Source organism: Phenylobacterium sp. (assembly GCF_046290725.1).
Classification (GTDB): domain Bacteria; phylum Pseudomonadota; class Alphaproteobacteria; order Caulobacterales; family Caulobacteraceae; genus Phenylobacterium.
In genome coordinates this window covers 109,957-325,368 of sequence record NZ_JBKBUH010000001.1, presented here as the reverse complement: position 1 = coordinate 325,368, position 215,412 = coordinate 109,957, and the positions used below count along the sequence as shown (strand labels likewise).

General features: G+C 69.4%; 232 protein-coding genes, 1 tRNA gene, 2 pseudogenes and 2 riboswitches (2 of these 237 cut by a window edge). Of the genes and pseudogenes, 118 read left to right on the top strand and 117 right to left on the bottom strand.

The features are described 5' to 3' along the window. From ACK41C_RS01740 to ACK41C_RS01720, 5 genes are all read left to right on the top strand, one after another. On the top strand, positions 1-1,570 hold the 3' portion of the coding sequence (locus tag ACK41C_RS01740; RefSeq protein WP_409649701.1) for a type I secretion system permease/ATPase. The gene continues 158 nt to the left of window position 1, outside the view; only the last 1,570 of its 1,728 coding nucleotides appear in the window; its start codon lies beyond the left edge, outside the window; its stop codon occupies positions 1,568-1,570. Continuing rightward, complete coding sequence (locus ACK41C_RS01735) at positions 1,567-2,937, top strand: HlyD family type I secretion periplasmic adaptor subunit (protein WP_409649699.1); 1,371 nt, start codon at positions 1,567-1,569, stop codon at positions 2,935-2,937. The genes ACK41C_RS01740 and ACK41C_RS01735 overlap by 4 nt, the downstream gene beginning before the upstream one ends. A 188-nt stretch (positions 2,938-3,125) precedes the next feature. Next, complete coding sequence (locus ACK41C_RS01730; RefSeq protein ID WP_409649696.1) at positions 3,126-5,444, top strand: calcium-binding protein; 2,319 nt, start codon at positions 3,126-3,128, stop codon at positions 5,442-5,444. 124 nt (positions 5,445-5,568) lie between these two features. After that, positions 5,569-6,321, top strand: a complete 753-nt coding sequence (locus ACK41C_RS01725; protein WP_409649693.1) for a TylF/MycF/NovP-related O-methyltransferase — start codon at positions 5,569-5,571, stop codon at positions 6,319-6,321. A 52-nt stretch (positions 6,322-6,373) separates the two neighbouring features. Then, a complete protein-coding gene (locus tag ACK41C_RS01720; protein ID WP_409649690.1) occupies positions 6,374-8,044 on the top strand; it encodes a glycosyltransferase family 4 protein in 1,671 nt (556 codons plus the stop codon). A 196-nt stretch (positions 8,045-8,240) separates the two neighbouring features. Here the strand turns inward: ACK41C_RS01720 and ACK41C_RS01715 are convergent, their stop codons facing one another. Both ACK41C_RS01715 and ACK41C_RS01710 read right to left on the bottom strand, forming a co-directional pair. Further along, positions 8,241-9,266, bottom strand: coding sequence for a M23 family metallopeptidase (locus ACK41C_RS01715; protein ID WP_409649687.1), 1,026 nt, complete (start codon positions 9,264-9,266; stop codon positions 8,241-8,243). A gap of 39 nt (positions 9,267-9,305) precedes the next feature. After that, positions 9,306-10,049, bottom strand: a complete 744-nt coding sequence (locus ACK41C_RS01710) for a sulfotransferase domain-containing protein (protein ID WP_409649684.1) — start codon at positions 10,047-10,049, stop codon at positions 9,306-9,308. Positions 10,050-10,204: 155 nt separating this feature from the next. Between ACK41C_RS01710 and ACK41C_RS01705 the strand changes: the two genes are divergently transcribed. Genes ACK41C_RS01705 through ACK41C_RS01680 form a run of 6 tightly spaced genes read left to right on the top strand, consistent with a single transcriptional unit; the run spans position 10,205 to position 15,526 of the window. Beyond that, positions 10,205-10,972: a cephalosporin hydroxylase family protein gene (locus tag ACK41C_RS01705; RefSeq protein WP_409649681.1), complete on the top strand. Its 768-nt coding sequence runs from the start codon at positions 10,205-10,207 to the stop codon at positions 10,970-10,972. A 2-nt stretch (positions 10,973-10,974) separates the two neighbouring features. Beyond that, the gene (gene rfbF / locus ACK41C_RS01700) at positions 10,975-11,748 is read left to right on the top strand and encodes a glucose-1-phosphate cytidylyltransferase (RefSeq protein ID WP_409649678.1); all 774 of its coding nucleotides are present in this window, start codon (positions 10,975-10,977) and stop codon (positions 11,746-11,748) included. Further along, the gene (rfbG, locus tag ACK41C_RS01695) at positions 11,745-12,806 is read left to right on the top strand and encodes a CDP-glucose 4,6-dehydratase (RefSeq protein WP_409649675.1); all 1,062 of its coding nucleotides are present in this window, start codon (positions 11,745-11,747) and stop codon (positions 12,804-12,806) included. Before rfbF ends, rfbG begins: the two co-directional genes overlap by 4 nt. Beyond that, positions 12,803-14,041, top strand: coding sequence for a methyltransferase domain-containing protein (locus ACK41C_RS01690; protein ID WP_409649672.1), 1,239 nt, complete (start codon positions 12,803-12,805; stop codon positions 14,039-14,041). Before rfbG ends, ACK41C_RS01690 begins: the two co-directional genes overlap by 4 nt. After that, positions 14,041-14,574 (top strand): dTDP-4-dehydrorhamnose 3,5-epimerase, encoded by a 534-nt coding sequence (gene rfbC / locus ACK41C_RS01685; protein ID WP_409649669.1) that lies wholly within the window; start codon positions 14,041-14,043, stop codon positions 14,572-14,574. Before ACK41C_RS01690 ends, rfbC begins: the two co-directional genes overlap by 1 nt. Position 14,575: 1 nt before the next feature. Beyond that, entirely contained in the window at positions 14,576-15,526 is a 951-nt protein-coding gene (locus ACK41C_RS01680) for an NAD-dependent epimerase/dehydratase family protein (protein ID WP_409649666.1), read from the top strand. On the opposite strand, the gene ACK41C_RS01675 is transcribed toward ACK41C_RS01680, so the two are convergent. From ACK41C_RS01675 to ACK41C_RS01665, 3 genes are all read right to left on the bottom strand, one after another. Continuing rightward, positions 15,523-17,814: a tetratricopeptide repeat protein gene (locus ACK41C_RS01675; RefSeq protein ID WP_409649663.1), complete on the bottom strand. Its 2,292-nt coding sequence runs from the start codon at positions 17,812-17,814 to the stop codon at positions 15,523-15,525. The genes ACK41C_RS01680 and ACK41C_RS01675 overlap by 4 nt on opposite strands. Positions 17,815-17,963: 149 nt before the next feature. Then, the gene (locus ACK41C_RS01670; RefSeq protein WP_409649660.1) at positions 17,964-18,227 is read right to left on the bottom strand and encodes a SemiSWEET family sugar transporter; all 264 of its coding nucleotides are present in this window, start codon (positions 18,225-18,227) and stop codon (positions 17,964-17,966) included. 48 nt (positions 18,228-18,275) lie between these two features. Next, positions 18,276-19,817, bottom strand: a complete 1,542-nt coding sequence (locus ACK41C_RS01665; RefSeq protein ID WP_409649657.1) for an OprO/OprP family phosphate-selective porin — start codon at positions 19,815-19,817, stop codon at positions 18,276-18,278. Between the two features lie 209 nt (positions 19,818-20,026). Between ACK41C_RS01665 and ACK41C_RS01660 the strand changes: the two genes are divergently transcribed. From ACK41C_RS01660 to ACK41C_RS01635, 6 genes are all read left to right on the top strand, one after another. Next, positions 20,027-21,370 carry an ATP-binding protein gene (locus tag ACK41C_RS01660; RefSeq protein ID WP_409653861.1) on the top strand — a complete coding sequence of 448 codons (1,344 nt, stop codon included), beginning with the start codon at positions 20,027-20,029 and terminating at the stop codon, positions 21,368-21,370. A 229-nt stretch (positions 21,371-21,599) separates the two neighbouring features. Continuing rightward, on the top strand, positions 21,600-22,295 hold the full coding sequence (phoU, locus tag ACK41C_RS01655; RefSeq protein ID WP_409649654.1) for a phosphate signaling complex protein PhoU: 696 nt from the start codon (positions 21,600-21,602) through the stop codon (positions 22,293-22,295). Between the two features lie 20 nt (positions 22,296-22,315). Next, positions 22,316-23,008, top strand: a complete 693-nt coding sequence (gene phoB / locus ACK41C_RS01650; RefSeq protein ID WP_409649651.1) for a phosphate regulon transcriptional regulator PhoB — start codon at positions 22,316-22,318, stop codon at positions 23,006-23,008. Between the two features lie 52 nt (positions 23,009-23,060). Then, positions 23,061-23,534, top strand: a complete 474-nt coding sequence (locus ACK41C_RS01645; protein ID WP_409649648.1) for a VOC family protein — start codon at positions 23,061-23,063, stop codon at positions 23,532-23,534. A gap of 48 nt (positions 23,535-23,582) precedes the next feature. Next, entirely contained in the window at positions 23,583-24,863 is a 1,281-nt protein-coding gene (gene purD / locus ACK41C_RS01640) for a phosphoribosylamine--glycine ligase (protein WP_409653858.1), read from the top strand. A gap of 111 nt (positions 24,864-24,974) precedes the next feature. Beyond that, positions 24,975-26,042, top strand: a complete 1,068-nt coding sequence (locus ACK41C_RS01635) for a phosphotransferase family protein (RefSeq protein WP_409649645.1) — start codon at positions 24,975-24,977, stop codon at positions 26,040-26,042. 19 nt (positions 26,043-26,061) lie between these two features. On the opposite strand, the gene lpxK is transcribed toward ACK41C_RS01635, so the two are convergent. Genes lpxK through ACK41C_RS01610 form a run of 5 tightly spaced genes read right to left on the bottom strand, consistent with a single transcriptional unit; the run spans position 26,062 to position 31,827 of the window. Then, positions 26,062-27,084 carry a tetraacyldisaccharide 4'-kinase gene (gene lpxK / locus ACK41C_RS01630; protein WP_409649642.1) on the bottom strand — a complete coding sequence of 341 codons (1,023 nt, stop codon included), beginning with the start codon at positions 27,082-27,084 and terminating at the stop codon, positions 26,062-26,064. Then, a complete protein-coding gene (locus ACK41C_RS01625) occupies positions 27,081-28,346 on the bottom strand; it encodes a 3-deoxy-D-manno-octulosonic acid transferase (protein ID WP_409649639.1) in 1,266 nt (421 codons plus the stop codon). Before ACK41C_RS01625 ends, lpxK begins: the two co-directional genes overlap by 4 nt. Before the next feature lie 5 nt (positions 28,347-28,351). Further along, positions 28,352-29,314, bottom strand: coding sequence for a cation diffusion facilitator family transporter (locus ACK41C_RS01620; RefSeq protein WP_409649636.1), 963 nt, complete (start codon positions 29,312-29,314; stop codon positions 28,352-28,354). 30 nt (positions 29,315-29,344) lie between these two features. Beyond that, a complete protein-coding gene (locus ACK41C_RS01615; protein WP_409649633.1) occupies positions 29,345-30,052 on the bottom strand; it encodes a lysophospholipid acyltransferase family protein in 708 nt (235 codons plus the stop codon). Further along, positions 30,049-31,827, bottom strand: a complete 1,779-nt coding sequence (locus ACK41C_RS01610) for an ABC transporter ATP-binding protein (RefSeq protein ID WP_409649630.1) — start codon at positions 31,825-31,827, stop codon at positions 30,049-30,051. Before ACK41C_RS01610 ends, ACK41C_RS01615 begins: the two co-directional genes overlap by 4 nt. A gap of 112 nt (positions 31,828-31,939) precedes the next feature. Between ACK41C_RS01610 and ACK41C_RS01605 the strand changes: the two genes are divergently transcribed. After that, entirely contained in the window at positions 31,940-32,623 is a 684-nt protein-coding gene (locus ACK41C_RS01605) for a fused DSP-PTPase phosphatase/NAD kinase-like protein (protein WP_409649628.1), read from the top strand. A 27-nt stretch (positions 32,624-32,650) separates the two neighbouring features. Here ACK41C_RS01605 and ACK41C_RS01600 read toward each other — a convergent pair whose 3' ends face one another. The 5 genes from ACK41C_RS01600 to ACK41C_RS01580 all read right to left on the bottom strand — a co-directional run bounded on the left by ACK41C_RS01600 (position 32,651) and on the right by ACK41C_RS01580 (position 36,137). Further along, positions 32,651-32,896, bottom strand: a complete 246-nt coding sequence (locus tag ACK41C_RS01600; protein ID WP_409649625.1) for a DUF4170 domain-containing protein — start codon at positions 32,894-32,896, stop codon at positions 32,651-32,653. Positions 32,897-32,917: 21 nt separating this feature from the next. Continuing rightward, the gene (locus ACK41C_RS01595) at positions 32,918-33,712 is read right to left on the bottom strand and encodes a 3'(2'),5'-bisphosphate nucleotidase CysQ (protein WP_409649622.1); all 795 of its coding nucleotides are present in this window, start codon (positions 33,710-33,712) and stop codon (positions 32,918-32,920) included. Continuing rightward, the gene (locus ACK41C_RS01590) at positions 33,712-35,043 is read right to left on the bottom strand and encodes a TldD/PmbA family protein (protein WP_409649619.1); all 1,332 of its coding nucleotides are present in this window, start codon (positions 35,041-35,043) and stop codon (positions 33,712-33,714) included. Before ACK41C_RS01590 ends, ACK41C_RS01595 begins: the two co-directional genes overlap by 1 nt. A gap of 50 nt (positions 35,044-35,093) precedes the next feature. Further along, a complete protein-coding gene (locus tag ACK41C_RS01585; RefSeq protein ID WP_409649616.1) occupies positions 35,094-35,495 on the bottom strand; it encodes an MAPEG family protein in 402 nt (133 codons plus the stop codon). Positions 35,496-35,567: 72 nt separating this feature from the next. After that, entirely contained in the window at positions 35,568-36,137 is a 570-nt protein-coding gene (locus ACK41C_RS01580) for a YqgE/AlgH family protein (RefSeq protein ID WP_409653856.1), read from the bottom strand. Between the two features lie 117 nt (positions 36,138-36,254). Here ACK41C_RS01580 and ACK41C_RS01575 point away from each other — a divergent pair, with 117 nt between their 5' ends. The 3 genes from ACK41C_RS01575 to ACK41C_RS01565 all read left to right on the top strand — a co-directional run bounded on the left by ACK41C_RS01575 (position 36,255) and on the right by ACK41C_RS01565 (position 38,727). Next, positions 36,255-36,737, top strand: coding sequence for a peroxiredoxin (locus ACK41C_RS01575; protein ID WP_409649613.1), 483 nt, complete (start codon positions 36,255-36,257; stop codon positions 36,735-36,737). Positions 36,738-36,885: 148 nt separating this feature from the next. Next, on the top strand, positions 36,886-38,046 hold the full coding sequence (locus ACK41C_RS01570; RefSeq protein ID WP_409649610.1) for an amidohydrolase family protein: 1,161 nt from the start codon (positions 36,886-36,888) through the stop codon (positions 38,044-38,046). 63 nt (positions 38,047-38,109) lie between these two features. Beyond that, complete coding sequence (locus ACK41C_RS01565) at positions 38,110-38,727, top strand: TetR/AcrR family transcriptional regulator (protein ID WP_409649607.1); 618 nt, start codon at positions 38,110-38,112, stop codon at positions 38,725-38,727. Here the strand turns inward: ACK41C_RS01565 and ACK41C_RS01560 are convergent. Further along, positions 38,715-39,569, bottom strand: coding sequence for a TetR/AcrR family transcriptional regulator (locus ACK41C_RS01560; protein ID WP_409649604.1), 855 nt, complete (start codon positions 39,567-39,569; stop codon positions 38,715-38,717). The genes ACK41C_RS01565 and ACK41C_RS01560 overlap by 13 nt on opposite strands. Continuing rightward, positions 39,566-40,219, bottom strand: a complete 654-nt coding sequence (locus ACK41C_RS01555; protein WP_409649601.1) for a DNA-3-methyladenine glycosylase — start codon at positions 40,217-40,219, stop codon at positions 39,566-39,568. The genes ACK41C_RS01560 and ACK41C_RS01555 overlap by 4 nt, the downstream gene beginning before the upstream one ends. A gap of 16 nt (positions 40,220-40,235) precedes the next feature. Between ACK41C_RS01555 and ACK41C_RS01550 the strand changes: the two genes are divergently transcribed. Next, positions 40,236-41,417 carry an amidohydrolase family protein gene (locus ACK41C_RS01550; protein WP_409649598.1) on the top strand — a complete coding sequence of 394 codons (1,182 nt, stop codon included), beginning with the start codon at positions 40,236-40,238 and terminating at the stop codon, positions 41,415-41,417. Here ACK41C_RS01550 and ACK41C_RS01545 read toward each other — a convergent pair. Continuing rightward, positions 41,414-43,156 (bottom strand): acyl-CoA dehydrogenase, encoded by a 1,743-nt coding sequence (locus ACK41C_RS01545; RefSeq protein WP_409649595.1) that lies wholly within the window; start codon positions 43,154-43,156, stop codon positions 41,414-41,416. The genes ACK41C_RS01550 and ACK41C_RS01545 overlap by 4 nt on opposite strands. A 62-nt stretch (positions 43,157-43,218) precedes the next feature. Here ACK41C_RS01545 and ACK41C_RS01540 point away from each other — a divergent pair, with 62 nt between their 5' ends. Then, positions 43,219-44,142 carry an L-threonylcarbamoyladenylate synthase gene (locus ACK41C_RS01540; protein WP_409649592.1) on the top strand — a complete coding sequence of 308 codons (924 nt, stop codon included), beginning with the start codon at positions 43,219-43,221 and terminating at the stop codon, positions 44,140-44,142. Here ACK41C_RS01540 and ACK41C_RS01535 read toward each other — a convergent pair. Beyond that, the gene (locus tag ACK41C_RS01535; RefSeq protein ID WP_409649589.1) at positions 44,130-44,528 is read right to left on the bottom strand and encodes a type II toxin-antitoxin system VapC family toxin; all 399 of its coding nucleotides are present in this window, start codon (positions 44,526-44,528) and stop codon (positions 44,130-44,132) included. The two genes, ACK41C_RS01540 and ACK41C_RS01535, sit on opposite strands and share 13 nt — an antisense overlap. After that, on the bottom strand, positions 44,515-44,802 hold the full coding sequence (locus ACK41C_RS01530) for a type II toxin-antitoxin system VapB family antitoxin (protein ID WP_409649586.1): 288 nt from the start codon (positions 44,800-44,802) through the stop codon (positions 44,515-44,517). Before ACK41C_RS01530 ends, ACK41C_RS01535 begins: the two co-directional genes overlap by 14 nt. 65 nt (positions 44,803-44,867) lie before the next feature. On the opposite strand from ACK41C_RS01530, the gene ACK41C_RS01525 reads away from it, so the two are divergent. The 5 genes from ACK41C_RS01525 (at position 44,868) to ACK41C_RS01505 (ending at position 49,816) form a co-directional block, all read left to right on the top strand. After that, positions 44,868-46,277, top strand: a complete 1,410-nt coding sequence (locus ACK41C_RS01525) for an FAD-binding oxidoreductase (protein ID WP_409649583.1) — start codon at positions 44,868-44,870, stop codon at positions 46,275-46,277. Positions 46,278-46,289: 12 nt separating this feature from the next. Next, positions 46,290-47,099, top strand: a complete 810-nt coding sequence (gene yaaA, locus ACK41C_RS01520) for a peroxide stress protein YaaA (protein ID WP_409649580.1) — start codon at positions 46,290-46,292, stop codon at positions 47,097-47,099. Positions 47,100-47,104: 5 nt separating this feature from the next. Continuing rightward, complete coding sequence (locus ACK41C_RS01515; RefSeq protein WP_409649577.1) at positions 47,105-47,902, top strand: 3-hydroxybutyrate dehydrogenase; 798 nt, start codon at positions 47,105-47,107, stop codon at positions 47,900-47,902. 64 nt (positions 47,903-47,966) lie between these two features. Further along, the gene (locus ACK41C_RS01510) at positions 47,967-48,749 is read left to right on the top strand and encodes an SDR family NAD(P)-dependent oxidoreductase (protein ID WP_409649574.1); all 783 of its coding nucleotides are present in this window, start codon (positions 47,967-47,969) and stop codon (positions 48,747-48,749) included. Between the two features lie 89 nt (positions 48,750-48,838). After that, positions 48,839-49,816, top strand: a complete 978-nt coding sequence (locus ACK41C_RS01505; protein ID WP_409649571.1) for an NAD(P)H-dependent flavin oxidoreductase — start codon at positions 48,839-48,841, stop codon at positions 49,814-49,816. Positions 49,817-49,828: 12 nt separating this feature from the next. Here ACK41C_RS01505 and wrbA read toward each other — a convergent pair whose 3' ends face one another. Together wrbA and ACK41C_RS01495 are read right to left on the bottom strand one after the other, a co-directional pair. Then, a complete protein-coding gene (wrbA, locus tag ACK41C_RS01500; RefSeq protein ID WP_409649568.1) occupies positions 49,829-50,428 on the bottom strand; it encodes an NAD(P)H:quinone oxidoreductase in 600 nt (199 codons plus the stop codon). 65 nt (positions 50,429-50,493) lie between these two features. Then, positions 50,494-51,192, bottom strand: coding sequence for a pirin family protein (locus ACK41C_RS01495; RefSeq protein WP_409649566.1), 699 nt, complete (start codon positions 51,190-51,192; stop codon positions 50,494-50,496). Positions 51,193-51,304: 112 nt separating this feature from the next. Here ACK41C_RS01495 and ACK41C_RS01490 point away from each other — a divergent pair, with 112 nt between their 5' ends. From ACK41C_RS01490 to ACK41C_RS01475, 4 genes are read left to right on the top strand one after another with little or no spacing between them, the layout of a single operon-like run. Next, on the top strand, positions 51,305-52,222 hold the full coding sequence (locus tag ACK41C_RS01490) for a LysR family transcriptional regulator (protein ID WP_409649563.1): 918 nt from the start codon (positions 51,305-51,307) through the stop codon (positions 52,220-52,222). 31 nt (positions 52,223-52,253) lie between these two features. Beyond that, positions 52,254-52,682, top strand: coding sequence for a TIGR02301 family protein (locus ACK41C_RS01485; RefSeq protein ID WP_409649560.1), 429 nt, complete (start codon positions 52,254-52,256; stop codon positions 52,680-52,682). A gap of 32 nt (positions 52,683-52,714) precedes the next feature. Then, the gene (locus tag ACK41C_RS01480) at positions 52,715-53,680 is read left to right on the top strand and encodes an SPFH domain-containing protein (RefSeq protein WP_409649557.1); all 966 of its coding nucleotides are present in this window, start codon (positions 52,715-52,717) and stop codon (positions 53,678-53,680) included. A 7-nt stretch (positions 53,681-53,687) separates the two neighbouring features. Next, positions 53,688-54,146, top strand: a complete 459-nt coding sequence (locus tag ACK41C_RS01475; RefSeq protein WP_409649555.1) for an NfeD family protein — start codon at positions 53,688-53,690, stop codon at positions 54,144-54,146. Here ACK41C_RS01475 and ACK41C_RS01470 read toward each other — a convergent pair. The 3 genes from ACK41C_RS01470 to ACK41C_RS01460 all read right to left on the bottom strand — a co-directional run bounded on the left by ACK41C_RS01470 (position 54,106) and on the right by ACK41C_RS01460 (position 55,821). Then, positions 54,106-54,585 (bottom strand): MarR family winged helix-turn-helix transcriptional regulator, encoded by a 480-nt coding sequence (locus tag ACK41C_RS01470; protein ID WP_409649552.1) that lies wholly within the window; start codon positions 54,583-54,585, stop codon positions 54,106-54,108. The two genes, ACK41C_RS01475 and ACK41C_RS01470, sit on opposite strands and share 41 nt — an antisense overlap. Before the next feature lie 73 nt (positions 54,586-54,658). Continuing rightward, on the bottom strand, positions 54,659-55,153 hold the full coding sequence (locus tag ACK41C_RS01465; protein ID WP_409649549.1) for a hypothetical protein: 495 nt from the start codon (positions 55,151-55,153) through the stop codon (positions 54,659-54,661). A 104-nt stretch (positions 55,154-55,257) separates the two neighbouring features. Then, complete coding sequence (locus ACK41C_RS01460) at positions 55,258-55,821, bottom strand: hypothetical protein (protein ID WP_409649547.1); 564 nt, start codon at positions 55,819-55,821, stop codon at positions 55,258-55,260. 186 nt (positions 55,822-56,007) lie between these two features. On the opposite strand from ACK41C_RS01460, the gene ACK41C_RS01455 reads away from it, so the two are divergent. Continuing rightward, on the top strand, positions 56,008-57,159 hold the full coding sequence (locus ACK41C_RS01455) for a PPC domain-containing protein (protein WP_409649544.1): 1,152 nt from the start codon (positions 56,008-56,010) through the stop codon (positions 57,157-57,159). 7 nt (positions 57,160-57,166) lie between these two features. On the opposite strand, the gene rnhA is transcribed toward ACK41C_RS01455, so the two are convergent. Together rnhA and thrB are read right to left on the bottom strand one after the other, a co-directional pair. Further along, positions 57,167-57,610, bottom strand: coding sequence for a ribonuclease HI (gene rnhA / locus ACK41C_RS01450; RefSeq protein WP_409649541.1), 444 nt, complete (start codon positions 57,608-57,610; stop codon positions 57,167-57,169). Further along, a complete protein-coding gene (gene thrB, locus ACK41C_RS01445; protein WP_409649538.1) occupies positions 57,607-58,572 on the bottom strand; it encodes a homoserine kinase in 966 nt (321 codons plus the stop codon). The genes rnhA and thrB overlap by 4 nt, the downstream gene beginning before the upstream one ends. Positions 58,573-58,656: 84 nt before the next feature. Between thrB and ACK41C_RS01440 the strand changes: the two genes are divergently transcribed. After that, on the top strand, positions 58,657-58,887 hold the full coding sequence (locus tag ACK41C_RS01440) for a hypothetical protein (protein WP_409649535.1): 231 nt from the start codon (positions 58,657-58,659) through the stop codon (positions 58,885-58,887). 3 nt (positions 58,888-58,890) lie between these two features. On the opposite strand, the gene ispH is transcribed toward ACK41C_RS01440, so the two are convergent. Beyond that, the gene (gene ispH, locus ACK41C_RS01435) at positions 58,891-59,850 is read right to left on the bottom strand and encodes a 4-hydroxy-3-methylbut-2-enyl diphosphate reductase (RefSeq protein ID WP_409649533.1); all 960 of its coding nucleotides are present in this window, start codon (positions 59,848-59,850) and stop codon (positions 58,891-58,893) included. Positions 59,851-59,980: 130 nt separating this feature from the next. On the opposite strand from ispH, the gene ACK41C_RS01430 reads away from it, so the two are divergent. Together ACK41C_RS01430 and ACK41C_RS01425 are read left to right on the top strand one after the other, a co-directional pair. Further along, positions 59,981-60,667, top strand: coding sequence for a Tat pathway signal sequence domain protein (locus ACK41C_RS01430; protein WP_409649530.1), 687 nt, complete (start codon positions 59,981-59,983; stop codon positions 60,665-60,667). Then, positions 60,664-62,463, top strand: coding sequence for an arginine--tRNA ligase (locus tag ACK41C_RS01425; RefSeq protein ID WP_409649527.1), 1,800 nt, complete (start codon positions 60,664-60,666; stop codon positions 62,461-62,463). The genes ACK41C_RS01430 and ACK41C_RS01425 overlap by 4 nt, the downstream gene beginning before the upstream one ends. A 7-nt stretch (positions 62,464-62,470) precedes the next feature. On the opposite strand, the gene ACK41C_RS01420 is transcribed toward ACK41C_RS01425, so the two are convergent. Continuing rightward, positions 62,471-62,908 carry an SRPBCC family protein gene (locus ACK41C_RS01420; protein WP_409649525.1) on the bottom strand — a complete coding sequence of 146 codons (438 nt, stop codon included), beginning with the start codon at positions 62,906-62,908 and terminating at the stop codon, positions 62,471-62,473. Between the two features lie 141 nt (positions 62,909-63,049). Then, positions 63,050-63,145, top strand: a riboswitch (glycine riboswitch). A gap of 162 nt (positions 63,146-63,307) precedes the next feature. Between ACK41C_RS01420 and gcvT the strand changes: the two genes are divergently transcribed. The 5 genes from gcvT to ACK41C_RS01395 all read left to right on the top strand — a co-directional run bounded on the left by gcvT (position 63,308) and on the right by ACK41C_RS01395 (position 68,296). Next, positions 63,308-64,420, top strand: coding sequence for a glycine cleavage system aminomethyltransferase GcvT (gcvT, locus tag ACK41C_RS01415; RefSeq protein WP_409649522.1), 1,113 nt, complete (start codon positions 63,308-63,310; stop codon positions 64,418-64,420). A 13-nt stretch (positions 64,421-64,433) separates the two neighbouring features. Continuing rightward, the gene (gene gcvH / locus ACK41C_RS01410) at positions 64,434-64,799 is read left to right on the top strand and encodes a glycine cleavage system protein GcvH (protein ID WP_409649519.1); all 366 of its coding nucleotides are present in this window, start codon (positions 64,434-64,436) and stop codon (positions 64,797-64,799) included. Between the two features lie 51 nt (positions 64,800-64,850). Beyond that, on the top strand, positions 64,851-66,197 hold the full coding sequence (gcvPA, locus tag ACK41C_RS01405) for an aminomethyl-transferring glycine dehydrogenase subunit GcvPA (protein ID WP_409649516.1): 1,347 nt from the start codon (positions 64,851-64,853) through the stop codon (positions 66,195-66,197). Next, on the top strand, positions 66,194-67,768 hold the full coding sequence (gcvPB, locus tag ACK41C_RS01400) for an aminomethyl-transferring glycine dehydrogenase subunit GcvPB (RefSeq protein ID WP_409649514.1): 1,575 nt from the start codon (positions 66,194-66,196) through the stop codon (positions 67,766-67,768). Before gcvPA ends, gcvPB begins: the two co-directional genes overlap by 4 nt. 132 nt (positions 67,769-67,900) lie before the next feature. After that, the gene (locus tag ACK41C_RS01395) at positions 67,901-68,296 is read left to right on the top strand and encodes a PGPGW domain-containing protein (protein ID WP_409649511.1); all 396 of its coding nucleotides are present in this window, start codon (positions 67,901-67,903) and stop codon (positions 68,294-68,296) included. A gap of 58 nt (positions 68,297-68,354) precedes the next feature. Here the strand turns inward: ACK41C_RS01395 and ACK41C_RS01390 are convergent, their stop codons facing one another. From ACK41C_RS01390 to ACK41C_RS01350, 9 genes are all read right to left on the bottom strand, one after another. Further along, positions 68,355-68,858, bottom strand: coding sequence for a F0F1 ATP synthase subunit B (locus ACK41C_RS01390; protein WP_409649508.1), 504 nt, complete (start codon positions 68,856-68,858; stop codon positions 68,355-68,357). Further along, positions 68,858-69,481 (bottom strand): hypothetical protein, encoded by a 624-nt coding sequence (locus ACK41C_RS01385; protein WP_409649505.1) that lies wholly within the window; start codon positions 69,479-69,481, stop codon positions 68,858-68,860. Before ACK41C_RS01385 ends, ACK41C_RS01390 begins: the two co-directional genes overlap by 1 nt. Positions 69,482-69,557: 76 nt before the next feature. Further along, positions 69,558-69,782 carry a F0F1 ATP synthase subunit C gene (locus tag ACK41C_RS01380; RefSeq protein ID WP_409606993.1) on the bottom strand — a complete coding sequence of 75 codons (225 nt, stop codon included), beginning with the start codon at positions 69,780-69,782 and terminating at the stop codon, positions 69,558-69,560. A 46-nt stretch (positions 69,783-69,828) separates the two neighbouring features. After that, a complete protein-coding gene (locus tag ACK41C_RS01375) occupies positions 69,829-70,614 on the bottom strand; it encodes a F0F1 ATP synthase subunit A (RefSeq protein WP_409649502.1) in 786 nt (261 codons plus the stop codon). A 16-nt stretch (positions 70,615-70,630) separates the two neighbouring features. Continuing rightward, positions 70,631-70,981: a F0F1 ATP synthase assembly protein I gene (locus tag ACK41C_RS01370; protein WP_409649499.1), complete on the bottom strand. Its 351-nt coding sequence runs from the start codon at positions 70,979-70,981 to the stop codon at positions 70,631-70,633. A 214-nt stretch (positions 70,982-71,195) separates the two neighbouring features. Beyond that, positions 71,196-74,639, bottom strand: coding sequence for a chromosome segregation protein SMC (gene smc, locus ACK41C_RS01365; RefSeq protein WP_409649495.1), 3,444 nt, complete (start codon positions 74,637-74,639; stop codon positions 71,196-71,198). A 10-nt stretch (positions 74,640-74,649) separates the two neighbouring features. Further along, positions 74,650-75,261 (bottom strand): thioredoxin domain-containing protein, encoded by a 612-nt coding sequence (locus ACK41C_RS01360; RefSeq protein WP_409649492.1) that lies wholly within the window; start codon positions 75,259-75,261, stop codon positions 74,650-74,652. Positions 75,262-75,268: 7 nt separating this feature from the next. Then, the gene (locus ACK41C_RS01355) at positions 75,269-75,892 is read right to left on the bottom strand and encodes a DsbA family protein (RefSeq protein ID WP_409649489.1); all 624 of its coding nucleotides are present in this window, start codon (positions 75,890-75,892) and stop codon (positions 75,269-75,271) included. 78 nt (positions 75,893-75,970) lie between these two features. Beyond that, the gene (locus ACK41C_RS01350; RefSeq protein ID WP_409649486.1) at positions 75,971-76,522 is read right to left on the bottom strand and encodes a DUF721 domain-containing protein; all 552 of its coding nucleotides are present in this window, start codon (positions 76,520-76,522) and stop codon (positions 75,971-75,973) included. Positions 76,523-76,584: 62 nt separating this feature from the next. Here ACK41C_RS01350 and mutY point away from each other — a divergent pair, with 62 nt between their 5' ends. Next, positions 76,585-77,631 carry an A/G-specific adenine glycosylase gene (mutY, locus tag ACK41C_RS01345; RefSeq protein ID WP_409649484.1) on the top strand — a complete coding sequence of 349 codons (1,047 nt, stop codon included), beginning with the start codon at positions 76,585-76,587 and terminating at the stop codon, positions 77,629-77,631. Here mutY and ACK41C_RS01340 read toward each other — a convergent pair. The 6 genes from ACK41C_RS01340 to ACK41C_RS01315 all read right to left on the bottom strand — a co-directional run bounded on the left by ACK41C_RS01340 (position 77,615) and on the right by ACK41C_RS01315 (position 82,749). After that, complete coding sequence (locus ACK41C_RS01340) at positions 77,615-78,775, bottom strand: MFS transporter (protein ID WP_409649481.1); 1,161 nt, start codon at positions 78,773-78,775, stop codon at positions 77,615-77,617. The genes mutY and ACK41C_RS01340 overlap by 17 nt on opposite strands. 74 nt (positions 78,776-78,849) lie before the next feature. Then, positions 78,850-79,929: a site-specific DNA-methyltransferase gene (locus ACK41C_RS01335; RefSeq protein ID WP_409649478.1), complete on the bottom strand. Its 1,080-nt coding sequence runs from the start codon at positions 79,927-79,929 to the stop codon at positions 78,850-78,852. A 127-nt stretch (positions 79,930-80,056) separates the two neighbouring features. Beyond that, a complete protein-coding gene (locus ACK41C_RS01330; protein WP_409649475.1) occupies positions 80,057-80,536 on the bottom strand; it encodes a hypothetical protein in 480 nt (159 codons plus the stop codon). A 64-nt stretch (positions 80,537-80,600) separates the two neighbouring features. Then, positions 80,601-81,278, bottom strand: coding sequence for a ribonuclease HII (locus ACK41C_RS01325; protein WP_409649472.1), 678 nt, complete (start codon positions 81,276-81,278; stop codon positions 80,601-80,603). After that, a complete protein-coding gene (locus tag ACK41C_RS01320; RefSeq protein ID WP_409649469.1) occupies positions 81,278-81,868 on the bottom strand; it encodes a DNA-3-methyladenine glycosylase I in 591 nt (196 codons plus the stop codon). Before ACK41C_RS01320 ends, ACK41C_RS01325 begins: the two co-directional genes overlap by 1 nt. Before the next feature lie 62 nt (positions 81,869-81,930). After that, complete coding sequence (locus ACK41C_RS01315) at positions 81,931-82,749, bottom strand: YgfZ/GcvT domain-containing protein (RefSeq protein ID WP_409649466.1); 819 nt, start codon at positions 82,747-82,749, stop codon at positions 81,931-81,933. 60 nt (positions 82,750-82,809) lie between these two features. On the opposite strand from ACK41C_RS01315, the gene ACK41C_RS01310 reads away from it, so the two are divergent. The 8 genes from ACK41C_RS01310 to ACK41C_RS01275 all read left to right on the top strand — a co-directional run bounded on the left by ACK41C_RS01310 (position 82,810) and on the right by ACK41C_RS01275 (position 92,356). After that, positions 82,810-83,796: a glycosyltransferase family 9 protein gene (locus ACK41C_RS01310; protein WP_409649463.1), complete on the top strand. Its 987-nt coding sequence runs from the start codon at positions 82,810-82,812 to the stop codon at positions 83,794-83,796. Further along, positions 83,789-85,123 (top strand): dihydroorotase, encoded by a 1,335-nt coding sequence (locus tag ACK41C_RS01305; RefSeq protein WP_409649460.1) that lies wholly within the window; start codon positions 83,789-83,791, stop codon positions 85,121-85,123. The genes ACK41C_RS01310 and ACK41C_RS01305 overlap by 8 nt, the downstream gene beginning before the upstream one ends. Positions 85,124-85,199: 76 nt before the next feature. Next, complete coding sequence (locus tag ACK41C_RS01300; RefSeq protein WP_409649458.1) at positions 85,200-86,291, top strand: YjgN family protein; 1,092 nt, start codon at positions 85,200-85,202, stop codon at positions 86,289-86,291. Positions 86,292-86,296: 5 nt separating this feature from the next. Continuing rightward, positions 86,297-87,340, top strand: a complete 1,044-nt coding sequence (locus ACK41C_RS01295) for a M48 family metallopeptidase (protein WP_409649455.1) — start codon at positions 86,297-86,299, stop codon at positions 87,338-87,340. 104 nt (positions 87,341-87,444) lie between these two features. After that, positions 87,445-87,795, top strand: a complete 351-nt coding sequence (locus ACK41C_RS01290; RefSeq protein ID WP_409649452.1) for a YciI family protein — start codon at positions 87,445-87,447, stop codon at positions 87,793-87,795. A 20-nt stretch (positions 87,796-87,815) separates the two neighbouring features. Then, on the top strand, positions 87,816-89,012 hold the full coding sequence (locus ACK41C_RS01285) for an RNA polymerase sigma factor (protein ID WP_409649449.1): 1,197 nt from the start codon (positions 87,816-87,818) through the stop codon (positions 89,010-89,012). Between the two features lie 27 nt (positions 89,013-89,039). Next, complete coding sequence (locus tag ACK41C_RS01280; protein ID WP_409649447.1) at positions 89,040-90,818, top strand: feruloyl-CoA synthase; 1,779 nt, start codon at positions 89,040-89,042, stop codon at positions 90,816-90,818. Beyond that, complete coding sequence (locus ACK41C_RS01275; protein ID WP_409649444.1) at positions 90,815-92,356, top strand: acetolactate synthase large subunit; 1,542 nt, start codon at positions 90,815-90,817, stop codon at positions 92,354-92,356. The genes ACK41C_RS01280 and ACK41C_RS01275 overlap by 4 nt, the downstream gene beginning before the upstream one ends. 81 nt (positions 92,357-92,437) lie before the next feature. Here the strand turns inward: ACK41C_RS01275 and ACK41C_RS01270 are convergent, their stop codons facing one another. Next, positions 92,438-93,760: a hypothetical protein gene (locus ACK41C_RS01270; RefSeq protein ID WP_409649441.1), complete on the bottom strand. Its 1,323-nt coding sequence runs from the start codon at positions 93,758-93,760 to the stop codon at positions 92,438-92,440. A gap of 172 nt (positions 93,761-93,932) precedes the next feature. On the opposite strand from ACK41C_RS01270, the gene ACK41C_RS01265 reads away from it, so the two are divergent. From ACK41C_RS01265 to ACK41C_RS01250, 4 genes are read left to right on the top strand one after another with little or no spacing between them, the layout of a single operon-like run. Further along, positions 93,933-95,000: an MBL fold metallo-hydrolase gene (locus ACK41C_RS01265; RefSeq protein WP_409649438.1), complete on the top strand. Its 1,068-nt coding sequence runs from the start codon at positions 93,933-93,935 to the stop codon at positions 94,998-95,000. A gap of 33 nt (positions 95,001-95,033) precedes the next feature. Then, a complete protein-coding gene (locus tag ACK41C_RS01260; RefSeq protein ID WP_409649435.1) occupies positions 95,034-95,813 on the top strand; it encodes an enoyl-CoA hydratase-related protein in 780 nt (259 codons plus the stop codon). Continuing rightward, complete coding sequence (locus ACK41C_RS01255; protein ID WP_409649433.1) at positions 95,813-96,778, top strand: oxidoreductase; 966 nt, start codon at positions 95,813-95,815, stop codon at positions 96,776-96,778. The genes ACK41C_RS01260 and ACK41C_RS01255 overlap by 1 nt, the downstream gene beginning before the upstream one ends. Then, entirely contained in the window at positions 96,775-97,632 is an 858-nt protein-coding gene (locus ACK41C_RS01250) for an SDR family oxidoreductase (RefSeq protein WP_409649431.1), read from the top strand. The genes ACK41C_RS01255 and ACK41C_RS01250 overlap by 4 nt, the downstream gene beginning before the upstream one ends. Before the next feature lie 29 nt (positions 97,633-97,661). On the opposite strand, the gene ACK41C_RS01245 is transcribed toward ACK41C_RS01250, so the two are convergent. Continuing rightward, the gene (locus ACK41C_RS01245; protein WP_409649428.1) at positions 97,662-98,012 is read right to left on the bottom strand and encodes a TfoX/Sxy family protein; all 351 of its coding nucleotides are present in this window, start codon (positions 98,010-98,012) and stop codon (positions 97,662-97,664) included. A 37-nt stretch (positions 98,013-98,049) separates the two neighbouring features. On the opposite strand from ACK41C_RS01245, the gene ACK41C_RS01240 reads away from it, so the two are divergent. Both ACK41C_RS01240 and ACK41C_RS01235 read left to right on the top strand, forming a co-directional pair. Continuing rightward, positions 98,050-98,529, top strand: coding sequence for an N-acetyltransferase family protein (locus ACK41C_RS01240; protein WP_409649426.1), 480 nt, complete (start codon positions 98,050-98,052; stop codon positions 98,527-98,529). Positions 98,530-98,544: 15 nt separating this feature from the next. Further along, complete coding sequence (locus ACK41C_RS01235) at positions 98,545-99,141, top strand: GNAT family N-acetyltransferase (protein ID WP_409649423.1); 597 nt, start codon at positions 98,545-98,547, stop codon at positions 99,139-99,141. 58 nt (positions 99,142-99,199) lie between these two features. Here ACK41C_RS01235 and ACK41C_RS01230 read toward each other — a convergent pair whose 3' ends face one another. Next, positions 99,200-100,141, bottom strand: coding sequence for an SDR family NAD(P)-dependent oxidoreductase (locus tag ACK41C_RS01230; RefSeq protein WP_409649421.1), 942 nt, complete (start codon positions 100,139-100,141; stop codon positions 99,200-99,202). A 36-nt stretch (positions 100,142-100,177) separates the two neighbouring features. Then, positions 100,178-101,434 carry an MFS transporter gene (locus ACK41C_RS01225; protein ID WP_409649418.1) on the bottom strand — a complete coding sequence of 419 codons (1,257 nt, stop codon included), beginning with the start codon at positions 101,432-101,434 and terminating at the stop codon, positions 100,178-100,180. Between the two features lie 219 nt (positions 101,435-101,653). Between ACK41C_RS01225 and ACK41C_RS01220 the strand changes: the two genes are divergently transcribed. The 6 genes from ACK41C_RS01220 to ACK41C_RS01195 all read left to right on the top strand — a co-directional run bounded on the left by ACK41C_RS01220 (position 101,654) and on the right by ACK41C_RS01195 (position 105,616). Next, the gene (locus tag ACK41C_RS01220; RefSeq protein ID WP_409649415.1) at positions 101,654-102,151 is read left to right on the top strand and encodes a GNAT family N-acetyltransferase; all 498 of its coding nucleotides are present in this window, start codon (positions 101,654-101,656) and stop codon (positions 102,149-102,151) included. A gap of 64 nt (positions 102,152-102,215) precedes the next feature. Then, complete coding sequence (locus tag ACK41C_RS01215) at positions 102,216-102,782, top strand: DUF1285 domain-containing protein (protein WP_409649413.1); 567 nt, start codon at positions 102,216-102,218, stop codon at positions 102,780-102,782. Next, the gene (locus tag ACK41C_RS01210; protein WP_409649410.1) at positions 102,779-103,420 is read left to right on the top strand and encodes an NUDIX hydrolase; all 642 of its coding nucleotides are present in this window, start codon (positions 102,779-102,781) and stop codon (positions 103,418-103,420) included. The genes ACK41C_RS01215 and ACK41C_RS01210 overlap by 4 nt, the downstream gene beginning before the upstream one ends. Then, positions 103,413-103,676, top strand: a complete 264-nt coding sequence (locus ACK41C_RS01205; RefSeq protein ID WP_409649407.1) for a hypothetical protein — start codon at positions 103,413-103,415, stop codon at positions 103,674-103,676. Before ACK41C_RS01210 ends, ACK41C_RS01205 begins: the two co-directional genes overlap by 8 nt. A 39-nt stretch (positions 103,677-103,715) precedes the next feature. After that, entirely contained in the window at positions 103,716-104,924 is a 1,209-nt protein-coding gene (locus ACK41C_RS01200) for a CCA tRNA nucleotidyltransferase (RefSeq protein ID WP_409653854.1), read from the top strand. Further along, complete coding sequence (locus ACK41C_RS01195) at positions 104,921-105,616, top strand: glutamine amidotransferase-related protein (protein WP_409649404.1); 696 nt, start codon at positions 104,921-104,923, stop codon at positions 105,614-105,616. The genes ACK41C_RS01200 and ACK41C_RS01195 overlap by 4 nt, the downstream gene beginning before the upstream one ends. A 98-nt stretch (positions 105,617-105,714) precedes the next feature. On the opposite strand, the gene hemF is transcribed toward ACK41C_RS01195, so the two are convergent. Further along, a complete protein-coding gene (gene hemF, locus ACK41C_RS01190; protein ID WP_409649401.1) occupies positions 105,715-106,593 on the bottom strand; it encodes an oxygen-dependent coproporphyrinogen oxidase in 879 nt (292 codons plus the stop codon). A gap of 10 nt (positions 106,594-106,603) precedes the next feature. Then, a complete protein-coding gene (locus tag ACK41C_RS01185) occupies positions 106,604-107,068 on the bottom strand; it encodes a tRNA (cytidine(34)-2'-O)-methyltransferase (protein ID WP_409649398.1) in 465 nt (154 codons plus the stop codon). 228 nt (positions 107,069-107,296) lie between these two features. Here ACK41C_RS01185 and petA point away from each other — a divergent pair, with 228 nt between their 5' ends. The 3 genes from petA to ACK41C_RS01170 are packed head-to-tail and all read left to right on the top strand — an operon-like array spanning position 107,297 to position 110,035. Beyond that, the gene (gene petA / locus ACK41C_RS01180; RefSeq protein WP_409649395.1) at positions 107,297-107,851 is read left to right on the top strand and encodes a ubiquinol-cytochrome c reductase iron-sulfur subunit; all 555 of its coding nucleotides are present in this window, start codon (positions 107,297-107,299) and stop codon (positions 107,849-107,851) included. Between the two features lie 5 nt (positions 107,852-107,856). Next, positions 107,857-109,176 carry a cytochrome b gene (locus tag ACK41C_RS01175; protein WP_409649392.1) on the top strand — a complete coding sequence of 440 codons (1,320 nt, stop codon included), beginning with the start codon at positions 107,857-107,859 and terminating at the stop codon, positions 109,174-109,176. Between the two features lie 7 nt (positions 109,177-109,183). Beyond that, on the top strand, positions 109,184-110,035 hold the full coding sequence (locus ACK41C_RS01170) for a cytochrome c1 (RefSeq protein WP_409649389.1): 852 nt from the start codon (positions 109,184-109,186) through the stop codon (positions 110,033-110,035). 22 nt (positions 110,036-110,057) lie between these two features. Here the strand turns inward: ACK41C_RS01170 and ACK41C_RS01165 are convergent, their stop codons facing one another. After that, positions 110,058-110,858, bottom strand: a complete 801-nt coding sequence (locus ACK41C_RS01165) for a hypothetical protein (protein WP_409649386.1) — start codon at positions 110,856-110,858, stop codon at positions 110,058-110,060. Between the two features lie 205 nt (positions 110,859-111,063). Between ACK41C_RS01165 and ACK41C_RS01160 the strand changes: the two genes are divergently transcribed. Further along, the gene (locus tag ACK41C_RS01160; RefSeq protein WP_409649383.1) at positions 111,064-111,504 is read left to right on the top strand and encodes a hypothetical protein; all 441 of its coding nucleotides are present in this window, start codon (positions 111,064-111,066) and stop codon (positions 111,502-111,504) included. 33 nt (positions 111,505-111,537) lie between these two features. On the opposite strand, the gene ACK41C_RS01155 is transcribed toward ACK41C_RS01160, so the two are convergent. Genes ACK41C_RS01155 through ychF form a run of 3 tightly spaced genes read right to left on the bottom strand, consistent with a single transcriptional unit; the run spans position 111,538 to position 114,041 of the window. Next, positions 111,538-112,221, bottom strand: coding sequence for a dienelactone hydrolase family protein (locus ACK41C_RS01155; RefSeq protein WP_409649381.1), 684 nt, complete (start codon positions 112,219-112,221; stop codon positions 111,538-111,540). 3 nt (positions 112,222-112,224) lie between these two features. Continuing rightward, positions 112,225-112,893: a dienelactone hydrolase family protein gene (locus tag ACK41C_RS01150; RefSeq protein WP_409649378.1), complete on the bottom strand. Its 669-nt coding sequence runs from the start codon at positions 112,891-112,893 to the stop codon at positions 112,225-112,227. A 50-nt stretch (positions 112,894-112,943) separates the two neighbouring features. Next, complete coding sequence (gene ychF, locus ACK41C_RS01145) at positions 112,944-114,041, bottom strand: redox-regulated ATPase YchF (RefSeq protein ID WP_409649375.1); 1,098 nt, start codon at positions 114,039-114,041, stop codon at positions 112,944-112,946. Between the two features lie 221 nt (positions 114,042-114,262). On the opposite strand from ychF, the gene ACK41C_RS01140 reads away from it, so the two are divergent. Next, complete coding sequence (locus tag ACK41C_RS01140) at positions 114,263-115,138, top strand: aminoglycoside adenylyltransferase domain-containing protein (protein WP_409649372.1); 876 nt, start codon at positions 114,263-114,265, stop codon at positions 115,136-115,138. Here ACK41C_RS01140 and pth read toward each other — a convergent pair. The 9 genes from pth to ACK41C_RS01095 form a co-directional block, all read right to left on the bottom strand. After that, positions 115,135-115,752, bottom strand: coding sequence for an aminoacyl-tRNA hydrolase (gene pth / locus ACK41C_RS01135; RefSeq protein ID WP_409649369.1), 618 nt, complete (start codon positions 115,750-115,752; stop codon positions 115,135-115,137). The genes ACK41C_RS01140 and pth overlap by 4 nt on opposite strands. Positions 115,753-115,796: 44 nt before the next feature. Continuing rightward, complete coding sequence (locus ACK41C_RS01130) at positions 115,797-116,411, bottom strand: 50S ribosomal protein L25/general stress protein Ctc (RefSeq protein WP_409649366.1); 615 nt, start codon at positions 116,409-116,411, stop codon at positions 115,797-115,799. Positions 116,412-116,538: 127 nt separating this feature from the next. Continuing rightward, positions 116,539-117,591, bottom strand: a complete 1,053-nt coding sequence (locus ACK41C_RS01125; RefSeq protein WP_409649363.1) for a hypothetical protein — start codon at positions 117,589-117,591, stop codon at positions 116,539-116,541. A gap of 188 nt (positions 117,592-117,779) precedes the next feature. After that, on the bottom strand, positions 117,780-118,130 hold the full coding sequence (locus ACK41C_RS01120) for a DUF3147 family protein (RefSeq protein WP_409649360.1): 351 nt from the start codon (positions 118,128-118,130) through the stop codon (positions 117,780-117,782). A 451-nt stretch (positions 118,131-118,581) separates the two neighbouring features. Continuing rightward, complete coding sequence (locus tag ACK41C_RS01115; protein WP_409649358.1) at positions 118,582-118,938, bottom strand: hypothetical protein; 357 nt, start codon at positions 118,936-118,938, stop codon at positions 118,582-118,584. A gap of 10 nt (positions 118,939-118,948) precedes the next feature. Continuing rightward, complete coding sequence (locus tag ACK41C_RS01110; RefSeq protein ID WP_409649355.1) at positions 118,949-119,353, bottom strand: TonB family protein; 405 nt, start codon at positions 119,351-119,353, stop codon at positions 118,949-118,951. 239 nt (positions 119,354-119,592) lie between these two features. Next, positions 119,593-120,027, bottom strand: a complete 435-nt coding sequence (locus tag ACK41C_RS01105) for a hypothetical protein (RefSeq protein ID WP_409649352.1) — start codon at positions 120,025-120,027, stop codon at positions 119,593-119,595. Positions 120,028-120,262: 235 nt separating this feature from the next. Then, positions 120,263-120,445, bottom strand: a complete 183-nt coding sequence (locus tag ACK41C_RS01100; RefSeq protein WP_409649349.1) for a DUF2188 domain-containing protein — start codon at positions 120,443-120,445, stop codon at positions 120,263-120,265. A 57-nt stretch (positions 120,446-120,502) separates the two neighbouring features. Beyond that, positions 120,503-120,646 carry a hypothetical protein gene (locus tag ACK41C_RS01095; RefSeq protein WP_409649346.1) on the bottom strand — a complete coding sequence of 48 codons (144 nt, stop codon included), beginning with the start codon at positions 120,644-120,646 and terminating at the stop codon, positions 120,503-120,505. 86 nt (positions 120,647-120,732) lie between these two features. Here ACK41C_RS01095 and ACK41C_RS01090 point away from each other — a divergent pair, with 86 nt between their 5' ends. Then, positions 120,733-121,254, top strand: a complete 522-nt coding sequence (locus ACK41C_RS01090; RefSeq protein ID WP_409649344.1) for a hypothetical protein — start codon at positions 120,733-120,735, stop codon at positions 121,252-121,254. A gap of 205 nt (positions 121,255-121,459) precedes the next feature. Here ACK41C_RS01090 and ACK41C_RS01085 read toward each other — a convergent pair whose 3' ends face one another. Further along, a complete protein-coding gene (locus tag ACK41C_RS01085) occupies positions 121,460-122,221 on the bottom strand; it encodes a class I SAM-dependent methyltransferase (RefSeq protein ID WP_409649341.1) in 762 nt (253 codons plus the stop codon). A gap of 116 nt (positions 122,222-122,337) precedes the next feature. Further along, positions 122,338-122,607 (bottom strand): hypothetical protein, encoded by a 270-nt coding sequence (locus ACK41C_RS01080; protein WP_409649338.1) that lies wholly within the window; start codon positions 122,605-122,607, stop codon positions 122,338-122,340. Positions 122,608-123,009: 402 nt separating this feature from the next. Between ACK41C_RS01080 and ACK41C_RS01075 the strand changes: the two genes are divergently transcribed. Continuing rightward, the gene (locus tag ACK41C_RS01075; RefSeq protein ID WP_409649335.1) at positions 123,010-124,830 is read left to right on the top strand and encodes a DUF885 domain-containing protein; all 1,821 of its coding nucleotides are present in this window, start codon (positions 123,010-123,012) and stop codon (positions 124,828-124,830) included. 12 nt (positions 124,831-124,842) lie between these two features. Here ACK41C_RS01075 and ACK41C_RS01070 read toward each other — a convergent pair whose 3' ends face one another. Beyond that, on the bottom strand, positions 124,843-125,778 hold the full coding sequence (locus ACK41C_RS01070) for a ribose-phosphate pyrophosphokinase (protein ID WP_409649333.1): 936 nt from the start codon (positions 125,776-125,778) through the stop codon (positions 124,843-124,845). Positions 125,779-125,915: 137 nt separating this feature from the next. Here ACK41C_RS01070 and ACK41C_RS01065 point away from each other — a divergent pair, with 137 nt between their 5' ends. After that, positions 125,916-126,995 (top strand): mechanosensitive ion channel family protein, encoded by a 1,080-nt coding sequence (locus ACK41C_RS01065; RefSeq protein ID WP_409649330.1) that lies wholly within the window; start codon positions 125,916-125,918, stop codon positions 126,993-126,995. 6 nt (positions 126,996-127,001) lie between these two features. Here ACK41C_RS01065 and pgeF read toward each other — a convergent pair whose 3' ends face one another. From pgeF to lgt, 3 genes are read right to left on the bottom strand one after another with little or no spacing between them, the layout of a single operon-like run. Beyond that, complete coding sequence (gene pgeF / locus ACK41C_RS01060) at positions 127,002-127,775, bottom strand: peptidoglycan editing factor PgeF (RefSeq protein WP_409649327.1); 774 nt, start codon at positions 127,773-127,775, stop codon at positions 127,002-127,004. Then, a complete protein-coding gene (locus ACK41C_RS01055; RefSeq protein ID WP_409649325.1) occupies positions 127,772-128,827 on the bottom strand; it encodes a class I SAM-dependent methyltransferase in 1,056 nt (351 codons plus the stop codon). Before ACK41C_RS01055 ends, pgeF begins: the two co-directional genes overlap by 4 nt. Next, positions 128,824-129,684, bottom strand: coding sequence for a prolipoprotein diacylglyceryl transferase (lgt, locus tag ACK41C_RS01050; RefSeq protein ID WP_409649322.1), 861 nt, complete (start codon positions 129,682-129,684; stop codon positions 128,824-128,826). Before lgt ends, ACK41C_RS01055 begins: the two co-directional genes overlap by 4 nt. An 81-nt stretch (positions 129,685-129,765) precedes the next feature. On the opposite strand from lgt, the gene ACK41C_RS01045 reads away from it, so the two are divergent. From ACK41C_RS01045 to proC, 3 genes are all read left to right on the top strand, one after another. Next, positions 129,766-130,014, top strand: a complete 249-nt coding sequence (locus tag ACK41C_RS01045; RefSeq protein ID WP_409649320.1) for an accessory factor UbiK family protein — start codon at positions 129,766-129,768, stop codon at positions 130,012-130,014. A gap of 132 nt (positions 130,015-130,146) precedes the next feature. Then, a complete protein-coding gene (locus ACK41C_RS01040; RefSeq protein ID WP_409649317.1) occupies positions 130,147-130,647 on the top strand; it encodes a YbjN domain-containing protein in 501 nt (166 codons plus the stop codon). A gap of 9 nt (positions 130,648-130,656) precedes the next feature. After that, a complete protein-coding gene (proC, locus tag ACK41C_RS01035; protein ID WP_409649314.1) occupies positions 130,657-131,451 on the top strand; it encodes a pyrroline-5-carboxylate reductase in 795 nt (264 codons plus the stop codon). A 105-nt stretch (positions 131,452-131,556) separates the two neighbouring features. Here proC and ACK41C_RS01030 read toward each other — a convergent pair whose 3' ends face one another. The 4 genes from ACK41C_RS01030 to ACK41C_RS01015 form a co-directional block, all read right to left on the bottom strand. Further along, entirely contained in the window at positions 131,557-131,997 is a 441-nt protein-coding gene (locus ACK41C_RS01030) for a DUF2147 domain-containing protein (RefSeq protein ID WP_409649312.1), read from the bottom strand. A gap of 64 nt (positions 131,998-132,061) precedes the next feature. Next, positions 132,062-133,405, bottom strand: coding sequence for an ATP-binding protein (locus tag ACK41C_RS01025; protein WP_409649309.1), 1,344 nt, complete (start codon positions 133,403-133,405; stop codon positions 132,062-132,064). A 34-nt stretch (positions 133,406-133,439) separates the two neighbouring features. After that, complete coding sequence (locus ACK41C_RS01020) at positions 133,440-134,147, bottom strand: response regulator (RefSeq protein WP_409649306.1); 708 nt, start codon at positions 134,145-134,147, stop codon at positions 133,440-133,442. A gap of 5 nt (positions 134,148-134,152) precedes the next feature. Then, positions 134,153-134,629, bottom strand: coding sequence for a MarR family winged helix-turn-helix transcriptional regulator (locus ACK41C_RS01015; protein ID WP_409649303.1), 477 nt, complete (start codon positions 134,627-134,629; stop codon positions 134,153-134,155). Between the two features lie 80 nt (positions 134,630-134,709). Between ACK41C_RS01015 and ACK41C_RS01010 the strand changes: the two genes are divergently transcribed. Next, a complete protein-coding gene (locus tag ACK41C_RS01010; protein ID WP_409649300.1) occupies positions 134,710-135,597 on the top strand; it encodes a branched-chain amino acid aminotransferase in 888 nt (295 codons plus the stop codon). A gap of 54 nt (positions 135,598-135,651) precedes the next feature. Here ACK41C_RS01010 and ACK41C_RS01005 read toward each other — a convergent pair whose 3' ends face one another. From ACK41C_RS01005 to ACK41C_RS00990, 4 genes are all read right to left on the bottom strand, one after another. Then, positions 135,652-136,050, bottom strand: a complete 399-nt coding sequence (locus ACK41C_RS01005) for a DUF4870 family protein (protein ID WP_409649297.1) — start codon at positions 136,048-136,050, stop codon at positions 135,652-135,654. Between the two features lie 71 nt (positions 136,051-136,121). Continuing rightward, the gene (locus tag ACK41C_RS01000; protein WP_409649294.1) at positions 136,122-136,316 is read right to left on the bottom strand and encodes a hypothetical protein; all 195 of its coding nucleotides are present in this window, start codon (positions 136,314-136,316) and stop codon (positions 136,122-136,124) included. Between the two features lies 1 nt (position 136,317). Further along, complete coding sequence (gene folB, locus ACK41C_RS00995; RefSeq protein ID WP_409649291.1) at positions 136,318-136,665, bottom strand: dihydroneopterin aldolase; 348 nt, start codon at positions 136,663-136,665, stop codon at positions 136,318-136,320. Between the two features lie 86 nt (positions 136,666-136,751). Then, on the bottom strand, positions 136,752-137,486 hold the full coding sequence (locus ACK41C_RS00990) for an SDR family oxidoreductase (RefSeq protein ID WP_409649289.1): 735 nt from the start codon (positions 137,484-137,486) through the stop codon (positions 136,752-136,754). 221 nt (positions 137,487-137,707) lie between these two features. On the opposite strand from ACK41C_RS00990, the gene ACK41C_RS00985 reads away from it, so the two are divergent. The 4 genes from ACK41C_RS00985 (at position 137,708) to ACK41C_RS00970 (ending at position 142,839) form a co-directional block, all read left to right on the top strand. Beyond that, on the top strand, positions 137,708-138,637 hold the full coding sequence (locus ACK41C_RS00985; protein WP_409649286.1) for an SMP-30/gluconolactonase/LRE family protein: 930 nt from the start codon (positions 137,708-137,710) through the stop codon (positions 138,635-138,637). A 135-nt stretch (positions 138,638-138,772) separates the two neighbouring features. Beyond that, positions 138,773-140,212: an aldehyde dehydrogenase family protein gene (locus ACK41C_RS00980; RefSeq protein ID WP_409653851.1), complete on the top strand. Its 1,440-nt coding sequence runs from the start codon at positions 138,773-138,775 to the stop codon at positions 140,210-140,212. Positions 140,213-140,315: 103 nt separating this feature from the next. After that, complete coding sequence (locus tag ACK41C_RS00975) at positions 140,316-141,875, top strand: long-chain-fatty-acid--CoA ligase (protein WP_409649283.1); 1,560 nt, start codon at positions 140,316-140,318, stop codon at positions 141,873-141,875. 28 nt (positions 141,876-141,903) lie between these two features. Beyond that, a complete protein-coding gene (locus ACK41C_RS00970) occupies positions 141,904-142,839 on the top strand; it encodes an alpha/beta hydrolase (protein ID WP_409649281.1) in 936 nt (311 codons plus the stop codon). A gap of 47 nt (positions 142,840-142,886) precedes the next feature. On the opposite strand, the gene ACK41C_RS00965 is transcribed toward ACK41C_RS00970, so the two are convergent. Beyond that, the gene (locus ACK41C_RS00965) at positions 142,887-143,219 is read right to left on the bottom strand and encodes a DMT family transporter (RefSeq protein WP_409649278.1); all 333 of its coding nucleotides are present in this window, start codon (positions 143,217-143,219) and stop codon (positions 142,887-142,889) included. 167 nt (positions 143,220-143,386) lie between these two features. On the opposite strand from ACK41C_RS00965, the gene ACK41C_RS00960 reads away from it, so the two are divergent. Further along, positions 143,387-145,414: an elongation factor G gene (locus tag ACK41C_RS00960; protein WP_409649275.1), complete on the top strand. Its 2,028-nt coding sequence runs from the start codon at positions 143,387-143,389 to the stop codon at positions 145,412-145,414. 34 nt (positions 145,415-145,448) lie between these two features. Here the strand turns inward: ACK41C_RS00960 and ACK41C_RS00955 are convergent, their stop codons facing one another. From ACK41C_RS00955 to ACK41C_RS00940, 4 genes are all read right to left on the bottom strand, one after another. Then, positions 145,449-146,360 carry a prephenate/arogenate dehydrogenase family protein gene (locus ACK41C_RS00955; protein ID WP_409649272.1) on the bottom strand — a complete coding sequence of 304 codons (912 nt, stop codon included), beginning with the start codon at positions 146,358-146,360 and terminating at the stop codon, positions 145,449-145,451. A 28-nt stretch (positions 146,361-146,388) separates the two neighbouring features. Further along, positions 146,389-147,510 (bottom strand): histidinol-phosphate transaminase, encoded by a 1,122-nt coding sequence (gene hisC / locus ACK41C_RS00950; RefSeq protein WP_409649271.1) that lies wholly within the window; start codon positions 147,508-147,510, stop codon positions 146,389-146,391. 36 nt (positions 147,511-147,546) lie between these two features. Then, complete coding sequence (locus ACK41C_RS00945) at positions 147,547-148,353, bottom strand: chorismate mutase (RefSeq protein WP_409649269.1); 807 nt, start codon at positions 148,351-148,353, stop codon at positions 147,547-147,549. Positions 148,354-148,447: 94 nt separating this feature from the next. Next, on the bottom strand, positions 148,448-149,515 hold the full coding sequence (locus tag ACK41C_RS00940; protein WP_409649266.1) for a DUF2125 domain-containing protein: 1,068 nt from the start codon (positions 149,513-149,515) through the stop codon (positions 148,448-148,450). Between ACK41C_RS00940 and ACK41C_RS00935 the strand changes: the two genes are divergently transcribed. Beyond that, positions 149,514-150,053 carry a gamma-glutamylcyclotransferase gene (locus ACK41C_RS00935; protein ID WP_409649263.1) on the top strand — a complete coding sequence of 180 codons (540 nt, stop codon included), beginning with the start codon at positions 149,514-149,516 and terminating at the stop codon, positions 150,051-150,053. The two genes, ACK41C_RS00940 and ACK41C_RS00935, sit on opposite strands and share 2 nt — an antisense overlap. A gap of 32 nt (positions 150,054-150,085) precedes the next feature. Here the strand turns inward: ACK41C_RS00935 and ACK41C_RS00930 are convergent, their stop codons facing one another. Both ACK41C_RS00930 and ACK41C_RS00925 read right to left on the bottom strand, forming a co-directional pair. After that, positions 150,086-150,418 (bottom strand): YciI family protein, encoded by a 333-nt coding sequence (locus ACK41C_RS00930; protein ID WP_409649260.1) that lies wholly within the window; start codon positions 150,416-150,418, stop codon positions 150,086-150,088. 80 nt (positions 150,419-150,498) lie between these two features. Then, entirely contained in the window at positions 150,499-151,056 is a 558-nt protein-coding gene (locus ACK41C_RS00925; protein WP_409649258.1) for a dihydrofolate reductase family protein, read from the bottom strand. A gap of 140 nt (positions 151,057-151,196) precedes the next feature. Here ACK41C_RS00925 and greA point away from each other — a divergent pair, with 140 nt between their 5' ends. After that, on the top strand, positions 151,197-151,676 hold the full coding sequence (gene greA / locus ACK41C_RS00920) for a transcription elongation factor GreA (RefSeq protein WP_409649255.1): 480 nt from the start codon (positions 151,197-151,199) through the stop codon (positions 151,674-151,676). Between the two features lie 3 nt (positions 151,677-151,679). Here the strand turns inward: greA and nhaA are convergent, their stop codons facing one another. Continuing rightward, positions 151,680-152,867 carry a Na+/H+ antiporter NhaA gene (gene nhaA, locus ACK41C_RS00915; RefSeq protein WP_409649252.1) on the bottom strand — a complete coding sequence of 396 codons (1,188 nt, stop codon included), beginning with the start codon at positions 152,865-152,867 and terminating at the stop codon, positions 151,680-151,682. Between the two features lie 94 nt (positions 152,868-152,961). Here nhaA and ACK41C_RS00910 point away from each other — a divergent pair, with 94 nt between their 5' ends. After that, entirely contained in the window at positions 152,962-154,374 is a 1,413-nt protein-coding gene (locus ACK41C_RS00910) for a protein adenylyltransferase SelO (protein WP_409653849.1), read from the top strand. Here ACK41C_RS00910 and ACK41C_RS00905 read toward each other — a convergent pair. From ACK41C_RS00905 to ACK41C_RS00895, 3 genes are read right to left on the bottom strand one after another with little or no spacing between them, the layout of a single operon-like run. Then, a complete protein-coding gene (locus ACK41C_RS00905) occupies positions 154,371-155,261 on the bottom strand; it encodes a DMT family transporter (protein WP_409649249.1) in 891 nt (296 codons plus the stop codon). The genes ACK41C_RS00910 and ACK41C_RS00905 overlap by 4 nt on opposite strands. After that, a complete protein-coding gene (gluQRS, locus tag ACK41C_RS00900) occupies positions 155,254-156,102 on the bottom strand; it encodes a tRNA glutamyl-Q(34) synthetase GluQRS (RefSeq protein ID WP_409649246.1) in 849 nt (282 codons plus the stop codon). The genes ACK41C_RS00905 and gluQRS overlap by 8 nt, the downstream gene beginning before the upstream one ends. 10 nt (positions 156,103-156,112) lie before the next feature. Next, the gene (locus tag ACK41C_RS00895) at positions 156,113-156,742 is read right to left on the bottom strand and encodes a TetR/AcrR family transcriptional regulator (RefSeq protein WP_409649243.1); all 630 of its coding nucleotides are present in this window, start codon (positions 156,740-156,742) and stop codon (positions 156,113-156,115) included. Between the two features lie 761 nt (positions 156,743-157,503). On the opposite strand from ACK41C_RS00895, the gene ACK41C_RS00890 reads away from it, so the two are divergent. Continuing rightward, positions 157,504-158,064: an HNH endonuclease gene (locus ACK41C_RS00890; protein ID WP_409649240.1), complete on the top strand. Its 561-nt coding sequence runs from the start codon at positions 157,504-157,506 to the stop codon at positions 158,062-158,064. A 66-nt stretch (positions 158,065-158,130) separates the two neighbouring features. Here the strand turns inward: ACK41C_RS00890 and ACK41C_RS00885 are convergent, their stop codons facing one another. After that, on the bottom strand, positions 158,131-158,337 hold the full coding sequence (locus tag ACK41C_RS00885) for a hypothetical protein (protein ID WP_409649238.1): 207 nt from the start codon (positions 158,335-158,337) through the stop codon (positions 158,131-158,133). 107 nt (positions 158,338-158,444) lie between these two features. On the opposite strand from ACK41C_RS00885, the gene ACK41C_RS00880 reads away from it, so the two are divergent. Further along, on the top strand, positions 158,445-158,735 hold the full coding sequence (locus tag ACK41C_RS00880) for a hypothetical protein (protein ID WP_409649235.1): 291 nt from the start codon (positions 158,445-158,447) through the stop codon (positions 158,733-158,735). Here ACK41C_RS00880 and ACK41C_RS00875 read toward each other — a convergent pair. The 4 genes from ACK41C_RS00875 to ACK41C_RS00860 are packed head-to-tail and all read right to left on the bottom strand — an operon-like array spanning position 158,732 to position 161,046. After that, entirely contained in the window at positions 158,732-159,370 is a 639-nt protein-coding gene (locus tag ACK41C_RS00875) for a GNAT family N-acetyltransferase (RefSeq protein ID WP_409649232.1), read from the bottom strand. The two genes, ACK41C_RS00880 and ACK41C_RS00875, sit on opposite strands and share 4 nt — an antisense overlap. Beyond that, entirely contained in the window at positions 159,367-159,930 is a 564-nt protein-coding gene (locus ACK41C_RS00870) for a demethoxyubiquinone hydroxylase family protein (protein ID WP_409649229.1), read from the bottom strand. Before ACK41C_RS00870 ends, ACK41C_RS00875 begins: the two co-directional genes overlap by 4 nt. Further along, on the bottom strand, positions 159,927-160,439 hold the full coding sequence (locus ACK41C_RS00865) for a disulfide bond formation protein B (protein WP_409649226.1): 513 nt from the start codon (positions 160,437-160,439) through the stop codon (positions 159,927-159,929). The genes ACK41C_RS00870 and ACK41C_RS00865 overlap by 4 nt, the downstream gene beginning before the upstream one ends. A 28-nt stretch (positions 160,440-160,467) precedes the next feature. Beyond that, on the bottom strand, positions 160,468-161,046 hold the full coding sequence (locus tag ACK41C_RS00860; RefSeq protein WP_409649223.1) for a YqaA family protein: 579 nt from the start codon (positions 161,044-161,046) through the stop codon (positions 160,468-160,470). A 113-nt stretch (positions 161,047-161,159) separates the two neighbouring features. Between ACK41C_RS00860 and hppD the strand changes: the two genes are divergently transcribed. From hppD to ACK41C_RS00830, 6 genes are read left to right on the top strand one after another with little or no spacing between them, the layout of a single operon-like run. Then, positions 161,160-162,263, top strand: coding sequence for a 4-hydroxyphenylpyruvate dioxygenase (gene hppD, locus ACK41C_RS00855; RefSeq protein WP_409649220.1), 1,104 nt, complete (start codon positions 161,160-161,162; stop codon positions 162,261-162,263). Positions 162,264-162,301: 38 nt separating this feature from the next. Beyond that, positions 162,302-163,306, top strand: coding sequence for an isoaspartyl peptidase/L-asparaginase family protein (locus ACK41C_RS00850; RefSeq protein ID WP_409649217.1), 1,005 nt, complete (start codon positions 162,302-162,304; stop codon positions 163,304-163,306). Then, positions 163,306-164,442 carry a homogentisate 1,2-dioxygenase gene (locus tag ACK41C_RS00845; protein ID WP_409649214.1) on the top strand — a complete coding sequence of 379 codons (1,137 nt, stop codon included), beginning with the start codon at positions 163,306-163,308 and terminating at the stop codon, positions 164,440-164,442. The genes ACK41C_RS00850 and ACK41C_RS00845 overlap by 1 nt, the downstream gene beginning before the upstream one ends. Next, the gene (locus tag ACK41C_RS00840; protein WP_409649211.1) at positions 164,442-164,723 is read left to right on the top strand and encodes a hypothetical protein; all 282 of its coding nucleotides are present in this window, start codon (positions 164,442-164,444) and stop codon (positions 164,721-164,723) included. Before ACK41C_RS00845 ends, ACK41C_RS00840 begins: the two co-directional genes overlap by 1 nt. Continuing rightward, positions 164,720-165,727 (top strand): fumarylacetoacetate hydrolase family protein, encoded by a 1,008-nt coding sequence (locus ACK41C_RS00835; RefSeq protein WP_409649209.1) that lies wholly within the window; start codon positions 164,720-164,722, stop codon positions 165,725-165,727. The genes ACK41C_RS00840 and ACK41C_RS00835 overlap by 4 nt, the downstream gene beginning before the upstream one ends. After that, on the top strand, positions 165,724-166,215 hold the full coding sequence (locus ACK41C_RS00830) for a MarR family winged helix-turn-helix transcriptional regulator (protein WP_409649206.1): 492 nt from the start codon (positions 165,724-165,726) through the stop codon (positions 166,213-166,215). Before ACK41C_RS00835 ends, ACK41C_RS00830 begins: the two co-directional genes overlap by 4 nt. A gap of 4 nt (positions 166,216-166,219) precedes the next feature. Here ACK41C_RS00830 and ACK41C_RS00825 read toward each other — a convergent pair whose 3' ends face one another. The 6 genes from ACK41C_RS00825 to ACK41C_RS00800 form a co-directional block, all read right to left on the bottom strand. Then, the gene (locus tag ACK41C_RS00825; RefSeq protein WP_409649203.1) at positions 166,220-166,534 is read right to left on the bottom strand and encodes a hypothetical protein; all 315 of its coding nucleotides are present in this window, start codon (positions 166,532-166,534) and stop codon (positions 166,220-166,222) included. A gap of 83 nt (positions 166,535-166,617) precedes the next feature. After that, the gene (locus ACK41C_RS00820) at positions 166,618-168,489 is read right to left on the bottom strand and encodes a ferrous iron transporter B (protein WP_409649201.1); all 1,872 of its coding nucleotides are present in this window, start codon (positions 168,487-168,489) and stop codon (positions 166,618-166,620) included. Beyond that, a complete protein-coding gene (locus ACK41C_RS00815) occupies positions 168,486-168,812 on the bottom strand; it encodes a ferrous iron transport protein A (RefSeq protein ID WP_409649198.1) in 327 nt (108 codons plus the stop codon). The genes ACK41C_RS00820 and ACK41C_RS00815 overlap by 4 nt, the downstream gene beginning before the upstream one ends. A 129-nt stretch (positions 168,813-168,941) precedes the next feature. Continuing rightward, positions 168,942-169,026, bottom strand: a tRNA-Leu gene (locus ACK41C_RS00810). Between the two features lie 46 nt (positions 169,027-169,072). Next, positions 169,073-169,327 (bottom strand): hypothetical protein, encoded by a 255-nt coding sequence (locus ACK41C_RS00805; protein ID WP_409649195.1) that lies wholly within the window; start codon positions 169,325-169,327, stop codon positions 169,073-169,075. Continuing rightward, positions 169,324-169,506 carry a hypothetical protein gene (locus tag ACK41C_RS00800; RefSeq protein ID WP_409649192.1) on the bottom strand — a complete coding sequence of 61 codons (183 nt, stop codon included), beginning with the start codon at positions 169,504-169,506 and terminating at the stop codon, positions 169,324-169,326. Before ACK41C_RS00800 ends, ACK41C_RS00805 begins: the two co-directional genes overlap by 4 nt. A gap of 252 nt (positions 169,507-169,758) precedes the next feature. Here ACK41C_RS00800 and ACK41C_RS00795 point away from each other — a divergent pair, with 252 nt between their 5' ends. The 9 genes and pseudogenes from ACK41C_RS00795 (at position 169,759) to ACK41C_RS00755 (ending at position 173,079) form a co-directional block, all read left to right on the top strand. After that, entirely contained in the window at positions 169,759-169,968 is a 210-nt protein-coding gene (locus tag ACK41C_RS00795) for a cold-shock protein (RefSeq protein ID WP_409649189.1), read from the top strand. A 57-nt stretch (positions 169,969-170,025) separates the two neighbouring features. Further along, positions 170,026-170,208: a hypothetical protein gene (locus ACK41C_RS00790; RefSeq protein ID WP_409649186.1), complete on the top strand. Its 183-nt coding sequence runs from the start codon at positions 170,026-170,028 to the stop codon at positions 170,206-170,208. Then, positions 170,205-170,417 (top strand): hypothetical protein, encoded by a 213-nt coding sequence (locus ACK41C_RS00785; RefSeq protein WP_409649183.1) that lies wholly within the window; start codon positions 170,205-170,207, stop codon positions 170,415-170,417. Before ACK41C_RS00790 ends, ACK41C_RS00785 begins: the two co-directional genes overlap by 4 nt. 257 nt (positions 170,418-170,674) lie before the next feature. Next, positions 170,675-170,899 (top strand): hypothetical protein, encoded by a 225-nt coding sequence (locus ACK41C_RS00780; RefSeq protein WP_409649180.1) that lies wholly within the window; start codon positions 170,675-170,677, stop codon positions 170,897-170,899. After that, the gene (locus ACK41C_RS00775) at positions 170,896-171,255 is read left to right on the top strand and encodes a DUF6481 family protein (protein ID WP_409649178.1); all 360 of its coding nucleotides are present in this window, start codon (positions 170,896-170,898) and stop codon (positions 171,253-171,255) included. Before ACK41C_RS00780 ends, ACK41C_RS00775 begins: the two co-directional genes overlap by 4 nt. 44 nt (positions 171,256-171,299) lie before the next feature. Beyond that, positions 171,300-171,515, top strand: a pseudogene (gene infA, locus ACK41C_RS00770) (translation initiation factor IF-1); the annotation flags it as partial. Positions 171,516-171,616: 101 nt separating this feature from the next. After that, positions 171,617-171,817 carry a hypothetical protein gene (locus ACK41C_RS00765; protein WP_409649175.1) on the top strand — a complete coding sequence of 67 codons (201 nt, stop codon included), beginning with the start codon at positions 171,617-171,619 and terminating at the stop codon, positions 171,815-171,817. A gap of 125 nt (positions 171,818-171,942) precedes the next feature. Beyond that, entirely contained in the window at positions 171,943-172,149 is a 207-nt protein-coding gene (locus tag ACK41C_RS00760; protein WP_409649172.1) for a hypothetical protein, read from the top strand. Between the two features lie 30 nt (positions 172,150-172,179). Next, the gene (locus ACK41C_RS00755; protein ID WP_409649170.1) at positions 172,180-173,079 is read left to right on the top strand and encodes an HpcH/HpaI aldolase/citrate lyase family protein; all 900 of its coding nucleotides are present in this window, start codon (positions 172,180-172,182) and stop codon (positions 173,077-173,079) included. Here ACK41C_RS00755 and ACK41C_RS00750 read toward each other — a convergent pair. Further along, a complete protein-coding gene (locus ACK41C_RS00750; protein ID WP_409649167.1) occupies positions 173,076-173,759 on the bottom strand; it encodes a Crp/Fnr family transcriptional regulator in 684 nt (227 codons plus the stop codon). The two genes, ACK41C_RS00755 and ACK41C_RS00750, sit on opposite strands and share 4 nt — an antisense overlap. 72 nt (positions 173,760-173,831) lie before the next feature. Here ACK41C_RS00750 and ACK41C_RS00745 point away from each other — a divergent pair, with 72 nt between their 5' ends. Continuing rightward, positions 173,832-174,671: a TauD/TfdA dioxygenase family protein gene (locus tag ACK41C_RS00745; protein WP_409649164.1), complete on the top strand. Its 840-nt coding sequence runs from the start codon at positions 173,832-173,834 to the stop codon at positions 174,669-174,671. 22 nt (positions 174,672-174,693) lie between these two features. On the opposite strand, the pseudogene ACK41C_RS00740 reads toward ACK41C_RS00745, so the two are convergent. Further along, positions 174,694-174,798: pseudogene (locus ACK41C_RS00740) on the bottom strand (PEPxxWA-CTERM sorting domain-containing protein); the annotation flags it as partial. Positions 174,799-175,494: 696 nt separating this feature from the next. Between ACK41C_RS00740 and ACK41C_RS00735 the strand changes: the two are divergent. The 4 genes from ACK41C_RS00735 to ACK41C_RS00720 all read left to right on the top strand — a co-directional run bounded on the left by ACK41C_RS00735 (position 175,495) and on the right by ACK41C_RS00720 (position 178,305). Further along, on the top strand, positions 175,495-176,409 hold the full coding sequence (locus tag ACK41C_RS00735) for a DMT family transporter (RefSeq protein ID WP_409649161.1): 915 nt from the start codon (positions 175,495-175,497) through the stop codon (positions 176,407-176,409). Positions 176,410-176,493: 84 nt separating this feature from the next. Continuing rightward, entirely contained in the window at positions 176,494-177,054 is a 561-nt protein-coding gene (locus ACK41C_RS00730; protein ID WP_409649158.1) for a tetratricopeptide repeat protein, read from the top strand. 38 nt (positions 177,055-177,092) lie between these two features. Continuing rightward, a complete protein-coding gene (locus tag ACK41C_RS00725; RefSeq protein ID WP_409649155.1) occupies positions 177,093-177,443 on the top strand; it encodes a hypothetical protein in 351 nt (116 codons plus the stop codon). 13 nt (positions 177,444-177,456) lie between these two features. After that, positions 177,457-178,305, top strand: a complete 849-nt coding sequence (locus ACK41C_RS00720) for a neutral zinc metallopeptidase (RefSeq protein ID WP_409649152.1) — start codon at positions 177,457-177,459, stop codon at positions 178,303-178,305. Here ACK41C_RS00720 and ACK41C_RS00715 read toward each other — a convergent pair. The 3 genes from ACK41C_RS00715 to ACK41C_RS00705 form a co-directional block, all read right to left on the bottom strand. Beyond that, positions 178,302-178,991, bottom strand: a complete 690-nt coding sequence (locus tag ACK41C_RS00715; protein WP_409649149.1) for an aspartate/glutamate racemase family protein — start codon at positions 178,989-178,991, stop codon at positions 178,302-178,304. The two genes, ACK41C_RS00720 and ACK41C_RS00715, sit on opposite strands and share 4 nt — an antisense overlap. Next, on the bottom strand, positions 178,988-179,989 hold the full coding sequence (locus tag ACK41C_RS00710) for a D-cysteine desulfhydrase (protein ID WP_409649146.1): 1,002 nt from the start codon (positions 179,987-179,989) through the stop codon (positions 178,988-178,990). The genes ACK41C_RS00715 and ACK41C_RS00710 overlap by 4 nt, the downstream gene beginning before the upstream one ends. Positions 179,990-180,055: 66 nt before the next feature. Next, positions 180,056-180,481, bottom strand: coding sequence for a DUF6491 family protein (locus ACK41C_RS00705; protein WP_409649143.1), 426 nt, complete (start codon positions 180,479-180,481; stop codon positions 180,056-180,058). Positions 180,482-180,589: 108 nt separating this feature from the next. Then, positions 180,590-180,697, top strand: a riboswitch (TPP riboswitch). Positions 180,698-180,750: 53 nt separating this feature from the next. On the opposite strand from ACK41C_RS00705, the gene thiC reads away from it, so the two are divergent. Together thiC and ACK41C_RS00695 are read left to right on the top strand one after the other, a co-directional pair. Beyond that, on the top strand, positions 180,751-182,580 hold the full coding sequence (thiC, locus tag ACK41C_RS00700) for a phosphomethylpyrimidine synthase ThiC (protein WP_409649140.1): 1,830 nt from the start codon (positions 180,751-180,753) through the stop codon (positions 182,578-182,580). Between the two features lie 61 nt (positions 182,581-182,641). Next, positions 182,642-183,382: a pentapeptide repeat-containing protein gene (locus tag ACK41C_RS00695; protein ID WP_409649137.1), complete on the top strand. Its 741-nt coding sequence runs from the start codon at positions 182,642-182,644 to the stop codon at positions 183,380-183,382. Between the two features lie 115 nt (positions 183,383-183,497). Here ACK41C_RS00695 and ACK41C_RS00690 read toward each other — a convergent pair whose 3' ends face one another. The 3 genes from ACK41C_RS00690 to ACK41C_RS00680 form a co-directional block, all read right to left on the bottom strand. Beyond that, positions 183,498-183,716, bottom strand: coding sequence for a hypothetical protein (locus tag ACK41C_RS00690; RefSeq protein WP_409649134.1), 219 nt, complete (start codon positions 183,714-183,716; stop codon positions 183,498-183,500). Between the two features lie 78 nt (positions 183,717-183,794). Then, complete coding sequence (locus ACK41C_RS00685; protein WP_409649131.1) at positions 183,795-185,798, bottom strand: ATP-binding protein; 2,004 nt, start codon at positions 185,796-185,798, stop codon at positions 183,795-183,797. A gap of 158 nt (positions 185,799-185,956) precedes the next feature. Further along, the gene (locus ACK41C_RS00680; RefSeq protein WP_409649128.1) at positions 185,957-186,727 is read right to left on the bottom strand and encodes a hypothetical protein; all 771 of its coding nucleotides are present in this window, start codon (positions 186,725-186,727) and stop codon (positions 185,957-185,959) included. A gap of 381 nt (positions 186,728-187,108) precedes the next feature. Between ACK41C_RS00680 and ACK41C_RS00675 the strand changes: the two genes are divergently transcribed. Continuing rightward, complete coding sequence (locus tag ACK41C_RS00675) at positions 187,109-188,896, top strand: long-chain-acyl-CoA synthetase (RefSeq protein WP_409649125.1); 1,788 nt, start codon at positions 187,109-187,111, stop codon at positions 188,894-188,896. Here the strand turns inward: ACK41C_RS00675 and ACK41C_RS00670 are convergent. Next, entirely contained in the window at positions 188,886-190,409 is a 1,524-nt protein-coding gene (locus tag ACK41C_RS00670; RefSeq protein ID WP_409649122.1) for an HWE histidine kinase domain-containing protein, read from the bottom strand. The two genes, ACK41C_RS00675 and ACK41C_RS00670, sit on opposite strands and share 11 nt — an antisense overlap. A gap of 111 nt (positions 190,410-190,520) precedes the next feature. Here ACK41C_RS00670 and uvrC point away from each other — a divergent pair, with 111 nt between their 5' ends. The 4 genes from uvrC to ACK41C_RS00650 all read left to right on the top strand — a co-directional run bounded on the left by uvrC (position 190,521) and on the right by ACK41C_RS00650 (position 193,776). Then, the gene (gene uvrC, locus ACK41C_RS00665) at positions 190,521-192,380 is read left to right on the top strand and encodes an excinuclease ABC subunit UvrC (protein ID WP_409649119.1); all 1,860 of its coding nucleotides are present in this window, start codon (positions 190,521-190,523) and stop codon (positions 192,378-192,380) included. Between the two features lie 65 nt (positions 192,381-192,445). After that, positions 192,446-192,724, top strand: coding sequence for a hypothetical protein (locus tag ACK41C_RS00660; protein ID WP_409649116.1), 279 nt, complete (start codon positions 192,446-192,448; stop codon positions 192,722-192,724). Between the two features lie 22 nt (positions 192,725-192,746). Next, positions 192,747-193,367: a CDP-diacylglycerol--glycerol-3-phosphate 3-phosphatidyltransferase gene (pgsA, locus tag ACK41C_RS00655; RefSeq protein WP_409649113.1), complete on the top strand. Its 621-nt coding sequence runs from the start codon at positions 192,747-192,749 to the stop codon at positions 193,365-193,367. Positions 193,368-193,461: 94 nt separating this feature from the next. Then, entirely contained in the window at positions 193,462-193,776 is a 315-nt protein-coding gene (locus ACK41C_RS00650) for a hypothetical protein (protein ID WP_409649110.1), read from the top strand. Here the strand turns inward: ACK41C_RS00650 and ACK41C_RS00645 are convergent. From ACK41C_RS00645 to ACK41C_RS00630, 4 genes are all read right to left on the bottom strand, one after another. Beyond that, positions 193,773-194,696, bottom strand: a complete 924-nt coding sequence (locus tag ACK41C_RS00645; protein WP_409649107.1) for a phytanoyl-CoA dioxygenase family protein — start codon at positions 194,694-194,696, stop codon at positions 193,773-193,775. The genes ACK41C_RS00650 and ACK41C_RS00645 overlap by 4 nt on opposite strands. A gap of 105 nt (positions 194,697-194,801) precedes the next feature. Continuing rightward, the gene (locus tag ACK41C_RS00640; RefSeq protein ID WP_409649104.1) at positions 194,802-195,419 is read right to left on the bottom strand and encodes a glutathione S-transferase family protein; all 618 of its coding nucleotides are present in this window, start codon (positions 195,417-195,419) and stop codon (positions 194,802-194,804) included. A 71-nt stretch (positions 195,420-195,490) separates the two neighbouring features. Further along, complete coding sequence (locus tag ACK41C_RS00635; RefSeq protein ID WP_409649101.1) at positions 195,491-196,384, bottom strand: pirin family protein; 894 nt, start codon at positions 196,382-196,384, stop codon at positions 195,491-195,493. 135 nt (positions 196,385-196,519) lie between these two features. After that, positions 196,520-197,017 (bottom strand): Lrp/AsnC family transcriptional regulator, encoded by a 498-nt coding sequence (locus ACK41C_RS00630; RefSeq protein ID WP_409649098.1) that lies wholly within the window; start codon positions 197,015-197,017, stop codon positions 196,520-196,522. Positions 197,018-197,158: 141 nt separating this feature from the next. Between ACK41C_RS00630 and ACK41C_RS00625 the strand changes: the two genes are divergently transcribed. Both ACK41C_RS00625 and ACK41C_RS00620 read left to right on the top strand, forming a co-directional pair. Further along, complete coding sequence (locus ACK41C_RS00625) at positions 197,159-200,620, top strand: indolepyruvate ferredoxin oxidoreductase family protein (RefSeq protein WP_409649095.1); 3,462 nt, start codon at positions 197,159-197,161, stop codon at positions 200,618-200,620. A gap of 87 nt (positions 200,621-200,707) precedes the next feature. Further along, complete coding sequence (locus tag ACK41C_RS00620) at positions 200,708-202,009, top strand: dicarboxylate/amino acid:cation symporter (protein ID WP_409649092.1); 1,302 nt, start codon at positions 200,708-200,710, stop codon at positions 202,007-202,009. Positions 202,010-202,040: 31 nt separating this feature from the next. Here ACK41C_RS00620 and ACK41C_RS00615 read toward each other — a convergent pair whose 3' ends face one another. Continuing rightward, positions 202,041-203,357 carry a tetratricopeptide repeat protein gene (locus tag ACK41C_RS00615; RefSeq protein ID WP_409649089.1) on the bottom strand — a complete coding sequence of 439 codons (1,317 nt, stop codon included), beginning with the start codon at positions 203,355-203,357 and terminating at the stop codon, positions 202,041-202,043. A gap of 144 nt (positions 203,358-203,501) precedes the next feature. Here ACK41C_RS00615 and ACK41C_RS00610 point away from each other — a divergent pair, with 144 nt between their 5' ends. Further along, positions 203,502-204,149: a TetR/AcrR family transcriptional regulator gene (locus ACK41C_RS00610; protein WP_409649086.1), complete on the top strand. Its 648-nt coding sequence runs from the start codon at positions 203,502-203,504 to the stop codon at positions 204,147-204,149. Between the two features lies 1 nt (position 204,150). On the opposite strand, the gene ACK41C_RS00605 is transcribed toward ACK41C_RS00610, so the two are convergent. Then, positions 204,151-205,320 (bottom strand): serine hydrolase domain-containing protein, encoded by a 1,170-nt coding sequence (locus tag ACK41C_RS00605; RefSeq protein ID WP_409649083.1) that lies wholly within the window; start codon positions 205,318-205,320, stop codon positions 204,151-204,153. A gap of 98 nt (positions 205,321-205,418) precedes the next feature. Between ACK41C_RS00605 and ACK41C_RS00600 the strand changes: the two genes are divergently transcribed. After that, positions 205,419-206,531 carry an NAD(P)/FAD-dependent oxidoreductase gene (locus tag ACK41C_RS00600; RefSeq protein ID WP_409649080.1) on the top strand — a complete coding sequence of 371 codons (1,113 nt, stop codon included), beginning with the start codon at positions 205,419-205,421 and terminating at the stop codon, positions 206,529-206,531. Positions 206,532-206,538: 7 nt separating this feature from the next. Here ACK41C_RS00600 and ACK41C_RS00595 read toward each other — a convergent pair whose 3' ends face one another. The 3 genes from ACK41C_RS00595 to queC are packed head-to-tail and all read right to left on the bottom strand — an operon-like array spanning position 206,539 to position 208,309. After that, positions 206,539-206,913, bottom strand: coding sequence for a 6-pyruvoyl trahydropterin synthase family protein (locus ACK41C_RS00595; RefSeq protein WP_409649077.1), 375 nt, complete (start codon positions 206,911-206,913; stop codon positions 206,539-206,541). Between the two features lie 38 nt (positions 206,914-206,951). Then, a complete protein-coding gene (gene queE / locus ACK41C_RS00590) occupies positions 206,952-207,584 on the bottom strand; it encodes a 7-carboxy-7-deazaguanine synthase (RefSeq protein WP_409649074.1) in 633 nt (210 codons plus the stop codon). Next, positions 207,581-208,309 (bottom strand): 7-cyano-7-deazaguanine synthase QueC, encoded by a 729-nt coding sequence (gene queC, locus ACK41C_RS00585; RefSeq protein WP_409653847.1) that lies wholly within the window; start codon positions 208,307-208,309, stop codon positions 207,581-207,583. Before queC ends, queE begins: the two co-directional genes overlap by 4 nt. A 379-nt stretch (positions 208,310-208,688) precedes the next feature. Here queC and ACK41C_RS00580 point away from each other — a divergent pair, with 379 nt between their 5' ends. From ACK41C_RS00580 to ACK41C_RS00570, 3 genes are all read left to right on the top strand, one after another. Then, entirely contained in the window at positions 208,689-211,517 is a 2,829-nt protein-coding gene (locus tag ACK41C_RS00580; RefSeq protein ID WP_409649072.1) for a TonB-dependent receptor, read from the top strand. A gap of 413 nt (positions 211,518-211,930) precedes the next feature. Next, positions 211,931-214,417, top strand: a complete 2,487-nt coding sequence (locus ACK41C_RS00575; RefSeq protein WP_409649069.1) for a TonB-dependent receptor — start codon at positions 211,931-211,933, stop codon at positions 214,415-214,417. A gap of 157 nt (positions 214,418-214,574) precedes the next feature. Beyond that, positions 214,575-215,412, top strand: partial view of a response regulator gene (locus tag ACK41C_RS00570; RefSeq protein WP_409649066.1) — the 5' portion only. Its footprint extends 263 nt past the window's final position; 838 of the gene's 1,101 nt are visible here — the first part of the coding sequence; it begins with the start codon at positions 214,575-214,577; the stop codon falls past the right edge of the window.

Below are 215,412 nucleotides of genomic sequence, written 5' to 3'. Positions count from 1 at the left end.
GGTGATCACCTCCAACAGCATGGCCACGCTCCTGGTGCTGACGCTCGGCACGCTGGCGGTGTTCGCCATCTCCGGGGTGATCGACCACTATCGCGCCAAGGTGCTGATCAATTTCGGCCTGGTCCTCGACCAGCGCGTCTCCGGCCACGTGTTCTCGGCGCTGTTCGACAACGCCGTGCGCGGCAATCCCGCGGCGCGGTCCCAGGCCCTGCGCGACCTCGACACCTTCCGTCAGATGCTGACCGGGCCGGTGTTCGGCGCCTTCTTCGACCTGCCCTTCATCGTCCCCTTCCTGATCATCCTGTTCATCATCGACCCGATCATCGGCGTGGTGACGATCATCGGGGCCGTCGTGCTGGTCGCCCTGACGCTCGCCCAGGACCGCGCCACCCGGCAGCCGCTGCAGGAGGCCAACGACGCGGCTCTGCGCAGCTACGCCTTCACCGACGCGGCCCTGCGCAACAGCGAGGTGGTCCGGGCCATGGGGATGGTGACGCCGCTGGGCGGCCGCTGGGCCACCTTCCGGGCGGTCACCATGGAGAAGAGCAGCGGCGCCAGCGAGCGCGCCAGCACCCTCTCCAACGCCACCAAGTTCGCCCGCCAGGCGATCCAGGTGCTGATCATCGCCATCGGCGCCCTGCTGGTGATCGAGGGCAAGATCCACGCCGGCCTGCTGTTCGCCAACATGATCCTGGCCTCCCGCGCCCTGCAGCCGATCGAGCGGCTGGTGGGGTCCTGGGACGGCCTGGTCAACGGCACCCGCGCCTATCAGCGCCTGATGGGCCTGCTCGGCGTCTATCAGCCCGGCAAGGTGGCCACCAGCCTGCCGCGGCCGCTGGGCCAGCTGTCGGTGGAGGGCGTCAGCTTCGCCCCGCCCGGGGTCAATCGGCTGATCCTGCAGGGACTGAACTTCAAGATCGAACCGGGCGAGATGCTGGGCGTCATCGGCCCGTCGGGCGCCGGCAAGTCGACGCTCGCGCGCCTTCTGGCCGGCATCTGGAAGCCCAACGCCGGCCACGTGCGCCTGGACGGCGCCGACGTCTTCGCCTGGGACCGGGCGGAATTCGGGCGTCACGTCGGCTACCTGCCGCAGGACACCGAGCTTTTCTCCGGCTCGATCCGCGAGAACATCGCCCGCTTCCGGTCGGACGTGACCGACGAACAGGTGGTGGCGGCGGCGCAGCTCGCGGGCGTGCACGAGATGATCCTGCGCCTGCCGGAGGGCTATGAGACGGAGCTGGGCGAGACCGGCTTCGTGCTCTCGGCAGGCCAACGCCAGCGCGTCGGCCTCGCCCGCGCCCTTCTGGGGGACATTCAGCTCCTGGTGCTCGACGAGCCGAATGCGAGCCTCGACTCGGAGGGCGAGGACGCCCTCATGAACGTGCTCGACGTGATGAAGGCGCGCGGCGTCACCATCGTGGTGGTCTCGCACAAGCCCAACGTCTTCCGCGCCGCCGACAAGATGCTGGTCATGCGCGACGGCCGCATCGAGATGTTCGGCCCGCGCGAGCAGGTCATGGCCCGGGTGGTCCAGCCCGCGGCTCCGCGTCCGGTGGAGGCGCGCCGATGAACATGAACTTCAAGCCGCCCAAGCCCTATATCCGCCCGAGTTTCGAAGCGGGCGAGCCGGGCGCCCTGGACCCGGAGCTGAAGGCGCGGATGCGCCGGCCGATCGTGGTCGGCGCCTGGATCGTCGGGGTCTTCGTGCTGGGCTTCCTGCTGTTCGCAGCCGTCGCGCCGATCGATGCGGCGGTGATCGCGCCCGGCGTGGTGAAGGTGGAGGCCAGCCGCAAGGAGGTCCGCCACCGCGACGGCGGCATCGTGCGCCAGATCCAGGTGCGCGAGGGCCAGCAGGTGCGCCAGGGCCAACCGCTGATCGTACTGGACGACGTGCAGGCCAAGGCCTTGGTCGACGTGCTGCAGAACCAGTACGACACCTTCCTCGCCCAGAGCGCGCGCTTCCAGGCCGAAGGCTCGGGACGCCGCGCCTTCGACATGCCGCCCGAGCTTACCGCGCGGATGAACGATCCCCGGGTGGCCAACCTGGTGCGCGACCAGCAGTTCCTGTTCGCCTCGCGGCTGTCCTTCTACGACAGCCAGACCGACGTGCTGGGCCAGCGGGAGCAGCAGCTCCAGTCGCAGATCGTCGGCGTGCAGGCCCAGCTCGATTCCATCGACGAGCAGATCCGCCTGACCCGCGAGGAGCTGTCCGGCTACCAGACCCTCAACGAGAAGGGCTATGCGCCCAAGACCCTCATCCTGCGATACGAGCGCACCCTGGCCGACCTCGCCGGCCGCCAGGGCTCGCTGGTCTCCGAGATCAACCGCCTGCGCCAGCAGATGGGCGAGGCGCGCATGCAGCTCGCGGCCCTGCGCGACCAGCGCACCAGCCAGGCGGCCGAAGGGGTGCGCGAGATGCAGACCCAGCTCTCCGACGTGGGGCCCAAGCTCGCCGCGGCGCGGCAGGTGCTGGAACGCACCGTCGTCCGCTCGCCGGCCGACGGCTATGTGCTCAACCTCAGCCAGCACACCATCGGCGGGGTGGTCGGGGCGGGCGAGCTCGTCATGTCGGTGGTGCCGATCAACGAGCCGCTGATCGTCAGCGCGCGAATCAGGCCCATCGACATCGACCAGGTGACCACCGGCATGAAGGCCCGGGTCCGGCTCTCCGCGCTCAGCCAGCGGAAGGTTTCGCCGGTAGAGGCCGAGGTGATCAGCGTCTCGGCCGACCAGCTCGTCGACGAACGCTCCGGCGAGGGCTATTTCATGGCCGAGATTCGCATCCCGCCGCAGGAGATGGCGAAGCTGCCGGAAGGCGCGAAGGTGACGCCCGGCATGCCGGTGGAAGCGATGATCGTCACCGGAAAACGGACGATCCTTTCATACATCGTTAGCCCTATTACAGACACGGTTTCCAACGCTCTGCGGGAGGAGTGATTCGTCGCCCGCGGCGGAGGTTTTTGCTGTTGCGCATTTCACACGCTTCCGATACGTCTTCCTCGGGCTCGTTTAACCTTCGCCACGACCGTGTTATGGCGACGGGAAAGGACCGCTGGGACCGCTCCATTCGGGAAAATGGTGGCCGGGCGTTTCGGGGGTCCATGTGACACAGACTGGAGAGAAGCATGGCGACTTATAACTTCGAGACGATCACCGCCGAGGAGGCGTTGGCGTACACCACGAACGACACGCTGGTGTTCACCACCCCCGGCGCCACCGCCACGGCGGTGTCGGTCGTCTTCACGATCGGTTCCTTCCCGAACCCGGACACCGTCTCGGTGACCTTCAACGGCCGCACCGTCGTGTTCGGCACGGGCATCCTCGGCGAAGGCGATCAGCTCGGCGAAATCATCCTCCCCGACGGCAGCATGCTGTTCGTGGGCGCCGCGGGCGCGGACGTGGTGGCCGGCACCAGCCAGGGCGACGCCATGTACGGCTTCACCGGCAACGACAACCTGTCGGGCAACGACGGCAACGACTACCTGCACGGCAACCAGGGCGATGACACCCTGTCCGGCGGCGCGGGCAACGACACGCTGCTCGGCGGCCAAGGCGCCGACCAGATCTCCACCGGCACCGGCGCCAATTATGTCAACGGCAACGCGGGCGCCGACTCCATCACCGGCGGCTCGGGCGCCGACACCCTGCTCGGCGGCCAGGACAACGACACCATCGTCGCGGCCGCTGGCAATGACTACGTCTCGGGCGACCTGGGCAACGACAACCTGGACGGCGGCGACGGCAACGACACCCTGCTGGGCGGCGATGGCGCCGACACCCTGGCCGGCGGCGCGGGCGACGACTATCTCGCCGGCGATGCGGGCGCCGACAGCATCACCTCCGGCGCGGGCGCCGACACCGTCTCCGGCGGTGCGGGCAACGACTCGATCACCAACTCCGGCGGCGCCGACTCCATCGACGGCGGTGCGGGCGATGACGTGATCACCGGCAGCGCCGACGCCGAAACCATCTTCGGCGGCGACGGTGCGGACAATATCGACGCCGGCGCGGGCAACAACTTCGTCCAAGGCAATGCGGGCAACGACACCATCGTGGCGGCCGGCGGCAACGACACCCTGCTGGGCGGTCAAGGCGCCGACGTGATCACGACCGGCGACGGGGCCAACTACGCCCACGGCAACATCGGCGCCGACTCGGTGACCGGTGGTGCGGGCGCCGACACCCTGCTCGGCGGTCAGGACAACGACACCATCCTCGGCGGTGGCGGCGGCGACCTGATCTTCGGCGACGCGGGCAATGACAGCCTGAACGGTGAAGGCGGCAACGACACCATGTATGGTGGCGACGGCAACGACAACATCACGGCCAGCTCGGGCAACGACATCGTCGATGCGGGCGCGGGCAACGACACCGTGATCGCGGCGGGCACCGGCAACGTTCAGATCGGCGGCGGCGACGGCAACGACGTCATCACCCTGACCGGCAGCACGGGCAACAACACCGTCAACGGCGATGCTGGCACCGACTCCATCACCGGCGGCGACGGCAACGACCTGATCTCGGGCGGTGACGGCAACGACACCATCCTGGGCGGTCTCGGCAATGACAACATCGCCGGCGGCGCGGGCAACGACTCGCTCGTGGGCGGTGCGGGGTCCGACACCATCCTCGGCGGTGACGGCAACGACACCATCGACCTGGCCACCGGCGCGGCTTCGTCCGACCTGGCCGACGGCGGCGCCGGCAACGACACCATCACCGGCGGCACGGGCGTCGACTACATCACCGGCGGTCTCGGCGACGACGAACTCGTCTCCGGCGGCGGCGCCGACACCATCTTCGGCGGTGACGGCAACGACACCATCACCGGCGATGCGGGTGCGTCCCAACTCTGGGGCGATGCCGGCGACGACCAGATCGACGGCGGCGCGGGCGCTGAAACCATCAATGGCGGCGCCGGCAACGACGTCATCACCACGGGTGGCGGCGCAGACGTGGTCGACGGCGGCGAAGGCGACGACAACATCACCGGCGACACCGCGGGTGAAGTCCTTCGCGGCGGTGCGGGCAACGACACGATCGATGGCGACGCTGGCGCCGACACGATCACCGGCGGCACAGGCGTCGACGTCCTGACCGGCGGCGCCGGTGCGGACCGCTTCGTCTTCGCGGCCGGCGACACCGGCACGACGGCGGCGACGGCCGACGAGATCACCGACTTCACGGCGGCGGACGACTCGATCGCCCTCGGCGTGGTCGGCTCGGCGGCGAACTACCTCGAGCAGTCCGCGGCGAGCTTCGCTGCGGCCCTCTCGGACGCCTCGGCCCTGATCTCGACCGGCGCGCGCGATATCGTGGCGGTGGAAGTGGGCGCCGATGTGTGGGTGTTCGCCGACAGCGCCGGCACCAACTCGGTGTCGACGGTCATCAAGCTGACCGGCATCACCCTCGCCGACGTCTCCGAAGCGGACTTCACCGCCTAAGCGACCTAGGTCGAACCAGACTGGGAAGGGCCGCTCTTCGGAGCGGCCCTTTTCTTTTGTGTCCTTGGGCTTCTCCGGCGAAGCTCAGCCGTTTAAGGCTGGAGCCTCAATCGCGCCGCTTCCGATGACACGTCCCTATTATCATTCCGCCCTGTTCTTCGGCTGGAAGGACGAGCCCACCTTCCGGGGCCACATCCGCGACATGCTGCTGGAGCTGAAGACGCTCCAGGGGTCCTTCACCGGCGACAACCTCATCACCTTCGACAAGAACCTGAGCTTCCTGTCGGACGAGGTCTTCATGACCGCCTTCGAGCGCCATGCGCAGACCAAGGTGGAGAAGGGGATCCTCTGGCGGACGGCGACGCTGGCCTGGGCGGCGAAGAACGCTCTCAGGCTCTCCGGCGATTTCGTCGAATGCGCCTGCTACAAGGGCACGACGGCGCGGATCCTCTGCGACTATCTGGATTTCGGCTCCCAGGCGCAGCGGACCTATTATCTCTACGATCTTTTCGAGCACGACCCCTCCATGCCTCATCACCACATGGAGGAGCATGGGGCGGGGCTCTACGAGGCGGTGAAGGCGCGCTTCTCCGATCTCGAAAATGTGGTGATCACCCGCGGCCGCGTCCCCGACAGCTTTGTTGAGGCCGCGCCGGACGCCATCGCCTTCCTCCACCTCGATCTGAACAACGCGGAGGCGGAAACCGCCGTCCTGGAAGCCCTGTTCGACCGGGTCGTCCCAGGTGCGGCCATCGTGCTCGACGACTATGGCTGGCTGTTCTATCGCGCCCAGAAGCTCGCCCATGACGCCTGGTTCGACGCGCGGGGCTATAGCGTCCTGGAACTCCCCACCGGCCAGGGGCTGGTCATCAAATAGCGACGAACCGCCGTTTGCCCCCGCCTGCGAAACCCGTTACCGCCCAGGTTGCATGACCAACGCCGCCATCTTCCTGCATCACGACGCCTTCGACACCACCGGCGATCGGCTGATGGGCCGCCATTCGGCCGGCGAGAGCTTCCTCCGCGGCTTCATCCGCCATGCGGATGTGGACCGCTTCAACTTCTACAACGCCACGCCCCGCCGCCAGGCCGACATGCAGGCGCTGGTCGAACGGATCGAGCCGCTCGCCCGGCCCGCCCGCTGGATTCCCATGCGCAACCGCCCGGCCCTGGCCGACCCGGGCTGCCTGTCCTACCCCTCGCCGGACATACCGCGCGAAGCCTGGGCCCGCCTCCCCTTCGGCAGCCATCGCTACAGCCTCTGCGGAATCACCCACACCACAGCCAGCGAAGCGGCGATGGACGTGATCGCGGAGATGGCCACGGCTCCGGTCCAGCCGTGGGACGGCCTGATCTGCACCTCGCGCGCCGTCCGAGCCAGCGTCGAACTGCAGATGGAAGCGGTGCGGCAGAACCTGGCCGAGCGGCTTGGCGCCACACGATTTCCGACACCCCAGCTGACGACCATCCCGCTTGGCGTGAACGCAGCCGATTTCGCGCCCTCTCCGGAGCATCGCAGGGCCTGGCGCGAGCGGCTTGGAATTCCGGAGGATGCGGTCGTCGCCCTCTATGTCGGCCGGCTCAATGTCGCCGCGAAGATGAACCCGGCCATGATGGCCATGGCCCTGGAAGAAGCCGCGCAGAGGACCGGCAAGCCGCTCTACTGGATCGTGTCCGGCTGGGCGAGCACCCAGGCGCTGACCGACAACTATCACGAACTGACCCGCGCCCTGTGCCCCAGCGTGCATTATCGAGCGGTCGACGGACGTCCCGCCGACACGCGATTCTCGATCTGGTCGGCGGCGGACCTCTTCATTTCGTTCTCCGACAACATCCAGGAGACCTTCGGCCTCACGCCGACGGAGGCCATGGCCGCCGGCCTGCCCTGCGTAGTCACAGACTGGGACGGCTATCGCGACACCGTCCGCCACGGTGTCGACGGCTTCCGCATCCGCACCTATGCGCCGCGCGCGGGGCTGGGGCGCGACCTCGCCTACTACCACGCCAACGGCTGGGCCAAGTACGAGCTCTATCTGGCCGCCGCGGCCCAGATGACCGCCATCGACCACCAGGCGGCGGTCGAGGCTCTCGTCGCGCTGGTCACCGACGCCGACCTCCGGCGCCGGATGGGCGAGGCGGGCCGCCGCCGCGCCCAGGCGGTCTTCGACTGGTCGGCGGTGATCCCGCTCTATCAGGCCTTCTGGGGCGAGCTCGCCGAACGCCGCGCTCAGGCCACGGCGCCCGCGGGCGGCATCGCCGACAATCCGCGCCGGCTCGATCCTTTCACCCTCTTCCAATCCTACCCGACCGAGCTCCTCGGCCCCGACTCCGTCCTGCAGGCGGAGCCGGGGATGGACTGGCCCGCCGCCGACGACCGCCTTTCCGGCCCGCTCGCCACGCTGGGCGCCTGGGCCTTGCCCCAGAAGTCGGAGATGGAGCAGGTCTTCGGCTCTGTCGCTCATCATGGCGAGGCGCGCGTCGCCGACTTGGTGGGCCTGTTCCCGCCGGCCCGCCACTCCTTCGTGGAGCGAGGGCTTCTCTGGCTCGTGAAATACCGAATCCTGCGCGTACGCCCGCGCGCCGGCGATATCACCGATTGAAATCCGGGCCTGTCAGGGGGTTCGCAAGAGGCCGGGCGGAGAAGCGGCGAACTCACCGCCCGGCCAAAGCGACACAGCCATGGAGAGCTAGGCTGACGCTGAACTGTAGCCTAGTCGCGTCGCCCGTGAAAGGGACTCCGCGCCCGAAGCGGCGGGAAAAAGACGGCTTCGCGGTCGCGTGCATCCGCGCCTCACCCTAGAGGCGAAGTTCCTCCGTCTGGCTGGCGGCCGTCGCCCCCTCGCGCAGGATTCGATAGGTCGCCCGATAGGTTCCCGGAGGCCAGCCGCCGCTGGGCGTGCGCTTGCCGACGTACATGAAATACTGCGCCATCGGCCGCTCGAGCGGCTTCAGGCGCTGCCGCGCCAGCTCCACGCCGCCAGGACCCTCCAGAACCATCTCCTGTTCGTCGCCCGCTTCCAGTTTGACGCCCCGGCCATAGGCCACGAGGACGGGAGCAGCCGCGCCCGGCGCGGCGATCTCGCCGGCCTCGATCTGCTCCATGGTGACCGGCGCGCCGGAGAAACCCAGGTTCAGCACCGCGCCGCGGCGATAGGCGAGCGCCTTGGCCGCGGCGGGCTCCCATAGGCCGGCGACCGGCGCCTGCGGTTCGCAACTTCCTTCCGGGGCCGTGGGTGCGAAGGGGTCAACCGTCACGCCGTCTCGACGCACGGTCAGGTGCAGGTGCGGATACTCGGTATTGCCGGAAAGACCGATCCGCGCGATGGGCTGGCCCGCTGCGATGGTGTCGCCTGCCTTCACCCTCAGGCTTCCCTGGGCGAGATGGCAGTACTGGGTTTCCCACCCGCCGCCATGGTCGATGACGATCCCGTTGCCGCACTCCTGGCCGGAAGCCGAGGCGGCGGCCGCCGTCCGGATCGAGACGTCCGGGACGCCGTCGCGCAGTCGCGCCACCCGTCCGTCGGCGGCCGCCAACACGTCGACTCCGGCCCGTTGGGCGGCCATGTCCGGCACGCGGATGTCGACGCCGCCGTGCGCCTCGTAGGTCTGGACGCCGCAGCGATAGTCCTTCGCGCCCGGACCCGGATCCCGGTCGACGTGGTTCTGCAGTTCGCAGGTCTTGCCGATCTCGCACGCGACGGGGAAGGTGAGGCTCGGCGCGCCGGCCGGCGGCCGTGCGGCCGGCGGTTCGGGAGCCTTCGATTCGGCCGCGGGGCCGCAGCCGGCGACGAGCGCCAGCGCCAGGAGGGGAATCGGTCTCATCGGCTCATCCTCGCCGGTCGTCTTGGAGAAACTGTGGCGTCAGCCGAACGCGATTCCCGTCAGGGATTTCAGCCGCGCCATGTCCGCTGCATAGAGATCCCGCAGGAAGGCCTCGTCCTCGGCCGAGAGACCGCCGCCATAGTCCATCTCCCGACCCACGTGCACCTCTCGCGGCTCCCGAGGAGCTGGCGACGGGAGCCCGAGGAAGGCGTTCACGGCGCCGAGCGCCGGGTTCGGGTCGGCCCGCAGGTCCTCGGCCTTCAGGATGAGCACCTGGTCGCGGGGAAAGAGGGCGAAGAGCCGCTCCACCTGCTCGCCGTAATAGCCGCGCTCCACATAGGAATATTCGCGGTGAAAGCCCCAGGGCTCGGCGTCGAAAAGCCGTCGGCGGCCTTGTCGGATGCACCAGGCGAAAGGCCTCGTCTCCACGCCGCGCGCATACTCCATCTTCCAGTGCGACCAGGCTCGCGCGACCGGATCGCGCAGCAGCAGGATCAGCTTGGCGGCGGGATTGTAGGCGGCGATGCGCTCCAGCGCTTCCCGCCAATAGATGTAGATCGGCGTCGCTTCTCCCCGCACGCGCGGCGCTGTCCAGTCGAACCGAGCGTGATAGGGGCCGTAGTCGGGCTCGCGCCAATCGACAGATTCGTCGTCGAAGAAGTGGACCTCCTTCACATCCGATAGACCGATGGCCGGGTCTTCGGCCAGGAAGTCGTAAAGCGCCGTGGTGCCCGCCTTCTGGACGCCGACGATCATGAAATCGATCCGGGGGCCGGCGCTCATGACGCTTCCTTCCTGCTTGCGACGGCGCGCCGCCGCCGTTCGCCTGGATACGGCTTCATCGCGCCGACGACACGCGATAATAGAGGGGCCGGTTCGCCGGCGGGGGCGGGGCGGACGCCCCCTGCCGGCCACATCTCATATCGGGGCCAGAGCACTTGATCACCATCATCGACGAAGAGCGCGGCGAGGTCGTCGTCAAGGACGGCGAGACTGAGACCCGCCACAGCCTGGCGAGCAACGAAGGATTCGCCGCCGTCTCCAAGGCCTGGCTGCGCGCGGGCTGGGACGCCAAGTACGTCTACTCCTTCGCCTGGATGGGCCGCCCGATCATCCAGCTGCCTGAGGACATGATCCGCCTGCAGGAGGTGATCTACGCCCTGAAGCCCGACGTGCTGGTGGAGACGGGCGTCGCGCACGGCGGGTCCCTGATCTTCTACGCCTCGCTCTTCGAGGCCATGGGCCACGGCCGGGTCGTCGGGATCGACATCGAGATCCGGCCGCACAACCGCGCCGCCATCGAAGCCCACCCGATGAAGAAGCGCATCGAGCTGATCGAGGGCTCCTCGACGGCGCCGGAAGTGGTCGCCCAGGTGAAGAGCCTGATCAAGCCGGGCGAGAAGGTGCTGGTGGTTCTCGATTCCAACCACACCAAGGGCCACGTGCTGGACGAGCTCCGCGCCTACGGCGAGATGGTGGAGGTCGGCTCCTACATCGTCGCCACCGACGGCATCATGGCCCAGGTGAAGGGCGGCCCGCGCACGGGCGACGATTGGGACTGGAACAACCCCAAGGCCGCCGCCTACGCCTTCGTCGCCGAAGATGCGCGCTTCGTGATCGAGGAGCCGGCTTTCCCGTTCAACGAGGGGGTGGTGACCGAGCGCGTCACCTACTGGCCGGACGCCTTCATCAAGCGGATCGCCTGAGGATGAAGGTCGTCATCCTGGCCGGCGGCCTCGGCACGCGCATCTCCGAAGAGAGCCACCTGAAGCCCAAGCCGATGATCGAGATCGGCGGGCGGCCGATCCTGTGGCACATCATGAAGCTGTTCTCGCACCATGGCTTCAACGACTTCGTCGTGTGCCTCGGCTACAAGGGCTATGTGGTCAAGGAGTACTTCGCCAACTACGTGCTCCACAACGCCGACCTGACCGTGGACCTGGAGAAGGGATCGCTCGAGTACCACGCCACCAATCACGAGCCCTGGCGCGTGACCCTGGTCGACACCGGCGAGGAGACCATGACCGGCGGGCGGGTGAAGCGGGTCGCAAAGTACCTTGCGCCTGGCGAACCGTTCTTCCTGACCTATGGCGACGGCGTCGCCGATGTGGACCTCGGCAAGCTGCTGGCGTTTCACAAGGCGCATGGCCGGCAGGCCACCGTCACCGCCGTCGCGCCGCCCGGCCGTTTCGGCGCCCTCGAGCTGAAGGACGGCCAGGTGCAGCGGTTCGTCGAGAAGCCGCCGGGCGACCACGGCCTGATCAATGGCGGCTTCTTCGTCCTGCAGCCGGAAACGGTCGCGCGGATCGAGGGCGACGCCACGGTCTGGGAGCAGGGGCCTCTGGAAGGCCTCGCCCAACAGGGCGAACTGATGGCCTACGCTCATGAAGGCTTCTGGGCGGCCATGGATACCCTGCGCGACAAGAACCACCTGGAAGGGCTCTGGGCCTCGGGCAAGGCCCCCTGGTGCGTCTGGAAATGACCAGGCCCTCGCCCGGCTTCTGGTCCGGCAAGCGCGTCCTGTTGACGGGGCACACGGGGTTCAAGGGCTCGTGGGCCGCCATCTGGCTGGCGCGCATGGGCGCTGAGGTCACCGGGCTTTCCCTGGCGCCGGATCACGACCCGGCCCTGTTCGACCAGGCGAGCGTCGGCGATCTCGTCGATTCCCACATCGTCGATCTGCGCGACCAGGCAGGGGTGGAGGCGCTGGTCGGGGCGCGGACCTTCGACCTCGTGCTGCACATGGCCGCCCAGCCGATCGTGCGCGCCTCGGTGGAGGATCCGGTCGGCACCTTCGCGGCCAACATCATGGGCACGGCCCACCTGCTGCAGGCCCTGCGCAGCCAGCCCGCCCTGCAGGCCGTGCTCGCCATCACCTCGGACAAGGTCTACGCCAACGCCGAAACGGGCCGCGCCTTCGTCGAGGACGACGCCCTGGGCGGCAAGGATCCCTACTCCGCCTCCAAGGCCGCGACGGAGATCGTCGTCCAGAGCTTCGCCCGCAGCTTCTTCGACAAGGCCGGCGTGCCGGTGGCCACGGCTAGAGGCGGCAATGTGATCGGCGGCGGCGACTTCTCGCGCGACCGGCTGGTGGCCGACGTCGTCCGCGCCGCCTGGCGCCAGGACGTGACGGTGCTGCGCCACCCGGAAGCCACCCGGCCCTGGCAGCACGTCTTGGACTGCGTGGCGGGCTATCTCGTTTATCTGGAGGCGCTCGCCACCCGGGCCGAGGCCCCGCGGGCGCTCAACTTCGGCCCCCGGCCGGGCGGGCGCGAGGTGAGCGTCGGCGAACTCGCCACCGCCGCTATCGAGGCCTTGGGCGCCAAGCCCTGGCGCCACGAGCCGGACCCGAACTCCATCGAGGCCAAGTCCCTGGGCATCGACGCCAGCCTAGCCCGCCGCGTGCTCGGCTTCGAGAGCCGGCTGGACGCGCCCAAGGCGGTGGCCTGGACCATGGATTGGTATCGCCGCCAGGACCAAGGCGAGGACGCGCTCGCCCTCGTCCACGAGCAGATCGCCCGCTACGAAGAGCTGAAATGACCGTCCCTGCCTGCCGCTTCTGCCGCGCGCCCCTGACCCAGACCTTCCTGGACCTGGGAGAACAGCCGCTCGCCAACAGCTATCTGACGAAGGAAGAGCTGCAGGCAGGGACGGAGAAGTTCTATCCGCTGCACACCCGGGTCTGCGGATCCTGCTTCCTGGTCCAGGCGGACGATCCGGTCTCGGCCGACGAGATCTTCGATTCCGGCTACGCCTATTTCTCCTCCTATTCCGAAAGCTGGGTGGCCCACGCCAAGCGCTACGCCGAGGCGATGGCGGCGCGCTTCGGACTGGGGCCGCAGTCGCTGGTGATCGAGGTCGCCTCGAACGACGGCTATCTGCTGCAGCACTTCAAGGCGATGGGCGTGCCTGTCCTGGGGATAGAGCCCACCGCCAACACCGCCGCCGCGGCGGTGGAGAAGGGCGTCCCGACCGAGGTCGCCTTCTTCAACGACGCCACGGGCCGGGCCCTGGCCGCCCGCGGCGTGGCCGCCGACCTGATGGCCGGCAACAACGTCCTGGCCCATGTGCCGGACATCGGCGACTTCGTGGCCGGCTTCCGTCATGTGCTGAAGCCCGAGGGCGTGCTGACCTTCGAGTTCCCGCACCTTCTGAACCTGATCGAGAAGGTGCAGTTCGACACCATCTATCACGAGCACTACTCCTACCTGTCGCTGCTGGCGGTGGAGCGGGTGCTGCGCGCCAACGGCCTGCGCCCGTTCGACGTGGAGCTCTTGCCGACGCATGGCGGTTCGCTTCGCCTGTTCTGCGCTCATGAGGCTTCGAGTCATGCCGAGACGGACGCACTCCGGGCGCTCCGCGCGCGCGAGGACGAGGCGGGGCTGGCCAGGCTCTCCACCTATGAAGGGTTCACCGCCAAGGTGGAGGCGGTGCGGGCGCAGTTCCTGGCCTTCCTGGATCGCGCCGATGCGGAGAGGAAGACGGTGGCGGCCTATGGCGCGGCGGCCAAGGGCAACACCTTCCTGAACTACTGCGCGGTGACCAAGACCGACATCGTCGCGGCCTTCGACGCCAATCCGCACAAGCAGAACCGCTTCCTGCCCGGCAGCCATATCCCGATCTACGGCCCCGAGAAGGTGGCGGAGATCCAGCCGGACTACATCGTGATCCTGCCCTGGAACCTGAAGGACGAGATCATGGGCCAGCTCGCCCATGTGCGCGACTGGGGCGGCCGGTTCGTGATCGCCGCGCCAGACACCCAAGTCCTCGACTGATGCGCTTCTCGCCGACCGCTATCGAGGGGGTGACCCTGGTCGAGATCGAGCCGGTCTCCGACGCGCGCGGCTTCTTCGCCCGGCTGCACTGCCCTGAGGAATTCGCTCACGCCGGCCACCCCTTCGTCCCCGCCCAGACCAGCCTGTCGCGGAACACCGCCGCCTTCACCCTGCGCGGCCTTCACTACGAGGCGCCGCCGCACGAGGAGGCCAAGCTGGTGCGAGTGACCCGCGGCCGGATCTTCGACGTGGCGGTGGACCTTCGGGCGGACAGCCCGACCTATCTGAAGTGGACCGGCGCCGAGCTGTCGGCGGAGAACGGCAAGGCTCTGCTGATCGGGCGCGGCATGGCCCACGGCTTCCTCACCCTCGAGCCGGACACCGACGTGCTCTATCAGATCGACCGCATCTTCACGCCCGGCCACGGCCGCGGCGCGCGGTGGAACGACCCGGCCTTCGCAATCGAATGGCCGGCCCAGCCGCAGGTGATCTCGGAACGCGACGCCGCCTATCCCAACCACGGGAGCGTCTGAGGTGGCCCGCATCCTGCTGACCGGCGCCAGTTCCTTCTCCGGCCTCTGGATCGCCGAGGCCCTGGCCGCCGCGGGGCATGAGGTGACCGCGCCCCTGAAGCGGCAGGAAGCGGACTATTCCGGCCTGCGCGCCGAGCGCGTGGTGCGGCTGAAGCGTTCGGCGGACGCGGTGTTCGACGCGCCGTTCGGCTCGGCGAGGTTTCTGGACCTGGCGGCGAGGGGCGTCGATCTCCTGGCTCATCACGCCGCCGACATCCCCAACTATCGCTCGGCCGACTACGACGTGATGGCGGGCGTCGCGCGCAACACCGAGGGGCTCGAGGCGGTCTTCCGCGCCTGCGCCCGGGCCGGCGCACGGGCCGCCGTCGTCACCGGCACCACCTTCGAGGCGGGGGAGGGCGGCGGCGGGGCCGGAGACCTGGCGGTCAGCCCCTATGGGCTTTCCAAGACCTTGACCAACGAGGCGGCGCGGCACTTCGCCCCTTGGTCGGGGCTGGGCTTCGGCAAGTTCGTGGTGGCGGCTCCCTTCGGGGTTCTGGAGGAAGGGCGCTTCGCCTGGTCGCTGTTCCAGGCCTGGTTCGACGGGCGCCCCGGCCAGGTGCGAACGCCCCGCTATGTGCGCGACAACATACCCGCGCCGCTTCTGGCCGCCGCCTATGCAGGACTGACGGCGCGGTTGCTCGATGGGGCGGGAACCGCTTTCGGCCGCCCCGCCGGCTTCATCGGGACCCAAGCCGCCTTCGCCGAGCGCCTGGCCGCGGAGATGCGGCCGCGCCTGGGCTTGCCCTGCGAGGTCGAGAGCCTACCCCAGCCGGAGCTCGCCGAACCGGAGCGGCGCGTGAACAGCGACCCGGCCATTCCGCCCGATTGGGACGCCGCGGCCTTCTGGGACGACTACGCCGCCTACTACCGGCGGCTGGCGGAGACCGGCCGGCTCGCCGCCCCGGCTTAAGTCTGCAGCCCAGCCTCGACCACGGCCTTTTCGATCATGGCGTAGTAGTCGGCGGCGAATTGCTTGGTCTGGCCCAGGGGGCTCGCCTTCAGGCGGTCCCGCATCCCGCGGCGCAGCTCGCCGATCCGCTCCGGCTGGCCGGCCAGGGCGACGGCGATGTCAACATATTCGTCGGTCGTGCGGGCGCAGAACTCGCCAAGGCCGGCGTTGTTGAGCACCGAATAGCTCAGCCGCTCGAACACCGCCGGCCCGACCTTGGTCACCACCGGCACCCCCATCCAGAGCGACTCGCAGGTCGTGGTGCCGCCGGTCTGGGGGAAGGTGTCGAGCGAGATGTCCATCTGATTGTAGAAGGGCAGGTGTCGGCCGCGGACGGCCTCGAACACCACCCGCTCGGGCGCCACGCCCTCGGAGGCGAAGACGGCGCGTATGTTGTCGCGGAAGGTGGCCGCCCCGCCCTCCGGCCGCACGAAGAGGAACTTCGAACCCGGCGTCCGGGCCACGCACCGGGCCCATGCGGCGACCACCTCCCGCCCGTACTTGTAGGGATTGTTGGCGGTGCCGAAGGTGACGTAGCCGTTGCGTTCCACCGGCGCGACCGGCTCGACTTTCGGCTCCTCGCGGAAGGCGCCTTCGCCCAGGGCGTACCAGCCGTGCGGCAGGACGAGCGGCTTTTCGATCACCAGCCGCGGATCATCCGGGACCATGTAGGGATCGAGGACGAGGTAGTCGATCTCCTCCAGGCCGGCCGAATGGGGATAGCCGACCCAGCTCGCCGACAGCGGGGCGGGCTTGTAGCCCATGACCGAGAGCTTGTTCATATGGGTGGAGCCGCCCAGTTCGATCAGCATGTCGAGCTGGTCGTCGGCGATCATTTGGGCCGCATCGCGGTCGGAAATGTCCTTCTTCCAGCGGAAGGCGTCGACCCAGCCGGTGATGGCCTTCTGCGTGCCGTCCTCCTCGCCCTGGTAGTAGGAGTAGCAATAGACCTCGAAGCGATCCCGGTCGTAGTGCTGGAAGAGCGGCAGGGCGAAATAGGCCACCGGGTGCCCCCGCAGGTCGGACGACATGAAGCCGACGCGGATCTTGCCGTTGGGCGTGCGAGGGCCGCGATGGGCGATCGGGTTGCGCGCGACGGCGGCCTCCACCAGCCGGCCCCAGATCCGGTGCTGCTCGATCAGCTCCAGCCGGTCCTCGTCGGTCTTCACCCGCGCCAGGTGGGCGAGAAGCGCGGTGTGCCGGCCGGACTCGGCCCAGGTGCGGCCGACGTCCCTGAAGCTGCCCAACTTCTCCATGTCGTCGTAGGCGGCCAGCCGCACCATCAGCTCGTAGGCGACCTTCAGGTTGGCGGCGGTCATCGGCAACCGGTCGAGCACTTCGCGCAGGATGCCGTAGCCGCGCTCCAGATTGGCGGCCTCGTCGCCGTGGCGGGAGCGTCCGTAGCTCTCGGCCAGCGAGACCCGGTAGCGGACATTGTCCGGGTCCAGCTCCACGGCCTGTTCGAAATGGGCGTTGGCGCGCGGCCGGTCGTAGTCGGCTATGCCGTAGGCGAGCTGGAAGTGGATCGCCGCCTCGTTGGGCCGCCGTTCCAGGAGCTCCAGCAGATACTGCTCGGCCTCGCGCGTCGCGCCCGTGCGGCGTATGGCGACGGCGCGGGCCTCGATCAGCCGGACGTCGTCGGGATTGGCTGCGAGGCCCTGGTCGATCGCCGCCAGGCTGCCGTGGGCGTCTCCCGCCTCGGAGATGACGGCGGAAAGGTCGAGCCAGGCGTCGACGAGGGTGGGTTTCAGCTTGGTCGCCAGGCTGAACCGCATCCGCGCCTTCTCCAGGTCGCGCGCGTACCAGTAGGCGCGGCCCAGGCTGCGCTGGGCCTCTGCGTCGCCGGGCGCCAGCCGCACCAGCTTGGTGAAGGCGTCGATGGCGGCGGGATTGCGGGTGTCGTTGTAGACGTTGCCCTTGTTGTTGAGCACGCCCTTGTTCTTCGGGTCGAGCTTGCCGGCGCGGTCGAGGGCGACGAGAGCTTCGTCGTAGCGCTGGAGTCGACGCAGGGCGACGCCGCGCAGGTTCCACAGGTCCACGTCCTTGGGGTGCCGCTCGACGGCCTTCGCCGTCCAGGACTCGGCCTGCTCGTAGCGCTGCCGGCGAACCAGGATCGCGCCAAAGTTCCGATAGACCGCCGCCGGCGCGTTCGGGTCGCGACCGATCTCGGCGTCCATGAAGGCGACGGCCTCGTCGAACCGGCCGGCCTGCAGGGCGGCTTCGGCGGGGGCGAACCTGTCGTTGCTCATGCGGCGTCCTGTCGTGCGGGCCGGAGCCTCGGCCTCGCCGAAAGCGCCCCTCGCCGCTGGGATGGGAATGGCGGGCCAGGCGCGGCGAACCGGCGACCCAGGATCGCGCGCAATCTAGAGGCGCCGCTTGCCGGCGCCAACCGCCGCCCTCAGCGGCTAAATCGCCATTTCAGCGCCAGGATGGTCGCCGACAGCGCCAGGCAGACCGAGTTGGCGCCGATCACCGGCCAGCTCTCGATCATGACGCCATAGGCGATCCAGAGGCTGAAGCCGGTCACGGTGACCATGTACATGCGCAGCGACACCGAGGCGGCGTCGCGGGTGCGCCAGATCTTCACGATCTGCGGCGTGAAGCTGGCCATGGAGCACAGGGCGGCGGCGGTCCCGATCAGGTCGGCGGCGGAGAGCGGCATGAGCGCTCAACGGCCGCGCACGGCCCCGGTTGCCGCCGCCGAAGAGGGTCAGAACGCGTACTGGGTGCGGAAGGTGTAGATCTTCAGCTCCTGGCCCACCTGGGCGCCGGCCGGCGGCGTGGCTGTCCCGAACGCCGCGCCGCCCGGCGAGAGCCGGTCGATCGACACGTCCTGATAGGCCAGCTGGAAGCGCAGCACCGCATTGACGTACCAGTTGAGCCCGAGGCTCCAGATCTCCTGTTCCCCGCCGCGGACGCTCGAGGCGCCGGGCGCCGTCCCGGGCGCCCCCGCCGCATGGTTCAGGTCGAGTTTCGAATAGCGCAGGCCCAGCTCCCACGCGCCCCAGTCGCCGGCGGCCAGATCGAACGGCTTGGCCGGTCGCGGCGCGTCGAAGGTCCCGTTGCCGGCCGCATAGCGGCGCGGCTCGCCGGTGAGGGTCCAGCCCGCCTGGGCGTACCAGCCGGAGAAGTTCGGATCGGCGAAGGCGCCCTTCCGGTCCACCTCGATGTCGAAGTACTCGCTCTGGACATAGAGGTTCTTCCACTGGGCTCCGAATTCGGCGCCCAGTGAAGTCAGGCCGTCGGCGTCCAGGTTGCCGGTGTCCACCAGGCGCGTCCCGTCCACCCGCATCTCCGGCCGCTCGCGCAGGCGGATGGGCGTCGGCGCCTGGCCGGCCACTTCCGGCCCGGTGGCGGCGGGATTGAGCACGCGCGTGCCGTTGACGCCGAGATGGACCAGCGAATGCTCGCCCTTGAACGGAACGAAGGTCAGCCGCCCGACCAGCGCGCTCTGCTCGTCGAAGGTCTGGACCGTCACCAGGTTGCCGGTCAGCGAAAGGGCCGCCGTCCACCGGTCGCCGCCACCGAACAGGGTGGCCGCGGCGCGGCCGTCGCCGCTGGCGATGCCGCGGACCATCTCGGCCGGCGCCGCACGCTCGGCGAACAGCGAGCCTGCGACCGAGGTGTCGCCGTCCATGTCGACGGGGGCCGGATAGGCGCCGATCCGCAGCCGGGCCGGGCCGAGGCCGTTGTATTGCACCCAGGCGGCGCTAATCTTGCCGGCCTCCTCGGCGCCCGTACCCCCGAAGTCGTAGATGAAGTTGTACTCGAAATCGCCGAAGGCCTTGCCCTCGATCCCCAGCCGCGCCCGGCGGAAATTGGTGCCGTCGGACAGGTCCCGCGCCCGGTCGTTCTCCGTGGCGTCGCCGAAGGAGCCGCGGCGGAAGTCGGAGCCGAGGGGGCCGGCCGAGGCCTGGTCGTAACGGGTCGCGTCGAACTGCACGATGGCTCGCAGGGAGGCGGTGAAGCGGCCGTCGGCGCTGGTGAAGGTCGGCCGGCCGTTGGCGATCGAGGCGACGGCCGGGGGCGGGCCTGAGCGGGCCGGAGCGGCGGGCGAGGCTGCAGCCGCCATAGCCGGAGCTGGCTTCGCCGCGGCCGCCGCCTTCAACTCTGTGAGCTGGGCCTGCATCTGGGCGAGCTGCGCCTCCAGGGCGCGGATGCGCGCCTCGGTGGCCTCGTCGGCGGCCGCGAGGCCAGGCCAGGCGAGGGTGACGACGGCGACGCCGAGGAGGAGTTTGGTTTTGCCGGACATTGGACCTTCGGCCTTTCTTTAACGGCGGCGCAGGCGGCGAATCGCTCGATCCGGCCGGCGCCATTCTGCTTGTGTACGGACGATTCGGGCAGCTTGGGCCGCTGTCATGTCGGTGACATAAGGGTGAGGCCCACTGACGGGCGGCCGGAGTGGAGATTCGCGTGGCCCCGCCTTCATCGCCCCGCTCCCTGGGACGTTTCGGCCCGGCCATGCCGGTGCTGGCGGCCGGGGCCGCCGGCCTGGGCGGGATCGCGGTCCTGGGCGTCGTGGCCGACGCGCCGGTCGCGGCCTGGTGGATCGCCGCCCTGGCGGCCGGCGTCACGGCGGCGGCGGCCTGGCGCACCTCCGAAGGCGCCTCGCAGGTCGAGGTCCGGGGCGTCGAGCCCGGGCCCGCCCGGAACGACGTCCCGTTCTATGCTGGGCTGGTGGAAGCCTTGCCCGATCCGGTGCTGGTGATCTCCGCGCATGAACCCGATGATCTGACCAGCCGGCGCTTCGTCCTGGTTAACGCCGCCGCCCGGGAGCTCCTGCGGATACAATTTGACGCAGGCCTGCTGGTCACCGCCATCCGCGATCCGGACGTGCTGGAGGCGGTCGACGAGGCGCTGTTCGGCGGCATCGCCTCCGAAGCCCTGTACGAGCTCGGCGGGGTTCAGGACCGGGTGCTGAAGGCGATCGCCAAACCGCTGGGCGAAGGGCCGGGCGGCGGGCGTCTGGCCCTGCTGGTGTTGCGCGACGAGACCGACGTGCGCCGGGCCGAACGCACCCGCGCCGACTTCCTGGCCAATGCCAGCCACGAACTGCGCACCCCGCTCGCCTCCTTGAGCGGGTTCATCGAGACCCTGCGCGGCCACGCCCGGACGGATGCGGAGGCCCGCGACCGGTTCCTCGGCATCATGCAGGCCCAGGCCGAACGCATGTCGCGCCTGATCGACGACCTGTTGTCCTTGAGCCGTATCGAGCTCAACGAGCACATCGCCCCGGCGGGGGAGGTGGATCTGGCCCAAACCGTGATGGATGTGGTCGAATCCCTCGGGCCGCTGGCCAGGGATCGCGGGGTGCGGTTGGAGACCGATCTGCCCGGCCTCGGCCAGACCCGGGTGATCGGGGACCGCGACCAGATCATCCAGGTCGTCCAGAACCTGGTGGACAACGCCATCAAATACACGCCGCGGGAAGCGGCGGTCTCGATCTCGGTACGAGGCGGCCTGACGGCCGAGGCCGCGACGGCGCCCCTGAACCCGCAGGCCTCGCGACTTTCCCTGCTGACGCCCGACCACGGCCCGGACCTCTATGCGGCGGTGCGGGTCACCGATTCCGGCGTCGGCCTGGCGCGCGAGCACCTGCCACGGCTCACCGAGCGGTTCTACCGCGTCGAAGGCCAGAAGAGCGGCGAACGGTCGGGCACCGGCCTCGGCCTCGCCATCGTCAAGCATATCGCCAACCGCCATCGCGGCGGCCTGGCCGTGGAGAGTCAGCCGGGCGCGGGAGCGACTTTCACCGCCTATTTCCCCATGGCGCCGGCCCTTAACGCTGCAACAAAACTGTCGTGAAATCGTCACGGGCGGTCCGCAAAAACGAGGCAATTTCCGCCTCACCGGAACGGGGCCTCGGTCGCGGCTTCCGGAACCTTTCTCGACCGGATCTTGCGCGATACGCCCGATGCCGAACCCGACGCCGCCCGCTCGCCGGTGCGCCCAATCTCTTGAAGCGTCAGCCTGGGCGACGGTGCTAGGACTTAAGCGTCCGCTTCGCCGGCGGCGATAAGTTCAGGAAGCGCGCATGACCGAGCACATCGTCAAGTCCTACGAGGACGAACTCAACACCCTGACCGCCGAGTGCGCCCGCATGGGGGGGCTGTGCGAGGCGCAGGTCGGCGACGCGGTCGACGCGGTGGTCAAGCGCGACCAGGCCCTGGCCGAGACCATCGTCGCCCGCGATGCGCGGCTCGACGCCCTGGAAGCCGACATCGAACGCAAGGCGATCCGACTGATCGCCTTGCGCCAGCCCATGGCCAACGATCTGCGCAAGACCGTCTCGGCCATGAAGATCGCCACCAATCTCGAGCGCTGCGGCGACCTCGCCAAGAACATCGCCAAGCGCAGCATCGTGCTGAACGAAGCCGAGCCGATCATGCCGCTGACCCGCTCGATCGAGCGGATGGGCCGTCTCGTTCAGGGCCGGCTGAAGGACGTGCTGGACGCCTACACCGCCTCGGATCTCGATCGCGCCGTCGCCGTCTGGTCGCGCGACGACGAGGTGGACGAGCACTACAACAGCCTGTTCCGTGAGCTGCTCACCTACATGATGGGCGATCCGCGCACCATCACGGCCTGCGCCCACCTGCTGTTCGTGGCCAAGAACTTCGAACGCATCGGCGACCACGCCACCAACATCGCCGAGATCATTCACTACGAGATTTCGGGCGAGGAGCTGGTCTCGGCCGACCGGCCCAAGACCGACGACCTGACAAGCTGACCGCCGATAGGAGCGCCGCATTGACCCCGCACATCCTGGTCGTCGAGGACGAGGACGCGCTCTCGACCCTCCTGCAATACAATCTCGAGAAGGACGGCTATGACGTGGCCGTGGCCGGCGACGGGGAAGAGGCCCTGACGCTGGTCTCCGAGCGCCTGCCGGACATCATCGTGCTGGACTGGATGCTGCCGAAGATCTCCGGCATCGAGGTCTGCCGCAGGCTGCGCCAGCGCTCGGAAAGCCGCAACGTGCCGATCATCATGCTCACCGCCCGCGGGGAGGAGAGCGACCGGATCCGCGGCCTCGACACCGGCGCAGACGACTACATCGTCAAGCCCTTCGCCATGAGCGAGCTGGCCGCCCGCATCCGCGCCGTGCTGCGCCGGATCCGGCCTGGCCTCGCCGAAGACCGGGTGCACGTGGGCGATATCGTCATCGACCGGGTGGCGCACCGGGTGAAGCGCAGCGGCAAGGAGATCCACCTCGGGCCGACCGAGTTCCGCCTGCTCGACTACCTGATGCAGCATCCGGGCCGGGTGTTCTCCCGCGAGCAGCTTCTGGACGCGGTCTGGGGGTCGGACGTCTATGTCGAGGCCCGCACGGTCGACGTGCACGTGGGGCGCTTGCGCAAGGCGCTGAACCGCGACGAAGGTCACAGCGACCCGATCCGCACCGTCCGCTCGGCCGGCTATTCCCTCGATATGGACGCCTGATCCGCATCGCGCGGAACGGTGTTATGCTTCGGCGCTCGTACAGGAGGGCCGGATGCTCAGGCTCGATCACGTCGTCTTTCCGGTGCGCGACGCCGCGCGCAGCCTCGCCTTCTATCGCGACGTCCTCGGCCTTCCGCTGGCCGAGGCGCACGAAGGGGACGACTGGGGCTCCTATCCTTGGCTGATGATGATCTTCGCCCTGCCCGACGGCGGGGAGATCGCCCTGGTGGAGCTGAAGGACGCCCCGCGCCCGAAGGCGCTAAAGGACGTTCCAAGGGACGTCCGCCACTACGCCATGGCGGAGGGGTCCGTCGGCGAGCTCGCCGCCTGGCGCAGGAAGCTCCGCGCCGCGGGCGTGCGCTATTGGGAAGAGGACCACGGCGCTCAGCAGTCGCTGTATTTCGAGGATCCTGACGGCGTGGTGCTGGAGATCACCGCCCCGCCCAGCCGCCCGAACGGCTCGGCGGCCGAACGCGCGGCGCGCACCGTGCAGCGCTGGCTCGGCGCGTCGTCCGCCCCGCACTGAGCGGGCGCGGCGGGCGAGCTTGACCCGGCCGGGACCACGGGCCAAACGCTGAGCCCCATGAACATCCTGCTAGTGGGGTCGGGCGGGCGCGAACACGCCCTGGCCTGGAAGATCGCCGCCTCTCCCCTGACCTCGCGGCTGGTGATGGCGCCGGGCAATCCCGGCATGGCCGGGCTTGGCGAAGTGCGCAACGTCAAGGCCACCGACGTCCCAGGCCTTGTCGCCCTGGCGCGGGAGGTGGAGGCCGACCTCGTGGTGATCGGGCCGGAGGTCGCCGTCGAGGCGGGCCTGGCCGACGCCCTGGACGAGGCGGAGATCTCCTGTTTCGGGCCGGTGGCCCAGGCTGGCCAGCTGGAGAGCTCCAAGGCCTTCACCAAGGCGTTCTGCGACCGCCACGGTCTGCCCACCGGCGGCTACGTGATCGCCGAGGAGGCGGTCGCCGCCAAGGCCGCCCTCGACCGCTTCGCCCCGCCCTATGTGATCAAGGCCGACGGGCTTGCGGCAGGCAAGGGGGTGGTCATCGCCCAGGACCGGGCCGCGGCGGAAGCGGCCATCGACGACGCGCTCGGCGGCCGATTCGGCGCAGCGGGCGCCCGGGTGGTGATCGAGGAATATCTGGAGGGCGAGATCGGCTCGCTCTTCGCGCTCTGCGACGGCGAGCGCTCGATCCTGTTCGGCGCGGCCCAGGACCACAAACGCGCCTATGACGGCGAGCAGGGCCCCAACACCGGCGGCATGGGGACCTATTCGCCGGCCCCGGTCTTCACGCCGCAACTGATCGACCAGGTCCGCACGCGCCTGGCCGAACCTGCCTTCGCCGGCATCGCGGCCGAAGGCGCGCCCTATCGCGGCGTGCTGTTCGTCGAGCTGATGGCCACAAAGGACGGCCCGAAGCTGGTGGAGTTCAACGTCCGCTTCGGCGATCCGGAGTGCCAGGTGCTGATGTTGCGGCTGGAGAGCGACATCGTTCCCTATCTGCTTGCCTGCGCCACCGGCATGCTGGATGAGGTTCCGCCGCCGGTTTGGAGCCGGGACGCCGCCATCTGCGTGGTGCTGGCCGCCCGCGGCTATCCGGAGGCGCCGGAGACCGGATCGATCATCCGCGGCGCCGACCAGGACTTCGGCCCCGACGTCGTGGTCTTCCACGCCGGGACCTCACAGGACGAGGACGGAACCCTGCGCGCCGCCGGCGGCCGGGTGCTGAACGTCTGCGCCCGCGGCGCCACCCTGGCCGAAGCCCGCGACAAGGCCTACGCCGCCATCGCCAAGATCGATTGGCCGGAGGGGTTCCACCGCACCGACATCGGCTGGCGGGCGCTTTCCACCTAGGTTCGATTCTCTTCGAACATCCGGTATCTTTTCCGCCTCGCCGCTTGCCGTCGTTACGGCAGCCTCGGTATGTTGCGTTCAAACAAGTGTAAGAGATCGAAGGGGAGCGCGATGGCCGACGCCGCCGAACAGCAGCGCGAGCAGCTGAACACCGGAACCAAGCCGGTCGCCGAGACCCACCGCTTCGACGAGGCGGCGCTCGAGGCCTGGATGCGCGCCAATGTGGAGGGCTACGAAGGCCCGCTCGAAGTGCGCCAGTTCAAGGGCGGCCAGTCCAACCCGACCTACCAGCTCGTCACCCCGGGCAAGAAATACGTCCTGCGCCGCAAGCCGCCGGGCAAGCTTCTGCCGTCGGCCCACGCGGTCGACCGGGAATACAAGGTGATCACCGCCCTTTATCCGACCGGCTTTCCCGTGGCGCGCACCTACGGCCTCTGCACGGACGAGGCGGTGATCGGCACCATGTTCTACGTGATGGACATGGTGGAGGGCCGGATCCTCTGGGACCAGCAGCTGCCCCAGTACGAACCGGCGGAGCGCCGGGCGATCTTCACCGCCAAGATCCAGACCCTGGCCGATCTGCACAACACCGACTACGAGGCCATCGGCCTCGGCGACTACGGCAAGCCCGGCAACTATATGGGCCGCCAGGTCGACCGCTGGACCAAGCAGTACAAGGCCTCGGAGACCACCCGCATCGAGGAGATGGAGCGGCTGATCGAATGGCTGCCCCAGAGCCTGCCGCCGCAGGAGCGCACCTCGGTGGTCCACGGCGATTACCGCCTCGACAACATGGTGATCCATCCGACCGAGGCCCGCGTGATCGCGGTGCTGGACTGGGAGCTCTCCACGCTCGGCGAACCGCTGGCCGATTTCACCTATCTGCTGATGAACTGGGTGAACGGCACCATCGCCCAGCTTCCGGACCTCAAGGCCCACGGCATCCCCACCATCGACGAGGCGGTCGAGATCTATTGCCACCGTACCGGCCGGTCAGGGATCCACGACTTGGACTGGTTCTTCGCCTACAACATGTTCCGCCTGGCCGGCATCTGCCAAGGCATCGTCGGGCGGGTCCGCGACGGCACCGCCAACCATCCGCAGGCCGCCGCCATGGCCGAGCGCGTGCCGCTTCTGGCGAGTTCCGCCTGGAAGTACGCCCAGAAGGCAGGGGCCTGAACGGCGATCGCTCGGGAATCTAGGGCGTCTGGGAAGCGCGATCCGCGGCGCCGAGGGCTCTCCGGAGCAGCGCGTCCAGCGCCGCGTCGTCCTCGAACTGAGCCTTCACCGGCCAGGCGGCGACCAGTGCGCGCCAGGCGGCCGGCAGGCGCACCCAGTCCTTCTCGGTAGTGACGAGCCCAGCGCCGGCGGCTTTGGCGCGCGCCTCCAGCGCCCGCAGGGTTCCCTCGTCGTAGGCGAAATGGTCGGGGAAGGGGGCGAAGTCCACCAGACGGCAGCCGGCCGCCTGCAGGGCGCGCTCCACCTTCCACGGCATGCCGACCCCGGCGAAGCCGAGCTGCGGGCCTTCCGGCGGCGGGGCGGCCGGGGCGAGCCGCGCGATCAGGAGCGGCTTTCCGGCGAACAGGGCGACCAATTCCGGATCAGGCGCCGCCAGATCGGCCGGCAGCATCAGCACCACCGCATCGGCGCGCGCGAGGCCCTTCGTCAACGGCTCGCGCAGGGGGCCGGCCGGGAAGACCCCTCGGCGGCCGAACGGCCAGGCGCCGTCGCGCGTCTCGCCGTCCACCACCACCAGGGATAGGGCCTTGCGCAGGGTGGGATTCTGGTGGCCGTCGTCCAGCACCACGGCCCGCGCGCCGGCCGCCACGGCCGCCCGGGCGCCGGCCGGCCGGTCGCGGGCGACCCAGACCGGCGCGTCCTGCGCCATCATCAGCGGTTCGTCGCCAACCTCCGCAGCGGTGTGCTTCAGCGGATCGACCTGCACCGGCCCAGGCAACGAACCTCCATAGCCGCGCGAGACGGCGTGCGCGCCCGGCGCGCGACGCAGGATCTCGCGCACCACCGGCGTCTTGCCCGTTCCGCCCACCGTCAGGCCGCCGACGCAGATCACCGGCGCGCCGGGATCGATCGGCTGGGCGCGGGCGATCCGCCGCGCCGTCGCCCAGGCCCAGATCCAGGAGAGCGGCGTCAGCAGGGCCCGCATCACTCGGCCGGGCGCCGGGTCGCGCAGATACCACCAGCGGGGCGTGGACAGCTTCATGGCGCAGGCAGCAGAGGTTCGATGCGCGCCAGCGCCTCGTCCAGCGCGCCCTGTCCCCGAGCCGCATAGGCGAAGGCCGCCTCGCCGATGCGCCGGGCGATCATGGGGTTGTCGAGCAGGCCGCGCACATGGCGGGTCAGCGCCGCCGGATCGGCGGCCTCCAGGGCGGCGACTTCTGCGAACATCTCGTCATAGATGGCCTGGGCGTTGAACACGTGAGGGCCGGTCACGACGGGCTTGCCCAGCCGTGCCGGCTCCAAGGGGTTGTGGCCGCCGATCTCGAGCGCGAAGCCGCCGCCCATCGCCACCACGTCGGCCAGGCGGAAGAAGAGGCCCATCTCCCCCAGGGTGTCGGCCAGATAGGCCTGGGTGTCCGGCCGCAGGGTTCCGCCTTCCGAGCGCCGGGCGAACCTGAGGCCTAGGCCCTGCAATAACTCCGCGACCTCCGCGCCGCGCTCCGGATGCCGCGGGGCGACCACGATCAGAGCGTTCGGCGCCGCCTGCATCAATGCAGGGACCATCAGGGCCTCCTCCCCCGGATGGGTGCTGGCCGCCAGCACCACCTTCCGCTCGCCGCGCGCAGCCTGCAGCCGGGCGAGTTCGGCCTCGTCGGCCGGCAGCGGCTCGCCCACCAGTTTCAGGTTCAGCCGGCCATCGATGCCGGCGCCGAGCGACCGCAACCGCGCCTCGGTCTCGGCCTCCTGCGGCAGGACGATGTCGAAGGCCGAAAGCAACGCCCTGGCGGCGGCCGGCGCGCGCCTCCAGCCTCTGGCGCTGTCCTTGGTCATGCGGGCGGAGACCAGGGCCAGGCGCACGCCCCGCGCCCGTGCAGCCCCGATCAGGTTCGGCCACAGCTCGCTTTCCACGAAGATTCCCGCCGACGGCCGCCAATGGTCCAGGAACCGGCGCACGGCTCGCGGACCATCGACGGGGGCGTACTGGTGGATGACGCCGGGCGGCAGCCGCCGGGCCAGCAGTTCGGCCGAAGTGCGCGTGCCCGAGGTGACCAGCAGGGCGAGGTCGGGCCGCCGCGCCTGCAGGGCCTGGGTCAGTGGCAGCAGCGACAGGCTCTCGCCCACCGAGACGCCGTGCAACCAGACGAGCGGCCCGTCCGGGCGGGCTTTCGAAGGCCGGCCCAGGCGCTCGCCCAGGCGCGCGGGGTCTTCCTTTCCGGCGCGGGCGCGGCGGGTCAGGATGCCCGGCGCGAGCGGTTCAGCCAAGCCGGTGACGGCGCCGTAGAGCGCAAGGGCGAGCGGCGGCAAGAAGCTCAGACCGCGTGGACGAGGGCCAGCCGGCAGGACTGGCTCTGCCCCGTCTCCACCTGCAAGGTGGCGTGGCCGATGCCGAAGCGGTGAGCCAGGCCCTCGCAGGTCTCGTGCAGGAAGGCGTCGCCGTCGAGGTTTTCCGGCCGGACGAGATGGACGGTCAGGGCCGTCTCGGTGGTGCTCATGGCCCAGACGTGCAGGTCGTGCACCTCGGTCACCCCGGGCTGTGAAGCCAGCCAGGCGCGGACGGCCTCCACGTCCATGCCGCGGGGCGCGGCGTCCAGCGCCAGGTCCACGGAATCTCGCAAGAGGCCCCAGGTCCCCGCGACGATGACGGCGGCGATCAGCAGGCTGAGCGCCGGGTCGATCCAGAGCAGGCCGGTGAACGCGATGATCAGGGCGCCGATCACGACCGCCAGCGACACCGCCGCGTCGGCCGCCATGTGCAGGAACGCCCCGCGGATGTTCAGGTCCTCCTGACCCCGCAGGAAGAGCAGGGCGGTGGCGGTGTTGATCACCACGCCGATGGCCGCCACCGCCATCACCGGGCCGGTGGCGATGGGGGCGGGCTCCATGAAGCGGTGGACGGCTTCCGATACGATCACGCCCACGGCCACAAGCAGCAGCACGGCGTTGGTGAGCGAGGCTAGGATCGTCGCCTTGGAGAGCCCATAGGTTCGCCGAGAGGTCGGGGCTGCCCGGGCGAGCACCGTCGCCCCCCACGCCACCACCAGGCTCAGCACGTCCGAGAGGTTGTGGCCGGCGTCCGCCAGCAGGGCCAGCGATCCCGACCACAGGCCCGCGGCGACCTCCGCGATCACAAAGGCGGTGTTGAGGGCGATGCCGATGGCGAAGGCGCGGCCAAAGTCCTTCGGCGCATGGTGATGATGGCCGTGGTCGTGGCCATGGCCGTCCGCATGGTGCGAGCCATGGCCGTGATGATGATGCCCGTGCGCGTGGCCCATGGCCCTATGTCTCACCCGCGCGGCGAAGGATCAATCCGCCCGACCCGCGGCCAGGGCGTCGGCCTGCCGGGTGACGGCGGTCAGCCTGGCCGACCAGTCGGCGATCAGGGCTTCGATCACCGCATCGTCGGCGTCGGGCGGCACGTGGAGCGGGCCTTCCCAGACGGTCGCGCCGCGCCCGAAAGGCCAGGCGAAGGTCACCCTGTCCCAGGTGTCGAGCTGGATGGCTGGCGAAACCCCCACCCCCATCAGATAGACCGGCGCGCCGGTGCGTCGGGCGATCTGCAGCGCGCCGGGCGCGACCACCTCGTTGGGACCGCGCGGGCCGTCCGGCGTGATGACGAAGACCCCGCCGCCCTTCACCCAGGTCACCGCCTCGCGGATGGCGGCCACGGCCGCTCGGGCCTTGGCGGAATCGCCTTGCTTGGCCGAGGAGACGCGGATGGCGGGAAAACGCGCCCGCTCCAGGGCCTGGGCGATGAACTCCCCGTCGGCGGACGGCGAGACCATGCAGCGCAGCTTGTTTCGCCGCCACCAGATCTGAGCCAGGCCGAGGGCGAGCGGGATCCGTCCATGCCAGAAGAGGGCGATCGCCGGCACGTCGTCCTTCAGCACCGGCTCCATGCACTCCAGGCCCTCGTGCCGCCAACGCACGGTGCGCCGCGTGACGACGAGCACCAGCCAGAGGATCCAGCTCAAGAACGCCTGGACCCAAGGTCTCCGGATCAGCTTCTTCACGCCGCCGTCTCCGCCTCGAGATCCTGGCTGCGGGCAAGGCGGGCGTAGAGGCCCCCGGCGGCCATCAGGGCGGCGTGGTCGCCGGTCTCGGTCACCCGGCCGCGGTCGATCACATAGATCCGGTCCGCTCCCCGAACGGTGGACAGCCGGTGCGCGATGAGGATGGTGGTGCGGCCGGCCATCAGCCGGCCGAGCGCGGCCTGGACCTGGGCCTCGCTTTCGGTGTCGAGGGCGCTGGTGGCCTCGTCCAGCAAAAGGATCGGCGCGTCCTTCAGGAAGGCGCGGGCGATGGCGATCCGCTGGCGCTGTCCGCCGGAAAGCCGGGCGCCGGCCTCGCCGACCAGGGTGTTGTAACCGGCGGGCAGGGCGCAGATGAAGTCGTGGGCGGCGGCGGCCTTCGCCGCGGCCTCGATCTCCTCCGCCGTCGCCTCGGGCCGCGCATAGGCGATATTGGCCCGGATGGTGTCGTCGAACAGGAACGGCTCCTGGGTCACCAGAGCGATCTGGCTACGCAGGGATTCCAGCGTCACCTCCCGGATGTCGGTCCCGTCGATGGTGATCCGTCCCTTCGTCGCGTCATAGAAGCGGGGGATCAGGTTCAGGATCGTGCTCTTGCCGCCGCCGGAGGGGCCGACCAGGGCGACGGTCTCGCCGCGGCGGGCCTCCAGGCTCACCCCCTGCAGCGCCGGGGGGCCGTCGGCCGAATAGCTGAAGCCGACGTCCTCGAACCGGATCGTTCCTTCGCCCCGTGTCAGGGCGCGGGCGCCTGGGCGTTCGCGCACCTCCGGCTCCACGTCGAGGGCGGCGAACAGTCGGCGCGCGGCCGACAGACCCTCGGCCATCACGGTCTGCAGGTTGGCCAGCTGACGAAGCGACTGCGAGGCCAGGCCCAGGGCCCCGATGAAGGCCACGAAGGCGCCGACGTTCATCCCCCCGGTCTGGGAGCGCCAGCCGGCATAGGCGATCACCGCGGCGGTGATGAGGGTCATCAGGGTCTCGGTGGCGGGGGCGGCGCGGGCCCGGGCGTTTGCGCCCTTCACCAGGTGGCGCTGGCGGCGCTTCACCACCTCGGCCACCCGCGCCTCCTCGTGCGCCTCGCGGTTCTCGATCTTCACCACCCGCACCCCGTCCAGGCTCTCCATGATCGCGGTCGAGAGGGCGGAGGTCTCGGCCATGGCGCCCTTGGTCGCCTTGACCGTGCGCTTGGAGAAGGCGCGCATGACGCCGGTGGCGAGCGGCGCGACCACGATCAGAGCCAGGGACAAGAACGGATCATTGCCCACCATGACGATGATGGCCCCGATCACCGTCAGCAGGTGCTGGGTGTAGTTGATGACGCCAGAGGTCGCCGCCTCGCGGATCAGGCCGGCGTCGTAGAGCACGGACGAGACGAAGCCGCCGGAATGCTCTGACCGCAGGCGCGCCAGATCGGCGCGCACCAGCTTTCCGAACAGCTGCACCTGCACCTGGCCCACCACCTCGTTGCCGATGCGGTTGACCTGGCTCGCCTGGATCACCTGGGCCAGGCCGCGGGCGACGGCCAGGGCGGCTATGGTCAGGGGGATGGCCAGCAGGGTTCCCGGCTTGTGGTTCACCAGCAGGTCGTTGATCGCCGGTTCGAGGATCTGGATGAGCATGGCGCTCAAGGCCGCCACGGCGATGGCGCAGACCATGGCCACCGCCCATCCGCGCCAGCGCGGCGCCATATAGACGCGCGCGATCCGGCCGATCAGGGCGCGGTTCGTCAGCTCTTGGGGCGCAGGGGCCTGGCTCATCGGTCCTGGCGTCGGATGTCAGGGCGGGGAAGTCAAGTCGGCCGCCCTTGCGGCGGCGGCGCACAATTCGCCGCGCTTTTCTTTCCGGCCGCCGCCGCCTACCTAATGTCGCGTGAAACAGGACCTGCCAGCGCCGGCCTTCGACCTCTCGACGCCCCGGGGGCGCCGGGCGGCCTATCTCGACTATCTCTGGAACGACCACGCCTATCTGCGGCTGGGCTTCTCCAACGCCCACTGGATCAGCGACGAGCTGGTGCGCACCAACCAGCCCTGGCCGCATCAGCTGGCCGAGTGGAAGGCGCGCGGCATCAAGACCGTCATCAACCTGCGCGGCGGGTTCGACGCCAGCTTCCATGCTCTGGAGAAGGACGCCTGCCAGCGTCTGGGCCTGACCATGGTCGACTTCACCATCACCTCGCGCGAGTGCCCGAGCGTCGCGCGGGTGCTGGGCGCCAAGGAACTGTTCCAGTCGATCGAGTACCCGGCCCTCATGCACTGCAAGTCCGGCGCGGACCGGGCCGGCATCATGAGCGTCTTCTACATGCACTTCCGGCAGGGCAAGACCATCCGCGAGGCCATGGACCAGCTGCACCTGCGCTATCTGCACGTGAAGCAGGGCAAGACCGGCGTGCTGGACTACACCTTCGAGCGCTATCTCCTCGAAGGCGAGCCCAAGGGGATGAGCTTCCTCGACTGGGTGCAGAGCCCGCTCTACGACCCCGCCGCCATCAAGGCCGACTTCCGCAGCCAGATGTGGGGCCGCCTGCTGACCGAAGGCCTGCTGAAGCGGGAATAGCGCCCTCCCGAAGGAGGACGCCGGATCTCAGTGCTTGTGGTCGTGCTCGTCGCCCGTGCCGGGATCGAGCAGCTTGTGGGCATGGATGATGAAGTAGCGCATCAGGGCGTTGTCGACCGTGGCCTGGGCCTTGGCGCGCCAGGCGGCGAGCGCTTCACCGTGGCTGGCGTAGGCGCCGACCAGGTCGATCTTGGAGAGGTCGCGGAACTTGACGCCCTCGACGTCCTCCAGTTCGCCGCCGATCACCAGGTGCAGAAGCTGTCTGTCGGGCATCGGTGCTTTCCGTAAGGAGATTCAATTGCCGATGGCGATATGCCGGACGCGCTCCAGGATCAATGGGGCCAGGCGCGGCGCCGTGCAGATGAGGCTGGGTTGCGACGGAAGCGGCCCGTTATAGCGGAACGGCCGACCCCTGTGGTCGCCGACGAAGGCGCCCGCTTCGCCGGCGATCAGGTCGGCGGCGGCCAGGTCCCAGTCGTGCTTGGGCACCAGCGCGAGGGCGGCGTCGAACATGCCGGCGCCCACCGCGCAGATCCGGTAAGCGGTCGAGTTCTTGCTCTCGACCCGCATGGAAGGCCAGGGGATCGGCCAGGCCGGATGGCTGAACATCCGCGGGTCGCCCAGCATCCCGCAGCCCTCGATGGCCTCGGCGGCGGAGGCGGCGATGGGCTCGCCGTTCAGGCGCGCGCCGCCCCCGGCGATGGCGTCGAAGGTTTCCCCCAGCTGAGGGGCGAAGACCACGCCGGCGATCGGGCGGCGGTCCTCGACCACGGCGATGGAGACGGCCCACCAGGGCCGGTCCTTCAGGAAAGCGCGGGTGCCGTCGATGGGATCGACGACGAACAGCCGTCGTTTCGAGAGGCGGGCCGGATCGTCGGCCGTCTCCTCCGAAAGCCATCCGTAGTCCGGTCTGGCGGCTCCGAGCTTGGCCTTGAGCAGGGCGTCCGCGGCCAGGTCGGCGTTGGTGACCGGAGAGTCGCCTTCCTTGTACTCGATCTCCAGCCCTTCGCTCCGAAGCTTCAGCGCCAGGGCGCCGGCTTCCTGCGCCGCCTCCGCGATCAGGGCGAGATCGGCGGCCGCGTTCGTCATCAGCGTCCCGCGACGGCGAGCGAATCGACCAGCAGGGACGGAGCGTTGGAGGCGCCGCGGATCTCGAGGTCGGAGCCCGGAACCAGGCGGCCGTAGATGTCGATCAGATTGCCGGCGACGGTGATCTCGGTGACCGGATAGGCGACCTCGCCGTTCTCGAACCAGAAGCCCGAACAGCCCACCGACCAGTCGCCGGTGTTGCTGTTCAGCGAGGGGCCGAACATGGAGGTGACCAGCAGGCCGGCCTTGGCCTCGCCGATCAAGCCGGCAAGATCGAGCTCGCCCGGCTCCAGGGTCAGGTTGGTCACCGACACCCCGGGCGGCCCCGCAAGTCCGCGGGTGGCGTGGCCGGTGGTCTGTAGGCCGAGCTGCCGCGCCGAGGCCACGTTGAGCAGCCAGGTGGTCAGCACGCCATCCTCGATCAGCTTGCGGGGGCGGTTGGCCACCCCTTCGTCGTCGAAGGGCGAGGAGCCGAGGCCGCGGAGGCGGTGCGGATCGTCGGTGATGTCGACGCCCTTGGCGAACACCGGCTGGCCCAGCTTTTCGCGCAGGAAGGAGGTGCCGCGTGCGATGGCGGGACCCGAAATCGCTCCGATCAGCGGGCCGAGCAGGGACGTCGCCAGGCGGTTCTCGAAGATGACCGGGGCGGTGGTGGAAGCGATCTTGCGGGCGCCCAGACGGCTTGCGGCGCGGCGGCCGGCCTCCTGGCCGATCGCCTGCGGATCGGGCAGGTCGGAGCGCCAGCGGCGAGAGCGACCTTCATACCCGCTCTCCATGCTCTCGCCATCCCCGGCTACCACCGAGGCTCCCAGGGAAAAGCCGGAGGCGCGGTGCTCGCCCGAAAAACCGTTGGAGGTCACGAGACGCCACTCGGAATGCGAAACCGAGGCCGAGCCGCCGTCGGAATTTGTGACCTTCGGCATGGCGCGCGCGGCGTCCTCCGCCGCACGGGCGACGGCTTCCAGGTCCTCGGGCGCGGGCTCGCTGGGGTCGTAGAGGTCGAGATCGGGAAAGGGGCCGCGCGCCAGCACGTCCGCCGGCGCCAGCCCGGCGTAGGGATCTTCCGGCGCCAGCCGCGCCATGGCGACGGCGCGCTCCACCAGCTTGGCGCGCGCCCCGGCGGAGATGTCGGATCCGGAGACCGTCGCTTGCCGCCGGCCGACGAAGACCCGGAGGCCCAGGTCGCGGGATTCCTCCCGCTCCACCTCTTCCAGTTCGCCCAGGCGGACATTGACGCTGAGCGCGCGGCGTTCGGCGGCCACGGCCTCGGCGGCGTCGGCGCCGGCCTTCAGGGCGGCGGAGACGACATCGGCAAGCAGGTTCTCATCCATCCGGGCCGATATGGCGGGCGGCGCGGCCGGGGGCAAGCGTGCGCGACGTCTCAGACGATGGCGTAGAAGAGCAGGGTGGCGCTGGCGAAGACATAGGCGATCCAGGTCAGCACGATGCCCAGCGCCCGTGGAATGGTCGCGCCGCCGCTGCGCGACAGGCCGACCGCGTGCAGCACCCGGCCGGCGAACAGCAGGAGGCCGGCGATGTGGATCACGATGGGCGAGGCTTCCACCACGGCCAGAACGGCCAGGCCGATCAGGGCGGCCGGAACATATTCGGTGGCGTTGCCGAAGGCGCGGATCGCCTGGGCCAGTTCCGGGATGCCTTCGTCGCCGAGCGCCACCTTGTGCCGCCGGCGCTGGCGCACGACCAGCAGCGACAGGGTGAGGAGAAGGATCAGGTGCAGCCCGGTCCAAAGCGCCGCGGCGTGCCCGGAAGTGACGGCGTTCATGATCTCTCCGTTCGCGGCTGAATCGGCGGCGCAGTTGGACGCGGATACCCCCTTGGCGCAAGAGGCCGATTGTCAGGCCCGGCCGGCCGCAGACGTCAGCAGGCTGGCGTCGACGCCCAGCTTCGCCAGAGCCTTGGCCCACTTCCGCTCGTGATCCCCGCCGAAGATCAGGGTCTCGTCGGGCGGGCAGGTCAGCCAGACGTTGTCGCGGATCTCCTGCTCCAGCTGGCCTGGCCCCCAGCCGGCGTAGCCCAGGGCCAGAACGGCCTTGCGCGGCGGCCCGGCGCGATTGGCCATCGCCTCGAGCACCTCCCGGGTGGCGGTCAGCGCCACGCCTTCGCCGATCGCAAGGCTGCGGTCGCCGGCGGCGTAGTCGTCGGTGTGGACCACGAAACCGCGCTCCCGCTCCACCGGGCCGCCCATCAGCACGAGGTCGGGCGGGATCTCTATGGGCCCCTGCACGTCGAGCCGGCCCAGAAGATCGGGAACGGTCAGGCCTTCGACCGGCCGGTTAACGGCGATTCCCATGGCGTGGTTCTCGTCGTGGGCGCAGATCAGCACCAGCGCCCGCTCGAATCGCGGGTCGCCGATGCCGGGCATGGCGATCAACATCTGGCCGGAAAGGAAGGCGCCGTCCTCCATCGCCCCCAGATTTGAACCGGAACGGGGCGCTTTCAAGTCCGCATCTCCGCACAAGACCCGTTGAAGCGTCGTGGGACGGCGTTATCTGGTGTGGGAAACCCACCGGAGACGACGCCCATGACCATCAAAGCCGGCGACAAGCTGCCCGCCGCCACACTCGCCGCCGCCACCCCCGAGGGACCCCGCCCGATGTCGACGGACGAGATCTTCGCCGGCAAGACGGTGGCCCTGTTCGCCGTGCCGGGCGCCTTCACCCCCACCTGCTCGGCCAAGCACCTGCCGGGCTTCAAGGAGCAGGCCGCCGCCATCAAGGGCAAGGGCGTCGATACGATCGCCTGCGTCTCGGTCAACGACGCCTTCGTGATGAAGGCCTGGGGCGAGAGCGCTGGCGTGGGCCAGGACATCCTGATGCTGGCCGATGGCAACGGCGACTTCACCAAGGCCCTGGGCCTGGAGATGGACGGTTCCAAGTTCGGCATGGGTCAGCGCTCTCAGCGCTATTCCATGATCGTCGAGGACGGCGTGGTGAAGGAGCTGAACGTCGAGGCGCCGGGCGAATTCAAGGTTTCGTCGGCGGACTACCTGCTGGCGCAGCTCTAGGATCGAGTTCGAGGATGCGGGGCCGAGCGGCCCCGCCCCCTTCAAGCGCGCACACATTTGCATGATCGTCCGGCCGATTGTTGCCGCGACGCGCCTCGCCCGCTAATGGTGCAAATGTCAAATTTCAGATGTTCATTGGGAGCGCGACATGACCTATGCGAGCGGGCGCATCATTCACGACGCCGACAGCCATGTGATGGAAACCCGGGAGTGGCTCGACCCCTTCCTGGATGCAGCGGCGAAGGGCGCCCTCAAGCCTCTCTATGGCCGGGAACGGAGCCGGATCGACGACCTGCTGGACGGGGCGAAGGCGCGAAAGGCCGATGCGGCCGCGATGGAGAAGGCCTTCGAAAATCCGATCGCCGGACCGAAGGGCTGGGTGGCGGCCGGCGCCTTCGACGCCGAGGAGCGCAAGCGGGTGCTCGATCAGTTCGGCTTTCAGCTGCAGCTGGTCTTCGCCACCTCGTCGTTGCGACCGGCTCTGTCGGCGCGCGACGAGGACGGCCTCTACGCCGGCGCCCGGGCCCACAACCTGGCCATGGGCGCCTTCTGCCGGTCGGATCCGCGGCTGGTCGGCGTCGCCTATGTGCCGCTGGAGAACCCCGCGCGGGCGGTGGCCGAGGCGGAAGCGGCGCTCGAGGCCGGTAATGGCGCGATCTGGGTGTCCGCCGGCCCGGCCGGGGAGCGCTCGCCCGGCCATTCCGACCTCGATCCGTTCTGGAAACTGCTTGAGGACCGTCGCGTCCCCTTCGTGCTGCATATCGGCCCCGGCACCAAGACCCAGCCCAAGGCCTTCCAGAACAACGGCCGCGAACGCGCCCCCGACCTCCACGGCGGCGGGGAGAACCTCCGGTTCGCCGACTATGTCATGCTGGCCTATGCGCCCCAGATCTTCCTCACCGCCATGGTCTATGACGGGGTGTTCGAACGCTTCCCGGGGCTGAAGGGCGGCGTCATCGAGGCCGGCGCCGGCTGGGTTCCGGAATTCCTGCGCGAGCTGGACCTGGCCCACAAGAGCTTCGGCCGCACCGACCCGCATCTGAAGGCGATGTCGATGAAGCCGTCGGAATACATCCGCCGCGCCGTCAAATTCACGCCCTTCCCCGGCGAGGATGTCGGCCGCATGATCAAGGACGGCGGCGGCGAGCTCTTCATGTTCTCCAGCGACTATCCGCATCCGGAGGGCACGAACGACCCGCTTGGGCGCTTCGAGCGCACGATGGTCGACATCGGCGAGGATGAGAAGGACCGCTTCTATCGGCTGAACTTCGAGGAGATGATGAGCGTGAAGGCCGTCGTTCCCGCCTGATCGGCCGCGCACCGGCCGCCGCCGCCGTTTGCCGCGAGCCTCTCATCCCCTCTATGAGGGTGCATGGGGTCTGAGACGGCAGGGCGGCGGTATGTGCGGGCGCACGCGCGGCGGGCGCAGATCGTGGACGCCGCCGCGCGACTCCTGCTGGATCAGGGCTACCTGCCCCTGGCCCCTGGCCGGCTTGCCGAGGCGGTCGGCGTCTCCAAGGCCTCGATCTACAACTATTTCCCCGACCAGCAGGGCCTCATGAACGAGGTGCTGGAGCGGGATTTCGAGGCCCTCCGCCACGCCGGGCTCGCTCGGAGCCCGGCGGGCGGAGATCTCCGGACGATCGCGCAAACCGCGGGCGAGATCTATTTTCGACACGTCGCCAGCCGCGGCCCGGTGGCCCACTACATTCTCCGCGACGCCTATATGAGAGGGCGGCTTCGCCCCGATCTGGCGGCGTTCCGCGACGGAATCATGCGCAACCTGGCGCGGCGCCTCCGCCGGGAGTTCGGGCTGTCGGTCCGCGGGTCGCTGGCGAGCCTGAACCTGACCCTGACGATCCCAGAGGAGGCCGGACGCCTGGTCTGGCGGGGCGAGATCTCACTCGAGGCCGGCCTCGAACTTACGCGTCAGCTTCTTCAGGCCAGTCTGCTCGCGCTTCGCGAGGTGGAACCGGCTCAGGCCCTGTAGCGTCGAGCTAGGACCCGGTTTCCGGCGGTCACCAGCGCCAGGGTCAGACGCTCGGCGGCCGCGAGGTCGATCTTTCCCTCGGCGATCAGCCGGCCCGCCCGACGGGTGACCGCGGTCAGCACCCGCGTGGCGCCATAGGCGATCTCCGGCGGCATCGCATAGGCTTCCGTCAGGCCGCCGGCCACTCGCTGCGAATCCCACTCGCGCGCCTGGCGGCGCTCCTCGCGCAAGGCGTCGCGGACCTCCGCGCTGCGCGTGAGCACCTGGATCAGCGCCCCGCGCTCGGCCGCCTCGCGCAGATAGGCCGCGGTGGACAAGGCGACACGCGCCTGCCTGTCCTGGCCGCGATTGAGTTCGTCGCGCCGCCGCGCCTCCATGGCGGAAAGTTCGCGGCGGGCCAGGGCGGTCAGCAGATCGCGCCTCTGCGGGAAGTACTTGTGCGCCTGAGCCTCGCTCAGGCCCACCGCGCGCGCCGCCGCCTTCAGGGTCGCCGCCTCGAGGCCCTGTCTCGCGATCAGCTCGGCGGCGGCGTCGATCAACTGCTCGCGGCGGGCCTCCGGCGCCAGTCTTGTTCGGCGTCGGCGGGACGGCGCGGGCTGGTCGGCGATCGCGAGCCGCTCCGCGGCGCCGGGGGGCGGCGGGGGCAGGGCGGGCGGCGCGCCGCCCGCGCCTGCGCCGCGGCGAAGCCAGTAGCCGCGCGGCGGCGTCGGGATCAGCAGACGGTCGCAGATCTTCGAAAGCCCGCTTGGACTAAGGCCGAGGTCCGTCGCGACGTGGGACAGGGGGCGACTCCAGACGCGTTCGTAGAGCTCCTGACGCGACAGCGTGGCCGACTCGGTCATGGCCGGTGTTTAGACCCTCGGCGGCCCCTTGGCGACGCCACGGCCCCAGGGGGGAACGGCCGGCTCAGATGCTTGGAACCCCGCAGGCCGAAGCGCCAGGGTGTGTCGGCCCCTTTGGTGATGCCGATCCGCGGCCCCACCAGCACCTCCGCCGGACCGACGCCCGCGCCCGACAGCTCGAAGGGGGGGTGGTTCAGCGGAAGGCCATCGTGTTCGCGGGTGATCGCCAGGGCCTGGCAAAGCCGCCCTGGGCCTGAGCAGAGCAGCCGATCGGCCGCGCCGTCCCGCCGTTCGCGCATGATGTCGAGCCCATGTTCCGGCTCCAGCGCCCGGATCAGCACGGCGCTTCCTGGGTCCTCGCCGCACACGAGGTTCAGGCACCAGTGGATGCCGTAGGAGCGATACACATAGGCCCGGTCCACCGGCCCGAACATGGCTGCGTTGCGCGGCGTGGGGCCGGAGAAGCTGTGCGAAGCCGGGTCTTCGTGATGATAGGCCTCGGTCTCGACGATCCGTCCGCCGACGCCATCGACGAGAAGCGTCATCCCCACGAGATCCCGCGCCACCGTCTCCGGATGGCGCGCGAAAAAGCCGTCTTGCTTGACGGCGGCGTCGCGCAGGTTCGAACTGGCGGCAAAAGAAGAAATCATCAGGGAAGAAACGCACATGCCTTACGTCGAGGGCCAGACCATCCACGACGCCGACAGCCATGTCATGGAGCTGCCGGGGACCCTGCACCGCTATCTGGACCCCAAATACCGGCAGGCCTTCATCGACAGGACCGGCAAGAAGGACGTCCTGCCTGAATGGTTCGAAAAGGCCGCCGCCCTGCAGGACGACCCGGAGTTCCGCGCCGGGGACGAGGCCAACCTGCTGCTGCGCAAGAACTACCAGGCGCTGGGCGCTTTTCGGCGTGAGGACCGGCCCAAGGCGCTGGACCTGTTCGGCTTCGCCAGCCAGCTCGTCTTCACCACCGCCTCCTTGAGCAATTATGGCCTCGACGAGAGCGGCGACGCCGATCTCGCCATCGAGGCGGCCCGGGCGCACAACCGGATGATGGTCGACTTCTGCTCCGTGGACCGCCGGCTGCTGCCCACGGCCTATGTGCCGCTCTGCCATCGGGCCCGGGCCGCCGGCATCGCCCGAGAGGCCATCGAGATGGGCGCCAAGGGCATCGTCGTCCCCTCACGCCACCCCATCGGCCATTCGCCCAGCCACATCGAACTCGATCCGCTGTGGGCGACGGTGCAGGAGGCGGGCCTGCCCATCCTCTTCCACGTGGGCGGGGAGGAGAAGATGCACCGGGACTATCTCAACAACGGCCTGCCCCAGGTGCTGGACTTCCACGGCGGGGCGGAGAACTTCACCTCGCTGACCTTCATGGCGATCCCGCTTTCGGTCTGGCAGACCCTGTCGGCCCTGGTGATCGACGGCGTCTTCGACCGCTTCCCGAACCTGAAGTTCGGCGCCATCGAGCTCGGCGCCTCCTGGCTGCCCAGCCTGATGCGGTTCATGGATTCCGGCGCTGCGGCCTTCGGCAAGGAGGAGCGGCTGCAGAAGCTCTCGGCCAAGCCGAGCGAGATCCTGCGCCGCCAGCTGCGGGTCACCCCCTATCCGCACGAGGACACGCGCTGGATCGTCGAGAACGCGGGGGAGGAGGTGTGCCTCTTCTCCTCGGACTTCCCGCACGTCGAGGGTGGCCGCAATCCGCTTAAACGCTTCAATGACGCCCTCGAGGGGCTGCCCGAACGCGCCAAGCGGCGGTTCTACCGGGACAACTTCATCGACCTGATGGGGCGGGGGCTGGACCCGGCCCTGCACGACGCGCCGGGGCTGGTCGCGGCCTAGGCGCCTAGCGCCGCCGCGCTCACCGCCACCAGGTCGCCGGCGCCGTCCATCACGCCGTCGGCCAGGCCGGGCGCCTGGGCCAGCACCTGGCCGGCATAGAGCCGCGCCAGGGCGCCCTTGCTCCTCGACCAGTCGTCGTCGCCGCCGGCGAGCGCCAAGGCCTGCTTGCCCAGCACCCAGCCGCCGATCACGTCGCCGGCCAATTTCAGATAGGGCGTGGCGACGGCCAGGGCCTCGGTTCCGCGGTGGGCGAGCAGCCAGTCGGTGGCCCGCTCCAGGGCCGCAACCCCAGCCTCCAGGCGGGCGCCGACCGCTTCCAGCCCCGCTGCGCCCTGAAGCTCGGCGGCGCAGGCGTGCATTTCGGCGCACAGCGCGTCCATCACCGCCCCGTCCTCCATGGGGACCTTGCGGCCGACGAGATCGATGGCCTGGATGCCGTTGGTACCTTCGTAGATCGGCGCGATCCGGGCGTCGCGATAGTGCTGGGCTGCGCCGGTCTCCTCGATGAAGCCCATGCCGCCGTGCACCTGCACGCCGAGCGAGGCCACCTCGACGCCGATGTCCGTCGACCAGGCCTTGGCGATGGGGGTGAGCAGCTCCTGCCGCTGGCGGGCGGTGGTCCGCTGGGCCTCGGTGGCGGCCAGTCGCGCGAGGTCCGCCTGCACGCCGGTCAGGAGGCAGATGCCGCGGGCCGCCTCGATCTTGGCCTTCATCAGCATCAGCATGCGGCGCACGTCGGGATGGCCGAAGATCGCTCCGTCGGACGCCCAGGCGGCGCGGCCCTGCCGCCGTTCCTGGGCGTAGGCCAGCGCCTGCTGGAACGCGCGCTCGGCGATGGCGACGCCCTCGACGCCGACCTGCAGCCGTGCGGCGTTCATCATGGTGAACATGTGGGCGAGGCCGTTGTTCGCCTGGCCGACCAGCTCGGCCTTCGCTCCCTCGAACAGCATCACGCAGGTGGGCGAGCCGTGGATGCCCAGCTTGTGCTCGATGGAGCCGGCGCGCAGGTCGTTTTCGGCCCCCAGGTTCCCGTCCACGTCCACCAGCCGCTTGGGCGCCAGGAAGAGCGAGATGCCCTTCACCCCTGGCGGCGCGTCGGGCAGGCGGGCCAGCACCAGGTGGCAGATGTTGTCGGCCGCGTCGTGGTCGCCCCAGGTGATGAAGATCTTCTGGCCGGTGAGCCGATAGCCGCCTTCCCCGTCGGGCTCGGCGCGCGTCGCCACGGCGGCCAGGTCCGAGCCCGCCTGGGGCTCGGTCAGGTTCATGGTGCCGGTCCACTCGCCCGAGACGAGCTTGGGCAGGAACACGCGCTTCTGGCGTTCGGTCCCGTGCAGGTGCAGGGCCTCGATGGCGCCCTGGGTCAGCATCGGGCAGAGGCCGAACGCCATGTTGGCGGCATGCACCATCTCGAAGACCGCCAGCTCCATGGCCTTGGTCAGCCCCTGGCCGCCATGCTCCGGATCTGCCGACAGCGAGTTCCAGCCGGCGGCCACGAAGGCTCGATAGGCGTCGGCGAAGCCCGGGGCGGCGTAGACGCGGCCGTTCTCGAACCGGGCGCCGGCCTGATCCCCCTGGCGGTTCAGGGGCGCCAGCTCCTCCTGGGCGAAGCTCCCGGCGGCCTCCAGGACGGCGGCGACCGTGTCTTCGTCGAGCTCCGGGAACCCGGCCTGCAGCAGGGCGGGATGGCCGGCCGTCCGCAGGGCGAGCATCAGGTCGCGGACCGGGGCGCGGAAGGTCATGTGGGAGCTCCTGGCTGACGAAGGGCCTTGCGCGGTGTAACGAGCCGCGACCGGAGGGCCAAGTGGACGCGACGAGAACCGCATCGGTGGAAGAGGCCGCGGCCGCCCTGGGCGCGGGCCGCCTCGTCATCCTGCCGACGGAGACCGTCTACGGCCTGGCGGCCGACGCGTCGAACCCGGGGGCCGTAGCGGCGATCTTCGAGGCCAAGGGCCGGCCGCGGTTCAACCCCCTGATCAGCCATGTGGCCGATCTCGAAGCCGCCGAACGGATCGCCGTGTTCGATATCCGCGCGCGGCGCCTGGCCGAACGCTTCTGGCCGGGGCCGCTGACCCTGGTGCTGCCGGTCCGCGCCGACACGCCGGTGTGCGACTTGGCCCGCGCCGGCCTGGAGACGGTGGCGGTGCGCGTTCCCGCCCATCCGCTCGCCCGCGCGGTGCTGCAGGCCTTTGGCGGCCCAGTGGTCGCCCCCTCCGCCAACCGCTCCGGCCGGCCGAGCCCCACCACCTTCGCCGATGCGGTGGAGGAGACCGGGGCGGCGACGGCCGCGGCCCTGGACGGCGGCCCCTGCGAGGTCGGGCTCGAATCCACCGTCGTCGCCCTGCTGGACGAGGCGCGCCTGCTGCGCCCGGGCGCCGTCACCCGCGCGGAGATCGAGGCGGAGATCGGCCCCCTGGCCGAGGCGGAGGCGGACGCCAGGCGCTCGCCGGGGCGCCTCGCCCGCCACTATTCGCCCAAGGCGCCGGTGCGCCTGGACGCGACCGCCCCCCAGCCCGGCGAGGCCTATCTCGCCTTCGGGCCCGGCGAGCACCGCTGGAACCTCAGCCCGGCCGGCGACCTGCGCCAGGCTGCCGCCCGGCTCTTCGCCTATCTGCGCGAGGCCGACCGCACCGACCCGACGGCCATCGCCGTCGCGCCCATCCCGCACGAGGGGCTGGGCGAGGCCATCAATGACCGGCTGAAACGCGCCGCCGGCTATGTGGGCTGAAGAGCCGGCCGAACGTCGGTGAGGGCGAAGTCGTCGCCCTTGTAGAGCAACGGCGCGTCCAGCTTGCGGGCCAGGGCATAGGCGAAGCAGTCGGCGAGGTTCAGCCGCGCCGGATGGACCCCCTTGCCGTAGCGGAGATAGGCGGCGAGCGCGTCCGCGCCGAGGTCGCCGCTTTCGTCGATCTCAACGCCGAGATTTCCCAGCCAGCGGTCGAGCTCCGTCGGATCGGCCAGGACGCGCCGACGGATCAGGACCATCCCGACCTCCAAGTAGTTCACCTGCCCGATCATCGCCTGGGGCGCTTCGACGATCGCCCGGACGTATCTCTCGAAGCCCGGCTCTGCCTCGCCGACGGCGACCAGGGCCGAGGCGTCAACGACGATCAAGCTCGTCGTCCTCCAGGCCCGGAATCTCGTTGATCTCGTCGAAGTCGGCCCGGGTGATGTTCAAGGTCATCTTGTCGAGCCCCACCGCTTTGCGGAACTCTTCGGTGGCGGCCAGGGCTTCCTCCAAGGTGGGACGGCGCTTCGGCTTGGCCTTTTCCGCGTCCAGCCGCATCTTCACCGCCTCATCGATGGCGGCGGTCAGGCTTTCGCCCGTACGCGCCGCCAACTCGCGCGCTCGGGCCTCGACCTGTGGGTTCTTGATCAGGATCGCCATCGCGCCTCCGGTATATATCTGAGTATATACTGGTCCGCGCCTCCTCGAAAGCGTAGTCTCCCGCCATGACCGCCCCCGTCCCCGCCGACGTCCTTTCGCGCCTCAAGGCGGTGCTGGGCGAGGGCGGCTGGAGCCAGGATCCGGAACGCCTGGCTCCCAAGCTGGTGGAATGGCGCGACCGCTGGACCGGCGAGACGCCGTTCCTGGCCCTGCCGAAGACAACCGCAGAGGTTTCGGCCGTGGTCGGGATCTGTTTCGAGGCCGGTGTTCCGATCACGCCTCAGGGCGGAAACACGGGCCTGGTGGGCGGCCAGATCCCTCAGGGCGAGATCCTGCTCTCCACCGAGCGCCTGCGGCGCGTCCGCGACGTCGACGCCTTCGACGACGTGCTGGTGGTCGAGGCGGGCGTCACCCTGGCGGCCGTACATGAGGCGGCGGCGGAAAAAGGCCGGCGCTTTCCCCTGAGCCTGGCGTCCGAAGGGACCGCCACTATCGGCGGCGTCGTCTCCACCAACGCCGGCGGCACCCAGGTCCTGCGCTACGGGACGACGCGCGACCTCGTCCTCGGGCTCGAGGCGGTGCTGCCCAATGGCGAGGTCTGGAACGGCCTCAAGCGCCTGCGCAAGGACAACACCGGCTATGACCTGAAGCACCTGCTGATCGGGGCCGAAGGCACCCTGGGCGTGGTCACGGCCGCCAGCCTGAAGCTCTTCCCGATCCTGGCCTCGCGGGCCACCGCCATCGCCGCGGTGGATGACCCCGCCGCCGCCATCCGACTGCTGGTCCGCGCCAAGGACGAGGCGGGCGGGGCGGTGGAGGCCTTCGAGCTGATGGGCCGGCGGGGCGTCGAGTTCGTGCTGAAGAACATCCCCGACCAGCGTGATCCCTTGAGCGCCCCTCACCCCTGGTACGTGCTGGTCGAGATCGCCTCGGGCGAACCGGGCGCGGCGCAGGCCGCCATGGAGCGCCTGCTCGCCCGGGGTCTGGAGGACGGTCTGGTCCGCGACGCCGCGCTCGCCCAGAGCCAGGCCCAGGCCAAGGCGCTGTGGTCGATCCGCGAGCACCAGTCCGCCGGCCAGAAGCCTGAGGGCGCCACCTGGAAGCACGACGTCTCGGTGCCCGTCAGCCGGGTGGCCGACTTCATCGAAGAGGCCACCGCCGCGGTGGAGGCGATGGTCCCCGGATGTCGCGTCACCGCCTTCGGCCACGTCGGCGACGGCAATATCCACTACGACGTGATCCGGCCGGAGGGCGCCGAGGACGCGCCGCACGCCGCCCGGCGGTCGGAAGGCTCGCGGGTGGTCCACGACATCGTCGCGCGCATGGGCGGCTCGATCTCGGCGGAGCACGGCCTGGGCGTGATGAAGAGCGAGGAGGCGCGGCGCTACAAGAGCCCGGCGGAGGTTGCGGCGCTGGTCGCCATAAGGCAGAGCCTGGATCCCAAGCGGATCATGAACCCGCGCGTCCTCTTCTGATTCCAGGCCGGCATGCTCATCGTCCTTTCACCCGCCAAGGCGCTCGATTTCACGCGGCCGGAACAGGTCTTGCCGGTGACCACGCCGGAGCTCGCCGAAGATGTCGCCGAACTGGCCGAGACCACCAAAAAGCTGCGGGTCGCCGATCTGAAGCGGATGATGGACCTTTCCGACAACCTGGCGAAGCTGAACCGCGAGCGCTTCCAGGCCTTCGATCCGGCCATGGAAGACGGGCTGCAGGCGGCCTTCGCCTTCAACGGCGACGTCTATGCCGGGCTGAGGGCCCGCGAGCTCGACAAGAAGGCCCTGGTCTTCGCTCAGAAGCACGTGCGGATCCTCTCCGGGCTTTACGGCGTGCTGCGCCCGCTGGACGCCATCCAGCCCTACCGCCTGGAGATGGGCGTCTCGCTGAAAACGAAGCGCGGCAAGACCCTCTACGCCTTCTGGGGCGAGAAGATCGCCGAGGCCCTGAACGCGGCCGCCGCGGGCCATAAGGACCGGACTCTGGTGAACTGCGCGAGCCAGGAATACTTCGGCGCGGTGAACCAGACCGCGCTGAAGCTGCCGCTGGTCCACTGCCGGTTCCTCGAGGAGAAGGACGGCGAGGCGAAGGTCATTTCGTTTTTCGCCAAACGGGCCCGGGGCATGATGGCCCGCTACGCCATCGACCATCGCATCGACCGCGCCGCGGGGCTGAAAGGCTTCGATTTCGACGGCTACCGCTTCCAGCCGAAGGCTTCCACCGATACGGAATGGGTGTTCTCGCGGCCGCAACCCCCGCCAGTCGCCGCCGCCCGCAAGACCGCGAAACAGAAGGACTGACCGGCATGGCCGTCGATTACGGGATCCAGGGCCACGTGGCCGTCATCACCGGCTCCACCAGCGGGATCGGTCAGGCCCTGGCTGCGGCCCTGGCCGAGCAGGGCGTCAATGTCATCCTCAACGGCTTCGGCGATCCGGCCCAGATCGAGACCGACCGTCGGGCCCTGCAGGAGCGGACCAACGCTGCGATCCGCTACCACGGCGCCGACATGACCAAGCCGGAGGAGATCGCCGACCTGATCGACTATGCGCGGCGCGAGTTCGGCCGATTGGACATCCTGGTGAACAACGCCGGCATCCAGCACGTGGCGCCGGTGGACGAGTTCCCGGTGGAGAAGTGGGACGCCCTGATCGCCGTGATCCTGTCATCCACCTTCCACGCCTGCCGGGCGGCCATCCCGATCATGAAGGCGCAGGGGCGCGGCCGGATCGTCAACATCGCCTCGGCCCACGGCCTGGTCGCCTCGCCCTTCAAGGCCCCCTATGTGGCGGCCAAGCACGGGGTGGTGGGATTCACCCGGGGCCTCGGTGTCGAGCTCGCCCGCACCGGGATCACCGCCAACGCCATCTGCCCAGGCTATGTGAAGACCCCGCTGATCGAGGCCCAGATCGTCGACCAGGCCAAGACCCGCGGTATCCCCGAGGACCGGGTGATGGAGGACGTCATCCTCGCGGCTCAGCCGAACAAGCAGTTCGTCGAATACGGCCATCTGGCCGGGATGCTGCTCTACCTCGTCTCCGACATGGGCGCCTCGGCCACCGGTGCGGCCCTGACGGTGGACGGCGGCTGGACGGCGACTTGACGCACGCGGCGTAAGCACGGCCTTCTCCTCCCAACAATCGTTTGAAATGCGGGAGCGAGACGCCATGGCCTACAAGCCTTTCGATCTGACCGGGAAGGTCGCCCTGGTCACCGGCGGCAACGGCGGCATCGGCTTCGGCATGGTCGAGGCCCTGGCCCAGGCCGGCGCGGACGTGGTCATATGGGGCTCGAACGCCCAGAAGAACGCCGCCGCCGAGCAGAAGCTGAAACCCACCGGCGTTCGCGTCCTGACACAGGTGGTGAACGTCGCCGACGAGGCCGCCGTGGACGCAGCTTTCGTCGAGGCCGTCTCGAAGATGGGGCGCGTGGACACGGTGATCGCCAACGCCGGCATCGGCGGCGGCGCCCGCTCCTTCGCCGAATTCCCCACAGAGACCTATCGCAAGGTGCTGGCGGTCAATCTGGACGGGGTGTTCTTCACCCTGCGGGCGGCCTGCCGGCACATGGTGGAGAGGGCGAACCAGGGGGATCTCGGCGGATCTCTGGTCGCGATCTCCTCGCTCTCTGCCCTGGACGGCGCGGCGCGCAACCAGGCCTATGCGGCCACCAAGGGGGCCCTGATCCCGATGATCCGCGCCACGGCGGTGGAGCACGCGCGTTACGGCGTGCGCGCCAATGTGATCCTGCCGGGCTGGATCGCCACCGACATGACCGCGGGCGCGCAGGACAACGACAAGTTCAACGACCAGGTGATCCGGCGCGTGCCCATGCGGCGCTGGGGCAAGCCGGAGGACTTCGGCGGCATGGCCGTCTACTTCGCCTCCGACGCCTCGTCCTTCCACACCGGCGACAACATCCTGATCGACGGCGGCTACGCGATCTTCTGAGGCGCGCCGGGAAGCGTGACGCCGCGTCATAGTTTCCAAGCCGGCCCGCGGGCGCCATCCTCCCGAACATAAAATTCGGGAGGATTTCGATGACCCTGCACACGCCGCTCTGCGATCTCCTGGGGATCAAGCATCCCGTCATGCTGGCCGGCATGGGCGGGGTGTCCTACGCCGAACTGGCCGCGGCGGTGACCAACGCCGGCGGCTATGGGGTGCTCGGCATGGCGGGACGATCGCCCGACTTCATCCGCGAGGAGATGCGCAAGGTCCGCAAGCTGACGGACGGCCCGTTCGGTGTGGATCTGCTGGCGGCCTCGCCCGAGAGTCTCACCGCCTCGGTGGAGATCATCATCCAGGAGGGCGCCTCATCCTTTGTCGCCGGCCTCGGCGTGCCGATGCCGATCATGGAGAAGCTGAAGAAGGCCGGCCTGAAGGTGATGGTGGTCTGCGGGGCCGTGAAGCACGCGGTCAAGGCCGAACAGGCCGGCTGCGACGCGGTCATCTGCCAGGGCGGAGAGGGCGGGGGGCATACCGGCCTCGTCGGCACCATGCCCCTGGTGGCCCAGGCGGTCGAAGCGGTGAAGATCCCGGTGGTCGCCGCCGGCGGCCTCTATGACGGGCGGGGACTGGCCGCCGCCCTGTCGCTCGGCGCCGTGGGGGTCTGGATGGGCACGCGTTTCATCGCCTCCCAGGAGGCGCATGCCGGGGAGCTCTACCGGCAGACCATCGTCGAGGCTTCGGACGAGGACACCATCCGCACCCGCTCCTATTCGGGCAAGCCCATGCGGGTGAAGAAGAACCCTTATGTCGAAGACTGGGAGAAGCGCCCCCAGGACATCCAGCCCTTCCCCATGCAGGCGATGCTATCCAGCCAGGCCGGCGTGATGGGGGGCATCGGCGGCCAGATCGAGGGGCTCGATCCGGACCGCTCCTGCTTCGCTATGGGCCAGTCCGCCGGCGGCGTGCATGAGGTCCTGCCGGCCGGCGAGATCGTCCGCCGCATCGTGGCCGAGGCGGAAGCCGCCATCGACCGGACGGCCAGGCTGCGTCAGCGCGAGCCGGCCTGAGATCAATATCGCTCACCCCGCCAGCTTCGCAGCGGTCTGCGCGACCAGGCGACCCTGGAAGCGGGCGCCGTCCAATTCGTTGTCGCTGGGCATGCGCTGGCCTTGGCCGCCGGTGATGGTCGAAGCGCCATAGGGGCTGCCGCCGGTGATCTCGTCCAGGGTCATCTGGCCAGCCCAGGCGTAGGGCAGGCCCACGATCACCATGCCCTGGTGCAGCAGCTGGGTGATGCCGGCGATGATCGTGGTCTCCTGGCCGCCATGCTGGGTGGCCGTGGAAGTGAAGACCGCGCCCACCTTGCCGACCAGGGCGCCCTTGGCCCACAGACCGCCGGTCTGGTCCCAGAAGGCCGCCATCTGAGAGGCCATTCGGCCGTAGCGGGTGCCGACGCCGACGACGATGGCGTCGTAATCCGCCAGCTCGTCCACCGTGGCGATGGGGGCCTCCTGGTCGAGCTTGTAGCGGGCGGCCCTGGCCACGTCCTCCGACACGGTCTCGGGCACACGCTTGATGTCGACCTCGGCGCCGCCTTCGCGCGCGCCTTCGGCGACGGCCCGGGCCATCTGTTCGATGTGGCCGTAGGTGGAGTGGTAGAGGACGAGGACCTTGGTCATGAAAAACTCCGAACAATGGAAGAAAGACGGCTCCCCGCATTCGCGGGAAGCCGGGGGGGGGAGGTTTAGGCGGCGTCGACGAGCACCAGCTCGGCGTCGTCCAGGGCGGTCACCCGGATCACCGGCTCGTCGCGGATCGCCAGACCGTCGCGAGCCTTGGCGACCACGCCGTTGACGTCGATGCGGCCGGTGGCGGCCACCAGATAAGCGCGGCGGCCCTCGCCCAGGGCGTATTCGGCGCTTTCGCCGGCCTTGAGCGTCGCGCCGGCCACCCGGCCGTCGGTACGGATCGGCAGGGCGTCTTCGTCGCCTTCCATGCCGCTGGCCAGGGTGACGAACTTCCCGGCGCGGTCGCCGCGCGGGAACGGCCGGGCGCCCCAGGACGGTTCGCCGCCGGCCTTGGTCGGCAGGATCCAGATCTGGAACAGGGTCGTCGGCTCGGTTTCCAGGTTGAACTCCGCATGGCGGATGCCGGAGCCGGCGCTCATCACCTGCACGTCGCCGGCGCCGGTGCGGCCCTGGTTGCCCAGGCTGTCCTGGTGGGTGATCGCCCCGGTGCGGACATAGGTGACGATCTCCATGTTCGCGTGCGGGTGCGGCGGAAAGCCGGAATTGGGCGCGATCACGTCGTCGTTCCAGACGCGCAGGGCGCCCCAGCCCATCCGCTTGGGGTCGTAGTAGTCGGCGAACGAGAAGTGGTGCTTGGCGTCCAGCCAGCCGTGGTCGGCGCCGCCGAGGGTTTCGAAGGGTCGGTGGTCGATCATTCGCGTATCTCCCGTGAAGGCGGCGTCGGCCGCCCGTCGTCGGAGAAACAGGTAGCGTCTCGGCGGAGTTTCGAAATAGAAACGATGGAAACAGACTGTTTCCGAAACTGAGATGCCGAAGCTACCCGACCTGGAGGCCTGGGCGATCTTCGCCCGGGTGGCGGAGACTGGCTCCTTCGCCCGCGCAGCCGAAGAGCTGGAGCTTTCCAAAGCCACCGTCTCCAAGGCCGTCGGCCGCCTGGAGAACCGGCTGGGGACCGGCCTGTTCCACCGCACCTCGCGGCGGCTCTCCCTGACGCAGAGCGGCCAGGCGGCCCTGGAGCGCGCCGGTCGGATCCTGGCCGAGGGCGAAGCCGTAGAGGCCGAAACCGCCGCCCAGTCGGCGACTCCGCGCGGCCTCGTCCGCCTCGCCGCACCCATGTCCTTCGGCCTGCTGCATCTGGCGCCCCAGCTGCCCGACTTCCTGGCCCGCTATCCGGACGTGTCGGTCGAGCTCGACCTCTCCGACGAGAAGATCGATCTCGTCGCCGGCGGCTACGACCTGGCCGTTCGGATCGCCCGCCTGCCCGACTCCTCCCTGCTGGCGCGGCGCATCTGCGAGATGCGCGTGCTGCTGGTGGGCGCGCCCGGCTACTTCGAAGCCAACGGCCGGCCGGAGCAGCCGCGCGACCTCGCCGCCCACCGCTGCTTCACCTATTCCAACATCGAGCCGCCCGACCTCTGGCGCTTCACGAATCCGGAGGGCGACGAGCAGGCGGTGACCGTCTCGGGCGCCATGCGGGTGAACAACGCCGAGGTGCTTGGCCCAGCCCTGCGCGCAGGCCTAGGCCTTGCCCTGCTGCCGGAGTTCATCTGCTGGCGGGACCTCGAATCCGGCGCCCTCGAGGCGGTCATGTGCGGCTGGCGCCCGCCCCAGCCGGACCTGCATGTGGTCAGCCCGCCTGGGCGGCTGCGGCCGGCGCGGGTGACGGTGCTGGCCGATTTCCTGGTCCGGCGCCTGGCGGCGACGCCATGGGCGACGGGGGCGTGACAAGCCGAAGGCGGGGGCGTTTAGTTCGACCATGCGATCCGTCGCCGTCTTCGTCGCGATGCTGTTCGCCGGCGCCGCCTTCGCTCAGGAGCGGCCGTCGGAGGAACGCGAGGTCCTGGCCGCGCTCGTCCGGGTGATGGGCGAGAGCCAGGCGATGCGCCAAGCCTGCCTTGGCCCCTATGATCGTTACTGGCGCAGCCGGCTGGACCAGCTGATCGACACGGAAGGCGCCGAGCCGGAGTTCGAGCAGCGGTTGAAGGCCGGATTCGAGGCGGGTTTCGACGCCGGCCGCCGCGCCTTTCCCGCCTGTTCGGACCTGAGCCGACACGCCGAGGCCGAAGCCGCCGGCCGCGGCCGCGGCCTGGCCGCCCGGCTCGCCTCGGTTCAGCGCCGCGTGCCCGGCTGGCAGCCGACGCTCCCCGACGATGCGACCATGGCGGGAACCTCCGAGCCGCGCTAAGCTTAAGCTTGGGTGTTTCGGGAGAGTCCCTCATGGAACTGATGGCGGCCGTCGTCTTCGTGGTGCTGGCGATCGTGATCCTGTTCTCGGCGATCAAGATCGTCCCCCAGGGGCGGGAGTTCACCGTCGAGCGGTTCGGCCGCTACACGCGCACGCTCACCCCCGGCATCAGCTTTCTCACGCCTTTCGTCGAGGGCGTCGGCCGGCGCGTGAACATGATGGAGCAGGTGCTCGACGTGCCGCGCCAGGAGGTGATCACCAAGGACAACGCCGTGGTGCAGGTGGACGGCATCGTCTTCATCCAGGTGATGGACGCCGCCGCGGCCGCCTACCGGGTGGACAACCTCAACTACGCGATCGCCCAGCTCGCCATGACCAACCTGCGCACGGTGGTGGGCTCCATGGAGCTGGACGAGGTGCTCTCCCAGCGCGACCAGATCAACACCCGCCTGCTGCACGTGATCGACCAGGCGACCATGCCCTGGGGCGTGAAGGTGGCCCGCATCGAGATCAAGGACCTGCAGCCGCCGCCGGACATCACCGCCGCCATGGCCCGCCAGATGAAGGCCGAGCGCGAGCGCCGGGCGGTCATCACCGAGGCGGACGGCGAAAAGCAGGCGGCCATCGCCCGGGCCGAGGGCGCCAAGCAGGCCGCCATCCTCGAAGCCGAGGGCCGGCGCGAGGCCGCCTTCCGCGACGCCGAGGCCCGCGAGCGGGAAGCCGAGGCCGAGGCTAAGGCCACGGCCATGGTCTCCGAAGCCATCGCCCGCGGCGACGTCAACGCCATCAACTACTTCGTCGCCCAGAAATACGTGGAGGCCTTCGCCCGCCTGGCCGACAGCCCGCAGCAGAAGACCGTCATCGTCCCGGCCGAGATGTCGGCCCTGGTGGGCTCCGTCGGTGGGATCGGTGAGCTGGTGAAGGCGGTCAACGCCGATGGCCCGCGTCCGCCACCGCCCGCCCGGCGCGGCTCGGCCGTGCCGCCGACGGGAGCTTGAGGACGTCATGGGCGGCCTCGTTTCCCTCTATGCGGCCCACGCCTTCTGGATATGGGTGGCGCTGGCCGCCGTGATCCTGGCGGCGGAAGTGGCCACCGGCTCCGGTTGGCTGCTCTGGCCCACGGCCTGCGCCGCCGTGGTGGCCCTGCTCACCCTTGTCACCGACAACGCCGCCCTGGAGATCGGCGCCTTCGCGGTCCTGACCATCGTCACCACCTTGGCGGCCCGGCGCTTCTGGCCTCGGCGGCCGGCGAGCGAGGGCGACATCAATGACAATGTCGGCCGTCTGGTGGGCCAGCAGGGCCGCGCCGCGGCGGTCTTCATCGACGGCCAGGGGCGCGTGACGATCGACGGCAAGGAGTGGGCGGCCGACCTGGAAGGCGGCGACAGCCTGGCGCCCGGCGCGGAGGTGGAGGTGATCGGCCTCAGCGGCGCATCGCGGCTGCGGGTTCGGGCGTCTCGTTGATCTCCTCGAGAAAGGCGCGCAGCGCCCGCAGGAAGGGCAGGGCCTGGCGGAACTCGGCCTCGGTGAAGCCGGAGCGCAGGGCCTCCATCTTCCACTTCATGTCCTTCAGCACCTGGGCGTAGACCTCGCCGCCGGCGCGGGTCAGCCGCACGCGCTTCTTGCGCCGGTCGCCGGCGTCGGCCAGCACCGCCACTAGCCCCAAGGCCTCCATCTTCTGCAGGATGTTGGTCATGGCCGCCTTGGACATCAGCATCTCCTGCGCCAGCTCCGCCGGCGTCTGGCCGTCGCCGTCGCGATGGAGATGCATCAGCAGCTCGAAATGGGCGTAGGTCACGCCCGGCGGCAGGTGTTTGATGACGGAATGACGTGTGTAGTGTTCGATCACCCCGATCTCGTTGAACACCGCCACGTCGGGGCGGTCCTGAAGCGCGGGACCCATATAGCCCTCCATATCGTTCGATATCAAACGACATGGTGATGCGACTTCGAACGGTCAAGGTGTGGCCATCGAACTATCGGGCGGCCGCGATGCTGTCCTTCTGAATGCGCTGGATTTCCGATCGGACGGGACGGAGCATCTTCGCCGAGCCGCCCTTTGCAGCCGCGTCCTTGATCGCCTGCTCCAGGACGCCCGCAAACGCGCGGACGGTTTCGGGGCAGGCGTGCTGTTCCAGCTGCAACAGCAAGGCGTATCCCGCGAGCACCGAAGAGGTGTCCCTGATATCCAGCCAGATCCGAGGGTCTGCCGGACTCGCCCAGGCCTCGCCCCGGTTTCCGATATAGATCCAGCTCCGCGCCTTCTGCACGCCCTGGTCATGGCCGAAGCGATCCGCCAGCAGGGCCAGGGCCTGATTGTCGTTCCAATCCTTCTTCAGCTGGGCGGCGGAACGCCCGCTCGCCTTGAGCCGGTCGGTCTCGATCTCAAGATATTTGTAGTCGTCGCGGCATCTGTTGGAGACCTTCACCCTTCCGATAATACGGCTGATGCTCTCGTCGGCCTTTTCCACGGATGGCTCCGGGTCTCCGTCATAGTGGACGACCAGCATCTTCAACCGTGGGGCCGCGTGCGCATGCGTCGGCGCCAAGGCCGCCGTCAGGGCCGCCACCGCGGTTAGAAGTCGGAGCGCGCGTCGCATGGGCATGAGGCCTTCGGCGGTGCAGTCGCCTTGGCTCCGGCGGACTCCGCCAGCTCGAAGGTGACCGTGATCTCGCACTTGTCGTCGTCGTAAAAGGCGCCGCCTTCGCTCTCCAGCGAGAGCTTCAGTATGTCGCTCTCGTTCTGCTGCAATTCCAGATCGTCCTCGTCCACGACCCGGTTCAACATGAGGTGCGTCGGCTCCTGGTCTTCCGGATGGCTCCGCACGACGGTCGGCTGCCTGAGCATCGCAGGACGGCCGCCGATATTGGTGAGATAGGCGGTAAGTTCGTTGGGGGCGCAATCCAGGGCCGAGACGATCCGGGGCGGGCTGGGAAAAGCCTGCTCCCGCAAGGCCGCCGCCCCTGTCCAAAGCGGAACCAGGGCGAGGCCGGCGCCCACCAGTCCGCTCCAGGCGAAGACATGCCGGCGCCAGTCCTGGAACGAGCCGCATTCCGCGCACTTGGCTGCGCCCGCCGGCATGCCGTTGCGGCAGACCCGGCATACGCTTTCGCCGTTTTCCTTCTCCGCGTCCGTCACCGGAGCCCCCAAGGCGTGGCTGCAGAGGCCGTGAACTCACGGTAAGGTTGACGATTACGCGGATTGTCGCAATCTGTTGTCAAGCTCAAGTTCGCCCGGGGGTGCGGTCCCCGTCGAACCGCAACGGGGGTGACGATGTCGGACCGAGTGCGGAGCGTTCCGAGCCGGCGTTCCGGCTTCGCTTTCTTGACCTGGACGACGGGCCTGGCCGCCAGCGCCATGCTTCTGACCGCGCCCGAGGCCGCCCAGGCCCAGTCGCGCCGCGCCGATGCGACCGCCAATCGCCTGACGCTCGGCGAGGAGACGCCGGGAAGCCTGTCCAACGCCCGGCGGACGGAGGACGGGCGAAGCTACGTCCCGTTCGTCGTCAATTTGGCGGCGGGCGCTAACGTGCAGATCGACATGGGGTCCGAGGACTTCGATCCCTATCTCGACATCTCCCGTGTCGGGCGGGAGGGCGGTCTGCTGGCGGAAGACGACGATGGCGGCATGGGTCTCGACGCCCGGCTGCGCTTCACCGCGCGGGAGGCCGGCGACTATCTGATCCGCGCCCAGGCGGTCGATTCCACCTCGGGCCGATTCACCATCGCCGTCCGCGAGCGGGCGCCCATACTGCCGCCCACGCCGGTCGCCGCCGCCTACGGCTTCAGTGGGGAAGGGCGGTTCGACGAGGCGACGCCGCAGCTCGGCGAGAAATATCCCTACGCCCTCTACCACTTCCGCGGCGAGGCGGGGGACCGCGTTCTGATCGACATGAAGTCCGACGACTTCGATTCACAGCTGGTGATGCGGCCCCTGGTCGGACAGGGCCGGGAGGTGCGGGACGACGATGGCGGCGCGGGGCTGAACGCCCGGATCCTCACGACCCTCGAGGCTGCGGGCGATTACGAGGTCTCGGCCATGTCGGTGTCGCGGGAAGGCGCCTACACCCTCTCCATACGCAAGCTTCCGGCCCGTTTCTCCGCGAGCGAACCGGCGCCGCTCGTCATCGGGCGGGAGATCCGTGGCGCCCTGTCGTTCGAAGATGCGGTGGTGGCGCAGAACAGCTCCGGGGATGGGGCCCAGCTACAATTCTACAAGCTCTTCGTCGTGGAAGGCCGGGCCGGCCAGACCTTGGTGGTGAACCTCAAGTCCGACGCCTTCGACCCGATGATGGAGGCTGGCGTGATGTCGCCTGTGGGCTTCGCCGTGGCGACGAGCAACGACGATGCGAATGGGCTCAACTCCGAGCTCGTGCTGACCTTCGCCGAGCCAGGGCGGTTGTTCATCCGCGCCTCGTCCACCGGCGAGAGCGACGGCGGGGAGTTCACCATCAGCGCCATCGAACGGGCGCGCTGAGCCGCCTTCAGGCGATCCCCAGCTCCAGCATCCCCTTGCGCGCCAGGGCGTCGGCGCGCTCGTTGAGCTCGTGGCCGGCATGGCCCTTCACCCAGGCCCACTTCACCTGGTGCCGCTGGCGGGCGGCGTCGAGGCGCCGCCAGAGGTCGTCGTTCTTCACCGGCTTCTTGTCGGCGGTCTTCCACCCGCGCTGTTTCCAGCCGTGGATCCACTCCAAAATGCCCTTCATCACGTACTGGCTGTCGGTGTGCAGCTCGACGATGCAGGGGCGCTTCAGGCTTTCCAGGGATTGGATGGCCGCCATCAGCTCCATGCGGTTGTTGGTGGTCTGGGCCTCGCCGCCGCAGATCTCCTTCATGTGCGAGCCGGAGATCAGGATCGCGCCCCAGCCGCCGGGGCCGGGATTCCCCGAGCAGGCGCCGTCGGTATAGATCACCACCTTCGGGGTCACGCGAGATCCCCGAACAGGACGAGGTCGGGCGAGGCGCGGTGGACCGCCAGCTTGCGTTCGTACTCCAGCGGATCCTTCGGCCTGACCAGGGCCCCGGCCGGCGTCGCGCCCCAGTCGTGCAGGCGGGTCAAGAAGAAGCGCATGGCGGCCCCATGCGCCAGCACCGGCAGGGCGGCGCGTTCGGCGGCGCTCAAGGGGCGGCGGGTTTCGTAGCCGGCCAGCATGGCCCGCGCGCTGGTGATGTTGAACGAGCCGTCAGGCTCGAAGCACCAGGCGTTCAGGGCGACTGCGATGTCGTAGGCCAGCGCGTCGGTGCAGGCGAAATAGAAGTCGATCGCCGCGGCGAACTTCCCGGCCTGGAAGAAGACGTTGTCGGGGAAGAAGTCGGCGTGGACGATCCCCTCCGGCAGCCCCTTGGGCCAGGCCGCGGCGATGCGCGAAAGGTCCGTCTCGATCTGCGCCGCCAGCCCCGGCTTCAGGGCCTCGGCGTCGCGCCTCAGCGTGGCGAACATCGGCGCCCAGGCGGCCTGGCCGAGGTCGTTGGGGCGCGAGAGCGGGAACCCCTCGGCGGCCAGATGCAGGCGGGCCAGGCCTTCGCCCGCCTCGCGGCAATGAGCGGCGCTCGGCCGGCGCACGGAAAGCCCGGGCAGGAAGGCGATCAGGGCGCAGGGCTTCCCGCGCACCGTCTTCAGGATGCGGCCGGCCCGGTCCGCCATGGGGGTGGCGCAGGGATAACCGTGCTCGGCCAGCCACCGCATCAGGTCGAGGAAGAACGGCAGGTCCTCGGCCCGCACCCGCTTCTCGTAGACCGTCAGGATGAAGCGCCCGGCCTCGGTCTCCAGCAGGAAGTTGGAGTTCTCCACGCCCTCGGCGATGCCTTTGAACGCCAGCGGCGCGCCGAGGTCGAAATCGGCCAGGAGCTCAGCGAGCTCCTCGTCGGTGATGTCGGTATAGACGGCCATGCCCGCCCCCGATGGGCGAGGTCGCAGGCGGGGTCAAGACGCCGCGGAAGCCATGTGGTAAATCGAGGAGCCAGGAGGCTCCTCATGATCGCACTCAAGCTCGAGCGGATGGGGTCGGATGTGGTGCTCGTCTTCGACGCGGCGACCCGAAAGGCCCTGAACCTGGAAGTCGGCGACACGGTCCATGTGCAGCGCACGGCCGACGGCGTCATCGCCATCGGCGAGCACGACACCGACCACGAGGCCCGTGTCGCCCGCGGCAAGGCGTTCCTGAAGCGATACCGCAGGTCCTTCGAAAACCTGGCGGGGAGCTGAGTTTCAGGCGGTCAGCGCCCGCGGCAGTTTGAAGCTCACCGTCTCGCGCACGGTGTCGACGTCCTCCACCGTCACCTCGAAGGCTTCGGCCAGACGGTCGATCAGGCCCTGGACCAGCACCTCCGGCGCCGAGGCGCCGGCGGTGACGCCCACGCTCTGCGCCCCGTCCAGCCAGGCAAGGTCCAGCCCCTCGGCGTCGTCGATCAGATAGGCGCCCTTCACCCCGGCCCGCTTACCCACCTCCACCAGCCGCACGGAGTTGGAGGAATTGGCCGAGCCGAGCACCAGCAGCACGTCGGCCTGGGCGGCCACGACCTTGACCGCCTCCTGGCGGTTGGTTGTGGCGTAGCAGATGTCTTCCTTGTGCGGGGCGGCGATCTGCGGGAAGCGCTCGCGCAGGGCGGCGACGATTCCGGCGGTGTCGTCCACCGACAGCGTCGTCTGGGTGACGAAGGCCACATTGGCCGGATCGCGCGGGACATAGGCGCGGGCGTCCGCCGCCGTCTCGATCAGGGTCACAGCGCCCTCGGGCAGCTGGCCCATGGTGCCCACCACCTCCGGATGGCCGGCATGGCCGATCAGCAGGATTTCCCGGCCGGCGTCGTGATGGCGCTGGGCCTCCACATGCACCTTGGAGACCAGCGGGCAGGTGGCGTCGAGATAGAGCATCCGCCGCTCGCGGGCTTCCGCCGGCACGGACTTGGGCACGCCGTGGGCGGAGAACACCACCGGGCGGTCGGCCGGGCACTCGTCCAGCTCCTCCACGAACACCGCGCCCAGGCGGCGCAGGCGGTCCACCACGTGGCGGTTGTGGACGATCTCGTGGCGCACATAGACCGGCGCGCCGTACTTCTCGATGGCCCGCTCCACGATCTGGATGGCGCGGTCGACGCCGGCGCAGAAGCCTCGCGGCGTGGCCAGAAGCACCTTCAAGGGGCGGCGTGGAGGAGGCGTATGGAGCATGCCGACAAACTAGGGGTTCGGGGCGGCGACCGCCAGCCGCGTTGCGGCCGCAATCGAGAGCCATTACTAGGGGATCGACAGCGGGGGCCGATGTCGGCGCCTGCGCCACTGTTTGGACGATCCTGAAAAAATGCGCCGTTCCCTGCTGATCGCCGTGGGCCTGATGGCTGCGGCCTCCACCGCGGTTCCCGACCTGGCCGCCGCCCAGCAGCGCCGCCAGGGCGACCAGAAGCGCCAGGAGCAGGAGGCGTCGGCCAAGCGCAAGCGCGACGCCGAATGGAACGACGTGCAGGCCCCGCTGCCGGCTCTGCGCAACGCCGGCCCCTGCCCCTATGTGAAGGTGCTCTACGACGCCGCCCGGTACATCGACTTCAAGGACAATCGCGAAGCCTCGGCTTCGGTCGCCTATTCCGGCGAGATCCAGGGGATTTCCGCCGGCTGCCAGTACAAGGACGAAGAGCCGATCCGCGTGCAGATGGAGGTGCTGTTCGAACTGGGCAAAGGGCCGCAGGCCACCTCGAACTCGCGCACCTATCGCTACTGGGTGGCGGTGACCAAGCGCAATGACTTCCCGATCACCAAGCAGTATTTCGACCTGCCGGTGACCTTCCCGGCCGGCGAGGACCGCGTCTACGTCACCGAGAAGATCGGCGAGATCGTGATCCCGCGCGCCACGCTCACCACCAGCGGCGCGAACTTCGAGGTCCTGGTCGGCTTCGACGTGACGCCGCAGATGGCGGCCTTCAACCGCGAGGGCAAGCGCTTCCGCGTCAATGCTGGCCAGGCCGTCGCCGGAACCACGTCCGAAAATCCATGACCGACCTGAAACGGGGCCTGGGCGAGGCGGTCGGCGCCGCCTTCGCCGCCGTGGGCCTGCCGGCCGAGCTCGGGCGCGTGACGCCGTCCGACCGGCCCGACCTCGCCGATTTCCAGTGTAATGGCGCCTTGGCCGCCGCCAAGCAGGCCAAGCGCAACCCGCGCGAGGTGGCCGCCGAGGTGGCGGGCCGTCTGGCCGGCGACCCGCGCCTGGCCTCGGTGGAGATCGCCGGCCCGGGCTTCATCAACCTGAGGCTCTCCGACGCCGCGCTGAGCGAACGGGCGGGCGAGATCGCCGCCGATCCACGCCTGGGCGCCGAACTCGTGGACCTGCCCCGGCGCATCCTGGTGGACTACGGCGGCCCCAACGTCGCCAAGCCGATGCATGTGGGCCACCTGCGCTCCTCGATCATCGGGGAGTCCATCAAGCGCATCTATCGGTTCCGTGGCGATACGGTGATCGGCGACGCCCACTTCGGCGACTGGGGCTACCAGATGGGCCTCTTGATCGGCGCGGTCATGGACGAGGACGAGACCGTCCGCGCCCTGATCGAGGCGCTGAACGCCAAGGGCCGCCCGCTGGCCGACGAGGACGAGGCCGCCGCCTTCGCCACGCTCGAAGAGAGGGTCACGCTCGACGATCTCGACCGGCTCTATCCCCAGGCCGCCGCCCGCGGGAAGGCCGAGCCGGACTATCGCGACCGCGCCCGCAGGCTGACGGCGGAGTTGCAGGACCGCACGCCGGGCCATCACCTGCTCTGGCGCCACTTCGCCAAGGTCACCCGCGTGGCGCTGGAACGCGACTTCCACGCGCTCGGCGTCGATTTCGACCTCTGGAAAGGCGAGAGCGACGTCCACGACCTGATCGAGACCATGGTCGACGAGCTCGAGCACAAGGGCCTGCTCGTGGAGGACCAGGGCGCCCGGATCGTCCGCGTGGCGCGCCAGGGCGACAAGCGCGAGCTGCCGCCCCTGCTGGTGGTCTCCTCCGAAGGCTCCGCCATGTACGGCACCACGGACCTGGCCACCATCCTGGACCGGAAGGGCACGTTCGATCCGCACCACGTGCTCTATGTGGTTGACCAGCGCCAGGCCGACCATTTCGAGATCGTGTTCCGCGCCGCCTATCTAGCCGGCTACGCCCACGAGGGCGGCCTGGAGCATGTCGGCTTCGGCACCATGAACGGGACCGACGGCAAGCCCTTCAAGACCCGCGAGGGCGGGGTGCTGAAGCTGAACGACCTGATCGGCATGACGCGCGCCAAGGCCGAGGAGCGCCTGCACGAGGCCGAGCTGGGCGGCGAGCTCGACGCCGAGGCCTTCGCCGACACCGCCCACAAGGTGGCCGTCGCCGCTCTCAAGTTCGCCGACCTGCAGAACTTCCGCGGCACCTCCTACGTCTTCGACCTCGACCGGTTCTCCTCCTTCGAAGGCAAGACCGGGCCCTATCTGCTCTATCAGGCGGTGCGGGTGAAATCGGTGCTGCGCAAGGCTGCGGAGGAGGGCGTCGAGGCCGGCCCCGTGGCGGTCTCCGAGCCCGCCGAGCGTGACCTTGTCCTGCTGCTGGACGCCTTCGACACCGCCGTGGCCGAGGCCTACGACAAGAAGGCCCCGAACTTCCTCGCCGACCACGCCTACAAGCTGGCCCAGGCGTTCTCGAAGTTCTACGCCGCCTGCCCGATCCTGCAGGCGGAGCCGCCTGCGCGCGCTTCGCGCCTGACCCTGGCTCAGACCAGCCTGCGTCAGTTGGAGCAGGCGCTGGATCTGCTGGGGATCGCGGCGCCCGACCGCATGTGACCTCGGCTTAGCGGCCGTCGCCCAGGGTTCGCTGCATCGCGGCGACCCCGTCATCCATCATGTCGCTCACCATCGCACCTGCTTCCGGAGGGGCGAGTTCGGCGGTCCAGACGAAGCGGCTGCGGCCGTCCTCCAACGGAAACACCTGAGCGGAGGCGCGGTGGAAGCGCAGGATCTCCGCCTCCACGACCCGGTAGCGAACCCGGCGCGCGGCCTCGTCAATCTCGACGATCCGCTCGCGCGCGACCATGCCGTTGGCGAAGGTGACGATGCGGTCTTGCCCGTCCATCTCCGTATGCGTGACGAAGCCGCGGGTGAGATGGGTGTGCAGGGCCCCGACATCGCGCAAGGCGGCCCAGACCGTCTCCGCAGGCGCCTCGACCACAAAGTCCTTGCACACGGTCACGGCGTCGGCGGGCGCGGTGGTTTCGAATTCAGCGATCATCTGCGTCTCCTTTCGACGAGATGAGACTGGCAGAGGGCCGGCCGGCGGGCTGGCGGTTTCCGGAACATGTCAACCGGGCGATTCCGCTGCGCCGTCGCCACTTGCGCGTTGACACGGGCGGGGCCTTCGAACAGGTTCCGGACGACTCTCGCGGGAGAGATCGGCCGCCTCCGGACGGCCGGAGCCGAAGGCGCAACCGCCCCGGAAACGCTCAGGCAAAAGGACCGCGCGGGCTGATGAACGCTGGAAAGTAGCGCCGCGGCCAGGCCGTGGGCGTTCGCCGAAGGAGCAGGGGGCCTGCGGGCCCGAAATCTCTCAGGCGCAAGGGACAGCGGGGGCGCAGGCGAGGCGGGGGCGATTCCCTCGCACGCCTGCGGAGTCGTCAGCCGGAGTCCATGCGTGTCGGATCAGACCCTGAAGACCACCCCGCTCTACGAGGCCCATCTGGCCGCGGGCGCGCGCATGGTCCCCTTCGCCGGCTATTCGATGCCGGTCCAGTACAGGGACGGGGTGCTCAAGGAGCACTTGTGGACGCGGGAGAGCGCCGGGCTGTTCGACGTCTCCCACATGGGACAGGCCCGCCTGCGCGGGGTCTCGCCGCTCTCGGCCTTCGAGGAGGTCACGCCCGGCGACTTCATCGGGCTGAAGCCCGGCAAGCAGCGCTATTCCGTCCTGCTCAACAAGAAGGGTGGGATCATCGACGACCTGATGGCCTCGCGCCCCGATGAGGACGGCTTGTTCGTGGTGGTCAACGGCGCCTGCAAGGACAACGACTTCAAGGTCATCGACGACGAACTGGCCGGTCAGGTCACCATCGAGCGGCTCGAAGACCGGGCGCTGCTGGCGCTGCAGGGGCCGAAGGCCGCCGCCGTGCTGGCCGAACATGCGCCCGACGCTGCAAAACTCGCCTTCATGGACGCTGCGGCCCTGAAAGCCTTCGGAACCGACGCCATCGTCTCGCGCTCGGGCTACACCGGCGAGGATGGCTACGAGATCTCGATTCCCGCCGCCGAGGCGGTGCGTGTCTGGAGCGCCCTGCTGGCTGACGAGCGGGTCCGTCCCATCGGCCTGGGCGCCCGCGATTCCTTGCGGCTGGAAGCCGGGCTTCCGCTCTACGGCCATGACGTGGACGAGACCGTGAGCCCCATCGAGGCCGACCTCGCCTTCGCCGTCTCCAAGAAGCGCCGCGAGGCCCGCGACTTCCCCGGCGCGGCCCGCATCGCCAAGGAACTCGCCGAGGGCGTGGCCCGCAAGCGCGTGGGGCTGACCGTGCTGGCCGGCGCGCCCGCCCGCGAAGGGGCGGAGATCGCCGACGAGGCGGGAAACGTGATCGGCGTCGTCACCTCCGGCGGCTTTTCGCCTTCCCTCGGCAAGCCCATCGCCATGGGCTTCGTGCCGCCCGCCTTCGCCGCGCCCGGCGTCAAGCTCGCCGTCATCGTCCGCGGCAAGGCCCAGCCGGCGGAGGTCACGGCCATGCCCTTCGTCCCCCATCGCTACGTCCGCAAGGTCTGAGGAGATCACCCCGATGCGTTTCACCAAGGATCACGAGTGGGTCGTCCTGGAGGGCGACGTGGCCACCATCGGCATCACCGCCTACGCCGCCGAGCAGCTGGGTGATGTCGTCTTCGTCGAGACCCCCGAGGTCGGCAAGGCGGTGAAGGCCGGGGACGGCTTCGCCGTCGTGGAGAGCGTCAAGGCCGCTTCCGACGTCTATGCGCCGGTCGCGGGCGAGGTGGTCGAGGCCAACGCCGCCCTGGCCGACGCGCCGGAGACGGTCAACGCCGAGCCCGAGGCCGGCGGCTGGTTCGCCAGGCTGAAGGTGGACGACCCCTCCGACTATTCCAAGCTGATGAGCCGCGACGAGTACGAAGCGTTCCTCAAGACCCTGTAGCCGCCCAGCTCCTCCCGCCTGTTGGGGGGAGCGGAGGGAATGAAGACATCGATGCGATACCTGCCCCTTACCCCTTCCGATCGCGCCGAGATGTTGGCCGTCATCGGAGCCGAGTCTGTCGACGACCTGTTCGCCGACGTGCCGGCGGCCGCCCGCCGGCCGGAACTCTTCGACCTGCCGCGGCACGCCGGCGAGATGGAGGTGGAGCGGGAGTTGGCGGCCCTTGCGGCGATGAACCGTCCGGCGGGGGCGGGGCCGTTCTTCTGCGGGGCGGGCGCCTATCGCCACCATGTGCCGGCGACGGTCGACCACATCATCCAGCGCTCGGAATTTCTGACCAGCTACACCCCCTATCAGCCGGAAATCGCCCAGGGCACCTTGCAGGTGCTGTTCGAGTTCCAAACCCAGGTTGCGGCGCTGACCGGCCTCGATGTGGCCAACGCCTCGATGTACGACGGCTCCACCGCCTGTGCGGAAGCGGTAATGATGGCCCAACGCGTCACCCGCCGGAAAAAGGCGGTGCTCTCCGGCGGCTTGCATCCGCACTACGCCGCCACCACCCAGACCATCGCCCATGCCGAGGGCATGGACATCGTGCGGCAGCCGGTCGCCATCGACGCCGAGGCCGCGGTGCTGGACGCGATCGACGCCGAGACCGCCTGCGTGGTGGTCCAGACCCCCAATGTCTTCGGCGTCGCCACCGACGTCACGAAGATCGCCGAAGCGGCCCACGCCGCCGGCGCCCTGCTGATCGTCGTGACCACCGAGGCCGTCTCCTACGGTCTGCTGAAGTCCCCCGGCGAGATGGGCGCCGACATCGCCGTCGCCGAAGGCCAGTCGATCGGCAACGGCCTGAATTTCGGCGGGCCCTATGTCGGTCTCTTCGCCGTGCGGGAGAAGCTCGTCCGCGCCATGCCGGGCCGCCTGTGCGGCGAGACGGTGGACGCCGAGGGCCGGCGCGGCTTCGTGCTCACCCTCTCCACCCGCGAGCAGCATATCCGCCGCGAGAAGGCGACCTCCAACATCTGCACCAATTCCGGCCTCTGCGCGCTCGCCTTCACCATCCATCTTTCGCTGCTGGGCGAGGCGGGTTTGCGGGAGCTGGCTGCGCTGAACCATTCCCGCGCCCGCGAACTGGCCAAGGCGCTCTCCGCCGTTCCCGGCGTGGAGATCCTGAGCCCCCGGTTCTTCAACGAGTTCGCCGTGCGCCTGCCGAGGAACGCCGCCGAAATGGTCGAAGCCCTACTGGCCGACGGCGTCGTCGCCGGCGTGCCCTTCTCCAGGCTCGACCCGGCCGCCGGCCTGGACGACGTGCTGCTGGTCGCCGCCACCGAGACCACGACGGCCCAGGACATCGCCGCCTTCGCCCAGGCCCTGGCCGGGAGGGCCGCCCAATGACCATGCTGAACGTCGGCCGCCCGACCCGTCCTGAAGCCGTGCTCGAGCCCGTGCATCGCTCCCTGGCCGGGGGGCGCGGCCTGCTGCAGGACGAGCCGCTGATCTTCGAACTGGGCGGCTGGGAAAAGACCGGCGTCGACCTGGCGCCGGCTGAACACGACGCCTCCGATCTCGGCGATCTCGTCCGCACCGCGCCCATCGGCCTGCCGGGGCTCTCCGAGCCCGAAGCCATGCGCCACTATGTGCGGCTCAGCCAGAAGAACCACGCCATCGACCTGGCGCTCTATCCGCTCGGCTCCTGCACCATGAAGCACAACCCGCGCCTGAACGAGAAGGCTGCGCGGCTGGCGGGCTTCGCCGACCTCCATCCGCTTGCGCCGCAGTCGACGGTCCAAGGCGCGCTGGCGCTGATGGATCGGCTGGCGCACTGGCTGAAAGCCCTGACCGGCATGCCGGCCGTGGCGCTTTCGCCCAAGGCTGGAGCGCATGGCGAACTTTGCGGCCTGCTGGCCATCAAGGCGGCGCATGAGGCGAAGGGGCAGGATCATCGCCGGCGGGTGCTGGTGCCGACCTCCGCCCACGGCACCAATCCGGCCACGGCCGCCTTCGTCGGCTATTCGGTGACAGAGATCGCCCAGACCGAAGACGGGCGCGTCGACATCGCCGACCTGGCCGCCAAGCTGGGCGAGGACGTGGCCGCGATCATGGTCACCAACCCCAACACCTGCGGCCTGTTCGAGCGCGACATCCTGGAGATCTCCCGCCTGACGCACGAGGCGGGAGCCTACTTCTACTGCGACGGCGCCAACTTCAACGCCATCGTTGGCCGGGTGCGGCCCGGCGACCTGGGCGTCGACGCCATGCACATCAACCTGCACAAGACCTTCTCCACGCCTCACGGCGGCGGCGGGCCGGGGGCGGGGCCGGTGGTGCTTTCCGAAGCGCTCGCGCCGTTTGCGCCGGCGCCGTGGGTGGTATCGGACGGCGAGGGCTTGCGGCTGGTGGAGGAGGCGAAGGGCGAAGCCGCCCAGGCCTTCGGCCGGATGAGCGCCTTCCATGGCCAGATGGGGATGTTCGTCCGCGCCTACGCCTACATGCTCAGCCACGGCGCCGACGGCCTGCGGCAGGTGGCCGAGGACGCGGTGCTCAACGCCAACTACGTCAAGGCCCGCTTGTCCGGGGCCATGACCGCCGCCTTCCCGGAGGGGCCCTGCATGCACGAGGCCCTGTTCGACGACGCCTGGCTGGAAGGCACGGGCGTGACCACCCTCGATTTCGCCAAGGCGATGATCGACGAAGGCTTCCATCCGATGACCATGTACTTCCCCCTGGTTGTCCACGGGGCCATGCTGATCGAGCCGACCGAGACGGAATCCAAGCAGGAGCTGGATCGGTTCTGCGACGCCCTCCTGGCCCTGGCCGAGGCGGCGAAGGCCGGGGATGTCGACCGGTTCAAGGGCGCGCCCTATCTTGCGCCGCTTCGGCGGCTCGACGAGACCCAGGCGGCCCGAAGGCCCAAGCTCGTCTGGCGGCCGGAAGGTGTGGCGCCGGCGCAGCGGTCGGCCGGATAGGCGAATTAAGTATAAGATTTAATCCGGGGCTCGCCTTTACCTCGCCCTAATGGGTTCGCATATGCGCATCACGGCCCGACCGCCGGTCCTCCCCCAGAGCGGCGCGCGGGTCTCTGCCCAGGTCGAATCCAAGTGTCGCTCGCCATGCCCAGCGTGCGCGGTCACCGCGCCTCCGAGTCCTTCGCCCGCGGGATCGCCGGGCGGACGCTCCGCGCCGCCTATGTGGCGCTGGGCGCGCTGATCGTGGTGCTGGGCGTGGTGATCGCGCCGCTGCCGGGTCCCGGCGGCCTGCCGGTGATCCTGGTCGGCCTGATGATCATCCTGCGCAACTCGTTCAAGGCGCGCCGCCAGTTCGTGCGGCTGCAGCAGGCCCATCCCCGCGTGCTCTCGCCGATCCGCCGGCTGCTGCGGCGCAATCCGGGCATGGTGCGGGCCTCCTGGCGTCAGGCCTTGAAGATCGAGCGCATGTTCCTGCCGCCGAAGCTCCGCTTCGCCGTGCGCAGCCGCCGCCGCTTCCGTCAGAACTGAGCAAGGAAAAAGCGCCTGCCGCGAGACAGGCGCTTTTTCGAAGATCGGCTTTTCCGCCTTACTGCAGCTTGGCGCCGAGCTGGGGAATGGCCTTGTCCACCAGCGGGTCGGTCTTGGAACCGGCCAGCCGCGTCGCCAGGATCGACTCCGCGGCCTGGGCGGCGAGCTCGGCGGCCGCGGCCTTCACCTCGGCCGCGGCCTGGGCCTCGGCGTTGGCGATCCGGCGCTCGGCCAGCTGCCGGCGGCGGGCGAGGGTCTCGTCCAGCTTCGCCTTGGCGTCGACCTCGTAGCGCTTGGCTTCTTCCTGGGCCATGGCCAGCATGTCCTTGGCCTGGCGTTCGGCTTCCTCGCGCTCGGCCTTGAGCGCGGCGAGCAGGCGCTCGGCCTCCTCCCGGATCCGGGCGGCTTCGTCGAGGTCGGCCTGGACCGAGGCGGTCTTGGAATCCAGGGCCGCGGCGATGGCCTTCGGCGCCTTGGCGACGAAGATCACGATACCCAGGAAGATCAGCAGGCCGGCGCCGACCCAGAATTCCGCTTCGGCGGGATTGAGAAAGGCGGGCATCAGGCGGCTCCCTGGACGGCGCGGGCGGCCAGTACGGCCTCGACGTCGGCTGCGGCGACGGCGTCGCCGGTCAGCTTCTCGACGATGGCCTGGGCGGTGTCGCGGGCGATGCCGTGGACGTTGGTCATGGCCTGGTCGCGCATCTGGCGGATGCGGTCTTCAGCCGAAGCCATTTCGGCGGCGAGCCGTTCGTCCTCGGCGGCCTGACGGCGAGCCAGCTCGGCGGCGGCCTTGGCCTTGGCCTCGGCGGCCATGCCGCGGGCTTCGGCGCGGGCGCGGCTCACCTCCTGGCGGGCGGCTTCGGCTTGCGCCTCGGCCTCGCCCTGCACCTTGCGCGCCTGCTCCACCGCCGCGGCGATGGTCTCGGCCCGCAGATCCAGCACCTTGCGCAGCCGCGGCACGAAGACCTTGGCCAGCAGGACGTAGAGGATCGCGAAGATAATCAGCAGCCAGACGATCTGGCCGCCCCAGTACTCGAACTCGAACTGGGGCAGGCCGCCGCCTTCGCCGCCGTGGGCGGCGACTTCGGCGGTTCCGGCGGGCACGTCGTGGCCGTGAACGGCCTCGGCGGCCTCGCCCACGGGGATCTCCGCGCCGGGATATTTGGGTGTCTCAGCGGCCATAAGACTGAGGCGTCCTTGAGAAAGATGCGCAGGCGGCGGCGCGGCGCAAACGCGCACGCCGCCGGGAACTGCTCGCTTAGGAGAACAGGATCAGCAGGCCGAGCACGAAGGCCAGGATGCCCAGGGCTTCGGTCAGAGCCGCGCCCAGGATCAGGTTGGTGAACTGGCCGCCGGCGGCCGAGGGATTGCGGGTGGCGCCGTTCAGGAAGTGCCCGAAGATGGTGCCCACGCCGATGCCCGCGCCGATCATGCCGAGAGTGGCGAGGCCCGCGCCGATGTACTTAGCCGCTTCCGCTTCCATAATTTTCAGGTCCCGTTTGGAAGTTGAGAGTTGTTGAGGCCGGCCGTCAGTGATGATGGCCGAGATTGACCACGTCGTTGAGATAGACGCAGGTCAGAACCGCGAAGACGAAGGCCTGCAGGAAGGCCACGAGGAATTCCAGCGCCGTCAGCGCCACCACCCCGCCCAGGGAGAGCATGGCGCCGGGGATGCCCAGCAGGCCCAGCCCGCCGCCAGCCGCAAGCGCGCCCAGCGAGACAACGAAGCCGGCGAACACCTTCAGCGCCACGTGGCCGCCCAGCATGTTGCCGAACAGACGAAGGGCGAGGGTCACCGGACGCAGCAGGAAGGAGATGATCTCGATCGGGGTGACCAGGATCAGCATGTACCAGGGCACGCCCGAGGGGACGAACAGCTTGTACATGTTGGCGCCGTTGCGGATCACGCCGACCACGATCACCAGGGTGATGGTCATCACCGCCAGGGTCGCCGTCACCGCCAGCTGCGAGGTGGCGGTGAAGATCAGGAACATCCCCAGCAGGTTCATCGCCAGGACGAACAGGAAGATGGTGAAGACGAAGGGGAAGAACTTACGGCCCTCGTGGCCGATGATCCCGGTCGTCAGATTGTCGATATAGCCGAAGATGCCTTCGCCCAGCACCTGCATGCGGCCGGGCACGACCGCGGCCTTGGCGGTGGCGAGCGCGAAGAAGAGCACCACCGCCGTGGCGGCCAGCGCCATGGCGACGGTCGAATTGGTGATCGCCATGTCGATCACGCCCAGGCCGGGAATGGAGAAATCCGGCAGGTCCACGATCTTGTGGACCTCGAACTGGTGCATCGGGTCGGCCATGCCGCCTCGAACTCCTTCAATCTTCCTCGTCGTCGGAAGGCAGGTCCCTGACCGGGCCCCACTCCTTCGCCGCTTCCGCCGTCATCTTCTGGGCCGATTTGACGGCCATCCAGATCGACACGGCGAAGCCGACGAGCACCCCGATTATCATTCCCCACGGCGCCGACTTCAGCACGACGTCCGCCGCCGCCCCAAAGCCCAGCCCCACGAATACCCCGCCTATCAGCACGCCCATGAGGCGATAGCCATAGCCGGCCGCCTTGGAGCCATAGTCGCGCGGTGTCTGGACCGTCCGCGCTTCGAGTGCGGCGGCCCGCTCGTCGAGGCGCCGAATGGCCTCGTCGCGCGCGATGTCCGGATCTGGCATGCGTGTGGTCTTGCAGGACCACGACGTCGCCGCCGCGGCCGGGGCTTCAAGTCGCGCGGAACCTATAGGCGCGGGTGCAGTGCGTCAAGGCTCAGAGGTCAGTAAGTAGTGCGTTGAAATAAAATGACTTTTCGGTATCTCCGCGGCGCGGAGCCGACCGGGTTTTCGAGATCGTCGCCTCGACGCGGCGAAATCGGGGGGAACGGGCCGTTCGCTATTGCGCGGCCATGGCCTCCGCCTGCCGCAGGTCCACCGAAACCAGTTGGGAAACGCCGCGCTCGGCCATCGTCACCCCGAACAGGCGGTCCATCCGGGCCATGGTCACAGGATTATGGGTGATGGCGATGAACCGGGTCTGGGTGCGGCGGCGCATCTCGTCCAGCATGTTGCAGAACCGATCGACGTTGGCGTCGTCGAGCGGGGCGTCCACCTCGTCCAGCACGCAGATCGGCGCCGGTTGGGCCAGGAACACGGCGAAGATCAGGGCCGCGGCGGTCAGGGCCTGCTCGCCGCCGCTCATCAGGCTCATGGTCGCCAGCCGTTTGCCCGGCGGGCAGGCGAAGATCTCCAGCCCCGCCTCCAGCGGGTCATCGGATTCCACCAGCCGCAGCTCGGCCTGGCCGCCTTCGAACAAGGCCTCGAACAAGGTCTTGAAGTGCTCGTTGATCACGTCGAAGGCCGCCACCAGGCGCTCGCGGCCTTCGTGGTTCAGCTCGTCGATTCCCTCCCGCAGCCGGGCGATGGCGCCGGTCAGGTCGGCGCGCTCGGTCTGCATGGTCGCCAGCCGGGCGGAAAGCTCGCCGGCCTCCTCCTCGGCGCGCAGGTTGACCGGTCCGATGGCGTCGCGCTGGCGCTCCAGGTTGTAGAGGTGCGCTTCCATGCCGCCGGGCTCCGACGGGATGGCCACCGCCTCGTCGGCCAGGCTGCGGCCCAGGGCCTCCGGCTCCACCCGCGCGGTCTCACGAATCTGGGCGGTCATCTCGGTCAGGCGCTCGGCGGCGGCTTCCAGCTTGGCGGCCAGCGCCGCGCGCAGTTCGCGGGCCTGGCCGGCGGCCGCCTCGGCGGCGCGTAGGGCGCGGTCGGCCTCGCCGCGTCCGGCCTCGGCCTGGGCAAGGGCGTCGGCGCTCCTGGCGCGGCGCGCCTCGGCCGCAGCGATCTCGTCCAGAAGTTTGCCCAGCCGCGCATGGTGAGTGGCCGGCTTCTCGTGCGCCATGTCCAGGGCCGTCTGCGCCTTGGCTCGCGCCGCCGCCAGATCCTCCAGCCGCCGGGCTGCGCCCTGAGCGCGGCGGGTCCAGTCGTCGCGGTCGCGGGTCAGGCTCTCCAGGCGCCGGGCGCGGCCTTCACGCTCGCGGGATTCCAGCTCCAGGGCCGAGCGCGCCGTCGCCGCCGCTTCCCGAGCAGGGCCTGCGGCGGCGCGCGCCTCGGCCAAACGCGCGGTCAGATCGCCCGCCTCGCCCTCGCCGGCGGTCTCGTCCAGCGCGGTCTTCAGCACCAACTCGGCGTCCGCCAGCTCCGCTTCGAACCGGGCGATCACATCGTCCAGGGACTGGGCCTGGGCTTCACGCCGCGCTGCCTCGCGTTCCAAGGTCTCCAGCGCCCGGCGCGCGGCGGCGGCGGCTTGCTCAGACTGCGGCGGGATTCGGCGGGCCTCGCGCAGCGCCGCTTCGGCGTCACGCACCTTGTCGGCGGCCGCCTGCTGGGCGGCGCGGGCGGTCTTGGCCCGCGGCTCGACCTTCTCGATCTCGCCTTCCACCTCGCCGAGCCGGGTCTTCTGCTCCATGCGAACGGCCGCCGGCTTGGGCGCGTCGGCGCGGGCGGTGAACCCGTCCCACCGCCAGAGATCGCCTTCGCGCGAGACCAGGCGGCAACCGGGCGCCAGTTCGGCCTGCAGCCGGTCGCCGTCCTCCCGCGCCACGAGGGCGGTGAACGCCAGGCGCGCGGCCATCTCCGGCGGCGCCTTGACCAGCGGGGCGAGCGGCGTCGCGCCGTTAGGCCACGCCGGGGCCGGCGCATCCCGGCCGCCCCAATAGGCCGGGGCCTTGCGGTCGAGCGCGGCTTCTAGATCGTCGCCCAGGGCGGCGGCGAGGGCCTGTTCGTAGCCGCGGTCGGGCGCCACGGAGTCCAGCGCCGGCGCGAAGCCGCCGCGCCGCTGCTGGGCCACGATCTGGGCCAGTGCGCGGGCCTCGGCGGTCAAGCGGCCGAGCTGTTCCTCCTGTTTCCGCGCCGTCTCCCGGGCTTCGGCCTCCGCCGCGGCGGCCGCGGCGCGAGCCTCTTCGGCGGCCTCCAGCGCCGTTCGGGCAGCCGCCAGTTCGGCCTCGGCCTTATCCAGGGCTTCGCGGGCGGCGGCCAGGCGCGGATCATCGGCCGGCGCCAGCGCCGCGCGCTCGGCCGTGGCCTGATCCAGCGCCCGGCGCGTGCGGGCGACGCGGTTCTGCGCCTCCTCCACCCGAGCGGCGCCGGCGCGGCGGCGGGCCTCGGCGGCGGCGGCCTGGGCGGCCAGCTCCTCCACGGCGGCGTCGGCGGCCTTGCGGGCGGCCTCGGCGGCCTCGGCGGCGGCCTGCAGCTCTGGTGCGCGTTCCGGCGCGGCGGCGATCGCCGTCTCCAGTTCGGCGATGTCGCCGGCCAGGCGCGCCAGCGCGATCTCGGCGTCCTCGACGATCTGGCTCTCGCGGGCCCGATCGGCGTCGATCCGCCCCAGGTCGGCAGCCAGCCGCTCAAGCTCAGCGGCCAGCGCCTCGCCCTCGCGCTCCAGCCGGTCGCGGTCTATGGCCAGGTTGTTCAGGATCGCCGCGGCCACGGCTTCGGCTTCGCGCAGCGGTTTGATGGCGGCTTCGGCCTCGGCGGCTCCAGTCGTCGCGGCCGCCGCGGCGCGGGCGCTTTCCTCGACCATGCGGGCGGCCTCGGCGGATTCGGCCTGCAGCCGCTCGGCCGTGGCCCTGGCTTCCGACCAGCGGGCGTACAGCACGGCGCCCTGCAGCACCCGGATCTCGGCCGACAGCTTCTTGTATCGCTCGGCCTGTCGAGCCTCACGGCGCAGTCGGTTCAGCGCGCTCTCCAGCTCGCCGGCCACGTCGTCCAGGCGCGCCAGGTTCGTTTCTGCGGCCCGCAGTCGCAGCTCCGCCTCGTGCCGGCGCGAGTGCAGGCCCGACACGCCGGCCGCCTCTTCCAAGATCAGCCGCCGGTTCTGAGGCTTGGCGGCGATAAGTTCCGAAATCTGTCCCTGCCGCACCAGGGCCGGGGAGTTCGACCCCGTCGAGGCGTCGGCGAACAGCAGCTGCACGTCCCGCGCCCGCACCTCGCGCCCGTTGATGCGGTAGGTGGACCCCGCCCCGCGGTCGATCCGGCGCACCACTTCCAGCACCGGGGCGTCGTTGAACGCCGCCGGCGCCTGCCGCCCGGAATTGTCGATGGTCAGGGTCACCTCGGCGTGGTTGCGCGAGGGGCGCGAACCCGATCCGGCGAAGATCACGTCGTCCATCCCCCCGGCGCGCATGGCCTTGGCGGAATTGGCGCCCATCACCCAGCGCAGGGCTTCCAGCAGGTTCGACTTGCCGCAGCCGTTGGGGCCGACGATGCCGGTTACGCCCGGCTCGATCCGGAACTCCGTCGGGTCCACGAAGGACTTGAAGCCGGAGAGCTTGAGCCGCTGGAAGTGCACGGCCGCGCCCCTACTTCGCCTTGGCCGCCGCGGCGATGGCGGCGTCCAGCTGGGCCAGGGTCATGGGGCCTTCCGCAACCTTCCTGCCGTTGATGAAGAAGGTCGGCGTGGCGCGGATCTCCCCTTCGCGGCCGGCGGCGTCCACCCGCGTATGCAGGGCCTGCATGGCGGCCTGGTCGGTGATGCAGGCGGCGACCTTCGCCTCGTCGAGACCCCCCGCCGCCCCCGCCCGCAGCAGGGCCGAGCGCGCGTCGCCCGTACGGATCAGGTCGGGAAAGCCGGCATAGAGCTCGCCCAGCACCGCGAAGTACTTGTCGTCGCCGGCGCATCGGGCGGTCAGGAAACCTGCGGCGGCGAAGTCCACCGGGTCGGTCAGGATCTCGCGCAGCACGTAGCGCACCTTGCCGGTGTCCACGTACTTGGCCTTGAACGCCGGGAAGACCTCGTTGTGGAAGGCTGCGCAGTGGCTGCAGGAGGCCGAGGCGTACTCCACCACCGTCACCTTGGCCTTGGGATCGCCCAGCGCCATGTCCCCGGCGGCCGGGGCCGCGCCCGCGCCGCCGGCGAGCGCCAGCGCGCCGATGGCGGCGGCGATGACGCTGCGGCGGCTGGGGCGGGTCAAGGTTCGCCTACTTCGTCGCGTCGGCCACGGCCGCGTCCAGCTCGGCCATGGTCATGGCGCCCTCCTTCACCTTCTTGCCGTTGAAGATGAAGGTGGGCGTGGCGCTGATCTTGTCCTGCTGGACCGCCCGCTCGACGCGTTCGCTAAGCGCCGCCAGGGCCGCCTCGTCGCTGACGCAGCGATTGAACTGTTCTTCGTTGATTCCGGCCGACTGGGCCACCCGCAGCAGGCCGCCGCGGACGTCGCCGGTGGTGAACATCTCCTGCTGGGCGTGGAAGATGGCGTCGATGACGGCGAAATACTTGTCCTTGCCGGCGCAGCGGGCCGTCAGGAAGCCGGCGGCGGCCACGTCGTTCGGCGGGGTGAGGAATTCCTTGAAGGTGTAGTGCACCTTGCCGGTGTCGATGTACTTCGCCTTGAACTCTGGGAAGACCTCGTTGTTGAACGTCGCGCAGTGGCCGCAGGTGACCGAGGCGTATTCCACCATCTTCACCGAGGCGTTCGGGTCGCCCAGCGTCATGTCGTCGGCCGACGCGGCGCCGGAGGGGCCGCCGCGGTTGCAGCCCGCCAGGGCCAGCGCGCCCAGGGCGGCTGCGGCGACGATGGCGAGGCGGCGGTTCAGATTCGGCATTGAGCCCTCTCTCGAAATCCGAAGAAACGATTAAAGCGCGATTCCCTGGCGTGCAGGAACGGGTGCGGGCGGCCGATGTCAATCGCCGCCGCGCCGCATCACGCCGCGACCCAAGCGGAGCAATGCGGCTTTCAGAGGGCCGTCCGGCGCGTCGGCCAGACTTCGGGCCAGTTCGGCTTCCCGGGCGGCGTCCAGCGGCCCTTCGCGCAGGCGCGAGGGCTTCGGCGGCGCCTTGCCGGCCTTGATCTGCAAAGGGCCCTGCACGATCCGCAGCTTGTTCACCGTCCCATCGCCCAGGAACAGGTTCACCCGCGCGACGATCTCCGGCGCCTGATGCTGGATCAGCGCCGCCGAGGCGCCGGCGACGCGGATCTCGAGCGCTCCCGGCCCGCCGCCGCGGGGCCGCGACAGTTTGACCGGCTCGGTCCGCTGCGCCAGTTCGGCGCCCACGATTTCCCGCCATCGGGCCTGAAGCGCCCCTGGTCCCTGGCCGTACTTGGCGTCCAGCTCCTTCAGGAACCGGTTCAACCCCCGGCCGGCCGGGGGCGGCGGCCGATGCGCCGGCCGCGTGCGGCGGCGCGCGAGGATATCGGCGGCTTCGGCGGGCGAGGGCAGGGGCCGTCGGGGCATGGAGCCATCATAGCGCCAGGAAGCCGTCGCGCGAGAGCGCCTCGAAGCGCTATGGGTGCGGCGTGACGCCCGAAGCCCTCCGCGCCCGCCTGCTTGCCTGGTACGACGCCAACGCCCGCGACCTGCCCTGGCGGGTGGGGCCTGCGGCGCACCGCGCCGGCGTGCGCGCCGATCCCTACCGGGTCTGGCTCTCCGAGGTGATGCTGCAGCAGACCACGGTGCCGCACGCCGCGCCCTACTTCCTGAAATTCACCGCCCGCTGGCCGACCGTCTCGGACCTTGCCGCCGAAGACGACGCCGAGGTGATGGCCGCCTGGGCGGGGCTCGGCTACTACGCCCGGGCCCGCAACCTGCTGGCCTGCGCCCGGGCGGTGGCGAAGGACTATGGCGGCGTCTTTCCCGACACCGAGGACGGCTTGCGCGCCCTGCCGGGGCTCGGGCCCTACACCGCCGCGGCGGTGGCGGCCATCGCCTTCGACCGGTCGGCCAATGTGGTGGACGGCAATGTGGAGCGGGTGATCGCCCGCCTCTTCGCCGTCGAGGCGCCGCTGCCGGACGTCAAGCCGGAGCTGAAAAGCCTGGCCGCCGGCCTGGTCCGGGACGAGCGCCCGGGCGACTGGGCCCAGGCCCTGATGGACCTCGGCGCGACGGTCTGCCGGCCGAAGGGGCCGCTCTGCGACCGCTGCCCCGTGGCGGAATTCTGCGCAGGCCTGGCGACCGGAGAGCCGGACGCCTATCCCCGCCGCGTGGCCAAGGCTCCGCGCCCGCACCGCCACGGCGTCGCCTACATCCTCACGCGGGGGAGCGAGGTCGCCCTGGTCCGCCGCCCCCCCAAGGGTCTGCTGGGCGGCATGCTGGCCCTGCCCACCACCGACTGGCGCGGCATGGGCTGGACCGACGAGGAGGCTCGCGCCGCCGCGCCCGCCGCGGCGGACTGGCGACCGGTGGGTGAGGTGGAGCACGGCTTCACCCACTTCACTCTCACGCTGCGTTTGCTGCGGGCCGAGGGCGAGGCCGAGGGCCTGATCTGGACGCCGCGCTCGGGTTTGGACGCCCTGCCCAGTGTGTTCCTGAAGGCCGCTCGGGCGGGCCTTACGAACCTGCTCTAGCCCCGCGCGGGAAGGCGACCAGCAGGATGGCGAAGGCGCTTAAGGAGAGCGCCAGGGCCGCGCCCGGAATGGCCGGCACGCCGAAGCCGGCCAGGGCCGCCCCGCCCACGGCCGAGCCCAGCGCCTGGCCCAGAGAGACCACCGAGCCGTTGAGCGCGATGGCGACGGGCGCGCCATCGGTGGCCGCGATCAGCCGGGCCTGCACCACCGGCGTCATGGAGAAGAGCGCGGTGGCCGCGATGAAGATCGCTGTCGCCACCAGGCCCCAGCTCGCCCAACCGGCCGGCGCGAGGCGATGGATGGCGATCAGGTGCAGGGTCATGGCCGCCGCCTGGATGGCGAAGCCCTGCAGGATCCAGGCCTTGCCGGCGAAGCGGTTGGCGGCCCGCGCACCCAGCCACAGCCCGGCTATGGATCCCACCCCGATCATCATCTGGAAGGCGCCCACGCCCGCCCCGACCACTCCCGCTCCGACCCGCACGATCGGCGCGATGTAGAGGTTGATGGTCATGTTCGCGGCGAACAGCAGAAAGGTGGTGAGGTAGAGCGGCCAGACCTCGCCGACGGCGACGCTGCCGCCCGGCCGCTTCGGCGGCGCCGGCACGCGCGGCATGAACAGCAGGACGCCCGCGAGCGCGATGGCCGAGAGCAGGGCTGCGAAGACGAAGGTGGCGCGCCAGCCGAAGGCCGCGCCCACCACGCTGCCCAGAGGGATGCCGATCACGAAGGCGAGCGTCATGCCGCCGGAGACCATGGCCAGCGCGGAGCCCCGCCGCTCGGGCGGCGAAAGCGCGGCCGCCGCGACGCTGGCCGCCGGCATGGCGATCGCCCCCGCCAGCCCCGCCAGGGCGCGCAGCGGCAGCAGGATGGCGAAGCTTGGCGCCAGCGCGCAGGCCAGGTGAAGCACGAGGCCCGCTCCGACGCCGCCGATCAGGATCGCGCGCCGGTCCAGCCGTCCGAACAGCCAGGCCGCCACCGGCCCCAGGGCCGCGGCGGTCAGCACATAGGCGGTCTGTAGTTGTCCGGCGACGGCGGTGGAGACGCCAAGGTCGGCGGCCATGGCCTCCAGAAGCCCGGCGAAGATGAAGGCGGCCGAGCCGAAGGCGAAGGTGCAGAGGGTGAGGACCAGGATCCGCGGATTCATCGACGCCCCTGGACCCACCCGACTCTTCCCCGCTTCTTCTCAAGCTTGGCGGGCTTGGGCGGGTCCGTCCAGTCTCAGGCGGCGATCTGGGCCCGGACCTTGGCCCGCAGCACGTCGATGGGGGCCAGGCCCTTGTCCGACTTGAAGTGCCAGTAGGTCCAGCCGTTGCAGGCCGGGGCGGACTGCACCATGGCGCCGACCTTATGGATCGAGCCGGCCATCTCGCCCACCACCAGCGACCCGTCGGCGCGCACCCGCGCGGCCCGCTCGCCCTTCGGGCAATAGAGGGTGTCGCCGGGACGCAGCAGGCCGGCCTCGACCACCTGGCCGAACGGGACGCGCGGCTCGGCCTTCTTGGAGCCCATCACGTCCAGGTCGGCCGGTGCGATGGGGACAATCTTGGAGATCCGCTCGCGGGCGAGCTTCACATACTTCTCGTCCTGCTCCAGGCCCAGATAGCGGCGGCCCAGGCGCTTGGCGGCCGCGCCGGTGGTGCCGGTCCCGAAGAAGGGATCGAGGATCAGGTCGCCCGGCTTGGTCGAGGCCAGGATCACACGGTGCAGCAGGGCTTCGGGCTTTTGGGTCGGATGGGCCTTCGAACCTGTCTCGTCCTTCAGCCGCTCCTCGCCGGTGCAGAGCGGAAAGGTCCAGTCCGAGCGCATCTGCACCTCGTCGTTCGCCATCTTCATGGCGTCGTAGTTGAAGGTGTAGCGGCGCGCGCCCCGGCCCTTGGCGGCCCAGATCAGGGTCTCATGCGCATTGGTGAACCGGGTGCCCTTGAAGTTCGGCATCGGATTGGCCTTGCGCCAGATGATGTCGTTCAGCAGCCAGAAGCCCAGGTCCTGCAGGGCCGCGCCCACGCGGAAGATGTTGTGGTAGCTGCCGATCACCCACAGGGCGCCGTCGTCCTTCAGCACCCGGCGGCATTCGGAGAGCCACTCGCGGGTGAACCTGTCATAGGCGGCGAAGCTCTCGAACTGGTCCCATTCGTCGTCGACGGCGTCGACCTTGGAATTGTCCGGGCGCAGCAGATCGCCGCCGAGCTGGAGGTTGTAGGGCGGGTCGGCGAAGACGAGATCGACCGACTTTTCGGGCAGCTTCTTCAGCTCCTCGATGCAGTCGCCGCAGATGATGGTATCGGCCGGAACGCCCATGGAACACCTCGATGTCGGGAGTCGGAATCCTTCCGTCATCGTGGTGAAGAGGGCGTTCCCAAACGTGGTGAACGCGCCGTTTACCTTGGTTTACAAGGTTCCCGAGGTCCGTCGCCGAGCGCCTATCTCAAGTCCGCGGGGAACTTGGCCAGGCGACCGCGAGCGCCAGGGCGGAGAAGGCGGCGATCTTGATCGTCGCGATGACGATGTGGCCCGTTTCCCACCGGTTGCGGACGATGGCGAAGTCCGGCGGGATCGGGCCGGGCTTCCAGGTGGCCAGCACGCTGTTGGCCGGAGCGACGACGCTCAGCCAGACCGCCAGGCTCGCAGCGAACAGGACGGCGGCGGCCAGGGCGAGCCAGAACCCCGGCCGGTCGTGCCGCATGAGGAAGGCGAGGGCGCCGACGACCACGATCGCGCCGGCGTCGAGAGGGCCGCCGAGCACGCCGAACAGTTTGAACTGCCCGTTGAAGACGGTGGCCTCGCGCCAGAGCTCCGGCGACCAGACCTTCAGTCGTGGCGGCGCCTCCAGGAGGTGGGCGAAGGAGGGGCCCAGGCTGAGGGCGGCGATCAGGAGAGCGGCGAAACGCCAGGCGAGCAGGGTCATGGGCGCTTTCCGGCTGCGGCTGTGGCGGAAACCGCCGCCGGCCGGGCGGCGTTCCGGGCCGGCGTCAATCGAAGGCGAGGTCGCCCTGCAGCGCCTGGTCGTAGGCCATGAGCGGGTCCTTGCCCATCAGGGCGAGCTTCACCGGGCCCCAGGAGAGGCGATGGATTTCGCAGGGGCCAAGCTCCAGCAGGGCCCTGGCGTGGATGGGGGTGCGGTAGCCCTTGTGGCCGGCGAAGCCGTAGCCGGGATAGAGGGCGTCCATCTCGGCCATCAGCCGATCGCGGGCCACCTTGGCGAGGATCGAGGCCGCGGCGATGGACTTCGACTTGCCGTCCCCGCCGACCACCGTCTTCACCTCGCAGGGCAGGGGGAAGCGATAGTTGCCGTCCACCAGGGCGAAGGCCGGCGTGACGGCCAGGGACTCCACCGCCCGCCGCATGGCCAGGCCGGTGGCGTGCAGGATGTTGAGCTCGGCGATTTCCTGGACGCTGGCGAAGCCCACGCCCCAGGCCAGAGCGGTCTCCTTGATCTCGATCTCCAGCGCCTCGCGGGTCTTGGCGTTCAGCTTCTTGGAGTCGTCCAGGCCCTTGGGGATCTTTTTCGGGTTCAGGATCACGGCGCCGGCGGAGACGGGGCCCGCCCACGGGCCGCGGCCGGCCTCGTCGACGCCGCAGACCGGAGCCGGGCAGGCGCGTTCCAGCATCATGTCCGGGCCGCGCGCAGTCTTCGGCCGGGCGGCCATCACGCGCTCATCCGCCTGATGGGCGCGTGCCGATGGCAGGTCACCAGGTGGTCGTTCACGAAGCCGGTGGCCTGCATGAAGGCGTAGACGATCACCGGCCCCACGAACTTGAAGCCCTTGGCCTTCAGCGCCTTCGACATCTCCTCGGCCAGGCGGGTCTTGGCCGGCACCTGGGAGATCTCGGTCCACTGGTTCTGGATCGTGCGCCCGCCGGTGAAGCTCCATAGGAATTCGGAGAAGTCCTCGCCGCGCTCGCGCATGTCCAGATAGATGCGCGCGCCCTCGATCGCGGCGTCGACCTTGGCGTTGGACCGCACGATGCCGGGGTTCGCCATCAACTGCGCGCGCTCGGCTTCGCCAAACCGCGCCACCTTGTCCGGGTCGAAGCCTGCGAAGGCCTCGCGGAACGCCTCGCGCTTGCGTAGGATTGTGATCCAGGACAGCCCGGCCTGGAACCCGTCCAGCACCAGCTTCTCCCAGAGGGCGCGGGCGTCATACTCCGGCACCCCCCACTCGGTGTCGTGATAGGCCTCGTAGAGCGGGTCGCCGGCCATGCCGCGCCAGCCGCAGCGATTCGGTTCGGCGGTCATGAGCGGCAGTTTTGGCCGCCTAGGTGCGCCGCATCAAGCGGCTGGTCGTCGCGGGAGCCGCCTTACGACGAGACGGGTGCGGCTTCGTTGGCGAACCACTCCGGGAACTCCACCTGGGCCGGTCGCCCCTCCACCGTCAGAGCGGCGCCTTCGATCCTGTCCAGCCGCAGCAGGGCCATGGCGCGGCCGTCCGCCCCGGACAGCACCTCGCCAGCCCGCAGGTCGCCCGCCAGGACCTCCGCGCCGGGCGCCGGCGGCGGACCTTCGAAGGCGATGGGCGCCATGCGGTTCTTGATCTGGCCCCGCCGCTTCATGCGCGAAGTGGTCTCCTGGCCGACGAAGCAGCCCTTCTTGAAATCGATCCCGTTCAGCAGGTCGAAATTCGCCTCGATGGGATAGGTCTTCTCCGTCCCCCAGTCGGCCGGCCCGGGAATCCCGAGCGCCAGACGATGCGCCTGGTAGTCGGCTTCCGACGCATTGGGCGCGACTTCGAGCCCGTAACCGCGCCAGCCGAGGGCGGGCAAGCGCGGATCGGCGACCCAGCCGGCGCCGGGCGGGTCGCCCCAGGCGGCGAACACCCGGGCGTCCTCGGCGGCGATCCGCACCTTGGCCCGCAGGCGATAGAGGCCGAGCCGCGCGATCAGGGCCTCGCGGCCCTCGCGCTCCACATCCAGCCAGACGCCGTCCTCGCGGCCGATCACGAAGAGGTCGAACAAAAGCCGCCCTTGCGGGGTCAGAAGCGCTGCGAACCGCGCCTCGCCGGGGCGCAACGTGTCCACATCCTGGGTGATCAGGCCTTGCAGGAAATCCCGCCAGTCCTCGCCGTCCACCGCCACGACGGCGCGGCTTTCCAGCACTGCGATGGAGCTTTCCTCTGCCATGGCTCGCACTTAGGGGTTCGGCGGCTGGAGCGCCAGCGCGCCCGACCCTATAGATAGACGATGGCGCAAGGGCCGTTCCCGATTCTGTTCATCACCGCCACCCGGATCGGGGACGCGGTGCTGTCCTCTGGCCTGATCCGAAAGCTGGCGGAGGAGGTGCCGAACGCGCGCTTCACCATCGTCGCCGGCCCTGCCGCAGCCCCGCTTTTCCTCGACACGCCCGGCCTCTCCGAAGTCATCGTGATGGAGAAGGCCAAGGGCGGCCGCCACTGGATCGATCTTTGGCGGCGGGTGCGCCGCCGGCGCTGGGGCTTGGTGGTCGACCTGCGCGGCTCGGCCCTATCGAGCTTCCTGCGGCGGGGCCGCCGCGCCGTCTATCGCCGCGCGCCGGGCGGGCCTGTGCACAAGGTGGTCGAGGCCGCGCGGGTGCTGAAGATCGAGGACGATCCGCCCGCGCCCTACCTCTACACCTCGCCCGAGACCGAGGCGCGGGCCTGGGAGCTCGTCGCCGGCCGCGGCCCGATCCTGGCCATGGCGCCGGCCGCCAACTGGGTCGGCAAGACCTGGCCGGCCGAACGCTTCGCCCAGGTCGCCCGGCAGCTGCTCGACGACGCGGGCCACATGGCCGGAGGCCGGCTGATGCTGCTGGGCGGGCCGGACGACGAGCGGGTCGTCTCCACCCTGCGCCGGTCCTTGCCGCGGGAGCGGGTGATCGACCTGGCCGGCAAGGCCGACCTCCTCACCATCTATGCGGCCCTCAAGCACGCGCGGCTCTTCATCGGCAACGATTCCGGCCTGATGCACATGGCCGCCGCCGCCGGCGCGCCGACACTCGGCCTGTTCGGCCCTTCGGACGAACGGCTCTACGGCCCCTGGGGACCGAACACCCAGGTGGTCCGCGGCCCGCGGGATTTCGAGCAGATCCGCGAGATCGACCCGAAGTTCCAGCAGGCCCTCTGCCATATGATGGACCTGCCGGTGGAGACGGTCGCCGCTGCGGCCCGCGACCTCCTGGCCCGAACCGAACCTGGGACCGACCATGCCTGAAACCTTCGACCTGATCGTCCGCGGCGGCGAGGTGGCCAACCACGCGGGCCGCGGCCCGGCCGACGTCGGCGTGCGCAACGGCAAGATCGTCGAGATCGGCGACCTCGCCCACGCCTCGGCCGGCGAGACCTTCGACGCCCGCGGCCTCACCGTCCTGCCCGGCGTCATCGACACCCAGGTGCACTTCCGCGAGCCCGGTCTGGAGTGGAAGGAAGACCTGGAGACCGGCTCCCGCGCCGCGGTCCTCGGGGGCGTGGTGGCCGTGTTCGAGATGCCGAACACCGAGCCCACCACCACCGACGCAGACGCCCTGGCCGACAAGCTCGCCCGCGCCCGTCACCGGATGCATTGCGACCACGCCTTCTATGTGGGCGGCACCCACGAGAACGCCGCCTTCCTCGGAGAGCTGGAGCGCCTGCCCGGCTGCTGCGGGGTCAAGGTGTTCATGGGCGCTTCCACCGGCACCCTGCTGGTTCAGGACGACGAGGGGGTAGAGCAGGTGCTGCGCCACATCTCTCGTCGCGCCGCCTTCCACTCCGAGGACGAATACCGCCTGGCCGACCGCCGGGCGCTCGCCCGCACCGGCGACTGGACCAGCCACGAGGAAGTCCGCGACGCCCAGTCGGCCATCCAGTCCACCGAACGGCTGGTCCGCATCGCCAAGGGCCTGGGCAAGCGCATCCACGTGCTGCACGTGACCACCGCCCAGGAGATCGCCTTCCTCGCCGACCACAAGGATGTGGCCAGCGTCGAAGTCACCCCCCAGCACCTGACCCTCACCGCGCCGGAAGCCTATGAGCGGCTGAAGGGCTACGCCCAGATGAACCCCCCGATCCGCGGCGCCGACCATCAGGCCGGGCTCTGGCGCGGGATCGCCGCCGGCGTGGTCGACGTGCTGGGCTCCGACCATGCGCCGCATACCAAGGACGAGAAGGCCCGGCCCTATCCGGCCTCGCCCTCGGGCATGCCGGGGGTGCAGACCCTCGTGCCGGTGATGCTGACCCACGTGGCCGAAGGTCGCCTGAGTCTGGAGCGCTTCATCGACCTCACCAGCCATGGCGCCAACCGCATCTTCGGCCTGGCCGACAAGGGGCGCCTGGCGGTCGGCTACGACGCCGACCTGACTGTGGTGGACCTGAACGCCCGCCGCACCCTGCGCCACGAGGACATGGCCACCCGCGTCGGCTGGACGCCCTTCGACGGTTTCGAGGCCAAGGGCTGGCCCATGGCCACCATCGTGCGCGGCCGCGTGGTCATGCGCGAGGACGAGATCGTCGCCCCCAGCCTCGGCGAACCCGTCCGCTTCCAGGAGACCCTGGCGGTCTGAGCCTCGCGCGCGGCGGGAACCCCTTGGCGCCGGCAGCCTGGGCGTGCAAGCTTGGCTGCGGGGAGAGGGGCCATCCATGTCCATGTTCGGCGTCGCCGCCATCGAGAACGGCGAAACGGTCACGATCGAGCAGCGCGCCGATCCGAAGTCGTTCTTGGGGCTCAGCCTGAAGAACGGCCTCCTGAACCTCGTCACCCTGACCCTCTACCGGTTCTGGGGAAAGACCGAGGTCCGCCGCAGGCTCTGGAACTCGATCCACATCAATGGCGAGCCGCTGGAATACACCGGGCGCGGGATCGAACTCTTTTTGGGTTTCGTCCTGGCGGCGGCCGTCGTCGGCCTACCCTTCCTGTCGATCTTCTTCGCCGCCCAGTTCCTGGGTCCGGCGCTCGCCGGGGTGGCCATGCTGCTGCTCTACGTCTTGCTGGGCTTCCTGATCGGGTTCGGCCGGTTCACGGCGTTCCGCTACCTGGCCAGCCGCACCGTCTGGCGCGGCCTGCGCTTCCACATGGAGGGCTCGGCCAGCGCCTACGGCTTGCGCTTCCTAGGATACGTCGCCCTCAGCGTGATCAGCTTCGGCTGGTTCTGGCCGGCGGCCCAGCGCCGCCTCTCCGGCGCCCTTTGGGACTCTCTGCGCTTCGGAGACCGCAAATTCCGCTACGACATCCAGCGCGCCCGGAGCCACGAGCCGGTCTATGTCGCCTATATCGCGACCAGCTTCCTGACGGGCCTGGCCTACGCGGTCTTCGCGGTTGTCCTTGTTCTCCTACTTCCCGGGTTCGGCGAGCAGACCGCAGAACCGTCCCTGGCGGACATCGCGAAGGTCTATCTGGCCCTGCTGCTCGCCGCGCCGCTGTTCGCCATCGCCGTGGCGCCCTACCAGGCCGCGAGTCTCCGGACGGTGGTGGCGGGGATCCAGCTTCAGCAGGTGCGCGGCCAGATAGACGTCAAATGGCGGTCGATGGCGTGGCTCTATATCAGCAACCTCCTGCTGGTGACGCTGTCCCTCGGCTTCCTCATGCCCTTCGTCCAGGCGCGAACCAGCCGCTTCCTGCTCGATCGTGTCCGGACGCCCGGCGAGGCGAACCTGGTCGACGTGCGCCAAGCGCCGCAGGGGCCAAGGACGGGCGAAGGCCTCGCCGACGCCTTCGGTCTGGCGCCCATCTGACGGCCGTGCGTGCGCGCTATTACGACGGCCTGACAGCGCGTCCGCACGAAGTGGATGTCGCTCTTGCCGACGGCCGCCTCACCTTCGACGTCGAGGGCGCCGCGCAAGCCTGGCGGCTGGACGAGGCTGTGGTCGAACGCGCCGGCGACTTCGTCCGCATTTCCCGGCCCGGCGATCCCGCGCGCCTGCACGTTGCGGCCTCCGACTGGCCGGCGCCGGAGAGCCCACCGGACGCCCAACCGATCCTGAAGCGGAACGAGGTGCGTCTGGTGGCCGGGCTCGCCCTCGCCGGCCTCGCCATGGCGGCCTTCGTCTTCGTCGGCATGCCGATGGCGGCGGGCCCGCTCGCCCGGCATACGCCCGTCGCCTTCGAGCGCCGGATCGGCGACAGCTTCGAGGCCCAGCTCGGCCTGGTGTTCAAGGACTGCGAAGGGGAGGCGGGGCAGGACGCCCTCTATGCCTTCGGCGACCGCTTAGAGACCGGAACCAGTCCCTTCAACGTCCGGGTGCGGGCTGTCCAGGCGCCGTTCGCCAACGCCTTCGCTCTTCCGGGCGGCGCGGTGCTGGTGACCGACGATCTGATCGCGATGGCCGAGACGCCCGACGAACTCGCCGCCGTGATCGCCCACGAGGCCGCCCATGTGGAGCTGCGCCACGTGATGCAGGCGGTCTGGCGATCCCTCGGACTCGGCCTGGTGCTTGATCTGGTCGTGGGCGGCGGCACAGGAGCGGGTCAGCAGGCCGTGCTGCTGCTCGGCAATGTCGCCGACCTCGGCTACAGCCGCGAAGCCGAGGCGGAGGCCGACGCCCGTGGGCGCGACCTGCTCCATGCCCAGGGCCTCTCTTCGGAGGGCATGGCGCCCTTCTTCGAGCGCCTCGCCGCCAAGAACGAAGGCCGCGACGCCGCCGCGGTCAAGGAGTTCGTTTCCAGCCACCCTGCCAGCCTGCGCCGCGCCGAAGCCAGCCGTGCGGCGGCGCGGCCGGGCGAGATCGCTTTCGAGCCGACCGACTGGGCCGCGATCAAGGCGGCCTGCGAGCCGAGGGGCTAGGAAGGGCGGCGAGCGGATCTTCCTCCCTGGAAATTTTGCGCGCGGCCCTGTCGAATCCGCGCAACGCCGCGCGTCTCACGGGCGCAACAGGTTTGGAGGACGACATGCAGTACATGTTCCTGATCTACGAGGACGAGGCGGCCTATGCGGACGCCGACGAGGCTTTCCTGAGCGCGGTGGTCGGCAAGCACATGGCGCTGTCGCAGGAGATGCGGGAGGCCGGGGTGCTGCTGGGCGGCGACGGCCTGCAGCCCACCCCGACCGCCACCACCGTGGTCACCGGCCCGGGCGGCGCCCAGACCCTGCACGACGGGCCGTTCGCCGAGACCCGCGAGCACCTGGGCGGCTACTACCTGGTCGAGGCGGCCGACCTCGACGCCGCCCTCGCCTGGGCCAGGCGCGTGCCGGTGGTGGAGGGCGGCAAGGTCGAGGTGCGCCCGGTCATGCAGTACTGATGGAGGATGCCGGCCGCGCCATGGCGGCGGCTAGACCCCGGGTGGTGGCGGCCCTCGCGGCGCGCCTGCGCGACCTGGACGCCGCCGAGGACGCCTTCTCCGAAGCCTGCGCGGCGGCGCTCGCCGCCTGGCCCCAGGAGCCGCCGCGCGATCCCGGCGCCTGGCTGTGGCGGGCCGCGCTGCGCAAAGGGCTGGACGCCCGTCGCCGGGCGGCCGTGCGGGCGCGCCGGGCGCCCGATCCGGCCCCGCCGGCCCCCACGCCGGAGGAGATCCTGATGGCCGCCGACGATCCCATCCCGGATGAGCGCCTGCGCCTGATCTTCGTTTGCTGCCATCCGGCCCTGTCGCCGGACGTCCGGGCGGCGCTCACCCTGAAAGTGGTCTGCGGGCTTTCCACCGAGCGGCTGGCCAGGGCCTTCCTGGTGGAAGAGCCGGCGATGCTGCAACGGATCACCCGCGCCAAGCGCAAGATCCGCGACGCCGGCGTGCCGTTCGAGGTCCCCGGCCGCGGCGCCTGGCCCGAGCGGCTCGAGGCGGTGCTCGCCACGCTGGAGATCGCCTACGCCCAGGCCTATGAGGACGCCGCCCTGGCCGGCGAGGGCGCCCCCTTCGCCGCCGAGGTGATCCGCCTCTCCGGCCTGCTGGCCGAACTCATGCCGGAAGAGCCGGAAGTGCTGGGGCTCGCCGCCCTGGTCCGCTTCGCCGAGGCGCGCCGCCCGGCGCGGCTGGATGATACAGGCGCCATGCTCCCGCCGGCGGAGCAGGATATGCGCCTCTGGCGGCGCGACTTGATCGGGGAGGGCGCACGGCTCCTGGACCGGGCCGCCGGCTTGGGCCGAACCGGGCCGCGCCAGCTTCTGGCGGCGATCCACGGGGCCCATCTCTCCCGGATCGAGCGCGGGTTCACCCCGTGGCCGGAGATCCTCGCCCTCTACGAGGCGCTCGTCATCCTGCGGCCGGACGCGGTGACGGCGGTCAACCAGGCGGTGGCGGTGGGCGAGGTCCATGGCCCGCAGGCGGGGCTCGCCGCGCTGGACGCCGTTCCCGCCGCCCGGCGGCTGGCGCGCTGGCTCCCCTATCAGGCCGCTCGCGCCGCGCTCTGCGAGCGGGCGGGCCTGAAGAGCGATGCGGCGGGGGCCTATCGCGCGGCCCTGGCCCTGCAGCCGGCGCCGGCCGAGCGCCTATATCTTCAGCGCCGCCTTGCCGGGCTGGCCTGACGCCGTTCGCATCGCTAAGCCTAGGGCATGGACGCCGAGCTTCGCCTGTCGACCGCCCCTTTCCGCGACGCGCGCTACGCCCCGCGACGGCTGGAGGCGGAGCGCCGGCCCGATGGCGTCATCGTTCTCTCCAATCCCACGCCCTATTCGACCGCCTTCCAGACCGTGACCGAGCCGCTCGCCCACTGGGCGGTCCAGGCGCCTGGCCGCACCTGGCTCGCCGAGCGCTCCGGCGAGGGCTGGCGGGAGGTGAGCTTCGCCGAGGCGCACGACCTCGTGCGCGCGATCGCCGGCGGGCTGCGGGGGGCGGGGGTAGCCTCCGGCCGCCCGTTGCTGATCCTCTCGCGCAACAACATTGACCACGCGCTGGTGAAGTATGCGGCCATGAGCCAGGGCATGCCGGCGGCCCCCGTCTCGCCCCAGTACGGCCTGCCCGGCGCCAATCTCGCGCGCCTGGCCCATGCGGTGCAGGTGCTGAACCCCGCCGCCGTCTATGCCGAGGACGCGGCCCTGTTCGGCGAGGCGCTCGCTGCGCCCTTCCTGTCCGGCCTGCCGGTGGTGGCGGGGAAGAATCCGCGTCCCGGCGACATCCCGCTGGATCGCCTGCTGGGCGCCGCGCCCGCCGGGGCGACGGCGCGGCCCGGCGATCCGGCCAAGTACCTGCTGACCTCCGGCTCCACCGGCCTGCCCAAGGCGGTCATCTGCCTGCACCGGCAGATCTCCACAAATGCGGCCCAGATCGCCGCCTGCTTCGACGATCCCGATCCGCCGGTGATGGTCAATTCCGCGCCCTGGAGCCACAGCCTGGGGGCCAACGCCATCCTGCACATGGCGGCGCACCGCGGCGGGTCGCTCTATATCGACGCCGGCCAGCCGGTGGCCGGGCGCTTCGGCGAGACCTTGCGGAACCTCAAGGAGATTTCGCCCACCTACCACAACTTCGTGCCCGCCGGCTGGATGCTGTTCGCCGGGGAACTGGAGCGCGACGAGCAGTTGGCCGCCACCTTCTTCGCCCGTGTCCGCCACCTGCAGTATGGCGGCGCTGCGCTCGGCCAGGACGTGGGCGACCGCATCCAGGCGATCGCCCTGCGTACGGTGGGCGAGAAGATCAGCTTCGGCTCCGGTTACGGCGCCACCGAGACCGGCCCCACCGCCTGCAACGTCCATTGGCACAACGACCGCATGGGTCTGGCCGGCCTGCCGGTGCCGGGCACGGCGGTGAAGCTCGTTCCCGCCGGCGACAAGCTTGAGTTCCGGGTGAAGGGGCCGCAGATCACCTCCGGCTATCTGGGCCAGCAGGAGCTTTCGGCCGCCTGTTTCGACGAGGAAGGCTTCTACAAGATTGGCGACGCCGCCCGCTTCGTGGACCCAGACGAGCCCGCCCAGGGCCTGGCCTATGACGGGCGGCTCTCAGAGAACTTCAAACTCTCCAGCGGCACCTTCGTGGGCGTGGGCGAGCTGCGCATCGCCGCCGTCGGCGCCGTGGGCGACGCGGTGACCGACGCCGTGGTCTGCGGCGAGGGGCAGGACCGCGTGGGCCTGCTCTTCTATCCCAACCCTCACATGCCGCGGGCGGAGGTGGAGCAGGCCGTGCGCGCCGGGCTCACACGCCACAATGCCGCCGCCAAGGGCCAGGGCTCCCGCGTCGCCCGCGCCCTGGTGCTCGACACTCCGCCCGACGCCGGCGCCGGGGAGATCACCGACAAGGGCTACATCGCCCAGGCGCTCGCCCGAACCCTGCGTGCGCAGGCGCTCCAGCGCCTGTTCTCCGATCCCGCCCCTCCCGATGTGATGGTGTTTGAATGAACGGCGCCGACGCCCTGATCGAGACCCTGGTGGCCAACGAGGTCACCGCCTGCTTCGCCAATCCCGGCACCAGCGAGATGCAGTTCGTCGCGGCTCTCGACCGCCAGCCGGCCATGCGGCCGGTGCTCTGCCTGTTCGAGGGCGTCGCCACGGGGGCCGCCGACGGCTACGGCCGCATCGCCGACAAGCCGGCCTGCACCCTACTGCATCTCGGGCCCGGCTACGGCAACGGCCTGGCCAATCTGCACAACGCGCGGCGCGCCTTCACCCCCATCGTCAACGTGGTCGGCGACCACGCCACCTATCACCGCCAGTACGACGCCCCGCTGAACTCCGACATCGACACCCTCGTGCGGCCGAACTCCATCTGGCAGCGCTCGGCCGATACGCCCGACAGCGTCGCCCAGATCGCCGCCGAGGCGGTCGCCGCCAGCTTCGGTCCGCCGGGCGGGCCGGTCAGCCTGATCCTGCCGGCGGACTCCGCGTGGCTTCCGACGACCACCAAGCCTGTGAAGGCGCAGCGCCCGGTGCGACCCGCGCCCGACGCCGCCGCCGTGGACGATGTCGCCAAGGCGCTGAAAGCCGCTGCCAAGCCAGTGATCCTGCTGGGCGGCCAGGCCTGCCGGGCCGAGGCCCTGGTCCAGGCCGCCCGCCTCGCCGCGGCGGGCCTGCGCGTGATGACCGACACTTTCGTGGCCCGCCAGCCGCGCGGCGCCGGCGTCTTCCAGCCGGGGCGGATGCAGTATTTCGGCGAGATGGCCCTGGCCGATCTCGAGGGCGTCGACCTGATGGTGCTGGTCGGCACGACCACGCCGGTCGCCTTCTTCGCCTATCCGGAAAGGCCCAGCGTTTTGGTCCCGGAGGGCTGCGAGACCCGCACCCTGGCCGATCGCGCGAGCGATGCCGTCGCCGCGCTCCGCGCCCTGGCCGACGTCCTCGGCGCGCCGGCTTCGGGGCCGACCCAGCCTCTGAAGCTGCCCGAAGCCGCCCCGACGGGCCCATTGACTCCCCAGTCCGCCGGCCAGTCGGTCGCCCGTCACCTGCCCGAGGGCGCCATCATCTGCGACGACAGCGTCACCTCCGGCGGCGGGGTCGCCGTGCCCTGCATGACCGCGCGGCCGCACGACGTCCTGGCGCTCACCGGCGGCGCCATCGGCATCGGCGTTCCCCTGGCGGTGGGGGCGGCGGTCGCAGCGCCGGACCGCAAGGTCGTCTCCCTCAACGGCGACGGGGCGGCCATGTACACGGTCCAGGCGCTCTGGTCGCTCGCCCGCGAGAACCTGGATGTGACCGTGGTGGTCTTCGCCAACCACTCCTACCGCATCCTCAATATCGAGATGGGCCGCACCGGATCGGGCAATCCCGGCCCCTCGGCCTCGAAGCTGCTCGACCTCGGCGACCCGCGGATCGACTGGGTTTCGATGGCCAAGGGGATGGGCGTCGCCGCCGTCCGCTGCGAGACCGCCGAAGCCTTCGACGCCGCCTTCGCCCGGGCCATGGCCGAACCTGGTCCGCACTTTATCGAAGCGGCCATCTGAGGCGCCGCCGCTCGCCCAGGATCCACGAAAAAGGCCCGCGGGGCGAACCCGCGGGCCTCGTTCTTCAGCCGTCGCCCAGCCTTAGGTGTTGCCGGGCAGCTTGCAGTCGCGGGTGAAGGCGCAGCCGGTCACCCCGATCGCGGTCAGCGGCTCGGGCTGGTACTCGAGCACATAGCCCTTCAGGCCGTCGGCGCAGGCCACTTCCATCATGGTCGTGCCCTTGGTGGTCTTGCCGATCACCCGGGTGTTGGAGACCTCGCACTCGGCGCGGCCCAGCTTCTTCAGGTCCTCGGTCACCACCTTGTAGGCGGTTTCCGGCTTGGAGAAGGAGCAGCGATAGCCGGCGATCGGCGCGCGGGCGCAGTCGATCACCTGCGGTTTCACGCCGGGGCCGCCGAACACGCCCACGCCGCCGTCGGGACGGTTGGCGCAGGCCAACTCCACCACGTCCAGGTTGGCCGGGCCGGGGAAGGGGGCGTACTTGGAGACTTCGCAGTCGAAGTTCGCCGACTTGGCCAGGCGGGTGTAGAGGCCGTTCTGCTCGGTGATGGCTTCCTTGGTGTCGGTGAGCGTGCAGCCGCCCATCACCATGGTCGCCTTGGCGCACTCGTAGGTCTGGGTGAGTTGGCCGTTGTCCACCTTGTAGAGGTAGCCCTTGCCGTCCGTGCACGCTGCTTCGAAGAAGGTCGAGCCGGCCTGCGACTGGCCGACATAGCGGCGGTCCTTCGGCGAGCAGCCGTTGTTGGCCGCAGCCACGTAGGTGTCCACCAGCGACAGGCGGGCGGCCTTGTCGCGCAGGGTGCATTTGATGTTGGTGTCGGCGTCGTCATAGAGCAGGCAGTCGGTCGCTTCCGCCGGCTGGCCGGGATCGGCCGGAGCGCTGGTCTTCAGCACATAGCCCTGCGCCGTGCCCTGGCATTGCACTTCGAAGAAGGTGTTGGTCGAGGTCTGGCCGATGCCGCGCACCTCCTCGGGCGTGCACTGCACCTTGGCCGCCGCCAGCAGCGGGCGCATGTCCGACTTCGGATCGGCGTTGCCAGGCAGCTTGCAGGCCAGGCTCGACTGCTTGCCGTCGGGGCCGGGCGCGTTGGCCTCCACGCAGGTGAAGACGCTGGGGGTTCCGCCCGCCGGCGCCTGGACCACGAAGCCCAGGCCCTGGTCGCAGTCCACCTCGTAATAGTTGGTGCTGGTCTTGGCCTTCTTGTCGTCCACCTTGCCGATGAACCGGGCGTCGGTGATCTGGCAACGGACGCCGGCGGCCTGCGCCAGCGCGGGGGCTTCCGCCATGCCCTGGGTGCGCGCCTTTTCGGTGATCTCCTCGCCCTTCTTGGACTGGGAGACGGCCGCCGGCGCGAACGCCACGAGGGCGAGCGCGGCAGCCAGCCCGATTCCGAATGGCTTCATAGATTAAGACTCCTGGGGGTGGTTCCTCGAGCGGGACATAAGCCCCTGCATCGCTTGAGGGTCAAGTTCGGTGTTAACCGGGGCGGAACTTGGGCGTCGCACCGCCCTTCGGGGTTTGCTCTGCGCGCAGGACCGGCCGAGACTGAAGGCCGGACAGAGGGAGGAGACGGGCTTGCGGGATGGATTCGAGGAGGCGGGCGAGGCGTCCGCGCGAGCCAGGCTGAACTATCCCTTCGAGCGCGGCCCGGCGAACGGCGAGGCGCTGGAAGTCGCGCCGGGCGTTTACTGGCTTAGGATGCCGCTCGGCGGCTCGCTCGCCTACATCAACGTCTGGGCGCTGGAGGACGGCGAGGGCTGGGCCATCGTAGACACCGGCCTGGGCGGGCCCGATACCCAGGCGGCATGGCGCCGCGCCTTCGCCGGCCCTCTGGCGGGGCGGCCGGTCACCCGCGTCTTCGTGACGCACATGCACCCCGACCATATCGGCATGGCCGGCTGGCTGACGCGCAAGTTCGGCTGCCGCCTTTGGATTAGCCGGCTTGAGTTCCTGATGTGCCGCTCGCTCGCCGCCGACACCGGCCGCGAGGCGCCGCAGGACGCGCTTTCCTTCTATCGCGCCGCGGGCTGGGACGAGGAGGCGATCGAGACCTACCGCGCCCGCTTCGGGGGCTTCGGCAAGGGGCTGCACGCCCTGCCCGATTCCTTCCATCGCCTGTCCGACGGCGACGAGGCGACCATCGGCGGCCGCACCTGGCGAGTGGTGACGGGCTCCGGCCATTCGCCCGAACACGTCTGCCTCTGGTGTCCGGAGCTGAAGCTGTTCATTTCCGGCGACCAGGTGCTGCCGAAGATCTCCTCCAACGTTTCGGTCTTTCCGACGGAACCGGCCGGGGATCCGTTGCACGAATGGCTGACCTCGCTGGCCCGCATCAAGGCCCGCGTGCCCGACGACGTGCTGGTCCTGCCGGCGCACAACGACCCGTTCCACGGCCTGCATGCCCGCATCGACCATCTGATCGCCGGCCACGAGCGCGGCCTGAGCCGCCTGGAGGCCCTGATCGCCGAGCCCAGGCGCGCCGTGGACGTCTTCCACGTGCTCTTCCGGCGCAAGATCGACCAGAACGTGCTGGGCATGGCCACGGGCGAGAGCATCGCCCACCTCAACTGCCTGATCGGCCGGGGGCGGGCCGTGCGCGAGACCGACGCCGATGGGGTCGACTGGTACCGGGCGACGGCTTAAGGCTTACGGCGTAATTTTTAGAGAGGCGCAGACATGACCGACCACATCCTCGTCGAGAAAGCCGGCGGCGTGCTGACGCTGACCTTCAACCGCCCGGAAAAGAAGAACGCCATCACCCGGGCCATGTACCAGGCGCTCGCCGACGGCATCGACGGGGCCGAGTTCGACAAGGACGTCCGCTGCGTCCTCATCCAGGCCAACGGCGACATGTTCACCGCCGGCAACGATCTTTCCGACTTCGCTGCAGTCAACGCCGGCGACGCCAGCGCCAACGAGGCGCGGCGAGGCGGCAACCCGCTGCTGGCGGCGCTGGCGCGGGCCAAGACACCCATCGTGGCGGCCGTGAACGGCCGGGCCGTCGGGGTCGGCACGACCATGCTGCTGCATTGCGATCTCGTCTATGTGTCCGAAGACGCCTTGCTCACCACGCCCTTCGTGAACCTCGCCCTGGTGCCGGAGGCGGCCTCCAGCCTGACCCTGCCGGCCCGCATCGGCCATGCGCGCGCCTTCTCCATGTTCGTGCTGGGCGAGGCGGTGGACGCGTGCAAGGCGGTGGACTGGGGCATCGCCAACGCGGCGGTTCCGCTGTCCGAGCTGCGCGCGAAGGCTCGCGCCGCGGCCGAGGCCGTGGCGGCCCGTCCGCCCGCCGCCGTGGCCATCACCAAAGCCCTGATGCGCGATCCCGCCGCCATCGCCCAACGCATGGACGAGGAAGGCGCCCACTTCGCCGCCCAGCTGAAGTCGCCCGAGGCGCGCGAGGCCTTCGCAGCCTTCGCCGAGAAGCGCGCGCCCGACTTCTCCAAGGTCGCCTGATGAGCCGCATCGTCTCGCGGTTCGGCGCCTTCACTCCCGCCCGGGTGGTGGCCGGCGACCATGACCTGGGCGGCCGGCGGGTCATCGTCACCGGCGGGGCCAGCGGCATCGGCCTGGAGACCGCCCGCGCGCTCGCCGGCGCAGGCGCCGACGTCATGCTGGCCGTCCGCGACCGTGCGGCCGGCGAGCGGGCGGCGGTGGCGATCAACGAATCCATCGGCGACGATCGGGTGGTGGCGGGAACCCTGGACCTGGCGAGCCTCGGCTCGGTGGCGGCCTTCGTGGACGCCTGGGGCGACGAGCCGCTGGACATCCTGATCAACAATGCGGGCGTCATGGCTACGCCCCAACTCTACACCGCCGACGACCTGGAGCTGCAGATCGGCACCAACCACTTCGGACACTTCCTGCTGACGCTCGGCCTGACGCGGGCCCTGATGAACGCGGCCGAAGACGGCCGCTCCGCCCGGGTGGTGGCGCTCTCCTCCATCGGCCACCGCCGCAGCGACATACACTGGGATGACATCCACTACCGCTCCCGGCCCTACGACAAATGGGAGGCCTATGGGCAGTCCAAGACGGCCAACGCCCTGTTCGCCGTCGGCTACAACGCCCGTTTCGCCGAGCACGGCGTCACCGCCAACGCGGTCATGCCCGGCGGCATCATGACGCCCCTGCAGCGCTACTTGCCCAAGGAAGAGATGATCGCCATGGGCTGGATCGACGAGGAGGGGAAGGTCGCCGAGGGCTTCAAGACGCCGGAGCAGGGCGCCTCGACGAGCGTCTGGGCGGCGGTGGGCGAGGAGCTGGAAGGGGAGGGCGGCCTCTATCTGGAGGACTGCGCCGAGGCGCTGCCCTGGACGCCCGACAATCCGCGCAAGGGCGTCATGCCCTACGCCCTCGACCCGGAGGCGGCCGACCGCCTCTGGGCCATCTCCGAAGAGACCACGGGAGCCGTCCTATGAGCCTGCAAGGCAAGACCCTGTTCGTCACCGGCGCCAGCCGCGGCATCGGCCTGGCCATCGCGCTCCGCGCCGCCCGCGACGGCGCCAATGTCGCCATCGCCGCCAAGACCGCCGAAACCCACAAGCACCTGCCGGGCACCATCTATTCCGCCGCCGAGGAGATCGAGAAGGCCGGGGGCAAGGCCCTGCCGCTGGTGGTCGACGTGCGCGACGAGGCCAATGTCTACGACGCCGTGGAGAAGACCATGGAGCGGTTCGGCGGGATCGACATCTGCGTGAACAACGCTTCGGCCATCTCCCTGACACCGACGCTCGCCACCGACATGAAGCGCTATGATCTGATGAACCAGGTCAATGCGCGCGGGACCTTCCTGGTCTCCAAGGCCTGCATCCCGCACCTGAAGCGCGCCGCCAATCCGCATGTGCTGATGCTCTCCCCGCCGCTGGACATGAGCCCGCGCTGGTTCCAGGGCCACGTGGCCTACACGATGGCCAAGTTCGGCATGAGCATGTGCGTGCTGGGCATGGCCGAGGAGTTCCGAGCGGACGGGATCGCCTTCAACGCCCTCTGGCCCCGCACCGGCATCGCCACCGCCGCCATCCAGTTCGCCCTGGCCGGCGAGGAGGGCATGCGTCGCTGCCGAACGCCCGAGATCATGGCCGACGCCGCCTACGCCGTCTTCAAGAAACCGGCGCGCGAATTCACCGGCAACTTCCTGATCGACGACACCTTCCTCTACGCCGAGGGCGAGCGGGATTTCGACAAGTACCGCGTGGATCCCACAGAGCCGCTGATGCCGGACTTCTTCGTCCCCGCCGACTCCGTCCCGCCGCCGGGGGTGAAGATCGGCTGACGTCAAATCCGTCCCGCTTAGGGGTGGATTTAGCGTGCTGGCTTCGGCCGTTTCCTCGCCTGGGCCCGGGCCGCCGCGTCGAGCGCCTTGTGCGCCCAGCCGGCCAGGCGGTCCGGGTCTTCCAGCGCGTCGAGCGGGACTGTGAAGTAGTTGGCGGTGCGGTGGTCCTTGTAGGGGCGGAACGCCTCGCCGCCGGCGGCTTCGAAATCGGGCCGGGTTTCCGCATCGACCTTCAGATACAGCACGTCGTCGTCGATCACGCCAAAGAACAGGTCGTGCCGGCGCAGGCCGATCCCGCCGAACATCCGCCGCGAGGTGACGCCGCCCAGGGGCTCCAGGTGCTCGAGGATCATGTCGAGGAAGTCGGGCGAGACGGCCATGCGTTGCGCTCCTGCGGCGGATGTCGAAGATACAAGCATGACCGTGACCGTACGACCCGCCGCGCCGGCCGACGCCGCCCTTATCCACCGTTTCGTCCGCGCCCTGGCTGAATACGAAAAACTGCTGCATGAGGTCGAGGCGACCGAGGCCGACCTCGCCGGGCACCTGTTCGGCCCAAATCCCCGGCTGTTCTGCGATATCGCGGAGGCCGACGGCGCGCCCGTCGGCTTCGCCATCTGGTTCTACAACTACTCCACCTTCCGCGGCCGCCACGGGATCTATCTGGAAGACCTGTTCGTGGTTCCGGAGGCGCGGGGCAAAGGCGCCGGCAAGGCCCTGCTGCGCCGCCTGGCGCAGCGCTGCGTCGAGGAGGGGCTGGCGAGGCTGGAATGGGCGGTGCTCGACTGGAACGCGCCGTCCATCGCCTTCTATGACAGCCTTGGCGCCACGGCCCAGACCGACTGGATCGTGCGCCGCCTGAGCGACGAACCGCTGCGGGCGCTGGCGGTGAGCTGAGATGGGAGGGACACCATGAGCGCGCCGCCCAAGACCGTCCTCACCGCGACCTCGGACGAGGCGGACGCCATCCGCCGGGCGGTGCGTGAACTCGCCGCGCGGATCGGCGTCCGCCTCGAACACGCTCCGGGCCTGGCGCGCCTGCTCGCCGATCCGCGCGTGTCGGATCCGATCTACGACATCCCCCGCCCGATCACCGAGGAAACCGTCAGCCGCTGGGTGGCCGAGAGCATCGCCGCGGGCGAACGGGGCGAATGCCTGATGACGGTCACCCTGGACGAGGCCGGCGAGGTCGCCGGCTATTCGCGGATCGTCGTCTGGCCCGATCGGGCCTCGGCCGAGATCGCCGGCGCCAAGCGGGCCGACCGCCAGAACAGCGGGTCGGGCGGCGCCGGCGTGGCGCAGGCCACCGCCCTGATGTTCGAGACCCTGGGCGTGCGTCTGATCGGCCTCACCGCCGCGTTGGACAATATCCGCTCCGCCAAGGCCATCGACGCGGCCGGCTATGTCCGCATGGGCGAGCGCGAGAGCGTCCGGCCCGACGGCTCCATCCGCCGGTCGCTCTATTGGGAGCTCACCCGCGACGCCTGGCGGCGCATGCGCAGAGCCTAAAGAAAATCCCTCCCCGTCGCCGGGGAGGGATCCCTTGTCCTGCGCGTAAGGCTGCGGCTTAGGACGCCGTCGCCGGCTTCGCCTGTTGCTGCTGGTTGTTGCCGGGCAGGGGGCCGCGGTTCAGGTCGAAGAACTTGGGCGCCATCTTCGGCACGGCTTCATTGAGGATGGTCTCGACCGTCCAGCCCTCTTCCTTGGTCACGGTCTCGATCGGCCGCGGCTGGGAATAGAGGATGATGTTCTCGCCCGAGGCGCCGAAGATCTGACCCGAGACGTGAGCGGCGGCCGGGGCCACCATGGCGACGGAGAAGCGGGCCGGCTGGTCGGCGCGGATTTTCTCGGCCATCACCGCGCGGCGGGCGGCGGCGGCTTCGTCCTTCACCGGCACCGACTGGGTCATGCGGGTCCAGGCGACCGGGGCTAGGCAGTTGGAGCGGACGTTGTTGCGCGCGCCTTCCATGGCGATGATCCGCGACAGGCCGGCGATGCCCATCTTGGCCGCGCCGTAATTGGCCTGGCCGATGTTGCCGAACAGGCCCGAGGTGGAGGTGAAGAACATATAGGCGCCGTCGTTCTGTTCGCGGAACAGCTCGATGGTGGCGCGGGCGACGTTGAACGAGCCGCGCATGTGGACGTCGATGACCCGATCCCAATCGTCCTCGGTCATCTTGTGGAACATCACGTCGCGCAGGATGCCGGCCGGGTTGATCACCGCATGCAGGCCGCCGAAGGTGTCGAGCGCCTGCTCGACCATGCCCTGCACGGCCTTGTAGCTGGTGACGCTCTCGGAGTTGGAGACCGCTTCGCCGCCCGCGGCGCGGATTTCCTGGGCGACCTGCTCGGCCGGACCGGCGGAGCCCTCGTCCTCGCCCTTCAGGCCGCCGCCCAGGTCGTTGACCACGACCTTGGCGCCTTCCTGCGCCGCGATCAGCGCGCAATCGCGCCCGATGCCGTTGCCGCCGCCCGTGACGAGGACGACCTTGCCTTCCAAAGCACCCATCTTTCCAATCTCCCTAAAAGAATAATTCGCGAGTTGTTATTCGAGCCTGTCGGCCTTGCGCAAGGCGGGAAAGAGTTTGGCCCAAAGCCCGGTCACGAGCAAAGCCGCAACCCCGCCGGTCACCGCTGCGCCCACTGCTCCGAGGAACCGGGCGGCCACGCCGGTGCGGAATTCCCCCAGTTCGTTGGAGGCGCCGATGAAGAGCGACGAGACCGCCGCCACCCGGCCCCGCATCTGATCCGGCGTCACGATCTGCACCAGGGTCTGGCGCACATAGACGCTCAGCATGTCGGCCCCGCCCAGCACCGCCAGGGCGACCACCGACAGCCAGAAGACCTCCGACAGCCCGAAGACGATGGTGGCCAGGGCGAAGATCGCCACGCCGGTGAACATGAACACCCCGGCCTTGGTGCGGATCGGATTAGCCGCCAGCCAGATCGCCACCAGGGTCGCGCCGATGGCAGGGCCGGCCCTCAGGATTCCGAAGCCCTCCGGCCCGACGTGCAGGATGTCTCGGGCATAGACCGGCAACAGCGCCGTCGCCCCGCCCAGCAGTACGGCGAAAAGGTCGAGCGAGATGGCGCCGAAGACGATCTTGTTGCGCCAGACATAGCCCAGCCCCTCCTTGATCAGCGCCCAGCGCGAGCCGGGCTGCACCTCCGGCTGGGTGTTGCCGGCGATCAGGGAGACGGTGAGAACGGCGATAAGGTAGAGGGCGCAGGTGGTCGCATAGGCCGTGCCCAGCGACACCGAGACAAGCGCCCCGCCGAGCGCCGGTCCGATGATGGAGCCGCCCTGCCAGGCCAGGGAGTTCCAGGCGATGGCCCGCGGCAGCAGGCTGCGCGGCACCAGCATCGGCCCCAGCGCCGTCCCTGCCGGACCCATATAGGCCCGCGAGGCGCCGAACAGCACCGCAACGCCCAGCAGCAGCGGCAGGCTGGCGAAGTCGAACACGGTCGCCGCCAGCAGGATCAGGACCGAGGCGATCTCGCCCAGATAGCAGAGCTGCAGGATCCGCTTGCGATCGTGCCGGTCGGCCGCCTCGCCCGCCGGAAGGGCCAGCAGCAGCACGGGGATGAAGGTCGCCAGCCCAATCATGCCCACATAGAAGGCGGACTCGGCGACGCTCATGGTCCGCCGCGCCACTTCGTAGACCTGCCAGCCCAGGGCGACGCTCTGGATCTGGACCCCCAGCGTCGAGGCCACCCGGGTCGACCAGAAGAGCATGTAGTCGCGCCGCTTCAGAAGCGCGTAGGCGGAGACGGGCTGGTCGGACTCGGGTGATGTCGTCATGGGCGCGGCAACTTGGCCCGCCACGGCTCCGCTCGCAACGCGCGATTGACGCCGGTTCCCGATAGCCTTATGCGCGCGCCTTCGAACGGACGACCGGAAGGCCCTTCCATGCGAAGCCTGCGACGAACCGGGCGCGTGAGCCGCGCCGCCTGACGCCCCCGCCGGGACGCCGCGCACGCGCGGACGGCGGGCTCCTTCCCGCCTTCGCCCAGAGCTTCCATGATCGCCGATCCCCTTCCAGGCTCCCCCCTGAACTACGCTCTCGAAACGCCTGACGACGGCGCCGCCGTTGAGGCCCTGCTTGATCACGCCTTCGGCCCGGGCCGCTTCGTGAAGGTCTCCGAACGGGTGCGCGAGTTCGCCGAGTTCCGCCCGGATCTCTCCTTCTGCGCCTGGGACGGGGACCGCCTCGTCGGCTCCGTGCGCATGTGGAAGGTTCACGTCGCCGGCCGCCCGATCATCTTCCTGGGGCCGCTGGCGGTGGAGGCGGACGCCCGCAAGCATGGGACCGGCACCGCGCTGGTGGCGCGGGCGTGCGCCGCGGCCGAGGCGGCCGGCTATCCCACCGTGGTGCTGGTCGGCGACGAGCCCTATTTCGCCCGCGTCGGCTTCTCCGCGGCCACGACCCGCGAGCTGCGGCTTCCCGGCCCCGTGGACCAGCGCCGGGTGCTCGCCCGCGGCGCGCCCGAGCCGCTGGTCGGCGACCTCACGGCGTGAAGAGGCAGAGCCTTCCCCAGCGTCGCAGTTGAGGTGCGCCCCCCGGGGCCCTACCTTCCGAGTCATGGCGCAGACCAGCGACAAGCCCCGTCTCGAAACTCTCGCCGAGACCGCCAAGGCCCAGGCGCCGGGGCGGGGCCTGCCGCCAGTGCACCTGTGGAACCCACCCCACAGCGGCGAGATCGACATCGTCATCCGCAAGGACGGCGGCTGGACGCACGAGGGGAGGCCCATCGTCCGGGAGGCCCTGGTGCGGCTCTTCTCCACCATCCTGCGCAGGGATCCGGACGGTTTCTGGCTGGTGACGCCGGTCGAGAAAATGAAGGTCGTGGTGGAGGACGCCCCCTTCGTCGCCGTGCGCGTGGACCGCGAGGGCGAGGCGCTGCGCTTCGTCACCAATGTCGGCGACGTGGTCGAGGCCGGGCCCGACAATCCGATCCGCGTGGCTTTGGACGAGGCGACGGCCGAGCCGCGTCCCTATCTACATGTTCGCCGCGGGCTAGAGGCCCTGATCGCCCGGCCGGTCTTCTACGAGCTGGTCGAGATGGCGGAGGAGCGCGGCCGAAGCCTCGGCGTCACGTCCAACGGCGCCTGGTTCTCCCTTGGCGCGGCGGAGGCGGACGCCTCGTGAGCCCCACAGCCTCGCCGCGCGCGCTCCGCGACTGGATCGCCCGCCACCTCGATCCCCTGGAGGCGCGACCCTCCACCCAGCCGGCTTCCGACTTCGACCTGACGCCGCATCTTCGGCCGGCCGACGCTCAGCCGCTGACCCCGGCGGCGGTGCTGGTCGGACTCATCGAGCGGGAGGAGGGGTATTCGGTCCTGCTCACCCGCCGTTCCGACACCCTGCGCCGCCACACCGGCCAGATCGCCCTCCCCGGCGGGCGCAGCGATCCGGGCGAGGCGCCCTGGACGACCGCCCTGCGCGAAAGCCACGAGGAGGTGGGCCTGCATCCGGACTATGTGTCCCTGGCCGGTCTCTCCTCGCCCTACCAGACCGGCACCGGCTACCTGATCACTCCGGTGGTGGGGTTCATCCGGCCGGGCTTCACCCTGCAGCCCAATCCCGACGAGGTGGCCGACATCTTCGAGACCCCCTTCGGCTTCCTGATGGACCCGACGAATCACGAAGAGCACGAGCGCGAACTGCCCACCGGCGAGCGGCGGCGCTTCTACGCCATGACCCACGAGAACCGTTTCATCTGGGGGGCGACGGCGGGGATGCTGCGCGCGCTCTACGACCGCCTCTATGGAGCCGCCGTTGCTTAGCCAGCTCCTATGGCGGGCCGCCCTGGTGGCGACGCCCTTCGTCATCTGGTTCATCTGGCGCGAGATCGCCCGTCGGACCGGGCGTGAGATGGGCGCCACGCCCTGGGCCTGGCTGATCGCGGCGGGCGCGATCCTGATGGGCGTGTCCCTGCTGGCCTCCACGGCCTTCCGGCAGGACAATCGCGGCCAGACCTATGTGCCGGCTGAGGTGCAGCCCGACGGGCGGGTGGCGCCGGGCCGTTTCGAGACCAAGTGAGGGCGTGACGTGAGCGAGAGCCTTGGCCGCAAACCCTGGATGGCGTCGGCCGATCCGGTCCTCGACGCCCTCGACGCCAAGGGCGGCGAGAGCCGTTTCGTCGGCGGCTGCGTGCGCAACGCCATCCTCAACCGACCCATCGACGACGTCGACATCGCCACCACCCTGGCCCCCGACGAAGTGATCGAGGCGCTGGAGGCCGCCGGCCTCAAAGCCGTTCCGACCGGGATCGAGCACGGCACGGTCACCGCCGTCTCCCAGAGCCGCGGCTTCGAGATCACCACCCTGCGGCGCGACGTCTCCACCGACGGCCGCCGCGCCGTCGTGGCCTTCACCACCGACTGGGCCGAGGACGCCCAACGCCGCGACTTCACCCTGAACGCCCTCTATGCGAGCCGGGACGGGACGCTCCACGACCCCACCGGCCGCGGCCTGGCCGACGCCAAGGCTGGCCGGATCGTCTTCGTCGGCGACGCCGGGCGCCGCATCGCCGAGGACCACCTTCGGATCCTGCGCTTCTTCCGTTTCCTGGCCTGGTACGGAAAGGGCGAGCCGGACGCCGACGCGCTCGCCGCCTGCGCCGCCGGCAAGGCCAGCCTCTCGGCGCTCGCCGCCGAGCGGGTCTCCAAGGAGCTTCTGAAGCTGCTCGCCGCCGACGATCCCCGGCCCGCCGTGGCCCTGATGGAAAAGACCGGCGTGCTGGCGGAGATCCTGCCCGAACGCCCGGGCCTGGCCGCCTTCGACGGCCTGGTGGAGATCGAGACCGAGCAGCTTTTCCTCAACGATCCGCTGCTGCGGCTGGCGGCCCTGCTGCCCGACGACCAGCTCGCCGCCGCCAAGGCCGCCGAGCGCCTGCGGCTCTCCAACGACGAGCGGGACCGGCTGGTGGAGGCCATGGGCAAGACCCCGCGCATCACCTCCTGGATGAGCCCGCGCGAAAGCCGCCGCGCTGTCTACCGGATCGGGACCCAGGCCTTCGGCGACCGCATCAAGCTTGCCTGGGCCCGCGCCACCCGCACGGCGGCGACGCACCAGTGGCGCGGCCTGCTGGCCCTGGCGGAAAGCTGGACCCCGCCACCGTTCCCCCTGACCGGCGAGGACGTGCTGAACTCGGGCGTGCCGAAGGGCCCGATGGTCGGCCAGGTGCTGCGCGAGGTGGAGGACTGGTGGATCGACCACGACTTCATCGACGACAAGTTCTCGGCCATCGAGAAGCTGAAGGCCGTCGCCCAAGGTATGGCCTATTGAAGCTCGGCATTCTTGAGACCGGCGCGCCGCCGCCGGGACCGCGGGAGCGGTTCGGCGACTATCCGGCCATGTTCCGACGCCTGTTCGGCGAAGAGGCCTTCGACTATCGCACCTACGCCGTCGCGGACGGCGAAACGCCGGCGCAGGTCGGCGAGGCCGACGCCTATCTGGTGACTGGCTCTTCGGCGGGCGTCTATGACCCGCTGCCCTGGATCGAGCCGCTGAAGGACTTCCTGCGCGCGGCGCGAGGCCAGGTCCCGCTGGTCGGGGTCTGTTTCGGCCACCAGATCATGGCCGAGGCCTTCGGCGGCAAGGTCGAGAAGTCGCCCAAGGGCTGGGGCGTGGGCCTGCACCGCTATCGCATCGAACGCCCGGCCGACTGGATGGGCGAGGCCGCGACCCTCTCCATCCCCGCCTCGCATCAGGACCAGGTGGTCGAGCTTCCGCCCGGCGCCCGGGTCGTCGCCGGGAGCGACTTCTGCCCCTTCGGTCTGCTGGACTACGGCGGGTTCCGGGCCATTTCGGTTCAGCTCCATCCGGAGTTCGAGCCCGCCTACGCCAAGACCCTGATCGAGACCCGCCGCGGCAGCCGCTACACGGACGAGCAGGCCGACCGCGCCATTCTCAGCTACGAGCAGCCCAACGACCGCGCCGCGCTGGGCGGCTGGATCGCCGGTTTCCTGAAGGCCTAGCTGGAACCGAGACCTACCCTCGGGCGGTTGTCGGCCATGCGCCCGACCAGCCTCGCCCTCATCCTTGCCGCCGCCGCAACCGCCTTGCTGGTGGCGCTCTAGGTCCAGGCCACCAGCGGCGGCATGGAGGACAGGATCGTCTCGATGTTGCCGCCGGCCTTCAGGCCGAACATGGTTCCGCGATCATAGAGCAGGTTGAACTCCACGTAGCGGCCGCGGCGCACCAGCTGCTCGTGGCGATCGGCCTCGCTCCAGGGTTCGACCATGCGGTGGCGCACGATCTTGGGATAGACGTCGAGGAAGGCCTCGCCCACGGCGCGGGTGAAGGCGAAGTCCTTCTCGAAATCACCCGAATTGTGCCGATCGTAGAAGATGCCGCCGATCCCCCGCGGCTCCTTGCGGTGGGGCAGGTAGAAGTACTCGTCGCACCAGGCCTTGTACTTGCCGTGCCACTCCGGATCGAAGGGGTCGCAGGCGGCCTTCATCGCTGCGTGGAACAGCTTGGCGTCGTCGGCCTCCTGGCTGCGCTGCTCGTCGACCATGGGAGTTAAGTCCGCCCCGCCGCCGAACCAGCTCTCCGCCGTCGACAGGAACCGGGTGTTCATGTGCACGGTCGGCGTCCGGGGGGAGCGCGGGTGCACGATCAGGCTGATCGAAGCCGACACATAGGTGGGGTCCTTGTCGGCGCCCGGCATCTGGGCGGCCATCTCCGGCGAGAACCGGGCGGTGGCGGCCGAGGTGTGCACGCCGGCCTTCTCGAACAGCCGCCCGCGCAGGTGGCCGCCGATCCCGCCGCCGACGCCGGTCTCCCGGCTCCAGGGACGGAAGTCGAACCTGCCGGGTTCGCCGGGGTAGAGCTCGGCCGGCGCCTCCTCTTCCAGCCGCTCCAGCTCGGCGCAGATGCGCTGCTGCAGGGCTTCGAACCATTCCTTGGCGCGGCCGCGCCGGGTTTCGATCTCGGGAGGCAGGCTGGTCATGGCGGTTCTGCTATCCGCTCGCGGCGGGGATTGGAAAGCCTTTCGTCTGGCGAAGCGCCTCGCCCAGCGCCATGGCCGCCGCATTGACGATGTTCAATGACCGCGCGCCAGGGGCCATCGGGATGCACAGTCGCGCGTCCGCGACGGCGTGAACCTCGTCGGGAACCCCGGCGCTTTCGCGCCCGAACAGCAGAACGTCGGTCTCCCGGAACTCGAATTCATGAAAAGGTTCGGCCCCTTTCGTGGTGAACAGCACCAGCCGCTCATTCCTCCGTTCCCGGAACTCCGCCCAGCCGGAATGCCGCGTCACCTGCGCCAGACCCCCGTAATCCATGGCCGCGCGGGCGATAGCGCGGTCCGAAAGCGGGAAGCCGCAGGGCTCGATCACGTCCAGCTGAACGCCCATGCAGGCGGCGAGACGAAGGGCCGCGCCAAGGTTTTGCGGAATGTCCGGTTGAAAAAGGGCGATGAGCATTCTAAGCGGTCCAGCCACGGGATTGGCCGGGGACTGGGGCGAATCGCGGGGGCGGGCGCAATTGAGGCGCCGACTAGCCTTCCGAGGGTTCCGCCGCGCTCCGGCTCAGGTTCCGATGGCCCTTACCAGACCAGCCGGTGGGGGTCGAAGGCGGGATGTCTTCGGCGCGTGCGCCGGGGAGGTCCGAAGGGCCGCAGCCTGCGGCCCAAATCGAAGGGTAGCTTTAAGGTGGCCGACACCGTCGTGGGCGCAAATCCCGATCCTCACGCCTCGGGCGAAGACCCGAACCGGCGCGACTTCATCCATATCGCCGCGGGCGCGGCCGCGGTCGGCGCCGTCGCCGGCCTGGCCTGGCCGTTCATCGACCAGATGAACCCGTCGGGCGACACCCTGGCGCTCGCCTCGATCGAGGTGGACCTCAACAAGGTCTCGCCCGGCCAGCAGATCACGCTGAAGTGGCGGGGCAAGCCGCTCTTCGTGCGCAACCGCACCGCCGCCGAGATCGAGGCCGCCGTGCGCGACGACAACGCCGCCCTGCGCGACCCGCAGCGCGACGAGGACCGCCACAAGCCCGGCAAGGCCGAATGGATGATCCTGGTGGGCACCTGCACCCATCTGGGCTGCGTGCCGACCTTCGGCGGCGGCGACTACAACGGCTGGTTCTGCCCCTGCCATGGTTCGCACTACGATACGTCGGGCCGCATCCGTAAGGGCCCGGCGCCGACGAACCTGGAGGTGCCCGAATACGCCTTCCTCTCCGACACGACGGTCAAGGTGGGCTGACAGCGATGAGCGGACACTCCAACTACGAACCCAAGACCGGGATCGAGCGCTGGCTCGACACGCGCCTTCCCGTCGTGCGCCTGGCGTACGACTCGATGATCGACTTCCCGACGCCGAAGAACCTGAACTACTGGTGGACCTTCGGCGGCATCCTGGCCGTCTGCCTGGCCATCCAGCTGGTCACCGGCATCGTGCTGGCCATGCACTACGTGCCGCACGTGGATCACGCCTTCGCCTCGGTCGAGCGCATCATGCGCGACGTGAACTACGGCTGGCTGATCCGCTACATGCACGCCAACGGGGCCTCGATGTTCTTCATCGCGGTCTACATCCACATGTTCCGCGGCCTCTATTACGGCTCCTACAAGGCGCCCCGCGAGGTGCTGTGGATCCTGGGCTGCGTCATCTACCTGCTGATGATGGCCACGGCCTTCATGGGCTACGTCCTGCCCTGGGGCCAGATGAGCTTCCACGGCGCGGTCGTGATCACCAACCTGTTCGGCGCCCTGCCCCTGGTGGGCGAGGCGATCACCACCTGGCTGTGGGGCGGCTTTGCGGTCGACAACCCGACGCTCAACCGCTTCTTCTCGCTGCACTACCTGCTGCCCTTCATGATCGCCGGCGTCGTCGGCCTGCACATCTGGGCGCTGCACGTGCCGGGCAACAACAACCCGACCGGCGTGAACGTGAAGTCCAAGGAGGACACCGTTCCCTTCCATCCGTACTACACGGTGAAGGACGGCTTCGCGATCGCGGTGTTCCTGATCCTGTTCGCCACCTTCGTGTTCTACAATCCGAACGCGCTCGGCCACGCCGACAACTACATCCCCGGCAACCCGCTGGTGACCCCCGCCCACATCGTGCCCGAATGGTACTTCCTGCCGTTCTACGCGATCCTGCGGGCGGTGCCGGACAAGCTGGGCGGGGTGCTCCTGATGTTCGGCGCCATCGCGGTGCTGTTCGTCCTGCCCTGGCTCGACACCTCCAAGGTGCGCTCCATGCGCTACCGCCCGACGGCGAAGCTCTACTTCCTGATCTTCCTGCTGGTGTGCCTGGTGCTCGGCTATTGCGGCGGCCAGCTGCCCGACGATCACGTGATCCCGGGGCTCGCCACCTTCACCCTGCTGGACGCCGACCTGAACAGCTTCGTCTGGCTGTCGCGCCTGGCCACGCTCTACTACTTCGCCTACTTCCTCGTCATCCTGCCGGTCCTGGGCCTCACCGAGACCCCGCTGCCGCAACCGGAATCGATCAGTTCTCCGGTGCTGTCCCATCCCGCCAGCGCGCCTGCCGGCGCCGTGGCTTCGCCTGAAAAGAGGGGTTGAGCTCAAGATGCTGCGTAAAGGTATCGCGCTCGCGGCGTTCGGGCTCGCCATCGCCACGGCGCCCGCGGCTCTGGCTGCGGGGGGCGCTGCGCCCCTGAAGCACGCGGAATTCAGCTTCGAAGGCCCGTTCGGCAAGTTCGACCAGGCCCAGCTGCAACGCGGCTACAAGGTCTATCGGGAGGTCTGCTCGTCCTGCCACTCGATGGACCTGCTGTTCTTCCGCAACCTCGGGCAGAAGGACGGGCCGTTCTACGATCCGAAATACCCGAACCCGAACGACAATCCGTACGTGAAGGCCATCGCGGCCGAGTACCAGATCAACGACATCGACTCCGAGACCGGCGACGTCGTCCAGCGCCCCGGCATCCCGGCCGACCGCTTCCCGAACCCGTTCCCGAACGAGGCGGCGGCGCGGGCGTCCAACGGCGGCGCCCTGCCGCCGGACCTGTCGGTGATGGCCAAGGCGCGTCACTCCGGCCCGCACTACATCTATTCGCTGATGGCCCACGGCTATGCGAACCCGCCGGCGGGCCTGACCGTGGCGCCGGGCCAGTATTACAACAAGTACTTCCCGGGCGACCTGACCGCCTCCTGGTCCGGCGATCCGAAGCACGTTCCGCCCGGCGGCGTCCTGGCCATGCCGCCGCAGCTGGAGCCGGACAAGGTCACCTTCGACGACGGCACGCCGTCCACCATCGACCAGCAGGCCAAGGACGTGGCCGCCTTCATCGCCTGGGCCTCGGAGCCCAAGATGATCGAGCGCAAGCAGTTCGGCCTGGCCGCCATGACCTATCTGCTCATCTTCACCGGCCTGCTCTACTGGAGCTATCGCCGGGTGTGGCGGAACGTGGCCCACTGAGGGCTTTCGTTTCCCGACCTCTTCAAGGCCCCGCCTCGGCGGGGCCTTTTTCGTCGAGAAGGTGCAGGCGCCGCCGCGGGAAATCGAAGCGCAGCCGGAAACGGCTCAGCGCCTGTGGGCCGATCTCGCCGATCAGGGCCGGGTCTTCCGTCCCGATCAGGCCGGCGCTCACCTGCTCGAAGAGTTCGCCTCCGAAAGACAGCGCCCGCAGCCGGGCCCGCCGCGGGCCATGGGGCGCGAGGCTCTCCGCGTCCGCGGCCGTCGCGATGCGGGTGTCGAGCCGCACCGCCGCGTCGCCGCCGGTCGAGACGCGCATCTCGCCGGCCAGGGCCCGCGGCCCGTCGGCGACCGCCGCTCGCGCGACCGCCTCGATCCGGTCCGGCCTCAGGGGGACGACCGCCCCGTCGCCGAAGCGCGGCGCGCGCCCGGCGTAGATCGTCACTCGACAGGGATCGAATGTCACGTCGACCACGTGGCCGCTGAGGACGTCCGCCCCGATCACGCCGGCGATTGGCGTGGGGAAGGCGGCCGTGCGGGCGTCCAAGTCCGCCACGCGAAAGGACCGGTTCCCGAGACTCAGTCCAGCAAGCCGCACCTCGCCGCGATGCTCCTCGCCCTCCAGACCGGCCGCCTGGGCGCGGGTCTCGTGCATCTGGGTCTGCGCCGCGCCGGTGTCGAGGATGTAGTCCCCGGCCACGCCGCCCACCGAGGCGGCCACCACCACCACGCCGTGATCGAGCCAGCAGGGCGTCTCGCCCGCGCGGGCGACGGACCCGGAAGCGAGCGCCGCGGCGGCGGCGAGGGCGGCGAAACGAAGGGCCATCGGGGAGGGGAGAGCTCCTGAATCGCCAACAGCATAGCCATGCCTCGGCGGCGCGGCGACGCCCCGCGGAGAGCGCCAGCGCCCGGATCGCGAACATATGAGCACGCCGGCGGCCCTCATCCGGGCTCGACGCCTTAACCCCGCCGCGGCGATCGCATATGGCCTTGGCATGGCTTTCACGCGCGCTTGGCGGAATTTCAAACGCATGCAGGACGTGGCGTTCGGCGCCGCCAGCCTGATCTATGCCGGGGCGGTGCTCAACGCTTTCCAGGTGCTGCCCGGCGGAACGGACCTCATTCTCCAGCGCACCCTGATCTGGCCGTCCGCCTTCCTGATGCTCTCGTTCTGCCTGCCCTTGCTGATTCCTCCCTTAAAAAGGCTGCTCGCCCGCTATGTCTGGATGAGCTTTCAGGCAGGCTTCGGTCAGACGCCGGTTTCGGTGCTGACCGGCGTCGGCCTGCTCGCCGCCGCGGCGGCCTTCATCTACTGGCAGGTCGCCGCCGTGGCCGGGGGCGGCCGCTATCCGGCCGGCGTCTTCTCCGGTTACGCCGCGGGCATCGGCATCCTGGCCGCCCAGGCCGTTCTGGTCCGGGCGCTGGAGCAGCACCCCGAGGTGCGCCCGGCGATCGAGGAGAAGGACGGCTGAGCGGGAGAGGAGGAAGAGGCGGCGGCGCGCGCCCTACGCCCCTTCCCCGCGTCCGCCGCCATGGCGGGCGAAGTGGGCCAGGGTCCGCAGTCGCGCGAGCCGAGCGGAGTCCGGATGATAGTCCGCGCGCCGGTCCGATACGAAGCCGTGGCCGGCGTCGTAGAGATAGATCGGCACGTCTGGATGCCGCTCGCGGATCTCTTCCACCTCCTCCAGGGGAATCGAGGCGTCGGCCTTGCCGAAATGCAGGATGATCGGCGCCTTGGGCGTCTCGTCCACCAGTTCGCTGATCCGCCGCCCGTAGAAGCCCGCCGCGGCCGCGATCCCCTTGCAGCGGCAGGCCGCCAGCCAGGTCGCCGCCCCACCCCAGCAGAAGCCGGTTACGAACACCGGCCCGGCCAGGGCGTCGATCGCCGCCTGGGCGTCGCCGGCCACCTGGTCCCAAGGCGTGGCCTGGGAATACTGCACGCCCTTGGCGATCGCGTCGGCGCTGTAGTCGGCCGCGAAGCCGGGCTCCAGCCGCTCGTAGAAGGCCGGCGCGATGGTCTCGTAGCCGTCTTCGGCGAAGCCGTCGCAAAGCTCGCGAATGTGGTCGGTGACGCCGAAGATCTCCTGGATCAGCACCAGCCCGCCGCGCCGGGCGTCGGTCGGCGCGGCCCGATAGGCGGAAAGCTCGAACCCGTCGTGGCGGCTCGTCAGCCGGATCGTCTCGCCCATGCCTCAGGCGCTCTCGAACAGCTCGCGGGTGCGGGCCCGCGCCAGGTCGGCGGCCTCGGCGTTGTAGCGCTCGGGGCTCTCGTTGTTGAAGCCGTGCCCGGCGCCTTCGTAGATGTAGACCGGCACGTGCGGATTGTGCTCGCGGACCGCCGTCTCGACTTCCTCGGCGTTGATGCCGGGGTCGGTGTGGCCCAGGTGGACGATGGTCGGGCAGAGGGGCTTCAGCGCGGCGTTGGCCTTGACCAGGCTGCCGTAATAGCTGGATGCCGCCGCCAGGCCCTCCACCTTGGCCGCCGCCAGCCAGGTCAGCGACCCGCCGTAGCAGTAGCCGACCACGAACACCTTGCCGCGCGGGGCCAGATGGTCGCGGCAGGCGGCGATGTCGGCCAGCGCCTGCTCCAGGGGCGTGGCGCGCGCATGGGCGATGCCGGCGGCGATCCCGGCCTCGTCGTGCTCGGCGTGGAAATCGCGCTGGCGGCGGTCGAACAGGGCCGGCGCGATCGCCTCATAGCCGGCCTTGGCCCAGCGCTCGACGTCGGCGCGGACGTGCCGGTCGATCCCGAAGATCTCCTGCAGCACGATCACCCCGCCCTTGCGGGGCGTGAAGGCCTGCTCGCGATAGGCCGTGAACGCAAAGCCGTCGGCGCCGGCGATGGTGATGGTGTCGCCCATGTGGGTCCTCCCTGCGCCCAGAGCCTAGGCCCCGAGAAGGCCCTGGCAAGTCAGACGTTGAAGCGGAAGTTCATCACGTCGCCGTCCTGGACGACGTAGTCCTTGCCTTCCTGGCGGAGTTTGCCGGCCTCGCGCGCGCCGGCCTCGCCCTTCAGGCGGACATAGTCCTCGTAGGCGATGGTCTCGGCCCGGATGAAGCCCTTCTCGAAGTCGGTGTGGATCACGCCGGCCGCCTGCGGGGCGGTGTCGCCCTTGTGGATGGTCCAGGCGCGGGCCTCCTTCGGCCCGACGGTGAAATAGGTCTGCAGGCCCAGCAGGTGATAGGCCTCGCGGATCAGCTTGTTGAGGCCGGGCTCGGCAAGGCCGAGGGTCTCCAGGAATTCGGCCCGCTCGGCCGGGTCCAGCATGGCGATCTCGCTCTCGATCTGGGCGGAGATCACCACATGGTCGGCGCCGTCCCGCTTGGCGCGCTCGGCGACCTGGCTCGACAGATCGTTGCCCGTGGCGGCCGAGGCCTCGTCCACATTGGAGACATAGAGCGCCGGCTTCGACGTCAGGAGCTGCAGCATCCGCCAGCCCTTCTCGTCCTCCGGGGCGATCTGAGCCTTGCGGGCCGGGCGGCCGGCGTTGAGTTCGGCGAGCGCCAGCTGCGCCAGGCGCAGGGTCTGGGCGCTCTCCTTGTCGCCGGTCTTGGCGCGCTTCTCCAGATTGACCACCCGCTTCTCCAGGCTCTCCAGGTCGGCGAGCATCAGCTCGGTCTCGATGGTGTCCAGGTCGGCCAGCGGATCGACCTTACCCTCCACATGGGTGATGTCGTCGTCGACGAAGCAGCGGGCCACGAAGGCGATGGCGTCGCAGTCGCGGATATTGGCCAGGAACTGGTTGCCCAGCCCCTCGCCCTTCGAGGCGCCGCGCACCAGTCCGGCGATGTCCACGAAGTTGATCCGCGAGGGGATGATCTCCTTGGACGGGATGATGGCGGCCAGCGCCTCCAGGCGCGGCTCGGGCACCGCCACGTCGCCGGTGTTCGGCTCGATGGTGCAGAACGGATAATTGGCCGCCTGGGCCGCCGCTGTCTGGGTGAGCGCGTTGAAAAGAGTCGATTTGCCGACGTTCGGCAGGCCGACGATGGCGACTTTCAAAGCCATGGCAGTGCTTGGTTCCTCGTGCGAGGGCGCGACCTAGCACGTCCGCCCGGACCGGTCATCCCGCGTGGCGAGGCAAGGAAGACGCAGGGCCGATCTGCGGCTATGCTTGCGGCCATGTGTCCTTACGACCGCATCCGGGCCTGACCGGCCCAGGGGCCTGAAAACCCGCTTCCGCCCGGCCGCAGATGCGCCGGGTCTCCTTCTGCTGGACACGACCTCCCATGCCTCATCGCGAACCGGGCGCGCCGACGCCCTATGCCGAACTGAACGCCGTCCTCGCCCATCTCCTCGACGGCGCCCGCGCTGCGCTCCGTGGCAATTTCGTCGGCGCCTATCTCCAGGGCTCCTTCGCCGTCGGGGACTTCACCGAACACAGCGACTGCGACTTCATCGTCGTGACGCGCCAGGACCTTTCCCCGGGCGAACTCGACGCCCTCCAGCGCCTGCATAAGGCGATCCATCGGCTGCCCTACGCCTACTGGCGCACCGGGCTGGAGGGCTCCTACGCGCCGGCGGCGATCCTGCGGCGCTGGTCGACCACGCCGCGCGATCCGCCGGGCGAGCCGCGGGGCGCCGACTGGTCCGATCCGGGCCTCTCCGGCCTGCCGGCCCGGGCCTATCCGTTCTGGTATCTGGACCATGGCGCAGACACCCTCGTCCGGTCCGAGCACGACAACACCCAGGTGGTGCGCTGGTGCCTGCGCGAGCGGGGCGTCGTTCTGGCCGGGCCGCCCCCGCAGGCGCTGATCGATCCCGTGCCGCCCGGGGCCCTGCGCGCCGAGGTGCGCCAGACCCTCGACCTGGCCCTGGCGACCGGCCTCGAGCCCATGCATCTGGCCGCCTGGCAGGCCTTCTGGGTCGGGCTGTTCTGCCGGATCCTGCACACGCTGGAGACGGGGGAGGTGACCTCCAAGAAGGCGGCCATGACCTGGGCGCAAGGCGCGCTGGCCCCGGCGTGGCGCAGCCTGATCGCCGAGGCCCAGGCGATGCGCAAAGGCGATCCGATCGTCTCCGAGCGGGCAACCGATCCGGACAAGGCGGCCGCGACCCGCGCTTTCGCCCTCTACGCCCGCGAGAGGGCTGACCGAGGGGTCTAGTCGCGGCCGCGAAGCTGCCGTGTGTCGGCCTTTTCGGCCGGCGCCAGGCGCATCACCTCGGCCTGGAACTTCTCGTCCTCGCCCGCCGCCAGCAGCGGCGCGGCGTCGGCCACCGCGCGCAGCAGCTCGGCCACCCAGGCCTGGTCCACCTTGTGGAAGTCCGAGAGCACGTGGCCCTGCACCAGTTCCTTCTGCCCCGGGTGACCGACGCCCAGCCGAGCGCGGCGGAAGTCGGGGCCGATCTGCGAAGTGACGGAACGCACGCCGTTGTTGCCCGCCGCGCCGCCGCCGGTCTTCATCCGGAAGCGGCCCGGCGCCAGGTCGATCTCGTCGTAGAACAGCACGACCTCGGCGGGCGTGAGCTTGTAGAACTTCATGGCCTCGCCCACGGCGCGGCCGCTTTCGTTGTAATAGGTCTGGGGCTTGAGGATCAGGGTGCGGACCGGCCCCTGCGGCGTATCGATCTCACCCTCGCGCATCAGGCTCTGGAACTTCGAGCGCTCGGGCCCGAAGCGCCAGCGGCGCGCGATCTCGTCCACGGCCATGAAGCCGATATTGTGGCGGTTGCCGGCGTAGCGGGGGCCAGGATTGCCCTGGCCCGCAAGGATCAGCATGGCTCTCGCCCGTCCGAGAGCGAGCGGCGCGAAGAGCCGCCCGATCAGGACTCGCTCTGCTCGGCGCCTTCTTCGGCCTGGGCGTCTTCCGAGGCCTGGGCCGAGGAGCCGGCGATGGTGGCGACCACGAAGTCGCGGTCGACGGAGGCCTGAACGCCCTTGGGCAGATCGAAAGCCGAAATCCGGATGGTGTCGCCGATGTCGAGACCCGTCAGGTCGAAGCTCAGCTCTTCCGGAATCTGGTCGGCGGGGCAGGCCAGCTCGACCTCGTGGCGCACGATGTTGAGCGTGCCGCCGCGCTTCAGGCCCGGCGAGGCGTCCTGGTTCACGAAGTGCACCGGCACCGAGATCTTGATCGTCTGGTGCGCGTCGACCCGGTAGAGGTCGAAATGGGTCGGCTCGTCGGTCACCGGATGCATGTCGACGGCCTTGGCGATGACCGGCTGGGTCTCGGCGCCGTACTTCAGGGTCACCAGGTGGCCCAGCAGCTTGCCGGTGTAGAGCGCCTTGCGGAACTCGTTGGCCTTGACCGCGATGGCGACGGGATCCTTGTCGCCGCCGTAGAGGACGCCCGGGACCATGCCGGCCCGGCGGGTTTCGCGGGCGCCGCCCGTGCCGGTGCGCTCGCGGACTTCAACGTTCAGGATGATCTCGGCCATCGCCTTCGCCTCAAAACGAAGCCGCCGCGCGTGACCCGCGCGGCGACGGAACGACCCCAGGGAGTCGAAAGGTGCGCGTAAATACACAAAACGCCCCGCCGTGGCAACGGTGGGGCGCGGTGTTTTCCTATCGCTTTTTCGCCGGCGGCTTGGCCGGGGTGGGCGTGTAGCCGACCGACTGCGTCGCCACCTGCGGCACGAAGCGCGGTTCGTAGGGTTCCGGCTGGCCCGAGGCCTTGATGACGCACCGGGCGGTGTCCATCATCGCGTGCTGGCCCAGGCAGAAGACGTCCTCGTAGTGCGGCCGCGAGACGGCCAGGCACTGGTAGAGATTCAGCTTGGCCATGGAGAGGCACATGTTGGCGTTCGGCTCCAGCATGATCGCCTTCAGCGTCTCCAGGTTTTCGTCGGTCGCCTCGCCCAGCACGGACAGCGCCGCGATCGCCAGGCTGCGGACCACGATGGGGGTGTAGGGGGGGCTCGCCGGCGTCTCGGCGGCGACGAGGCCCAGGGAGCCGTTCCCGGTGGCGGCGGCCTGCAGGCGCGCGGTCTCGGCCAGGTCGCCGACCACCGCCGTGGCCGACAGGGTCTTGGCCTGGGTCAGGCGCAGGTCGCGGTTGGCGACATCAGTCTTGGACCAGCGCTCCTTCTGGACGCTGTAGGCGGCGTCCTTCACCGCCTTGCCGGTGGCGTAGTACTTGGCGCCGTCCTCGCCGAGCGCCGTCTTCACCAGGGCGGCGGCGGACGCCGAGCCCGAGATCCCCACGGCGTAGGCGGGATCCCTGATGATCTCGTGGGCGATCTGGCGCCGGGTCTCGGCATTGGCCGCATAGGCGCGCACCCCGGCCACGAAGGCCGGATCCTGCAGGGCCGCGATAGCTCCGTAGGCTGTAGCGCCCTCGATCAACTGGCGGGGCTCGTAGGCCGCCCCGGTGCGCAGGGCCTCGGCGATGGCGCCGCCGTCTGCAAAAGCCGGGGAGATGGCGCTCGAGCGGGCGAGATAGAACCGATAGGCGCTGGCCTGCTCGATCAGCTTGGGCGCCAGGGAGATCGGCGGTGGCGGCGGCGGCGGCGGCGCGGGCGGCGGCGGCTCGGCGCAGGCGGCGAGAAGCGCGAGGGCGGAAACGGCGGCGGCGGTCAGCGCCGCACGAAGAGCGCCGGCGCGAGAAACGGAAGTCATCCTGAGCCTTCCCCGGATACAGCTTGGAGGCATGCTAGCACATGCGGACTGGGCGAGAATGTGACTTGGGATGCTTAATCGATCTTAACCAAGCGGGGCCTTGGACGGGGCGGCGCACGCGATTTCGGCCTTGCGGGAGCCGGGACGGCCCCGCCTGCGTCATCAGGCCGCGGCGTTCGCGGGCCTCCCTAGAGGCGTAAACCCAGCCGCGGCCCGATCCAGGTGACGCCGAGATAGAGGGTCACGGTCAGTGCGCAGCCGAGGAGGAGGGCCGCCCAGAAGTTCACGCCGCTCCGGAGCAGGATGGGGATCAGCAGGAACATCGGCAGGGACGGCAGCACGAACCAGAAGGTCGCCTCGGCGTGGGCGGCCAGGCGGACCGGATCGGCGGTATCCCGCCACAGCCACATCATGCCGAGCACCGACACCAGCGGCAGGGAGGCGACCAGCGCCCCCAGCCCCGGGCTGCGCCGCGCGATCTCCGACACCACGGCCACGATCAGGCCCGACAGCAGCGCCTTCACGATCAGATAGGTCATCGACGCGGGCCCCCTTCAGCGTTTCCGCCAGAGTGCGTCATGCGGGCGTTTCGACCAAGCGGGGGGCGAGCGCCTGGAGGCGGGGGTGAAGCGGTTTCGGGGCCGGTTTCGCCGGCGCGCTTGGCTGGACCTCGCACTCCGGTCCTGGCCGTGGCGGAGATAGGGGGATCGGGCGGGCGCGGAGGCTCGCGGCCGGGGCTTCGGACGGGCGAGATGGGCTCGAAGCCGACGTTGGGAGCGTCCGCTTCCGGTCAGCCTGATTAAGCGGGCTCAGGTCCGGAGGTTGGGCTGCGTTCGATGGCCGGAGTTGACTCCTAGCAGTCCTTCGGCGGTTCCGAGGTCGGGCGGGAGCCCCAACCCTGCCGCCGCGGGACTTGTGTGTCACAGAGCCGCGTTCTCAAGCTCGTTGTGGGGCATCCCGATGCAACGAGAGGCCAGGGGCCAGTCTAATTCAGTAGCGGCTCAGCGAGTAGCCCGTCTCGTCGCCATTCCAGAAGTCGTCGCCGAAAACCGCAATTTCGAGGAATGAGAGGCGCTTATCTCGCATGAATACCAGAGCCATTGCTCCATAGCGGAGTTGCGGCAACTTGATCACAACCGGAACCCCGACCGGGCTCGCCAAGTCGACAGCGTTGGCACACCAAATGTCAGTGTTTCGACCGCCGCCAGTGTTCACGCGGCTGGACACGTTGATTTCCTCGGGGTGAGGAAATCCAGATTCAGCGTGGATCTCCGCGACAACCTCAAGGATGTCGTTCTCCAGGGGCGTCAAGCGCTTCGTCGAGAAGGGAACTACTTCGCCGGCCATCGTAGCTCCTTCAGTTCCCAGCAGCGTCGCACCGAGGTAGCCGTTCGAGGAAGGGCGGATTGAAGTTGAACGGCAGCGCGACGGTGGCTCCTGCTACCGACCGCCCATCAGGGAGCGTCTCTTTCATTCTGTAGAGCCGCGTCAGCTTCAACGCCGCGGCGCCGAATCCCCATTTCTTCGGTGTCTCGCAGGCGAGGCTGCAGTTGTTGAGGCGGCCATCCCCGCCCACCACGCATCGCACGACAGCAACGCCAATCTTCTCATTGGCCATGGCGCGGAACGGGTATGCTGCGCTCGCCTGGTGAGCCGAAGGCTGAGCGGTCCAGATGGGCTCCCTTATCTCCCCAATTGGCTCCGCTACGGCACTCGTAGCCGCACAGAATGCGGCCACGGTCGCGAACATGATCCTACTCATCCTCGCCTCCGCCCAAGCGACGTCATGATGCGAGCGCAACGGTGAGATTGTCCCCGTAGCCTGAGAAGGCCGAAGGAAGGCCAAGCTTCCGCAAGACGTGGGTTCCCCATCCTCGCCCAAGCGTCGGTTGCTTTAGTAGCTGCCGAGCGGCCCCAGGATGTCCGGACTTCGGCCAATCGCCAAGGTCCGAAAGTGGCGCTACATAGCCATCGGCAAGCATAGTTTCGCTATAGCTGTTCTCACTTGCCTATCAGGCCTGCGCCGGCTGCAAGGAGTACGATCCACATTGCCATAAGTGCGCCGCACATTACTCGAGCGGGCAATCTTCCCCATAGAGAGCCTTTGCCCACTGAGAAGGGACGAGGGTAGATTGAGTTCTCGCCAAGATGCAGTAGCCAATGGTCCTTTAAGTACTTAGATTGCTGGGATGCTGCGAGAACGCCAAATAAGGTCGCGAGCGCCACAACGAAACCTGCAAGTGTAATGGTTGTGTGGATAAATTTCCGCGCTGGCGCCGATCCGTCTGCTGTCGCGACGAGAGCATAGCTTGCAATCATGAACCCTTGGAAGGTCAAATTCCAGTTCAGTCGCGCAGCAACCAGATTTTGCTCAAAAGCGATCTGCGTCGCGACCGCCTCAGCTACCGCCGCAGCCTCGTCTCTAGATATTTGCATCAGATCTCCCCATCCTCGGCAGAGGATAGTGGCTGGTTGATCTAGCAACAAGCGGAGAACGTGGCGTTGAAACGGATAATCTTCACTTACTTGACACCAGCTGTGTTCCGCGATCACCGATCAGACCGACCTTGTTCTGGGTGCCGACATCGGTGTTCAAATGTCTGGTTGCTGGCCCGATCCGACGGTCCGCACCTGGCGCGGAGCGAGCCTGCGCCGACCGCTTCAGCCAAGTTCAGCCTGGCGGAGGATAGGGATCATTTCCGTATGTCCACTCAGTCTGCCATTGCCCGTCTCGACCTTGAACGAGCACTTGGGCGTCGTGACCCTTTTTCCCTGAACTGTGGGCGGCATCCACGGCCGCCTTCATGGCGGCCTTCTGAGTGTCGTAGGCGTAGTCCTTATCGTTGTGGCGCACCTTCTACCGAGCGCCATCCCTGAGGACGTAGTACCGAACTCTGGCCATCAGACGTCCTTACTTTTTCTTGTTGGGACGTTGGCTCAAGGCCGAACCGGCGGCGCTTTTCGCGGCCGCCGAGGATTTCGGATCCCGCAACACTTTCGAGGCGGCGGCGCCGGCCTTCTTACCCGTCTGCTCGTTGATAGGCTTTTTCGCCATGGTCGCCTCCCATAAGGCACAGCTTCGCTCAATAATGATGTTCGCGCAAGACGTGCGAGCGGGAGTGGCGCAACCGACATGGATCGATGCTCAAGGTCCGCTTCGGGTGGAAAGCGGACGTTCCGTCTGCGACAGTGAGCGCCATGTTGGCGCTGTTCGCAAGCTGCTTGGTTTTGGCGGGAGCCACATCGGCCCCGCTGTCAGCGACAGCGGGCAGGGTGGAGGCCCGCGCAGTTCTACCCGGCGAGAAGCTCAGCAAGGATCGATACGTTCGCTACTACCTGCGGACGACCATCACCAGCGACGCTGATCTGCCCTTCACGACATCAGGTTCCTTCACGCTCCCCGCGCCGCGCAAGGTGTGGCTCGGCATCTACGTCCAAACTCCGAGCATCTGGACCACCTCGCCGCCCGGCGTTCGGGTCGTGGAGCGTCGCGAGGAGTTTCCAGAGTTTGTTCACGGCGGGTGCCAAGTTGTGAACATGGTGGCTGACGCCGATACGGGAGCAACGCTCGCAAGCTGGTGCAACGTTGATGACGGGCCGCCCGTGAACGGCAGGCCCCGCGCGATTCCAACCTACTTCGCTCCCAACTCACCCTTCCGCTGACTGAAGGGTCCGCCATGGGTCGCGACCCGTCATTGGCCAACGCGCATAAAGGCGACCTTCGTCGCTGATCTCCCAGTGTCCGCTTCCCGCACCGGTCTCAACGTCTCTTCTTGGCGCCGAAGGGACGAGCCACCTCCTAGCGGATTCCGAGGCGGTGAACTGCCGGATGGAACGGCGCTGTTCGACGACTAGCAGTCTTCGAGGCTCAAGACCTGAGTTGGGCAAGATACAGATGAGTTTCGTTACGCAACGAGAGTTCGCCCAACGGAGCCAATGCCCTTTCAACCTCGAACAACAGCCGGTCACGTCGCTTTTGAGCGATCACGTTGTAGTCGGATCGAGTGCGCAGCTGCCGTACAAATCCGGTGGCGGTCACGCGCTCCGTCCAAGTGTAGGCCTTCTGAAGCACTGGTCCGAACAGGCCGGAAGCATCGAAGAGCTCGCGAACGGGGCCTTCTGGCAAGTACCAGGCCTGCGGCGGGGGGCGCCAGAGATCCGGCGCGATCTCGGCGTAGATAGGTTCAAGCACCGCCAAAACTTTAGGCGGCGGCGACGATGGAACGTGACCGAAGACCGCGAGCCACCCACCTGGCTGCAAAGCCGAGGCGGCCTTGGGGAAGCTAACGGCCGGATCGATCCAGTGCCACGCCTGGGCGGAGGCGACGAGCCGAAAACCGGCCGGCTCCGGAGCAAACGTCTCGAATTGATCGACGTGGAACTCTACGGCGCTCAGACGTGCCTGCGCGAGGGCGATCAGCTCGGCGCTCGGATCAAGGGCCACCACTTCCCATCCGCGGCCAAGCAAGCCAGCTGTAGCCTGGCCGCTGCCGCAGCCGATCTCTAGAACCCGCTGGGCGGCTCCCCCGACGACATCAGCTAGATCCTCGAACAGCTCGTCGGGATAGTAAGGGCGAACCGCATCGTATTCGGCCGCCACCGCGCCGAAGGTGTTCCTCTGATCGTTCACGATCACCCCGCTAGGTGAAGGCCCGAGACCCTACAGGCAATCAGAGGATGCCGCCGCCTGCAACGTGCCCGACGTATGGGCAAACACGAGCTGTAGAGGGGGTATGGGCCGTGGCCCTAGCTGCGATGCTGCCGAACCGCCAACAGAGCGCTGAGGAAGCCTGCGACAGTGATGGCGAACATCGCGCCTATGATCAGAGTGAGAAGCCACGCGACTGCCCACTCCCGTTCGTCGCTGAGAGCTGGATCCAGCGGTGCGGCTTGCAGTTTCTCGGCGATGGCGACGACGCGCTGCCGATCCGACGTCTGTGCCGCGCTTTGGGAGGTCGCTCCGGTAAAGAATACAGCTACGAGCGCGACAGCGACCGCTAAGCGATAGTGATGCATGTTCCCCCCGTTTTCATAGCGAGGTTAGTAGACATCCGGTGCCTGGCGTCACGAAAAATCCACCTGATGGAGCGTTGACCGCGGGCAGCGCTGAAGCTGCGCGGCCTGGGAGCACGCCGTTCTCGCTCAGGCCCGGGGTACAGAGTCCGCTTCGCGGCCGTGGGCGGATGTCTCTTCCTGGCGCATCGCCGTCCCCAACCTGCGGCCCTGGGCATCTGCTCCGGCCCCGCTGCAACCGGCAAACCGCGCCACCCCACCGCCGCCAGCGCGTCGCCACCCCCAATCGCGCCTGCCCCGTTCCCCGCGGAGGCCGGCAGGATTTCGCCTCGCCTTTCCAAAAATTCACTTCGGGCGTGCGGGCGGGGGCGTAAGGTCGCGGAAAATTTTCCTTTGGGGGGATACATGCTCCGCGCCACGGCCTCGGCCCTCGTTCTCGCCTTCGCCCTCTCCACCGGCCCCGCCTTGGCCCAGGGCGCGGCGGCGGCGGCGGAAGCCGCCGCGCCGACGGCCGACGCCCGGCTGGCGGCCTTCTTCCAGGAGGCCTTCCTGGAGAGCGCGCGGCTCAGCCCCGAAACCCTGACCGCGCTCGGCATGAAGGAGCGCTACGGCGAACTCGGCGACTACACCCAGGCCGGCCAGCAGAAGGCGCTGGCCGTGGCCGAGGACCAGCTGGCGCGGATGAAGCGGACATTCGACCGGGCCGCGCTCAGCCCCGCCTCGCAGCTTTCCTACGACCTCTTCGAGCGCCAGGTGGGCGTGCAGCGCCGCCTCGCCCGCTGGTACTGGCAGGGCTACGCCGTCTCCAGCACCGGCAGCGCGCTGGACGGCCTGCCGGTCATGCTGATCAACAACCACCGGGTGGATTCGGTCGCCGACGCCGAGGCCTATGTCTCGCGCCTGCGGGCATTCGAGCGGGCGGCGGGCGAGGTTTCGGCGGAGCTTGGCGAACGCACGGCCAAGGGCTTCCTGCCGCCCGCCTTCGTCTTCGGCCGGGTGATCCCCGACGCCCGCAACCAGATCAAGGGCGCGCCCTTCGACGACGGCCCGGACCACGCCGTCTGGGCGGACTTCAAGAAGAAGGTCGAGGCGCTGCAGGCCGAGCCGGCGGTCAAGGCGTGGCTGCTGGCGCAGGGCGAAGCGGCGCTCAAGGGCGAATGGCGGCGCGGCTACCAAGCCTATATCGCCGCCCTGGAGGCCATGCAGAAGGCGGCCAGCGCCGTGAACGGCGTCTGGGCCCTGCCGGAGGGCGAGGCCTATTACGCCGACATGGCGGCGTTCTTCACCACCACCGACCTGACCCCCGACCAGATCCACGAGACCGGTCTTTCGGAGGTGGCGCGCGTCCGTGGGGAGATGGAGGCGATCAAGGCCAAGGTCGGCTTTTCGGGAACGCTGGAAGAGTTCTTCACCCACGTGAAGACCGGCGAGAGGTTCCACTATCCCGACACCGAGGCCGGCAAGCAGCAGTACCTGGCCGACGCCAAGCGGCTGATCGCCGACTACATGGCCGTGGCCGACAAGCAGTTCTCCCGCCTCCCGAAACAGGCCCTGGAGGTGCGCGCGGTGGAGCCCTTCCGGGAGAAGACCGCCTCGGTGGCCTTCTACAATCCCGGCACGCCGGACGGATCGCGGCCCGGGATCTTCTACGTCAACCTGTCGGACATGACCCAGGTGCTGAAGCCGCAGCTTGCGGCCATCGCCTATCATGAGGGCGCGCCCGGCCATCACTTCCAGATCGCCCGCAGCCTCGAGCAGGCCGACCTGCCCATGTTCCGGCGCTACAGCTATCAGGGCGCCTATATCGAGGGCTGGGGCCTCTACGCGGAGAAGCTCGCCAAGGAGGCCGGCTTCTACACCGATCCCTACGAAGACTTCGGGCGGCTCTCCCTGGAGCTTTGGCGCGCCGCGCGGCTGGTGGTCGATACGGGCATTCACGCCAAGCGCTGGGATCGCGAGCGCACCGTGCAGTACATGCGCGACAACACCCTGAACTCCGAGCGGGACATCCAGAGCGAGGTCGACCGCTACTTCACCAATCCGGGCCAGGCGGTCAGCTACAAGATCGGCGAACTGAAGATCCTGGAGCTGCGCCGCAAGGCGCAGGCGGCGCTGGGTCCGAAGTTCGACCTGCGCGCCTTCCACGAGACGGTGCTGGAGAACGGCGCCCTGCCGCTGGACGTGCTGGAGACGCGGGTCGACGCCATGGTCGCGCGGATGCGGTAGGGGAGAGGGCGGTCAGTCGAAGAGCTTGGAAACGCTCTCTTCGTTGGCGATGCGGCGGATGGCTTCGCCGATCAGCTGGTCGCAGCTGACATAGCGGATCTTGCCGGCGCCCTCGGCCCGGTCCGGGCGCTGGATGGAGTCGGTCATCACCAGCTCCTTGAGGATCGAGGCGTTGACCCGCTCGACCGCAGCCCCCGACAGCACCCCGTGGGTCACATAGGCCGAGACCTCCGTCGCGCCGCCGTCCACCAGGGCTTGGGCGGCGTTGCAGAGCGTGCCGCCGCCGTCGATGATGTCGTCGAACAGGATGCAGCGGCGGCCGGAGACGTCGCCGATGATGTTGGCCACCTCGCTCTTGCCCGGGCCGGAGCGGCGCTTGTCGACGATCGCGAGCTCGGCGTTCAGCCGGCTGGCGACGGCCAGAGCCCGGACCACCCCGCCCACGTCCGGCGAGACGATCATCAGCTCGGACGTCTTCTCGTAATTGTCCTTGATATCCCGGGCCAGCAGCGGCGCGGACAGGAGGTTGTCGGTCGGGATGTCGAAGAAGCCCTGGATCTGGCCGGAGTGCAGGTCCATGGTCAGGACCCGGTCGGCGCCGGCCCGTTCGATGAGGTTGGAGACCAGCTTGGCGGAGATCGGCGTGCGGCCGCCGGTCTTCCGGTCCTGCCGGGCGTATCCGAAATAGGGCATCACCGCGGTGATCCGCCGGGCCGAGGCGCGCTTCAGCGCGTCGACGCAGATCAGGAGCTCCATCAGGTTGTCGTTGGCCGGATAGCTGGTCGACTGCAGGACGAAGACGTCCTCGCCGCGGACGTTCTCGTCGATGGTGACCCAGACCTCGTTGTCGGCGAACCGCTTCACCTGGGCCCGGCAGAGGGGCACGTCCAGGTGCGCGGCCACGGCTTCGGCGAGCGGACGGTTGGAATTGCCGGCCAGCAGCTTCATCGGGCCCCCGAGGTCATGTCTTGGCTGTTGGCGCGGGCTTGTAGCAGGCGGACGGCCGCGGGCAAGAGGACTCCGCGCCGATCCTTTCCTGCGCGCAGGCGTTCCAAACCGGACCCGAAAGCCGCTAACCTTCTCCCATGCCCGAAACGATCGTCGATCTGCGCCCGGACTGGCTGCCGGTGTGGGCGCTCAATTTCATCATTATCGCCGCCGCCGGGCTCCTGGCCCTGGCGGTCCACCGGATCGCCGTGGCCGTGGTCAGGCGCGTGCTGCGTCGGCGCGACGTCTTCTGGCGCGAGCTGATCCAAAGGACCCGCAGGCCGACGGCGCTCGCCCTGCTGATCGTCGGCCTGGCGCTCGGCGCCACCGTCGCACCGTTGGACGGGGCGCCGCTCGACGCGTTCCGGCGGGTCCTGCTGCTGGCCTTCATCGGCCTCTGCGGCTGGATAGGAGTGACGGCGCTGGACATCGCCACCCTGCTCTACACCCGCCGCTTCAAGATCGACGTCGAAGACAATTTGCTGGCGCGCAAGCACCTGACCCAGACGCGCATCCTGCGGCGCACGGCCTCGACCCTCATCGTGGTGCTGACCATCGCCTTCGCCCTCATGACCTTCTCGGGCGTGCGGCAATACGGGGTCAGCCTGCTAGCCTCGGCCGGGGCGGCGGGGATCATCGCGGGCCTCGCCCTGCAGCCGTTCCTGACCAACCTGATCGCCGGCGTCCAGATCGCCACCACCCAGCCGATCCGCATCGACGACGCGGTGATCGTCGAGGGCGAATGGGGGCGGATCGAGGAGATCACCTCCACCTATGTGGTGGTGCGGATCTGGGATCTGCGCCGGATGATCCTGCCGCTCACCTACTTCATCCAGCAGCCGTTCCAGAACTGGACGCGGGAGACGGCCCAGCTGATCGGTTCGGCGATAATCTATGTCGATTATTCGGCGCCCGTGGATCAGCTCCGCGCCAAGCTGGAGGAGATCGCCCGGGGCTCGCCCCTCTGGGACGGCGAAGTGGTCGGCTTGCAGGTGACCGACCTCACCGACCGCACCATGGAGCTGCGCTGCCTGGTGGGGGCACGCAACGCCGGCGACGCCTTCGACCTGCGCTGCGAGGTGCGCGAGAAGATGGTGGCCTTCCTGAAGGCGGAATATCCCCACGCCCTGCCGCGCGGCCGGCTGGACCTCGCGGCGCAGGAGGCGCAGCCCGCCTGATCCAGGCTAGTCCAGCACGATGGCCGACAGGAGCCGGCCGAAGTCCGGCTCGCCCCGCTTGAACGCCCGCCGATTGGAGAAGAACGCCTCGGCCTCGGCGCAGGTGTCGCGGCCGATCCATTCGCAACTCCGCACCCCTGTCCGGCGCAGGCGGGAAAGGACGAAACCCGGCAGGTCGAAGAGCCGCTTGTCCGCCGCCTCGCCCGCGGCGAAGAAGGCTTCGTTCCGGGGATCGGCGGTCGTGAATCTTTCGAGGAACTCCAAGCCCACCTCGTAGGAGGTCTGGGCGATGCAGGGACCCACGACGGCGACGATCCGCTCGGGCGCCGCGCCCAGTTCCACCATGCGCTCGACCGCGGCTTCCGCCACGCCGGCGAGCGCGCCCTTCCAGCCGGCGTGGGCGGCGGCCACGACGCGGGCGTCGGGATCGGCCAGCAGGATCGGGGCGCAGTCGGCGGCCAGGGCTCCGCAGATTACGCCGGGCGCGCGCGTCGCCACGCCGTCGCCTTCTGGACGGGCCTCGCCGAACGGGGCTTCCGCCACGAGGATGACGGGGGAGTGGATCTGGTAGCAGGTGCTGAGCGCCTCGGGCCCCAGGCCGAAGTGCGCCGCCGCGCGCCGCCGGTTCTCGGCCACCTCGGCAGGCTCGTCGGCCGAGCCGCGGCCGACATTGAGGCTCTCGTAGATTCCCTTCGAGACGCCGCCGCGGCGGGTGAAGAAGGCGTGCCGCACGCCGGGCAGGTCGAGCAAGGGCGAGGTGACGACGGGCAGGGCGGTCAAGACGGCGACTCGAAAGCAGGCGGAACGAAGCCGGGACGGTGGATGCAGGCGGCCTTGAAGAGTTCGCCCATCTGGTCGGGGGCGACCAGGCGCTCCAGCTGTCGGCCGATCTCGTCGCCGCGGTCCGGGCGGGCTGCGGTCAGGGCCTCGGGGGGGGGGGCGATCCCCCGGCGGAACAAGAAACCCCCCCTGGTCAGGATCTGCGGGATGGCCGCGCCCTGAGCGTGGGCGGCGGCGAGCACGGTCGGGAAATCGGCGTGGACGGTCAGGTCGGCCTCGCCGGGAGAGGCCAGGGGGTGTTCCTTCCGGTGGGCGCGGATCGCCTGCAGGGTATCGCCGAAACCCGGCACGGCGCGGCCGTAGTCGATCAGCAGCGCGGCTCCGCCCTCCTCGACGACACGTGCGCCGATCTCGGCGCCGAGCGCCTGCTGGGCTGCGGAGATCTCCAGCACCGCGCCGGGCGAGGCGTCGCGATCGATCGCCGTGGTAGGCGCCAGGCCGAAGACGAGCTCGCCTTCCGGATCTAGCCCCACCATGCGCTCGGCCCACCCGCGGTCGGCACGCACGAGCTGGCGGGCGGGCAGGCAGTCCAGCACTTCGTTGGCGATCAGCAGGATGGGCGCGCCGGCTGGGACCTCTTCGAGCGTCCGCGCCCAGGCCAGGCGGTCGCCCAGCAAGGCGCGCTGGCGTTCGCGCAAGGGTTCGGAGACCTCCACCAGCCACACGTCGGCGGCCTCGCAGAAGGCGGGCGACAGGCGAGCGGCGCGCAGCAGGTCGCTCATCAGCGAGCCGTCGCCAGGCCCGATCTCCACCAGGCGCACCGACGCCGGGCGGCCCATGCGGTTCCAGCATTCCACCGCCCACAGGCCGATCAGCTCGCCGAACATCTGGCTGACCCCGGGGGCGGTGACGAAGTCGCCTTGCGCGCCCAGGGCCGGGCGCACGGCGTAGTATCCGTCCTGCGGGTCGTAGAGGCAGGCGGCCATGTACTGCGCCACGGTCAGCGGCCCGCCGAGGCGGATCTGGGCCGCCAGCCGCTCGCGCAGGCTCATCGCGCCTGGGCGGGTTCGCCGGCCGCTTCGCCGGCGGGGGCGGGCGGCTCGGCGGGAACCGGCTCGCGCAGGCCGCGCCAGATCAGCCAGGCGCCGCCGATGAACATCGGCGCCGACAGCATCATCCCCATGGTCAGGCCAAGCGGGAAGTCAGGCAGATAGCTGTCGGGCTCGCGGACGTTCTCCACCAGCGAACGGAAGAGGGCGTAGCCGAACAGGAACATGCCGGCGACCACGCCGCGGCGGTTGAGCAGCCCCGCCGAATGGGTCGCCCAGCGCAGGACGAGGAACAGCACGATCCCTTCCAGGGCGGCTTCGTAAAGCTGGCTGGGATGGCGCGGGGCCAGGCCTGCGCCAGGGAAGACCACGCCCCAGGGCAGATCGGTGGGCCGGCCCCACAGCTCGCCGTTGATGAAGTTGGCGATACGCCCGAAGAACAGGCCGAAGGGCACGGCGGCGGTCACCACGTCGCCCAGGCGCAGGAGGTCGAGCCTGTTGACCTTCACGAAGACGAGGACTGCGACCAGCACGCCCAGCGCGCCGCCGTGGAAGCTCATGCCCCCGTTCCAGACCCGCAGAATCTCCAGGGGGTCGGTCAGGACAATGGAGGGGGTGTAGAACAGGACGTGGCCCAGTCGGCCGCCGATGATGACGCCGAGCGTGATCCACAGCACCAGGTCGTCGATCTGGGCGACGGTGGCCGGCGGCCCGCGGCGGGGCCAGAGCCTCTGGTTCTTCACCAGCCCCGCGGCGTATCGCCACCCCAGCAGGATGCCAGCGACGTAGGCCAGCGCATACCAACGTATGGCGAAAGGCCCGATTTGAACGAGGACAGGGTCGATGTCCGGAAACGGCAAGGCGCGCTTCTCCACTGATCTTCCCTGGGGTTTAGACGAGAAGCCCTTCGCTTTCATCCCCCGCGGGTCCATATAGGGCCTATGCAGACCCAGAACCCTTTCATGGACGAGTTCGCCAAGCTGACGGCCGCCGCCATGGGCCTGGCCCAATCGGCAGGCGAGGAGGCGAAGGCCGCCTTCCGCGCTCAGGCCGACCGCATGGCCGCCGAGCTCGACCTGGTCCGCCGGGACGAGTTCGAGGCCCTCAAGGCCGAAATCGCCGCCCTCCGGGCCGAGCTTGCCACGCTGAAGGCCGCGCCGGCGCCGAAGAAGGCCGCCAAGGGCGCTTGAACACGCGAACCCGGCTCGCCCTGCGGAAGAAGAATGTGACGCAGGGCGCCCGAAGCAGATTACCTTCATTATCGCAGGCGATTCGGGGCCCTTCCCGGTCCCCGCCGCCAGATGCGAAAGGACCGCCGGTCTATGGATACGCAGCCTGACGAAGACGTCCTGGTCGCCCTCGATCCCCTGGAAGTGGTCGAACACGTCCTGACGGCCGAGAACCTGCAGTTCGACCGCACCGAGGACGGCGATCTCGCCTTCACGCTCGCCGGCGACTGGAAGGACTACGAGCTCTGGTTCGCCTGGCGTCCGGAAGCCGACTGCCTGCAGCTGTGCCTGTCCATCGATCGTCAGATCCCGGCCGAGCGCCGCGCGGCGGCCTTCGAACTGGTCTCGGCGGTCAATCAGCGCGTCTGGCTCGGCCATTTCGAGATCTGGGACGACGGCGAGGTGGTGTTCCGCCACGCCATGGCCCTGATGACCGGCGAACGGCCGACGCTCGCCCAGGCCGCGGCGATGATCGACGTGGCCATGGAGGCGGCCGACCGCTTCTATCCGGCCTTCGACTTCCTGATCGGCGGGGCCAAGTCCGCCGCCGACGCGATCGCCGCCTGCATGTTCGAGACCGTCGGCGAGGCCTGAGCCTTGCCGATGGGCCCCGTCCTGATGCTCGGCGCCGGCCGGATGGGCGGCGCCATGATCGAGGGCTGGCGCCTGTCCGGCGCGCTCGCGCCTGTCGAGCTGATCGTCCGCGAACCTCATCCCGGCCCCCAGGTCGAGGCCGCCGTCGCGGCGGGAGCCCGGCTCAATCCGGCCGATGAGGCGCTGGGCGCCGCGCGCACGGTGGTCCTGGCGGTGAAGCCCCAGGCCTGGCGGGACGCGGCGGCCCAGGTCGCGCCGCACATCTCGCCCGAGGCGGTGATCGTCTCCATCGCCGCCGGCGTGGCCTGCGCCGATGTCGCCGACGCCTTTGGCGGCCGGCGCGTCGCCCGCGTCATGCCGACCACGGCGGTCGCCATAGGCCAGGGCGTCGCCAGCATCTATTCGGTCGACTCCGAAGCCCGGGCGCGGGCGAAGGCGCTGTTCGAGCCGCTCGGAGCGGTGGTGGAGCTGGCCGAGGAGGAGCTGATGCATGCGGCGACGGCCGTCTCCGGCTCGTCGCCCGCCTATCTGTACGCCTTCGTCGAAGCGCTGGAGGCCGCCGGCGCGGCGGCCGGCCTGCCGCAGACGGATTCCGCCCGACTGGCCCGCGCCACGATCGCAGGCGCCGCAGCCCTGATGGCCCGGAGCGGCGAGGAGCCGGCCGAGCTCCGCCGCCAGGTCACCTCGCCCGGCGGCACCACTCAAGCGGCGCTCGAGGTGCTGATGGGAGAGGGCGGCCTCGGACCCTTGCTGGACAAGGCCGTAGCCGCCGCCGCCAAGCGTTCGCGAGAGCTGGGGGGCTGACTCACCCAACGCTCATCCCGGCGAAGGCCGGGACCCAGATTCAGCCTTGAACTCAGCGGGTTTCACCTGGGTCTTCGCCAGGATGTAGACGTAGAACACCCTTCGTCAGCTCGCTCGCCGCCAGGTCTGAGCCTGGCAAACGACGGCGATGCAGCCCTCCACCTTGAGCGTGCCGTCGCCGTTCACGGCGATCTTGGAGGCGTAGGTTCGGCCCGATTCCGGATCGTAGATCTTGCCGCCGGCCCACTTGCCCGGGCCGGCCGGCTTGAAGTCGCGGATCAGCATCAGGCCCACGACCGGGCGGTCGCGCAGGGCCGGGTCGGGGTTGTTGACGTCGGTCTGGGGTCGGCCGTCAGGACCGTTCGGGTTCCTCAGCCAGACGATGGTTCCGCACATCTTGGCCTTGTCGTTGGCGCAGGGCGCGACGCGGACGCGCGCCGAGCCCCCCTGGGTGAGCCAGTGGCCTTCCGCCGGATCGGCTGCCGAAGCCCCGGCGGGCAGGGCGAGCGTCAGGGCGGCGGCGAGGGCGAGTGGGGCGGTCTTCATGGCAGGGTCTCCCGGCGAATTCCCGAACCTCCGCCTTAGCCGGCTGAATGCTCGATGAACAGGGTTATGCCGGCAGGCGCACGATGGCCCGCAAACCCCCCAGGGGCGAGCGGGCCAGCACCACGTCGCCGCCGTGGCCGCGGGCCACGTCGCGGGCGATGGCCAGGCCCAGGCCCACGCCCTTCTCGTTCTGGTTCCGCGCCTCGTCCAGTCGGTTGAAGGCCTTGAAGGCCTCCTCGTAACGGTCCTCGGGAATGCCTGGGCCGTCGTCGTCCACCATCACCTCCACGCCGCCGCCCGCCCGGCGCGTGGCGGAAACGGCGATCCGTTCGCCATAGACGGCGGCGTTCATCACCAGGTTGGAAAGGGCGCGCTTCAGCGCATTGGGCCGCACGGTGGCGGCGAGGTCCGGATCGACGTCGAGGGCGACCTCGGCGCCGGCGCGAAGGGCGCCTTCGCACACCTCCTCCACCAGGGCCTTCAGCCGCACGGTCTCGACCGTCTCGCCCCCCTCGCCGCGGGCGAAGGCGAGATATTCGTCGATCATGTGCTCCATCTCGGCCAGGTCGCGCTTCATCTCGGCGGTGCGGGCGGTAGGCTCGGCGAGCGCCAGTTCCAGCTTCAGCCGGGTCAGCGGCGTGCGCAGGTCGTGGCTGACGGAGGCCAGCAGGGCGGTGCGCTGCTCGATATGGCGCTGGATGCGCGCCTTCATGGCCAGGAAGGCGTGGGCCGCCTGGCGCACCTCGCGCGCGCCGTGCGGCTTGAAGGCGGGCGCGTCGATGCCTCGCCCGAAGGCGTCGGCGGCCGTCGCCAGCCGTTCGATGGCGCGGGTCTGGTTGCGGATGAAGAGGATCGCCACGGCGGTCAGCAGGATGGTCGCGACGGTCATCCAGAGGACGAAGATGTGTCCCTGGGTGGCGAAGGCGCGGTCGCGCGGGGCGAGGACCCGCAAGGTCCCCTCGGGCACCTTCACGCGGATGTCCACATAGGCCGGGTAGCGGGTGGTGTCGAACCAGAACGGCTGGTCCAGCCGCTCCGAAAGCGCCCGCTCCAGCGACCGGTCGACCACGGCGAACAGGGCCGGGCGGCGGCCCTTAGGCAGGTCGCGCCCCGGCTGCAGGGCGATGGAGAGGCTGAGCGAGGCCTCGGCCCGGTCCACCAGCCGCTCAAGGGCGGCGGGGCTGGGATCGTCCTGATAGCTCTCCACCGCCCAAGCGACCTCGCCGGCGAGGCCCTCGGAAAGGCGGCTGGTCACGGTCTGCCAATGAGCGTCGAAGAAGATCCAGGTCACCGCCACCTGCATCAGCGCCACCGGCAGCACGATGATCAGCAGCGAGCGGCCGAACAGCGAGCTCGGCAGCCGGCGCTTGATGAGCCGTCCAAGAAGGCGCGGCGAGGCTATGCGCATCGCCGTGGGCCCACGAAATGCACGCCGCCCGCCATCAGTCCGGCGCCAGGAGGTAGCCCCGGCCGCGGACGGTCTGCAGATAGCGGGGGGTCTTGGGGTCGCTTTCGATCTTGCGGCGCAGGCGGGTCACCTGCACGTCGACGGCGCGGCCGGAGGGATCGACGGTCTCGCGCGCCAGCTCCAGCCGGTCGACCGGCTCGTGCGGGCTGCGGGCCAGGCGCTTCAACAGCCCCACCTCGGCCTCGGTCAGGCGAACGGGCGCGCCCTCGCGGGTCAGTTCGCCGCGCTCGGGGTCAAACCGACAGAGGCCGAGCGACAGGGGCTGGGCCGCGGAGGCCGCCGGCCGCCCCTGAGCTCTCCGGAGGATCGCCTCGATGCGCAGCAACAGCTCTTCCGGCTCGAACGGCTTGGCGAGGTAGTCGTCGGCGCCCAGCTTCAGGCCCTCGATGCGGTCCCCGGCGAGGCCTCGGGCGGTCAGCATCAGCACCGGCGTGCGTCCGGCGTGGCCCTTCTGCTCGCGCAGCCAGCGGACCAGGGAAAATCCGTCCTCGCCTGGCATCATCACGTCAAAGACCGCCAGGTCGAAATTCAGGGTCTCCAGCAGGGTGCGCGCCTGGGGCCCGCCGGGGGCTGCGGTCACCCGGAAGCCGGCGCGGGCCAGGTACTGCTTCAGCAGGTCGCGGATGCGGTCGTCGTCGTCGACCACCAGCAGGTGGCGATCGGGCGCGTCGGTTGCGGCCATCGGCTTTAAGTCCCCCCCGATGTCTTGAGCCGTCCCCCGGCGAGCGCCGAGAGGATGCGTCGCGCGCCGGATACGCCTTCCAGCCCTCCGGTGCGATAGGCGCGAGCGAGCTGGGCGCGCAGGCGCTCGGCGATGCGGGACTCGAAGGCGTGGCCGGCCTCGGTCAGCACAGCCGCTCGGCGGCGGCCGTCGAGCTCGCCGGAGGCCTTCCGCGCCAGGCCCTTGGCCTCGAGGTCGGCGATGATGCGACTGGCGGCCTGTTTCGACAGGCTGGTGAGATGGGCGAGGTCCTGCACGCCGAGGCCCGGCCGCCGCTTCAGCAGGAAGGCTGCGCGCCAGTGCGATCGCCCGAGGCCGAGGGATTCGGCCTCCAGCCCGGCGTCCACCCCCTCCCACAGCGCCGCCTCGGCCAGCAGCATGAGTTCGACCCCGGCGTCGAGCTCGTCCTCGCGCAGGATCAGCCTCGGGTCGGCGTTCACCATCGGGTCAGGCGTCCATTTCGTTTGACGCCGCGAGCCTGGGGGGCTGTAAGGGGGGCCTGCTGAAAGGAGGACTTTCCCTCATGTCTCTCGTTCCCTTCGACGACCGCGACGGTTGGATCTGGCTGGACGGCCAGTTCGTGCCCTGGCGCGAGGCGAAGGTGCACGTACTGACCCATGGCCTCCATTACGCCTCGGCCGTGTTCGAAGGCGAGCGGATGTATGGGGGAGAAATCTACAAGCTGACGGAGCATACCGAGCGTCTGTTCAAGTCGGCAGAGATCCTAGACTTCGAAATCCCGTTCACGGTGGCCGAGATCGACCAGGCCTGCAAGGACACCTGCGCCAGGAACGGCCTGACCGACGCCTATATCCGCCCGATCGCCTGGCGGGGCTCGGAGATGATCGGCGTCTCGGCTCAGATGACCAAGATCCACGTGGCCGTCGCCGTGTGGGAGTGGCCGAGCTATTTCAGCCCGGACGAAAAGGCCAAGGGCATCCGCATGTGCTGGGCCAAGTACAAGCGGCCTTCGCCGGAGACCGAGCCGGTCCACGCCAAGGCCACCGGCCTCTACATGATCTGCACCATCTCCAAGCATGCGGCGGAGAAGGACGGCTACACCGACGCCATGATGCTCGACTATCGCGGCTATGTGGCCGAGAGCACCGGCTCGAACGTGTTCTTCGTGCGCGACGGGGTGCTGCATACGCCGACCCCCGACTGCTTCCTGAACGGCATCACCCGCCAGTCGGTGATCGAACTGGCGCGGAAGAAGGGCTTCGAGGTGGTGGAGCGCCACATCAGGCCGGAGGAGCTCTCCACCTTCTCCGAATGCTTCGTGGTGGGCACCGCGGCCGAGGTGACGCCGGTCTCCCAGATCGGCGAGTACAGCTTCAAACCGGGCAATATCTCGCTGTCCCTGATGGACGACTATGCCCGGATGGTGCGCCGGGAGTTGGCGCCGGCCTGAGAAACGGGTCGATCTTCCTCCCCCGTGAACGGGGGAGGAAGAGCTGTGTCCGTCTCAGATGATCAGGTTCTCCGGGCGTGGATAGGCGTCGCCGCGCGACAGGTGGATCAGGCCGACGACGCAGCGGATGATGAACCACAAGCCGACCACGCCCCAGATGGCGATCCCCAGCATCAGGAAGGGGATGCCGATCAGGATGAAGGACAGGATCGCGCCGAACAGCACCAGAACGCCGGCGGCCACGCAGACGATGAGGCCGATCCAGAAGGTGCGGATCAGGAAGGTATAGTGGCTCGCCATGCGCGGCCCGACGCTGGTGCGGTTCGCATAGGCGATGATCAGGCCGATCAGGATGGTCAGGCCGTTGGCCAGGCCGAGCAGATAGAGGGCATAGACGATGGCCGGGAGAGTGCGGTCTTCCGGCAGGTCGAGGATTTCGTCGGTCTGAGTCATGGCGGCCTCCTTGGCGGGGTCTTCCCACAAGATGTGGCCCTTTGCGCGCCCGGCGCCAGCTTAATTCGCGTTCATCCGCGGGAGCGGCCGATCCAGGGCAGCACCGCGAGGGCCAGGATCAGCAGAAAGGCGAGCCGCGCGCCGAAGGCCAGGCCCATGGCCCAGAAGCCGAGCGAGGCGGCGTAGGCGACGGTGGCCACCAGCCCCAGGGCGAGCAGGGCCACGATCCCGAACAGCAGTCCGCGCGCGCTGGGCGGGCGTCCCACCTCAGCCGCGGACGATGGTGATCTCGACGCCGGCGCCCGAGGCCTCGGGCGCGAGCGCCAGGGGCTTCTCCACCCGCACCCGGGCGCGCATCACCCGCGCATCGGCCATGCAGGCGCGCGCCAGGCGCTCGGCGAAGGTCTCGACCAGCAGGATATGCCCCTCGGCGGCGATGGCGCGGGCGGACTGGCCGACGATCTCGTAATTGACCGTGTCGGAGATCGAGCCGAAGCCGGCGGCCGGCACATCGAGCTCGACGTCGATGACCAGCGGCTGCGGCCTGCCCTGCTCGTGGGCGTAGACGCCGATCTCCGCCTCGACCTTCAGGCCGGTGACGAACACCTTGGTCATGACCACGCGCCCTTCGGCTTCGGGGCTGGGCGCGGGCGAGTTTGCGTCTGTCGCGGCAGGGTGAAGAACCAAGGGCGCTCCGGGGCTCAGGCCAGGTGCTGGCCGGCGTCGACCGCGATCATCTGGCCCGTCACCGACCTTGCGTCAATGAGGTAGCGCAGCGCACCGGCGATCTGGTCGGGCCCCACCGCTTCCTTGAGCAGGGTGGCGGCGACTTCGTCTTCGAAATCCGAGCCTTTCTGGTGAATTGACGGCAGGGTCGGGCCTGGGCCGATCCCGTTCACCCGGATCATCGGGGCCAGCGCCTGGGCCAGCATCTGAGTGGCGGCCCAAAGCGCGCTCTTGGAGAGGGAATAGCTGAAGAAGTCCGGCCGGGGGCTGAGGACCCGCTGGTCGAGCACGTTGACGATCAGGCCCGTCCGGTCGGCCGGCAGCCGCCGGGCGAAGGCCTGGGCCAGCACCAGGGGGGCGCGCAGGTTGGTCTCCATGTGCGCGTCCCAGGAGGCGCGGTTCATGCTCGAGACGCTGTCCTCCTCAAACACCGAGGCGCAGTTGACCAGCAGGGTGACGGGGCCGAGCTCGCCCTCCACGTCGCCCACCAGGGGCGCGGTGGCCGCTTCCTGGCGCAGGTCGCAAACGTGGATCGAGGCCTTGCGGCCCTTGGACCGGACCTCGGCCGCGGCGGCCTCCGCGTCGGAATCGATGCTGCGGACGTGGATGGCGACGTCGTAGCCGGCGTCGGCGCAGGCTCGCACCAGCGCCCGCCCGATGCGGCGCGCGCCGCCGGTGACCAGGGCCGCGCCGCGGGCGGTGTCGGCCAAGCGCTTCGCGCCTTAATCGAGGCGGCCGAACTCGAAGACGTTCAGCGCGCCGATGACGACGAGGAAGGCGAGGATGGTCAGGATCGCGATCATGGCGGGCTCCGAAACGATCCTGCGGCTTTAGCGATCCGCGCGGGGCGCGGCAAGGCCCGGTTCGCCGGGCCTTGCGGCCGCGCGTCGGCCGGCGTCAATCTGCGGCGAAACACCTGGAGGGAAACGCCATGCCGCTCGCGCCTATTCCGCCGGAGGCTTTCGAGAAGATCGCGCTGGGCATCGACCGGCCGGAGGACGTGGTGGTGGGGAAGGACGGCCGGGTCTTCGCCGCCGATCACCAGTGCGCCGTCGCCGAGATCTTCCCGGACGGCTCGTTCCAGCGGATGGGGCCGAAGGGCGGAGCGCCGAACGGGATCAACATGGACCTTCAGGGCCGGGTCCTGATCGCCAATTTCGGCATCTACGACCGGGAGGAAGGGCCGCTGCAGCGGTTCGACCCGGCCACGGGTGCGCACGAGAACCTTCTGGAGGAGGTCGGCGGGCGGCGGCTGACCAGCGCCAACTATCCGGTGATCGACCGGGCCGGGAACATCTGGTGCGCCAATTCCACCCACGCCGAGACCTGGCCCCAGGCGCTGGACGGGCGCGACGACGGCTTCCTCTTCGTGCTGCGGCCGGACGGCAGCGCCGAGATCGTCGCCGAGAAGCTGAAGTTCCCCAACGGCCTGGCGCTCTCGGCCGATGAGACGTTCCTGTTCTGCGCCCAGACCACCGGCGCCGACGTGCTGCGCTTCCCGATCCTTCCCGCCGGCAAGCTGGGCCCTGGAGAGCGTTATGGGCCCGTGCTCGGCCTCCTGCAGCCGCCCGGCCCCGGGGTGGACAAGGGCTCCCTCGGCTATACCGACGGGATCGGCATGGATGCGGAGGGCAATCTCTGGGTCTGCCTGCCGGCCTCCGACAAGGTGGTGGCGATCACGCCCTCTCTGGAGGTCCTGACGGTGATCTATGATCCCACCGGCGAGGTGGTGCACCACCCGACCAACGTCACCTGGGGCGGGCCGGACCTGAAGGACCTCTATATCGGCTCGATCCGGGCCGACTACGTACTGAAGGCGCGCAGCCCCGTCGCGGGTCAACCGCACGTGCATCAGGCCTGAAAAAAGCAGGCTTTCCGGTGGGGAGCCCGGCATGGGGGCTTCCACAGTGATCGCCGATCACTAAAATGACTGTTTGAAGCCGGGCCGGGGGAGGTGTTTCCCTTGCGCCGAAAGCATGCTCAGCGGGAGGACGCCATGCGCGAGTACCTGAAATTCTACATCGACGGCCAGTGGGTCGATCCTGTCGAGCTCAAGACCCTGGACGTGGTCAACCCGGCCACGGAAGAGGTTTGCGGCAAGATCGCCATCGGCTCCGCGGCCGACGTGGACAAGGCGGTCAAGGCCGCCCGCAAGGCCTTCGAGACCTGGTCCCAGACCAGCCGCGAAGAGCGCCTGGACGTGCTGAACCGGATCGTCGCCGAGTATCAGAAGCGCTTCGGCGACCTGGCCACGGCGGTCACCGAAGAGATGGGCGCGCCGGCGTCGCTCGCCCAACGCGCCCAGGTGCCGATCGGCATGGGCCACCTGGCCACCGCCGCCGCCATCCTGAAGGACTTCAAATTCGAGGAAGACCGCGGCGCGACCATGATCGTCAAGGAGCCGATCGGCGTCTGCGGCTTCATCACCCCCTGGAACTGGCCGCTGAACCAGATCGCCTGCAAGGTGGCGCCGGCCATCGCCACCGGCTGCACCATGGTGCTGAAGCCTTCGGAAGTGGCGCCGTTCACCGGGCACATCTTCGCCGAGATCATGCACGCCGCCGGCGTGCCGGCCGGGGTGTTCAACCTGGTGCATGGCGACGGCCCGGGCGTGGGCGTGGCCCTGTCGAGCCATCCGGAGGTGGACATGGTGTCCTTCACCGGTTCGACCCGAGCGGGGATCGAGGTGGCCAAGAACGCCGCCCCGACGGTCAAGCGCGTGCACCAGGAGCTGGGCGGCAAGAGCCCGAACATCATCCTGGACGACGAGGCCTTCGCCAAGGGCGTGGCCGGCGGCGTGCGCAACGTGATGACCAACTCCGGTCAGTCCTGCAATGCGCCGACCCGGATGCTGGTCCCGTCCAAGCGGATGGGCGAGGCCATCGAGGTCGCCAAGGAAGCCGCCAGCCAGATCACGGTGGGCGACCCCAACGGCAACTCCATGTTGGGCCCGGTGGTCTCCGAGACCCAGTGGAACAAGATCCAGGGCCTGATCCAGAAGGGGATCGACGAGGGGGCCACCCTGGTCGTCGGCGGCCCCGGCCGGCCGGAGGGCCTGGAGAAGGGCTACTATGTGAAGCCCACCGTGTTCGCCAACGTCACCAACGACATGACCATCGCCAAGGAGGAGATCTTCGGCCCGGTCCTGTCGATCCTCGGCTACGAGACCCTGGATGAGGCGATCAAGGTCGGCAACGACACCGAGTACGGACTGGCGGCCTACGTCAACGCCGCCGACATCGCCAAGGCGCGGGAGGTGGCGTCCAAGCTGCGCGCCGGCCAGGTCTCGATCAACGGCGGCGGCGGCGACCTGATGGCGCCGTTCGGCGGCTACAAGATGAGCGGCAACGGCCGGGAGTGGGGCGACTACGCCTTCCACGAGTTCCTGGAGACCAAGGCCATGCTCGGCTACGCCCCCAAGCAGGCGGCGGAGTAAGGACCTTCGCCTCTTTTCCTCCCCGCTGCGGCGGGGAGGAAAATGCGAGCGCGTTCCGGCTTCCCGAACAACAACAAGACGGGAGGCTTCGAGGGAGGAAGGATTGCATCCGGAGATTCAGAGCTTCGCCGAAACCGTGCGCGTTCATGCGCGGGTGCGGCCGAACGCCGTGGCCATGTGGTTCGAGGGCCGGGAGACCACCTATGCCGAGCTCGACCGGCTGTCTTCGCAATGCGCCAACGCCCTGATCGCAGCGGGGATCAAGCCCGGCGAGCGGGTGGGCGTGCTGGCCAAGGGCTCCGACGACTTCTTCATCCTATGGCTAGGCTGCGCCAAGGCCAGGGCCTGCCTTGCGCCAGTGAACTGGCGGCTTGCTCCCCCGGAGATCGCCTTCGTGCTGAAGGACGCCGGCGTGCGCCTGATGGCGACCGGCGCCGAGTACGCCGACACGGTGGAGGGCCTTCGCGGCGATTGCCCAGCCATCGAGACCTTCCTGCAGGTGGAGCCGGGGCACCCCGCCTGGCCGTCGCTGCGGGATTGGATCGCCGACGCCTCCGCCGCGGACCCGTCGCTTCCAGCCGATCTGCAGGACGACGTCATCCAGCTCTACACCTCCGGCACCACCGGCCTGCCCAAGGGCGTGCAGCTGACCGAGAAGAACTACATGGCGGTGTTCCGCTCGGCCGACGCCGACTGGGGCCGGTTCGAGCCGGAATCGGCGGTGCTGGTCGCCATGCCGCTGTTCCACGTGGCCGGGGCCAATCTGGGGGCGTTGTCCTTTTTGCACGGCGCCAAGGCCATCGTGCTGCGCGAGCCCGACCCCAACGCCATCTTCCGCGCCATCGAGCAGCATCGTATCCGCCACGCCTTCATCGTGCCGGCGTTGATCAACATGCTGCTGCAGCATCCTGAGATCGACACCGCCGACCTTTCGAGTCTGGCGCACATCTATTACGGCGCCTCGCCGATTTCCGAGGAGGTGCTGACGCGGGCCCAGAAGCGGTTCGGCTGCAAGTTCACCCAGCTCTACGGCCTGACCGAGACTATCGGCGGCGGGACCAATCTGCCGCCCGAGGCGCACGATCCGGCGAAGGGCAAGCTGCGCGCCTGCGGCCGGGCCTCGGCCGGCTACGAGGTTCGTGTGCGGATCGACGGACGCGACGCTGCGCCCGGCGAGGTCGGCGAGATCGAGATCCGTTCCGACGGCGTGATGAAGGGCTATTGGAACCGGCCCGACGCCACGGCCGAGGCCATCGACGCCGAGGGCTGGTTCAAGACCGGCGACGCCGGCTATGTCGATGAGGACGGCTACTTCTTCATCCACGACCGGGTGAAGGACATGATCGTCTCCGGCGGCGAGAACATCTATCCCGCCGAGGTGGAGAACGCCCTCTTCTCACACCCGGACGTCGCCGATGCGGCGGTGATCGGGGTTCCGGACGACAAGTGGGGCGAGGCGGTCAAGGCGGTGATCGTGCCGCGGCCAGGGCGCCATCCCGATGCGGCCGAGATCATCGCCCACTGTCGGCCGCTGATCGCCGGCTACAAGATCCCCAAGTCGGTGGATTTCGCCGATGTCCTGCCGCGCAACCCATCCGGCAAGGTCCTGCGGCGCGAGCTGCGGGCGCCCTATTGGGACGGGCGCGGCCGTCGCGTCGGCTGATCACTTCGTTCAGGAACAGGAACTTGCGATGGACCCGCACATCAAGGCGATGATCGACGAACAGGCGGCTGCGGCCGCCGCCCAGCCGATGCCGCCGCTGGACGCCCTGCCGCCGGAGATGATCCGCGCGGGCTATCGCATGCAGCGCCAGGCGCAGAACCAGAACGCGCCCAAGGACGTGGAGGCGCGCGACCTGGAAGTGGCGGGAGCCGAAGGCCCGATCCCCGCGCGGCTCTATACGCCGGCCGGAGCTGGACCCGTGACGCCGGGCCTCGTCTATTTCCATGGCGGCGGCTTTGCGATCGGCGACCTGGAGACCCACGACGGCCACTGCCGCCGAATGGCCGCCTATGCCGGCTGCCGCGTCCTGGCGGTGGACTATCGGCTGGCCCCCGAGCATCCGTTCCCCGCAGGCCACGACGACGCCTTGGCGGCGACGAAGTGGGCCTTCGACCACGCCGCCGAGATCGGCTTCGATCCTACGCGCATCGCCGTCGGCGGCTGCTCCGCGGGCGGCAATCTCGCCGCCTCGGTCTCCATCGACCTGAAGAACGATCCTGCGCGCCGGCTCGCCTTCCAGCTCCTGCTCTATCCCGGCATCTGGCCCGACGAGGAGACCCAGTCGCGCAAGGATCTGGACGGCCCCGTCCTGACCAAGGCGGCCATCGCCTGGTTCGACAAGTGCCTGGCCGCCGCCGGCCACCCCCAGGCGCACCGGGCCAATCTTGGGTCGAAGGCCGAGGTCGCGGGCACGCCGCCGGCCCTGGTGGTCACCGCCGGCTACGATCCCTTGAAGGACGAAGGCCGCGACTACGCCGCCCGGCTCAACGCTGCGGGCGTCAAGGCCGAGCATGTGGAATATCCGAACCTCGTCCACGACTTCTACATCATGGGCGACGTCTCGCCGGCGGTGGAAGCCGCGGCGCGGGAGACGGCGGCGAAGCTGAAGGCGGCGTTGGGCTAGGCGCGGATCGCCCCTGATGGGGGGAGGTGGACCGGCGTCGGTCCGCCTCACCCCGCCGCGGATTTCGAGAACAGGTTGATCACCAGCACGCCGGCCACGATCAGGGCCATCCCGGCGAGCGCCGGCGGGTCCAGCGCCTGCCTGTAGAGAACCCAAGCGATGGCGGTGATCAGCACCACGCCCACCCCCGACCAGATCGCATAGGCCAGGCCCACCGGCACCGTGCGGATGGCCAGCGACAGGCACCAGAAGGCGATGCCGTAGCCCACCGCCGTCACGACCGACGGAACCGTGTGAGTGAAGCCGTCCGAGGCCTTGAGCGCGGTGGTGGCGATCACCTCCGCCACGATGGCGATGGCGAGCCAGGCGTAGCCGGTCATGGAATTCTCCTGGAAGGGCGATCGGGCGATGCTGCCCGTGGGCGCCGCTGGAGCCAAGCTCTCGCGCCAGTGACTTGCGAAAGCGCGCCGGCGGGAGGAAGCTCTGCCCGTCGGGGGTCCCACAGCGCCCGCCGGCCGGCGCGGCGCAAGCCATCGGAGGACGGACCATGGGCAGACCAGGTTCCGGCTCGACGCGCGCCATCGCCCTTGTGGGCGCGCCGGGAGCCGGCAAGACCACCCTTATGGAAGCCATGCTCTACGCCGCGGGGGCGATCCCGCGACAGGGCGAGGTGGGCGCATCCAGCGTCGGCGACGCCAGCCCGGAAGCGCGACAGCGCGGCTTCTCGGTGGAGCTGAACGTCGCCGGGTTCGAGTTCATGGGCGACCGCTATACGGTCATCGACTGCCCCGGTTCGCCGGAGTTCTGCAGCGCGGAGGACTATGCGCTTCCGGCGGTCGACCTGGCCATCGTGGTGGCCGATCCGCATCCCGCCCGCGCGGGCCTGCTGCAGCCGATCATCAAGGCGCTGGAGGAGCGGAAGGTCCCCCACGCGCTGTTCATCAACAAGATCGACCAGGCCCGCGGCGGCCTGGACGAATGCCTGGCGGAGCTCGCGCCCGCCAGCCGCGCGCCGCTGGTGGCCCGGCAGATTCCGCTGGTCGAGAACGAGCAGGTCACCGGCTTCGTCGACCTGGCGCTGGAGCGGGCCTATGTCTACCGCCCCGGCCAGCCGTCGCAGCAGATCGACCTGCCGGAGGACGTCGCATCGCTGGAGGCCGAGGCCCGGTTCCACATGCTGGAGCAGCTGGCCGATTTCGACGATGCGCTCATGGAGCAGCTGCTGTCGGACCTGACGCCGGATCGCGATGCGGTGTTCGCCGACCTGGTCGCGGACCTGAACCAGGGCCTGATCGTGCCGGTCTTCTTCGGCTCGGCCCAGAACGGCTTCGGCGTCCGCCGGCTACTGAAGGCCCTGAGGCACGAGACCCCGCCGGTGGAGCAGGCCGCGGCGCGGCTGGGCCTGGACGGGCCTTGCGCCTACGTCTTCAAGACCTCCTACGCCGGCCAGGCGGGCAAGCTCGCCTACGCCCGGGTCATGGGCGGAACCCTGAAGGACGGGGACGAGCTCACCGCGGAAAGCGGCGACAAGAGCCGCGCCGGCGGACTGTCGGCCGTCTTCGGCCAGGCGACGCGCAAGATCGAACGGGCCGAGGCCGGCGACATCGTCGCCATCGCCAAGATCGAGGCCGCGGCCGGCCAGGTGCTCTCCATGGACGGCGTCCCGCGCCGGGTGGCCGAGCCGGTGCGCCCGCCGCCAGCCCTGTTCGCACTGGCGGTCGCCGCCAAGGACCGGAAGGACGACGTTCGGCTCTCGGCGGCGCTGACGAAGCTGACGGAGGAGGATCCCTCGCTCTCCGTGGTTCCCGATCCGGAGACCCGCGAAACCCTGCTCTGCGGCCAGGGCGAGACCCACCTGCAGGTGGCGCTGGAGCGGCTGAAGCGGCGTTTCGGCCTGGAGGTCGCCGCCGCGCGGCCGAAGGTCAGCTACCACGAATCCGTCCGCAAGGCGGTGACCCAGCGCGGCCGCCACAAGAAGCAGACCGGCGGGCACGGCCAGTTCGGCGACGTGGTGATCGAGATCAAGCCGCTGCCGCGCGGCTCGGGCTTTTCCTTCTCGCAGAAGATCACCGGCGGGGTGGTGCCCAAGCAGTGGATTCCCTCGGTCGAACAGGGGGTGCGCGACGCCATGGAGAGGGGGCCGCTGGGCTTCCCCGTCACTGACGTGGAGGTGGTGCTGGTCGACGGCTCCTATCACAGCGTCGATTCCTCGGAGATGTCGTTCCGCGCCGCGGGTCGTCTGGCCATGAGCGAGGGGCTGCAGGCCTGCGCCCCATATCTGCTGGAGCCGGTGGAGCGGCTGACCATCCATGCGCCGCAGTCTTCGACCTCGAAGGTCACCCAGGCGGTGTCGGCGCGGCGGGGCCAGATCCTCGGCTTCCAGCCGCGCGACGGCTGGCATGGCTGGGACGAGATCGAGGTCTGCCTGCCCAGGTCCGAGCGCATGGACCTGATCGCCGAGCTGAGGGGCCTGACCCAGGGGCTGGGCGCCTTCGTGGCGGAGTTCGACCACCTGGCCGAGCTGTCCGGCCGGCTGGCCGAGGAGGTGGTCAAACGCGAGCGGCCGGCGGCCTGATGCCTGAGGCCTGAGGCCTGAGGCCTGAGCCTGATCAGTGCTTGCCGCGGTCGCGGCCGAAATTGGGCTCGGGGCTCTCCTGGCCGGCCGCGATGATCCCGCGCCGGATCTCCCGCGTGCGGCTGAACAGGTCGTAGAGCTTGTCGGCCTCGCCCCAGCGGATGGCGCGCGAGAGCGCCTGGAGATCCTCGGTGAAGCGGCCGAGGATCTCCAGCACGGCTTCGCGATTGGCCACGAACACATCCCGCCACATGGTTGGGTCGGATGCGGCGATGCGGGTGAAGTCGCGGAAGCCGCCGGCCGAATATTTCATCACCTCGGCCCGGGTGACCTGCTCCATATCCGCGGCCGTACCGACGATATTGTAGGCGATCAGGTGCGGCAGGTGACTGGTGACCGCCAGCACCAGGTCGTGGTGGCCGGTGTCCATCCGCTCGACATTGGCGCCCAGGGCGCGCCAGAACTCGGCCAGCCGGTCGACGGCTTCGAGATAGGCTGCGTCCTCGCGCGCCTCCGGCGTCAGGATGACCCAGCGGTTCTGGAAGAGCTCGGCGAAACCCGCCTCGGGGCCGGAATGCTCGGTGCCGGCGATCGGGTGGCCGGGCACGATGAAGACGGAGTCTGCGGAGAGCGCCTCCGACAGCGCCTCGGCGACCGAGCCCTTCACCGAGCCGACATCGGTCACGGTCGCACCCGGCTTCAAAGCGCCGGCGGCGGCCCGGGCGGCCTCGCCCATGGCTAGGACTGGGACGGCGAAAACCACCAGGTCCGCCCCGGCCACGGCTTCGGCCACGTCGCCGGTCACCGTGTCGGCGTAGCCCAGTTCGACGATCCGCTTTCGATGGGCCTCGCTCAGGTCGGCCACGGCGACCTCGCCGACCACGCCGGCCTCGCGGGCGGCGCGGATGACCGACGAGCCGATCAGGCCGCAGCCGATGACGGCCATCTTGGGATAGATCGCCCCGCCCACCGCCTCAGGCCTGCATGAAGTCGGCCAGGGCCTCGACCACGGCGCGGTTGTGCTCTTCCAGGCCGATGGTGACGCGCAGGTGGTCGGGCAGGCCGTAGCCGCCCACGCCGCGCACGATCAGGCCGCGGGCGGCGAGGAAGGCTTCGGCCTCGCGCGCCGTCTTGCCCGGCGTCTTGGGGAAGCCGACCAGCACGAAGTTCGCCGCCGAGGGTACGGGCTCCAGGCCAAGCCCGCCGAGTTGCTGGGTCAGCCAGGGCCGCCACTGCTCTATAAGCGCCAGGGAGCGCTGCTGGAACTCGTCGTCGCCGAGCGCGGCCACGGCGGCCAGCTGGGCGGGAATATTGACGTTGAAGGGCAGGCGGATACGGTCGACCGCGCTTGCCATCTCCGGCGGCATATAGGCCCAGCCCACCCGCAGGGCCGCCAGCCCGTGCAGCTTCGAGAAGGTGCGGGTCATGACCACGTTCTCGAACTCGCGCACCATGGCCGCGCCGTCCTCATAGGCCGGGTCGCGGGCGAATTCCGCATAGGCGCCGTCCAGCACCAGCACCACGCTGGGCGGGAGTCCCGCGTGAAGGCGGCGGACCTCCTCGCCGGAAATCCAGGTGCCCGTCGGGTTGGCGGGGTTGGCGATGAAGATCAGGCGGGTGCGCGCGTCCACCAGCTTCAGCATCTCGTCGACATCGATGCGGTAGTTGGGCTCGGGCGCCATGCGCACCTCGGCCTGGCAGGCGCGCGCGCCGATGGCGTAGGCGCCGAAGCCGTATTCGCCCTGGACGATATTGTCGCCCGGCTCCAGGAAGGTCTGGTTGAGCAGCTGGAAGATCTCGTCGGAGCCGCAGCCGAACAGCAGTCGCTCCGGCTCCAGGCCGTACTTCTGGGCGATCGCCTCGCGCAGGATGTTGGCGCGACCCTCGGGGTAGAGGTGCAGCATGTCCATGGCCCCGGCGAAGGCCTCGCGCGCCTTGGGGCTGCAGCCCAGGATGTTCTCGTTGGCCGACAGTTTCAGCGGGTTCTCGACGCCTTCCACCTTGGCCTTGCCAGGCACGTAAGGGGCGATGTCGAGGATGCCCGGCTTGGGCGTCGGGCGCGGGGCGGCGGCGCGGTCGATGACGATGTCGGACATGGATCTCGAATAAAGCGGAAGCGGTTGGCCCCGCTCTTACACGTCGAACGGCGACGGCGCAGCCCCGATGACGCCGGAAAGCCGCCCAGGCGCCCGCGCCAGGCGCTCGTCGTCGGCCTGGTAGTATCCCATCAGAGCGAAGAGCTTCAGGCCGCCCGCCTCGGCGACGAGGTCGGCGGCCACCCCGTCGCGGCCGAGCGCCGCCTCCACCGCCGCGGCGGAACCTGGGGCGTCGGTCACCCAGAAGGTGCGGTCCTGGCCGGTGGGTTCGACCTCCACCTCCGCGACCGCGAGCGCCGTCGTGGGCCCCCAGGCCGAAAGGCAGGGCAGGGCGGCGAAAACCTTCAGGCGCGGCTCGGCCAGCAGACGGCCCCACCAGGGGGCGTCGGAGGCGAGCGACAGCACCGCCACGCCGCCCAGGGTCTTGGCCGCGGCGAAGGCGTCTTCCGGCCGGGCGGCGGTCTTCAGGCTGGGCGCGACGCCGAAGCGCAGGCGGGCGGCCTCCACGGCGCGGATCGGATCGCGCCCGCCGAAGACCGAGAGGTGGAACGGCCCCTGGCGCGAGAGGCTGTCGCCGATCAGCTCGCGCCAAAGGCGCACCACGAGGGCGGCGCTAGCCGCCTGGCGCGGCAGAGCCAGCAGGCGGCGCAGCAACTGGGTTTCACGCCCCGGGCGCAGGCCGAACTTGTCGGCGTCCCCGGCGGCGGCCTTGGCGGCGGCGACCTCGCGGGCCAGGGCCGCGCGCTCGTCGACCAGCTTCAGGAGCTCCTGGTCGATGACGTCGATCCGCGCACGGACGGCGTCCAGCGACGGCGCAGCGGGCTTCGGATCGGCCTTGGCCATTTTCTCCCCCAAAAGCGAAGTTCGGCGCATAAGTCATAGCGTGGAGGGGCGCAATAGGCCCGCTCGTCGCAAGAAAGTTGCAGCCGAAACCGTCTCAGTAGATCCGCGGCGCCGGCCCGACGGCCACCGGGCCCAGGGTCGTGCGGCCGGCCTCGAAATTGAGCGTGGCGCGGGCGAGCGGCCCGGCCTCCTGCCGGGCGGCGGCGACGGCGGCTGCGGCCGCGGCGGCGTCCTTGGGGATCACGCCTTCGTCGCCCATGGCGGCCAGGGCGCGGGGCGCCTCGCGCAGGCTGACGTCCAGCACGCCCCGCAGACGTCCATCATAGCCGACGGTCAGGCGGCCGCTCTGGGATCCGATCACCGCCTCGCCGGCGGTCACGCCCGCCTGGCGCACCTCGGCGACGCCGCCCGCGGCCGACCAGGCCCGCACGGCCGCAGGCCAGCTCTCGCCGGAGAAGGCCGAGACCTTGGATAGGATCGAATCCCAGACGATCGACACCGGACCCCCGTCGGCGACCCGAGCGAACAGGCCGCTCAGCCGCGCCTGGCCTTGATCCACCCGGAAGCCCAGCATGGCCTGGTCGTCGGGGCCGGCGCGCAGGTGGAACTCCACCTTTTCGGCGGCGGAGAGGGCGAAGGGCTGGGCGCCCGCCGCCGGGACGAAGGCGAGGTTGATCCCTTGGAAGGAGATGTTGGGCGGGCGTCGGCTCATCTGGGAAAGGCTGGCCCGCAGGGTTTCGCCCTGCACCGCCACGGCGCCACCGACCGGGCGCACGAAGGTCAAGCCCTCGGGCGCGGCGATCACCCACGTCCCGAGTCCGTGCAGGAAGGCCTGGGCCTCGATGCGCGGCGCGGCGAGCGCCCAGCCGGAGGATTCGCGCACCCGCGCTTCGGTCAGGGTTAGGTTCAGGCGGAAGGGATAGCCGCCGATGCGGCGTTCGCTCCACGAAAGCTCGTAGCCGGCCTGACGCAGGTCGGCGGCCGCGGCGTCCAGCTGTGCGGCGGCCTCCTGGCGCGCATAGACCCAAAGGCCGCTCCAGGCCGCCACGACCACGAGCGCCAGGACGAAAGGCGCATAGAGCCCCCAGCGTCCGCGTTTGCGGGGCGGTTCCGGATCGGGCAGAGGTGGCGGAGGCGGGGCGGGTTTCGAGCGGCGGGCCATGTCGGGTGAATACTGGGTCTTCGGTTACGGGTCGCTGATGTGGCGGCCGGGATTTCCCTTCGCCGAGCGTCGGACGGCCACCCTACACGGCCGCCGCCGCGCCTTCTGCATCTATTCGGTCCATCACCGCGGAACCTATCAGCGTCCGGGCCTGGTGCTGGGCCTGGCGCCCGGCGGGGCGGTGCGCGGCGCCGCCTATCGGGTGGACGAGGCCGATTGGCAAGAGGTCTACGCCTATCTGCGCGAGCGCGAGCAGCCGACCGAGACCTATGTGGAGGCCCGCGCCCATGTTCGCCTGGCGGACGGCCGGCGGGTGGAGAGCCTGGTCTTCCTCTCCGACGTGCGCCATCCGCAATGGGCCGGCGCGCTCTCGCTGGAGCGGCAGGCCGAGCTGATCGCCGGCGCCAGCGGTCTTTCCGGGCGCAATGTCGACTATCTCCGCGATCTCGTGGAGCACCTGCGCGAGGAAGGCGTCCACGACCAGGTGATGGAGCGCCTGCTCGCCTTGGTCGAAGCCCGCGAACTGGCGGCGGGATAGCCATCCCGCCTGGGCCCAAGCCGCGGTTCAGATCACGGCGTCTCCTTCAACGGCCAGACTTCGACGACGCCGTGCGCCACCGCGCAGGGCACGTGTGAAACCTTATCGATCGCTTCGGCCAGGTCGGCGGCCTCCAGGATGGCGAAGCCGGCGATCGGCAAGGCCGACGACATGAACGGCCCATCACGGGTTTCCCTGCCGCGGGCCTCCGGATTGCGGACCTGCACCGGCGCGCCGGCGATCGCGATCACCGCGCCTTCGGACCGCAGCTTCGCGTCCTGGGCATGGGCGGCGTCCCTGATGGAGCGGGGCGTGCGGTCGTAGTCGGCCGGATCGCCATATCCGATCGTGATGAACTTGGGCATGGGTTCGTCTCCCTTAAGCGGCCGAGACGGCGTCCTCGCGCCTCGGCCCATGAACGCGTCGTGCGACGCTGGCTCGCCCCTCAGGCTCGGTATTGCGGTTCGTAGTACAGGATCACCGCGCCGGTCTTCAGCGGCGTGGTCTTGGTCAGCTTCATGCCCAGGGCGCCATCGAACGGCTTGAACATCGGCGTTCCCCCGCCGAGCACCACGGGCGCGATGCAGATGCGGTATTCGTCGACCAGTTCGTGCCGCAGCAGGGCCGCCACGAGCTCGGCGCTGCCGAACACATAGATGTCCTTGCCCGGCCGCCGCTTGAGCTCCGCCACCGCGCCGGGCAGCTCGCCCTCCAGGCGGCGGCTGTTGTTCCAGTCGGCTTTGTCGAGCGTCTTGGAGACCACCACCTTCTCCACGCCGTTCATGAAGTCGGCGATCGGCCCGGTCTCCTTCGACCAATAGGCGGCCATGCCCTCATAGGTCACGCGGCCGAACAGGAGGGCGCCGACTTCCTCGGCTTGCGCCTGGCTGAACGCGCTGAGTTCGTCGCCCCAGGCCGTGTCGTGGAAGGCCAGGTCCCACTTCTCGGCGCCTTCGAACGAACCGTCGAGGGTCATCAGATTCCAAACGACGAGCTTTCTCATGTTCCTCGCTCCAGAATGATTGCAATTCGCAATCACTCTTGTGGCATGTCTGATTGCAAATTAAAACTGGTTTTTCGCATGGAACCGGCGGAGCGCGGCAGGGCTTTGGTTTCCAACACCCACAGCCTAGATTTCCTCCCATGAGCGTCGCCTTCACCCGCGAGGAAGACTACGAAGCCCAGGCCGCCGACCTGCCGGATCGGCCGATCTCGCCGCACGCCAATCTGGTGACGGCCAGCGGCCTGGCGGCCATCGAGGCGGAGCTGGCGGCTGCACGCGCGGCCTATTCCGCGGCCCAGGCTAAGGGAGGGGTCAGCGCCGACCGCACGGCCATGGCGCGGGCGACGCGGGATCTGCGCTATTGGAGCGCCCGGCGGGCCAGCGCCCAGCTTACCGAGCCCGATCCGGCCTTGGAGGCCGTGCAGTTCGGGCTGACGGTGGAGATCGAACGCGAGGACGGCCGCCGCCAGAGCTTCCGCATCGTCGGCGAGGACGAGGCCGACCCGGCCAAGGGCAGCATCTCCTATGTCGCCCCGCTCGCACGGGCGACGATGGGCAAGGGGGTCGGCGATACGGCGATGGTCAACGGGGCCGAGGTGGAGATCGTCGCCGTCCGTTGACGTCTAGGCTCGTTCCGCCGATCGCAGGCGTTGGGCCAAGGCGAGCACGGCCATGCCGAAGGCGAGGGAAAGCAGGGAGCCGGCGAACACGCCGAGCCGGACGCCGGCCTGGCCGGTTGCGTCGTCGGCGTCGAAGGCGAGGCCGCCGATGAAGAGGCTCAAGGTGAAGCCGACGCCGCTGAGCAGCGCGACCCCGTAGAGCTCCAGCCACTTGGCGCCTGTCGGGCGTCGGCCGAGCTTCAGGCCGATGGCCAGCGCCGTGGCGCCGAACACGCCCGCCTGCTTGCCTAAGAACAGGCCAAGGGCCACGCCCATGGGCACGGGGGCGGCGAGGGCCGAGAGCGAGAGGCCGGCGAGCGAGAAGCCGGAGGCCGAGAAGGCGAACAGCGGCAGAATCAGGAAGGCGACATAGGGGTGGATGCTGCGCATGAAGTGGCGCAGGGGGCTTTCCTCGCCCGGCCGGCGCGGATCGATGGGCACGGTCATGGCGGCGACCGCGCCGACGATGGAGGGCGTCACGCCGCTCTCGAGAGTGAAGGCCCAGGCCAGGACGAAACACACCGCATAGAAGAGGAAGGGGGCGTTCTTCCAGCGGCCGAGCAGGGCCATCAGGCCGAGCGCCGCGGCCGCCCCGCCGAGGGCCACGAAATGCACGTCCTCGGTATAGAGCATGGCGATCAGCCCCACCGCCGCCAGGTCGCTGGCGATGGCGAGGGTCAGCAGGAAGGCCCGCAGGGCGTGAGGCAGGCGCGGGCCGGCTATGGTCAGGGCCGCCAGGGCGAAGGCGATGTCGGTGGCCGTGGGCGTCGGCCATCCCTGCGGCGCACCGCCGGCCCCCTGGTTGATCAGGAGATAAAGCCCGGCCGGTGCGATCATGCCGCCGAGCGCCGCCAGGACCGGCAGGGCGATCCGCCGCGGATTGGCGAGTTCGCCGCGTAGGACCTCAGACTTCAGCTCCAGCCCGACCACGAAGAAGAACACGCTCATCAGCCCGTCCTTCACCCAGACGAGCAGGCTGTGGGTCTGGCGGAAGGCGGCGACCTGGACCGTGATCTCCTGGTTCACGAACGTGAAGTAGCGCTCCGCCAGCGGCGAGTTGGCCAGCACCAGGCCGGCCAGGGCCGCGAGCGCCAGGATCAGGCCCGAGGCGGTCTCGGTCTTCAGGAAATCGAGGGTGCTGCGCCGCGCCATCGTCCCTGCGGTAGCACGGCCGTGGCCAGGCCGACAGGCGTTCTCGACGCCGCTGGCGCTTGCTCCCCGGCCGGTGGCGGGCCATCTGCGACGGATGCCCGTCTCCGCCGCCTATCGCCCCGACCCGCGCGTCCAGGACCTTGGCCCGGATTTCTTCGATCCGGTTGAGCCGGCGGATTTCCCACAGGCGATCCTGCGCTTCCGAAACGACCGCGCGGCGGCGACGGTCGGCCTGGAGCCCCTGACCGACGCGGAGTGGATCGACCATTTCGGCCGGTTCGAGCCCTTGCCGGGCAACCTGCCTCGGCCCTTGGCCATGCGCTATCACGGCCACCAGTTCCGGGTTTACAACCCCGAGCTCGGGGACGGGCGCGGCTTCACCTTCGCCCAACTGCGCGAGGGGGGATCCGACCGGCTGCTGGAACTCGGGACCAAGGGCTCGGGCCAGACGCCCTGGTCGCGTCAGGGCGACGGGCGGCTCACCCTGAAAGGCGGCGTGCGCGAGGTGTTGGCCACCGCCATGCTGGAGGCCCTGGGCGTTCCGACCTCGCGCTCATTTTCGCTCATCGAGACCGGCGAGGCGCTGATGCGGGGGGACGAGCCCAGCCCAACGCGTTCATCCGTGCTGGTGCGGCTGTCGCACAGCCACATCCGCTTTGGGACCTTCCAGCGGCAGGCCTTCTTCGACAAGGCAGACCGCATCGAAGCCCTCATCGACCACGTCGTCGCCCATTACTATCCGGAGCTCGCCGGCGCCGCCGATCGCGCCGGCGCGCTGCTTTCGGCGGTGACCGCCCGAGCCGCGCGGCTGACGGCGTCCTGGATGGCTGCAGGCTTCGTCCACGGCGTACTCAACACCGACAACATGAACATCACGGGCGAGAGCTTCGACTATGGCCCGTACCGGTTCCTGCCGCGCAACGACCCCAACTTCGTGGCCGCCTATTTCGACTCCGCCGGGCTCTATTCCTTCGGCCGCCAGCCGGAGGCGGTGTTCTGGAACCTGCAGCAGCTGGGCGGCTGCCTGACCCTGGTGGCGGAGCGCGAGCCTCTGATCGAAGCGCTGAACACCTTCGGCCCCGCCTATCGCGAGGCGCTCGCCGCCGCCATGGCGCGCCGTCTGGGGGTGAAGGGCCGAGGCGCCGAGGCCGACGCCGATCTCGCCAACGCCGCTTTCCGGGCGCTAGCGGCTGGCGGCGAGCGGCTGCGGTGGGAGCCGTTCTTCTTTGATTGGTTCGGAGGTGATCCGGCCCGTGCGCTCGCGGGGCCGCGCGGCGACCTCTATGAGGGCGAAGGCTTCGCGGATTTCCGTCGGATGCTGGCGGACTTCGAGCCCGACCGGCCGGAGCGGCTGCAGGCGGCCTATTTCCAGGCGCCGGAGCCCCAGGAGCTGCTCTATGACGAGATCGAGGCGATCTGGGCCGACATCGCCGAGCGCGACGAGTGGACGGCTTTCGAGGCTAAACTGTCCGCCATCGAGGCGGCGCGGGCGGCGTATGGGTTCTAGGCCGCCGCGACGGCAGGCTTCGGTCGCGAGGCGATCTGGGCCAGGACCACGCCGGCCAGGGCCGCGGCGGCGCCTGCCGCCTGCAACGGCCCCAGCGCTTCGTAGAACAGAAGCCAGCCAAGCAAGGCGGCCACCACCGGCTGGATCACGACCACGACCGAAGCCGTGGCCGCAGGCAGCCGCCCCAACGCCCAGGCGATGGAGCCCTGGCCGACGATGTGCATGACGCCGAGCGCCGCGCAGGCCGCCCAGCCGGCGGCGCTGGCCGGCAGGATGGACTCCCCCATCGCGAGCGCTGCGACCAACAGCAGGGGGATCCCGGTGAGGGTGGACCAGAACATGATCCGTGTGGCGCCGGCGTTTCGCCGGGCGGCGCTCACCGCCACGAAGTAGAGCGCGTACCAAAGCGCCGTGGACAGCGCCAGGGCGTCGCCCAACGGCGGGTTCGAGCCGGGCGCTCCTGGCGGCCGGCCGAATGCGATCAGGGCCGCCCCGCCCACCGCCAGAGCCAGGGCGGCGATAAAACGCGGGCCGACCTTCTGCTTCAGGAAAATCCAGGCCAGGGCCGTCACCACCACGGGACTCAGGTTGCAGAGGACGGTCGCGTTCGCCACCGAGGTCATCTCGATGGAGTAGTGCCAGAAGCCGAGGTCGAGGGCGAAGGCGACGCCGGCGAGCAAGGCGGCCTTCGGCGCGGCGCCGACGCCGCCGTCGGTCCTCTGCGCCATCAGGGCCAGAAGCGGAAGCGCCAGCAGCAGCCGCCAGAAGCCGGCGGCCGCCGGGCCCGCTTCGGCCAGGCGGACCAGGATCGGGGCTGTCCCGATCACGCAGGCGCCGAACACCAGCACGGCGAGCGCCGCGCCTCGACCCTGCGTCGCCTCACTCAAAGCCCATCTCCTTCCGCAGCTGCGCAGGCGTGACGCCGGCGGCGCGCAGCTCCGCCAGGGTCTCGGAACGGTCGCGCTTGGCGAACCGCCGCCCGTCGGGCCCGGTGAGCAGCCGGTGATGGCGATAGACCGGCGTCGGCAGGCCGAGCAAGGCCTGCAGCAGGCGCTGGACGTGGGTGGCCTCGAACAGGTCCTGGCCGCGGATCACGTGGGTGATCCCCTGCAAGGCGTCGTCGACGACCACCGCCAGGTGATAGGCGACCCCCACGTCCTTGCGGGCCAGCACGATGTCGCCCGCCAGTTGGGGGCGGGCGGCCATGACGCCGCGTCGGCCGTCGGGACCTTCGCCCTCCTCCAGGAAGACGAGGCTTCCGAACCCGCCCAGAGCCCGTTCGGCCGCCTCGAGCGACAGGCGCCATGCGAACGGCTCCCCGGCCGCCAGCCGGCGCGCTTCCTCCTGCGGAGAATGGGGCTCCCCACGAAAGGCCGGGCCAGGCCCGTGCGGCGCGCTGGCGGCGCTCTCGGCGATCTCCTTGCGGGTGCGGAAGCAGCGGTAGGCGAGGCCGCGGCCGCGCAAGGTTTCGAGCGCCGCCTCGTAATCGGCCATGTGCTCGGACTGGCGGCGGACGGGCGTTTCCCAGGAAAGGCCGAGCCAGGCTAGGTCCTCGTAGATCCCCGTCTCGAACTCCGGCCGGCAGCGGGTGAAGTCGATGTCCTCGATCCGCAACAGGAATCGTCCGCCGGCGCCTTGCGCAGCGCGATGGGCGGTGAGCGCCGAGAAGGCGTGCCCCCGGTGCAGGCGGCCGGTGGGGGAGGGGGCGAAGCGGGTGACCAAGCTCACCCGGAAAGCTCTAGCCGCGGCGGCTGAGCGCGAAAACGCCCAAGTGCTCGAACACGCCGCGCAGGAAGGCGTCCTCGCCGCCCAGCGCATCCTTCAGCGGTTGGAACTGCTTGAAGGCGACCATTTCGGCCAGTCCATGGGCGGCGGCCCAGGCGGCGGTGGTGGCGAGCTCCAGGTCGACATCGTCGAGCGGATCGACGCCGGCCTCCACCAGGGTGTTGCGCACCTGGCAGTAGGCGCTGTCCTCGTCCTGGTGCACGTGCTCGGGCAGGCCCTCCTTGTCCCGCGAGGCGTCGTACATCACCCGATAGAGGGCCGGGTTGTCGCGGGCGAAGCGCACATAGGCCACCCCCAGGGAGGCGAGCTTGCCGGAGAGAGAGCTCTCGGCCGTGCGCGCCGCCGTCATCTTCTCGTTCAACAGCTCCCAGCCTTCCGCGGCCACAGCGTCGAGCAGTTCGCTCTTGTCCTTGAAGTGGTGATAGGGCGCGGCCGGGCTGACGCCGGCCTCCCGGGCCACGGCGCGCAGCGAAAGGGCGGTGGGACCTTCGGACTCCAGCAGGCGGCGCGCGGCGTCGATCAGGGCGCGACGAAGATCGCCGTGATGGTAAGGGCGCGGACCGGCGGCTGCAGTTTCTCTCATCGCGGGCACTCTAAAACTGAATCTGGACGCCGTAAAGATCATCTTGACGCCGCTAAGATCGCTGCTATCTTAGCGTCGTTCAAATAACAAACGTCCCCCGCTCCCCCGGGGGTTCCAACTGAAAGGTGTGTGTCATGTCTCTCGCGCGTATCGCCAATTTCGAACGCTTCTTCGACCGGGTGGCGCCTGCGGTGCTGCTGGCTCTGGGCCTCGGCGTCGCAGTGGCGACGGCCTCGCTCGGGATCTGATCCCGGCGCGTTTCGAAACGATCCTAGGGGGCCTTCCGGCCCCCTTTTTCGTGCCCGACCCCGGATATGCGATTCTGCATATCGTACATTGTAAAATGTAAACTGTACGGCGTTTAGATGTGTGCTATCTAAGCATTGTCCAGATGGACGGCGCCGGCGGCCCGCCGGTGAAACCCGAGATGCAAAGGAAGCACGCCATGTATGCTCTCACCCGGATCGGCCGCCTCTTCGACGTGGTCATCTCCGTCGCCTTCGTCGGCATTAGCCTGACCCTGGCCGGCGCCACGGCCGCTTTCGGCGCATGAGGACGGCGCCGCCTCCGCGGGGCCCGGCTTCCTGCGAGCGGAGTCGGGTTCCCGGTCATGGAGGTGTCGCGGAATCTCGCCTATAATTCCTTCATTGCGCGAATCGTCCTGCGGGAGGGTTCGCGGGCCGTCAGTCGCGAAAGGGGGCTTGTCTTCAGTCTCTACGCGTACCCCATAGGCGCCCTCCGGCGCACCGAGAGGCCCGGCCATGCAGGTGCTTAGCCGCCCGCCCTCCGGCTGGCCCGCCCTCGTGCTGAACGCCGATTTCCGGCCGCTCAGCTACTACCCCCTGTCGATCTGGCCGTGGCAGGAGGTGATCAAGGCGGTCTTCCTCGACCGCGTCGATGTTGTCTCCACCTACGACCACGAGGTCCGCTCGCCTTCGTTCGCCATGCGGCTTCCCAGCGTCGTCTCGCTGAAGCAGTACGTGGCCCAGGACCGTCCCCCGGCCTTCACCCGCTTCAACCTCTTCCTGCGCGACGCCTTCACCTGCCAGTACTGCCGCAGCGGCGAAGACCTGACCTTCGACCATGTGGTGCCGCGGTCGCGGGGCGGGCGCACGACCTGGGAGAACATCGTCACCGCCTGCGCCCGCTGCAACCTGACCAAGGGCGGGCGCACCCCGGCCGAGGCCCATATGCATCCCTTCCACCGGCCTCGCCGGCCCACGGCCTATGAGCTGCAGGAGCGGGGACGCCGATTCCCCCCCAACCACCTGCACGAAAGCTGGCTGGACTACCTCTACTGGGACATCGAGTTGGAGGCCTGAGGCGGCTCTTCAGAGCTTGAGCGCGTTCGGACCGCAAACCCGGGGTCCACTTTTGTGGAACGCGCTTCAGTCTGCGCCGGTCACCTTGCGGGTCAGTTCGCCGGTATAGCCCTGGATCAGCAGTTCGACCGTCTCGCCGCGTTCCTCGGCCTCGAAGGCCAGCGTCTTGGCGAGCTCGATGCCCGCCGAGCGGCTGATGTCGCGCTCGATCGGCTGGCCGTCGCGGAACACGGTCCAGGCTCCGTCCTTCTGGGTCACCGCATATTGCACCATGGCGGCCCTTCCTCCTGACGGCCCAGCATGGCCCGGCCGTCGCGGCTTGCCAAGCCGGGCGGAACCTCCTCCCGGCGCGTCGGTTCGGGACAGCGAGGAGCAAGCCGATGACCGATCCCCGACACACCCGCACCAACGCCGCCGATTCCGCCCCTGGCGTGGACGATGGCCGCGCCGGCGTGAACCCGCCGCCCGTCAATTCCAAGCCCGGCGCGCGCCGGCCGGTCTTCTGGATACTAGGCGCAAGCCTGGTGGTGCTGGCAGTGATCTTCCTGGCGAGGCCGCAGGAGAGCGCGACCGACGACGCCATGATCGCGACGGGCGCGACCCGCGGCGAGGTGGTCGCCAGCGACATGCCCGGCGCAAGCCAGCCGGAGCCGGCCCCGGCCCAGCCCTAGGCCTGGGGTTCGCGCCACATGGCGTAGAGCTTCGGCGAGCCTGGCCGAGGCTCGATCTCGGCGGTGACCTCGAAGCCGTGGCGTCGGTAGAGCGGCACGTTGGCGATGTTGGAGGACTCCAGATAGGCTGGCCGGCCCTCCGCATCGAGGCGTCTCAGGCTGGCCGCCAGAAGCCGTGATCCGACGCCTAGGCCCTGGGCTTCCGGCCGCACGCCGATGAACCACAGATAGGCGTGAGGGCGATCCTTCGGATGGTGCGCCTCCATGGCCCTGCGGGTGGCGGCCATGCGGCCGATCCGCAAGAATCCCGTGGCCGCCAACAGGGTGGGCAGGGCCCGCATCTCCTGCAGGAAGGGTGTGGGCCCCAGGCTCTCCGAGGGCAGCCAGACGGCCGCGGCGCCGCCTGCAGCCGGTCGTACGATCTCCCCATCCGCGAAGGCGCTGGCCATCAGCAGGTGGAAGAGGCGCAGCCGGCCCGCGTCTCGCTGCGCATCGGCGCGTAGGAACCAATTCATGACCGGATCGGTGGCGAACGCCGCCGACAGGTCCTGGGCCACGGCCCCCAAGTCGCTTCGGCCAGCGCGCTCCGGCGCCTCGGCGCTGCGCTTCAGGGCTTCGGCGGCTTCAGGGGTCAAAGCTTTTCGCTGATCTTGATGGCGGCCCGGCAGCCGGCCCGGATCGCCGCCGACAGCACGGCGTAGCCCGGCGCCTCGCGGGCGCCTTCGTCCACCGCCTTGTCGCGATGGGCCAGCTCCTCCTCCCGGAACTGGGCCAGCTCGGCCGCCAGTTCCGGCTCGCGCTCGAGGATCTCGGCCACCTGGCTGGCGTAGTGTTGCTCGATCACGCTCTCCACCGCCTCGGTGCAGGCGTGCGCGGCCTTCTCGCCCATCAGGGCCGTGCCGGCGCCGAGAGCGAAGCCGGCGACCCGCCAGAAGGGGGCCAGCGCCGTGGGCCGCACGCCGCGCTCGACCAGCAGCTTGTCGAACCGCGCCAGGTGCTCGGCCTCGTGGCCTTCCATCTCGGCCAGCTGCCCGGCGATGCGCTCGCGGCCCGACGCCTTGTCCAGCACGGCGCGCTGACCGCGATAGATGTGGACGGCGCCCAGCTCGCCCGCGTGGTCGACGCGCAGGATCTCGGCCAGCCGCGCCTGCAGGGCGCCGGCGCCCGGCCGGGGCGGAAGGGGCTTGCCGCTCATCGTCTCGTCCACTCCAGCCTCAGCGCCATCAGGCTGAGCCCCGCAAGCGCCAGCGAGATCAGGGCGTTCCATCCGGCCATCGACAGGCCCAGGAACACCCACGGCGCTTCGTCGCAGGCCGGCGGGCGGATCTGGGCGCCCTGTAGGAGGGCGGTCATGTCCTGCACGCTCACCCGCCCGCCGACATTGGCGCAGGCGGTGGGGCCCGGCCACCACTTCCACTCCGCGCCGGCATGATAGACCGCGACGCCGATTCCGACCACGAAGATCGCCGCCAGGAGCCCGGTGGAGAGAATCCGCCAACCCCGCCAGGGCGAGAGCCGGACGATCAGGAAGCCGGCGGCCGCCACGGCCGCGGCGGCCCAATAGACTTCCCGCTGGCGCAGGCACAGCGCGCAGGGGGCGAAGCCGCCAAAGGTCTGGAAGCCGTGCGCGATGGCCAGCATGCCCAATGAGGCGAGGAGCGCGGTCAGCCGCCAGCGTTCGAGGAAGGGCCGGAACAATGTCATCGGCGCAGATAGAACCCCAAACAGGGCTTCACATGAAGACCTTCAGCACCAGGAACCCGCCGACCGCCAGAATCAGCAGGATGACCGTGTATAGGTTCAGCCGCCGCTCGAACTCCTGCAGCATGGTCGGACCGAGATACTTCAGCACCGTAGCGACGGCGAAGAACCTGGCGCCGCGCGACGCCGCCGCGGCCCAGATGAAGGTCACGATGTCGAACTGCGCCATGCCCGAGGCGATCGTAATGAGCTTGAAGGGTATGGGCGTGAAGCCGGCGACCAGCACGAAGGCGATGCCGAAACGATCGAACAGGGCGTCGAACTCCGCCTTGCCCTCGGGATGGCCGAAGACCTCCAACAGCCGCACCCCCAGCGGCTCCAGGAAGAAGCCGATGCCGTAGCCGAACAGGCCGCCCACGACCGAAGCCAGGGTGCAGAGGCCGGCATAGAGGAAGGCCCGGTTCGGCCGCGCCAGCACCATGGGGGCCAGCATCACGTCCGGCGGGATCGGGAAGAACGAGCTCTCCGCAAAGGAGATCGCTGCCAGGGAGGCGGGCGCGTGACGCGAGCCGGCCAGGCCCATCACCCAGTCGTAGGTCTTGCGAAACATGGCGATCCGAAGCGGGAGTTCGCGCGTTGCTAGCAAGAGATCGGGGGCTTGTCTCGCGCCCTCGCATCGGGCATCTAGTTTCAACTGATACTATCTCTCGAGGGAGAGCGCCCATGAACGTCCAGACGAAGACTCCCGCCCGCGGCGACCTGTTCGACAATCCGCTCGGCACCGACGGTTTCGAGTTCGTGGAGTTCACCTCGCCGGAGCCGGAACGGCTGGCCGGCCTGTTCGAGCAGATGGGCTTCACCGCGGTGGCGAAGCACCGTTCGAAGAACGTGCTGCGCTTCCGCCAGGGCGACATCAACTTCATCCTGAACATGGAGCCGTCCGGCCAGGCCGCGGAGTTCCGCAAGGTTCACGGCCCCAGCGCCAACGCCATGGCCTTCCGGGTGAAGGACGCGGCCAAGGCCTTGAAGCTGGCCGTCGAGCGCGGGGCCACGCCGGTGCAGGGGCCGGTCGGGCCGATGGAGCTGAACATCCCCGCCATCGAGGGGATCGGCGGCTCGAACCTTTACCTGGTCGACCGCTACGGCGCCCAGGAGATCTACGACGTCGACTTCGTCCCGATCGAGGGGGCGGAGGCGAAGATGGCGGCGAACTCCAAAGGCCTGACCTATCTCGACCACCTGACCCACAACGTGTTCCGCGGCAACATGGCCAAGTGGGCCGACTTCTACGAGCGCATCTTCAACTTCCGGGAGATCCGCTATTTCGACATCGAGGGCGCTCAGACGGGCCTGTTCTCCAAGGCCATGACCAGCCCCTGCGGCAAGATCCGCATCCCGCTGAACGAGAGCCAAGACGACCACTCGCAGATCGAGGAGTTCCTGAAGGACTATCACGGCGAGGGCATCCAGCACGTGGCGCTGGGCACCGACGACATCTACGAATCTGTCGAGCGGATGCGTGAGGCCGGCGTGGTGTTCCAGGACACCATCGACACCTATTTCGACGGCATCGACGCCCGGGTGCCGGGCCATGGCGAGAACCTGAACCGGCTGCGCGCCAACAAAATCCTGATCGACGGGGCGCCGACCGAGGGCCAGGGCCTGCTGCTGCAGATCTTCACCGAGAACATGATCGGCCCGATCTTCTTCGAGCTGATTCAGCGCAAGGGCAACGAAGGATTCGGCGAGGGCAACTTCAAGGCCCTGTTCGAGTCGATCGAGCTCGACCAAATTCGCAGAGGAGTCCTGCCCGCGAAGGAGGGGTGATGCGCGTCCTCGCAGCCGCTGTTGTTGGAGTTCTGTTGATGATGTCGGCGACGGCGGCTTCCGCCCAGCCCAGGTGGGCCATTGTGGTGCACGGCGGGGCCGGCGTGATCGAGCGCAAGGACCTGAGCCCCGAGCAGGAGGCCGCCTATCGCCAGGCCATGACCCGCGTCACTGAGGCCGGAGCCCAGGTGCTGGAACGGGGCGGATCGGCGCTCGACGCCATCCAGACGACCATCGAACTGCTCGAGGACGACCCGCTGTTCAACGCTGGCCGCGGCGCAGTCTTCACCGCCGAGGGGCGCAACGAGCACGACGCCTCGATCATGGACGGCAAGACCCTCGCCGCCGGGGCGGTGGCGGGGGTCTCGACGATCCGGCATCCCATCGCCCTGGCCCGGGCGGTGATGGAGCACTCGCCGCACGTCATGCTGATCGGTTCCGGGGCGGAAGGCTTCGCCAAGGCCAGGGGCGTCGAACAGGTCGATCCCAGCTACTTCTTCACCGAGCGGCGGTGGCGCAGCCTCGAGAACTTCGCCAAGGCCAACAACCTGCCGGTCCCCGCCAAGCCCAAGGTCGCCGGCGCGCCGGACGCGGCCCAAGGCCTCGCCCATGACGAGGGCAAGCACGGCACGGTGGGCGTGGTGGCGCTGGACTCCCAAGGCAATGTGGCGGCCGGCACCTCCACGGGCGGCACGACCGGCAAGCGCTGGGGCCGGGTAGGGGATTCCCCGATCATCGGCGCCGGCACCTTCGCTTCCAACGCCTCCTGCGCCGTCTCGGCCACCGGCACGGGCGAGTACTTCATCCGCCTGACCGTGGCCCGCGAGGTCTGCGCTCTGGTCGAGCACAAGGGCCTGAGCCTGCAGGCCGCGGCCGACGAAGTGGTGCAGAAGAAGCTGACCGCCCTGGGCGGCGACGGCGGGATCATCGCCGTGGCCCCCGATGGCCAGATCGCCTGGAGCTTCAACACCTCCGGCATGTACCGGGCCCGCGCCGCCGCAGGTCAGCCGGTGATCGTGGGCATCTACAAGGACGATCCGTGATGGCTTCCCGCAACTGGATTCCGGTCCGCGCCGCCCAGGGCGCCCACTCCCGCCAGGCCCATGCGGACATGCCGGAGGGCACCTACGAGCGGGAGATCTCCAAGGAGGGCTTCTTCGGCCCGGCCGCCTTCATCCACCATCCGCGGCCGCCGACCGGCTGGACGAGCTTCGAAGGGCCGCTCCGGCCCCGCGCCTTCGACCTGGCGCGGCTGAACGAAGCGCCCGGTTCGCCCTGGGCTGCCCCGGTGATCCTGCACAACGCCGCCTGCGAGATGCGGTTCTGGAAGCTGGCCGCGCCCATGCCGGCGCTGGCCCGCAACGCCGACGGCGACCAGCTGCTGTTCGTGCACCAGGGCGAGGGCGACCTCTTATGCGACTACGGCCACATCGCCTATGAGGCCGGCGACTACCTCTACCTGCCGCGCGGAACCATGTGGCGCCTCGCGCCCGCCTCGCCGACGGCGATCCTGACCATCCAGGCGACCAACAGCCATTTCACCCTGCCCGACAAGGGCATGCTGGGCGGCCACGCCATCTTCGACCCGGCCATGCTCGACACCCCTGAGATCGACGAGGCGTTCAAGGCCCATCAGGCGCAGGACGGCGAGACCCGCGTCGAGATCAAGAAGCGCGGCCAGGTCTCGGTGGTCACCTACCCCTACAATCCGCTGGATGCGGTTGGCTGGCACGGGGAGCTCGCCCCGGTGCGGTTGAACGTGCGCCACATCCGGCCGATCGTCAGCCACCGCTACCACCTGCCGCCCAGCGTCCACACGACCTTCCTGGCGGACCGGTTCGTGGTCTGCACCTTCGCCCCGCGGCCGTTCGAGACCGATCCGGGCGCACTGAAGGTGCCGTTCTTCCACAACAACGACGACTATGACGAAGTGCTGTTCTACCACGCCGGCGACTTCTTCAGCCGTGACCATATCGAGGCCGGGATGATGACCTTCCATCCGTCCGGCTTCACCCACGGGCCGCACCCCAAGGCGCTGAAGAACATGCTGCAGCAGCCCAAGACGGCCACCGACGAGTATGCGGTGATGATCGATACGCGCGATCCCCTGGAGGTGGGCGAGGCCGCCGCTTCGGTGGAGAACGTGGCCTATGTGGATAGCTGGAAGTCGCCGGCCTGATGGCCGGGGCCGAGCTTCAGGCCGATCTCGCCAACGCCGCGCAGGAGGAGCTGGAGCGGGCGGTTACGCTCAGCCGCAAAGACATGGCCGAGTGCACGCCCTGGGGCGACACCTATGAAGGCTATACGCCGGCCGGCCGCGAGGTCTGCTTCGAGCGCAACTATCTGTGGGCGGCCGAGCCGGGCGGCGACATCTGCGTCGAGGTCGTGGTCTATTTGCCGGAACACTATGAAACGGGCGTGCGGCTGACCCGCACGATCCCGCGGGAGGATTCTGAATGAAGCTCGCCTCGCTCAAGGGCGGCCGCGACGGCCGGCTGGTGGTGGTCTCCAACGACCTGGCCTGGTTCGCCGACGCCGGCGCCATCGCGCCCACCCTGCAGGCGGCGCTGGACGACTGGACGCGGGTCGAGCCGCTGCTGCGGGGCTTGGCCGAGAGCCTTGAGCACGGCGCGGTGCCGCGCGAACGCTTCCACGAGCACGACGCGGCCAGCCCCCTGCCGCGCGCCTATCAGTGGGCCGACGGCTCGGCCTATGTGAACCACGTCGCCCTGGTGCGAAAGGCGCGCGCCGCCGACATGCCCGAGAGCTTCTGGACCGACCCGCTGATGTACCAGGGCGGTTCCGACGGGTTCCTCGCCCCGCGCGACCCCATTCCGCTGAAGGACGAGGCCTGGGGCTGCGACATGGAGGCCGAGGTGGCGGTGGTGACAGGCGACGTGCCGATGGGCGCGACCCGGGAGGAGGCGCTGGACGCCATCCGTCTGGTGATGCTGGTCAACGACGTCTCACTGCGCAATCTGATCCCCGCGGAGCTCGCCAAGAACTTCGGCTTCTTCCAGTCGAAGCCCGCCTCGGCCTTCTCGCCCGTGGCGGTGACGCCCGACGCCCTGGGCGAGGCCTGGAAGGACGGCAAGCTCTCCGGCGCCCTGGAGGTCGAGCTGAACGGCAAGCCGCTGGGCCGCGCCGACGCCGGGGTGGACATGACCTTCGACTTCGGGACGCTGATCGCCCATGCGGCCAAGACCCGGGCGCTCGGCGCCGGCTCCATCGTCGGCTCCGGCACCGTCTCGAATCGCGGCCCGGACGGCGGCCCAGGAAAACCGGTCGACCAGGGCGGAGTGGGTTACTCCTGCCTCGCCGAGTTGCGCACCGTGGAAACGCTCGCCCACGGGGCGGCCAGCACGCCGTTCCTGAAGCACGGCGACGTGGTGCGGATTGAAATGCGCGACGGGCGCCGACACACCGTCTTCGGAGCCATCGAGCAGGAGGTCCGGCCGGCATGAGCGCGTCCAGCCCGCTTCATGAGGACGCCGCCGGCGGCGAGCTGAAGCTGGACGCCTATCTGCCCTATCGTCTTTCGGTCGCCTCCAACGCCGTCAGCCGCCTGATCGCGCGCGCCTATGAGGACCGCTTCGGCCTGACCATTCCGCAGTGGCGGCTGATCTGCGTGCTGGCGGAGGACGGGCCGATGACCCAGGGCGGCATCGTGGCGCGCACGGTGATGGACAAGGTGACGGTCAGCCGCGCCGCCCAGGGTCTGGCCCAACGCCGCCTCGTCGCCCGGTCGGATCATCACGCCGACGGCCGGTCGCACGTCCTGACCCTGACGACCGAGGGCGCGCGCCTGCATGCGGAGATCTCGCCCCTGGCGCTCGCCTACGAAGCGGCCCTAATCGCCGGCCTGTCGCCCGAGGAAGTGGCCCTGCTCAAGCGCCTGCTCGTGCGCCTGCAGGGCGCGGCCGACGCCCTGACCGGAACCTCGCCGGCCTGAAGGCTCAGTGGGCCAGGGCGGACTTGGCCAGGCCCCAGCGGTGGGAGCCTTCGCCGAAGCGCAGATGGAAGCCGTAGGTTGCGCGCCGGGCCTCGTCGCGCCAGGCCCGCTCGAAGGACTGGATCACCGCGGCCTGGAAATCTTCCGGAATCTCCTGGGCGCCCAGGCCGGCCTCGCGGGCCACATTGGCGATGACGTCTCGGCGATGAGCCTCGCCGCCGAACATCAGCAAAGTCTCTCGAATCCGCTCGGCCAACTGATCCGAATTCGGCCGGCCCGCCGTTTTCCGGCGCCGGCGCTGCGTAAGCGTCTGGTCCATTCTGAACCCCTCCCGATACCGAGAAGGGTAGAAAACACCGATTTATCGCTTGGTAAACAGCCTAGCCTAATTCAGCTTAAGGTTTAACCGCCGCCCAGCGCCACGGCCGTGCGATAGACGACGAAGGCGGCGAGATAGGCCAGCGAGACCATGTAGGCGAACATCACCGAGGGCCAGAACCAGCTGTTGGTCTCCCGCTTGACCACGCCCAACGTGGGCGCGCACTGCGGGGCGAATACGTACCAGGCCAGGAAGGCCAGGCCCGTGGCCAGCGACCAGTGGCCGGCCAGGGTGGAGGCCAGCGTGCCGATGTTCTCCTCGGGGTTTCCGACCGCATAGACGGTGCCGAGCGTCGCCACAGCCACCTCGCGCGCCGCCATGCCGGGCACCAGCGCGATGGACATCTGCCAGTTGAAGCCGATGGGGGCCAGGATCGGCTGGATCGCGTGGCCGATCATGCCGGCGAAGGAATAGTCGATGGCCGGTCCTTGGGCGCCCTCCGGCGGATAGGGGAAGGTGGAGAGGAACCAGATCAGCACCATCAGCGGCAGGATGATGCGCCCCGCCCGGCTGATGAAGATCTGCGCCCGCAGCAGGAGGTTGCGGATCACGTTCATCGGGTCGGGCAGCTTGTAGGTGGGCAGCTCCATCAGGAACGGCTCCACCGCCGTGCGCCAGAACACCTTGCGGATCACGAAAGAGACGGCGAGCGCGCTGACGATTCCGGTGGCGTAGAGGCCGAACATGACCAGCCCCTGCAGATTGAAGATCCCGCCCACCGTCTCGTTCGGGATGAAGGCGGAGATGATCAGGGTGTAGACCGGGATTCGCGCCGAGCAGGTCATCAGCGGCGCCACCAGGATGGTCGTCAGCCGGTCGCGCTTGGAGTCGATCACCCGGGTGGCCATGATCCCCGGGATCGCGCAGGCGAAGGAGGACAGCAGCGGGATGAAGGCCCGCCCGTGCAGGCCGGCCCCGCCCATGATCCGGTCCATCAGGAAGGCCGCCCGGGCCATGTAGCCGAAGTCTTCCAGCAGGATGATGAAGAGGAACAGGATCAGGATCTGCGGCAGGAAGACCAGCACGCTGCCGACGCCGGCGATCAGGCCGTCGGCGATCAGGCTGCGCAGGAGTTCGCTTTGGATATGGGCGCCGGCCAACTCGCCCAGGGCGGCGAAACCCGCGTCGATGCCGTCCACGGCCGGCGTCGCCCAGGCGAACACCGCCTGGAACATCAGGAACAGCAGGGCAAGCAGGATGGCGAGGCCCGCTGCGGGGTGCAGCAGCACCGAATCCACGCGGCCCGTCCAGGTATCGGGCCGTTCGGGCGGGCGCACATAGGTCCGCACCAGGCGCTGGGCCTCGGCGTGGGCCTGGCGGATCTCGGCGGCGCTCGGTTCGCGCCAGGTGTTCTCGCTGGCCAGGGCGCCGGCCGCGATCAGGGCGTCGACCTGGCCGACCAGGTCCTCGATCCCGCGCTTGCGGGTGGCCACGGTGGTGACGATCGGCGCGCCGATCTCCCGCGACAGCCCCTCCAGGTCGATCCGCAGGCCCTGGCGCTGGGCGATGTCGTACATGTTGAGCGCCAGCACCATCGGCCGGCCCACCTGCTTCAGCTCCAGCGCCAGCCGCAGCACCAGCCGCAGGTTGGTGGCGTCGGCCACGCAGACCACCACGTCGGGCGGGACCTCGCCGGCCAGCCGGCCCAGCACCGCGTCGCGAGTGACCGCCTCGTCCGGGCTGCGGGCGCGCAGGGAATAGGTGCCGGGCAGGTCCAGTACGTGGATGGTGCGGCCGGCGGGGGAGCGGACCAGACCCTCCTTCCGCTCCACCGTCACGCCGGCGTAGTTGGCCACTTTCTGGCGCGCGCCGGTGAGCGCGTTGAAGAGGGCGGTCTTGCCGGAATTGGGATTGCCGACCAGGGCGACTGTGGCCGGCGCAAGCGCCTCGCTCATGCCGCGGCCGGGGGATCCAGCAGTACGAACACGTCTTCGGCGTCCCGCCGCCGCAGGGCCACGCGCATGTCGTCCAGGCGCACGGCGATGGGATCGTGCCGGATCAGGCCTTCGTGAAGCACTTCCAGCCGCGCGCCTTCGACGAAGCCGAGCTCCAGCAGCCGGCGCTGCAGTTCCTCGGCGCCCAGGCCGCCGACCATGCCCCGCGCGCCCCGGACCTCGACGATCACGCCCCGGTCGCCGATGGAGGCGTCGCTCAGCCGCACCAGCACGCCCTGGGCCGCCTGCGCGGCCGCGGCCAGATCGAAGGACAGATCGTTCATCCGGGTTCCTTACACGCCCCTTTTGCGAACGATTATCACCTGCTGAAGTCGCCGTCGAGGTGCATGTGGCGCGCGCCCTTGCGACCAATGGGCTCGCCGCGCTTTCGGCGGCCGTCCGGCGCTATGCGGTGGTGCCCCCTCCCGGAGTCGAACCGGGACGCCTTTCGGCGCACGATTTTGAGTCGTGTGCGTCTACCAATTCCGCCAAGAGGGCAGCGGGGGCCTTTTAGCCGCAGTCGGCGGACCGCGCCATAGGCGACCTAGAGGCGGACGAGCTCGCTTTCGGCGACGCCGCCCTGCTCGATCTTCACGCCCAGGAACCGCATGGTCCCGCCGATGAAGCTCAAATCGGCGAGGGCGAGGTTCGGATCGCGCTTCAGGAGGCTGGCGTCGCCCAGGGTGAGGCGAAGGGTCAGGTCGTCCGGCGTCGCGCCGTCGGCCGTGGCCAGTTCGATCTGGGTTCGAAATCTCAGGGCTGGCGAGACCCGGCGGCCGGGGGTGAGGGAAGGTTTCACGTCAGAGCGTAGAAGCCGGTCTCGCCGGCGACGCGTACCTGGCAGGGCCGGCCGGCGTCCTGCATCTCCCGAGCCCGGCGATTGGCGGCGGCCTTCGAGACTTCGCGGTCCCTGGACTGCCCGAACAGTTCGCCGTCCAACTCGACGGCCCAGGCGCCCTCGTGTCGCAGGACGGTCAACACCGCCCGATCCAATGTCATTCGCATGACTAACCATAGCACATGAAGGGGTGGAAGAAAGTTTTTTCGGAATATTCCTTGATTTTGCGCCATTGAATGATCATTATCTCGCCATCGAATTTCGTTTTGGCTCGGCGTCTTGTCGTCTGGAATCCTAAGCTCCAGCTTCATCATCGCCTTACGACCCTCTCCGAAAATTTGATCTCAAGGCCCAACTCGGGCGTGAGAACTCGTGTCCGGAAAGGGACGATTATGCAAACTGGTACAGTTAAGTGGTTCAACGGCCAAAAGGGCTTTGGTTTCATTCAGCCGGATGACGGCGGTTCCGACGTGTTCGTGCACATCTCGGCGGTCGAGCGCGCAGGCCTCGCCTCGCTGCACGAAGGTCAGAAGCTGGGCTTCGAGCTGGAGCGCGATCAGCGCAGCGGCAAGATGTCCGCCGGTCAGCTCCAAGCCAGCTGACGGTGTCGAGCGGCGGCCCGCGCCGATCGCGGGCCGCTTGCACGCCGAAGCGCAGCCATGACCGTTCAGTACGATGTACGTAGAGACGCCGAAGGCTGGACGGTCTTCGACCGGTGGACCGGCAGGGCGGTCGTGCTGGCCCGAGCGGATCAGTCGGGATTGTCCTGGGCCGAGGCCGACGCGCTCGCCGACCGCCTGAACAGACGCCGCCTGACCGGAGATCGGAGCATCCTGCAATGAGCCCGGACCAACAGCATCGCTGCACCGTGCAGATCAAGGACGACGGCGCGCCCTACCTGGCCTTCGAGCCGTCGAGCGGCGAACGCTCCTCCTACAGCAATTCCCTCTTCACGCTCGATCTGCGCCCTGGCGTCACCGCCGAGGAGGCGCGTCGACTTGCGGCGGAGATCAACCGGGCGCTGTGGGGGGTATCCACCACCATCTTCTAACTAGGCGCGGGATGTCTCGCGCTCCAAGGATCTAGACCATCGAAAACCCGCAAGGCCGGCCGGCGACGCAGTCGGCGCTCAAGGACATTCTCGCGCGCAACCCCGCTGCGAGCCTCCATGACATCCGGCGTGAACACCCTGCCTTCCAGGCCATGTCGCTGGATCATCTGGGCCTAAGGCTCTCCCAGGCGCTCGAGGAGCGCCAAGCCGCCTGGCTCAAATAGCCCAACCCATCCCCGCCGCCCGGAGCCGCATCGATGCTGAAAAGCGAACTGAAGGCCGAAGAGTATCGCGCCCGAGCGAGGGCTGCGAGCCTGGCCGCCGACGGCGCGCCCTTGGCGCGCACGAAGGAGCAGCATCAGCTTGCCGCCCGGACCTGGTCCGATCTCGCCGCCGCCGAGGAGGCGCGCGCTGCAGGCAGCCGGGCCCGGCGCGAGCGCCAAGAGGCGACGAATACTGAACAGCCGCAAGGAACGAAATGAAAGAAGCTCGACAGACCGATTTCGCCGACAGGCTCAAGACCGCCGCCGAAGCCCGGCAGGTCCTGCTGGCCGGGTTCCGGGCCAAGCCCGCCGTCGCCGCTCCGGACGCGCCGGACCGGGCGGCCCGGCGGGCGGCGGAATTGCAACAGGTGCGGGCCGACCGCGCCGCAGCCCGGGCGGCCAAGAAGCAGGCCGCCGCCGATCGCGAACTGGCGGCCGCCCAGGCGGTCGAGGCCGTCGCCGCCGCCCAGCTGGACGCCAGGCGCGGCGAGCGGAAGGAACGCAAGGCCTTGACCAAGGCCGAGGCGAAAGCCAAGCGCGACGCCCGCTATGCGGCCCGCAAGGCCCGTCAGTAGCGAATCGGCGCAAACCGACCCTTCAACTCCCGAAAGGACCCAGAGTGGCGAAAGAAGAACCCATCGAATTCGACGGCCAGATCACCGAGCTCCTGCCGGAGGGCCGGTTCCGTGTGCGCCTGGAGAACGACCACGAAATCCTCGCCTACACCGCCGGCCGGATGAAGAAGAACCGCATTCGCTCGATGGTGGGGGACCGCGTGACGGTGGAGATGACGCCCTACGACATGGATCGGGGCCGCATCACCTATCGCCACAAGCCCGAAACCACCCGTCTCGGCGGCGCGGCGCCGGCGCGACCTCAGTACCGCCGGCGTTGACGCTCGGCGGAACCAAGTCGTTTGCAGGGGCTTGCCTCTCCATGAGCCAAGCCTCCGATCTTCGCGACGCCGCCGTCCTATGGCGAGAACGGGCCGTCGCCGCGCCCTCGGGCGCGGCGAAGGGTGTGCTGGAGACCATGGCTCGGGAGTTCGATCGCGACGCCGCCCGCCTGGAGCGCGAAGACGCCTTGCTGACGCTCCGTGAGCGGGCCCGGAGCCGGGCTCACGGCAACGTGCGCTAAACCGAGCGCGGCGCCGCCGCAAGCCTGCTAGGCTGCCGCGCATCGCTGGGCATCTCCACGGCTCCCAGCGCCTGAGAGACGACGGCCGCGGCCGTGCGCTCCCGCCGATGGCCAGGAGCGTGCGCATGAAGAACTTCTACTGTTACGTCCACCGCCTCGGCGTGATGCAGCCGGACGTCGAAATCATCGCCAGCGCCAGCCGCCGCACCCTGACGGCCTCGCTGTTCGCCGCCATGCGCGGTTGGCGCGCCTTCGACGTCGTGGAAGTCTACGATGAGGAGAATCGCCAAATCCTCTGCGTGGCGAGCGACGACCGCCATTTCATGAACTGACTGGGCCGTCTCGACGCGGCCGGATGCACCATGACGGACATCATCATTTCGGATGCGGTGCGAGGCGTTCGCCCGCGGCGCAGCGCCCTCTACATGCCCGCCTCGAACGCCAAGGCGGTGGAGAAGGCCCGTGGCCTCGCCTGCGACGTGGTGATCCTGGACCTGGAGGACGCCGTCGCGCCGGAGATGAAGCCGGCCGCCCGTGAGGCGGCCGTGGCTGCGGTCCGCGCCGGCGGCTTCGGCGCCCGCGAGGTGGTGATCCGCGTGAACGGCCTGGACACGCCCTGGGGCGGCGAAGACCTCGCCGCGGCCGCCCAGGCCGGTCCCGACGCCGTGCTGGTCCCCAAGGTTGGAAGCGCGGCGGAGGTCGCCGCCTATGACGCGGCGCTGTCCGGCGCGCCGGGGAAGACCGGGCTCTGGGCGATGATCGAGACCGGCAAGGCGGCCTTCCATCTGTGGGAGATCGGCCAGACGGAGCGGACAACGCGGCTCTCGGCCTGGGTGATGGGCGTCAACGACTTGGCCAAAGAAATGCGCGCCCGCCAGACCCGGGGCCGAGAACCCTTCTTGCCGATCCTGTCCCTGGCCGTCGCGGCGGCGCGCGCCAACGGCCTGGCCATTCTCGACGGCGTGCACAACGACATCGAGGATCTCGAGGGCCTGGAGGCGGCCTGTCGCCAAGGACTGGAGCTCGGCTTCGACGGCAAGACCCTGATCCACCCCAAGCACCTGGAGACCTGCAACCGGGTGTTCTCGCCCGCCTCGGAGGAGGTCGCCTGGGCGCGTGCGGTGATCGCCGCCTTCGCCGCCCCGGAGAACGCCGGCAAGGGGGTGCTGCGGGTCGAGGGCCGCATGGCCGAGCGGCTGCACCTGGCCCAGGCCGAGCAGACCGTCGCCATCGCAGCAGCGATCGCCGCGCGCGAAGCCTAGCTCTCGGCGATGCGGCGCAGGCCGGCCGGATCGCGCACCGTCACTGCGCCGTAGGACCGCGCGATCAGCCCCCGCGCCTCGAACTCGCCGAGATGGGGGTTCACCGTCTTGCGCGTCAGGGCGGTCATTTCGCCTAGCGCCTGCTGGCTCAAGCGCAGCGTCCGGGGCGGCGGCGTAGCGCGGGTCAGAAGGTCGAGCCGGGCGGCCAGCCGCTGGCGCGGGGCGAGCGCCGTGGCCTCGGCCACCAACTGCAGCAGGCCCCGAAGCTGGAGGTAGAGCAAGGCGGCCACGGCTTCCCAGATCCGCGGCGTTTCATCGGCGATGCGGCCGAGCGCCCGATCGGAAACTTGGAGCAGGACGCTGTCTTCCTGGCAGACCACCGTCACCAGCCGCGGGCCGCCGCCGAACCGCGTGGTCTGGCCCAGCGCCACGCCGGGGCCGGCGAGGCCGATCAGGACCTCGCGGTCGCCGGGGGCCTTGCAGAGCATCTGCACGGCGCCGGACAGCACCACCAGCACGCCGGTCTCGTCATCGCCCTCGGCCTGGGCCCATTGCCCGGCGGACAGCCGCACGATCCTGCCGTGGGTCAGCAGCGGCTCGACGAGCTCGCCGCGCCCCTCGCCCAGCCAGGGCGCCGCGCGCAGGGCGGCTTCGGCTGCGGTTCGGTCGCGTAGGTCCATTCAGAATTGTAACTCAAGTGACAATCTTCGTCACTGAGGCGGGTAAGTCTCGTCCAAAACCGGGAGGACGCCATGCAGACCCACACCGCCCTCGACATCCGCCCGCTGGAGGGCTGCGGCGCCCTGGTGCAGGGATTGGATGTGCGCGCCGCCAGCGATACGGAGATCGACGAACTGCGCCAAGCCGTCTTCGACCGCGGCGTGGTGTTCCTCGAGGACCAGCAACTGACGCCGGAGGACCAGATCGCCTTCGCCCGACGGCTCGCGCCCATCGTCGTCAACCGCTATTTCCCCAAGACGGAGCGCTATCCGGAGATCGCCAAGGTCGAGAAAGGCGAGGCGCAGATCACCAACATCGGCGGCGGCTGGCACACCGATCACAGCTATGACCAGGCGCCGGCCATGGGCTCGGTGCTGCTGGCGATCGAAACTCCGCCCAGCGGCGGCGACACCCTGTTCGCCGACATGTACGCCGCCTATGAGGCGCTATCGGACGGTCTGAAGGCCACGCTTGCAGGTCTGAGGGCTCACCACGCCTCGGCCCACGTGTTCGGCGAGGGCGGCGGTTACGCCATGAGCGACCGGCCGGAGCTCTCCGGCCACAAGGACGTGCCCGAAGCGATCCATCCGGTGGTGATCGTCCATCCCGGCAGCGGGAAGAAGGCGCTCTACGTCAACCCGGCCTTCACCACCGGCATTGTCGGTTGGACGCGGGAGGAGAGCCGGGCGCTACTGGGCTATCTCTACGAGCATGCGGTCAAGCCGCAGTTCGTGCGCCGGTTCGCCTGGCGGCCGGGCTCGATGGCGGTGTGGGACAACCGCTGCACCTGGCACAACGCCATGAACGACTATCACGGCCACCGGCGGCTGATGCACCGGATCACGCTGGACGGCGTGCCGCTCGGCTGTTGACGCCGAGCGGAGATTCATAGCTTCAGGCGAAGGCGGCGGTCGCGTTGCGGCGCTGGCGCAGGGCCCCGCCGAGGAGTCCGAAGCCGGCGATCATCAGACCCCAGGTGGCCGGTTCCGGCACCGCGCTGACGCTGATGTTGTCGAACTCGAACGAGTTGCCGCTGGAGGAGAAGATGACCTGCGTCACTCGATCGGCGCCGAAGTCGTAGGTCATTCGCCGGCCGACGCTCTGGTTTCCTCCGAAGGCCCCGGCGGCGAGGTCCGCGCCGGTCAGGGTCACGTCGAAGCCGTTCAAGCCGATGAAGCGGATGCTGTTGAAGGAGTCCGGCGAGCCCATATAGATGCTGAGCTGCTTCAGCGCCTTGGGCGTATCGAGGGTGGCCGAGCCGCCCTGCTGGATCGCCAGGTAATTGGAGGTGGTGCCGGGGGGCGGGGCGGCGATGTTCGGAACCAGGCCCAGCGAGCCGTCGAACACGCCCGCGGCGCCGGCCAGAGTGAGGTTGTAGCCGACGGCTTCCAGGCCGTCGAAGTCCCACACCAGAACGTGGTCGGACGGCAGCGGCATGTCAGTCGGCGAGGCCGAGACGATCACGGCGGCCTGGGCCGAGCCCGCCAGAGCCAAGGCCGCAACGGCGCCCATCGCGACCTGTTTCATTTTGAACATCGAACAACCCCTTCGGACGATCACGCCGTCCAGCAACGCAAGATAGGGGCCGTCGTTCCGGGGGCAAACGAATTTCCCCTGTCGCGTGCGGTTCCACCCGCCGCAAGCGCTCGACGTGGGCCGCACCGGCCTCTAGGTGACGGGGGCGGAGGGCTTGTCGTGAACGAACCCACGGGCCAGGCGGCCCTTCAGCGAAACGGCCTGGGCATCCTGCTGCGGGTCGCGGCCATGGCCTGCATGGCGGTGCTGGCGGCGCTGGTGAAGGCCTGCGCGTCGCGCGGCGTGCCGGTGCTGGAGATCATCTTCTTCCGCAACGCCTTCGCCTTCGTCCCGGTGCTCGCCTATGTGGGCCGCACCAGCGGGTTCGGCGTGCTGAAGACGCGTCGGCCCCTCGGCCACGCCGCACGGGCGACGGTCGGCCTGGTGGGCATGGTCTGCGGGTTCACCGCCGTTTCCATGCTGCCGCTGACCGAGGCCACGGCGCTGTCCTTCGCCGCCCCGATCTTCATGACCGCGCTCTCGGTCCCGATCCTGAAGGAGAAGGTCGGCCTTCATCGCTGGGGGGCGGTGCTGGTCGGCTTCGTGGGCGTGCTGATCATGATCCGGCCGGACCCGACCCACATGCCGCTGCTGGGCGCCGCGTTCGGCCTGGCCGGCGCCCTGGGGGCGGCCGGGGCGATGATCGCCGTGCGCGAGATCGGCCGGACCGAGCCTGGCCCCACCATCGTCTTCTATTTCACCCTGGCGGGATGCTTCCTGGGCCTCAGCAGCCTGCCCTTCGGCGGCTGGATCGTTCCCGACGCGATCACGCTCGCCATGCTGGTGGCCACGGGGCTGGTCGGCGGGGTGGGTCAGCTCCTGCTGACCGAGGCGCTGCGCCGCGCGCCTGTGGCGGTGGTGGCGCCCTTCGACTACACCCAGCTCGTCTGGGCGGGCCTGATCGGCTACCTCGTCTGGGACGAGATTCCGCGCCCCTACACTGTGGCCGGCGCGCTGATCGTGGCGGCCAGCGGGGTCTATATCCTCTTCCGCGAAACCCGACGCTACGGCCGGCCGCGCCCGTCCGCCGATTGACAGAACCTCGTTACGGGACGACCCTCGCCGAAGATGGGGCGCAGCCCAAGCCCGGACGGCGCTCCGACGCATCGGAGATGCGCCATGTGGAAGACGATGCTGGCCGCGGGCGCCGCGGTCCTGGGCCTGGCTGGATCGGCGCATTCCGCCGTCACGGTCATCGGCGGCGGCATGGCCCAGGCCTGCTCCCGCGCAGCCATCGGCGGCGAGAGCGACCCGAAGTTCCAGGAGGTCTGCACCCTGGCGCTGGAGACTGAGTTCCTGCATCCCCGCGACCGCGCCGGCACCTATGTGAACCGCGGCGTCTTGAAGCTGCGGCGGATGTCCTATGCCGACGCCGCGCGCGACTTCGATATGGCGCTGCGGGTCAAGCCGAACCTCGGCGAGGCCTACGTGAACCGCGGCGCGGCCGCCATCGGCCTGAAACGTTACGAGGCGAGCCTGGCCGACATCAACCGCGGCCTGGAGCTGGGCGTCGAGGAGCCGGCAAAGGCCTATTACAACCGCGCCCTGGCCTATGAAGGGCTGGAAGACGCCAAGTCGGCCTATTTCGACTATCAGAAGGCGCTGGAGATCAGCCCGGACTGGGAACTTCCGCGTGAACAGCTCGCCCGCTTCACCGTGACGCGGCGCACCGAACGCTGAAGGAGCCGAACCTGCGGAAAAGGCGTTAGGCTAAGGTCATGCGCCCGCTCGTGCTCGCCCTCGCCATCGTCGCAGCCTCCGCCTCACCGGCGCCGGCCCAGACCGATCCCTTCCAGATGCAGCGGGAAGCCGAGCTCTTCGCCGCGCAGCAAGCGGCGCAACAGCGGGCCATAGCCCTGGAGAACCAGCTCTTCTCTCTCGAGGCCCGCGCGGCGACCGAGCAGCGGTTGAGATCGCTGGAGGCTCAGCAGGCGCGCAGCCTCCCCGCGAGGCCGCCCAGCGATCCGACCGCCCGCCCGTCGCAGACCGGGTCTTTCGTGAGCATACCCGACGACCGGCTGGCCGAATCCAACGCCCGCGTCCGCGAGGCGTCCGGACAGCCGCGATAGGAGGAGCCGAACCGTGCGATGGCAGGGGGGCCGCCGCGGCGGCAATATCGAGGATCGCAGGGGTATGGGCGCCGGCGGCGTCGCAGGCCTCGGAGTCGGCGGGGTCATTCTCGCCGCCATCGGCTATTTCGTCTTCGGCATCGATCCCCAGACCACGCTCTCCGCCGTGAACCAGGCCGGCGGGGCAGGCGTCCAGCGCGAGGGGGTGCGCGGCGTCACCGCCGACGAGGCCGGCCAGTTCGTCGACGTGGTCGAGCAATCCACCTTCGACGTCTGGTCGCCGATCTTCCGGCAGGCCGGCCGCAGCTACGATCGTCCCGCCGCCGTGGTGCTATACGACCGCGCCACCGGCACCGGCTGCGGCATGGGCCAATCGGCCATGGGGCCGTTCTACTGCCCCGCCGACCGCAAGATCTATCTCGACCTCAGTTTCTGGCAGGAGCTGGAGACACGCTTCGGCGCAAGGGGGGAGGCTGCGCGGGCCTATGTCATCGCCCACGAGGTCGGCCATCATGTCCAGCACCTGACGGGCCAGACCGGCCGCGTCGGCGCAGGGTCGCGCGGGGAAGACAGCGCCGCGGTGCGCCTGGAGCTTCAGGCCGACTGCTATGCCGGCGTCTGGGTCGCCCGCGTGGGCGAAGCGTCCGGCGGTCAGGTGGCGCTCGACCCTTCCGACATCGAGGACGGCATGCGCGCGGCGGCGGCCGTGGGGGACGACGCCATCCAGCAGCGCACCCAGGGGCGCGTGGTCCCCGACGCCTTCACCCACGGGACCAGCGAGCAGCGGATGGCCTGGTTCCGGACCGGCGTGCGCACCGGCGATCCCAGCGCCTGCGACACCTTCGCGGCCGCGCGGCTTTAAACGGCGGCCACCGACTCCAGGCCCAGGCAGACGGCGACGCAGCGGCGCGCCAGCTCGTCGCCGGCGTCGACGAAGGGCGTGCGGATCACGCCTTCCTCCAGCACCAGCGGAACTTCCGTGCAGCCGGCGATCACCGCCTCGGCGCCCGCCGCCTCCAGCTCGGCGGCGAAGCCGGCCATTTCCGCCCGGACCTCGGCGCCGGTGTCGCCGCTCTTGATGCGATAGAGCAAGGCCATGAAGGCCTCCTGGCGCTCGGGCGGCAGGACGACCAGGCCCATCCCCTGAGCGGCCAGGTATTCGCGGTAGAGCTTCAGCGCCTGGCGCGTGCCCAACACGCCGGCGCGCAGGGCCCCGGAATCCCGTGCGGCCACGGCGGCGGCCTGGATCATGTCCACCAGCGGCAGGCCGGCGGCGCGCACGATCTCGTCGGCATGGGCGTGGGCGGTGTTGCAGGCGATGGCCAGCACCTCGGCGCCGGCCTGCCGCAGGCCCACAGCCATCTCCGCCAGCACGGGGCCGGGGCGGACCAGCGGATCGTTGCGGTCCGGGACCTGCGGATTGATGTCCACCAGCACCCGCAGGTGGTCCTGGTCGCGGCGCGCCGGGGTGTGGGCCTGCAGCTTGGTCAGGAAGTCCAGGGTGGCGGCCGGCCCCATGCCGCCCAGGACGCCGAGCGCCAGGCTCATGGGAGCGCGCCTGCAAGCTCGCTGTGGTAGCCGAACAGCCCTTGCGCGCCGCCGGTGTGCAGGAAGACCACGGTCTCGCCGGCGAAGGCGCCCTGCCGCGCCAGGGCGATCAGCCCCTTCATCGCCTTGCCGGAATAGACCGGGTCGAGGATCAGGCCCTCGGTCTGGGCGGCCAGCTTCAGGGCGTCGATCACGGTTTCGTCGATCAGGCCGTAGCCGGCGCCCACATAATCGCAGTCGGCGATGGTCATCGCGCGGGTCACCCGATCGGGATGGCCGAGCTTGCCGGCGGTCTCCACCGCCAGTTTGTGGACGTTGGCCTCCTGCGCGTCCCGCGGCGCACGGACGCCGATCCCCAGCACAGGGATGTCGGCCCCCAGCACCGCCAGGCCGGCCACCAGGCCCGCCTGCGTCCCGGCGCTGCCGGTGGCGGTGACGATGCGGTCGACCTTCAGGCCCTGGGCGTTCGCCTGGGTGACGATCTCCAGCGCGCACTCGGCGTAACCCAGGGCGCCGACGGCGTTGGAGCCGCCGCCCGGGATCACATAGGGCTTGCCGCCGTGGGCGCGGACGGCCTGGGCGGTCTTTTCAAGCTCGGCGTTCATGTCCGTCCCGGCCGGGACGAAGCGAAGGTTCGCGCCCAGCAGTCGGTCGAGCAGCACATTGCCGGAGCCCACATAGTCGGCGGCCTTCGACCCGGTGCGCTCCTCCAGGATCGCCTCGCAGGCCAGGCCGAATCGGGCGGCCGCCGCGGCCGTCTGGCGGACGTGGTTCGACTGCACCGCCCCTTGCGTCACCAGGGTGTCGCAGCCCTGGGCGAGGGCCTCGCCGACCAGAAACTCCAGCTTGCGGGTCTTGTTGCCGCCGCCGGCCAGGCCGGTGCAGTCGTCGCGCTTGACGAACAGCGTGAGGCCCAGGGCTTGGCCCAGGCGGGGCAGCGGCTCCAGCGGCGTAGGCAGGTGGGCGAACCGCGCCCGGGGAAACTTCGACAGATGCATGGGAACTCCTCGGCCGCCCTGCCTAGCATGCGGCCGAGGTTTCGGGCGACCCTGTAGCCCGTGCCGCTAAGGCCGCTGGCTCGCCGGCAGGGCGGCGGCCTCTTCCGGCGTCAGCTTGACGAAGCGCTGGATGATGCAGGGCGAGGCCGTCGGGCCCATCTTCACCTTCAGGTCCAGGTCGAGCGGCCGGCAGATCACGTCGGTCCCGCCGAACGGCGTCATGATCAGCGGATCGCTGGAGGTGGTTCCGGCCAGGCAGCGCCCGCCCATCTCCCAGCGGTAGAGGGTTCCGCTTCCGACCGAGACGATCAGGGTGCTGTCGTCCACCTTCCGATGGCCGCGGATCTGGCTCATGCGGAAACAGTCCTGGGCCTCGGTGGCGACGGCGTCGGACATGGCCGAGGCGTGGGCGGCGGAATAGGCCATGGGCGGCGGTTCGGACGCGCAGGCGGCCAGCGCGGCCGCTGCGAACAGGCAAAGGGCGGTTCTCATGGCGTTAGCTCCTGACAGCCATGTTCGAAACGTGAGCGTGCCGCAGGGGGTTCCTGCGGTCCAGCCCTCTGCGGCCTTTCCCGAAACGGCGTTCGCGCCTATGGTCTGCGGCAGTCCTCGGGGGGCCGCGCTTGGGCGGCTGAGAGGCGGGCGAGCCCGCGACCCGTAGAACCTGATCCGGGTCATGCCGGCGAAGGGAAGGCGTCTTGGACCCTCCGGTCCGGAATCCCTCGTCGCCGGCGGCCCATACCCTTTGAGGAGCCGCGCCGGTGAACATTCAGAGCCCGATCGCCAACGCCATTCCGACGGGCGAGCGCCCCGGCTCGCGCAAGGTCTACCAGCCCGGCGTACTGTGGCCGGACATCCGCGTGCCGTTCCGCGAGGTGGCCGTGCATCCCAGCGCCGGCGAGCCGCCCCTGACCCTCTACGACCCCTCCGGCCCCTACACCGACCCCTCGGCGGCCATCGACATCGAGAAGGGCCTGCCGCGCACGCGCGAGCCCTGGGTGGTCTCCCGCGGCGACGTGGAGATCGTCGAAAATCCCCGCGCGGTGAAGCCCGAGGACAACGGCTTCGCCAAGGGCGAGCATCTGGCGCCGGAGTTCAAGGCGCCGCGCCGCGTCTACCGCGCCCGAGCCGGCGCGGCCGTCACCCAGCTGGAGTACGCCCGGCGGGGTCTCGTCACGCCCGAGATGGAATATGTCGCCATCCGCGAGAACCTGCGCCGCCAGGCGGGAGATCCGGCGATCCGCGACGGCGAGGCCTTCGGGGCCGAGATCCCGGACTTCGTGACGCCCGAATTCGTGCGCGACGAGGTGGCCCGCGGCCGGGCGATCATCCCGGCCAACATCAACCACACCGAACTCGAGCCCATGGCCATCGGCCGCAACTTCCTGGTCAAGATCAACGCCAACATCGGCAACTCGGCCGTGCTCTCCACCGTCGCCGACGAGGTGGACAAGATGGTCTGGGCGATCCGCTGGGGCGCCGACACGGTCATGGACCTTTCCACCGGGCGCAACATCCACAACATCCGCGACTGGATCGTCCGCAACAGCCCGGTGCCGATCGGCACGGTGCCGATCTATCAGGCCCTGGAGAAGGTCGGCGGGATCGCCGAGGACCTGAACTGGGAGGTGTTCCGCGACACCCTGATCGAACAGGCCGAGCAGGGGGTGGACTACTTCACCATCCACGCCGGCGTGCGTCTGCCCTTCGTGCCGCTGACGGCAAAACGGGTGACCGGGATCGTGTCCCGCGGCGGCTCGATCATGGCCAAGTGGTGCCTGGCCCACCACCGCGAGAACTTCCTCTACGAGCGGTTCGAGGAGATCTGCGAGATCATGCGGGCCTATGACGTCTCGTTCAGCCTGGGCGACGGCCTGCGGCCCGGCTCCATCGCCGACGCCAACGACGAGGCCCAGTTCGCCGAACTGCGCACCCTGGGCGAGCTCACCAAGGTGGCCTGGAAGCACGGCGTCCAGGTGATGATCGAAGGCCCCGGCCATGTGCCGATGCACAAGATCAAGGCCAATATGGAAGAGCAGCTGAAGCACTGCCACGAGGCGCCGTTCTACACGCTGGGTCCGCTCACCACCGACGTGGCTCCGGGCTACGACCACATCACCAGCGCCATCGGCGCGGCGATGATCGGCTGGTTCGGCACCGCCATGCTCTGCTACGTGACCCCCAAGGAGCACCTGGGCCTGCCCGACCGCGAGGACGTCAAGCAGGGCGTGATCGCCTACAAGATCGCCGCCCACGCTGCGGACTTGGCGAAGGGGCACCCGACCGCGCGCGCCTGGGATGATGCGCTCTCACGCGCCCGCTTCGAGTTCCGCTGGGAAGACCAGTTCAACCTCGGCCTCGATCCGGAGACGGCGCGCGAGTACCACGACGAGACCCTCCCGAAGGAGGCCATGAAGACCGCCCACTTCTGCTCCATGTGCGGGCCGAAGTTCTGCTCCATGAAGATCAGCCAGGAGATCCGCGACTCCGCGGCTCGGCAGAACGACGTGGCGGCCGGCATGGCCCAGATGAGCGAGAAGTTCCGGGCGGAGGGCGGGGAGATCTACGTGCCGGCCGCGCCTGCGGAGTAGCTGCGACCGGATTTGCCGTCCTCGCCGTTTAGGCGTTTTCTGGGCGCGGGAGGAGCAGCCGATGGCCGACCTGGCGAACGGCGCGACCATCGAAGGCGAGGACCTGTCGGCGGCCGATTTCACCGATCGGGATCTCGCCGACCTGCAGCTTGCCGGCTGCACCATCCGCGACGCCCAGCTGCAGGGCGTGATCCTGCAGGGCGCGCGGCTGAAGGGCTGTCGGCTGGTCCGCTGCCGCTTCGCCCACGCCGACCTGCGGGACGCTGTTTTCGAGGACTGCGCCTTCGCCGACGACGAAGGCCATGTCGGCGTGCAGTTCGCCTTTTCACGGCTGGAGGAGGCGCGGTTCGCCCGCTGCGACCTCTCCTTCGCGAAGGTCGAGCGTTCGGGACTCTATGGGGTCGAGATGGAGGCCTGCAATCTGCGCGGCGCGGTCTTCCTGAAGGCCGACTTCGCCCGCGCCTTCGGGCGCAGCGTCGTGCGGTGGGCCGCGGCCTTCCGGGACTGCAATCTGGAACTGGCCGACCTGGCCGAGGCTCGCCTGCCGGGCTGCGAACTGGCCGGATCCAACCTGCGCGAGGCGGTGTTGATCGATGCGGACCTGGAGGGCGCCGACCTGCGCGGCTGCGACCTCTTCCAGGCGCTGACGGCCGGCGCGAAGCTGGCCGGCGCCGATCTCCGCGGCGCGGAGGTGAGCGGGCTGGACCTTCTGGCGCTTGGCAGCCTGGCCGGCCTCAAGATCGCCGCAGACCAGCAGCATCGTCTGCTGACGGCCGTCGGCCTGGATGTCCATCCCGAGTAAAGCGCATCCCGGACAGGCGAGGCTGTCCGGGACTCCTGACGCGCGACGATGCTGACGAGGCGCGCAGGGTCCTGGCGGGGCGCTTGTCTACGTCTGCCAGGATTGAGGCTTGCGCTTAGTCGTCACGGTCGAGCTTGGCCTGGGACGGCTCGTTTGGCCAGACCCGAACCGCCACGGCGACGGTGATGGAGCCGAGAATCGCAACCAGGGCGCCGGCCCACTGCACGGCGTTCATGCCCTGGGCCGCGCAGCGGCCGATGAGGGCGCCGACGGCGAACACCAGGGCGGCGGATCCCCACTCCGCGCCCCAACTCGAAAACAACAGCCTCAGCATGCCAACCCCTGCGGCGGAAACCGGCAGGCATGGAGCCACAATCCCGCTGCGGCGGCGATGTGGCATGGCGCCGCCGGCTCAGGCCGCCAGGGTTTCCCGGCGACGCGGATGGCCCTGCGCGACCTCTCGCAACACGGCGAAGAGCTTGGACGCCTCGATCGGCTTGGTCATGTGCAGATCGGCGCCGGCCTCCAGGCTGGCGGCCTGGTGCTCGGGCAGGGCGTTGGCGGTCAGCATCACCACCGGCGTGGGGCTGAGCGCGCGGGCCGCTTCCCAGCGCCGGATGGCGCGGGTGGCGGTCAGCCCGTCCATCACCGGCATCTGCATGTCCATCAGCACAAGATCGAAGGCGTCGGCGGCGAAGGCCTCGCAGGCCTGTTCGCCGTTCTCCACCGCCACGATCTCCACCGGCAGGTCGGCCAGCAGCACCTGGACCACGCGCCGGTTGGTGGGGTGGTCGTCGGCCAGCAGCACTCGCAGGGCCCGCTCCGGCGTCGTGGCGGCCGGCGCCTGTTCAGCCTGCACGGGGGCGGCCTCGGCGGGCGGCAAGGGCAGCAGCACCGTGAACGTCGCCCCTTCGCCCGGCGCGCCCACGGCGTCGATGGTTCCGCCCATCAGCTCCACCAACTGGCGGGAGATGGCCAGGCCCAGCCCCGAGCCGCCGAACCGCCGGGTCACCGAACCGTCGGCCTGCTGGAAGCGGGCGAACAGCTTGGCCTTGTCGGCGGGGTCGAAGCCGACGCCGGTGTCCTGCACCTCGAGGCGCCAGCGGCCGTCCGGCGCGCGGCGCGCGGCCACAGCCACGTAGCCCTGGTCGGTGAACTTGACGGCGTTGGAGACGAGGTTGGTGAGCACCTGCTTCAAGCGCACCACATCGCCGAGCACCGGGGTGTCCACCGCCGGGTCGATGTCCAGGATCAGGTCGACGCCTTTCTCCTGCGCCCGCGCGCCGGCCAGGGCCGCGACCGCGCGGATCGCCTCGCCGAGGTGAAAGGCCTCCTCGTGCATCTCCACCGCTCCGGTTTCGATGCGGGAAAGGTCCAGCACGTCCGACAGCAGCCGTTCCAGGGTCGCGCCGGAGCCGCGGATGATGCCGACCATCTCGGCTTGGTCGGGGCTGAGCGGCGTGCGCTCAAGGGCCTCGGCGATGGCGCTCACCCCGTTCAGCGGCGTGCGGATCTCGTGGCTCATATTGGCCAGGAACTCGCTTTGGGCGCGGTGGCTCGCCACCAGCTGCATGGCCGCGGCGCGTATGCGGCCCAGCATGATCGCCGCCACCACGGCGAAGGCCAGCAGGACGACGCCGACCGCGGGGGCGGCGCGCGCCAGCATGTTCAGGCCCGGCTTTTCCGGCGTCCAGGCCAGGGTGATGGGCACGTGGCTGGGACTTTCGATCGACACCGCCGCGTCCCCCTTCGGCAGGGGGCGATGGCCCACCGTCATGCGGGCGTTCTCCAGGTGGAATCGCTTGCGCATCACCTCCAGGGCGTCGCCGTCCAGCGGCAGGGCGGTCACCACGATGGGCGCGGTCGCGCCGCGGGGCAGGGCTTCGCCGAGGTCGGGCTGCACCAGGGTGGCGATGGCCAGGTAGGGCTTCCCGTCCCGCACGAAATATCGCGGCGCCTGGACCGCGTTGGCGACGATGTCGTTGGCGCCCATGCCGCCCGGCCGGAACAGCGGCGGCCGCGCGCGCTCGCGGCGGCGGACCTCGGCGATCAGGTCCCTCAGGTCCAGGAACCCTGCATAGGTGGCAGGGGAGACCTGCCTGTCCTCATGGCTGGCGTAGATCGGCCGATCATTGGCGTCGAGGACGAAGATCCACTCCAGGTCCGCCAACTGGCGCGTATAGACCGTCAGGTTGTCATAGGCCCACTTGGCGTCGAACCGGTGATCGAGCTTGCGGACGGCTTCGTCCCAGCTGGTCTGGGGCACGATGGCGCGGCCGACTTCCTGCACCCGGCTCGCCGCACCCTGCAGGACCAGCTTCTCTTCGTGCCGGCGCACGCCGGCGTCGATCTGGCCGGCCAACAGGAACAGGCTGCCCAGGAAAACCGTGATGGCGCCGAGGGCGAGAGCCGCCAATGGCGCCAACAGACGGAAATTCGATCCCAGTCGCACCCGCCTCGAACCCCCGCTGCGATTTGCCACAGGAGAGTGACCGCGGCGCGGTTAAGGAGGGGTGTCTCTCGTGGATGCACGCTCTACGCGAAAGGGCGCGGCGCCTGGCCGCGCCCTTCCCGCTACGGGTTGGGCTCGATCTCCGTGGCCGGGGCCGGGGCCGGGATCGGCGTCGGGGTCGCCGGGGCGGAAGTGATCGGCGGCGGCGTCAGCGACGGCGGGGCGATCATGGGCGCCGCCGCCGACGGGGTCTGCGCCACGGCGGAATAGGGCTGCGGCGCTTCCGGAAGGACGGCGCTAGCCTCGACGCCGGTATCGGCCGCGCTAGCCGCGGCGACGGGGGCTGGAGCGGCGCGCGCGATCTCCCGGCGCGCCGGGGCGCGGGGCTCGGGCGGCGGCGCGGCCTCGGCGGGCGCGGGTTCGGCCTCGGCGACGGGATCCGCCTCCTCCAGCACCGGCGAGGTCTCCGCCGAAGCCAGGCGGAAGGGCTCGGCGGTCGGTTCGCCCGGCGCCTTGGCCGGGATGACGGCCTCTTCTCCGCCGGTCAGGGCCAGATAGCCGACGCCGGCGGCGAGGACGAGCGCAGGCACGCCCACCAGGGCCGCGACGGGGACGCTACGCCGACCGGCCGACGCGCGCGGCTCCCGCGTACGAACAGGCGGGGCGGGGTCGTCCAGCAGCAGTTCGTCGTCCTGCCGCTCCAGCACGGGATCGCGGCCCAGTCCTTGGAAGCTGGGCGCCGGGGGAGCTGCGGCTTCCGGCGGGCGGAAGCTGCGGGGCTCATGCGGCGGGCGCGTGCGAGCCGGCATGTCAAACGTGCCGGTGTCGTCCGGACGGTCGAAGTCCGCGGCGGTGAAATTCGGGCGAGCAAAGGGGCCGTAGTCGGCGGCCATGGTCAGACCTCCCAGATAATCGGTTAGCCTGAAGAACGCGACATCCCATCACATGTTCCGTGATGAAGGATGGGTGAAGCTCTCATGGGAGAAATTCGAAGGAAACTCGTTGAATCTTCCTTGTCCTAGGCTGGATTTAGGGATTTCCGATTCAGCGACTTCTCATCGTGACCGAAAGAATTCGACTCCATATTGTCGACATATTTTGCCGCGATCGCCTCTTAAGCGCCAAATTCTTGCCACCGAGTCTTCGCTGCGGCGCAGGTGAGTCCTCGGCGCCACGGCGCGCCAGAACCCACGCACCCGTGACCGGATGTGGCCATGGCCCTGCTTGACCGCCCCTGGCGGCCCGCCTCAACTGGGGCGCGTCGGAGGGAAAGAATGCGTCTGAAGACCCGTCTCGAGCGTGATTGGCGTTTCCTGCGCGGGCTTAATCGTACGCTGAAGCGGATCAAGACCATTGCGCCGGATTCGTCGAACCTGCTGTGTGACGACCTTCAGGCCGCCGTGGAGGCGTGGCGCGACCGCCGCGCCATCACCTTCGAGGGTCGGACGGTCACCTACGGCGAACTCGACGCGATCGCCAATCGCTATGCCCACTGGGCCAAGGGGCAGAACCTGCGCCGCGGCCAGGCGGTGGCGCTGTTCATGCCCAACCGGCTGGAATATCTCGCCGTCTGGTACGGGCTCAGCAAGATCGGCGTCGTCACAGCCCTGGTGAACAACCAGCTCTCGGGCTTGCCGCTCGCCCACTGCCTGAACATCTCCGGCGCCAGCCATGTCATCGTCGACACGGAGACCTCGCCGGTCTTCGAACAGGCCAAGGCGCTCCTGGAACGGCCCATGCACCAGTGGGTGCTCGGGCCGGCGCATGGCGACCAACGCGACCTCGTCCAGGCGCTGAAGAGCTGCAGCCAGCTGCCGCCCGACCGTTCGGTGCGCGAAGGCATGACCGCGCGGGACACCGCCCTCTACATTTATACCAGTGGAACGACGGGTCTGCCCAAGGCCGCGCGGATCACCCACCTGCGGGCCCAGCTCTATATGCGCGCCTTCGCCGGCGCGACCGGCGCGACCGAGAAGGACCGCGTCTATGTGAGCCTGCCGCTCTACCACGCCACCGGCGGGCTCTGCGGCATGGGCGCGGCCCTGTTGAACGGCGGCTCGGTGGTGCTGCGCAAGAAGTTCTCCGCCAGCCACTTCTGGGACGACGTGGTCGCCGAGGACTGCACCATGTTCGTCTATATCGGCGAGCTCTGCCGCTATATGGTCAATCATCCGGAGACGGAGGCCGAGGGCCGGCACAAGATCCGCCTGGCGTTCGGCAACGGCCTGCGGCCCGACGTCTGGGCGGAGCTGAAGCGCCGGTTCCGCATCCCCCAGGTGCTGGAATTCTATGGCTCCACCGAGGGCAACGTCTCCCTGTTCAATTTCGACGGCCGCACCGGCGCCATCGGCCGGGTGCCCAAGTGGCTGCGCAAGCGCTTCCATATCCGGTTGATCCAGTTCGACGTGGAGACCGAGGAGCCGGTCCGCGGCCTGAACGGGCTCTGCATCGAATGCGGTCCGGGCCAGGTGGGCGAGTGCGTGGGCCTGATCGGCGGCGACGCGCGCAGCGAATTCACCGGCTATGTCGACAAGGCGGCCTCGGAGAAGAAGGTCCTGCGCGACGTCTTCCAGAAGGGCGACGCCTGGTTCCGCACCGGCGACCTGATGCGCATGGACGCCGACGGCTACTACTATTTCGTCGACCGGATCGGCGACACCTTCCGCTGGAAGGGCGAGAACGTCTCCACCGGCGAGGTGGCCGAACGCCTGCAATCGGCGCCGGGCGTGGCCGAGGCCAATGTCTATGGCGTGGCGGTCGAAGGCGCCGACGGGCGCGCCGGCATGGCTGCCATGGTGGTGACGCCGGAATTCGACATCCAGGCCTTCGGCGAGCATGTGGGCCGGGAACTGCCGCCCTACGCCCAGCCGGTCTTCGTCCGCCTGCTGCCCGCCATCCAGACGACCGGCACCTTCAAGCAGCGCAAGGTCGACCTGGTGGCCGACGGCTTTGATCCGGCGAAGATCCGCGGGCCGCTGTTCTGGAAGGATCCGGAGCGCGGCTATGTGAAGATGACCAAGCCCGGCTACGCCAAGATCCAGGCGGGCGGCGTCAAGCTGTAGGCGGGCTCTGCAGAGGGATCTCCATCCGGCAGGTCAGGCCGGCCGGATGGAACGATAGCTCCGTGCGGCCGCCCAGTTCGCCGCGCAGGCTGCGCTCGATGAGGCGCGACCCGAAGCCCTGGCGCTTCGGCGGGGCCACGGCGGGGCCGCCCTCCTCGGTCCAGGTCAACTGCAGCCGCCCATCCGCCACCGACCAGCGCAAGCGCACGCATCCTTCGGCGCAGGACAGCGCCCCGTACTTCGCCGCATTGGTGACCAGTTCGTGGAACAGCAGCCCAAGCGCCAGGGCCTCGGGCGCCGAAAGCTGAACCTCCGGCCCCTCCAGTCTGTACCGTTCGGCGCCGTAGGGGCGGAACTCCAGCGAGATCACCTCCCGAAGCGAGGCGCCGCGCCAGCTGGAGGCGGTCAGCAGGTCGTGGGTGGCCGAGAGCGCCAGGAGCCGCGCCTCGAAGGCTTTTCGGAAGGCCTGCGGATCGGGGGCGCTGCGATGGGTCTGGGCGGCGATGGACTGGACGGTGGCCAGGGTGTTCTTCACCCGGTGGTTCAGCTCGTCGAGGAGCAGCTTCTGCTGGCGCTCGGCCAGCACCCGATCGGTGACGTCCACGCCCTCCACGAACACGCCCTCGGCCGCCCCGTCGGAGCCGAGGATCGGCTGGTAGACGAAATCGATGAAGCGCTCCTCCAGGGGCGCGGACGGGCTCCGGCGCAGGTGCAGGCTCGCGGCCCGTCCGACCACCGGCTCGCGGCTGTGGAACGCCTGCTGCAGAAGGTTCAGGAAGCCCTGGGTGCGGACCTCCGGCAGGGCGTGCTCCACTGGAAGGCCGATCAACGGCCGATCGCCGATCAGCTGCTGGTAGGCGTTGTTCACGAAGCGGAAGACGAAGTCCGGCCCGCTCAGCACCGCCATGAAGCCCGGCGCCTGCATGAAGAGGTCGCGCAACTGGGTGAATTCCTGCAGCAGGGCGCGGTTGGCCTGCTGCATCTGCTCGGCGCGTTGCAGAAGCGTCGTCTCGCCCTCGGCCGGCGGCGACGCGCCGGGGCCGTAGGCGATCTCCTTCAGCCGCTGCAGCTCGGTCACGTCGACGGTGTTCTGCAGGATGAAGGCGACCTGCCCGTCCGCACCGAACAGCGGCGTATGGACCGCCGACCAGTAGCGCATCTCCAGCCCGCCGCCGCGGGCGGCGGGGCGCTCGATCGGATACGGAATCAGGGCCAACACGTCGCGCCGCCCCGTCGCCAGCACCCGCTCGAACGAGCCGCGCAGCATGCGCTCGCTTTCGCCGGAACTGGGAAAGGCCTCGAACAGCCCGACGCCGATCAGCGCCTCGCGCGTCCGGCCGAGGGTTTCCAGATAGGCAGTGTTGACCTCGACGTAACGGAAGTCGCGGTCCAGAATCATGTAAGGACTGGGCAGAACCTCGAACAGCGTCCGGAAGTCGATCTCGTCTGCGCGCAATAGCCCTACCCCGAGGCCTGCGGCGAAATCGACCAGACCGGCCTCACTTACATCCATTGGTCAGACCTGGTCCTCGCGCGACAGAGGGCGAAACGCCGCGGTCTCCCTTACGGTTCCGCTTGAAGGGCGCCCCTGCCGCCAGGCTCCGATTGCCTTATATCTGCGCCCATGCCGACCCTCGAATCCCCGCTGACCGGCGCGGCCCTGATCAAGGACGAGGTGCGCCGCCTGCCCGACGCGCCCGGCGTCTATCGCATGATCGGCGAGGACGGCGAGGTGCTCTATGTCGGCAAGGCGCGCAGCCTGAAGAAGCGCGTGCTGCAGTATGCGCAGGGGCGGTTCCACACCCAGCGCATCGCTCTGATGGTCGACCTGACCCGGGCGATGGAGTTCGTCACCGTCCGCACCGAGACCGACGCCCTGCTGCTCGAGATCAACCTGATCAAGCAGCTGAAGCCGCGTTTCAACGTGCTGCTGCGCGACGACAAGAGCTTTCCCGAGATCGTCATCCGCCGCGACCACGAGGCGCCGCAGCTGCGCAAGCATCGCGGCGCGCATACCATCAAGGGCGACTATTTCGGGCCCTTCGCCAGCGCCTGGGCGGTGAACCGCACCCTGAACACCCTGCAGAAGGCGTTCCTGCTGCGCTCCTGCTCCGACAGCGTCTACGAGACCCGCACGCGCCCCTGCATGCTGCACCAGATCAAGCGCTGCGCGGCGCCCTGCACGGGCCTCATCTCGCTTGAGGACTACGGCAAGCTGGTGGAGGAGAGCGAGAACTTCCTGCGCGGCAAGAGCCGGGCGGTGATGGCGCGCATGGCCGCCGAGATGCAGGCCGCGTCCGACGAGATGGAGTTCGAGCGCGCCGCCCGCATCCGCGACCGCATCCGGGCCCTGTCGTCCGTCGCCCAGGAGCAGCAGATCAATCCCGAGACGGTGGAGGAGGCCGACGTCTTCGCGCTGCACGCCGAAGGCGGCCAGGCCTGCGTCCAAGTGTTCTTCTTCCGCGGCGGCCAGAACTGGGGGAACCGCGCCTATTTCCCCCGCGTGGACAAGTCGGACGAGGACGCCGAGATCATGAGCGCCTTCCTCGGCCAGTTCTACGACGACAAGCCGATCCCGCGCCTGATCCTGACCAATGTGGAGCCGGCCGAATGCGCCCTGCTCTGCGAGGCGTTCGGCATGAAGGCGGGGCGCAAGGTCTCCATCGACCGGCCGCAGCGGGGCGAGAAGCGCCAGCTGGTCGACCATGCCCTGACCAATGCGCGCGAGGCCCTGGGCCGCAAGATGTCCGAGAGCTCGGCCCAATCGAAGCTGCTCGCCGGCGTCTGCGAAGCCTTCGGCCTGGATGCCAGCCCCGAGCGGATCGAGGTCTACGACAACAGCCACATCATGGGCACGAACGCGGTGGGCGGCATGATCGTGGCGGGGCCTGACGGCTTCCAGAAGAGCCAGTACCGCAAGTTCAACATCAAGGGGACCGAGCTCACCCCCGGCGACGACTACGGCATGATGAAGGAGGTGCTGCGCCGCCGCTTCGCCCGTCTGGTGAAGGAGGAGGAGGCCGGCGAGCCCGCGCCCCGCCCGGACCTGGTGCTGATCGATGGGGGCGCCGGGCAGCTCGCCGCCGCCATGGAGGTGATGGCGGACCTCGGCGTCGACGACATCCCGGTGGTGGGCGTCGCCAAGGGACCGGACCGGGACGCCGGGCTGGAGCGGTTCTTCATCCCCGGCAAGGAGCCCTTCATGCTCGAGCCGAAGTCGCCAGTGCTCTATTACCTGCAGCGGCTGCGCGACGAGGCTCACCGCTTCGCCATCGGCAGCCACCGCACCCGCCGCTCGATGGACCTGAAGAAGAATCCCCTCGACGAGATCGAGGGCGTCGGTCCCGGCCGCAAGCGGGCCCTGCTGCACGCCTTCGGCTCCGCCCGCGGCGTCTCCCGCGCCTCGGTGGAGGATCTGGCCAAGGTGGAGGGAGTCAGCCAGGCGCTGGCCCAGCGCATCTTCGACTTCTTCCGCAAGGCCTGAAGGGAACGAAGCGGCCGCGCCGCGCGCTCCTCAGGATCGAACCGTTAAGCTTGCCGGAGCCCGCCATGACCTTTCGCACCCTGTCCGTCGTCCTGGCTCTATCTCTCGCATCCCCCAGCCTCGCCCTGGCGAGCAGCCCCGAAGCCTGGGCGGAGTTCCGGACCGAGGTCCGCGCCCGCTGCCTCTCGGCGGCGCAAGGGCAGGGGATGCGCAATCCGGAGGTGATCGTCCACCCCGTCGGGACCCCGTCTTACGGCGTGGGGGTTCTGCGGGAGGGCGCGGATAAGCGAATCTGCGTCTATCGTAAGGCCGAGAAGACGGTCGAGCTGACGCCGGCCACCTGACCACGCGCGAACGGGACCGCCCATGAAAGCCCTGCCGAACCTGCTGACCTCCATGCGGCTGGTGCTGACGCTGTTCGTCTTCCTGGCGCTCGCCGGGGCGGCGGGGGGAATTCCCTACGTCAGCGAACGCCTGACGCCGGACGCCCAGTTCGCATTGCTGCGTTGGGCCTTCTGGGCCTTCGTCGTCGCCGCGGTGACCGACTTCTTCGACGGCTGGCTGGCGCGCAAGCTGGACGCGGTCACCGTCTGGGGCGCGATCCTCGACCCGATCGGCGACAAGGTGCTGGTCTGCGGCGCGATCCTGGGCCTGCTGGCGCTGGGCGGTCAGCCGGCCGTGGTGCTGCCGGCCGGCCTGATCCTGTTCCGCGAGTTCACGGTCAGCGCCCTGCGCGAGGTGGGCGCCGGCAAGGGGGTGAAGCTGCCCGTCACCCTGCTGGCCAAGTGGAAGACCACGATCCAGCTCACGGCGCTGGCCGGCGAACTGTTGGTCGCCTCCTGGGCCGCCTTCGACCTGCCGGCCGACCCGGCGATCCAGGGGCCGGTGGTGGTCACCGCCCATACGCTGCTGTGGGTCGCGGCGATCGCCACCATCATCACCGGCGCCCAGTACTGGGAGCAGACTCGCAAGGCCCTCAAGGAATAGCCGCCACGACCGGGCGTTGCCGCCGCGCCCGCTACCCGCCTATTCTAAGCGGGCGCAGGCATGGGAGGGCGCGATGTTGGGGTTTCGGGTTCTGTTGGCTGTTCTTTGGCTGGGCCTGGCGGCCTACACCGGGGTGGTCATAGCGCGCAACGGCCTGGATCTGCTGCCGATCTTCTTCGGCGATATCTACAAGGTCGGCTGGCCGGGCCAGTTCAACCTCGACTTCCTCTGCTTCCTGGTGCTTTCGGCGCTCTGGACCGCCTGGCGAAACGGCTTCAATCCCGTCGGCCTCGGACTTGCGGTCCTGGCGTTCTTCGGCGGGGCGGGCTTTCTGCTGCCCTACCTGCTCATCCTGTCGATACAGGCGCGAGGCGACATGAAGGCCGTCCTGCTGGGACGGGCGGCCTAGGCTTCAGCGCCGGCCTGCTCGGCACGCGTGGCGCGCGCATGGGCGACCGTGGCGTCGTAGAGATCCTGTCCGCCAAGGCTGGATCCAGGCCGGACGCCGCCGGCCAGCGCCAGCTCCGGCGGCGCAACTTCCGGTCCCTCGCCCGGTGGTAGGGGCGGGGTGAAGTAGCCGAGCGCATAGCTGCCCATGGCGTAGCCAAGCAGCGCCTGCAACTCGGGTTCGAGGGTGGCGGCGATCTCCGGAGGGCAGGAGAGGTATTGGTTTTCTTCCTGGCGCAGCCAGCCCAGCGCATAGGTGATGTTGAGCCCCCAGCGGTCGGCCTCGCTGTCGTTGGCGCCGCCGCCGTGGAAGACCGAGCCGGTATAGACCAGCACCGAGCCGGGCCGCATCTCCGCCTTGGCGATTTCGTGCGGCTCCGCCTTCCGGTCGTCGGGCCAGTTCACCGAGCCCGGGACCACCCGGGTCGCACCGTTCTGAGCCGTGAAGTCGGTCAGCGCCCAGATGGTGTTGAGCTGCGGCTCCAGATGCGAAAGCCCCCGGCCCCAAGCCCAGCGGTCGCGGTGGATCGGCTGGGCGCCCTGGCCGGGCATGATCCGGATCAGCTGGGTAAGGTGAAGCTGATAGCGCAGGCAGTTGGGCTTCAGCACCGCCTCGCATAGAGCATGGATACGCCGATCCATCACCAGTCGCCTCGAGAGCGGCGAGCGCGCCACCAGCGCCCCGGTGCGGGTGGTGCGCGTTCCCGAGAATACGTCCCGCCCTGGCTCGGTGGCCTCGACGTAAGGAGCGAGCTCGGCGACCAGGGCGTCCACCTCGGACGGCGACAGGGCGTCGTCCAGGATCAGCGCCCCGTCGCGGGCGAGCACGGCCGCGATTTCGCCGGAAGGCGCATCGGCTGGCAGGTGGACCAGGCTTGGCATGGGCGGGCTTCCTCCGGTGCGGATAGTGCGCGGGGAGGGGTGGAGAGTCACGCGCTCACGGCGTGGGGGGGGCAGCCCTGGCGGGCTGCCCCCTGGCTATCGCCCCTAAGCTGGAGCCTTCTCCGCCGTGCGCGCCTTCACCCGCTCCATCCAGGCCGTCAGGTTCTTGTTCTCCGGGGCGAGCGGCTGGCCGACCTGGGCGCCGAACTGGAGGAAGCAGAAGAGCAGGATGTCGGCCAGGGTGAAGCGGTCGCCCGCGATCCAGGTCTTGCCGGTCATCAGGCCGTCGAGCCAGGTCAGCTTCTCGCGAGCCAGGGCCTTGAAGTCGTCGGCGGCCTGCGGAATGCAGCGAATGCGGCTCTGGAACAGCGGCAGGCCCTCGGCGAAGCGGAAGCCAGCGCCCATGGGCTCGCAGATATTGAGGTCGATGCGGCGAACCCACATGCGGGTCTGGGCGCGTTCCTCGGCCGTGCTCCCGATAAGCGGCGGCGTGGGGAACTTCTCGTCCAGATATTCGCAGATCGGCAGGATCTCGGAGAGGTAGGAGCCGTCGTCCAGCTCCAGGCACGGCAGCTGGCCGGCCGGGTTCTTCGCCAGGTACGGGGCCTGGCGGTTCTCGCCGGCCATCAGGTCGACCTTCTCGGTCGGCAGCTCGACGCCCTTTTCGGCCAGGAACATGGCCACCACGGCCGGGTTCGGCCCTACCGACGTATAGAACTTCATGCCGTCCTCCCTTGGATCTGACGCGGCGGCAGTGTGCGCCGGGTTACGCGAGGGCGGGCAAGCGCTTTCGTCTATGACATCGGGTTGGGCGAGGGCGGCGGGTCCGGCGGGAGGGGGATGAACTCCTGGTCGTCGGCGTCGGGCAGCTTCATGCGGCCGGCGCGCCAGTCGGCCTTGGCCTGTTCGATCCGGTCCTTCGAAGAGGAGACGAAGTTCCACTCGATGAAGCGCGGGCCGACCGGCTCGCCGCCCAGCAGCATGACCACGGCGGGCGAGAGCGCCTGGGCGACCAGGGCCTGGCCGGGCTGCAACACAGCCATCTGGCCTTCGGTCAGCCGCTGGCCCGCCACCTCCACCTCGCCGCGGGCCACATAGAGGGCGCGCTCTGGGTATTGAGCCGGGATCTCGGCCCGGGCGCCGGGCTCCAGCGTCCAGTGCACGTAGAACATCGGCGAGTGGATGTTCACCGGCGACTTGGCCCCGAAGGCTTCTCCCGCGATCAGCCGGGCGGTCAGGCCGCCACCCTCATAGGCGGGCAGGCTGTCGGCTTCGTGGTGGTCGAAGCTGGGGGCGATCTCCTCGTCTCCGTCCGGCAGGGCGATCCAGGTCTGGATGCCGTCCATGCGTCCGCCCTGTGCGCGCAGGGTCTCGAAGCGCTCCGAATGGGTGACGCCGCGGCCCGCCGTCATCCAGTTCACTTCGCCCGGCCGGATCGGCTGGATGGCCCCGACGGAGTCCCGATGAGTCATCTCGCCTTCGAAGAGGTAGGAGAGGGTGGAGATGCCGATGTGCGGATGCGGGCGCACGTCGACCTCGCGGCCGAAGCCGGCCTGGAACTCCGCCGGACCCATATGGTCGAAGAAGATGAACGGGCCGACCATTCGGCGTCTGGCGAACGGCAGGACGCGCCCCACCTCGAAGCCGCCGAGGTCCTTGCGGCGCTGGTCGATGACGAGCTCGATCATTGGAGGGCTCCTGGGGCGGGACGGAGCCAGGATAGAGCCTCAGACGGGCTTGCACAGGGGGCGGTGGCAGATACCTGCCGGGTCATCCCGGTTTCGGCGTAGCGGAAGACCGGGACGACACATTGGGGAAGGGCCTCAGCCGTGGCTGCTCACATAGGGGCTGACCAGGCCCAGCGGCGCGGCGGTGGTGTTCTTCACCGCGCGGATGACGATGCGGCTTTCGATGTTGGAGACCAGGCCCAGCGACAGGATCTTGTCCCTCAGGAAGTCGTCGAAGGCGTGCATGTCGCGCGTGACGATGCGCAGTTCGTAGTCGGCCGCGCCGGTCACGGTGGCGCACTGCACCACCTCCGGCAGCTTGGTGATCGCTGTCTCGAAGGCGTCGAGGTTGTCCTTGGTCGGCAGGGAAAGCTTGACCGTGCAATAGACCTCAAAGCCCAGGCCCAGCCGTTCGCGGTCCAGGATCGTCACCCGGCGCTGGATGACGCCGGCGTCCTCCAGCCGCTTGATCCGCCGCCAGCAGGGGCTGGAGGACAGTCCGACGCGCTCGGCGATCTCGGCCACGGACAGGCCGGCGTCGTGCTGGATGAGGTCGAGAATCTTGGCATCGACCGCGTCGAGGGCCTCGGACAAGTTTTCCTCCTTCTTTCGCCGCATCCGGGCGTCATTCTTGCCCCGGAACCGTCTGTGGGGGGCACGCCTTTAGCAAGCAATTCCCGGCAACCTATATGATGTTCTAGCGCCATTAGGGAGCCGAAAAGGAAAGAAATTGCAATGCGCCACGCCGATGTGACGCTCGACGACAAATTCCTGCTCACAGAGGGTCGGGTCTTCATCACCGGCGTGCAGGCGCTGCTGCGGGTGATGATGGACCAGCGGCGCCTGGATCAGGCGGCCGGGCTGAACACGGCGGGCTTCATCTCCGGCTATCGCGGCTCGCCGCTGGGCGGGCTCGACCAGCAGGCCCACCGCGCAGGGAAGTTCCTGAACGACGCCGAGGTGGTCTTCAAGGAAGGCCTGAACGAGGACCTGGCCGCCACGGCTGTCTGGGGCAGCCAGCAGGCCAACCTCTTCCCCGGCGCCAGGTACGACGGCGTCACCGGCATGTGGTACGGCAAGGCGCCGGGCGTGGATCGCACGGGCGACGCCTTCAAGCACGCCAACTTCGCCGGAACCTGGCCCAAGGGCGGCGTCCTCGCCGTGGCCGGCGACGACCACACCTGCAAGTCTTCGACCTTGCCCTCCCAATCGGAGTTCGCCTTCCAGGACTTCGAGATGCCGGTGCTCTCGCCGGCCGACGTGCAGGAGGTGCTGGATTACGGCCTGATGGGGATCGCCATGTCGCGGTTCTCCGGCCTGTGGGTGGGCCTTATCGCGCTGGCCGACACCATGGATTCCGGCGTCACCATCGACATCTCCCTGGACCGCCACCGGATCGCTGCGCCGACCAATTTCAACATCCCGCCCGGCGGGCTGGGCATTCGGCGGAAGGACCAGCCGCTGGACAAGGAGCGGCGGCTGCGGGCGTTCAAGCTTCCTGCCGCGCTCGCCTTCGCCCGCGCCAACCGGATCGACCGGGTGGCGCTCGCCGCCCCGCGACCGAGGCTCGGCATCGTCTGCCAGGGCCAGGCCTATAAGGACGTGATGGAGGCCTTCGCGGCCATGGGGCTCTCGCCGGCCCAGGTCGCCGATCTGGGGGTGGCGATCTACAAGGTCGGCATGCCTTGGCCCCTGGAGCCCACCGGCCTTCGCGCCTTCGCCGCGGGGCTGGAGACCCTGATGGTGGTCGAGCACAAGCGGCCGCTGATCGAGACCCAGGCGCGCGCGGCGCTCTACGACCTGCCGGCCCACGCCCGGCCGAAGGTGGTGGGCAAGACCGACGAGCAGGGCCATCCGCTGCTCTCGGAGCTGTCGGCGCTTTCGGTGGCCGAGGTGGCGCTCGCCATCGCCGACCGCCTGCCGCCGGGCCCGCACATGGAGCGGGTGCATGACTATCTGAGCCGTGTCTCGGCCGCCTCCATGGCGGCGGTGACCCTGGCGGCCGAGCAGCAGCGCAAGCCCTATTTCTGCTCGGGCTGCCCGCACAACAGCTCCACCCGCCTGCCGGAAGGCTCGCGGGCCCTGGCCGGCATCGGCTGCCACTACATGGCCAGCTTCTCGGACCCCAACACCGACCTGACCAGCCACATGGGCGGCGAGGGCCTCACCTGGGTGGGGGCTGCGCCCTTCACCGAGGAGAAGCACGTCTTCGTCAATCTGGGCGACGGCACCTACAACCACTCCGGCTCGCTGGCGATCCGGGCCTCGGTCGCGGCCGGCAGCAACATCACCTACAAGCTGCTGTTCAACGACGCTGTGGCCATGACCGGGGGCCAGCAGGCCGAGAGCGGCTTCACCCCGTCCCAGATCACCCGCCAGCTGGCGGCCGAGGGCGTGGCCAAGACCGTGATCGTCGCCGACGATCCCTCTCGCTACGAAGGCGTCAGCGACCTTGCGCCCGGCGTGGAGGTCAAGCCGCGCTCCGACCTGATCGCCGTGCAGAAGATGCTGCGCGACACGCCCGGCACGACGGTCATGCTCTACGACCAGGTCTGCGCCACCGAAAAGCGCAGGCGGCGCAAGCGCGGCAAGATGGAGCAGGCGCCCAAGCGGGTGTTCATCAACCACCTGGTCTGCGAAGGCTGCGGCGACTGCAGCCGGGCCTCGCATTGCGTGTCGGTGGAGCCGCTGAACACCGAGTTCGGCCGCAAGCGCAAGATCAACCAGTCGAGCTGCAACCAGGATTATTCCTGCCTGGACGGCTTCTGCCCCTCGTTCGTCACCATCGAGGGCGGCGAGAACGCCCAGGCCAAGAGCCTGCCGGCCCTGACCGCCGAGTCCACGCCCCTGCCGCAGTTCGAACCGCTGGAAGGCGTGCGCAACATCGTCTTCACCGGCATCGGCGGCACCGGGGTGACGACGGTCGCCTCGATCCTGGCCATGGCCGCCCACGTGGACGGCCGCGCCGCCTCGGTGGTGGACATGACGGGCCTCGCCCAGAAGGGCGGGGCGGTGTTCAGCCATGTGCGGATCGGGGAGACCGAGGAGACGGTGGTCGGCGGCCGGGTGCCGGCGGCCAGCGCCCACGTGCTGATCGCCTGCGACATCCTTTCGGCCGCAGGGGCCGACGCGCTCGCCCTTTACGCCAAGGACCGCACCGTGGCGGTCGGCAACGAGGACTTCGCCCCCACCGCTGACTTCGTCACCGACCGGGACGTGCGGTTCGATTCGGCGGCCATGGCGCGGCGGATCAAGGCGGCGGCCAAGTCCTACGACGAGGCGCCGGCGCATCACCTGGCGGAGACCAATTTCGGCGACGCCATCTACGCCAACATGATCATGGTCGGCTTCGCCTGGCAGAAGGGGCTGATCCCGATCTCCAGCCGGGCGGTCTATCGGGCGATCCGCCTGAACGGCGTGGCGGCCGAGGCCAATCTGCAGGCCTTCGAGCTGGGCCGCCGGGTGGCGCACGATCCCTCGCTGCGGGGGCCGGCCGAGGCCGACGTCCCGACCCCGGAGACCATGCCGCTTCCCGAGCTGATCGCGCATCGAGCCAAGGAACTGACGGCCTATCAGAACGCCGCCTATGCGAAGCGCTATCTCGACCGCGTGGACCGGACGGCCAAGGCCGAGGCGATCTTCGGCTCCGAAGCCCTGACGCGGGCCGTCGCGACCAACCTCTACAAGCTGATGGCCTACAAGGACGAATACGAGGTCGCCCGGCTCTATACCGACGGCCGTTTCGCCGAGGATCGCGCCGAGACCTTCAAGGGGGGCAAGACCAAGGTCTGGCTGTCGCCGCCGCTTCTGGCGCCGAAGGATTCGGAGGGCCGGCCGCGGAAGATCGCCTTCGGCGGCTGGATGCTGGACTACGGCTTCCCGGTCCTGGCGCGGCTGAAGGGCCTGCGGGGCGGCGTGTTCGATCTCTTCGGCGCCAGCGAGGAGCGGAAGATGGAGCGTCGTCTGATCGCCGAATACGAGGCCGGGCTCGACCGTCTGCTGGCCGGCCTCACGGGCGACACCCACGCGCTGGCCGTCCAGCTCGCCCAGGTCCCGCAAGGGATCCGCGGCTTCGGCCATGTGAAGGAGGCTTCGGTGAAGACCGCCAAGGCCGAGGAGGCGGCGCTCTGGCGACGCTGGGACGCCGTTGCATCTGCAGAGGGCGCGACCAAGAACCCGCAGGTCGAGCCCGCCTGAGGCCTTGGCGGCGGGGCGCAGTCACGCTTAGGGTGGCGCCTTTCCCGGGGGACAGGTGCGTGGCCGCCCCGCTTTTCGCGAGTGCTTATGGGCCAGACGCCGGCTGAGGCCGATCCCAATCCGCAACCCGCACGCCGAAGCTTCCTGCGGCGCTGGTGGTTCGACGTCGTTCTCTGGAAGCGGATCCTTGTCGCCCTGGTCCTGGGGGCGATCGCCGGCCTGGTGCTGGGCGAGGCGGCGGAAGGGATCAAGTGGCTGGGCGACCTGTTCGTGCGGCTGATCCGCATGGTGGTGGTGCCGCTGGTCTTCGTCTCCATCGTCGCCGGCGTGGCGGCGCTGGGCGATCCCAAGCGCCTGGGCTCCCTCGGCGGCAAGACCCTCTTCCTCTATGTGGCGACCACCGCGGTCGCGGTGGCCCTGGGCCTGGGGCTGGGTTCGCTGTTCAACGCCGGAGCGGGCGTGAGCCTGGCGGGCGTGGAGCCGCACGTGCTTGGAAGTCCGCCGACGGTGCGCGACCAGCTCCTCGGCATCGTGCCGCTCAATCCGGTCCAGGCCCTGGCCAATGGCGACATCCTGGCGGTGATCTTCTTCTCGATCCTCGTCGGCGCGGCGATCCTGGCCATCGGCGAGAAAGCCGAGCCCGTGCGCAAGCTCTTCGACGCCGGCGTGGAGGTGGTGCTCTATATCGTCCGCGTGGTGATGGAGATCGCGCCCTTCGGCGTCTTCGCCCTGATCGCCTGGGTGATGGGCACCGCCGGCCTTTCGGTCTTCGTGCATGTGGGGCTGCTGGCCGCGGCCCTGGTGACGGGGTGCCTGCTGCAGATCGTGATCGTACACGGCGGCCTGATCCGCTTCGCCGCCGGGCTGCCGGCGCGGATATTCTTTCGCGACATCGGCGATTCGGTGATGGTGGCCTTCTCCACCTCATCCTCGGCCGCGACCCTGCCGGTCTCCATGCGGGTGGCGGAGAAGAACCTGGGCGTCAGCCACACGGTGGCCTCCACCGCCCTGCCGCTGGGCGCCACCATCTCCATGGACGGCACGGCGCTCTATATCGGCCTGCTCACCATGTTCGCGGTCCAGGCCTTCGGGCTGGAGCTGACCTTCGCCCAGCTGGCCCTGGCGGGCTTGACCACGACCCTGGTCTCCATCGGCACCGCGCCGATCCCCTCGGCCTCGCTCTTCATGCTGGCTGCGGTGCTCTCGAGCGTGGGGGTCAGCGCGGAGCAGACGGCCCTGGTGGTGGGCTTCATCCTGCCGTTCGACCGCCTGCTCGACATGACCCGCACCGTCGCCAACAACACCTCCGACCTCGCCGTGGCCGTGACCGTGGCCAGGTGGGAAGGCGAGCTGGACGAAGAGGTCTATCTGGCCAAGCCGGTGGAGTAGGGGCGGCGCGCGGCCGCCCCCAGCCTCCGGTTCAGGCGGCGCGGTCCAGCCTGGCCTCGTCTCCCCGCGCCAGCGGCCTTGCATTGGCGCGCTCGGTGAGGAGCGCCCGGCCCAGCCCGTCTTGTCCGCCCCGCTGCGCCGCGGCGATCAGGGTGAGGTCGATCAGGTCGCGCTGGGCGTGGCTGCCGCCGAAGCGGGCCGCGCGATTGCGGACCCGGCGCAGGCGGTCGATGGCCGTCACGTAGTCGCCCTCGGCGAAGGCCTTGTAGCCCTCGGTGAGCGGTAGTCCGACGTCGCGGATCATGCTCGGGTTGTCGCCGGAACCGGCCATGGCGGCCTTCTGGGCTTCGATGACGCCCCGAGCGGCGTCCGGATGGCCTGCGCCGAGAAAGGCGAGCACGGCGTGGGCGTCGCAGAAGGCCGACTGGCCGAAGGCGGCCGAGGTCTTCTCGTAATTGTCGGCCACGCGCCGCCAGCGTTCGCCCCCAACCTCCACGCCCAGCAGATGCAGCCGCCAGAGCAGGGCTGCGGCGTCGAGCATGTCGAAGGACATGTCCGAAGCGGCGCCATAGATCGGTCCGTCGAAGAGCCGGAGCACTTCGGCGGTCTCGCCCAGGCCCAAGTGGAAGAGCGCCGTGTGCCACCAGTTGTGGACGCTGAAATAGCTGTCGGTCTGCCAGCCGGTGCTCTCCCGCATCATCCAGGCCAGGCCGTCGCGGCGGCGGTCTTCCATCTCCATCACGTGGGCGACGGCGTGTTGGGCCCAGGTGTTGCCCGGCTCCAGTTCGATGGCGCGGCGCCCGGCGGCTTCGGCGCGCGCGTAGAAGCCGGCCTCCTCCAGGCCGAAGGCCAGCATGCCCAGCACGCCGCTGTAGTTCGGCATGTCGTCCGACCAGGCGGGAAGGGCGCGGGCGATCCGGTCGCGCAGCATGCGGGAGTCGCCCAGGCAGAAGTCCATCAGCTGGCCGGCCTGCAGGGCGTGGCTGTCGCGCGGGTGTTCGATGGTGACGTCCTCGAGGATCCGGCCGGCGGCGGAGAAGTCGCCCTCCACCATGCAGGCGAGCGCCTGGACGTGGCCTGTTTCGCGCGTATCGGCCGGCAGCGTCGCGGCCGAGCGGAAGGCGGCGACGCCCATCGCCTGGGCCTCCGGGTTCGTGCCGACCAGCAGCAGGTCGGCGGTGAGCACGTGGGCCATGACGAAGCCCGGGCTGTCGGCCACGGCTTCGGCCAGCAGGCCGAGCGGGTCGCCCCGCATGGAATGGTAGAGGGTGAGCGCCTGGCCGTAGAGGTCGGCGGCTTTGTAACTGGCGCCGGTCAGCGGCAGCCCAGCATGATCCTTAATCGGCATATCGGTGTTCCTTCATTGGGGCCGCGAGAGGTATAAGCATCCTTCGGCCGGCTCCACCGGTCGCGTGGTCGGTTCGCGACGGCTGCAAGTTTTCCCTTGTACGACAAGGTGTTTGGCGCGCGGCGGCGACGACGGAGGCGCTCGATGAACCAGGAGATCCTGGAGAAAACCACACCGGCGGTGCAGTCGAAGGGGGCGCGGACGCGCGAAAGGATCCTCGATCTCGCCTATCGCGCCATCATCCAGAAGGGCTTTGCGGCCACGTCCATCGAGGAACTGGTGGCGGCCGCCGGCATCACCAAGAGCGGCTTCTTCTATCACTTCAGGGACAAGAACGACCTCGCCCGACAGATCCTGGAGCGCTACCAGACCGAGAACAACGCCTTCCAGGACGAATTGATCGCCCAGGCGCGCGACCTGTCGGACGATCCGCTGCACAGCTTCCTGATCTTCCTGAAGCTCTATGCCGAGGCGATGGTGAACTCGATCGAGAACCATCCCGGCTGCCTGGTGGCCACCATCACCTTCCAGGATCAGGCCTTCGATCGCTCGGTGGCGCAGATGAACGTGGACGACCTGCGGGCCTGGCGTCAGCGCTACCTGGCCTGGCTGGAGGAGATCGCCGAAACCTATCCCCCGCGCGCGGGGGCAGATCTGGTCGCCCTGGCCGATGGCGTGTTCGGCGTCACCGCCTCGGCCCTGACCATGGCCATCGCCCTCGGCGAGCCGGAGATCATGCGGCGCCAGATCCTGCTCTATCGCGACCAGGTGCGGTCGGTCTTTTCCCGCTGAACTACTTCGCCGCGGCGCGCACCGCGGCTATAAACGCCTCGCGCGCCTCGTGCAGGTCGCGGCCTGTGGCCCGCGGCCAGGCGGAGTTGACGACGATCACGAGGTTCTCCTCCGGCACGACCGTGATCGACTGGCCGAAAATGCCGCGCGCCTGATAGCTACCGTCCGTGTTGATCCACCAGAAATAGCCGTAGCCGCCGGCGGCCGGGTTGTCGGGACTGACGGCGATGTGGCTGCGCGTCGCCTCCTGCGCCCAACCGTCGGGCAGCACCTGCCGCCCGCCCGCCACGCCGCCGCCGAGCATGAACACTCCCAGCCGGCCGTAATCGCGCAGGGTCATGGACATGCAGCAGCCGCCGCGCTCGTGCCCGGCCACGTCCTCGATCCAGATGGCGTCCTGCTCCATGCCGAAGGGCGCCCAGATCTTCTCCGAGAGATATTGGGCGAGCGGCTTGCCCACCGCCTTGGAGACCACGATGCCGGCAAGGTCCGTCTCACCGGTGGAATAGTTGAACTTCGTCCCCGGCGGGACCGCGCGGGGCAGGCGGCGCATATAGCTGACCACCGGATTGACGCCCGCTTCGAGGACCGAAAGCCCGACCTTGGCGACGTCGGAGTTCAGGTCGGTGTAGTCTTCGTTCCACTCCACGCCCGAGGTCATGGTGAGGAGCTGGCGGACCGTCACCTCGTCATAGGCCGAGCCCTTCATCTCGGGGATGTAGCGGCTGACCGGATCATCCAGGCTCTGGATGAAGCCATCCTTCACCGCCGCGCCGGCCAGGGTGGCGGTCACCGACTTGGCGACGGAGAAGGAGGTCCAGCGGTCGTCAGGGCCTCGGCCGAGGCCGTAGCGCTCCAGGATAACCTTGCCGTCCTTGATCGCCAGCACGCCGGAGGCGCGATAGGCCTCCATGAAGCTCTCGACCGTGTGGCGCACGCCGCCGATCTCGAACGCCGGATCGATCGCGGTTCCGGCCGGCAGGGGGAAGACGCTCTCACCGCGCTTGACCACCTGGTGGGCGGCCACCGTCTCCATGCTGCGATAGCCGGTCTTCTGCTGCTCGAAGCTCCAGGTGAGGATGGAATTTTCGGCCGGCGGCGGGGCGTCCTGCGCCAGGGCCGAAAGCGGAGCCAGAAGAACCGCCGTCGCGCAGGCGGCCAAACGCGTCATACGAACCAAAACGCCCTCCTTGAAGTCTTCCCTTGCGGCCAAGCTAGGCGGTCGTCGGCGGTTTGCATATGGCGGGGCTTCCGCTAGGCCAGGAGACGATGGCGGATTTCGATTTCGATGCGGTGGTGGTCGGCGCGGGCGCGGTGGGGCTGGCCTGCGGCTACGCGCTTTCCCGGCGGGGCTTGACGGCGGCTGTGCTCGAAGCGGGGCCGATCATCGGCGAGGGGGTCTCGGCCCGCAATTCCGAGGTGATCCACGGCGGGCTCTACTACGCCACGGGTTCGCTGAAGGCGCGGCTGTGCGTGGCGGGGCGGCGCGCCCTCTATCCGTTCCTGGAAAGCCACAAGGTCGCCTACGACAAGTGCGGCAAGCTGGTTGTAGCGACGAGCGTCGAGGAAATGGGCCGGCTGGAGGCGATCCTCGACCAGGCCCGCACCAACGAGGTCGAAGGCATGGCCTGGCTCTCCAAGGCGCAGGCCCTGGCGCTGGAGCCGGAGCTTTCCTGCGAGGCGGCGCTGATCTCGCCCGAGAGCGGTGTGTTCGACAGCCATGGCTACATGCTGGCCCTGCAGGGGGAGATCGAGGCCGCCGGCGGGGCGGTGGTCACCTCCACGCCGTTCGAAGGCGCGACGCCCCTGGAAGCCGGCGGCTTTTCCGTCCAGGCGGGCGGCGAGCAGCCGACCATGCTCTCCGCACGGTATCTGGTCACGGCGCCCGGGCTCTCCGCCCAAGCGGTGGCCGCCCGGATCGAGGGCTTCCCGCAGGCGACCATCCCCCCGCTGCACTACGGCAAGGGGGTCTATTTCCGGCTGAGCGGCAAGGCGCCGTTCGCGCGGCTGATCTATCCGCCACCCATCCCCGGCGCGCTCGGCACCCATTATCGTCGCGACCTCGGCGGCCAGGCGGTGTTCGGTCCGGACCTGCAGTTCGTGGACGAACTGGACTACAGCGTCGATCCGGAGCGGGCAGGGGAGTTCTACCGCTATATCCGCAAGTTCTGGCCGGGCCTGCCGGACGGGGCGCTCTCGCCCGATTACGCCGGCATTCGGCCCAAGCTGCATGGGCCGGGAGAACCGCAGGGCGACTTCCGCATCGACGGGTCTGAGGCGCATGGCCTCGAGGGTCTCGTCGCCCTGTTCGGCATCGAGAGCCCCGGCCTGACCTCGTCGCTGGCCATCGGCGAAGAGGTTGCCGCCCGCCTGAGCCTTTGAGGCGCCTTCAGCTTACGACGAAGGCGCAGCTCTCGCCGATGGTTGGGCGGGAGACGACGATCCGCGACAGGCCGGGGAACTTAGGCTTCAGCCGCTCGGCGAAATACAGGCACAGGTGTTCCAGCGTCGGCCGCTCCAGACCGGGCTTCTCGTTGAGCAGGCCGTGGTCCAGTTCGGCGGCCACGGCCTTCAGCGCCGCGTCCAGGTCGGCGAGGTCGGCCACCCAGCCCACCGGCTCCTGCGGCGCGCCGCGCACGCTCGCCTCCACCTTGAAGGAATGGCCGTGCAGGTTCGTATAGGGCCGGTGTTCCGGCCCCTCGGCGAAATAGTGCGCCGCGTCGAAGGTCGCGGCCTTGGTGATCTCGAAGACAGGTGCGGTCATTGGGGGAGGTCTTGGGGGCGCCCTGGAGCCTGCGGCCTTCAGGGAATGCCCAGGTATTTGTGAGTCTGGACGCTTAAACGCCAGCGAGGGTGGGCGAGGCAATAGGCGATCGCCTTTTCGGTGTTCTCGACCCGGTCGGGCCCGTCCATGGGCTGCAGCAGGAAGCGTTCGAAATCGAGGTGCTCGAAGGCGGCCGGATCGACGCCGGTCTGCGGATAGACCAGCTTCAGCTCCTGACCCGTCGTCTGGGCGAGGGCTGCGTCGGCCTTGGGGCTGACGCAGATCCAGTCGATCCCCGGGGGCGCTGGCATGGTGCCGTTGGTCTCCAGCGCGATGCGGAAGCCGCGGGCGTGGAGCGCGGCGATCAGGCCCTCGTCGAGCTGCAGCAGCGGTTCGCCGCCGGTGCAGACCACCAGGCGCTCGTCCGGCCCGCCGGCCCAGGCCGCCTCCACCGCATCCGCGAGCGCTTCGGCGTCGGCGAAGCGCCCGCCGCCCGGCCCGTCCATGCCCACGAAGTCCGTGTCGCAGAAGGTGCAGACCGCCGCTGCCCGGTCCTCTTCACGGCCGGACCACAGGTTGCAGCCGGCGAAGCGGCAGAACACCGCCGCGCGGCCGGCTTGGCCGCCTTCCCCTTGCAGGGTCAGGAAGATCTCCTTGACGGCGTAGCTCACCCGGCGACCTCCGGGCGGCCGGCCTCGAGCCATTCCGCCCAGCCCCGGGCGCGCAGCTCGCAAGCCGGGCAGTCGCCGCAGCCGTGGCCCCAGGCGTGACGCGCGCCCCGGGTCCCGCGATAGCAGGTGTGGCTCTCCTCCAGGATCAGTTCCACGAGGGCTTCGCCGCCCAACGCCTTGGCGAGCCCCCAGGTCTGCGCCTTGGTCAGCCGCATCAGGGGGGTCTCGATCGTGAAGTCCTGCGCCATGCCGAGGTTCAGCGCGTTTTGCAGAGCGTCCAGCGTGTCCCGGCGGCAGTCCGGATAGCCGGAGAAGTCGGTCTCGCACATGCCGCCGACCAGGGCCGTCAGACCTCGCCGGTCGGCCAGGGCCGCGGCGTAGGTCAGGAACACCAGGTTTCGGCCGGGCACGAAGGTGTTGGGCAGGCCCTTCTCGGTGACCTCGAACGCCCGTTCCTCGGTCATGGCGGTCTGGGCGATGGCGCCGAAACCCTTGAGATCCAAGATGTGATCCTCGCCCAGCCGCGGCGCCCAGTCCGGGAACCGTTCGGCGATCTCGCGCCGGACCACCTGACGCTGAGCCATCTCGACCCCGTGGCGCTGGCCGTAGTCGAAACCCACCGTCTCCACATGGGCGTGGTTGGCGAGCGCCCAGGCCAGGCAGACGCTGGAATCCTGGCCGCCGGAGAACAGCACGAGCGCGCGGGTCGAGGTCATGGCGCCCATATGCGCGTGCAGGCGCGAAATCGGAAGGGCGCAGAGTCGTCGCAGTTGCGAGACGCGGCGCATCGCGAGATCGTTTCAGTCGAGACGAATGTTGCGGCGCAGCATGATTTGAGCTGGCGTCCTTCAGTCTTCGTGGACGCGAAACCTCACGCTGCGGAAACCCGGCCCAGTGTTCCCGTCGGGTATTTGGGCCACAATTTTCCCCGCGCCGCAAGGTGAACGACGTTCACTTAACATTGTCATGTTGACAGACTCCGTAACTGAGCGTGAGCCTCGCTGTACGGGGGGAGATGCCGCTTCCGCCCGACCTAACGATTGCGGCGTTGCTGGCGGAACCTGGCCGATCGAGAGCCGGGGCCGTCATGGGAGGAAAGCTGGAATGTCACGCACTCTGCATCTGCGGAGGACGCTCGTTGTGGGCGCATCCGCTGTCGCGCTGGCCGCCGTCGCGGCTCCGGCCTGGTCTCAGACCATCATCGAGGAACTGGTCGTCACGGCCCAGAAGCGGGAAGAAGCGCTTCAGGACGTTCCCATCGCCGTGTCGGCGTTCAACCAGGACGCCCTGGAAAAGGCCAAGATCGACGGCGGGCCCAACCTGGTGCTGGCCGTGCCCAACGTGAACTTCTCCAAGGGGAACTTCACGGGCTACAACTTCCAGATTCGCGGCATCGGCTCCAAGCTGGTGGCGGCCTCGGGCGACGCCGGCACCGGCATTCACCTGAACAACGCCCCGCTGATCGCCAACAACCTGTTCGAGACCGAGTTCTACGATGTCGAGCGGGTGGAAGTGCTGCGCGGCCCCCAGGGCACCCTCTACGGCCGTAACGCCACCGGCGGCGTCGTCAACCTGATCACCGCCAAGCCGATCGACGACTTCGAGGCCATGGCCCGGGCCGAGGTCGGCAACTACAACTCCTACAAGCTGCGCGGGATGATCAATATTCCGCTGGGCGAGACCTTCGCCCTGCGCGCGGCCGGCTCCTATCTGAAGCGCGACGGCTTCGGGGACAACCTGGTCACGGGCAACGACGCCGACGACCGCGACCTCTACGGTGTCCGCCTCACCCTGGGCTTCACGCCTACGGACGAATTCCGCGCCTTCTTCATGTACGATCACTTCAACGAGGAGGATAACCGCTCCCGGATCGGCAAGCAGTACTGCACGAAGGACCTTGGACCCGGCAGTCTCGGCGGCGTGGGATATTCCGCCGTCGCCCCGATCGCTCAGATCCAGCGCGGCTTCTTCAGCCAGGGTTGCCAAGCCACTTCGCTCTATTCTCCGGGCGTTCTCGGAACGGTGAACTCCCAGGCCACCTTGGGCGGCCTGTTCGGCGCTCTCGGCGGGTTCCAGACCGGCGACGCCTATGCCGGCAAGATGCAGCCCACCAGCGTGCGCGACATCGAGTCGACCTTCGATCCGATCTACCAGTCCAAGACCGACATCTATCAGTTCAACGTCGACTGGGACCTGACCGACGAACTTCGGCTCACCTGGCTGGCCGCCTACACCCAGTACGACCTCTATACCCGCCAGGACTACAACCGCTACGTCCCCAGCACGAGCTTCAACACCACGCCCAATCCGGTGAACGCCCTGGCGGCGGTGCCGGGCTATGCGGCGATCTACGCCTCGCTGTTCCCCGGCGGGGTCATCAACGATCCGCAGAACGGACCGTTCAACCGCTTCACCACCAGCGACATCTCCTCGGCGAAGACCGAGCAGTGGAGCCACGAGGTGCGGCTGCAGTCGGCCTATGACGGCCCCTTCAACTTCAACGTGGGCGGCATCCTGACCCGGTACCAGGCGACCGGCGATTACTACGTGATGTTCAACACCGGCACCGGCTGGTACCAGATCCAGAACCTGCTCGCCGGCCTCAGCCCCAACTGCGTCGGCCCGGCGCCCTGCATCTCCATCGATCCGAACGCGAATCCGGACCGTACGGGCCATAACTACTACGACGCCTACAGCCCGTACGACCTGCGCTCGCAGGCCATCTTCGGCGAGCTCTACTGGCAGATGGCCGAGAACTTCAAATGGACCCTCGGCCTGCGCTGGACCAAGGACGAGAAGGAGATCGAGAACCACCAGGTCACCCTGGGCACGCCCGGCGCCGGCATCGGTCCGCCGCTGCCCGGCACGCCGGCGATCCTGCGAGTGGAGTTCAAGGAGACGACCGGCCGCTTCGGCTTCGACTGGAAGCCGGACCTGGGCTTCACCGACGACACCCTGATCTACGCCTTCGCTTCGCGCGGCTATAAGGCCGGGGGCCTGAACTCCCCGTGTAGCGGCGGCGCTGGCGTGATCTGCGGGCCGGCCACCTTTGCGCCGGAGTTCATCAACGCCATCGAAGTGGGGATGAAGAACACCCTGATGGGCGGCTCGATGACGCTCAACGCCTCGATCTTCCACTACGACTATGAGGGCTATCAGGTCTCCAAGATCGTCAACCGCGCCTCCACCAACGAGAATATCGACGCCAAGGTGAAGGGTTTCGAGCTGGAGTCGGTCTGGCAGCCGATCTCCGGCCTGCGCCTCAACACCGCGATCGGCTGGCTGGAGACCGAGATCAGCGGCGGGACCTCCATTGACACCTTCAACCGCACCGGCGGCAATCCCAATCTGGTGTTGGTGAAGTCGAGCGCAGCCTCCAACTGCGTCGTCCAGCTGGCGGCCGCCCAGACGGCGCTCTCGGTGTCGAACGCCACCAACAACCCCTTCGCCCTGCTCGGCGTCTGCACTCCGGCTTCCACGGCCGGCGCAGGGACCGACATCGGCAGCGGGGCCATCGCCGTGGGCACCAACGCCTTCGGCGGCCTGGTCAGCGACGGCGTGCCGGTGAGTCTGAAGGGCAAGGAGCTTCCGAACGCGCCGCACTGGACCTTCTCGTTCGGCGCCCAGTACACCTGGGACTTCGGCAACGACTGGTCGGCGACCTTGCGCGGCGACTACTACAAGCAGACCGAGACCTTCGCGCGGATCTACAACAGCCCCGCCGACCGGATCGACGGCTGGCAGAACGTCAACGTCACCCTGACCATCGCCAACCCCGCCAGCGGCTGGGAGCTCGGGGCCTTCGTCAAGAACGCCACCGACGAAGAGGCGATCACCGACTTCTACCTCACCGACGACTCCTCGGGCCTGTTCCGCAACGCCTTCTTCACCGAGCCGCGGACCTACGGCGTCTCGCTGCAGAAGCGGTTCTGATCAACTCCTGCCGGGTCTGATCCCAGCACCCGGCTCGAGCCCTCAAGGCCGCCGCCCCGCCCGGGCGGCGGCCTCTTCTTTTGGCGTTCGGCATTCTTCAGAGTCATTGGTATGCCCAACCGCAAGATTTTTCGCCATTTTGCCCGCCCCGTTTCCAATTGATTCATGAGTTCGTCAAAGAACGAAGGTCGTTTTTGTGCATCCGATTTGAAAACGCGGTATTTTCGCCACAAGCGCCCGAAAGCGGCCGCCGAACCGCCCGACTTCCCCGCCGTCAAGATTGACGCCGCCTGGCCGGCCGCAGACCTTGCCGCCCGCTCGGCGCCTCCCCGCGCCCGGGCGCCCACTGCATGCGCATCACGAGGGCGGCCCCAGAGAGCGTGCCACGCTCCGCCGCCCTGGGAGGGATACTGATGTCTTACAACGCACCGCGTCTGCGGGCCTGCCTGGCCCTCGGCGTTTCGGCCCTGGCGGTCGCCGCCGTCGCCGCCCCCGCCGCCGCCCAAGAAACCGACTCCTTCATGATCGAAGAGTTGGTCGTCACCGCCGAAAAGCGCGAACAGTCCCTGCAGGACGTTCCGGTCGCGGTCTCGGCCTTCACCTCGCGCCAGCGGGAAGTGGCCGGGATCACCGGCATCCAGGACTTCGTGAACTTCACGCCGGGCATGAACTATTCCGGCACCGACCGCGTCTCGCTGCGCGGCGCCGGCCGCAACACCTTCTATGTCGGCAACGACCCGGGCGTGGCCTCCTACACCGACGGCTTCTACTCCGCCTCCTCGTCGGAACTGTTCAAGACCCCGCTGTTCATCGAGCGGACCGAAATCCTGCGCGGGCCGCAAGGCACCCTCTATGGCCGCAACGCCATCGGCGGCGCCATCAACCAGGTCTCCAAGCGCCCCTCGCACGAGTTCAGCGGCGAGATCCGCGCCACGGTCGCCAACTATGAGCGCACCGCCATCGAAGGCGTCGTCTCCCTGCCGGTGGCCGACAACCTGCGCTTCAAGATCGGCGGCAGCCAGGACTGGCAGCGCGAGGGCTTCATCAAGAACATCGGCGGCGCCAACGACGGCGCCACCATCAAGCGCACCTATTTCGAGGTGCAGATGGAAGCCGAGCTCGGCGACAACCTCGACGCCTTCGTGCGCTACAACCGCACGAGCTGGGACGACACCATGGGCGTCGGCGACCGGCTGGCGAACCTGATCACGCCCTACGACACCACCAATCCGTTCGGTCCGATCGGCCAGCTGCAGCCCAATCCGCAGTTCGGCTACACCACCCCGAACCCGGGCGTGAACGACCCCTACGTCCAGAACACCAACACCGACGCCTACGGCCAGCTGCGCGGCAACCATGTGCTGATCGCCAACCTGACCTACGACCTCGGCTGGGCGGACCTGAAGTACATCGGCGGTTTCCAGCAGTACAACTACCAGACCGGCGGCGACTACGACGGCACCAGCCGCACGACGGCGATCTCCATCCCGGGGATGCTGGTTCCCTACTTCCCGACCCAGACCACAGACTTCAACGAGCACAAGCGCTACTTCTCGAACGAGATCAACCTGACCTCGAACGGCGGCGGACCGCTGAGCTGGATTCTAGGCGTCTACCAGTATCACGAGGAGTACAAGCAGCGGATCCAGCTGGCCAATCCGAACCAGGTGCAGCTCGCCACGCCGCTGACGCTCGCCGGAACGCCCGCGGCGGCCAACCCGCTGCGGAACTTCGCCGACACCCAGGCGCAACTGGAATCCCGCGCCTGGGCGGTGTTCGGCCAAGCACGCTACGAGTTCAACGAGAGCTGGGCGGTCACCGGCGGCCTGCGCTACACCAAGGACGAGAAGGACGGTTTCGAGACCCAGCGCCTGATCATCCTGTCGCCGGCCATTGCGGGCGGCGCGGCGGCCTTCGACGTCTCCACCGACACCGACCCGACCACGCCCGGCGTCCAGAACTTCCGCTACCTCTCCAACAGCTGGGACGCCGTCACCGGCACCCTGAACCTGGAGTGGACGCCCGACAGCGACACCCTGGTCTACGGCAAGTACAGCCGCGGCTATAAGTCGGGCGGGTTCCTGCTCGGCACGCTCGCACCTCAGCCGCAGGCCGACCAGGAACAGGTCGACGCCTTCGAGCTGGGCCTGAAGAAGTCGTTCGGCGGCCGCCTGATCGTCAACGGCGTGCTGTTCTACAACGACTACAAGGACCTGCAGCTGAACCTGCAGCAGCTCAACGCCGCCGGCACCGCCTCGGCCAACAACTTCGTCAATGTCGACGCCGAGGCCTACGGTCTGGAGCTGGAAGTCACCTGGCGCCCGCTGCGCGAGCTGCAGCTGCAGGCCAGCTACGGCTATCTCAACACCGAGATCACCCGCGGCTGCTGCTTCTACGACCCGGCCGATCCGGGCGCGCTCGACCCCGCGGCGACCCCCAGCGGCGGTTCGGCGCTGAGCAACGGAACCCGCCTGGTCTTCCAGGACCTGAAGGGCTCCAACCTCTACCAATCGCCGGAGAACAAGTTCGCCTTCAACGGCAACTACACCTTCGACTTCGACGCCGGCTCCCTGATCCTCTCGGCCAGCCACACCTGGACCGACGAGACCATCTACCAGCCGTTCAAGAGCGCCGCCCTGAAGGTGCCGTCCTACGGCGTGACCGACTTCCGGGTCATCTGGAACGAGGGCATGGGCCGCTATTCGGCGATCGCCTTCGTCAAGAACGCCTTCGACGAGCGGGGCTACAACTCCACCAGCTCGACCAACCCGACGGCGATCTTCGACATGCCCAACCCGGGCAGCGCGGCGGCCGGCACGCTCACCCAGACGCGTACGGCGATCACCCGCGGCCTCATCCAGCCGCGCACCTACGGCGTCGAACTGCAGTACCGCTTCTAAGACGAGGCGTTTCCTCCCCGACTCGAAGGGCGGCCGGATCTCCCGGCCGCCCTTTTCTTTGCCTGCGACGTCTTTGAACCGCAGGTGGAATTTAACGTCTCCGCAAGTGCTTCCCGCCAGACTGAGCAAAAGTCATTCAAGGCGACGCCACGTTTTCATGTCCTTGCCCGAGTTCTTCTTCGAGCGCGTGACACGGGAAATCCATCAGCAGATGGAGGGGGTGCTGGCGCTTGCCGAGCGTCTGGCGCGCCACCCGCTGGGCGGGGACGCCCAGGCCTGCGTGGCCGGGGTGGCCGAAGCCGCGCGCGCCGTGCGCCAGATCCTGGCCTCCGCCTCCGACCTCAAGCACGCCGCCGCGGAGGGCCTGGCCTTCCAGCCCGAGCCCCTGCGCGTGGCCGACCTGGCCGACGAGGCCCAGGCCCGCTGGCAGGAGCGCGCCCAGGACGGCGGCGTCACCGTCTTCTTCTCCTACGACGGCGATCCGGAAACCGTGGCCATGGTCGATCCGGGCCGCATGCGCCAGATGCTGGACGCCTTCATCGCCCAGGCCGCCGCCGGCGTGCGGCGCGGCGCGGTCGAGGCCACCTTGAAGGCCACGGTCGAGGGCGAGGCCGTGCGCCTGGAAGGCCGGATCCGCGGCGGGTCGGAACGGATCCTCGGCGACCGCGCCCTGGACATCCAGGAGATCGAAGCCCTTTTCGGCCTGGAAACCGCGCTCGGCGTGGCGCTTGGCCGTCAGATCGTCGAGGCCATGGGCGGGGTCCTGCGCGCCGAGGCCAACCGCGGCGCGGGCGAGACGCTCGTCTTCGAAGTGACGGCGCCGCTGGCCCTGCCGGCCGCCGAGGACGCGCCGGAGGCCGAGGTCGGCGAACGCGCCCACATCCTGGTGGTCGACGACAACGCCACCAATCGCATGGTGGCCGAGGCGCTCTGCGAGATGTTCGACTGCACCTCGGAGTCCGCCGTCGACGGCGTCGAGGCGGTGGAGGCGGCGC

Excerpts from the sequence above, each read along its gene's own strand:
- ACK41C_RS00860 (WP_409649223.1), bottom strand. The coding sequence starts at position 161,046 with ATGTTTCGCAAGACCTACGACTGGGTGATGGGCCTGGCCGGCTCGCGT.
- ACK41C_RS01020 (WP_409649306.1), bottom strand. The coding sequence starts at position 134,147 with ATGGCCGCAACCGACGCGCCCGATCGCCACCTGCTGGTGGTCGACGAC.
- ACK41C_RS00820 (WP_409649201.1), bottom strand. The coding sequence starts at position 168,489 with ATGAGCGAGGCGCTTGCGCCGGCCACAGTCGCCCTGGTCGGCAATCCC.
- ACK41C_RS01320 (WP_409649469.1), bottom strand. The coding sequence starts at position 81,868 with ATGACCGCCGAACCGAATCGCTGCGGCTGGCGCGGCATGGCCGGCGAC.
- gcvPB (WP_409649514.1), top strand. The coding sequence starts at position 66,194 with ATGACCATGCTGAACGTCGGCCGCCCGACCCGTCCTGAAGCCGTGCTC.
- ACK41C_RS01130 (WP_409649366.1), bottom strand. The coding sequence starts at position 116,411 with ATGGCCGAGATCATCCTGAACGTTGAAGTCCGCGAGCGCACCGGCACG.
- ACK41C_RS00865 (WP_409649226.1), bottom strand. The coding sequence starts at position 160,439 with ATGACATTGTTCCGGCCCTTCCTCGAACGCTGGCGGCTGACCGCGCTC.
- ACK41C_RS01510 (WP_409649574.1), top strand. The coding sequence starts at position 47,967 with ATGGCCTACAAGCCTTTCGATCTGACCGGGAAGGTCGCCCTGGTCACC.
- ACK41C_RS00575 (WP_409649069.1), top strand. The coding sequence starts at position 211,931 with ATGTCTTACAACGCACCGCGTCTGCGGGCCTGCCTGGCCCTCGGCGTT.
- ACK41C_RS01030 (WP_409649312.1), bottom strand. The coding sequence starts at position 131,997 with ATGAAGACCGCCCCACTCGCCCTCGCCGCCGCCCTGACGCTCGCCCTG.
- ACK41C_RS01125 (WP_409649363.1), bottom strand. The coding sequence starts at position 117,591 with ATGACTTCCGTTTCTCGCGCCGGCGCTCTTCGTGCGGCGCTGACCGCC.
- pgsA (WP_409649113.1), top strand. The coding sequence starts at position 192,747 with ATGAAAGCCCTGCCGAACCTGCTGACCTCCATGCGGCTGGTGCTGACG.
- ACK41C_RS01725 (WP_409649693.1), top strand. The coding sequence starts at position 5,569 with ATGACACGTCCCTATTATCATTCCGCCCTGTTCTTCGGCTGGAAGGAC.
- ACK41C_RS00775 (WP_409649178.1), top strand. The coding sequence starts at position 170,896 with ATGAAAGAAGCTCGACAGACCGATTTCGCCGACAGGCTCAAGACCGCC.
- ACK41C_RS00660 (WP_409649116.1), top strand. The coding sequence starts at position 192,446 with ATGACCTTTCGCACCCTGTCCGTCGTCCTGGCTCTATCTCTCGCATCC.
- ACK41C_RS00760 (WP_409649172.1), top strand. The coding sequence starts at position 171,943 with ATGAAGAACTTCTACTGTTACGTCCACCGCCTCGGCGTGATGCAGCCG.
- ACK41C_RS01235 (WP_409649423.1), top strand. The coding sequence starts at position 98,545 with ATGAGCGCGCCGCCCAAGACCGTCCTCACCGCGACCTCGGACGAGGCG.
- ACK41C_RS01290 (WP_409649452.1), top strand. The coding sequence starts at position 87,445 with ATGCAGTACATGTTCCTGATCTACGAGGACGAGGCGGCCTATGCGGAC.
- ACK41C_RS01560 (WP_409649604.1), bottom strand. The coding sequence starts at position 39,569 with ATGACCGAGTCGGCCACGCTGTCGCGTCAGGAGCTCTACGAACGCGTC.
- ACK41C_RS00780 (WP_409649180.1), top strand. The coding sequence starts at position 170,675 with ATGCTGAAAAGCGAACTGAAGGCCGAAGAGTATCGCGCCCGAGCGAGG.
- ACK41C_RS01385 (WP_409649505.1), bottom strand. The coding sequence starts at position 69,481 with ATGGCCGCTGAGACACCCAAATATCCCGGCGCGGAGATCCCCGTGGGC.
- rfbG (WP_409649675.1), top strand. The coding sequence starts at position 11,745 with ATGACCAGGCCCTCGCCCGGCTTCTGGTCCGGCAAGCGCGTCCTGTTG.
- ACK41C_RS01715 (WP_409649687.1), bottom strand. The coding sequence starts at position 9,266 with ATGAGACCGATTCCCCTCCTGGCGCTGGCGCTCGTCGCCGGCTGCGGC.
- ACK41C_RS01340 (WP_409649481.1), bottom strand. The coding sequence starts at position 78,775 with ATGAATCCGCGGATCCTGGTCCTCACCCTCTGCACCTTCGCCTTCGGC.
- ACK41C_RS00695 (WP_409649137.1), top strand. The coding sequence starts at position 182,642 with ATGGCCGACCTGGCGAACGGCGCGACCATCGAAGGCGAGGACCTGTCG.
- ACK41C_RS01300 (WP_409649458.1), top strand. The coding sequence starts at position 85,200 with ATGTCCATGTTCGGCGTCGCCGCCATCGAGAACGGCGAAACGGTCACG.
- ACK41C_RS01620 (WP_409649636.1), bottom strand. The coding sequence starts at position 29,314 with ATGGGCCACGCGCACGGGCATCATCATCACGGCCATGGCTCGCACCAT.
- ACK41C_RS00885 (WP_409649238.1), bottom strand. The coding sequence starts at position 158,337 with ATGGTGCAATATGCGGTGACCCAGAAGGACGGAGCCTGGACCGTGTTC.
- ACK41C_RS01245 (WP_409649428.1), bottom strand. The coding sequence starts at position 98,012 with ATGGCCGTCTCGCCCGACTTCCTCGACATGATCCTCGAGCACCTGGAG.
- ACK41C_RS00910 (WP_409653849.1), top strand. The coding sequence starts at position 152,962 with ATGCCCGTCTCCGCCGCCTATCGCCCCGACCCGCGCGTCCAGGACCTT.
- ACK41C_RS01260 (WP_409649435.1), top strand. The coding sequence starts at position 95,034 with ATGACCGACCACATCCTCGTCGAGAAAGCCGGCGGCGTGCTGACGCTG.
- ACK41C_RS01470 (WP_409649552.1), bottom strand. The coding sequence starts at position 54,585 with ATGGGTCCCGCGCTTCAGGACCGCCCCGACGTGGCGGTGTTCAACGAG.
- ACK41C_RS01660 (WP_409653861.1), top strand. The coding sequence starts at position 20,027 with ATGCCGGTGCTGGCGGCCGGGGCCGCCGGCCTGGGCGGGATCGCGGTC.
- ACK41C_RS00970 (WP_409649281.1), top strand. The coding sequence starts at position 141,904 with ATGGACCCGCACATCAAGGCGATGATCGACGAACAGGCGGCTGCGGCC.
- queC (WP_409653847.1), bottom strand. The coding sequence starts at position 208,309 with ATGGGCGCCATGACCTCGACCCGCGCGCTCGTGCTGTTCTCCGGCGGC.
- ACK41C_RS00960 (WP_409649275.1), top strand. The coding sequence starts at position 143,387 with ATGGGCAGACCAGGTTCCGGCTCGACGCGCGCCATCGCCCTTGTGGGC.
- ACK41C_RS01530 (WP_409649586.1), bottom strand. The coding sequence starts at position 44,802 with ATGGCGATCCTGATCAAGAACCCACAGGTCGAGGCCCGAGCGCGCGAG.
- ACK41C_RS01070 (WP_409649333.1), bottom strand. The coding sequence starts at position 125,778 with ATGAAGCTGCTGGCCGGCAATTCCAACCGTCCGCTCGCCGAAGCCGTG.
- ACK41C_RS01645 (WP_409649648.1), top strand. The coding sequence starts at position 23,061 with ATGCTCAGGCTCGATCACGTCGTCTTTCCGGTGCGCGACGCCGCGCGC.
- ACK41C_RS01430 (WP_409649530.1), top strand. The coding sequence starts at position 59,981 with ATGCGCCGTTCCCTGCTGATCGCCGTGGGCCTGATGGCTGCGGCCTCC.
- ACK41C_RS01280 (WP_409649447.1), top strand. The coding sequence starts at position 89,040 with ATGGACGCCGAGCTTCGCCTGTCGACCGCCCCTTTCCGCGACGCGCGC.
- ACK41C_RS00845 (WP_409649214.1), top strand. The coding sequence starts at position 163,306 with ATGGCTTCCCGCAACTGGATTCCGGTCCGCGCCGCCCAGGGCGCCCAC.
- ACK41C_RS01310 (WP_409649463.1), top strand. The coding sequence starts at position 82,810 with ATGGCGCAAGGGCCGTTCCCGATTCTGTTCATCACCGCCACCCGGATC.
- ACK41C_RS01355 (WP_409649489.1), bottom strand. The coding sequence starts at position 75,892 with ATGCCGAATCTGAACCGCCGCCTCGCCATCGTCGCCGCAGCCGCCCTG.
- ACK41C_RS00595 (WP_409649077.1), bottom strand. The coding sequence starts at position 206,913 with ATGACCGCACCTGTCTTCGAGATCACCAAGGCCGCGACCTTCGACGCG.
- ACK41C_RS01610 (WP_409649630.1), bottom strand. The coding sequence starts at position 31,827 with ATGAGCCAGGCCCCTGCGCCCCAAGAGCTGACGAACCGCGCCCTGATC.
- ACK41C_RS00980 (WP_409653851.1), top strand. The coding sequence starts at position 138,773 with ATGCGCGAGTACCTGAAATTCTACATCGACGGCCAGTGGGTCGATCCT.
- ACK41C_RS00830 (WP_409649206.1), top strand. The coding sequence starts at position 165,724 with ATGAGCGCGTCCAGCCCGCTTCATGAGGACGCCGCCGGCGGCGAGCTG.
- ACK41C_RS01550 (WP_409649598.1), top strand. The coding sequence starts at position 40,236 with ATGCCTTACGTCGAGGGCCAGACCATCCACGACGCCGACAGCCATGTC.
- ACK41C_RS01440 (WP_409649535.1), top strand. The coding sequence starts at position 58,657 with ATGATCGCACTCAAGCTCGAGCGGATGGGGTCGGATGTGGTGCTCGTC.
- ACK41C_RS01315 (WP_409649466.1), bottom strand. The coding sequence starts at position 82,749 with ATGGCAGAGGAAAGCTCCATCGCAGTGCTGGAAAGCCGCGCCGTCGTG.
- rfbF (WP_409649678.1), top strand. The coding sequence starts at position 10,975 with ATGAAGGTCGTCATCCTGGCCGGCGGCCTCGGCACGCGCATCTCCGAA.
- ACK41C_RS01065 (WP_409649330.1), top strand. The coding sequence starts at position 125,916 with ATGCCCGAAACGATCGTCGATCTGCGCCCGGACTGGCTGCCGGTGTGG.
- ACK41C_RS00785 (WP_409649183.1), top strand. The coding sequence starts at position 170,205 with ATGAGCCCGGACCAACAGCATCGCTGCACCGTGCAGATCAAGGACGAC.
- ACK41C_RS01475 (WP_409649555.1), top strand. The coding sequence starts at position 53,688 with ATGGGCGGCCTCGTTTCCCTCTATGCGGCCCACGCCTTCTGGATATGG.
- hisC (WP_409649271.1), bottom strand. The coding sequence starts at position 147,510 with ATGTCCGACATCGTCATCGACCGCGCCGCCGCCCCGCGCCCGACGCCC.
- ACK41C_RS01545 (WP_409649595.1), bottom strand. The coding sequence starts at position 43,156 with ATGACCTTCCGCGCCCCGGTCCGCGACCTGATGCTCGCCCTGCGGACG.
- ACK41C_RS01710 (WP_409649684.1), bottom strand. The coding sequence starts at position 10,049 with ATGAGCGCCGGCCCCCGGATCGATTTCATGATCGTCGGCGTCCAGAAG.
- hppD (WP_409649220.1), top strand. The coding sequence starts at position 161,160 with ATGAACGTCCAGACGAAGACTCCCGCCCGCGGCGACCTGTTCGACAAT.
- ACK41C_RS01485 (WP_409649560.1), top strand. The coding sequence starts at position 52,254 with ATGCGATCCGTCGCCGTCTTCGTCGCGATGCTGTTCGCCGGCGCCGCC.
- ACK41C_RS01505 (WP_409649571.1), top strand. The coding sequence starts at position 48,839 with ATGACCCTGCACACGCCGCTCTGCGATCTCCTGGGGATCAAGCATCCC.
- ACK41C_RS01350 (WP_409649486.1), bottom strand. The coding sequence starts at position 76,522 with ATGCCCCGACGGCCCCTGCCCTCGCCCGCCGAAGCCGCCGATATCCTC.
- ACK41C_RS01330 (WP_409649475.1), bottom strand. The coding sequence starts at position 80,536 with ATGACCCTGCTCGCCTGGCGTTTCGCCGCTCTCCTGATCGCCGCCCTC.
- gcvH (WP_409649519.1), top strand. The coding sequence starts at position 64,434 with ATGCGTTTCACCAAGGATCACGAGTGGGTCGTCCTGGAGGGCGACGTG.
- ACK41C_RS00675 (WP_409649125.1), top strand. The coding sequence starts at position 187,109 with ATGCGTCTGAAGACCCGTCTCGAGCGTGATTGGCGTTTCCTGCGCGGG.
- ACK41C_RS01215 (WP_409649413.1), top strand. The coding sequence starts at position 102,216 with ATGGCGCAGACCAGCGACAAGCCCCGTCTCGAAACTCTCGCCGAGACC.
- ACK41C_RS00930 (WP_409649260.1), bottom strand. The coding sequence starts at position 150,418 with ATGCCCAAGTTCATCACGATCGGATATGGCGATCCGGCCGACTACGAC.
- ACK41C_RS01585 (WP_409649616.1), bottom strand. The coding sequence starts at position 35,495 with ATGAACGCCGTCACTTCCGGGCACGCCGCGGCGCTTTGGACCGGGCTG.
- ACK41C_RS00755 (WP_409649170.1), top strand. The coding sequence starts at position 172,180 with ATGACGGACATCATCATTTCGGATGCGGTGCGAGGCGTTCGCCCGCGG.
- ACK41C_RS00955 (WP_409649272.1), bottom strand. The coding sequence starts at position 146,360 with ATGGCCGTCATCGGCTGCGGCCTGATCGGCTCGTCGGTCATCCGCGCC.
- ACK41C_RS01490 (WP_409649563.1), top strand. The coding sequence starts at position 51,305 with ATGCCGAAGCTACCCGACCTGGAGGCCTGGGCGATCTTCGCCCGGGTG.
- ACK41C_RS00640 (WP_409649104.1), bottom strand. The coding sequence starts at position 195,419 with ATGAAGTTCTATACGTCGGTAGGGCCGAACCCGGCCGTGGTGGCCATG.
- ACK41C_RS01595 (WP_409649622.1), bottom strand. The coding sequence starts at position 33,712 with ATGACGAACGCGGCCGCCGATCTCGCCCTGATCGCGGAGGCGGCGCAG.
- ACK41C_RS01675 (WP_409649663.1), bottom strand. The coding sequence starts at position 17,814 with ATGAGCAACGACAGGTTCGCCCCCGCCGAAGCCGCCCTGCAGGCCGGC.
- folB (WP_409649291.1), bottom strand. The coding sequence starts at position 136,665 with ATGACCAAGGTGTTCGTCACCGGCCTGAAGGTCGAGGCGGAGATCGGC.
- thrB (WP_409649538.1), bottom strand. The coding sequence starts at position 58,572 with ATGGCCGTCTATACCGACATCACCGACGAGGAGCTCGCTGAGCTCCTG.
- ACK41C_RS00745 (WP_409649164.1), top strand. The coding sequence starts at position 173,832 with ATGCAGACCCACACCGCCCTCGACATCCGCCCGCTGGAGGGCTGCGGC.
- ACK41C_RS01225 (WP_409649418.1), bottom strand. The coding sequence starts at position 101,434 with ATGACGACATCACCCGAGTCCGACCAGCCCGTCTCCGCCTACGCGCTT.
- ACK41C_RS01250 (WP_409649431.1), top strand. The coding sequence starts at position 96,775 with ATGAGCCTGCAAGGCAAGACCCTGTTCGTCACCGGCGCCAGCCGCGGC.
- ACK41C_RS01325 (WP_409649472.1), bottom strand. The coding sequence starts at position 81,278 with ATGGCCGCCCGGCCGAAGACTGCGCGCGGCCCGGACATGATGCTGGAA.
- ACK41C_RS01570 (WP_409649610.1), top strand. The coding sequence starts at position 36,886 with ATGACCTATGCGAGCGGGCGCATCATTCACGACGCCGACAGCCATGTG.
- hemF (WP_409649401.1), bottom strand. The coding sequence starts at position 106,593 with ATGACCAGCCTGCCTCCCGAGATCGAAACCCGGCGCGGCCGCGCCAAG.
- ACK41C_RS01095 (WP_409649346.1), bottom strand. The coding sequence starts at position 120,646 with ATGGCGAAAAAGCCTATCAACGAGCAGACGGGTAAGAAGGCCGGCGCC.
- ACK41C_RS00625 (WP_409649095.1), top strand. The coding sequence starts at position 197,159 with ATGCGCCACGCCGATGTGACGCTCGACGACAAATTCCTGCTCACAGAG.
- ACK41C_RS00645 (WP_409649107.1), bottom strand. The coding sequence starts at position 194,696 with ATGCCAAGCCTGGTCCACCTGCCAGCCGATGCGCCTTCCGGCGAAATC.
- ACK41C_RS01090 (WP_409649344.1), top strand. The coding sequence starts at position 120,733 with ATGCTCAAGGTCCGCTTCGGGTGGAAAGCGGACGTTCCGTCTGCGACA.
- ACK41C_RS01150 (WP_409649378.1), bottom strand. The coding sequence starts at position 112,893 with ATGGGCGACACCATCACCATCGCCGGCGCCGACGGCTTTGCGTTCACG.
- ACK41C_RS01160 (WP_409649383.1), top strand. The coding sequence starts at position 111,064 with ATGCAGGACGTGGCGTTCGGCGCCGCCAGCCTGATCTATGCCGGGGCG.
- ACK41C_RS01565 (WP_409649607.1), top strand. The coding sequence starts at position 38,110 with ATGGGGTCTGAGACGGCAGGGCGGCGGTATGTGCGGGCGCACGCGCGG.
- ACK41C_RS01690 (WP_409649672.1), top strand. The coding sequence starts at position 12,803 with ATGACCGTCCCTGCCTGCCGCTTCTGCCGCGCGCCCCTGACCCAGACC.
- ACK41C_RS00795 (WP_409649189.1), top strand. The coding sequence starts at position 169,759 with ATGCAAACTGGTACAGTTAAGTGGTTCAACGGCCAAAAGGGCTTTGGT.
- greA (WP_409649255.1), top strand. The coding sequence starts at position 151,197 with ATGAGCGTCGCCTTCACCCGCGAGGAAGACTACGAAGCCCAGGCCGCC.
- ACK41C_RS01590 (WP_409649619.1), bottom strand. The coding sequence starts at position 35,043 with ATGGATGAGAACCTGCTTGCCGATGTCGTCTCCGCCGCCCTGAAGGCC.
- ACK41C_RS00615 (WP_409649089.1), bottom strand. The coding sequence starts at position 203,357 with ATGCCGATTAAGGATCATGCTGGGCTGCCGCTGACCGGCGCCAGTTAC.
- ACK41C_RS01380 (WP_409606993.1), bottom strand. The coding sequence starts at position 69,782 with ATGGAAGCGGAAGCGGCTAAGTACATCGGCGCGGGCCTCGCCACTCTC.
- ACK41C_RS01185 (WP_409649398.1), bottom strand. The coding sequence starts at position 107,068 with ATGCTCATCGCCCTTTTTCAACCGGACATTCCGCAAAACCTTGGCGCG.
- ACK41C_RS00610 (WP_409649086.1), top strand. The coding sequence starts at position 203,502 with ATGAACCAGGAGATCCTGGAGAAAACCACACCGGCGGTGCAGTCGAAG.
- nhaA (WP_409649252.1), bottom strand. The coding sequence starts at position 152,867 with ATGGCGCGGCGCAGCACCCTCGATTTCCTGAAGACCGAGACCGCCTCG.
- ACK41C_RS01220 (WP_409649415.1), top strand. The coding sequence starts at position 101,654 with ATGATCGCCGATCCCCTTCCAGGCTCCCCCCTGAACTACGCTCTCGAA.
- ACK41C_RS01670 (WP_409649660.1), bottom strand. The coding sequence starts at position 18,227 with ATGCCGCTCTCCGCCGCCGACCTGATCGGGACCGCCGCCGCCCTGTGC.
- ACK41C_RS00840 (WP_409649211.1), top strand. The coding sequence starts at position 164,442 with ATGGCCGGGGCCGAGCTTCAGGCCGATCTCGCCAACGCCGCGCAGGAG.
- ACK41C_RS01075 (WP_409649335.1), top strand. The coding sequence starts at position 123,010 with ATGCTCCGCGCCACGGCCTCGGCCCTCGTTCTCGCCTTCGCCCTCTCC.
- ACK41C_RS00825 (WP_409649203.1), bottom strand. The coding sequence starts at position 166,534 with ATGGACCAGACGCTTACGCAGCGCCGGCGCCGGAAAACGGCGGGCCGG.
- ACK41C_RS01480 (WP_409649557.1), top strand. The coding sequence starts at position 52,715 with ATGGAACTGATGGCGGCCGTCGTCTTCGTGGTGCTGGCGATCGTGATC.
- ACK41C_RS00680 (WP_409649128.1), bottom strand. The coding sequence starts at position 186,727 with ATGGCCGCCGACTACGGCCCCTTTGCTCGCCCGAATTTCACCGCCGCG.
- ACK41C_RS00635 (WP_409649101.1), bottom strand. The coding sequence starts at position 196,384 with ATGATCGAGCTCGTCATCGACCAGCGCCGCAAGGACCTCGGCGGCTTC.
- ACK41C_RS00985 (WP_409649286.1), top strand. The coding sequence starts at position 137,708 with ATGCCGCTCGCGCCTATTCCGCCGGAGGCTTTCGAGAAGATCGCGCTG.
- ACK41C_RS01335 (WP_409649478.1), bottom strand. The coding sequence starts at position 79,929 with ATGGGCGTTCCGGCCGATACCATCATCTGCGGCGACTGCATCGAGGAG.
- ACK41C_RS00790 (WP_409649186.1), top strand. The coding sequence starts at position 170,026 with ATGACCGTTCAGTACGATGTACGTAGAGACGCCGAAGGCTGGACGGTC.
- ACK41C_RS01110 (WP_409649355.1), bottom strand. The coding sequence starts at position 119,353 with ATGAGTAGGATCATGTTCGCGACCGTGGCCGCATTCTGTGCGGCTACG.
- ACK41C_RS01580 (WP_409653856.1), bottom strand. The coding sequence starts at position 36,137 with ATGGAGGACGGCGCCTTCCTTTCCGGCCAGATGTTGATCGCCATGCCC.
- wrbA (WP_409649568.1), bottom strand. The coding sequence starts at position 50,428 with ATGACCAAGGTCCTCGTCCTCTACCACTCCACCTACGGCCACATCGAA.
- ACK41C_RS00935 (WP_409649263.1), top strand. The coding sequence starts at position 149,514 with ATGTCGGGTGAATACTGGGTCTTCGGTTACGGGTCGCTGATGTGGCGG.
- ACK41C_RS01525 (WP_409649583.1), top strand. The coding sequence starts at position 44,868 with ATGACCGCCCCCGTCCCCGCCGACGTCCTTTCGCGCCTCAAGGCGGTG.
- ACK41C_RS01240 (WP_409649426.1), top strand. The coding sequence starts at position 98,050 with ATGACCGTGACCGTACGACCCGCCGCGCCGGCCGACGCCGCCCTTATC.
- ACK41C_RS00835 (WP_409649209.1), top strand. The coding sequence starts at position 164,720 with ATGAAGCTCGCCTCGCTCAAGGGCGGCCGCGACGGCCGGCTGGTGGTG.
- ACK41C_RS00580 (WP_409649072.1), top strand. The coding sequence starts at position 208,689 with ATGTCACGCACTCTGCATCTGCGGAGGACGCTCGTTGTGGGCGCATCC.
- ACK41C_RS00890 (WP_409649240.1), top strand. The coding sequence starts at position 157,504 with ATGCAGGTGCTTAGCCGCCCGCCCTCCGGCTGGCCCGCCCTCGTGCTG.
- ACK41C_RS01040 (WP_409649317.1), top strand. The coding sequence starts at position 130,147 with ATGGATACGCAGCCTGACGAAGACGTCCTGGTCGCCCTCGATCCCCTG.
- ACK41C_RS01575 (WP_409649613.1), top strand. The coding sequence starts at position 36,255 with ATGACCATCAAAGCCGGCGACAAGCTGCCCGCCGCCACACTCGCCGCC.
- ACK41C_RS00725 (WP_409649155.1), top strand. The coding sequence starts at position 177,093 with ATGCGCCCGCTCGTGCTCGCCCTCGCCATCGTCGCAGCCTCCGCCTCA.
- ACK41C_RS01055 (WP_409649325.1), bottom strand. The coding sequence starts at position 128,827 with ATGAGCCTGCGCGAGCGGCTGGCGGCCCAGATCCGCCTCGGCGGGCCG.
- ACK41C_RS01115 (WP_409649358.1), bottom strand. The coding sequence starts at position 118,938 with ATGGCCGGCGAAGTAGTTCCCTTCTCGACGAAGCGCTTGACGCCCCTG.
- ACK41C_RS01375 (WP_409649502.1), bottom strand. The coding sequence starts at position 70,614 with ATGGCCGACCCGATGCACCAGTTCGAGGTCCACAAGATCGTGGACCTG.
- ACK41C_RS01105 (WP_409649352.1), bottom strand. The coding sequence starts at position 120,027 with ATGCAAATATCTAGAGACGAGGCTGCGGCGGTAGCTGAGGCGGTCGCG.
- ACK41C_RS01010 (WP_409649300.1), top strand. The coding sequence starts at position 134,710 with ATGTCTCTCGTTCCCTTCGACGACCGCGACGGTTGGATCTGGCTGGAC.
- ACK41C_RS00710 (WP_409649146.1), bottom strand. The coding sequence starts at position 179,989 with ATGCATCTGTCGAAGTTTCCCCGGGCGCGGTTCGCCCACCTGCCTACG.
- ACK41C_RS00620 (WP_409649092.1), top strand. The coding sequence starts at position 200,708 with ATGGGCCAGACGCCGGCTGAGGCCGATCCCAATCCGCAACCCGCACGC.
- ACK41C_RS01230 (WP_409649421.1), bottom strand. The coding sequence starts at position 100,141 with ATGGGTGCTTTGGAAGGCAAGGTCGTCCTCGTCACGGGCGGCGGCAAC.
- ACK41C_RS01165 (WP_409649386.1), bottom strand. The coding sequence starts at position 110,858 with ATGGCCCTTCGTTTCGCCGCCCTCGCCGCCGCCGCGGCGCTCGCTTCC.
- rfbC (WP_409649669.1), top strand. The coding sequence starts at position 14,041 with ATGCGCTTCTCGCCGACCGCTATCGAGGGGGTGACCCTGGTCGAGATC.
- uvrC (WP_409649119.1), top strand. The coding sequence starts at position 190,521 with ATGCCGACCCTCGAATCCCCGCTGACCGGCGCGGCCCTGATCAAGGAC.
- ACK41C_RS00765 (WP_409649175.1), top strand. The coding sequence starts at position 171,617 with ATGAGCCAAGCCTCCGATCTTCGCGACGCCGCCGTCCTATGGCGAGAA.
- ACK41C_RS00730 (WP_409649158.1), top strand. The coding sequence starts at position 176,494 with ATGTGGAAGACGATGCTGGCCGCGGGCGCCGCGGTCCTGGGCCTGGCT.
- ACK41C_RS01635 (WP_409649645.1), top strand. The coding sequence starts at position 24,975 with ATGGCCGACGCCGCCGAACAGCAGCGCGAGCAGCTGAACACCGGAACC.
- yaaA (WP_409649580.1), top strand. The coding sequence starts at position 46,290 with ATGCTCATCGTCCTTTCACCCGCCAAGGCGCTCGATTTCACGCGGCCG.
- ACK41C_RS01390 (WP_409649508.1), bottom strand. The coding sequence starts at position 68,858 with ATGCCCGCCTTTCTCAATCCCGCCGAAGCGGAATTCTGGGTCGGCGCC.
- ACK41C_RS01005 (WP_409649297.1), bottom strand. The coding sequence starts at position 136,050 with ATGACTCAGACCGACGAAATCCTCGACCTGCCGGAAGACCGCACTCTC.
- ACK41C_RS01120 (WP_409649360.1), bottom strand. The coding sequence starts at position 118,130 with ATGACCTATCTGATCGTGAAGGCGCTGCTGTCGGGCCTGATCGTGGCC.
- ACK41C_RS01515 (WP_409649577.1), top strand. The coding sequence starts at position 47,105 with ATGGCCGTCGATTACGGGATCCAGGGCCACGTGGCCGTCATCACCGGC.
- ACK41C_RS00605 (WP_409649083.1), bottom strand. The coding sequence starts at position 205,320 with ATGACGCGTTTGGCCGCCTGCGCGACGGCGGTTCTTCTGGCTCCGCTT.
- gcvPA (WP_409649516.1), top strand. The coding sequence starts at position 64,851 with ATGCGATACCTGCCCCTTACCCCTTCCGATCGCGCCGAGATGTTGGCC.
- proC (WP_409649314.1), top strand. The coding sequence starts at position 130,657 with ATGGGCCCCGTCCTGATGCTCGGCGCCGGCCGGATGGGCGGCGCCATG.
- ACK41C_RS00895 (WP_409649243.1), bottom strand. The coding sequence starts at position 156,742 with ATGAGAGAAACTGCAGCCGCCGGTCCGCGCCCTTACCATCACGGCGAT.
- ACK41C_RS00850 (WP_409649217.1), top strand. The coding sequence starts at position 162,302 with ATGATGTCGGCGACGGCGGCTTCCGCCCAGCCCAGGTGGGCCATTGTG.
- ACK41C_RS00705 (WP_409649143.1), bottom strand. The coding sequence starts at position 180,481 with ATGAGAACCGCCCTTTGCCTGTTCGCAGCGGCCGCGCTGGCCGCCTGC.
- ACK41C_RS00670 (WP_409649122.1), bottom strand. The coding sequence starts at position 190,409 with ATGGATGTAAGTGAGGCCGGTCTGGTCGATTTCGCCGCAGGCCTCGGG.
- ACK41C_RS01025 (WP_409649309.1), bottom strand. The coding sequence starts at position 133,405 with ATGCGCATAGCCTCGCCGCGCCTTCTTGGACGGCTCATCAAGCGCCGG.
- ACK41C_RS01420 (WP_409649525.1), bottom strand. The coding sequence starts at position 62,908 with ATGATCGCTGAATTCGAAACCACCGCGCCCGCCGACGCCGTGACCGTG.
- ACK41C_RS01275 (WP_409649444.1), top strand. The coding sequence starts at position 90,815 with ATGAACGGCGCCGACGCCCTGATCGAGACCCTGGTGGCCAACGAGGTC.
- ACK41C_RS01735 (WP_409649699.1), top strand. The coding sequence starts at position 1,567 with ATGAACATGAACTTCAAGCCGCCCAAGCCCTATATCCGCCCGAGTTTC.
- ACK41C_RS01720 (WP_409649690.1), top strand. The coding sequence starts at position 6,374 with ATGACCAACGCCGCCATCTTCCTGCATCACGACGCCTTCGACACCACC.
- ACK41C_RS00600 (WP_409649080.1), top strand. The coding sequence starts at position 205,419 with ATGGCGGATTTCGATTTCGATGCGGTGGTGGTCGGCGCGGGCGCGGTG.
- ACK41C_RS01080 (WP_409649338.1), bottom strand. The coding sequence starts at position 122,607 with ATGCATCACTATCGCTTAGCGGTCGCTGTCGCGCTCGTAGCTGTATTC.
- ispH (WP_409649533.1), bottom strand. The coding sequence starts at position 59,850 with ATGCTCCATACGCCTCCTCCACGCCGCCCCTTGAAGGTGCTTCTGGCC.
- ACK41C_RS01175 (WP_409649392.1), top strand. The coding sequence starts at position 107,857 with ATGAGCGGACACTCCAACTACGAACCCAAGACCGGGATCGAGCGCTGG.
- lpxK (WP_409649642.1), bottom strand. The coding sequence starts at position 27,084 with ATGAAGCTGTCCACGCCCCGCTGGTGGTATCTGCGCGACCCGGCGCCC.
- ACK41C_RS01555 (WP_409649601.1), bottom strand. The coding sequence starts at position 40,219 with ATGATTTCTTCTTTTGCCGCCAGTTCGAACCTGCGCGACGCCGCCGTC.
- ACK41C_RS00750 (WP_409649167.1), bottom strand. The coding sequence starts at position 173,759 with ATGGACCTACGCGACCGAACCGCAGCCGAAGCCGCCCTGCGCGCGGCG.
- ACK41C_RS00880 (WP_409649235.1), top strand. The coding sequence starts at position 158,445 with ATGACCGATCCCCGACACACCCGCACCAACGCCGCCGATTCCGCCCCT.
- ACK41C_RS00690 (WP_409649134.1), bottom strand. The coding sequence starts at position 183,716 with ATGCTGAGGCTGTTGTTTTCGAGTTGGGGCGCGGAGTGGGGATCCGCC.
- ACK41C_RS00925 (WP_409649258.1), bottom strand. The coding sequence starts at position 151,056 with ATGAGAAAGCTCGTCGTTTGGAATCTGATGACCCTCGACGGTTCGTTC.
- ACK41C_RS00965 (WP_409649278.1), bottom strand. The coding sequence starts at position 143,219 with ATGACCGGCTACGCCTGGCTCGCCATCGCCATCGTGGCGGAGGTGATC.
- ACK41C_RS01370 (WP_409649499.1), bottom strand. The coding sequence starts at position 70,981 with ATGCCAGATCCGGACATCGCGCGCGACGAGGCCATTCGGCGCCTCGAC.
- ACK41C_RS01305 (WP_409649460.1), top strand. The coding sequence starts at position 83,789 with ATGCCTGAAACCTTCGACCTGATCGTCCGCGGCGGCGAGGTGGCCAAC.
- ACK41C_RS01495 (WP_409649566.1), bottom strand. The coding sequence starts at position 51,192 with ATGATCGACCACCGACCCTTCGAAACCCTCGGCGGCGCCGACCACGGC.
- ACK41C_RS01015 (WP_409649303.1), bottom strand. The coding sequence starts at position 134,629 with ATGGTGAACGCCGACCCGAGGCTGATCCTGCGCGAGGACGAGCTCGAC.
- ACK41C_RS00940 (WP_409649266.1), bottom strand. The coding sequence starts at position 149,515 with ATGGCCCGCCGCTCGAAACCCGCCCCGCCTCCGCCACCTCTGCCCGAT.
- ACK41C_RS01665 (WP_409649657.1), bottom strand. The coding sequence starts at position 19,817 with ATGTCCGGCAAAACCAAACTCCTCCTCGGCGTCGCCGTCGTCACCCTC.
- ACK41C_RS01170 (WP_409649389.1), top strand. The coding sequence starts at position 109,184 with ATGCTGCGTAAAGGTATCGCGCTCGCGGCGTTCGGGCTCGCCATCGCC.
- ACK41C_RS01155 (WP_409649381.1), bottom strand. The coding sequence starts at position 112,221 with ATGGGCGAGACGATCCGGCTGACGAGCCGCCACGACGGGTTCGAGCTT.
- ACK41C_RS01270 (WP_409649441.1), bottom strand. The coding sequence starts at position 93,760 with ATGAAGCCATTCGGAATCGGGCTGGCTGCCGCGCTCGCCCTCGTGGCG.
- ACK41C_RS01200 (WP_409653854.1), top strand. The coding sequence starts at position 103,716 with ATGGCGTCGGCCGATCCGGTCCTCGACGCCCTCGACGCCAAGGGCGGC.
- ACK41C_RS01425 (WP_409649527.1), top strand. The coding sequence starts at position 60,664 with ATGACCGACCTGAAACGGGGCCTGGGCGAGGCGGTCGGCGCCGCCTTC.
- ACK41C_RS00870 (WP_409649229.1), bottom strand. The coding sequence starts at position 159,930 with ATGAGCGGCAAGCCCCTTCCGCCCCGGCCGGGCGCCGGCGCCCTGCAG.
- ACK41C_RS01045 (WP_409649320.1), top strand. The coding sequence starts at position 129,766 with ATGCAGACCCAGAACCCTTTCATGGACGAGTTCGCCAAGCTGACGGCC.
- phoU (WP_409649654.1), top strand. The coding sequence starts at position 21,600 with ATGACCGAGCACATCGTCAAGTCCTACGAGGACGAACTCAACACCCTG.
- ACK41C_RS00815 (WP_409649198.1), bottom strand. The coding sequence starts at position 168,812 with ATGAACGATCTGTCCTTCGATCTGGCCGCGGCCGCGCAGGCGGCCCAG.
- ychF (WP_409649375.1), bottom strand. The coding sequence starts at position 114,041 with ATGGCTTTGAAAGTCGCCATCGTCGGCCTGCCGAACGTCGGCAAATCG.
- pth (WP_409649369.1), bottom strand. The coding sequence starts at position 115,752 with ATGCTGATCCTTGCGGGCCAGGGCAATCCTGGCCCCCGCTACGCCGGC.
- ACK41C_RS01730 (WP_409649696.1), top strand. The coding sequence starts at position 3,126 with ATGGCGACTTATAACTTCGAGACGATCACCGCCGAGGAGGCGTTGGCG.
- ACK41C_RS01600 (WP_409649625.1), bottom strand. The coding sequence starts at position 32,896 with ATGCCCGACAGACAGCTTCTGCACCTGGTGATCGGCGGCGAACTGGAG.
- ACK41C_RS01255 (WP_409649433.1), top strand. The coding sequence starts at position 95,813 with ATGAGCCGCATCGTCTCGCGGTTCGGCGCCTTCACTCCCGCCCGGGTG.
- ACK41C_RS00715 (WP_409649149.1), bottom strand. The coding sequence starts at position 178,991 with ATGAGCCTGGCGCTCGGCGTCCTGGGCGGCATGGGGCCGGCCGCCACC.
- ACK41C_RS01285 (WP_409649449.1), top strand. The coding sequence starts at position 87,816 with ATGGCGGCGGCTAGACCCCGGGTGGTGGCGGCCCTCGCGGCGCGCCTG.
- ACK41C_RS00945 (WP_409649269.1), bottom strand. The coding sequence starts at position 148,353 with ATGGCCAAGGCCGATCCGAAGCCCGCTGCGCCGTCGCTGGACGCCGTC.
- ACK41C_RS01140 (WP_409649372.1), top strand. The coding sequence starts at position 114,263 with ATGCCTCATCGCGAACCGGGCGCGCCGACGCCCTATGCCGAACTGAAC.